Origin of the sequence: Occallatibacter riparius, from assembly GCF_025264625.1 — a bacterium.
GTDB lineage: Bacteria > Acidobacteriota > Terriglobia > Terriglobales > Acidobacteriaceae > Telmatobacter > Telmatobacter riparius.
In genome coordinates, this window is record NZ_CP093313.1 from 5,525,415 (window position 1) to 5,756,100 (window position 230,686).

The 230,686-nt window shown below is 60.5% G+C and carries 196 protein-coding genes and 1 tRNA gene (1 of these 197 running past the window's edge); 101 read left to right on the top strand and 96 right to left on the bottom strand.

Annotation, left to right across the window (positions count from 1 at the left end):
- The 7 genes from MOP44_RS22605 to MOP44_RS22635 all read left to right on the top strand — a co-directional run.
- Window positions 1-468 carry the 3' portion of a DUF4149 domain-containing protein gene (locus MOP44_RS22605; RefSeq protein ID WP_260792670.1) on the top strand. Its footprint begins 51 nt before the window's first position, so 468 of the gene's 519 nt are visible here — the last part of the coding sequence; its start codon lies off the left edge, out of view; it ends in the stop codon at window positions 466-468.
- Window positions 469-500: 32 nt separating this feature from the next.
- A complete protein-coding gene (locus MOP44_RS22610) occupies window positions 501-1,112 on the top strand; it encodes a DUF3052 domain-containing protein (RefSeq protein ID WP_260792671.1) in 612 nt (203 codons plus the stop codon).
- Window positions 1,113-2,184: 1,072 nt separating this feature from the next.
- Window positions 2,185-3,270, top strand: coding sequence for a redox-regulated ATPase YchF (gene ychF / locus MOP44_RS22615; protein WP_260792672.1), 1,086 nt, complete (start codon window positions 2,185-2,187; stop codon window positions 3,268-3,270).
- 10 nt (window positions 3,271-3,280) lie between these two features.
- The gene (locus tag MOP44_RS22620) at window positions 3,281-4,006 is read left to right on the top strand and encodes a ZIP family metal transporter (RefSeq protein ID WP_260792673.1); all 726 of its coding nucleotides are present in this window, start codon (window positions 3,281-3,283) and stop codon (window positions 4,004-4,006) included.
- Between the two features lie 653 nt (window positions 4,007-4,659).
- A complete protein-coding gene (locus MOP44_RS22625) occupies window positions 4,660-5,910 on the top strand; it encodes an NRAMP family divalent metal transporter (protein ID WP_260792674.1) in 1,251 nt (416 codons plus the stop codon).
- 23 nt (window positions 5,911-5,933) lie between these two features.
- On the top strand, window positions 5,934-6,932 hold the full coding sequence (locus tag MOP44_RS22630; protein WP_260792675.1) for a YncE family protein: 999 nt from the start codon (window positions 5,934-5,936) through the stop codon (window positions 6,930-6,932).
- Window positions 6,933-7,133: 201 nt separating this feature from the next.
- On the top strand, window positions 7,134-10,091 hold the full coding sequence (locus MOP44_RS22635) for an FG-GAP-like repeat-containing protein (protein WP_260792676.1): 2,958 nt from the start codon (window positions 7,134-7,136) through the stop codon (window positions 10,089-10,091).
- Window positions 10,092-10,349: 258 nt separating this feature from the next.
- On the opposite strand, the gene MOP44_RS22640 is transcribed toward MOP44_RS22635, so the two are convergent.
- Window positions 10,350-10,805: a hypothetical protein gene (locus MOP44_RS22640; protein ID WP_260792677.1), complete on the bottom strand. Its 456-nt coding sequence runs from the start codon at window positions 10,803-10,805 to the stop codon at window positions 10,350-10,352.
- A 140-nt stretch (window positions 10,806-10,945) separates the two neighbouring features.
- Here MOP44_RS22640 and MOP44_RS22645 point away from each other — a divergent pair, with 140 nt between their 5' ends.
- Window positions 10,946-11,311 (top strand): hypothetical protein, encoded by a 366-nt coding sequence (locus MOP44_RS22645; protein ID WP_260792678.1) that lies wholly within the window; start codon window positions 10,946-10,948, stop codon window positions 11,309-11,311.
- 237 nt (window positions 11,312-11,548) lie between these two features.
- Entirely contained in the window at window positions 11,549-13,408 is a 1,860-nt protein-coding gene (locus MOP44_RS22650; RefSeq protein ID WP_260792679.1) for a hypothetical protein, read from the top strand.
- 69 nt (window positions 13,409-13,477) lie between these two features.
- Here MOP44_RS22650 and MOP44_RS22655 read toward each other — a convergent pair whose 3' ends face one another.
- Window positions 13,478-14,443: a quinone oxidoreductase family protein gene (locus MOP44_RS22655; RefSeq protein WP_260792680.1), complete on the bottom strand. Its 966-nt coding sequence runs from the start codon at window positions 14,441-14,443 to the stop codon at window positions 13,478-13,480.
- Window positions 14,444-14,665: 222 nt separating this feature from the next.
- Between MOP44_RS22655 and MOP44_RS22660 the strand changes: the two genes are divergently transcribed.
- The gene (locus MOP44_RS22660; protein WP_260792681.1) at window positions 14,666-15,067 is read left to right on the top strand and encodes a VOC family protein; all 402 of its coding nucleotides are present in this window, start codon (window positions 14,666-14,668) and stop codon (window positions 15,065-15,067) included.
- On the opposite strand, the gene MOP44_RS22665 is transcribed toward MOP44_RS22660, so the two are convergent.
- Window positions 15,064-15,504, bottom strand: a complete 441-nt coding sequence (locus MOP44_RS22665) for a (deoxy)nucleoside triphosphate pyrophosphohydrolase (protein WP_260792682.1) — start codon at window positions 15,502-15,504, stop codon at window positions 15,064-15,066. The two genes, MOP44_RS22660 and MOP44_RS22665, sit on opposite strands and share 4 nt — an antisense overlap.
- 106 nt (window positions 15,505-15,610) lie before the next feature.
- A complete protein-coding gene (locus tag MOP44_RS22670) occupies window positions 15,611-16,342 on the bottom strand; it encodes an HAD family hydrolase (RefSeq protein WP_260792683.1) in 732 nt (243 codons plus the stop codon).
- 196 nt (window positions 16,343-16,538) lie between these two features.
- Between MOP44_RS22670 and MOP44_RS22675 the strand changes: the two genes are divergently transcribed.
- The 4 genes from MOP44_RS22675 (at window position 16,539) to MOP44_RS22690 (ending at window position 19,625) form a co-directional block, all read left to right on the top strand.
- Window positions 16,539-17,024 (top strand): rhodanese-like domain-containing protein, encoded by a 486-nt coding sequence (locus MOP44_RS22675; protein WP_260792684.1) that lies wholly within the window; start codon window positions 16,539-16,541, stop codon window positions 17,022-17,024.
- Window positions 17,025-17,027: 3 nt separating this feature from the next.
- Window positions 17,028-17,534: a TlpA family protein disulfide reductase gene (locus MOP44_RS22680; protein ID WP_260792685.1), complete on the top strand. Its 507-nt coding sequence runs from the start codon at window positions 17,028-17,030 to the stop codon at window positions 17,532-17,534.
- A gap of 112 nt (window positions 17,535-17,646) precedes the next feature.
- A complete protein-coding gene (locus tag MOP44_RS22685; RefSeq protein WP_260796693.1) occupies window positions 17,647-18,642 on the top strand; it encodes a site-specific tyrosine recombinase in 996 nt (331 codons plus the stop codon).
- Window positions 18,639-19,625: a tyrosine recombinase gene (locus tag MOP44_RS22690; RefSeq protein WP_260792686.1), complete on the top strand. Its 987-nt coding sequence runs from the start codon at window positions 18,639-18,641 to the stop codon at window positions 19,623-19,625. Before MOP44_RS22685 ends, MOP44_RS22690 begins: the two co-directional genes overlap by 4 nt.
- A gap of 80 nt (window positions 19,626-19,705) precedes the next feature.
- Here the strand turns inward: MOP44_RS22690 and MOP44_RS22695 are convergent, their stop codons facing one another.
- Both MOP44_RS22695 and argJ read right to left on the bottom strand, forming a co-directional pair.
- Window positions 19,706-20,404, bottom strand: coding sequence for a thiamine pyrophosphate-dependent enzyme (locus MOP44_RS22695; protein ID WP_260792687.1), 699 nt, complete (start codon window positions 20,402-20,404; stop codon window positions 19,706-19,708).
- Between the two features lie 67 nt (window positions 20,405-20,471).
- Window positions 20,472-21,683 carry a bifunctional glutamate N-acetyltransferase/amino-acid acetyltransferase ArgJ gene (gene argJ / locus MOP44_RS22700; protein WP_260792688.1) on the bottom strand — a complete coding sequence of 404 codons (1,212 nt, stop codon included), beginning with the start codon at window positions 21,681-21,683 and terminating at the stop codon, window positions 20,472-20,474.
- Between the two features lie 78 nt (window positions 21,684-21,761).
- Here argJ and MOP44_RS22705 point away from each other — a divergent pair, with 78 nt between their 5' ends.
- Complete coding sequence (locus tag MOP44_RS22705) at window positions 21,762-22,562, top strand: ABC transporter ATP-binding protein (RefSeq protein ID WP_260792689.1); 801 nt, start codon at window positions 21,762-21,764, stop codon at window positions 22,560-22,562.
- A 46-nt stretch (window positions 22,563-22,608) separates the two neighbouring features.
- On the opposite strand, the gene MOP44_RS22710 is transcribed toward MOP44_RS22705, so the two are convergent.
- From MOP44_RS22710 to MOP44_RS22720, 3 genes are read right to left on the bottom strand one after another with little or no spacing between them, the layout of a single operon-like run.
- Window positions 22,609-23,052, bottom strand: a complete 444-nt coding sequence (locus MOP44_RS22710; RefSeq protein WP_260792690.1) for an LIC_13387 family protein — start codon at window positions 23,050-23,052, stop codon at window positions 22,609-22,611.
- Entirely contained in the window at window positions 23,049-23,555 is a 507-nt protein-coding gene (locus MOP44_RS22715; RefSeq protein ID WP_260792691.1) for an SRPBCC family protein, read from the bottom strand. Before MOP44_RS22715 ends, MOP44_RS22710 begins: the two co-directional genes overlap by 4 nt.
- Window positions 23,521-23,874 carry an ArsR/SmtB family transcription factor gene (locus MOP44_RS22720; protein ID WP_260792692.1) on the bottom strand — a complete coding sequence of 118 codons (354 nt, stop codon included), beginning with the start codon at window positions 23,872-23,874 and terminating at the stop codon, window positions 23,521-23,523. The genes MOP44_RS22715 and MOP44_RS22720 overlap by 35 nt, the downstream gene beginning before the upstream one ends.
- Window positions 23,875-24,029: 155 nt before the next feature.
- Between MOP44_RS22720 and MOP44_RS22725 the strand changes: the two genes are divergently transcribed.
- A complete protein-coding gene (locus MOP44_RS22725) occupies window positions 24,030-24,905 on the top strand; it encodes an aldo/keto reductase (protein ID WP_260792693.1) in 876 nt (291 codons plus the stop codon).
- Between the two features lie 446 nt (window positions 24,906-25,351).
- Here MOP44_RS22725 and MOP44_RS22730 read toward each other — a convergent pair whose 3' ends face one another.
- From MOP44_RS22730 to MOP44_RS22750, 5 genes are all read right to left on the bottom strand, one after another.
- Window positions 25,352-26,464 (bottom strand): tetratricopeptide repeat protein, encoded by a 1,113-nt coding sequence (locus MOP44_RS22730; protein WP_260792694.1) that lies wholly within the window; start codon window positions 26,462-26,464, stop codon window positions 25,352-25,354.
- Window positions 26,465-26,862: 398 nt separating this feature from the next.
- A complete protein-coding gene (locus MOP44_RS22735) occupies window positions 26,863-27,390 on the bottom strand; it encodes a hypothetical protein (protein WP_260792695.1) in 528 nt (175 codons plus the stop codon).
- 46 nt (window positions 27,391-27,436) lie between these two features.
- The gene (locus tag MOP44_RS22740; protein WP_260792696.1) at window positions 27,437-27,766 is read right to left on the bottom strand and encodes a ubiquitin family protein; all 330 of its coding nucleotides are present in this window, start codon (window positions 27,764-27,766) and stop codon (window positions 27,437-27,439) included.
- 93 nt (window positions 27,767-27,859) lie between these two features.
- Window positions 27,860-29,035, bottom strand: a complete 1,176-nt coding sequence (locus MOP44_RS22745; protein WP_260792697.1) for a WD40/YVTN/BNR-like repeat-containing protein — start codon at window positions 29,033-29,035, stop codon at window positions 27,860-27,862.
- 176 nt (window positions 29,036-29,211) lie between these two features.
- Complete coding sequence (locus MOP44_RS22750; RefSeq protein WP_260792698.1) at window positions 29,212-29,655, bottom strand: MarR family winged helix-turn-helix transcriptional regulator; 444 nt, start codon at window positions 29,653-29,655, stop codon at window positions 29,212-29,214.
- Between the two features lie 101 nt (window positions 29,656-29,756).
- Between MOP44_RS22750 and MOP44_RS22755 the strand changes: the two genes are divergently transcribed.
- Window positions 29,757-30,377 carry a hypothetical protein gene (locus tag MOP44_RS22755; protein WP_260792699.1) on the top strand — a complete coding sequence of 207 codons (621 nt, stop codon included), beginning with the start codon at window positions 29,757-29,759 and terminating at the stop codon, window positions 30,375-30,377.
- Between the two features lie 87 nt (window positions 30,378-30,464).
- On the opposite strand, the gene sugE is transcribed toward MOP44_RS22755, so the two are convergent.
- Entirely contained in the window at window positions 30,465-30,797 is a 333-nt protein-coding gene (sugE, locus tag MOP44_RS22760) for a quaternary ammonium compound efflux SMR transporter SugE (protein WP_260792700.1), read from the bottom strand.
- Window positions 30,798-30,865: 68 nt separating this feature from the next.
- Here sugE and ftsY point away from each other — a divergent pair, with 68 nt between their 5' ends.
- Window positions 30,866-31,861 carry a signal recognition particle-docking protein FtsY gene (gene ftsY, locus MOP44_RS22765; protein ID WP_260792701.1) on the top strand — a complete coding sequence of 332 codons (996 nt, stop codon included), beginning with the start codon at window positions 30,866-30,868 and terminating at the stop codon, window positions 31,859-31,861.
- Between the two features lie 194 nt (window positions 31,862-32,055).
- Here ftsY and MOP44_RS22770 read toward each other — a convergent pair whose 3' ends face one another.
- Window positions 32,056-32,757 carry a hypothetical protein gene (locus MOP44_RS22770; RefSeq protein ID WP_260792702.1) on the bottom strand — a complete coding sequence of 234 codons (702 nt, stop codon included), beginning with the start codon at window positions 32,755-32,757 and terminating at the stop codon, window positions 32,056-32,058.
- A 175-nt stretch (window positions 32,758-32,932) separates the two neighbouring features.
- Between MOP44_RS22770 and MOP44_RS22775 the strand changes: the two genes are divergently transcribed.
- Together MOP44_RS22775 and MOP44_RS22780 are read left to right on the top strand one after the other, a co-directional pair.
- Window positions 32,933-33,808, top strand: a complete 876-nt coding sequence (locus MOP44_RS22775) for a GNAT family N-acetyltransferase (RefSeq protein WP_260792703.1) — start codon at window positions 32,933-32,935, stop codon at window positions 33,806-33,808.
- 107 nt (window positions 33,809-33,915) lie between these two features.
- Entirely contained in the window at window positions 33,916-34,881 is a 966-nt protein-coding gene (locus MOP44_RS22780) for an alkaline phosphatase family protein (protein ID WP_260792704.1), read from the top strand.
- Window positions 34,882-35,051: 170 nt separating this feature from the next.
- On the opposite strand, the gene solA is transcribed toward MOP44_RS22780, so the two are convergent.
- Both solA and MOP44_RS22790 read right to left on the bottom strand, forming a co-directional pair.
- Entirely contained in the window at window positions 35,052-36,194 is a 1,143-nt protein-coding gene (gene solA / locus MOP44_RS22785) for an N-methyl-L-tryptophan oxidase (protein ID WP_260792705.1), read from the bottom strand.
- A gap of 161 nt (window positions 36,195-36,355) precedes the next feature.
- Window positions 36,356-36,805, bottom strand: coding sequence for a hypothetical protein (locus MOP44_RS22790; protein WP_260792706.1), 450 nt, complete (start codon window positions 36,803-36,805; stop codon window positions 36,356-36,358).
- A gap of 185 nt (window positions 36,806-36,990) precedes the next feature.
- Here MOP44_RS22790 and murA point away from each other — a divergent pair, with 185 nt between their 5' ends.
- The 4 genes from murA to MOP44_RS22810 all read left to right on the top strand — a co-directional run bounded on the left by murA (window position 36,991) and on the right by MOP44_RS22810 (window position 40,532).
- Window positions 36,991-38,298 (top strand): UDP-N-acetylglucosamine 1-carboxyvinyltransferase, encoded by a 1,308-nt coding sequence (gene murA / locus MOP44_RS22795; RefSeq protein ID WP_260792707.1) that lies wholly within the window; start codon window positions 36,991-36,993, stop codon window positions 38,296-38,298.
- Window positions 38,299-38,418: 120 nt separating this feature from the next.
- Window positions 38,419-39,276, top strand: coding sequence for a ParA family protein (locus MOP44_RS22800; protein ID WP_260792708.1), 858 nt, complete (start codon window positions 38,419-38,421; stop codon window positions 39,274-39,276).
- Between the two features lie 52 nt (window positions 39,277-39,328).
- A complete protein-coding gene (locus MOP44_RS22805) occupies window positions 39,329-39,808 on the top strand; it encodes a hypothetical protein (protein ID WP_260792709.1) in 480 nt (159 codons plus the stop codon).
- Between the two features lies 1 nt (window position 39,809).
- Complete coding sequence (locus MOP44_RS22810) at window positions 39,810-40,532, top strand: hypothetical protein (RefSeq protein ID WP_260792710.1); 723 nt, start codon at window positions 39,810-39,812, stop codon at window positions 40,530-40,532.
- 61 nt (window positions 40,533-40,593) lie between these two features.
- Here the strand turns inward: MOP44_RS22810 and MOP44_RS22815 are convergent, their stop codons facing one another.
- A complete protein-coding gene (locus MOP44_RS22815; protein WP_260792711.1) occupies window positions 40,594-40,842 on the bottom strand; it encodes a hypothetical protein in 249 nt (82 codons plus the stop codon).
- Complete coding sequence (locus tag MOP44_RS22820; protein WP_260792712.1) at window positions 40,839-41,333, bottom strand: hypothetical protein; 495 nt, start codon at window positions 41,331-41,333, stop codon at window positions 40,839-40,841. Before MOP44_RS22820 ends, MOP44_RS22815 begins: the two co-directional genes overlap by 4 nt.
- Window positions 41,334-42,627: 1,294 nt before the next feature.
- Between MOP44_RS22820 and MOP44_RS22825 the strand changes: the two genes are divergently transcribed.
- Together MOP44_RS22825 and MOP44_RS22830 are read left to right on the top strand one after the other, a co-directional pair.
- On the top strand, window positions 42,628-45,048 hold the full coding sequence (locus tag MOP44_RS22825; RefSeq protein WP_260792713.1) for an eCIS core domain-containing protein: 2,421 nt from the start codon (window positions 42,628-42,630) through the stop codon (window positions 45,046-45,048).
- Between the two features lie 463 nt (window positions 45,049-45,511).
- A complete protein-coding gene (locus tag MOP44_RS22830; protein ID WP_260792714.1) occupies window positions 45,512-46,156 on the top strand; it encodes an MBL fold metallo-hydrolase in 645 nt (214 codons plus the stop codon).
- A gap of 649 nt (window positions 46,157-46,805) precedes the next feature.
- On the opposite strand, the gene MOP44_RS22835 is transcribed toward MOP44_RS22830, so the two are convergent.
- The 3 genes from MOP44_RS22835 to MOP44_RS22845 form a co-directional block, all read right to left on the bottom strand.
- Window positions 46,806-47,561: a hypothetical protein gene (locus tag MOP44_RS22835; RefSeq protein WP_260792715.1), complete on the bottom strand. Its 756-nt coding sequence runs from the start codon at window positions 47,559-47,561 to the stop codon at window positions 46,806-46,808.
- A gap of 7 nt (window positions 47,562-47,568) precedes the next feature.
- A complete protein-coding gene (locus MOP44_RS22840) occupies window positions 47,569-48,117 on the bottom strand; it encodes a hypothetical protein (protein ID WP_260792716.1) in 549 nt (182 codons plus the stop codon).
- A 381-nt stretch (window positions 48,118-48,498) separates the two neighbouring features.
- A complete protein-coding gene (locus MOP44_RS22845) occupies window positions 48,499-49,650 on the bottom strand; it encodes a pyridoxal phosphate-dependent aminotransferase (RefSeq protein ID WP_260792717.1) in 1,152 nt (383 codons plus the stop codon).
- A gap of 109 nt (window positions 49,651-49,759) precedes the next feature.
- Here MOP44_RS22845 and MOP44_RS22850 point away from each other — a divergent pair, with 109 nt between their 5' ends.
- Together MOP44_RS22850 and MOP44_RS22855 are read left to right on the top strand one after the other, a co-directional pair.
- A complete protein-coding gene (locus tag MOP44_RS22850) occupies window positions 49,760-50,392 on the top strand; it encodes an HAD family hydrolase (protein ID WP_260792718.1) in 633 nt (210 codons plus the stop codon).
- Between the two features lie 164 nt (window positions 50,393-50,556).
- Window positions 50,557-53,256 (top strand): beta-glucosidase, encoded by a 2,700-nt coding sequence (locus MOP44_RS22855; RefSeq protein ID WP_260792719.1) that lies wholly within the window; start codon window positions 50,557-50,559, stop codon window positions 53,254-53,256.
- 253 nt (window positions 53,257-53,509) lie between these two features.
- Here MOP44_RS22855 and rhaT read toward each other — a convergent pair whose 3' ends face one another.
- Both rhaT and MOP44_RS22865 read right to left on the bottom strand, forming a co-directional pair.
- Window positions 53,510-54,547, bottom strand: coding sequence for an L-rhamnose/proton symporter RhaT (rhaT, locus tag MOP44_RS22860; RefSeq protein ID WP_260792720.1), 1,038 nt, complete (start codon window positions 54,545-54,547; stop codon window positions 53,510-53,512).
- A gap of 55 nt (window positions 54,548-54,602) precedes the next feature.
- On the bottom strand, window positions 54,603-57,917 hold the full coding sequence (locus MOP44_RS22865; RefSeq protein ID WP_260792721.1) for an alpha-L-rhamnosidase: 3,315 nt from the start codon (window positions 57,915-57,917) through the stop codon (window positions 54,603-54,605).
- Between the two features lie 89 nt (window positions 57,918-58,006).
- On the opposite strand from MOP44_RS22865, the gene MOP44_RS22870 reads away from it, so the two are divergent.
- The 5 genes from MOP44_RS22870 to sdhB all read left to right on the top strand — a co-directional run bounded on the left by MOP44_RS22870 (window position 58,007) and on the right by sdhB (window position 62,705).
- A complete protein-coding gene (locus MOP44_RS22870) occupies window positions 58,007-58,639 on the top strand; it encodes a non-canonical purine NTP pyrophosphatase (RefSeq protein WP_260792722.1) in 633 nt (210 codons plus the stop codon).
- 234 nt (window positions 58,640-58,873) lie between these two features.
- Window positions 58,874-59,629: a succinate dehydrogenase cytochrome b558 subunit gene (locus tag MOP44_RS22875; protein ID WP_260792723.1), complete on the top strand. Its 756-nt coding sequence runs from the start codon at window positions 58,874-58,876 to the stop codon at window positions 59,627-59,629.
- An 11-nt stretch (window positions 59,630-59,640) separates the two neighbouring features.
- Window positions 59,641-60,123 carry a carboxymuconolactone decarboxylase family protein gene (locus MOP44_RS22880; RefSeq protein ID WP_260792724.1) on the top strand — a complete coding sequence of 161 codons (483 nt, stop codon included), beginning with the start codon at window positions 59,641-59,643 and terminating at the stop codon, window positions 60,121-60,123.
- A 35-nt stretch (window positions 60,124-60,158) separates the two neighbouring features.
- Window positions 60,159-61,940: a succinate dehydrogenase flavoprotein subunit gene (sdhA, locus tag MOP44_RS22885; RefSeq protein ID WP_260792725.1), complete on the top strand. Its 1,782-nt coding sequence runs from the start codon at window positions 60,159-60,161 to the stop codon at window positions 61,938-61,940.
- Window positions 61,941-61,955: 15 nt separating this feature from the next.
- Window positions 61,956-62,705 (top strand): succinate dehydrogenase iron-sulfur subunit, encoded by a 750-nt coding sequence (gene sdhB / locus MOP44_RS22890; protein ID WP_260792726.1) that lies wholly within the window; start codon window positions 61,956-61,958, stop codon window positions 62,703-62,705.
- An 83-nt stretch (window positions 62,706-62,788) separates the two neighbouring features.
- Here the strand turns inward: sdhB and MOP44_RS22895 are convergent, their stop codons facing one another.
- The 12 genes from MOP44_RS22895 to MOP44_RS22950 form a co-directional block, all read right to left on the bottom strand.
- Window positions 62,789-64,309 carry an NADH-quinone oxidoreductase subunit N gene (locus MOP44_RS22895; RefSeq protein ID WP_260792727.1) on the bottom strand — a complete coding sequence of 507 codons (1,521 nt, stop codon included), beginning with the start codon at window positions 64,307-64,309 and terminating at the stop codon, window positions 62,789-62,791.
- A complete protein-coding gene (locus MOP44_RS22900) occupies window positions 64,306-65,814 on the bottom strand; it encodes a complex I subunit 4 family protein (protein ID WP_260792728.1) in 1,509 nt (502 codons plus the stop codon). Before MOP44_RS22900 ends, MOP44_RS22895 begins: the two co-directional genes overlap by 4 nt.
- The gene (locus MOP44_RS22905; protein WP_260792729.1) at window positions 65,815-67,335 is read right to left on the bottom strand and encodes a complex I subunit 4 family protein; all 1,521 of its coding nucleotides are present in this window, start codon (window positions 67,333-67,335) and stop codon (window positions 65,815-65,817) included.
- On the bottom strand, window positions 67,332-69,404 hold the full coding sequence (nuoL, locus tag MOP44_RS22910; RefSeq protein WP_260792730.1) for an NADH-quinone oxidoreductase subunit L: 2,073 nt from the start codon (window positions 69,402-69,404) through the stop codon (window positions 67,332-67,334). The genes MOP44_RS22905 and nuoL overlap by 4 nt, the downstream gene beginning before the upstream one ends.
- Before the next feature lie 16 nt (window positions 69,405-69,420).
- Window positions 69,421-69,732: an NADH-quinone oxidoreductase subunit NuoK gene (gene nuoK, locus MOP44_RS22915; protein ID WP_260792731.1), complete on the bottom strand. Its 312-nt coding sequence runs from the start codon at window positions 69,730-69,732 to the stop codon at window positions 69,421-69,423.
- Window positions 69,729-70,229 carry an NADH-quinone oxidoreductase subunit J family protein gene (locus MOP44_RS22920; RefSeq protein ID WP_260792732.1) on the bottom strand — a complete coding sequence of 167 codons (501 nt, stop codon included), beginning with the start codon at window positions 70,227-70,229 and terminating at the stop codon, window positions 69,729-69,731. Before MOP44_RS22920 ends, nuoK begins: the two co-directional genes overlap by 4 nt.
- A 30-nt stretch (window positions 70,230-70,259) precedes the next feature.
- Window positions 70,260-71,435: an NADH-quinone oxidoreductase subunit NuoH gene (gene nuoH / locus MOP44_RS22925; protein ID WP_260792733.1), complete on the bottom strand. Its 1,176-nt coding sequence runs from the start codon at window positions 71,433-71,435 to the stop codon at window positions 70,260-70,262.
- A 3-nt stretch (window positions 71,436-71,438) separates the two neighbouring features.
- Entirely contained in the window at window positions 71,439-72,209 is a 771-nt protein-coding gene (locus MOP44_RS27910; RefSeq protein ID WP_313901026.1) for a 4Fe-4S dicluster domain-containing protein, read from the bottom strand.
- A 32-nt stretch (window positions 72,210-72,241) separates the two neighbouring features.
- Complete coding sequence (locus MOP44_RS22935; protein WP_313901027.1) at window positions 72,242-73,459, bottom strand: NADH-quinone oxidoreductase subunit D; 1,218 nt, start codon at window positions 73,457-73,459, stop codon at window positions 72,242-72,244.
- Entirely contained in the window at window positions 73,456-74,139 is a 684-nt protein-coding gene (locus MOP44_RS22940; RefSeq protein ID WP_260792734.1) for an NADH-quinone oxidoreductase subunit C, read from the bottom strand. The genes MOP44_RS22935 and MOP44_RS22940 overlap by 4 nt, the downstream gene beginning before the upstream one ends.
- Before the next feature lie 74 nt (window positions 74,140-74,213).
- Complete coding sequence (locus tag MOP44_RS22945) at window positions 74,214-74,825, bottom strand: NADH-quinone oxidoreductase subunit B (protein ID WP_260792735.1); 612 nt, start codon at window positions 74,823-74,825, stop codon at window positions 74,214-74,216.
- Window positions 74,826-74,993: 168 nt separating this feature from the next.
- On the bottom strand, window positions 74,994-75,365 hold the full coding sequence (locus MOP44_RS22950; RefSeq protein ID WP_260792736.1) for an NADH-quinone oxidoreductase subunit A: 372 nt from the start codon (window positions 75,363-75,365) through the stop codon (window positions 74,994-74,996).
- A gap of 426 nt (window positions 75,366-75,791) precedes the next feature.
- Between MOP44_RS22950 and MOP44_RS22955 the strand changes: the two genes are divergently transcribed.
- From MOP44_RS22955 to MOP44_RS22970, 4 genes are all read left to right on the top strand, one after another.
- Window positions 75,792-77,861: a putative Ig domain-containing protein gene (locus MOP44_RS22955; protein WP_260792737.1), complete on the top strand. Its 2,070-nt coding sequence runs from the start codon at window positions 75,792-75,794 to the stop codon at window positions 77,859-77,861.
- A gap of 255 nt (window positions 77,862-78,116) precedes the next feature.
- Window positions 78,117-79,127, top strand: a complete 1,011-nt coding sequence (locus tag MOP44_RS22960; protein WP_260792738.1) for a SphA family protein — start codon at window positions 78,117-78,119, stop codon at window positions 79,125-79,127.
- 108 nt (window positions 79,128-79,235) lie between these two features.
- On the top strand, window positions 79,236-80,879 hold the full coding sequence (locus tag MOP44_RS22965) for an arylsulfatase (protein ID WP_260792739.1): 1,644 nt from the start codon (window positions 79,236-79,238) through the stop codon (window positions 80,877-80,879).
- 274 nt (window positions 80,880-81,153) lie between these two features.
- Window positions 81,154-81,699 carry a hypothetical protein gene (locus MOP44_RS22970; RefSeq protein ID WP_260792740.1) on the top strand — a complete coding sequence of 182 codons (546 nt, stop codon included), beginning with the start codon at window positions 81,154-81,156 and terminating at the stop codon, window positions 81,697-81,699.
- 60 nt (window positions 81,700-81,759) lie between these two features.
- Here MOP44_RS22970 and MOP44_RS22975 read toward each other — a convergent pair whose 3' ends face one another.
- Window positions 81,760-83,916, bottom strand: a complete 2,157-nt coding sequence (locus MOP44_RS22975) for a VWA domain-containing protein (RefSeq protein ID WP_260792741.1) — start codon at window positions 83,914-83,916, stop codon at window positions 81,760-81,762.
- Window positions 83,917-84,123: 207 nt separating this feature from the next.
- Here MOP44_RS22975 and MOP44_RS22980 point away from each other — a divergent pair, with 207 nt between their 5' ends.
- From MOP44_RS22980 to MOP44_RS22995, 4 genes are all read left to right on the top strand, one after another.
- Window positions 84,124-84,840: a hypothetical protein gene (locus MOP44_RS22980; RefSeq protein WP_260792742.1), complete on the top strand. Its 717-nt coding sequence runs from the start codon at window positions 84,124-84,126 to the stop codon at window positions 84,838-84,840.
- A 151-nt stretch (window positions 84,841-84,991) separates the two neighbouring features.
- Window positions 84,992-87,349, top strand: a complete 2,358-nt coding sequence (locus tag MOP44_RS22985) for a tetratricopeptide repeat protein (RefSeq protein ID WP_260792743.1) — start codon at window positions 84,992-84,994, stop codon at window positions 87,347-87,349.
- Window positions 87,350-87,452: 103 nt separating this feature from the next.
- Window positions 87,453-87,617: a hypothetical protein gene (locus tag MOP44_RS22990; protein WP_260792744.1), complete on the top strand. Its 165-nt coding sequence runs from the start codon at window positions 87,453-87,455 to the stop codon at window positions 87,615-87,617.
- 192 nt (window positions 87,618-87,809) lie between these two features.
- A complete protein-coding gene (locus MOP44_RS22995) occupies window positions 87,810-88,187 on the top strand; it encodes a DUF805 domain-containing protein (RefSeq protein ID WP_260792745.1) in 378 nt (125 codons plus the stop codon).
- Window positions 88,188-88,213: 26 nt separating this feature from the next.
- On the opposite strand, the gene MOP44_RS23000 is transcribed toward MOP44_RS22995, so the two are convergent.
- Window positions 88,214-89,224, bottom strand: coding sequence for a PGN_0703 family putative restriction endonuclease (locus MOP44_RS23000; protein WP_260792746.1), 1,011 nt, complete (start codon window positions 89,222-89,224; stop codon window positions 88,214-88,216).
- A gap of 102 nt (window positions 89,225-89,326) precedes the next feature.
- Here MOP44_RS23000 and MOP44_RS23005 point away from each other — a divergent pair, with 102 nt between their 5' ends.
- The gene (locus tag MOP44_RS23005; protein WP_260792747.1) at window positions 89,327-89,671 is read left to right on the top strand and encodes a c-type cytochrome; all 345 of its coding nucleotides are present in this window, start codon (window positions 89,327-89,329) and stop codon (window positions 89,669-89,671) included.
- A 177-nt stretch (window positions 89,672-89,848) separates the two neighbouring features.
- On the top strand, window positions 89,849-91,429 hold the full coding sequence (locus MOP44_RS23010; protein ID WP_260792748.1) for a Na/Pi symporter: 1,581 nt from the start codon (window positions 89,849-89,851) through the stop codon (window positions 91,427-91,429).
- Here MOP44_RS23010 and MOP44_RS23015 read toward each other — a convergent pair.
- The 9 genes from MOP44_RS23015 to MOP44_RS23055 all read right to left on the bottom strand — a co-directional run bounded on the left by MOP44_RS23015 (window position 91,426) and on the right by MOP44_RS23055 (window position 101,052).
- Window positions 91,426-92,616, bottom strand: coding sequence for a PP2C family protein-serine/threonine phosphatase (locus MOP44_RS23015; protein WP_260792749.1), 1,191 nt, complete (start codon window positions 92,614-92,616; stop codon window positions 91,426-91,428). The two genes, MOP44_RS23010 and MOP44_RS23015, sit on opposite strands and share 4 nt — an antisense overlap.
- A 57-nt stretch (window positions 92,617-92,673) precedes the next feature.
- Entirely contained in the window at window positions 92,674-93,786 is a 1,113-nt protein-coding gene (gene cheB / locus MOP44_RS23020; RefSeq protein WP_260792750.1) for a chemotaxis-specific protein-glutamate methyltransferase CheB, read from the bottom strand.
- Window positions 93,783-96,077, bottom strand: a complete 2,295-nt coding sequence (locus MOP44_RS23025; RefSeq protein ID WP_260792751.1) for a hybrid sensor histidine kinase/response regulator — start codon at window positions 96,075-96,077, stop codon at window positions 93,783-93,785. The genes cheB and MOP44_RS23025 overlap by 4 nt, the downstream gene beginning before the upstream one ends.
- A 5-nt stretch (window positions 96,078-96,082) precedes the next feature.
- Window positions 96,083-96,616, bottom strand: a complete 534-nt coding sequence (locus MOP44_RS23030) for a chemotaxis protein CheW (RefSeq protein WP_260792752.1) — start codon at window positions 96,614-96,616, stop codon at window positions 96,083-96,085.
- Complete coding sequence (locus MOP44_RS23035) at window positions 96,613-97,785, bottom strand: CheR family methyltransferase (RefSeq protein ID WP_260792753.1); 1,173 nt, start codon at window positions 97,783-97,785, stop codon at window positions 96,613-96,615. The genes MOP44_RS23030 and MOP44_RS23035 overlap by 4 nt, the downstream gene beginning before the upstream one ends.
- Window positions 97,786-97,787: 2 nt before the next feature.
- Window positions 97,788-98,165, bottom strand: coding sequence for a chemotaxis protein CheW (locus MOP44_RS23040; protein ID WP_260792754.1), 378 nt, complete (start codon window positions 98,163-98,165; stop codon window positions 97,788-97,790).
- Between the two features lie 11 nt (window positions 98,166-98,176).
- Window positions 98,177-100,183: a methyl-accepting chemotaxis protein gene (locus MOP44_RS23045; RefSeq protein ID WP_260792755.1), complete on the bottom strand. Its 2,007-nt coding sequence runs from the start codon at window positions 100,181-100,183 to the stop codon at window positions 98,177-98,179.
- Window positions 100,184-100,546 (bottom strand): STAS domain-containing protein, encoded by a 363-nt coding sequence (locus MOP44_RS23050; RefSeq protein WP_260792756.1) that lies wholly within the window; start codon window positions 100,544-100,546, stop codon window positions 100,184-100,186.
- Between the two features lie 89 nt (window positions 100,547-100,635).
- Window positions 100,636-101,052: an ATP-binding protein gene (locus MOP44_RS23055; protein WP_260792757.1), complete on the bottom strand. Its 417-nt coding sequence runs from the start codon at window positions 101,050-101,052 to the stop codon at window positions 100,636-100,638.
- Between the two features lie 177 nt (window positions 101,053-101,229).
- On the opposite strand from MOP44_RS23055, the gene MOP44_RS23060 reads away from it, so the two are divergent.
- The 5 genes from MOP44_RS23060 (at window position 101,230) to MOP44_RS23080 (ending at window position 106,479) form a co-directional block, all read left to right on the top strand.
- The gene (locus MOP44_RS23060) at window positions 101,230-102,321 is read left to right on the top strand and encodes an ABC transporter substrate-binding protein (protein WP_260792758.1); all 1,092 of its coding nucleotides are present in this window, start codon (window positions 101,230-101,232) and stop codon (window positions 102,319-102,321) included.
- 55 nt (window positions 102,322-102,376) lie between these two features.
- On the top strand, window positions 102,377-103,606 hold the full coding sequence (locus tag MOP44_RS23065; RefSeq protein WP_260792759.1) for an STAS domain-containing protein: 1,230 nt from the start codon (window positions 102,377-102,379) through the stop codon (window positions 103,604-103,606).
- A 7-nt stretch (window positions 103,607-103,613) separates the two neighbouring features.
- Entirely contained in the window at window positions 103,614-104,585 is a 972-nt protein-coding gene (locus tag MOP44_RS23070) for an ABC transporter permease (protein ID WP_260792760.1), read from the top strand.
- Window positions 104,572-105,384: an ABC transporter ATP-binding protein gene (locus tag MOP44_RS23075; RefSeq protein WP_260792761.1), complete on the top strand. Its 813-nt coding sequence runs from the start codon at window positions 104,572-104,574 to the stop codon at window positions 105,382-105,384. The genes MOP44_RS23070 and MOP44_RS23075 overlap by 14 nt, the downstream gene beginning before the upstream one ends.
- A 93-nt stretch (window positions 105,385-105,477) precedes the next feature.
- Window positions 105,478-106,479 (top strand): ABC transporter substrate-binding protein, encoded by a 1,002-nt coding sequence (locus tag MOP44_RS23080; RefSeq protein ID WP_260792762.1) that lies wholly within the window; start codon window positions 105,478-105,480, stop codon window positions 106,477-106,479.
- A gap of 641 nt (window positions 106,480-107,120) precedes the next feature.
- Here the strand turns inward: MOP44_RS23080 and MOP44_RS23085 are convergent.
- Window positions 107,121-108,998, bottom strand: coding sequence for an APC family permease (locus tag MOP44_RS23085; protein WP_260792763.1), 1,878 nt, complete (start codon window positions 108,996-108,998; stop codon window positions 107,121-107,123).
- A 183-nt stretch (window positions 108,999-109,181) separates the two neighbouring features.
- Between MOP44_RS23085 and MOP44_RS28205 the strand changes: the two genes are divergently transcribed.
- The 4 genes from MOP44_RS28205 to MOP44_RS23100 all read left to right on the top strand — a co-directional run bounded on the left by MOP44_RS28205 (window position 109,182) and on the right by MOP44_RS23100 (window position 112,543).
- Window positions 109,182-109,526 (top strand): CxxC-x17-CxxC domain-containing protein, encoded by a 345-nt coding sequence (locus tag MOP44_RS28205; protein ID WP_390905507.1) that lies wholly within the window; start codon window positions 109,182-109,184, stop codon window positions 109,524-109,526.
- 156 nt (window positions 109,527-109,682) lie between these two features.
- Window positions 109,683-110,222 (top strand): DUF2141 domain-containing protein, encoded by a 540-nt coding sequence (locus tag MOP44_RS23090; protein WP_260792764.1) that lies wholly within the window; start codon window positions 109,683-109,685, stop codon window positions 110,220-110,222.
- A gap of 308 nt (window positions 110,223-110,530) precedes the next feature.
- Entirely contained in the window at window positions 110,531-111,151 is a 621-nt protein-coding gene (locus tag MOP44_RS23095; protein ID WP_260792765.1) for a hypothetical protein, read from the top strand.
- Window positions 111,152-111,385: 234 nt separating this feature from the next.
- Window positions 111,386-112,543: a hypothetical protein gene (locus MOP44_RS23100; RefSeq protein WP_260792766.1), complete on the top strand. Its 1,158-nt coding sequence runs from the start codon at window positions 111,386-111,388 to the stop codon at window positions 112,541-112,543.
- Here MOP44_RS23100 and MOP44_RS23105 read toward each other — a convergent pair.
- From MOP44_RS23105 to MOP44_RS23115, 3 genes are all read right to left on the bottom strand, one after another.
- On the bottom strand, window positions 112,540-113,154 hold the full coding sequence (locus MOP44_RS23105; protein ID WP_260792767.1) for a hypothetical protein: 615 nt from the start codon (window positions 113,152-113,154) through the stop codon (window positions 112,540-112,542). The two genes, MOP44_RS23100 and MOP44_RS23105, sit on opposite strands and share 4 nt — an antisense overlap.
- A 14-nt stretch (window positions 113,155-113,168) precedes the next feature.
- Window positions 113,169-113,846, bottom strand: a complete 678-nt coding sequence (locus MOP44_RS23110) for a hypothetical protein (protein ID WP_260792768.1) — start codon at window positions 113,844-113,846, stop codon at window positions 113,169-113,171.
- Between the two features lie 203 nt (window positions 113,847-114,049).
- On the bottom strand, window positions 114,050-116,050 hold the full coding sequence (locus tag MOP44_RS23115) for a tRNA nucleotidyltransferase/poly(A) polymerase family protein (RefSeq protein WP_260792769.1): 2,001 nt from the start codon (window positions 116,048-116,050) through the stop codon (window positions 114,050-114,052).
- Between the two features lie 320 nt (window positions 116,051-116,370).
- On the opposite strand from MOP44_RS23115, the gene MOP44_RS23120 reads away from it, so the two are divergent.
- The 5 genes from MOP44_RS23120 to MOP44_RS23140 all read left to right on the top strand — a co-directional run bounded on the left by MOP44_RS23120 (window position 116,371) and on the right by MOP44_RS23140 (window position 121,220).
- A complete protein-coding gene (locus MOP44_RS23120; RefSeq protein WP_260792770.1) occupies window positions 116,371-116,865 on the top strand; it encodes a DUF6982 domain-containing protein in 495 nt (164 codons plus the stop codon).
- Between the two features lie 51 nt (window positions 116,866-116,916).
- On the top strand, window positions 116,917-117,954 hold the full coding sequence (gene lpxD, locus MOP44_RS23125) for a UDP-3-O-(3-hydroxymyristoyl)glucosamine N-acyltransferase (protein WP_260792771.1): 1,038 nt from the start codon (window positions 116,917-116,919) through the stop codon (window positions 117,952-117,954).
- Window positions 117,951-118,310: a hypothetical protein gene (locus MOP44_RS23130; RefSeq protein ID WP_260792772.1), complete on the top strand. Its 360-nt coding sequence runs from the start codon at window positions 117,951-117,953 to the stop codon at window positions 118,308-118,310. Before lpxD ends, MOP44_RS23130 begins: the two co-directional genes overlap by 4 nt.
- 62 nt (window positions 118,311-118,372) lie before the next feature.
- Window positions 118,373-119,059 (top strand): M48 family metalloprotease, encoded by a 687-nt coding sequence (locus MOP44_RS23135; RefSeq protein WP_313901028.1) that lies wholly within the window; start codon window positions 118,373-118,375, stop codon window positions 119,057-119,059.
- Between the two features lie 484 nt (window positions 119,060-119,543).
- Window positions 119,544-121,220, top strand: a complete 1,677-nt coding sequence (locus MOP44_RS23140) for a hypothetical protein (RefSeq protein ID WP_260792773.1) — start codon at window positions 119,544-119,546, stop codon at window positions 121,218-121,220.
- A 22-nt stretch (window positions 121,221-121,242) separates the two neighbouring features.
- On the opposite strand, the gene MOP44_RS23145 is transcribed toward MOP44_RS23140, so the two are convergent.
- From MOP44_RS23145 to MOP44_RS23165, 5 genes are all read right to left on the bottom strand, one after another.
- Complete coding sequence (locus MOP44_RS23145; RefSeq protein ID WP_260792774.1) at window positions 121,243-122,037, bottom strand: prolipoprotein diacylglyceryl transferase; 795 nt, start codon at window positions 122,035-122,037, stop codon at window positions 121,243-121,245.
- Between the two features lie 77 nt (window positions 122,038-122,114).
- Window positions 122,115-122,633 (bottom strand): hypothetical protein, encoded by a 519-nt coding sequence (locus tag MOP44_RS23150; protein WP_260792775.1) that lies wholly within the window; start codon window positions 122,631-122,633, stop codon window positions 122,115-122,117.
- A gap of 398 nt (window positions 122,634-123,031) precedes the next feature.
- The gene (locus MOP44_RS23155) at window positions 123,032-124,558 is read right to left on the bottom strand and encodes a glycosyltransferase family 39 protein (protein WP_260792776.1); all 1,527 of its coding nucleotides are present in this window, start codon (window positions 124,556-124,558) and stop codon (window positions 123,032-123,034) included.
- Between the two features lie 51 nt (window positions 124,559-124,609).
- Complete coding sequence (locus tag MOP44_RS23160) at window positions 124,610-124,891, bottom strand: DUF3303 domain-containing protein (protein WP_260792777.1); 282 nt, start codon at window positions 124,889-124,891, stop codon at window positions 124,610-124,612.
- Window positions 124,892-124,947: 56 nt separating this feature from the next.
- Window positions 124,948-125,250, bottom strand: coding sequence for a hypothetical protein (locus MOP44_RS23165; RefSeq protein WP_260792778.1), 303 nt, complete (start codon window positions 125,248-125,250; stop codon window positions 124,948-124,950).
- 85 nt (window positions 125,251-125,335) lie between these two features.
- Here MOP44_RS23165 and hpt point away from each other — a divergent pair, with 85 nt between their 5' ends.
- The 4 genes from hpt (at window position 125,336) to MOP44_RS23185 (ending at window position 128,016) form a co-directional block, all read left to right on the top strand.
- Window positions 125,336-125,881 carry a hypoxanthine phosphoribosyltransferase gene (hpt, locus tag MOP44_RS23170; protein WP_260792779.1) on the top strand — a complete coding sequence of 182 codons (546 nt, stop codon included), beginning with the start codon at window positions 125,336-125,338 and terminating at the stop codon, window positions 125,879-125,881.
- A 75-nt stretch (window positions 125,882-125,956) separates the two neighbouring features.
- Window positions 125,957-126,358, top strand: a complete 402-nt coding sequence (locus tag MOP44_RS23175) for a nuclear transport factor 2 family protein (RefSeq protein ID WP_260792780.1) — start codon at window positions 125,957-125,959, stop codon at window positions 126,356-126,358.
- A 341-nt stretch (window positions 126,359-126,699) separates the two neighbouring features.
- On the top strand, window positions 126,700-127,455 hold the full coding sequence (gene deoC, locus MOP44_RS23180) for a deoxyribose-phosphate aldolase (RefSeq protein WP_260792781.1): 756 nt from the start codon (window positions 126,700-126,702) through the stop codon (window positions 127,453-127,455).
- 3 nt (window positions 127,456-127,458) lie between these two features.
- The gene (locus MOP44_RS23185; protein ID WP_260792782.1) at window positions 127,459-128,016 is read left to right on the top strand and encodes an SMI1/KNR4 family protein; all 558 of its coding nucleotides are present in this window, start codon (window positions 127,459-127,461) and stop codon (window positions 128,014-128,016) included.
- A gap of 205 nt (window positions 128,017-128,221) precedes the next feature.
- On the opposite strand, the gene MOP44_RS23190 is transcribed toward MOP44_RS23185, so the two are convergent.
- Entirely contained in the window at window positions 128,222-129,145 is a 924-nt protein-coding gene (locus tag MOP44_RS23190; RefSeq protein ID WP_260792783.1) for a bestrophin family protein, read from the bottom strand.
- Window positions 129,142-129,798: a carbonic anhydrase gene (locus MOP44_RS23195; protein WP_260792784.1), complete on the bottom strand. Its 657-nt coding sequence runs from the start codon at window positions 129,796-129,798 to the stop codon at window positions 129,142-129,144. The genes MOP44_RS23190 and MOP44_RS23195 overlap by 4 nt, the downstream gene beginning before the upstream one ends.
- 311 nt (window positions 129,799-130,109) lie before the next feature.
- Between MOP44_RS23195 and MOP44_RS23200 the strand changes: the two genes are divergently transcribed.
- Window positions 130,110-131,921, top strand: a complete 1,812-nt coding sequence (locus MOP44_RS23200) for a SpoIIE family protein phosphatase (RefSeq protein WP_260792785.1) — start codon at window positions 130,110-130,112, stop codon at window positions 131,919-131,921.
- Between the two features lie 92 nt (window positions 131,922-132,013).
- On the opposite strand, the gene MOP44_RS23205 is transcribed toward MOP44_RS23200, so the two are convergent.
- Window positions 132,014-132,523 (bottom strand): four helix bundle protein, encoded by a 510-nt coding sequence (locus MOP44_RS23205; RefSeq protein WP_260792786.1) that lies wholly within the window; start codon window positions 132,521-132,523, stop codon window positions 132,014-132,016.
- Between MOP44_RS23205 and aroA the strand changes: the two genes are divergently transcribed.
- A complete protein-coding gene (aroA, locus tag MOP44_RS23210) occupies window positions 132,434-133,735 on the top strand; it encodes a 3-phosphoshikimate 1-carboxyvinyltransferase (RefSeq protein WP_260792787.1) in 1,302 nt (433 codons plus the stop codon). The two genes, MOP44_RS23205 and aroA, sit on opposite strands and share 90 nt — an antisense overlap.
- Before the next feature lie 98 nt (window positions 133,736-133,833).
- Here the strand turns inward: aroA and MOP44_RS23215 are convergent, their stop codons facing one another.
- Window positions 133,834-135,960: a TolC family protein gene (locus MOP44_RS23215; RefSeq protein ID WP_260792788.1), complete on the bottom strand. Its 2,127-nt coding sequence runs from the start codon at window positions 135,958-135,960 to the stop codon at window positions 133,834-133,836.
- 374 nt (window positions 135,961-136,334) lie between these two features.
- On the opposite strand from MOP44_RS23215, the gene truA reads away from it, so the two are divergent.
- The 7 genes from truA (at window position 136,335) to MOP44_RS23250 (ending at window position 147,984) form a co-directional block, all read left to right on the top strand.
- Window positions 136,335-137,171, top strand: a complete 837-nt coding sequence (gene truA / locus MOP44_RS23220; protein ID WP_260792789.1) for a tRNA pseudouridine(38-40) synthase TruA — start codon at window positions 136,335-136,337, stop codon at window positions 137,169-137,171.
- A 148-nt stretch (window positions 137,172-137,319) separates the two neighbouring features.
- Entirely contained in the window at window positions 137,320-139,749 is a 2,430-nt protein-coding gene (locus tag MOP44_RS23225) for an ABC transporter permease (protein WP_260792790.1), read from the top strand.
- An 82-nt stretch (window positions 139,750-139,831) separates the two neighbouring features.
- Entirely contained in the window at window positions 139,832-139,978 is a 147-nt protein-coding gene (locus tag MOP44_RS23230; RefSeq protein ID WP_260792791.1) for a hypothetical protein, read from the top strand.
- Between the two features lie 339 nt (window positions 139,979-140,317).
- Window positions 140,318-142,504 carry a GGDEF domain-containing protein gene (locus MOP44_RS23235; RefSeq protein ID WP_260792792.1) on the top strand — a complete coding sequence of 729 codons (2,187 nt, stop codon included), beginning with the start codon at window positions 140,318-140,320 and terminating at the stop codon, window positions 142,502-142,504.
- Window positions 142,505-142,547: 43 nt separating this feature from the next.
- On the top strand, window positions 142,548-143,816 hold the full coding sequence (locus MOP44_RS23240; RefSeq protein ID WP_260792793.1) for a M20/M25/M40 family metallo-hydrolase: 1,269 nt from the start codon (window positions 142,548-142,550) through the stop codon (window positions 143,814-143,816).
- A gap of 59 nt (window positions 143,817-143,875) precedes the next feature.
- Complete coding sequence (locus MOP44_RS23245) at window positions 143,876-145,663, top strand: amidohydrolase (protein WP_260792794.1); 1,788 nt, start codon at window positions 143,876-143,878, stop codon at window positions 145,661-145,663.
- A 191-nt stretch (window positions 145,664-145,854) separates the two neighbouring features.
- Window positions 145,855-147,984, top strand: a complete 2,130-nt coding sequence (locus MOP44_RS23250; RefSeq protein ID WP_260792795.1) for an alkaline phosphatase family protein — start codon at window positions 145,855-145,857, stop codon at window positions 147,982-147,984.
- Between the two features lie 835 nt (window positions 147,985-148,819).
- Here MOP44_RS23250 and MOP44_RS23255 read toward each other — a convergent pair.
- Window positions 148,820-149,020, bottom strand: a complete 201-nt coding sequence (locus tag MOP44_RS23255; protein WP_260792796.1) for a hypothetical protein — start codon at window positions 149,018-149,020, stop codon at window positions 148,820-148,822.
- 242 nt (window positions 149,021-149,262) lie between these two features.
- On the opposite strand from MOP44_RS23255, the gene MOP44_RS23260 reads away from it, so the two are divergent.
- The 3 genes from MOP44_RS23260 to MOP44_RS23270 all read left to right on the top strand — a co-directional run bounded on the left by MOP44_RS23260 (window position 149,263) and on the right by MOP44_RS23270 (window position 151,910).
- Window positions 149,263-150,570 carry a tetratricopeptide repeat protein gene (locus tag MOP44_RS23260; protein ID WP_260792797.1) on the top strand — a complete coding sequence of 436 codons (1,308 nt, stop codon included), beginning with the start codon at window positions 149,263-149,265 and terminating at the stop codon, window positions 150,568-150,570.
- A gap of 239 nt (window positions 150,571-150,809) precedes the next feature.
- Complete coding sequence (locus tag MOP44_RS23265) at window positions 150,810-151,265, top strand: hypothetical protein (protein ID WP_260792798.1); 456 nt, start codon at window positions 150,810-150,812, stop codon at window positions 151,263-151,265.
- A gap of 108 nt (window positions 151,266-151,373) precedes the next feature.
- Window positions 151,374-151,910 carry a hypothetical protein gene (locus MOP44_RS23270; protein ID WP_260792799.1) on the top strand — a complete coding sequence of 179 codons (537 nt, stop codon included), beginning with the start codon at window positions 151,374-151,376 and terminating at the stop codon, window positions 151,908-151,910.
- Between the two features lie 7 nt (window positions 151,911-151,917).
- On the opposite strand, the gene MOP44_RS23275 is transcribed toward MOP44_RS23270, so the two are convergent.
- From MOP44_RS23275 to MOP44_RS23295, 5 genes are all read right to left on the bottom strand, one after another.
- Window positions 151,918-152,592, bottom strand: coding sequence for a class I SAM-dependent methyltransferase (locus MOP44_RS23275; protein ID WP_260792800.1), 675 nt, complete (start codon window positions 152,590-152,592; stop codon window positions 151,918-151,920).
- A 33-nt stretch (window positions 152,593-152,625) separates the two neighbouring features.
- Window positions 152,626-153,504 carry a tRNA pseudouridine(55) synthase TruB gene (gene truB / locus MOP44_RS23280; protein ID WP_260792801.1) on the bottom strand — a complete coding sequence of 293 codons (879 nt, stop codon included), beginning with the start codon at window positions 153,502-153,504 and terminating at the stop codon, window positions 152,626-152,628.
- A 77-nt stretch (window positions 153,505-153,581) separates the two neighbouring features.
- Entirely contained in the window at window positions 153,582-154,196 is a 615-nt protein-coding gene (gene folE / locus MOP44_RS23285) for a GTP cyclohydrolase I FolE (RefSeq protein WP_390905508.1), read from the bottom strand.
- A 74-nt stretch (window positions 154,197-154,270) separates the two neighbouring features.
- A complete protein-coding gene (locus MOP44_RS23290; RefSeq protein WP_260792802.1) occupies window positions 154,271-154,699 on the bottom strand; it encodes a 6-carboxytetrahydropterin synthase in 429 nt (142 codons plus the stop codon).
- The gene (locus MOP44_RS23295; protein WP_260792803.1) at window positions 154,696-155,157 is read right to left on the bottom strand and encodes a 6-pyruvoyl trahydropterin synthase family protein; all 462 of its coding nucleotides are present in this window, start codon (window positions 155,155-155,157) and stop codon (window positions 154,696-154,698) included. Before MOP44_RS23295 ends, MOP44_RS23290 begins: the two co-directional genes overlap by 4 nt.
- Window positions 155,158-156,001: 844 nt before the next feature.
- On the opposite strand from MOP44_RS23295, the gene MOP44_RS23300 reads away from it, so the two are divergent.
- Window positions 156,002-157,291: a hypothetical protein gene (locus MOP44_RS23300; protein WP_260792804.1), complete on the top strand. Its 1,290-nt coding sequence runs from the start codon at window positions 156,002-156,004 to the stop codon at window positions 157,289-157,291.
- 61 nt (window positions 157,292-157,352) lie between these two features.
- Here MOP44_RS23300 and MOP44_RS23305 read toward each other — a convergent pair whose 3' ends face one another.
- Window positions 157,353-158,534, bottom strand: coding sequence for a glycosyltransferase (locus MOP44_RS23305; RefSeq protein WP_260792805.1), 1,182 nt, complete (start codon window positions 158,532-158,534; stop codon window positions 157,353-157,355).
- Between the two features lie 107 nt (window positions 158,535-158,641).
- On the opposite strand from MOP44_RS23305, the gene MOP44_RS23310 reads away from it, so the two are divergent.
- From MOP44_RS23310 to MOP44_RS23320, 3 genes are all read left to right on the top strand, one after another.
- On the top strand, window positions 158,642-159,145 hold the full coding sequence (locus MOP44_RS23310) for a TlpA family protein disulfide reductase (protein WP_260792806.1): 504 nt from the start codon (window positions 158,642-158,644) through the stop codon (window positions 159,143-159,145).
- Window positions 159,146-159,190: 45 nt separating this feature from the next.
- On the top strand, window positions 159,191-159,481 hold the full coding sequence (locus MOP44_RS23315) for a hypothetical protein (RefSeq protein WP_260792807.1): 291 nt from the start codon (window positions 159,191-159,193) through the stop codon (window positions 159,479-159,481).
- A gap of 96 nt (window positions 159,482-159,577) precedes the next feature.
- Window positions 159,578-159,654: transfer RNA gene (locus tag MOP44_RS23320), tRNA-Arg, on the top strand.
- A 257-nt stretch (window positions 159,655-159,911) separates the two neighbouring features.
- Here the strand turns inward: MOP44_RS23320 and MOP44_RS23325 are convergent.
- A complete protein-coding gene (locus tag MOP44_RS23325; RefSeq protein ID WP_260792808.1) occupies window positions 159,912-160,991 on the bottom strand; it encodes a tyrosine-type recombinase/integrase in 1,080 nt (359 codons plus the stop codon).
- A gap of 208 nt (window positions 160,992-161,199) precedes the next feature.
- Here MOP44_RS23325 and MOP44_RS23330 point away from each other — a divergent pair, with 208 nt between their 5' ends.
- Window positions 161,200-162,030, top strand: a complete 831-nt coding sequence (locus MOP44_RS23330; RefSeq protein WP_260792809.1) for a hypothetical protein — start codon at window positions 161,200-161,202, stop codon at window positions 162,028-162,030.
- Between the two features lie 497 nt (window positions 162,031-162,527).
- Here the strand turns inward: MOP44_RS23330 and MOP44_RS23335 are convergent, their stop codons facing one another.
- Window positions 162,528-162,824, bottom strand: coding sequence for a hypothetical protein (locus MOP44_RS23335; protein WP_260792810.1), 297 nt, complete (start codon window positions 162,822-162,824; stop codon window positions 162,528-162,530).
- Window positions 162,825-163,293: 469 nt separating this feature from the next.
- On the opposite strand from MOP44_RS23335, the gene MOP44_RS23340 reads away from it, so the two are divergent.
- Both MOP44_RS23340 and MOP44_RS23345 read left to right on the top strand, forming a co-directional pair.
- Entirely contained in the window at window positions 163,294-163,539 is a 246-nt protein-coding gene (locus tag MOP44_RS23340; protein ID WP_260792811.1) for a hypothetical protein, read from the top strand.
- 22 nt (window positions 163,540-163,561) lie between these two features.
- Complete coding sequence (locus MOP44_RS23345; RefSeq protein WP_260792812.1) at window positions 163,562-163,756, top strand: hypothetical protein; 195 nt, start codon at window positions 163,562-163,564, stop codon at window positions 163,754-163,756.
- A gap of 274 nt (window positions 163,757-164,030) precedes the next feature.
- On the opposite strand, the gene MOP44_RS23350 is transcribed toward MOP44_RS23345, so the two are convergent.
- From MOP44_RS23350 to MOP44_RS23385, 8 genes are all read right to left on the bottom strand, one after another.
- On the bottom strand, window positions 164,031-164,936 hold the full coding sequence (locus MOP44_RS23350) for an AbiTii domain-containing protein (RefSeq protein ID WP_260792813.1): 906 nt from the start codon (window positions 164,934-164,936) through the stop codon (window positions 164,031-164,033).
- Window positions 164,937-164,945: 9 nt separating this feature from the next.
- A complete protein-coding gene (locus MOP44_RS23355; RefSeq protein ID WP_260792814.1) occupies window positions 164,946-165,878 on the bottom strand; it encodes an AlbA family DNA-binding domain-containing protein in 933 nt (310 codons plus the stop codon).
- A 68-nt stretch (window positions 165,879-165,946) separates the two neighbouring features.
- The gene (locus tag MOP44_RS23360) at window positions 165,947-166,324 is read right to left on the bottom strand and encodes a hypothetical protein (protein WP_260792815.1); all 378 of its coding nucleotides are present in this window, start codon (window positions 166,322-166,324) and stop codon (window positions 165,947-165,949) included.
- A 243-nt stretch (window positions 166,325-166,567) separates the two neighbouring features.
- Entirely contained in the window at window positions 166,568-168,094 is a 1,527-nt protein-coding gene (locus tag MOP44_RS23365; protein ID WP_260792816.1) for an efflux transporter outer membrane subunit, read from the bottom strand.
- Window positions 168,095-168,107: 13 nt separating this feature from the next.
- Window positions 168,108-171,269 carry an efflux RND transporter permease subunit gene (locus tag MOP44_RS23370; protein ID WP_260792817.1) on the bottom strand — a complete coding sequence of 1,054 codons (3,162 nt, stop codon included), beginning with the start codon at window positions 171,267-171,269 and terminating at the stop codon, window positions 168,108-168,110.
- Window positions 171,266-174,631 carry an efflux RND transporter permease subunit gene (locus MOP44_RS23375; protein ID WP_260792818.1) on the bottom strand — a complete coding sequence of 1,122 codons (3,366 nt, stop codon included), beginning with the start codon at window positions 174,629-174,631 and terminating at the stop codon, window positions 171,266-171,268. Before MOP44_RS23375 ends, MOP44_RS23370 begins: the two co-directional genes overlap by 4 nt.
- A complete protein-coding gene (locus tag MOP44_RS23380; RefSeq protein WP_260792819.1) occupies window positions 174,628-175,902 on the bottom strand; it encodes an efflux RND transporter periplasmic adaptor subunit in 1,275 nt (424 codons plus the stop codon). Before MOP44_RS23380 ends, MOP44_RS23375 begins: the two co-directional genes overlap by 4 nt.
- 276 nt (window positions 175,903-176,178) lie before the next feature.
- Entirely contained in the window at window positions 176,179-177,192 is a 1,014-nt protein-coding gene (locus MOP44_RS23385) for a YihY/virulence factor BrkB family protein (protein ID WP_260792820.1), read from the bottom strand.
- Window positions 177,193-177,362: 170 nt separating this feature from the next.
- Here MOP44_RS23385 and MOP44_RS23390 point away from each other — a divergent pair, with 170 nt between their 5' ends.
- Window positions 177,363-180,425, top strand: a complete 3,063-nt coding sequence (locus tag MOP44_RS23390; protein WP_260792821.1) for a POTRA domain-containing protein — start codon at window positions 177,363-177,365, stop codon at window positions 180,423-180,425.
- Window positions 180,426-180,449: 24 nt separating this feature from the next.
- Entirely contained in the window at window positions 180,450-184,556 is a 4,107-nt protein-coding gene (locus MOP44_RS23395) for a translocation/assembly module TamB domain-containing protein (RefSeq protein WP_260792822.1), read from the top strand.
- Window positions 184,557-184,662: 106 nt separating this feature from the next.
- Here the strand turns inward: MOP44_RS23395 and rapZ are convergent, their stop codons facing one another.
- From rapZ to MOP44_RS23425, 6 genes are all read right to left on the bottom strand, one after another.
- Window positions 184,663-185,580: an RNase adapter RapZ gene (gene rapZ, locus MOP44_RS23400; protein WP_260792823.1), complete on the bottom strand. Its 918-nt coding sequence runs from the start codon at window positions 185,578-185,580 to the stop codon at window positions 184,663-184,665.
- 39 nt (window positions 185,581-185,619) lie between these two features.
- Complete coding sequence (locus tag MOP44_RS23405) at window positions 185,620-187,701, bottom strand: putative bifunctional diguanylate cyclase/phosphodiesterase (RefSeq protein ID WP_260792824.1); 2,082 nt, start codon at window positions 187,699-187,701, stop codon at window positions 185,620-185,622.
- Between the two features lie 498 nt (window positions 187,702-188,199).
- Window positions 188,200-188,823: a ribosome hibernation promotion factor gene (locus MOP44_RS23410; protein ID WP_260792825.1), complete on the bottom strand. Its 624-nt coding sequence runs from the start codon at window positions 188,821-188,823 to the stop codon at window positions 188,200-188,202.
- A gap of 371 nt (window positions 188,824-189,194) precedes the next feature.
- Complete coding sequence (locus MOP44_RS23415) at window positions 189,195-190,886, bottom strand: RNA polymerase factor sigma-54 (RefSeq protein WP_260792826.1); 1,692 nt, start codon at window positions 190,884-190,886, stop codon at window positions 189,195-189,197.
- Between the two features lie 467 nt (window positions 190,887-191,353).
- Complete coding sequence (locus tag MOP44_RS23420; protein ID WP_260792827.1) at window positions 191,354-192,106, bottom strand: DUF899 domain-containing protein; 753 nt, start codon at window positions 192,104-192,106, stop codon at window positions 191,354-191,356.
- Window positions 192,107-192,419: 313 nt separating this feature from the next.
- Window positions 192,420-193,337: a sigma-70 family RNA polymerase sigma factor gene (locus MOP44_RS23425; protein WP_260792828.1), complete on the bottom strand. Its 918-nt coding sequence runs from the start codon at window positions 193,335-193,337 to the stop codon at window positions 192,420-192,422.
- 119 nt (window positions 193,338-193,456) lie between these two features.
- Here MOP44_RS23425 and MOP44_RS23430 point away from each other — a divergent pair, with 119 nt between their 5' ends.
- Window positions 193,457-194,182 (top strand): SDR family NAD(P)-dependent oxidoreductase, encoded by a 726-nt coding sequence (locus tag MOP44_RS23430; RefSeq protein ID WP_260792829.1) that lies wholly within the window; start codon window positions 193,457-193,459, stop codon window positions 194,180-194,182.
- Between the two features lie 69 nt (window positions 194,183-194,251).
- On the opposite strand, the gene MOP44_RS23435 is transcribed toward MOP44_RS23430, so the two are convergent.
- The 4 genes from MOP44_RS23435 to MOP44_RS23450 form a co-directional block, all read right to left on the bottom strand.
- On the bottom strand, window positions 194,252-195,118 hold the full coding sequence (locus MOP44_RS23435) for a dienelactone hydrolase family protein (protein ID WP_260792830.1): 867 nt from the start codon (window positions 195,116-195,118) through the stop codon (window positions 194,252-194,254).
- 125 nt (window positions 195,119-195,243) lie between these two features.
- Window positions 195,244-195,972, bottom strand: coding sequence for an LPS export ABC transporter ATP-binding protein (lptB, locus tag MOP44_RS23440; protein ID WP_260792831.1), 729 nt, complete (start codon window positions 195,970-195,972; stop codon window positions 195,244-195,246).
- A 22-nt stretch (window positions 195,973-195,994) separates the two neighbouring features.
- Entirely contained in the window at window positions 195,995-198,397 is a 2,403-nt protein-coding gene (locus tag MOP44_RS23445; protein WP_260792832.1) for a hypothetical protein, read from the bottom strand.
- Window positions 198,398-199,084, bottom strand: a complete 687-nt coding sequence (locus MOP44_RS23450; protein WP_260792833.1) for a hypothetical protein — start codon at window positions 199,082-199,084, stop codon at window positions 198,398-198,400.
- A gap of 193 nt (window positions 199,085-199,277) precedes the next feature.
- Between MOP44_RS23450 and MOP44_RS23455 the strand changes: the two genes are divergently transcribed.
- Entirely contained in the window at window positions 199,278-200,369 is a 1,092-nt protein-coding gene (locus MOP44_RS23455) for a WD40/YVTN/BNR-like repeat-containing protein (RefSeq protein ID WP_260792834.1), read from the top strand.
- A gap of 205 nt (window positions 200,370-200,574) precedes the next feature.
- On the opposite strand, the gene MOP44_RS23460 is transcribed toward MOP44_RS23455, so the two are convergent.
- Window positions 200,575-200,739, bottom strand: coding sequence for a hypothetical protein (locus tag MOP44_RS23460; protein WP_260792835.1), 165 nt, complete (start codon window positions 200,737-200,739; stop codon window positions 200,575-200,577).
- Between the two features lie 241 nt (window positions 200,740-200,980).
- Between MOP44_RS23460 and uvrA the strand changes: the two genes are divergently transcribed.
- The 3 genes from uvrA (at window position 200,981) to pyrE (ending at window position 205,661) form a co-directional block, all read left to right on the top strand.
- Window positions 200,981-203,968, top strand: a complete 2,988-nt coding sequence (uvrA, locus tag MOP44_RS23465; protein WP_260792836.1) for an excinuclease ABC subunit UvrA — start codon at window positions 200,981-200,983, stop codon at window positions 203,966-203,968.
- A complete protein-coding gene (locus tag MOP44_RS23470; protein WP_260792837.1) occupies window positions 203,965-204,951 on the top strand; it encodes a CPBP family intramembrane glutamic endopeptidase in 987 nt (328 codons plus the stop codon). Before uvrA ends, MOP44_RS23470 begins: the two co-directional genes overlap by 4 nt.
- A gap of 95 nt (window positions 204,952-205,046) precedes the next feature.
- Window positions 205,047-205,661 carry an orotate phosphoribosyltransferase gene (gene pyrE / locus MOP44_RS23475; protein ID WP_260792838.1) on the top strand — a complete coding sequence of 205 codons (615 nt, stop codon included), beginning with the start codon at window positions 205,047-205,049 and terminating at the stop codon, window positions 205,659-205,661.
- 166 nt (window positions 205,662-205,827) lie between these two features.
- Here pyrE and MOP44_RS23480 read toward each other — a convergent pair whose 3' ends face one another.
- Window positions 205,828-206,580: an OmpA family protein gene (locus MOP44_RS23480; RefSeq protein WP_260792839.1), complete on the bottom strand. Its 753-nt coding sequence runs from the start codon at window positions 206,578-206,580 to the stop codon at window positions 205,828-205,830.
- 361 nt (window positions 206,581-206,941) lie between these two features.
- Here MOP44_RS23480 and uvrC point away from each other — a divergent pair, with 361 nt between their 5' ends.
- Window positions 206,942-208,978, top strand: a complete 2,037-nt coding sequence (uvrC, locus tag MOP44_RS23485) for an excinuclease ABC subunit UvrC (protein ID WP_260792840.1) — start codon at window positions 206,942-206,944, stop codon at window positions 208,976-208,978.
- A gap of 97 nt (window positions 208,979-209,075) precedes the next feature.
- Window positions 209,076-209,564 carry a YcxB family protein gene (locus tag MOP44_RS23490; RefSeq protein ID WP_260792841.1) on the top strand — a complete coding sequence of 163 codons (489 nt, stop codon included), beginning with the start codon at window positions 209,076-209,078 and terminating at the stop codon, window positions 209,562-209,564.
- A gap of 36 nt (window positions 209,565-209,600) precedes the next feature.
- On the opposite strand, the gene MOP44_RS23495 is transcribed toward MOP44_RS23490, so the two are convergent.
- Window positions 209,601-210,887, bottom strand: coding sequence for a peroxiredoxin family protein (locus MOP44_RS23495; protein WP_260792842.1), 1,287 nt, complete (start codon window positions 210,885-210,887; stop codon window positions 209,601-209,603).
- Window positions 210,888-211,130: 243 nt separating this feature from the next.
- On the opposite strand from MOP44_RS23495, the gene MOP44_RS23500 reads away from it, so the two are divergent.
- Window positions 211,131-211,460 carry a BON domain-containing protein gene (locus MOP44_RS23500; protein ID WP_260792843.1) on the top strand — a complete coding sequence of 110 codons (330 nt, stop codon included), beginning with the start codon at window positions 211,131-211,133 and terminating at the stop codon, window positions 211,458-211,460.
- A gap of 13 nt (window positions 211,461-211,473) precedes the next feature.
- Here MOP44_RS23500 and MOP44_RS23505 read toward each other — a convergent pair whose 3' ends face one another.
- Window positions 211,474-212,220 (bottom strand): glycoside hydrolase family 25 domain-containing protein, encoded by a 747-nt coding sequence (locus tag MOP44_RS23505; RefSeq protein WP_260792844.1) that lies wholly within the window; start codon window positions 212,218-212,220, stop codon window positions 211,474-211,476.
- Window positions 212,221-212,328: 108 nt separating this feature from the next.
- Here MOP44_RS23505 and MOP44_RS23510 point away from each other — a divergent pair, with 108 nt between their 5' ends.
- Window positions 212,329-213,858, top strand: coding sequence for an APC family permease (locus MOP44_RS23510; protein WP_260792845.1), 1,530 nt, complete (start codon window positions 212,329-212,331; stop codon window positions 213,856-213,858).
- A gap of 129 nt (window positions 213,859-213,987) precedes the next feature.
- Here the strand turns inward: MOP44_RS23510 and MOP44_RS23515 are convergent, their stop codons facing one another.
- Complete coding sequence (locus MOP44_RS23515; RefSeq protein WP_260792846.1) at window positions 213,988-214,482, bottom strand: hypothetical protein; 495 nt, start codon at window positions 214,480-214,482, stop codon at window positions 213,988-213,990.
- 330 nt (window positions 214,483-214,812) lie between these two features.
- On the opposite strand from MOP44_RS23515, the gene MOP44_RS23520 reads away from it, so the two are divergent.
- The 7 genes from MOP44_RS23520 (at window position 214,813) to MOP44_RS23550 (ending at window position 223,292) form a co-directional block, all read left to right on the top strand.
- Complete coding sequence (locus tag MOP44_RS23520) at window positions 214,813-216,036, top strand: glycosyltransferase family 4 protein (protein WP_260792847.1); 1,224 nt, start codon at window positions 214,813-214,815, stop codon at window positions 216,034-216,036.
- Between the two features lie 117 nt (window positions 216,037-216,153).
- Window positions 216,154-218,163, top strand: coding sequence for an alpha-1,4-glucan--maltose-1-phosphate maltosyltransferase (locus MOP44_RS23525; protein ID WP_260792848.1), 2,010 nt, complete (start codon window positions 216,154-216,156; stop codon window positions 218,161-218,163).
- 128 nt (window positions 218,164-218,291) lie between these two features.
- Window positions 218,292-218,621 carry a PadR family transcriptional regulator gene (locus tag MOP44_RS23530; protein ID WP_260792849.1) on the top strand — a complete coding sequence of 110 codons (330 nt, stop codon included), beginning with the start codon at window positions 218,292-218,294 and terminating at the stop codon, window positions 218,619-218,621.
- Window position 218,622: 1 nt separating this feature from the next.
- Complete coding sequence (locus MOP44_RS23535) at window positions 218,623-221,280, top strand: ADOP family duplicated permease (protein ID WP_260792850.1); 2,658 nt, start codon at window positions 218,623-218,625, stop codon at window positions 221,278-221,280.
- A gap of 77 nt (window positions 221,281-221,357) precedes the next feature.
- Window positions 221,358-222,380, top strand: a complete 1,023-nt coding sequence (locus tag MOP44_RS23540; protein WP_260792851.1) for a GNAT family N-acetyltransferase — start codon at window positions 221,358-221,360, stop codon at window positions 222,378-222,380.
- A 242-nt stretch (window positions 222,381-222,622) separates the two neighbouring features.
- Window positions 222,623-222,904, top strand: a complete 282-nt coding sequence (locus MOP44_RS23545) for a hypothetical protein (protein WP_260792852.1) — start codon at window positions 222,623-222,625, stop codon at window positions 222,902-222,904.
- Between the two features lie 88 nt (window positions 222,905-222,992).
- Entirely contained in the window at window positions 222,993-223,292 is a 300-nt protein-coding gene (locus tag MOP44_RS23550; RefSeq protein WP_260792853.1) for a DUF1330 domain-containing protein, read from the top strand.
- On the opposite strand, the gene MOP44_RS23555 is transcribed toward MOP44_RS23550, so the two are convergent.
- Window positions 223,261-223,758 (bottom strand): hypothetical protein, encoded by a 498-nt coding sequence (locus MOP44_RS23555; RefSeq protein WP_260792854.1) that lies wholly within the window; start codon window positions 223,756-223,758, stop codon window positions 223,261-223,263. The two genes, MOP44_RS23550 and MOP44_RS23555, sit on opposite strands and share 32 nt — an antisense overlap.
- A gap of 97 nt (window positions 223,759-223,855) precedes the next feature.
- On the opposite strand from MOP44_RS23555, the gene rsmA reads away from it, so the two are divergent.
- Window positions 223,856-224,644 (top strand): 16S rRNA (adenine(1518)-N(6)/adenine(1519)-N(6))-dimethyltransferase RsmA, encoded by a 789-nt coding sequence (gene rsmA, locus MOP44_RS23560; RefSeq protein ID WP_260792855.1) that lies wholly within the window; start codon window positions 223,856-223,858, stop codon window positions 224,642-224,644.
- A gap of 232 nt (window positions 224,645-224,876) precedes the next feature.
- Window positions 224,877-228,323 carry an alpha-amylase family glycosyl hydrolase gene (locus MOP44_RS23565; protein WP_260792856.1) on the top strand — a complete coding sequence of 1,149 codons (3,447 nt, stop codon included), beginning with the start codon at window positions 224,877-224,879 and terminating at the stop codon, window positions 228,321-228,323.
- 72 nt (window positions 228,324-228,395) lie between these two features.
- Here the strand turns inward: MOP44_RS23565 and MOP44_RS23570 are convergent, their stop codons facing one another.
- The gene (locus tag MOP44_RS23570) at window positions 228,396-229,598 is read right to left on the bottom strand and encodes a hypothetical protein (RefSeq protein ID WP_260792857.1); all 1,203 of its coding nucleotides are present in this window, start codon (window positions 229,596-229,598) and stop codon (window positions 228,396-228,398) included.
- A 338-nt stretch (window positions 229,599-229,936) separates the two neighbouring features.
- Between MOP44_RS23570 and MOP44_RS23575 the strand changes: the two genes are divergently transcribed.
- Complete coding sequence (locus MOP44_RS23575; protein WP_260792858.1) at window positions 229,937-230,317, top strand: hypothetical protein; 381 nt, start codon at window positions 229,937-229,939, stop codon at window positions 230,315-230,317.
- A 100-nt stretch (window positions 230,318-230,417) separates the two neighbouring features.
- On the opposite strand, the gene MOP44_RS23580 is transcribed toward MOP44_RS23575, so the two are convergent.
- Entirely contained in the window at window positions 230,418-230,609 is a 192-nt protein-coding gene (locus tag MOP44_RS23580) for a hypothetical protein (RefSeq protein ID WP_260792859.1), read from the bottom strand.
- Window positions 230,610-230,686: the final 77 nt, after the last annotated feature.

Sequence of the window (230,686 nt, forward strand, 5' to 3'; positions counted from 1 at the left end):
GGGGCCGAAATCTTCTTCCCGGTAGTGGCTGCCATCAGCTTCAAAACGCAGCCCGACACGCATCTCGCGGGTTCCATTGTCGGCCAGCTTCTCCGGATTCTTCATTCCATGGGCCTTGTCTCCGGCATCGTCGCACTCGCGCTGCTGGCTCTCGCGCCCACCTGGAACATCTACAAATCCCGCGTGGTCATCGCGCCGATGGTGGCGCTCGTCATCATGCTTGCCTGCACGGCCTACTCGCAGTTCGGCATCATCCCCGCCATGGAGCGCGACCGAATTGCTGCCGGCGGCGCCATCGACACCACTGACACTTCCAGCCCCTACACACAGGACTTCAACAAACTCCACGGCCGCAGCACCTTCGTTGAAGAAACCGTGCTTCTCCTTGGCCTCATCACCGTCGTCCTCGTCGCCCGCGCAGAAACAGCCAGCGCCGAGCAGCCGCGCTTCGCAACAGCCATTCGTTAGCAAGTGCCGCTCCGCCACCGGAGGAAAACATCATGGGACGTGAAGCTCAATGCGACTGCAACTGGTCCGGCGTCACTGCACGAGTAAAGGCGCTGATCGAGCCTCCTGATCTCATCCTGCGCGGCGGCTTGCATCGCCGCCTGCCTCTCGCCGCGTTGGCAAACGTCCGCGTCGAGGGCGAACTGCTCTGCTTCGAATTCAAAAAGGAGAACATCAGCCTCGCCCTCGGCAAGACTCTGGCGCCCAAGTGGGTTGCTGCCATCGCGGCTCCTCCCGTGACCGTCGCGAAAAAACTCGGCATCACCCCTGACATCGACGTGCGCATGATCGGGAACCTCGATGATCGCGACCTGGAGGATGCGCTCCAGGCCGCGAGGGCAGTCAAGGTCAACAGGAGCGGCGACCTTATCATCGCCCGCGTAAACACCCGCCAGGGCATCTCCGCGGCGCTGAAGTCCGCCGCGGCGGAGCTCGCCGGCGGCACGCCCATCTGGTTCGTCTACCCCAAAGGCCCAGACCACCCCATCGACGAATTCGACGTGCGCTCCATGGGCCTCGACGCGGGCCTGGTGGACACGAAGGTAGCATCCGTGTCCGCGCGCCTAACCGCCCTTCGCTTCGTCAAACGCAAGAACCCGCAGTAGTGTGTCAGTTTGGGGACAACACGCTTCAGACATTGCTTCCGAGTCAGCGACGACTCGCCCGTGAAACTTGATTCGGCACACCTTCCGCCCTCCCAACCAACTGTCATCCCGACCGGAGCGCAGCGAAGTGGAGGGATCTGCAGTTGTTCTTGAGCGTTACTTCCGAGTCGCCGAAACTCGACCGCAACGAGTGTGAAAGTCGCCGGTCACCACATAGAATGCAAGTGGGGTGAAGGGGCTCCACCCGTCCGTACATATACCGGATAGTGTCGGCGTGGGCGGGCTATGCGTTTGAGTCCGGTGTAGCAACCCGTCAACGGAGAGTAGCCCCACGATCCTCTAGATGGCAGGCGAACAGACGGCATCGCGACGAGTTGGCGACGACTCGGGACCATGACGGTACTATCGGCGAGAGTTCGTCACCAACGAGGAGCCTGATCGGAATGCCCTCGTAAACAGAAAGACAATGCATTCATCTACAAGGTAGATCGCGAAGGCCACGGGCATGACAGCATATGCGGATATCCACTGACTTCCAAAGGTGACTCGGGCGAGCAGCATCGTTTGGCTAAGCAAGATCAACAGCATCGCAAGCCAAAAACCAAGCTTCCCTCTAGACTCCCATCGGAGCTTCATCACTAGGACACCCATCATCACACACACACAGGCCGCTCTTCCCCGTCCAAGACCGGCAAAGTAATTAACAATGAGCAACATCGCGAGTCCAGGTAAGGCGCAAACCACCAAATCTCTGCGCTCAAATGCGGCCCATCCTGTCGGTTCGTTCAAATCCTGCTCATCTTCTGTCATGTTTGGTTGTCATGGGTGAATGCCGAAATCCTAACAGAGTTTGTTCCGAGCGAGTCACCCCCAATCCGGAAGTCTACCCCCCGAAACTAAGCACCAACCCAACACACGAGCCGGGCCATTGCTCTCCGGGTGCACGGGCCACATCACAGCATTCACTGCGCATTCTGTGCTAGCGTTCTCACCGGAGAAAGCTTGACATGCCCGATCTGCGCGACCACCTGCAGTCCTGTAAAATCGTAGGGATTCTCAAGCCGAGGCAAGCATGAAAACCGGCATTATCGGCCTGCCGCAGGTAGGCAAAACGTCGCTGTTCAAGATTCTCACCAAGGCCAAACTCGAAGACCGCGGTTACTCCAATCCGCGCGAAGCCCACATCGGCGTAGCCCGCGTGCCCGACGAGCGGCTCGACAAGCTCTCCGCCCTCTACTCGCCGAAGAAGACCACCTACGCCAACGTCGAGTACGTGGACGTCGCCGCCATTGGCCAGGAGGCGCTGAAAGAAACCGCGTTCCTCACCAGCCTTCGCAATGTCGACGCGCTCATCCACGTCCTCCGCGCTTTTGAAGATGACTCGATCCCTCACGTCGGCCCCATCGATCCTCTTCGCGACATCAAGAGCGTTGAATTCGATCTCATGGTCAGCGATCTCACCCAAGTCGAGAAGCGCCTCGAACGCGTCGAAAAAGATCTCAAGAAGAAGCGCACCGACGAGCTCGAACGCGAACACGCCCTTCTCCTTCGCTCCAAGGAGTCACTCGAGCAGGAGAAGCCTCTCCGCGAGCTCGACATGACGCCGGAAGAGAAGAAACTGATCAAGGGCTTCATGTTCCTCTCGCAGAAGCCCATCCTCTACGCGCTCAACATCGGCGAAAGCATGGAGCTCGGCGCCGATCTTGACGCTGCCGTCGCCCGATTCAAGCTCGATGAAGTCGCGCATCGGCCCAACGCCGGAGCGACCGCCATCTGCGGCAAGGTTGAGGCTGAACTGGCCGAGATGGACGACGCCGAAGCCGCCGACTTCCTCTCCAGCTACGGCCTGCATGAGAGCGGCCTCGTCCGCCTCATCCGCAAGAGCTACGAGTTGCTCGGCCTCATCAGCTTCTTCACGGCGGGCGAAGACGAGTGCCGCGCGTGGACCGTCCCTGTAGGTTCAAAAGCACCGCAGGCCGCAGGCGCCATTCATTCCGATCTCGAACACCACTTCATTCGCGCCGAAACCATCCGCTGGGACCAGCTTCTTGAAGCCGGTTCTGAAGCCAATGCCCGCGCACGCGGAACACTCCGCCTCGAAGGCAAGGAATACATCGTCCACGACGGCGACGTCATGCACATCCGGCACAGCGGATAATCAATAAAGAATGCTGAGACTCTCCATACTCCTCGGCCTGCTGGCCGCGCTCGCCGACATCGCCGGAGGCCTCGTCCTCGTGCGCGCCCAAGGAATCGAAAAGTATCTCCGCTACTTCGTGGCCCTCGGCGCGGGCTTCCTCATGGCCACCGCCATGCTTGAAATGGCGCCCGAAAGCCTGAAGCTCAGCCCGAAGTTCGGCCCGATCCTCATCATGGCCGGATACTGCGCCGTCCACTTCCTCGAACACACCATCAACGCGCACTTCCACTACGGCGAAGAGACGCACCACCACGAGTTCGTATCACATCGCACGGGATACGCAGTGCTCACCGGCCTCAGCGTGCACGCTCTCTTCGATGGCGTCGCCATCGGCTCCGGCTTCGTTGTCTCGAACACACTCGGATGGCTCATCTTCCTTGCCATCTTCCTGCACAAGGCGCCCGAAGGATTCACCATTGCATCCGTGATGCTGGCCGCGGGCCGCTCCCGCCGCGAAGCATTCTACTCAGCGGTTGCCCTGGCTATCGCCACGCTTGCAGGCGTGCTCGTCATCGAACTCGCCCCGCACTGGCTTCCCTACGGGCTGCCCATCTCCGCAGGCGTCGCCTTCTACGTCGGAGCCAGCGACCTCGTCCCCGAAGTCAACCGAGAACCCGGCATCCGCATGGCCCTCGTCTTCTTCCTCGGCGTCGCCGGCTTCCTCCTCCTCCGCATGCTCCTCCCTGCCCTCTAAGGCTTCGGGTTCTGAGCTGAAGGCGACAAATGCGTTTTTCGAACTCCCCGTTGACCAGAACTCTGTCATTCTGAGCGCAGCGAAGAACCCGCTGTTGCGTTCGTTGTTGCACTGCCTTTCTATTCCCTACCTTTGTTCCCTACTCGCAAAATACAGCGCTGGAATCCGCAGCCGCGTATTCGCAGGATTCTATCCACCGACCCCGCGTGGCACCGTGTACGTGGACACCCCATCAGGTGTAGTTACCGCGCGCCCATCACCATGTTCAGCTTCTCGGCCTGGCTCATTTGCTTCAGCATGGCGTCCGCCCGGTCATCCGGATCGCCGGAAGGCGGTGGTGGCGGCGGAGTCACGTGCGAAAAACCTCCGCCGCATCCAGCAATCGAGCCCACAACACGACCACGAGCCCCGCGAAAGCCAAACGCAAGCGACAGAAGAGCGAGATCCCCCCTTCCAGACGCACCGTGATAGTTCCGATCCGGATTAGACAGTGTGTGCTCGCCCTCACCACCCCTCGTGATTCGTCATTCGCCGTTCCTTACCCCTCTGTCCCTCGTATCCCTCCTGTCCCTGCCTCTCGCGTTTCTCCCATCCGCCCCTCGCCTGTTATGGTCTTTGAGGAAACAGATGAATCCACCTTAGGAACCCGCACCATGCTGAGGCGTTGGCGAACCCGGATACTGCTCTTTTTGGCCGTCCTCGGCCCCGGATTCATCACAGCCAATGTCGACAACGATTCGGGCGGAATCCTCACCTACTCCCTAGCCGGCGCCAAGCACGGCTACTCTCTTCTCTGGATGACCATCCCCGTCACGATCGCATTGATCGTGGTGCAGGAAATGTGCGCCCGCATGGGCGTGGTCAGCGGCAAGGGCCTCAGCGACATGATCCGCGAGGAATTCGGCCTGCGCCTCACATTCATCCTCATGATCGTGCTGGTTCTGGTGAACTACACAAACGTGGTCACCGAGTTCATCGGGATCGCAGGTTCGCTCCACCTCTTTCATGTAACGAAATTTATCTCGGTGCCGCTGTGCGCCTTGGGCGTCTGGTTCCTTGTCGTCAAGGGCAACTACAAAACCACTGAGAAGATCTTCCTCGTTGCATCCCTTGTCTACATCGCCTACATCTTCGCTGGCGTGCTCTCGCAACCAAGCTGGCACGATGCGCTGATCGCCACCGTGGTCCTCCCCAAAGCCTCCGTGTGGAGCAACCGCGACTACATGTATGACGCCATCGGCGTCGTCGGCACCACCATCGCACCCTGGATGCAGTTCTACCTGCAGTCGTCCATCGTCGAAAAGGGGATCCGCGTCAAGGATTACGCCGCCTCGCGGCTCGACGTCATCGTCGGCAGCTTCTTCACGGAAATCGTAGCGTGGTTCATCATCGTCGCCTGCGCCGCCACGCTCTACGTCCACGGCATGCAGGATCTCGCCGTTCCCGCGGACGCCGCCGAGGCCATGCGGCCCCTCGCCGGCGACTACGCCTTCATCCTCTTCTCCTTCGGCCTTTTCAACGCGTCCGTCTTCGCCGCATCCATCCTGCCGCTCTCCACCGCCTACACCGTCTGCGAGGGCCTCGGCTTCGAATCGGGTGTCGACAAGAGCTTTAAGGAAGCTCCCTTCTTCTACTGGCTCTACACGTTGCTCATCGCCTTCGGCGCCATCACGGTGCTCCTGCTGCCCGACGCCAATCTGGTCAGCTACGCCATCCTCTCTCAGGTTCTCAACGGCGTATTGCTCCCCGTCGTCATCATCCTCATGCTGCTGCTCATCAATCGGCACGACCTGATGGGTGAGCACAAGAATTCACGCACATGGAACCTCATTGCATGGGGCACCAGCATTATCGTGATTTTCATGACTTTGATCATGCTTTGGGGCATGATCCCCGGCCACTGAATTACTCTCGGGAGCTGATCAACATGCGTCCACGCTCCGTCGTCTCACTCCTCTGGATTCTTCCTCTGCTTGCCGCGTGTTCGTGCCGCGCGCAGCCTGCTCCCCAAAATGAAGCTTTGCGCCTGGTCGCCGACGTCCCTCTTCCCGGCCCCGCCGTGCGCTTCGACTATCAGAGCCTCGACCCGCAGAACGGCCGCCTCTACATCGCCCACATGAATGCCGACCAGCTCGTCGTCTTCGACGTCGACAAACGGCAGATCATCGCAAACCTAGACGGCTTCCGGCGCGTCCACGGCGTCATCGCAGTTCCGCAGATCAACCGCGTATTCGCGTCCGCCACGGGCGATCACAAGCTCGCCATCGTCGACGCCACTTCGCTCAAAACTCTCGCCACTGCTGGGCCCATCAACTACCCCGACGGCCTCGCCTACTCTCCTGAGACCAATCGCGTCTTCGTCTCCGACGAGCACGGAAACGCCGACGCTGTCGTGGATGTCGCAACCGGCAAGCTTATTAAGACCATCGCCCTACGCGGACCCGCCGGCAACACCGTCTACGACGCTGGATCTAAGTCCATCCTGGTCGGCGTGCACGAAGCCAATGAGGTCGACACCATCGATCCACAGTCCTTGACCATTGTTGCCCGCACCCACCTCCCCGGCATCGGGAATCCCCATGGAATCGCGCTCGACACCGCCGACCGCCTCGCGTTCATTGCGGGTGAGGGGAATGCGACGCTCGCCGTCGTCGACCTGAAGACCTCGAAAGTTCTCTCCACTCATCCGGTCGGCGAAGACCCTGACGTCATCGCCTTTGATCCCGGCCTCAAGCGCCTCTACGTCTCAGCAGAATCCGGAACCGTCACCGTCTTCCAGCTAAAAGGCCCTGCGCTAACCCGACTGGCGCAGTTCAAAATGCCGCACGCCCACACCGTCGCCGTCGATCCCCGGACCAACCTCGTCTACTTCCCTCTCGAAAACATAGGCGGCAAACCGATCCTGCGCATCATGAAAGCGCAATAGGCTGGCAGTCAAAATTCCCTGCGACGGGCAAGGCACCATCCCGCCGTGAACGTCTCTCGCACTGTTCGCCTTGACCAGATCTTGGCTGGGAGCCGGCTCCTCTCAGCGCGTGGTAGAATTCCGGCATCTCAGTCAACCTAATTTAGATCCGGCCCGGAGTCCGCCTTGCGTCGTCTTGTTTATGCTTTTCTCCTGCTCTTGGTGTCTTCCAGCTCCCTTCTGGTTGCCCAATCCACCACGAACCCCGCCAGTCAGTATTTCTTTAACAAAGCGAGTTTTGTGACCGGGTCTCTGCCCACGGGTGTCGCATTAGCCGACGTCAATGCAGATGGGCGCGCCGACGTGATTGTCGCCAATCAAGATGACAAAAGCCTCTCCGTCCTTCTGGGACAGACTGATGGCACGTTAGGGCCGAAGAATGATATCGCCCTCGAAGACTATCCCTTCCAGCTCGTGACCGGCGATTTCAACGCAGACGGAAAGATTGACGTTGCCGTATCGCAAAGGTCGAAGGTTGGCATGCTGCTTGGCAAGGGCGATGGCACCTTTGAGGCGGAGGCAACGTACGCACTGCCCTATGGAGCCGGTTTTCTTGCCACATCCGACGTCAACAAAGACGGAAAACCCGATCTCGTAGCGGTGGGCACTTGCGGCAGTTCCTGCGGATTTGTTTCCGTCCTGCTTGGGAAAGGTGATGGAACCTTCGAGGTGCAGCCCAGCTTCTCTCCGGGTGGAGTTCCGTGGGCCTTTACAGTCTGCGACCTCAACAAGGATGGCATTCCCGATCTCGCTTTCGCTAACTCGTCCAGCGACTCCCCTAACAACTACCCGCCAGGGTTCGTCTCCGTAGTCATTGGTCACGGAAACGGTACCTTCGGCAACCCAACTAGCTACCCCTCTGAGACAAATATCGCCGGCATCGCGTCCGGAGATGTCACCGGCGATGGAATTCCCGACATCATCGTCTCTCATTTCGTTGGAAACGCTCTGGCCCTGCTCAAGGGAAACGGGGACGGCACGTTTCAGCCGGAGTCGGGGCTCTCAAGCGATACGACTCTGAGCTCTCAGTTTCTTCAGCTTGTCGATCTCAACCGCGATGGCAAGCTCGATCTCGTAATGTCCAGCGTGTTCAATGGCGGAGCGGCCATCCTGATGGGAAATGGCGACGGTACATTCCAATCCCCTCAGGCATACTTCACCGGCTCTCAGCCCTATTCCTTTACCATCGGCGACATCAATGGAGACGGCAATGTCGATTGGATCATGCCCGATTGGTACGGAAAGTATCTGGCCGTGCTGCTCGGCAACGGAGACGGTAGGTTCAGCCCTCGCACTGATCTGCCCCTCGGCGATCCACAAACCTACGTCTTCTCCGCCGCGACCGGCGATTTTGACGGGGATGGCAAATCCGACGTCGCCGTGGAGACCCAGGCCGGCGACCTCAGAGTCCTTCCAGGCAAGGGAAACGGGACCTTCAAGTCTCCCGTCGTCACGCAATTCAATGGGGGATCTACGTTCCATCAACTGATTGCCGGAGACTTCAATAAAGATGGACGCCTGGACCTGCTTGCAGACGGAACAACGTTCCTGCCGGGAAACGGCAACGGTGCCTTTGGCACTGCCGTACAGGTCAATTCGGACTTCAATATCAGGAGCTTCGCTGTCGGAGACTTCAACGGCGACGGCAACCCGGATGTCCTCGACGTCGGAAACGGCTTCTTCGAAACGCAGCCAATCCAGTTGCTGCTCGGCAATGGAGACGGTACGTTCCAGGCAGCAAAGCGCTTCTGGGACCTGAAATATGTCCCCGATGAGGTCGCTGTGGGCGACTTCAATAAGGACGGAAAGCTCGATATCGCGCTGTCTGTCAATCCCAATGGCGTAGCGATTATGCTTGGCGATGGAACCGGAGGTTTCGCGGCTCCGGTCATCTATCCGACCGATGACCTGCCAAACTCGATCACCGTCGCCGATCTCAACCATGATGGACTCCCGGACCTCATCGCGACCGGACTCAAGGTCGATGTGTTTTTGGGCAAGGGCGACGGTACCTTCCCCAATCGAGTTGATTACGACCCCAGCTCTTTCCCGAATCAGGTAGGAACAGGCGATTTCAACGGGGACGGTAAACTCGACCTTGCCGTGACCGGATACGGCAACGGCCCCGGATACCTCGACATTCTCTTCGGAAAGGGCGATGGCACCTTCCAAAGTCCCGTCACCTTCACGTCCAACGGGTCAGGGGCGGTAGTGGTGAATGATTTAAACGGCGACGGGATTGATGACGTTCTGGTCGCCGCCGGCACGGGATCGCTGTTCCTGAGTTCTCCAATCGCCACGGTCAGCCCCTCAATCCTCGACTTCGGCACCGCCGTCTCAGGCGCCGCAGCACCTGGTAAGTCCATCACGATTACGAACAGTGGAAACGGGCCCCTCACCATCGCTTCCGTTGCGGCCACGGGCCCGTTCACAGCAGATTCGCAGTGCGGATCGTCTTTAGCTGCGTCTGCTAACTGCACCATCGACGTGACCTTCACTCCGGCATCGCTTGGCGCGCAATCCGGTTCAGTACTCGTCACTGACAGTGCGCCTGGAGGCGCTCAATCAGTAGCCTTGTCCGGGACCGGCGCCGCAGGCTTAACGATTTCCGCCCAGACTGGCGGTTCAACTTCCGCCACCGTCGCCAGCGGCTCGACCGCCAGCTACGCTCTGGCTGTGAAGGCAAGCCCTGGATTTGGCGGCACAGTGACCCTCACCTGTGGTGGCGCACCCACCTATGCGGCCTGCAACGTCTCGCCTTCCAGCGTGCCCCTCGCTTCCGGAGGCTCGGGCACCTTCTCTGTGTCGATTACCACTTCGCAGTCGATCGCGCTCACGGTCAGGCATGATCGCTTCGGCGCAGCAAGTGGGGCAGGACTTCTCTTGAGCGCTCTGCTTCTTCCCCTTTTCCGGCGGAGATCGCGAGCACTCTCTGCCCTTTTGGGAATAGCTGCTTTAAGCTGCCTCTTTTGTTTGTCAGCCTGCGGCGGTGGCGGTGGGGGCTCCTCTTCTCCTGGCCCGACCGCCCATAACGTCTCGCCCGGAACCTACAACCTAACGCTCACCGCATCCAGCGGCAGCGTTACAACCACTCAGAGCCTGACCTTGGTAGTTCGATAGGCTGTTCGAAAGGCTGAGAGATCGACGCTGCAGCCCTGCGGGTTTCGTATCTCTCAGCCTCGTGTGAGCTATCTCACATACAATTCGGACCGATCCAGCCAAGATTGACCCATTATGGTTGAGATCCTCTGGAAGTCGAATGCACCCCATCTCCCCGCCAAAGACCACGAATTGGTAGAGCTCCGCCTGGTCGACCTCGGCAATTCGGCCGACTCGGCTGCTCCCCGCTTCCTCGTTCGCGAAATTCACGCCGCCTGGTCAGCGTCGCGCCAGCAAATCCAGTGGAACGGCTACGAGGACGAGCCCTGCCACTCGCGCTCCGAGGCGAACATGCGATTCGCCCGCCGCCGCGCGACCATCGTCAAGGCTGGATTCCCCTTCACGACGGTCCTGAACTAGGCCCTGATCGGGCGAGAGGCGGCATATGCAGCCGCCTCTCGCCCGTTTGTCTCCCTCGGACTTCTTGTCGCGCCCCAGCTCATTCCCTGTTGGCTGAGCGCTGCTGGTGTCCACGGCCGTGTCGCCAAAATCCTGCGCGCCATATTCATAATCGCGCCCGCCGTCGTACTCCTGCTTCTCCTTCGGCCTCTTGGCTCGCTGCTCTTCGTTCGTATCCCAGCCCTGCTCCCGCGCGTACTCGCTGGTCAATCCGCCCGTCCGCGGCGTGAATCCTGACGGCTCCTGCCTCTCACTTCCCTTCTTCTCTGTAGCCATCTCCTTCCCTCCAAAGCCGATGAGATGGACCGGCCCCCCACAGAAGATGCTTTCTACTCGCTATTCCCTACTGCCTGCTCCCTGCCCTTAAGGCAACTCCCTCCCCCTCCCCCGCTTCCTTATCCTCCAAAGGAGCCACCATGCCCGACCGCAAAAACGAGCCCCAGAAGAGCCAGCCCCGCGAGCATGAAGTCGAAACTCAGTCTGCTCAATCCGCCGTCCGCCACGTGGGCAAAACCCTCGAATCCGACCCCGAATACAACGACCGCCCCTCGCGCGAACTCGCCCCGCAAATCGGCCTCCGCGACCCCCACGGCAACGACATTACAGCCAGCCCCAACATGCACGCGGGCTCCGACCCCCTCGTCGGTACCGAACTCAGCGACACCGGCTCTGGCCTCCGCGTCGAGCCGCTCATAACCCGCCTCCCCGGCGACACTTCCTCCGACCCCCACACCGACGTAGGCCCCGACAACGCCACCAACGTCCAGCAGCGCGGCGAGTAGCATCGCCGCCCCTACCCCTTCCCCATGGCAATTTCAATCAGATTTGACGCGCGAAACCATTCTTGCAGCGTGATCAACACGCGCGCCCTTCGTGCGAGCTACAGGATTGACACCGGAGCTATGCTTATTCAGCACGCGGCCGCAGTACCCAGTCTTCCCGTTTGAGAGCCGCGATCAGACAGAACCTAAGGTCAGAATTGTTTTCCTTTCCTGAAGGTGCCCTTCCCGGAGGGTCATGTGTCTGCACGCATCCTCACTCTGTGTCTCGTCGGTGCGGCTGTGCCACTCAGCGCCCAAGCCCCGTCCCCAACCCCGAAACAAGACCCAACGCCCCTCGCAGCCGAACTCCTCTCCCGCCTCGACGCTCGCCACCTCAAACCAGGCGACTTCGTCTACGCCCGCGTACTCCACGATTGGACCGGCCCCGACTGTCACCTTCGCTTCGGAGCCACCCTCCAGGCCACCGTCCGACTTGCCACCACCCACTCCCACTTCACGGCCTCGCAGCTCGCCCTCGACTTCCTCCGCGCCGAGTGCCACGACGCCGGCCTCGAACCGTACCCCCTCCAACTAGCCGCCCTTGCCGCTCCCACGCAGGATTTCCAGGAAACAGCCGTCGATCTCCCCACCCCGTCCACCAGCAGCATTCAGACCATCTCGCTCCGCCAGTCCATTCAGCCCATCAACGCATCAGCTACCCTCCGGCCCGGCGAAGCCCGCGGTCTCAAAGACATTCGCCTCGCCATCGCCGCCGCGCCCGACCGCACCACTGTGATCAGCGAGAAGTTCTATGACCTCCAGCTCGAGCCGCACACCCGTCTCCTGCTCCGTCCCGCGCAAGTGGACCCGCCAGCCCCTCCTCCCCAACCCGGCACAGCCGCAGCCGCCGTCTTCCTGCACACCCCTCCCATCAAGATCCTCTCTACTGAGCGCGAAGACACACCTTTCGCCGAGCCCAACGATCTCGCCCCCGACGAATCCCAAGCCGCCCTCTCCGGCAGCATTCCCCTCGCCGACCTCGGCTATGCCGCCCGCCTCAACAGCGAAATGGCCGCTCCCTCTGACGACGAAGCCCTCGCTTGGCTTAGCCCCGGCCAGCTCCTCGTCACCTTCAATCCTCACCTGCTCGTGCCGCGTTACGCCTCCACCGCGCCCGCCCACACCGTGCGCATCATCCGCGCCGTCCTTATCGACGCCTCCAGCCGCAAAGTGCTCCGCACCACTGACTGGCATCTCCCCGACCGCCGCCAATTCCTCTGGCATCTTCCCGGATATCGCGTACTCGTCCATGAGGGCAGCGAGCTCCGCATTTACAGTGCAGGACTGCGTGTCGAGCAGCGTATCTCCCTCGCCGGCCCCCTCGCCTTCGCGCGCGTCTCGCCTGACGGTCAGATCATCGCCATTGGCGTGGTGCGCGAGCGGCACACCCCGAACCTGCACGCCTCGCTCGCCGACTCCCTCAAGCGCGATCCCGATGAAGATGTCGAAGTCCTCCTCATGAACAGCCGCTTTGAGACCCTCGGCGCGGCGCTCGGCAACTCCGATGCCCCGGCTCCGGTCCTCCTCAACGAAGGCCAGGCCAAAATCGTTCTCGCCCCCGGACAGGCCAGCCGCGAGCACAAGCACTACGCCCTGCTCCTGCGCACCTGGGACAACAACACCCGCACGCTCACCCGATTCCAGTCCGCCTGCACGCCCGAGGTGTCGAGCCTCCCGCCCGATCTGCTCTTCCTTGTCACCTGCAGCAAGAACAACGGCCGCGATTACAGCGTCCTGCGATCCGACGGCCACACCTTGCTGCGCGGAACGTCCTATTTGCGCGAGTTAGGACACGCCGCCAGCGGAGCCACCTCTTCCGCCACGTTCGCCGTGCGCATCTTCAAATCCGGAACCCCCATGATTCCCGGCGAGCCGTTCCACGTCGCCGACCTCGAGTCAGCCGAGCTCATCATCTATCGCTGCGACGACGGCAAGCGCCTCTCCACCGTCCGCGTGAAAGACCCCGCCGCCAGCTCCGCCGGCTACGCCATCTCACCCGGCGGCGAAATAGCCATCCTCACCCGCGACGACGTCGACGTCTACAAAGTCCCGAGGTAATGAGCTGACATTTCTATCCCATGTCAACGCAGACGCGGCAATTTCCCGTCAGAGCGTTGCCCAGGGTCTTCACGGCATAATCACCAATCGTCGCCCCTGCGCGTCCCTCTCCCACGCCTCCTCAACATCCTCCAGCGCCACCCGTTCCGTCTCGATCTGAAGAGCGCCGCTTGCAGCATGCGCCATCACCTTCTGGAAGGCGTCGGTCAGCACCTCCCGCGGCGGAATCCCCGCAGTCCCCATGATCGATATCGCCGTACTCCGCAGCACGGCCGCTGGAAGCGTAATGGTCGGCGCTGCGCTCTCCCCCACCTGCACGTAGCGCGTTTCGGATTGAATCGCAGCGAATTCCTTCCGTGTTATCGCCGACAGAAACGTCTCCGCAGACTGGCCCCACACGTAATCGATCACAACCTGAAATCCCGATTGGCCCGCCTCCCGCGCAAACGCCTCGCTGAGTTCAGCGGCCGGCAAAGCGAGAGAAATCGTCGCACCGGCTCCCAGTTCGCGCACCGCGTCCAGCGCCTGTTGATTCCGACCCGCCGCAACCACCCGCGCAGCTCCAAGCAGCTTCGCGATCTGCACTGCCAGCTTTCCGGTCACGCCCGTCGCCCCCAAAACGAGCACGTTTTCGCCGCGCACCAGCTTGGCCCGATAAGCCAGCGACAGCCACGCCGAGATACCCGGATTCGGAAGAGCCGCAGCAGTTTCGTCACTCACGTTCTCCGGCACAGGAAACGTGAACGCGCGCGGCACGACGGTACGCTCCGCCATCGCACCGTACGGCGCCCGGGGACCACCGAAGAACACGCGCCGCCCATCCTCAAGATGCCCCATTCCATCCGAGCCGCACACACGCGGAACCTCGCCGCCGCTTGCATAGTGCGCACCGCTGGCCATCTGCCTGTCCACCGGCTTCAACGCTGCGGCATGAACATGAACGATGACGTCCCTCGCTTCGTCACCCACAACCGGCTCGGGAAACTCTCCGCAAACAGGCACGGTTCCGACCATCTGCAGAATCGCCGCACGCATACGCATCCTCCTCGAGTTTTTTCACCCACATCATACGGGCAGACGAACCAGGGTGCCCCATCCTTCGCGCAGTCGTATCGCGCGAAGGGTGGGAGACCACGAACCTTTCCCTCCCAGCGGGTGTCATCCCGAGCGCAGCGAGGGATCTGCGGTTGCGCTCGACGAAGCCACGAACCAAAGCCAGCGACTAATCTAAGATCACCCTCATCGGAGGCCCCTCGAATGACCGAATGGTTCGCCCGCGCCATCCTCGCCGTGACCGACGTCGAAGCCTCGCTCCGCTTTTACATCGACCAGCTTGGCTTCTCCAGTCCCTGGCGCTTCGATGACGACGGCAGGGCGCTCGTCGCCCAGGTCGAGCGGCAAGGCACCGCGCTCATCTTGGCCCACAACTGGCCTGACCAGGTCGGCAAGGGACTAATCTTCATCTCCCTGAACGTCGAGCCAGAAACGCCGGATGCACTCGCCACTGCGCTTGATGAACTTCGCTCAGAATTTGAGTCGAAAGGCGTCGTGGTCAAAAACGGCCGCTGGGGCTATCGCCTCCTCGTAGTCGAGGATCCCGACGGCAACCAGCTCCTCTTCAACTACGCCGCCGACAATGAGCCAGGTAAAAGCGCTTAAAGCAGCTTCCCCGACGCCAGATCCCGGATCAATCCCCGATCGGCAGGCAGAAAATCGTACTCCGGCAAATCCTCAAGCCGGCTCCACTTCAACTGCGCGAAGATCCGATTCTCAAGCTCACCCGCAAACTCCCGCACCGCGAAAAATTGCAGGTCCACCGCGCCACCATGCCGATAGTTGTGCCGGATATGGGTCACCTTCGGCCCGATTTGCGCCTGTATTCCGAGCTCTTCATCCAGTTCCCGCGCGAGCGCCTGCTCAGGGCTCTCGCCGGCCTCGATCTTACCCCCGGGAAACTCCCACTGCAGTCCCATCGGCTGGTCCGGACGCCGTTGACAAATCAGGACTTCGCCCCCGCGCACGATCAGCGCAGCCGCAACAAAACGCAACGCCGGTCCGGCAGGTTTGGAATTGCCGTTCTGGGGAACACTGTCCACGAACCTAGTTTACCGGAGTCAAAGGAAAGGCGAATGTGAGCGCAGCGCAATATTCAGTGCCGAACTGAGTACCTTCCGCACGGCCGCAACCGGATGAAAAGAATCGTCACAGCCCTGTGATGTCACTGAAAGCCCCCGGCGCAGCCGCCGGCCGATAATGTCCCCAACCGTTGCGCGCCGCCGCCTCCAGCAGCGCCGGCGACGGATTAATCGGGAACGCGTGCGCTGCAATCTCCAGCATGGCCAAATCGTGCACGGAGTTGCCGAACACCACATCAGGCCGCGTAATCCCCACGCGCCGCAGCGACTCCGCCTTGCCCTCGTCAGTTGGCACGTCCACGATTTCGCTGGTGATGATGCCGTCCTTCACCGCGACCTCGGCTGCCAGCACGCGCTCCTCGGGAATGCCGAACATCCCCACACCCTCGACGATGACCCACTTGTTCGTCGAGCTCACCGCCCAGATCTCGGTTCCCCGACCCTGCAGCTGCTCAACCAGTGCCTGGATCTCCGCAAACACCTGCGGCTGAACGAACTCGCGCACATACTGCGCCGCCACCCGTTGCAACTCGTCTTCGTGCAGCCCCGCGTAGATCTGCACCATTTCGCCGCAGATCTGAACCTCGCTCACCTCGCCCGCCCGATACGCCCGGTGCCGCGTGTCAATCCAATCGGCTGTGCCGCGCGACACAATCCCCTGCTCGAGCGTCCAATTCATAAACCCGAGTCCGGCATCGCCGCCCCACAGGGTGCCGTCGCAGTCAAACACAGCCAGCTTCGGCGCAATCTCCCGAACCCTCTCTTCCAGTTCCTGGCGAGTCCACTCGCCTGCTTCCATCTGTATAGCTCTCAAAATCGTCTAGTCCTTATCTCGTCGTCATCTACCATTCTCGTCTAATTGCACTTCTTTTGCACGTGAACAGACCGTAAATGCCTGAATCGCAACGATGATCAAGCTGATTCACCGCCGCCCGATTTGCGCCAGCGCTCCCCCTGCTGCTATACGTGTCTGTTCCGCAAACTGAGGACCCGGCATGCGTATTCGCACTTCTCTTGCTCTATTTCTCATCGCACTTTCAGGATTCTTCGCCTCCACAGCCCACGCCCAATTCTCGCCCGCGCCGCAAAGCGCAACTACCATTCCCGATTCCAACCTGATCAGGCCGGAACACCTCAACAGTCTGCTCATGGGATCGGTAGAAGGCCTGAAGCAACCACCGCTAGTTATCCAGGTGGGATCTCAGATCTTCTTCAGACAGGCGCACATCAAAGGATCGGTGTACGCCGGTCCCGGCTCGCAAGCCGCTGGCCTCGATCTTCTTGAGAAAGCCGTCGCACCGCTGCCGAAGAACAAGTTCATCGTGCTCTATTGCGGCTGCTGCCCCTGGAACCGCTGCCCCAACGTCGGCCCCGCCTACAAGCGCCTCGCCGACCTCGGCTACACCAACGTCAAGGTGCTCTACATGGCCAACAACTTCGGCGACGACTGGGTCAGCAAGGGCTATCCCACAGAGAAGTAGGCAATGCACACCCGTCGCTTCTTCGCTGTCAGTCTCCTCATCGCATCCATGATCGCGGGCGCCCAGCCCGCAGACCCACTACTGCACAAGCCGGCGCCCTCCTTCGTTCGCGAGGACCTGAACAAGCAGCGGATCGATCTTGCAGCCTACCGCGGCAAGGTCGTCCTGCTCAACTTCTGGGCCACCTGGTGTGCGCCCTGCCAGATCGAAATGCCGCGCTTCGCTGACTGGCAGACCCGCTATGGCGCCGATGGCCTCCAGATCATCGGCGTCTCCATGGACGACGACGCGGCCCCCGTGACTGCACTCCTGCGCAAGCGCCCCGTTAACTACCCCATCGTCATGGGCGATGAGCAGATCGGCACAGAGTACGGAGGCATCCTGGGCTTACCCCTCACCTTCCTCATAGACCGCCGGGGCAACATCACGGCCCGCTACAAGGGCGAAACCAACCTCGACAGCCTGGAACATGACCTTCAGCGACTTCTCCGCGAGCAGGTTACCCCGTAGCCGATACTCCTGTACTATTGCTCTCCTTGATTCGTTGACAACGTGGTTCGGTGACCTCACGTTAGCTCTCCGCGCAACCCGCCACACAGCCATAATCGGACATGTGAGTGACATGGGAAACGCGGCGTTGCTGAAGGATTACCAGGTCTATCTGCGCGTGGAGAAAGGACTGAGGCCCCTCACCTGCGAGGCCTATCTCTGCGATCTCCGCACCTTCGCCGAGTTCCTCGAATCCCGCCACGGCGTCCTCCTCAGCGCCACTCAGCAGGATGTCTCCGCCTTTCTCGAACATCTGCGTACGCATAACATCGATTCCCGCTCCGCCGCGCGCAAATTGAGCTGTCTCCGCGGCTTTTACAAATGGCTGCTGCTCGATCGCCGCATTCACCACGATCCCACCATCAACATCGAATCGCCAAAATCTTGGAAGGTCCTGCCCAAATCGCTCGCCGAACCTGAAGTGAACGAGATGCTCGAGCGTGCTGCGCTCGCCGCCTCGCATCCGCAAGCCCGTGCCACGGCATTCCGCGATCGCGCCATCCTCGAACTGCTCTACGCGGCCGGCCTGCGCGTGTCTGAAATTGTCGGCCTCTCCGTCAGCGATCTCTCCCTAGACGCCGGCCGCGTTCTGGTTCGCGGCAAAGGCGACAAGGAACGCATCGTGCCCATCGGCGTAGCCGCCGTCGACGCACTCGAAAAGTACCTCGCCGAAGGCCGGCCGCATCTAGCACGTATCCGCACGCGTCGCGCCAGTACGCACCCCGGCGACTCTGCCCGCCTGTTTCTCTCCCTGCGTGGAATGCCTCTCACACGCCAGTGGGTCTGGCACCTCGTCAAGATCGCCAACAACAACGCCAGCCCGCACATGCTGCGCCACAGTTGCGCCACGCACATGGTGGAGCATGGCGCCGACCTGCGCAGTGTACAAACCCTGCTCGGCCACGCCGATATTTCCACCACGCAGGTCTACACGCATCTCGCGCTCGGCCGGCTGAAAGCTGTGCACCGCCTTCATCATCCCCGCGCCACGCGCCGCGCCATCGAGCCTCCCGCGCAAGAGGAAAACATCGTCGCCACCACTGATGATTCCCTTGAGGAATCCGCATGAGCGCCGCGCCGGCCGATCCAGCGGAATCATTACCTGGCAACAGCACTCTCGGCGAGCTAGTCTCCGCATATATCCGCGTTCTTGCGAATGAGCACGGTTCCTCCGCGCACACGCTCCGCGCCTACGATCGCGAACTGCATAACTTCGCAGCGTGGGTCACCGCAACCTACGGAGCCGATCAGGCCCCCGATCGCATCGAGCACACGCACATCCGCTCGTATCTCAGCACGCTCTATGATCGCGGTTTGTCGAAGGCTTCAGCCGCGCGGGCACTCGCGTCCATCCGAAGCTGGTTCAAGTGGCTGGCGCGCACCGGCCGGGTGCAACAAAATGTCGCTGCGCTTGTATCTACTCCCAAATTGCCAAAGCATCTGCCCCGTGTTCCCTCCATCGAGCAGATGAATCGGGTCGTCGATACGGTGGAAGAGGATGCAGCCGCGTGGCCCACGCGCGACAAAGCCATCCTCGAACTGCTCTATGGCTGCGGCATGCGTAACGCCGAACTCATCGGCCTCAACCTCAACGACATCCACTGGGCCAACGAAGCCATCCTGGTCCGCGGCAAGGGACAGAAGCAGCGCTACGTTCCGCTCGGCGATGCCGCGGCGCAGGCCCTACGCGCCTATCTCGCGGAGCGCAGTGCCCGCCTTGCAGCCACATCGCCTGCGGCAACATCGTCCGCTCTATTTCTAAATCTCCGCCTCCGCGGACTAGGCAAGCCCGGCCACGATGCTCGCCTCACCACGCGCAGCGTCGGCCGCATCGTGAAGCGCCTCGCCATGCTGCGCGGCCTGCCCTCAGATGTGCATCCGCACACGCTGCGCCACGCCTTCGGCACGCATCTCCTGGAAGAAGGCGCTGATCTCCGCGCCATTCAGGAACTGCTCGGCCACGAGCGTCTTTCCACCACGCAGCGATACACGCAGCTCACCACCGCGCAACTCACCCAGGTCTACGACCGCACCCATCCCCGCGCAAAATAGGGAATGGTAGGTCAGGGCTTCAGCCCTGACATTATCAACATTCCAAAACTCTCAGGGCTGCAGCCCCTGAGGGAAGTCTTCTAAGATTGCTTGAGCAACCCCTTGCCGCGAAGATAGCTCTCCATCGCAGCAACCGCATTCTGCCGCCGTTGTCCGGGAACCCGAAACTCCGTGCACTCAATCAGCGTCGCACCGCGGCCCTTCCGAGCCCGATCCACGGCCTCGTGCGCCACCCGATACGACCCAACCACATCGTGCCCGTCGACGACAATCCGCGCCAGTTCCGTCCCCGGCTCCAGTTCAGCGCCGCTCTCCTTACGCGCACCGCGCCGCTTGTGCACCACTTCTTCCCGCAATTCGGCGACAAAGATCATCGGCAGCCGATGCACCCGCGCAACCTCCAGCGCATCGAGCCATGCCTGTCCGTGTTCAGCACCGCCGAACACCACCGCGACCTTGCCACTCTTTCTCGTCTTTTGCGTCAACGCAAAGCCGGCAGCACGTTCCAACTCAGCCCCAAACTGAGCCTTCGACTCGGAACCCGCACGCCCATTCGGCGGCATGACCTGCAAAACGTCTGCATCCTGCGCGATCACCACATCGTCCGCGAAAAGATCCTGCGCCACAGCCACGGCCGCCGCATCGAACACCCAACCTTTACTGCGTCCACTCCGCGCGCTCGCCTTCACTAACCTGCGATACAACTCCAGCAGCGTCTCATTCGAAATCAGCGAGAACTCCTGCTTCTCTTCCCCAGCACCGTTCTTCTTCTCACTCATGCAACAACAATCCTCGCCGCAGACCTGTCTTCTATTCCCTACTCCCTATTACCTATTCCCTGCTTCATTACGTCGAGTAATCCGCATTAATGTGCACGTACTCAGCCGTCAGGTCCGTCGTCCAGAATGTGCACTTGCCTTCGCCCTGGTTGAGCTGGATCGTGATCGAGAACTCCGCCTGCTGCAGATACGCATGTGCATCGGCTTCGTCGAACTCCTCCGCCCGCCCACCATTGCGGCAGATGCGCTGCTCGCCGAACCAGATGTCAATCTTCTCCGGATCGATCTCTGCGCCGGAATAACCAACCGCCGCCATCAGCCTTCCCCAGTTCGGATCGTTCCCTGCCCACGCCGTCTTCACCAGCGGAGAATGCGCAATCGCCTTCGCAGCCTTCAACGCATCCGCATCGCTGGCCGCTCCTTCAATCCGCAGCTCCACGACATGCGTGATGCCCTCACCGTCGGCTACAACCTGCTTGGCAAGCGATGTGCAAACCTGCTGCAGAGCAGCCGCGAACTCAGCATTGCCTGTTTCGATCTTCGCTCCGCTCGCGCCGGACGCCAGCAGCAGCACCGTATCGTTAGTCGACGTGTCGCCGTCTACAGAAATGCGGTTGAAGCTCAACTCGATCGCATCGTTCAGGTACACCTGCAGCACCGCCGGCTCAACATCCGCATCGGTCATCACATAGACCAGCATCGTCGCGTGCGGCACCAGCTGCGGATGAATCATGCCCGCGCCTTTGCATGTCGCCGCGATGCGCACCTCCGCGCCATTCACATCGATGCGTGCAAACGCAGTCTTGTCCACCGTGTCGGTGGTAATAATCGCCTGCGCCACCTGCTGAAAATGATCAGACTCCGAGCCAATCCGAGCCGCCAGCTCCGGCATCACGGCAATCAGCTTCTCCGCGGGCAACGGCACGCCGATAATTCCTGTCGACGAAGGAAACACCTCATTCACCGCGCAGCCAAACACTTCCGCCGCAGCCGCGCATGTAGCCCGCGCAGCATCCAATCCGGCCTGTCCCACAGCGCAGTTCGCGTTGCCTGCATTGATGGCCACCACACGCACTCTTCCGCCAGTCGCGCGCAGATGTTCCTTGTCCACCTGCAGCGGTGCGGCACTCACGCGGTTCGCCGTAAACGCCGCCGCGGCGCTCGCCGGCGCGTCAGCCACAATTACCGCAAAGTCAGTCCGTCCGCTGGCCTTGAGACCCGCCTTCGTCGCCCCGAAGCGAAAGCCCCGGGGAATCACCAGTTGTGAAATGTCGCTCATTTGTTCCGGAACCCCGGCGCCAACTAGGCGCGCGGAATGGGATGGTTTCAACAATTTAATCTAGCAGGTGGAGGCCCGATGCAGGCAGCACCGGAAACGCACACGCAAGACTTCCTCGAAATGCGCAACGTCAACGTCGCACGCGGCGACCGCATCGTGCTGCACGATGTAAACCTCTCCATCCGCACCGGCGAGCACGTCGCCATCCTCGGCCCCAACGGCTGCGGAAAATCCACGCTTATCCTCACCATGACGTGCCAGATCTATCCAATGGTGATCGACGGCATGCTTGTGCGCATCTTCGGCCGCGAGCGCTGGGACCTAACGCAGCTCCGTAAGCACTTCGGTGTTGTCGCTGCCGACCTGCCCGGCGAGCGCACCGCCGTCACCACCGGCCTCGACGCCGTCACCGCGGGCTTCTTCTCCGCGTCAACCCTCTGGCCCAATCTGCATGTGACAGACGAAATGCGCGAACGTGCCGGCGAAGCTCTCGAGCGCATGGAAGCCTCGCACCTCTCCGATCAACTAGTCGGCGAAATGTCTGCCGGCGAAAAGCGCCGCATCGTCATCGCCCGCGCGCTCGTCCATCGTCCACAGCAGTTGTTGCTCGATGAACCTTCGAACGCGCTGGACCTAGCCGCACAGCGCGAACTCCGCGAAACGCTGCGTCGCCTCGCAGCCGAAGGCACAGGCCTCGTCTTGGTCACGCATCATCTCGGCGACATACTCCCGGAGATCGATCGCATCATCCTCATGCGCGATGGCCGAATAGTCGCCGACGGTCCGCGCACCGAGCTACTCACAGAAGCGCGCCTGACCGAGCTCTTCAATGCCCCCGTCCGCATCGGCCATGACGAAGAATGGCTGCATAGCTGGTAGCCATGCAGCCATTCCTTCTGCCGACAGGCAAGGCCATGCTAAGAGACTACGCACGCACCTCAGCCGCCATCCGCACCGGCTTCAGACTTACCGTTGCGGCGAACAAGCAGCCCACCACCAGAACATCCCACACCGTCGGAATGGGAAAGAAGAACATACCGGCAAGAATCGTGAGCGCCGTGTACCCCACTGTGAAAACCGCCACAATGGGCCGCAGCCGCACTCCCTGCTGTGCCACAGCCGAGGCGAGCAGCCAGAACACCACCGCCTCCATCACCATCGATACCGTCATGCATAGCCCGAACCCGATGAAGAACATCCAGTAGCTGCGATCCTGTCCCATCACTAAAAAGTGATTGGACTTCATCGCGGCATACGCGGTCTCCGCCGCTCCCGGCAATGGCTTCCCGAACACACCACCCACGGTATGCAGCACCGACTGGATCCCTACCAGCACAGCAGCCGTCCGCAAGAAGATCGCAGCCCTCATAGCGCATCCTCCTCATCCACCTTCTTCGCGAATGCCTCGAGAATGGAAACCCATGCACCCGGCCCATCGAAGAGGGCACGCAGTTGCTCCCAGCCCTCGCCGTGGCGCTCCAGATGACTATGAATCAACTCCACAACCGTAGTCCCCTCATCCACAGCCGTAAACCGCACCTCCACCTCGCTGGCCTTCGCGGGATCCATATCGGCCACCCAGTCCGGCGAGTCGTGCCCCGGCCCCACATGCCATGAGAGGCGCACCCCATTCGGCGGATCCCACCCCTGCACTGTGCCCCAGTCGCACTCCTGGCCCGTCACCGTGCGCTCATACCAGCGGCCGCCCACGCGCGGCTCCACCACAATCAGCTCAAACGGATCTTTCTGGATATGGTGTGTCGCCGGCCACCACGTCTCCATCTGCTCCACAAACACGCTGAAGGCCCGCTCCCTCGATGCCTTTACCCGCACACTCTTAATTACGACGGCTGCTTCCACGCTGCTTTCCACCCCTCACCTCCTTGGCTGGTTTCTCCACCGCTTCCTGAAAACTGCTCAGCGCCTTCGTCCACATCTGGTCGAAGTGCGCTCTCAGCCGCGCTACGCCTTCCGGGTCCAGCTGATACAACCTCCGTGTTCCATCGCGCCTGTCCTGCACTAGTCCCGCATCCTTCAGCACCTTCAGGTGCTGCGACACCGCCGGACGACTCACCGGCAGCGTGTCCGCAATCTCGTTCACCGCGAGCGGCCCGTTCGCCAGCCGCTGGAAAATCGCCATCCGCGTCGCATCACCCAGGGCATCCAATCCGGCTTGTAGGTAAGTATCCACTTACGTAAGTGAACACTAACCATTGTGCGCATGTCAACGAAAATTTCACGTGCGCCCAGATCCTTTGTTCCCTCTTGCCTGTTCCCTGTTCCCTGCTTTCCTGCTACCATTCACCCAATCGGTTTACCCCGAGCCGATTCACCTGGAGGTCCCGCATGAACGGCTACTCCCGTCGCGATTTCCTCAAGACCGGCATCGCTGTCGGCACAATCGCTACCGCCGCTCCCCTCGTCGCTGAAAAGCGCACCGCCCTCGACAAGGTCACGCTCGGTAAGTCCGGCGTCCAGGTCACGCGGCTCGCCTTCGGCACCGGCTCCTTCAACGGTCATGTACAGTACTCGCTTGGGCAGAAGGACTTCAGCAAGCTCGTGGCCTACGCCTACGAGCGCGGCATCCGCTTCTTTGAGACAGCAGAGTCCTACATGACACCCGCCATGCTCGGCGAAGCCCTTAAGCCCTACCCCCGCGACAGCTACGTGCTCATGACCAAGGTGACCACAAACAGTGGCGATCCGCATCAGCGCTTCGAAGACATGCTGCGCACGCACAAGATGGAATACTTCGACATCATGCTGCTGCACTGGCAGCATGAAGGCAACTGGGTCTCGGATACCAAAAACTGGCAGGACGCTATTGACCACCTCCAGTCGAAGAAAACTATCCTCTCGCGCGGTGCCAGCTTCCACGGCCTGCCCGCCCTGCGCCAGGCGCCCGGCAATCCGTGGCTTCAGGTCGCCATGATCCGCATGAACCACAAGGGCACCCGCATGGACGGCAACGTCTACAACGAGGGCAACAACCCCGACGGCATCCAGGAAGTCGTCAAGCATGTCCATCAGGTCCAAAAAGATGGCATGGGCGTGATCAGCATGAAGCTCGTCGGCGACGGCACCTTCACCCAGCACGAAGACCGCGTCGCCGCCATGCGCTTCGCCTTCCAGACCGCCAAGATCGACTGCGCCACCGTCGGCTTCAAGAGCAATCAGGAAATCGACGAAGCCATCGACAACATGAACCTGGCGCTCACGTAGACGCAGTTCATCGGTTCAGTTCCGAAGCCAAAAGGGACATCGAGCACACTCGATGTCCCTTTTGCTTTGCCCCTCCGCCACGTCGCCGCTCCAACCCCGTTGACAAACTAGTTACCCAGGGATATTTTGAAAATACACGGGAAAGGAGGTTGATCCAGCTGATGAAATCTGACTGTAATAGTTGCTACCAACGTGAGGTGACTGAGGCCTAGGGCATCGCGCCCCAGACCTGGTTGTAAGTCCCCAGCGGAAATCAACCCGCCGGGCCAAACGGACTCGCGGCAGCGCGATGGCCTTAGTCCAATCCCAACAGATCACCGGCAACGGCTCGGGAAACTCCTCCCGGGCCGTTGTTGCGTTTGGCCTCAACCTCGCTACGTCGGCAGTACTGTTTTCTAATCCCTATTCCCTACTCCCTACCTCCAAAACCTCGCTCCCTCACCGATTTATTCGCCGCTTCCAGCCCTCGCGCTCGCCCCCATCACGGCAGTCATGCGCAAATGATCAGCCCGGTCTGCGCCCGACAAAAACACAATCGGCTTAGGATGCTGCGCAAACCACTTCTGCGCTTCGGCCGCCACCCTGGTCTGCTCGCTCTCTGAAAGCATCCCACGCAGCGCTCGCAGATCGCGGTCTACCGTCTGCTTTGCAATCTCACCGCCCTGGAGTTCGCTAAGCGTAAACCAGTAGTACGCCCGCGCCACATCCGAGGCCTCGCCGAAGCCGCCGCCCCCGCGCGCCAACACACCAAGCACCGCTGACGACTTCCAAATCCCCACGCTGGATGCTTCTTCCAGCAGCATCCGCGCTTCCTGGGGCGACTCTGACAACTCCGGCTCGTTCACCAGCAGCCGCCCCAGCGCATGTTGCGCAGGAGCATATCCCTTATCAGCCGAAGAGCGAAACCATTCCGCAGCCTTGCGCAGATCGCGCGCATGATCATCGCACTCTGAGTACAGCAAGCCCAGATCGTACGCTGCGATTGGATCATGCAATTTGGCGCCCTGTGCAAACCATTTCTCTGCAGCACCGATATCCGGCGGCCCGTCCAGCCCGATGTAGTCGATGTGTCCCAGGTAGTCCGCGGCGAGTCCATTGCCCTTCTCAAGGGCCTCTTCAAACAAGTGCCGCGCAGCCGACGCGTTCCTCGGTGTTCCGATCCCGTTCAGATAAGCCACACCCAGGTTCACCTTGCCCCATACCAATCCCGAAGCCGACGCAAGCTGATACCAGTGGAACGCCCGCACCGGGTCAACCGGCACGCCTATACCCGCTTGATAAAAGAAGCCAATCTGGTTTTCTGCCTGCGGATTGCCCCGCCGCGCCGCCTGCTCGTACCAGTGCGCGGCCTGCGCCATGTCCTGTTTCACTCCCGCGCCGGTGAGATAGGCCTCCGCCAGCTCCAGCTGCTGCGTCGGATCGCCCTTCTCTGCGCGTTTGCGAAGCTGATCGAAATGCTTGTCGCTGCTGGCTCCTGCCGGCACGCTTTGCAGAAAGATAGTAACGGCCGCAAAAACCAGAAGGACTCTGGAAGCGATTGACCGAAACAGGATACCCATGGCCCCTCCCCAACCCGACACAAGCCCCGAAGGGCAGCATCAGAGGCCGTAACGGCCGTTTCCGCCCGCGATAGGCATCGCGTAGAGCGAGAATCTCCGTTCGCGGACTTGTGGATTATAGTCCGCAAATTTACACAATGTTAACAATAGGAAATGTGTCCTGCGTCATAGCTGTTCGGCCGGCAGCACCTCGACAGGACACTTGTGAGATGTGAACTGAGAAAGGATGGAGAAAAGCAAGGCGCGGACCCACGCCCGCACAATTCACTCACTCTTGGAATGAAGTCGCGCCGATCTGCTGATCGGCCCTTCTGCGGCGCTTTGCCTTGCACAACCGGACTGCCGTCGCGGCAACCGCAGTCAAAATCTAATCAGTAACGAGTCTCGACCTACTCGGTCTATTTCTCCGCGCCCTCTTTGGCGCCATGCACCGCGCCCTCCGTAGTGCTCTTCGTCTTATCCCAAATCTTCTTCGTGCCATGGGCCGTTGCATGAGCCGCGTTCTTCGAGCCCCTCTCAGTCGCATCGGCAGCCTTCTTCGATTCCTGCGAAGTGGCGCGCGCCACTTGCTTCGTGTCCTTCTCCGTTGCGTGTGCTGCCTTCTGCGTCTCCGCCTTTGTTTCGTGCGCAGCCTTCTGGGTACCATGCTCGGTCGCGTGAGTGGCCTTCACAGCACCGTGCTCAGTTGCGTGGGCGGCCTTCCTGGTGCCGTTTGCCGTTGCGTGAGCCGCCGTGGTGGACCCCGTCTTGACTTCGTGCCCAGCATCCTTCGCTGCGGCCTTCGTGTCTTGACCGGCGGCCTTCACGTCCTGTTTAACGCTGCCGTCCTGGCTTGCAGCGGTCGGCTGACTCCATCCCGGAGCATGCACGAGAAACACGGTGATGGCTGCGACAAGCATCGGGCTGAGTGTCCGCGGTGGTCTCATGCCCCGGAGCATACATGCACCGCTTGAAATCAGACAAGAAATATCCTTAATCGTCTCCCACGCCGCCCGCGATCGCACCCACCACCAGCAACGGTTCTTTCCCATCCCCTACCGCCTCCGGCAGTTCCGTTTCCATCGGAACAAGCGAGAAGTCTTCCGCGCATGCAAAGAAGCGCAAAAAGGCCCGCCGCTTTCCGGTGTCGTAGTCGCGAATAGTGCCGCGCAGCATGGGATACTTCGCCTCCACCGCGTCCAGCACCGACTTCACACTTACCGGACGCGCTGCGTTCACCGTCACCTCCGGCCCTACCTGCGCCAGGTTCCGCAGATGAAATGGCAAACACACCCGCACCGCCGCCGTCGATTGATTCTCCATAGCTATTCCTACCCCGCACGTAAGAAAGCAGCGCGGTCCATGTCACCACCGCGCCGCTTTCTGTTCCCTGTTCCCCGTTGCCTGTTCCCTGCCTTACAGCGTCTGTACCTCAACGCTCAGCACCGCCGGCAGATTCTCCGCGATCGGTTGCCACGTGTCTCCGCCATTCGGCGACATATACACCTGTCCGCCCGTCGTTCCGAAGTAGATCCCGCAATCATCCAGCCGATCCACAGCCATCGCATCGCGCAGCACATTCACATAGCAGTTCTGTTGCGGAAGCCCTTTCGTCAGCGCCTCCCACTCGTTGCCGCCCGTCTTGCTGCGGAACACTTTGAGTGCGCCGTCAATCGGGTAATGCAGCGAGTCGCTCTTGATCGGAACCACGTACAGCGTTTCCGGCTCGTGCGCATGCACGTCGATGCAGAATCCGAAATCGGTGGGCAGATTGCCGCTCACCTCGGTCCACAGGTCACCTGCGTTGTCGCTGCGCATCACATCCCAGTGCTTCTGCATGAACAGCACGTCCGGCCGCGACGGATGGATCGCCATGTGATGAACGCAATGCCCGATCTCCGCATTCGGATCCGGCATAAACTGCGACGAGAGCCCTTTGTTGATCGGCTTCCACGTCTTGCCACCGTCTTCCGTGCGGAACGCGCCGGCCGCCGAGATCGCAATGTAAATCCGATCCGGGTTCTTTGGATCGATGATGATCGTGTGCAGCCCCATGCCGCCGGCGCCGGGCATCCACTGCGGCCCCGTGCCGTGCCCACGCAACCCCGACAACTCGTGCCAGCTCTCGCCTCCGTCCGTTGACTTGAACAGCGCCGCATCCTCCACTCCCGCATACACCACGTTGGGATCGACCGGTGAAGGCTCGAAGTGCCACACCCGCTTGAACTCCCACGGATGCTGCGTGCCGTCATACCACTGGTGCGTAGTGAGCGGCGTACCGCTCCCTTCGCTCGTGTCATAGGCAAACTTGTTGCTCGGCTTGGGCGGCCAGCTCTGCGCCTCTTCGCCCGGCTTCACGCCCGGCTGGAACCACGTCTTCCCGCCGTCATCCGAGCGCTGCACCACCTGCCCGAACCAACCGCTCGTCTGCGACGCGTAGATTCGGTTCGGGTCCGCCGGCGAACCCTTCATGTGGTAAATGTCCCACCCGCCGAAGAACGGCCCATTGACGGTCCACTTGTCCCGCTTGCCATCCGCCTCGCACACGAACGCACCCTTATGCGTCCCCACCAGCACACGTACTGAGCTCATTGCTCCCGACCTCCTCGTGGAATCTCAAACACATCTCGTACAAGAAACTTGTCATCCTGAGCGCACCGCAAAAAGTTATCACCCGCGCCTGAGTTCAACGAAGGGGAAGAACCCGTTTGTGTTGTTGCTTTTGTTTTTGTTCTTGCTTTTCTATTCCTATTCCCTATTCCCTGCTTTTACATCAGGGCCATCAAGGCCTTCCTCAAACTCTCCGACTCACCCATCAGCTTCTCATCTAGCTCTGCGTGCGTACTCTCCCAAACCGGCATTGCTTTCTCCAGCAACTGTTTCCCTTTCACCGTCAGCTTGAGCACCCGGCTCCGGCCGTCCTGCGGATTCGGCATTACCTTCACCAGCCCTCGCCGTTCCAGCGGTTTCAGGGCCGCCGTCAGAGTGGTGCGGTCAATCGCCAGCAATTCCGCCACCGGACCCATCGGTGGCGGCTCCGGCCGATTCAGCGACATCAGCAACGAGAATTGCTGGTTCGTTAAATCGAATGGCCGAAACGCCTCATCAAACCGCCGAGCCAGCGACCGCGCAGCGCGTTGCACATGCAGGCAAAGGCATGTGTCTTTCACACGCAGCGTCGTTCCATACGTAATTCCACACTCGCTCGTCACTACGCGGCGATTTTAGTTGATATCAAGGTATCGCCGTCAAGCCATCTCGCATCAGAAGAGTCAATTGAGCCAACCAACTTCCCTGCCGTACCATGGACGCCGTGAAATCCATCATCGCGTGCCTGTCGATTCTGGCCTCAATTCTGATCATCAGCGTGCCGGCCTCCAGCCAATCGGCGCCCGCAGGCCTCGAAGTCGCACCCGGCCTTCGCGTTAATGGAGACGCAATCGTCTGGGTCCTTGAAAGCCCCGACAGCACACCAGCGCTTCACCCGCTCACGCGCAATACGGCCACCATCACTGACCCTGCAAAGCTCCCCCCTGCATCCCCCGGCAAGACCCGCGATGGCGCCATCCTTCGCGGAACCCGCGCCACGGTTCGCATTCACGCAGGTCAGGCCATCTTCTACGTGGCCTACAGCAAGGGAGAAGACGAGGAGAACCACAAACCACCCCCCAGCGCTCCACTCATCTTTTCCCTGGTCCGCCTTCGCCCCGCTGCAAACAAGCGCGTCGTCGCCTGGTACAACAACCCCGGCCCTCATCAGAAACCCACTCTGCAGGAAACCGTGATCGAGGCAACGGCCACTCCGTCAGATGACGACAGCTGGCTCAAAATCACTCCCGCCAAGCCGCTCACTCCAGGCGAATACGCGATCGTCCAGCGCATTCCCGAGTACAACCACCTCAGCAACTGGATCTTCGACTTCGGCGTCGACTAATTCCGCGCGACGCATCGTCAACGTCACCCTCTCGGTTTATATCTCCTGTCTTTCTACTCCCTATTCCCTGTTCCCTATTCCCTGTAGTCACTGCTCCGCTACAAACCGCAACCCCAGAACTCCCGCCACAATCAAAGCGAGGCACAGCACTCGCAGCACATCCCGCGACTCTCCCAGCCACACCATCCCGATCAGCGCCGTTCCCACCGCGCCGATCCCCGTCCACACCGCGTACCCAGTCCCCACCGGAATCACCTTCACCGCAATCGCAAGCAACACCATGCTCGCAACTGCGGCTGCGCCCGTGGCCACCGACGGCCACAACCGCGTAAACCCCTGCGTATACTTCAGCCCCACGGCCCAGGCAGTCTCCAGCACCCCGGCAACCAGCAGCACCATCCACGCCGTCCCCACCCGCATATCGATCTCCTGCTCCCCACCCTAATCCCTAACACCTAGCCCCTAATCCCTTATCCTTAAAGAGAGCTATGTCATTCATCAGCCTATTTGGCAGCCTGAACGAAGAACCCGAGAAGAAGCCCGAAGAACCGCAGGAACCTGAAGAAAAGAAATCTGGATTCTTCAGCCGCATGCGCGACGCGGTCACGCGCACCCGCGAGTCCTTCGGCTCCAAGATCGAAGGCATCGTCGCCATGACCCGCACGGTCGACGAGAGCGATCTCGAAAACCTCGAGGCCGCCCTCATCACCAGCGACATCGGCGTTCAGACGACTACCGAAATCATCGACGCCCTTCGCGACCGCGCTCGCCGTCAGGCCATTGAAGGCGGCGCCGAACTCCGCGACCTCCTCAAGCAGCAGATCAAGTCCATCCTCGACTCGACGCAGAAGCCAATCGTCCAGCCGGCCGAGCCGCCCCGCGTCACGTTCCTCGTCGGCGTCAACGGCACCGGCAAGACCACCACCAGCGGCAAGCTCGCCGCCTGGTCCAAGTCGCAGAACCGCTCCGTGCTTCTCTGCGCGGCTGATACCTTCCGCGCCGCTGCCATCGAGCAGCTTGAAGTCTGGGCCTCGCGCTCCGGTGTCGAAATGATCAAGACCAAGCAGGGCGGCGACCCCGCCGCCGTCCTCTACGACGCCATCTCCGCCGCCAAGGCGCGCAGCATCGCCGACCTCTACGTCGACACCGCCGGCCGCCTACACACCAAGACCGGCCTCATGGACGAGCTCGAAAAAATGCGCCGCACCGCCCAGCGCCTCATCCCCGACGCGCCACACGAAGTCCTTCTCGTCATGGACGCCACCACAGGCCAGAACGGCTTGCAGCAGGCGCGCCTCTTCACCCAATCCGCCGGCGTCACCGGCATCGTCCTCACCAAGCTCGACGGCACCGCCAAAGGCGGCATCGCCGTAGCCATCGCACGCGAACTGAATCTGCCCGTCCGCTTCGTAGGCGTAGGCGAAAAAATGTCCGACCTGCTGGAGTTCTCCCCCGAAGCCTTCGTTGACGGTCTCCTCGGTTAGCGGCCTGAAGTCATCCACACAAGTTGTCATTCTGAGCCGCAGGCGAAGAACCTGCTTTTGACTTCTCTCCAAACCAGCACCGAAGCGTTGTCATCCTGAGCGAAGCGGGACAGCATCACCGTCCCGCGCAGTCGAAGGATCTGCGGTTGTAGTTGCTTTCTATTCCCTATTCCCTACTCCCTCTTCCCTGCCTTTCAGCACTTCCCCGTTCTTCCGCACCACAAATCCGCATCGTTCAAATACTGCGTCCAATCCTTCGCAATGCCCTTCTGCGCCTCGGTCAGCGACATCCTCCCCGCCTTCACCTCATCAGCCAGGTAATTCTCCACGTGGTCCTTCTGCTTGAAGTACCGCTGATTCAGCGCCACCGCATCCGGACCGCACTGCGGCCATATATTCCCCAGCCCATCCGCCCCGCCCAGCTCCAAGGGAACCAGATGGTCCAGCTCGCAGACCTGATTTTGATTCGAGTTCACCTGCGGCTTCTCGATGTCATACCAGCGATACGCCACATGCTTCTGCGCCTCGCTGGACGCGCAATTGCGCACCGTCTTGGTGCGCCACTCAGGATCTCGCATCACGTTCGTCGTGACCGAAGGATTGACCCCGCCCGGCGTGCACTTCGCATCCGGCACCGGATAGCCGTTGCGCATCCGCACCTTGCACGCGCCCATTCCGGGCTCCGTCCAGTGCGCGAAATACTGCGTATCGCAGATCACCTGCCCCGCAGCGCCCGCAGTCTCACCGCCACGAGTTTCCGGTCTCCTCGACTCGCGCGGAGACTCGTGCCTCTCCTCATGCACCGGCCCGCCACCCTGCTTCCGAATGAACAGGAAGTACACGGCCGCGATAATCACCACGCCAACAACAAAGCGAACAACAGATTTCCAGGACATCTTGCTGTCAGTACATCACGCTCGTCGCCGAGACTGTTCTTTCAGCCGGTACGACGTACCTCTCTTCTAACTTCCGGTTTGTCCCTTGTCCCTGATCCCTGTCTTTCTATTCCCTACTCCCTAGTCCCTATTCCCTGTCCTTCGCTATACTCACTCCACCCCGGAGGCCCCACCCATGCCCGCATCCACACAGACTGAAGTCCTCGTACGCCCAGCCACGCCCGCCGATGCCGCCACCTGCGGACGCATCTGCTACGACGCCTTCTCTGCCATCAATGCCCGCCACAACTTCCCCTGCGACTTCCCCAATGTCGAGCACGCCATCGGCGTCCTAACCATGATGTTCAGTGCGCCGGGCTTTCATGCAGTCGTCGCTGAAGTCGAGGGCCGCATTATCGGCAGCAATGTGCTCGATGAGCGCTCCATCATCATGGGCATCGGCCCCATCACCGTCGATCCCGCCACGCAGAATTCCGGCGTCGGCCGCAAGCTCATGCAAGCCGTTATCGATCGCGCACACTTCCAAAGCGCCGCCGGCATTCGCCTCGTCCAGGCCGCCTCCCACAATCGTTCGCTGTCGCTCTATGCCTCGCTCGGCTTTGATGTCCGCGAGCCACTCAGTTGCGTGCAGGGCACTCCCCGCACGCGCACCATCGCTGGATGCGAAGTTCGCCCCGCCGTCGCCTCTGACCCTGCTGCGTGCAATGCGCTCTCCACGCAGATTCACGGATTCGATCGCGGCGTCGATCTTGCACAATCGATCGAGCACGGCACCGCGCGTGTCGTCGAGCGTGGCGGCCGCATCACCGGATACGCCAGCAACCTTGCGTTCTTCGGCCACGCCACATGCGAGTCCAATCAGGACCTCAAAGCGCTGCTCGCCTCAGCCGACACCTACGGCGGCCCCGGCATCCTCATCCCCAACCGCAACACCGAACTGCTCCGCTGGTGCCTCTCCAACGGACTCCGAATCACACAGCCTCTGACGCTGATGACCACGGGTCTCTACAATGAACCTCGCGGAGCCTGGTATCCTTCGGTGCTCTTCTAGCTACTACATTCCCGATTCCAGCCATTTAGACTGACAGCAGAACAGATTCGTCGGGCCAGCCCTCGTTCGATGGGGTTCTATCCCCCAAACCATCGAAAGGAGCGCTCATGCGCAACCCATCAAAGAATCTCTGTCGTCAGCTTTTGCTGTTCGTTGCACTCACTCTCACTCTCCCCAGCACTCTCAACGCGCAGACAGTTCATCACATCAAGAACGTCTTCGTTATCGTGATGGAGAACCACAACTGGACCGGCAGCTCTGCCTCCAACAACATCGCCGGCAATCCTGAAGCACCCTACATCAACTACACACTCATCCCGCAGGCCTCATTCGCCCGCGACTACAACAACCCGCCCGGTATCCATCCCAGCCTGCCCAACTATCTCTGGCTCGACGCCGGTGACACTCTCGGCGTGTGGGATGACGGCTCTCCCTACCAGCATCCCCAATCCACCACCAACCACCTCACCACGCTGCTTCAAAAGGCGGGCATCTCCTGGCGAGCGTACGAGGAAAATATCAGCGGCACCGATTGCCCTCTAAGCCCGGAAGGTTCATACGATTCCAACGGCAACCGCCTCTACCAGCCGAAACACGATCCTTTCGTCTACTTCGACGACGTGACTAACAACTTAAACACCAAGTCGACGAACTGCATCAACCACATTCGCCCGTTCTCACAATTCGACACCGATCTCGCCAACAACACCGTAGCGCGCTTCAACTTCATCTCGCCCAACCTCTGCGACGACATGCACGATGCCTGCGGCGGCAACAGCATCGCGCACGGCGATACATGGCTGAAGGAGCACGTCCCCGCGATCCTCAACTCCACCGCTTACCGCAGCGGAGGCGCGCTCTTTATTGTGTGGGACGAGGCGCAAACCGGCGACGGACCCATTCCCATGATCCTCCTCTCGCCTTACGCCAAGGGCAATCACTACTCCAACGGCCTCTACTACACACACTCGGCTATGCTCCGGACATTGCAGGAGATCTTCGGTGTCTACCCCTACATCCGCTACGCAGCCTACGGCCGCGACCTCAGCGACCTCTTCGCGGTCTTCCCGTAGTCTGCACCCGGCAGGCAGACCCCACAACTCCAACAGACTCGCGGCCCCACTTCACGTATGGGGCCGCGATGACCCCAAACCTCAATTCTGTTCTTGCTTTTGCTCTTGAATTTCTTCTGTCGTTCCGGAGGGAATCTGCTTTGCCTTTCTTAACCCCTATTCCCTAATCCCTAATCCCTGCCTTCAAACCTTTCCGGATCGAAAATACCCACCGGCAAATCAGTCTTTCCCCTCACAGCCAGATCCGCCAGCACCTCACCCACCACGCTCGAGAACTTGAACCCATGCCCTGAAAACCCGCACGCCACCGTGCAGTTCGGCACATGCGGATGCGACCCAATCACGAAATTCTCATCCGGCGTCTTCGTATACATGCATGTCTTCGCGCGCAGCACTTCTCCATCCAGTGCAGGCATCCGCACCTTCACGCGTTCGACAATCCTCTTCAGATCCGCCGCATGAATCTCGCGGTCAATTGTCTCCGGCGTACACACAACATCGCTGCCGTGAATCGCCGCCTTCACTCCGCCGCCCTCGCCATCAATCGCCGGAAATCCATAAGTCACCGCGCCGCCCTCGGGATCCTCCGCCAGCCACACCGGAAACCTCTCCGGCACAAAATCCGTCACACCTCCGCGCGGCTGAATCCACGCCATCACCTGCCGCGTCACGCGCAGCGGAAACACCCCCGCCAGCTCCGACTCCGCCCACGGCCCCGCCGCAATCACCAGGTGCCCCGCGCTATATGTCCCCCGCGATGTTCTCACCTCAACACCGTGTCCTGCTCCGCTCCACGCAATGGCTCGTTCCTCGAAATGCAACTCCGCTCCAGCCCGCTCCGCCATCTTCAGATGCGCGCGGATACACTCCTCCGGCAGCAGATACCCCGCATGCGGCTCGACCACCGCCACATCCCCCGTCAGCGGCCGCACCGCCGGAAATCTCTCTGCGATCTCTGCGCCCTCCAGCACCTCAAACGGAATCGCATGTTCCCGCGCCGCCGCCATCGTCCGTCGCACCAACTCACCGTGCCGCGAACCCAATGTCATCCCGCCCGTAACATGCAGCAGCCGCGCCCCCGCATCTCGCTCCAGCTTTCGCCACAGCTCATACGCACGCAGCACCAGCGGAATGTAATCCGCGCTCTCAAAATACGCCTGCCGAATAATCCTCGACCCGCCATGCGACGACCCATGATCATGCGCCGGCATAAACTGCTCGATCCCCAGCACGCGTACTCCGCGCGCGGCCAGGTGATACGCCGCCGCGCTCCCCATCGCCCCCAGCCCCAGCACAATCACGTCATAACTCATCGCTCCCGAGCATACCCGACCCCACCAGCACCCGCGCGCAAACACACAAAGAGCCGGGCTCTCACCCGGCTCCTCCTGCTCGACCGATATAGCTTTCTCTATCTTTATGAGTCGAACTGCTCATCCGGCGGCGAAGCCGCAGTTGGCCCCACCGCAGGTGGTTACTGCCCCTGCGGCTTCTCGTTCTTGCTCTGCCGCTTCGCCTTGCGCTCGGCCAGCATCTGTTCGAACTGCTGCTTCTGCTGGTCGTTCATCACCGCTTCAAGCTTCGTACGGCTGTCCTGCATGATCCCCTTCGCCTTCGCGTGCCTGTCTTCCTTAGTCAGCGAAGTATCCGCCCTAAGCGCACCCAGCTGCTGCTTCTGGTCCGCCAGAATCGGCTTGATCTGCGCCACCTGGTCCGCGCTCAGATTCAGCTTCTTCCCCAGCCGTTCCGCAGCCTTATCGGGATTCATCTCATGATGCCGTCCCTTCACACCGCCCGCCTGCGCCGACCCCGTGCTCGCCTGCGCATCCGTAGTCGATCCCGCCTGCGTTCCCGACGTCTGCGCCACAAGCATACCCGCCGACATCATCACACCCAACACCACCGCTAGTTTCTTCGAAACCATAATTCCTACTCCTCCGTTGAGGACCAGCTTTCTCTCCGCTGCGTCCTCTTGTTCCCCTAAAACCCACCCCCACCCCACAAGTTGCGCGCCAAACCCCGTGTCCCTCATGTCCCCCGTGTCCCTCTGTCCCTTTGTCCCTCGTGTCCCTGCCTTTAAACTGTTCTTAACGGAGCACCCCAGCATTCATGGACAAATTCCTCATCACCGGCGGCCGTCCGCTCACCGGAACCATCCACGTCTCCGGCGCGAAGAACTCCGCACTCCCCTGCATGGCCGCCGCCATCCTCACTGAGGGCGACGTCATCCTCGAAAACATCCCCCAGGTCCGCGACATCGACACCGAGCGCAAGCTCCTCGCCTCCATGGGCGCTGAAGTCGAGCTATGGGACGACGGCGACATCCGCCGCACGCGCATCCGCTGCGCCACGCTCTCTGACCCCGTCGCCAAGTACGAAATCGTCAAGACCATGCGCGCCTCCTCGCTCGTGCTTGGACCTCTCGTCGCCCGCACCGGCCTCGCCCGCGTCGCCATGCCTGGCGGATGCGCCATCGGAGGCCGCCCCATCGACCTCCACCTCAAAGGCCTTGAGAAGATGGGCGCCGCCATCACCACCCAGCACGGATACATCGAAGCCCGCGCCGACCGCCTCCGCGGCGCGCACATCGTCTTCGACAAAATCACCGTCACGGGCACTGAAGACCTCCTCATGGCCGCCGTCCTCGCCGACGGCGAAACCGTCATGGAGAACTGCGCCCGCGAGCCTGAAGTCATCGACCTCGCCGCGCTCCTCACCGCCATGGGCGCGCGCATCCACGGCGCCGGAACCTCCACCATCCGCGTCCAGGGAGTCACCTCGCTCTCCGGCGCGCGCCACCGCATCTTCCCCGATCGCATCGAAGCCGGAACCTTCCTCATCGCCGGAGCCATCACCGCCGGCGACCTCATCGTCGCCGACTGCAACATCTCGCACCTCGGCGCGCTCATCGCCAAGCTGCAAGAGGTCGGCGTCCGCGTCGACACCCTCGGCCGCGAAGCCGTTCGAGTGCGAAGCACCAGCAGCCCCCTCCAGGCCGCCGACATCTCCACCGAGGAGTACCCCGGCTTCCCCACCGACATGCAGGCACAATACATGGCCCTCGCCACCCAGGCCGACGGCGTCTCCATCGTCAAAGAAAATATCTTCGAAAACCGCTTCATGCACGTGCAGGAGTTAGCGCGCATGGGCGCCAACATACGCGTAGAAGGACGCACCGCCACCGTCCGCGGTAAGTCGCGCCTCTCCGCCACCAATGTCATGTGCAGCGACCTGCGCGCCAGCGCATCGCTCGTGTTAGCCGCCCTGGTCGCCGACGGCCAATCCGTATTAGACCGCGTCTACCACATGGACCGCGGCTACGAGCGCATAGAAGAGAAGCTAAGAGCAGTAGGCGCCAAAATCGCCAGAGTCAGCAACGTCCCCGCCCCCCAGAGCGAAGAAGCCCTAGCCGGCTGATATTTCACAACGGTCACTCGAACTCTCGCTCTTTTTTCATGTGGAGAACGGAGTCCTCCCGCTTTATAATCCGCAGAGAATTCTCCTAATGCATCAGGCTGGGACCGGAGCGTGTCACACATGCAGGTGATCTCGTTTATGAACATGAAGGGCGGGGTGGGCAAAACCACACTCTCCGTAAACGTAGCCTACGCACTTGCGTACTTCCACAAGAGAAAGGTGCTAATCGTTGATGGCGATCCTCAATTCAACGCTTCTCAGTACCTCATGTCGACCAAAGCATACCTTCAGCACATAAACGATCCCAAAAAGGGAACGTTGAAGGAGATTTTCGTTCCGCGAAAGGCAGCAGGCGTTAACACCGTGACTGGCCTAGCTAAAACGGTCGACAAAAGCAAGATGAGCTTGAACTCATGTACCTGCACCATATTTGATGGGGGAGCCGGGCGAGGCAAACTGGACCTGATTCCATCGACACTGTCCCTCATCGAGATTGAGACGTCGAAGCGGGGCACTGAATCGAAGCTGAAGAGCTATCTTAAGGAGAAGGCGACGGGGTACGATTATGTAATCATCGATTGCCCGCCAACGATATCAATCTTCACTCAAGCTGCGATTCTCGCGAGCGACAAATATCTGGTGCCACTGAAACCTGATCCCCTTTCCGTGGTCGGACTGCCGCTTCTAGAACGCTGGCTAGAGGAATACACTGATGATGCTGGCATGAAGATAGAGCCTGTTGGGCTAGTGTTCACGCTTGTTCGCGGTCCACTTCCTGCAGCCATGCGTGAGGCCATGGAAGAGGTCCGCGCTACTCGAAAAGACGAGGTATTCCGGGATATCCTCAGCCAGGCTACCGACGTGGCGAAATCGGTTGCGCATCACGAGCCAGTCTTTAGGTACAACAGAAATGCCAAGGCATCGGCGCAGATTCTAGGCATCACAAACGAACTAGTTGAACGCACGGCAGGAGTCTGATTTGCTTCAGGATCGTAGACATCAAAGCTTACTGAATTTCCTGCGCAAGGTGATGGAAGTCCCCGCGGGCTACTCCAAAGAAGACCTTGTGGACTTCAGGAGCGTTGCTTCAAAGGATTTTCGAGCCTTCGTCCCGCTTATAGATGAGTACTTGAGGTTCGCCGAACGAGCCGATACAGAGGTGGTCTCCGAGACTGCGCGGCTGAGTTCGAGGAGATTTTCCAAAGCCGGATCTGAATCGATGCACTTGTTTGACATGCTAAGGGACAAGCGATTGTTCCCCTCGAATTCAGACCTTTCAGAGTTTGCTGCCAGAATCCTTCCCGGCATGAGCCATTATCGCTATGACAAGATGTCTCGGGGCGACATAGCATCGAGAATCATAGAATATCTCGAAACCAGAGACAAAAAGACCCGGCAAGGTTTGGAAACTTCTATGCGCGAGGCTATGGTTTCTACGCCCGAGAAGGCGGCGGACCGAAAGAGTTTCTTCACCAAATGGGAGAAGATCATCAAGGGGATCGAATTTTGAGATGGCACGACGCCCGATTCCTGCTTTAACAGCTGATTTTGAAAATGTAGTCCGCTACCTGCAGGAACGCGGCATTATGAGCGCTGCGCTAAGTCCCACCACGCTCGAAAACGCAAAGAAGATACATCGTGCGACACACAGCTTGATCCTGTGGCGGTTTAGGCTCGGGCGGCTTCCAGAGAATGCGTCTGTCTTCATCGAAGAGATTGCCTCCGACGCTCTTCAGATTCTGCCCCAAGTATTCTCTGGGTATTCCAAGACTCCGAAGCTATTGATGCGGGGGATTATAGAAAACACCTTGCGACACGTGTACTTTTCAGATCATCCTGTCGAATTCACCCGAATGAACATTGAGGAGAAATGGTACGTAAGCGTCGAAGAGCTTATGGACTACACCAAAGTCCATCCAGATTTTAGGAAGACGGAGGTAAAGTTCGCAGCACTCGACCGACTAAGAAACCTCTATTCCGAACTTTCAGCTGGCATCCACGGCCGCAAGGTCTCTGACCTAGAGATGCGCACAGCATTGGAAAAGATCGTCTACGAAGAAGATCTGGCTGCAAGGCTGACTAGCCTGGTCGAGCGCTGCGTGGAGATTTCGAATTTTTTTCTCACAGTCTTTCAAAGGGCGCGGTTCAATGATTTTTCGGTTGAAGATCGCCGAGTAATCCTGCGAACGCTGGACGCGCGCGCCAGGAGCATTTGGAGAGAGATTGAGCAGTAGGCCGGCCAGCGCGGCGGCATTGAACGGCTGAAAGTATCCGACTGCATGGGTGGCGACCCGCCTAATCTTTAAATAACTTTTCGATGAAAATTGTCAACATATCTGCCAGCCATTTCAGCAGCCTTTTCACGATATCCCAGATCCCGAGTTGCGGCCTTAGAGACTCAATGCGCGTTTGAAGCGGCTCGATCACGACCTGGCGAATCTCGCGAACTGTCTCTGTGATGGTGTTCTCGGCAGGGTTCCGCTTATACTCCCACGCGATAGGAACGCCAAGGATCACACAAACGAATGCGAGCACAATGATCATGAGTGCATCCACGCAAGATGGTCAATGGACTTGAGGGCATACATCAAAAGGTTGAAGACTATAGCTAACGTACCCAGAGCTGCATTCACCTTCACCAGAAGACTTGCCTGTGGTGACGAAGGCGCTCTTTGAAGCGCAGAGTAGTTTTTGCCGGCAATACAGACACTTCCGGTCGAGATTAGGGCTAATCCAATGAATACCATCAGGATGACATTGTGGGACTCGTGCCCCGCTGATGACGATCCGGCCCAACTCACCAGAGTGGCGAGAGAAGTCCCCATCGCCATCGCGCACATGTCGTTGCCCATCTTGTAGACGTTGAGCTTCCCATCAACCATGTCGGTGATAAAGGTCTTCCCAACGAGAGCTATGGCAGCTCCAAGCATCGCCAACCAACCTGAACCTGCGATCGGAAGCCATGCTGAAGGTAGGGCCCAGAATGCGAGGAAGCAGAGTAGAACTAGGAGGATCACCCCTCCTATCAATTTCATGGATAGTACGCGATCCACTACGGCCGCATGGTCGGTTGAGGTCTCTGTCCCTTGTGACACTTTGACGCTCCTTGGATCTTGAGTGTCGCCAAAACTGAGAGTTATCGGAGTATACGGCAACCATCAATTGAATGTCTCTAAAACCTAGGAAACCTAGGGATGGTTTTCCACAGCCCTCACCGGGCCGCGTAAGTCGGGGTTCGCCCGGGCCCTACCGGAATGCTCGCACGCCAACCAGGGCGGGCGGCAGTCTCTCGAAGTGAGTTATCAACACGGCGGGTGCCCCAGGTCTCCCGGATGGAGAGCTAGGAGGGATGCTCATATCGACCAGGGTCCGCGTTATCGAACCCGGGGACACACCGACAGTCGCTCCAGCAAATCAGGGAAACTCGGGGACGGACGGGAAGTCACCCTACTCATGAAAGACCACCCCTCCCCCTCGTCCGGATTTCCCACAGCCTCACCCGCCTATGTCCACCGTAAACATCACATCGTGACGGCTGACACAGAACCCGCCCCGCAGTTCCGCCATACTGATCTTCCGGCGACAGCGCCGGACGAGGGGATGTGCTTTCTCTGAAAACACCCTCCCTCCCTCCGCTCCCAGGAGCGGCTCCAGATCCAGGCCACCACGGCCCCTTGAAAACCTACCCCCCACCCCCTCCCCCTCCGAAAGGGAGCGGCCTTCACACCCACCCCCCTCCCCCGGGGGCGCCCATGTGGCATGGCGGCATATCCGGCAATCACCAGAAACCAGCCGGCACCGGGATCAAAGGGGCCACGGGAAGACCCGAAGAGGGTACCCCCTCCCCCCCCGCTTTCTGCCCTGTTTCTTCGCCTCAGAAGAATGCCCCCCGGGAGAGGCACGGAGACCCTCAACCGTGATCTCCCTCCCCCGTTCCAAGGCCCCCCACCCCCTCCCCCCGGGCGGCATGGTATCTGGCGACCAGCAGAAACCCGACGCTACCCGGACAAACGGAGCCGCGGGAAGACGAGAAGGGGTACCCCCCTCCCCCCCCCATGGTTCCCTATTCCATCGCCCCGGAAGAACGACGCAGGGCAGGCACCAGTAACCAGACGAATAGGACACCCCTCCCCCTCCCACCGCCGTAAACAATACGAAATAAAGCGAAGGCCCCTCCAGAAGAGCCACCACAGGGAGACAACCGTAACACACATATTTACTATTAAGTAAACAGACCGCGAAGAGCCTCAGCAAAGAAATCCATTGACGGCCCGGGCGGGCGGAAGGTACCAAAGATCAAGGACCTCCATCAAGTCGACTGGGGATCGAATGGAACGGGCGAGCCAGCAGGCCCAGACACAGACGACCGCCACACCGGAGCAGACCCGCGCCGCCACGCCCGAATCCGCGCGGGCCCAGCCTTCCCCCGCCTACTTCGGCAACCGCGCAGCATTGCGCCGCCTCGCCGCGGGCAATCCCATCCTCCAGCGCAGCCTCCTGCCACAAGCCGCTGCTCTGCAGGTGAGTCGCAAGTGCGCCCACTGCGAGGAGGAAGAAGCCGCAGTCCAGCGCAAGGAAAGCGGCGCAGAACAGGCCCGCCCAGCCACGGCTCCGCCCTCGGTTCATGAAGCATTGGCCGGCTCCGGCCAGCCTCTCGATCCTGCGACGCGCGCCTTCATGGAGCCTCGCTTCGGAAGCAGCTTCGACCAGGTCCGCATCCACACCGGCGCTCAGCCGTCAGACTCGGCCCGCGCCGTCGGCGCTTCCGCCTACACCGTCGGCCGCGACATCGTCTTCGCCACCGGACACTACGCACCCGACACCGCAAAAGGCCGCCGCCTGCTGGCGCACGAGCTGACTCACGTGCTGCAGCAAAACTCCGGGCCCGTGGCCCGCCGGCTGCAGCGCGACCTCATCTACGGCAGCGACTACAAACGCCCGTACTCCGACGACGCCACGGAGACACGCAGCTCTGAAGCCGGAACCTGGTATCCGGCAACGATCGACTTTTCGGCCACGGCGAGCAGTTCCGGAGGCGGCTCCGGCGCTCCGACGTTCGACGATCTGATCAAAGCCATCAAGGCCAAGGGAACGGGCTCCATCACCTCGCTCGGCATCATCGGCCACGCCACAACAGATCTGATTTCGCTGAGCGGGACCATCACAACGAATCCGGCGAACGTCACGTTCACGGGCGGCGGCGTGATCGACTCCGCTGGGATCAAGGCGAAGATGGCTGACATCACGGCGGTGCGCGACCGCTTCGCAGCGGGCGCGAAGATCGTGCTCTATGGCTGCCACGCCGGCATCGGCAACTCGCTGATGGCCGATTTGAGCAGCGCGTTCCAGGTGTGCGTTGAAGGCTTCTCCGATGAGGTGTGGTGGTGTATCACCTGGCAGGGCGGCACACGCAAGATCATCTCGCGTGGGCGCACCTATGTGGACACGAGCGGCATGATGGCCGCCGGGCTGGTGCCGAAGGATTGCCAAGGAACGTTCGGCGCCGATATCACCACACTCAAGCCTGACAAGAAAGACTGCTCGGGTGTTCCGAAGACGGCACCGGCGCAGCCCAATCCCGGGAAGCAGAGCGCGGATTCGGAATCGGCTGCGCCGGATGCAGCTCCTGAGCAGGCGGCGCCTGCGATTCAGACCAAGCTGGAGATCAACACGCCGGGCGATGCGTTCGAGCAGGAGGCAGACCAGGTTGCGGATCGGGTGATGCGGATGGTGGAGCCGGGTGCGCTGTCGGGTGCGGTGTCGGCCGCTCCGCCGCTGATTCAGCGTGAAGAGGCGGAGGCGGATATCGGCGCACTGACCAACAAGATCGAGCAAATGGTGCGGCCGGGGAACGATGAGAAGGGCGCGCTCGACAAGCTCAAGGCGATGGACATGGCGGTCCTGCTGAAGGTCGTCGAGCAGCTTTTCGACGATGGCAGCGGGAGCTCCGGTGATGAGGGGAAGCAGAACTCGTACACCGTTCTTGGCATCGATATTCTGCCGCCGGATGCGCGCGAGGCAGGTCCGGGCGACAGCCTCACCGTCGCTGAGCGAACACGGCTCAGAGCTGCGTGGGATGCGGCTCCGACCAGGAAGCTGCGCAATCCGACGAAAGGCGATCCAGGGACGAATCCGACGCTTTCGCAGTCACGCGACAAGTCTGGTGGCACGGCTATGGCGCGGCCGGGCGACTGGGGCGAGGATCCGGGAGGCAACACGTGGGTTTGCCACACGGATGGCATACGCAGCTACTTTGCCAGCGGGATTGCGAGCGACTTCAGGACTTCGACCTGGCTCGGCAACAATCCCAGCAACTTCGACTACACGGCGTTGACGAAGCGGGCGATCAGCTCGTTTCACTGGGGAAAAGGCCCGCACCACTTCGCTATCTATTTCACGGAGGATGATGCGAGCGCGGATCTGAAGGAGCGCGTGAAGCCGGCGGGGACCATTCTGAACTACATCAAGACTCACCTGGGGAACAATCCCAAGGACAAGAACCGGAGTCCGGAAGAGTACATCGCGGATATGAATCGTGTGCTGACGGAGAAGATCAATGGAGGCGATTCGACGGTGTCTTGGACGGACGATGCGGCGAAGTGGGCCAACATGATGAGGGGTTTCAAGTCGGCTGAGGGATGGAAGGTTGGGACTACGATCACGGCTGGAAACGTGAAGACGCTGTCTTCGAAGGCGCAGGACGCGGCGCTGATTGCGTATTACCAGAAGCTGCTTGGCGTCGGGCCGTAGAGGTTTTTGGGGTATTTACCAAGCAGTACAAATGGGCTTCTATTCGGAAGATGGGCTTCAGGAGGCCTATGATTTATGGAATTCGTATAAGCTATTTATTGTGTATTACTTAACTGCGTTTTAGGCGAAGAAAAGGAGGGGTAAAAACAGGGGTAGGGGTAGCTAATTTTCTAGTAACCCCAGTTACGGCTTAGTTAACGACCTCTTCTGTCCTTCCTGGGCGGTGCGCGGCCAGTACTCGTTCGCTATTTCAAGAACAAGCCTCGGGAGATCAGACACTACTCCCTGCCTTCTAAAAGGCCCTCCTATGGTAGGAGGTCTGGGATTCTGCGTATGTGATGGTGATCACGATGGTTCAAAGTTCAGGACGGGCGGACGGTGAGTGGATTATCTCTCCCACCCAAGCAGAGCTTGGATGGGGCACCCCAGAGTTGTGGATGATTTTGTCGCCTAGAATGGACCTATGATTCTCGAGACGTTTCCGGTTGGGCCGCTGCAATGCAACTGCACGATTCTCGGCGATGACGCGGCCGGCGAGGCCATCGTCATCGATCCCGGAGACGACATCTCACGGATTCACAAGCGCCTGACTGAACTGGGGCTCAAGCTCAAGCAGATCCTCATTACGCATGGGCACATTGACCATGTGGGCGGCGCGCTGAAGCTGAAGCGGCTGACAGGGGCGCCGATTCTGCTGAACGAGAATGACCTACCCCAACTCAACCTGATGGACAAGCAGGCTGCCTGGCTGGGGGTGACAACGCCCGAGGTCGCCCCGCCGGATGAGAGCCTGACCGACGGAATGACGGTCGGACTCACTTCTCTTCCTGCGCAGGTGCTTCATACGCCGGGGCACACGCAGGGATCGGTCTGCCTGCACTTCGCGCCACTGAACATGGTGATTGCCGGCGATACGCTGTTTGCCGGAAGCATTGGGCGCACTGATTTGCCAGGGGGTGATGGGGCCCAGATCATCCGCTCGATTGAGTCGCGGCTGCTGGCGCTGCCGGATGACACGCGCGTGATTCCGGGGCATGGACCGGCCACCACCATCGGCGATGAGCGGGAGAGCAATCCGTTTTTGCGCGGGGGATGGGCGAGGATGTAGGGAGTCAGTTTCGCCCTGCCGTCGCGGCGAAGGCACTACGCTGGAATCCGGCGGGGGCTCCTCCTGGGTTCCATCGAGCTTGGATCGCTTCACCCCCCGAAATTGCACGGTCTTGTCGACTTGGCACACCATGAGCCAGAGGGCTCCGCTCTGCTGGTCGAGCAAAAAAGGTGTGGGAGTGAATCAGGCGTCCGCCCCACTTGGACCGGGGCATTGATGAGCGAGTAATGGCTTGTTGGCGCGGCCGCTTTCAGCGGAGGTACGGGCGTGGGAGTGAAAAACACAAAATCAAGACCGACGAGGGTGAAGATGCAGGCCATCACAAACGGAACCATGGCTCTTTAAAACAAGCGGTGATTACTAGCGCCTTCCGGAGTAGCGGCGGGAGTCCCTGCGAGACCTCGGAGCCGTGCGGTGCATCGTCCCTCTGGGGCGGTACGGATTGGCGCGGCGCTCATGTTCGGAAACTGAAAGCTCTTTCAGGCCCTTGGCCGATGTGGTGGCCATCATCCGCAAAAAGCTCGTACCGCAAACGCGGCACTGGACGGTGCCGTCCGGTTCATCCGGACCGTCCACTCTCCGCCCGCTGCCTTCACACCGAACCATCTTGGGCTTTGTCATCAGGACAGACCTCCAACCTAAACGCTGGTCATTTCAGCTTGAGCACCACGTTATCCACTAGGTCAACTATCAGCGCATCAGTTTGGAGTTGTCCTATGCTCACGCTGGACGGATGCGCGGCGGAGTTTCGCTTTCCTAGCTTCTCATCCATGATCTTGAACACATCCTTGGTGATGATGCCCGCGTCCTTGCAGATCGTGATGACTTCAGACTCTTTCAACTCTTGCATGAAGTCATCAATCACGCTGACTGTCCGTGTGCCGCTCTTATGATGACCCGGATATTTCACCAACCATCGTGCGTTGAAGTCAGCTAGGCGGTGCTTGATGACGTAATCGCAGAGGTGGTGATATGTGAGGTTCCAAGCCATCACTACAGTAGCTCGGAATGCCCCGTGCTCATAGCAGATCAGTGTCTCATCAAGGAAAGTGCGCTCTGCGAGGTCCGGCACTTTTGCGGGAAGGTCACGCAAGATAGCTGTCACTTGTACTTTGTGACCACTCGGAGTATATGCTGCCGCCAAGTGATCCCGAACTTCACCAGCAAGCCTGTAGCCGGAACTGTTCTTGATGAGTTGCTTTTGATCGACAAGGTTCTTGAAATACCCGCTGAACGAAGACGGGGGAATCTCATGCAGCGTGTCGTAACACTTTTTCACGTCAGCCGGAGAGAAGGTATCTTTCCCTACGTGGACGTGGAGGTACCACCCGAACAGCTTGATTTTCTCGGGATGACCCTTTTGCGAGAATCCGGGGACCATCTGCTTGAAGTCCGCTAGTAGCATAAGTCAGCTATTGAGGTCCTGCCTTTGATACGGCACGCGCCGCGTCCAGACCAATTTGCGTCAGCTTCCATGTCTTGGCGCTCGGGTGCTCGAAATAGCTGTTCTTGCTCTTCATGTAGCGGATGGGCTGAGAAAAATCAACCTGCTCATTCCACTTGACAGCTCTGAACAAAGTGAAAATGTGGTTTGTAGAAAACTCAGGTGTCCCTGCATTTTCCGTCACCCAAAGGGCCGCGAGCAGATACCTCTCATTGTCGCTTTTGGGCGAGTATTGGGCCGCAAATTCCTTCCAAGGCTTGTCACTCACGGACAAATCAAACGTGTCCATGAACTTCGGTTTTGAAATGGACCGTGGCTTGCCGTTGCCTGAGGCTGCCGGGGCGTCGATGGTGACCGCCGCGTCTTCCTCATCCGCTTGTTCGGTTTCCAACTCCGGGTCTTCAGGCAATTCAACCTTGCCTTGTGCACCAGGTAGGCGCTTCACTGTGGTGACCACGGTCTGCCCAGTGCCGAGTGCGGCAACGGCATGATTGAGCGCGTCAAACCCCTTGCGCATCGTGTCTCCGCTTCCCTTAATGCGGAGTACGAAGACTGTCATCTCTTCCTGTGCGTCTTGCCCGAGACCGCCACTAGGCACAGAACCCCTTACACCCTTAGCCATTGATGTAGCTCCGATAGCAGGAGTGTAGCGGAAATGGGGCACTTATGGTACATGACGTTGGTTTTTCTTCGCCAGCTTGGACACACGCATCTGGAAAATGCGAAAGCGCAACCCTCCGACGCGTGGCCCGGTGGGTCATTGATCAGCGTCTCACCTGATAACACACCCATATTCGCACCAGAAGAGAACATTAACCTTTGAATCAGCTACTTACGCCAACGAGTTCAATTAACACTTAAACCAGCCCGCTTGTATTGTTAGCCCTTTGATTCGTTCCTAAATAGTTAGTAACGTGTTCACTCCCTTACGAAAGTCGGGTTCGGGAGTGAGCAGGCTGAGGACAAGCCAGCCCGACGGCGGCAGGCCGAAGAAGTGGCCGGGATGGATCCAGACGCCGAGGTCGAGGAGGCGACGGACTGTGACTTCATCTGGCTGCACTGCGGCGATGCGGAGCACCGCGTACCATCCTCCTTCGACAATGAGCCGGCGGACGATGCGATCACCGGCGAGTTGGCGGTCTAACTCGGCCAGGTTCGCGGTGACACGGGCGAGGATCTGCTGCTGAATGGTCGCGCGACCAGCAAGCCAGGCGGGGAGGGCGGTCTGCACGGGCGCATTCATGGATAGGAACGTGTCGGCGATGACTTCGAGGCGGTCGAGTGCGGCGGTGCGCTCGGGACCGGTGGCGACGATCCAGGCGGCTTTCATTTGGGGAAGGCCGCAGATCTTGCTGAGTCCGGAGACGACGAAGACGGGGACGCCTTCGAGGCCGGCGGCGAACGTCGCGGGGCGGTTGGCTGGATCGAAGGGGTAGTCGAGGAAGACCTCGTCGACGATGAGGGAGAGGTTGTGTTCGCGGCAGAGGGCGGCCAGTTCCCTTGCCTCCCAGGTTCGAGTGAAGTGGCCGGTGGGGTTGTTGGGATGGACGAGGACGATGGCGCGGGTGGCGGGAGTGATGGCGCGGCGGAAGCCTTCGGGGTCGATTTGCCAGCCGTGGTCGTAGACGAGCGGCGCGGTTTGGAGGCGCACGTCGTCGAGGGCGGCGAGGAAGTCGAAGAGCGGGTAGCCGGGCTGGGGGACGAGGATCTCGCTGCCGGGATCGCAGAGCAGGCGGAAGAGGTAGCTGTAGGCCTCGCTGGTGCTGGTGGTGAGGATGACCTGGTGGGGCGAGACCTGCGCGCCGTGGTCGGCGTAGTAGGCGGAGACGGCTTCGCGGGCAAGAAGCATGCCGCGGGGGTCGGGGTCGTAGTCGAGGGCGCGGGGATTGCGCAGCGCGTCGAGGAGGTCTGCGGGGTATTCGAATCCGCAGCGAGTGGGATTGGAAGCGGTGAGGTCGATTGTGGGCAGGCCGGCGCGGAGACGCTCGCGATGGGCGCGGGCGAGGTCGGTTTCTTCGGTGTTCCAGTTGGTTCGTTGCGAGAACTGCATGTGAGGTCCGCTGCCAGAATATCGTTCCGGGCGGCGGGATCATGGAGAATGGATTCAGAAGCGTTTGGCTGCCGGCGCGCATCCCCATTCATAACTCGAGGAGGAAGTATTGAGCATTCGTGCGGTGATCTTTGACTACGGAATGGTGTTGACCGGGCAGCCTGTGCAAGCGGCTCATGAGGGCATGGTGCGGATCTCGGGGCTGCCGGTGGATGAGTTCGAGAAGCACTACTGGGCGGACAGGCACGCGTATGACGAAGGCAAGTTGAGCGGGGTCACGTTCTGGCAGAAGTTCAGACAGGAAACCGGGCTTGCGTTGACCGATCAGCAACTGGATGAGTTGAACCATCTGGATGCGAGGATGTGGACGACGTCCGATCCGCAGATGCTGGCGTGGCATGACCAGTTGAAGGCGCGCGGGATCAAGACGGCAATTCTGTCGAACATGGGCGACTCGGTGCTGGAGCATATTGAGCGCGAGTTTGCGTGGATTCATGGATTCGACGCGCTGGTGTGGTCGTATCAGTTGGGGATGGCGAAGCCTGCTCCGGAGATTTATCGGCATGCGCTGGAGAAGCTGGGGACGCGGGCGGAGGAGACTCTGTTCCTGGATGACAAGCAAGTGAACATTGATGCGGCTCGGGAGCTGGGCATTGAGGGGCTGCTGTTCACGAATGTCGATCAGTTGCGGCGGGACCTGGTGAGCCTGGGGTTCGATCGGGATCTGCCGCTGCCGGCGTAGTTTTCAGTTGTCAGCTTGGACACAACCGATTTGGAGTCCGATCGGCTACACTGCTTTCCGATCAGGAAAGGGCTGCTCAACCGTTTTATAACGAGCGAGTAAGGTCTCTGCATATGCATGGCTCAGGAGACCGATGAGCATGCCCTTTGATTCAAGGGGGCGGTATGGATTCATCGACGAAGAAGATGCTGCAACGCGCCGGCGCATTGGCCGCGGGAGCAGTGCTGATGGCGGGGCTGGCAGCGATGGCGCAATCGGTTCCGGTGGTGACGGGCGATGCGCGCGTGGACAAGCTGCTGAGCCAGATGACGCTGGAAGAGAAGCTGACGCTGATTCACGGGACGCAGGAAGATCCGAAGGTCTACCAGGGACAGGCTGGATATCTGGCGGGGATTCCGCGGCTGAAGATTCCCAGCTTGCGATTTGCCGATGGGCCGCCGGGCGTGCTGACCCGGGTTCCGTCGCAGGGCGAGACGGCGACGATGGGCGTGGCCGCCACGTTCAGCGTGAAAGACGCTGAGGACAACGGGCTGGTGATCGGGCGCGAAGATCGCGCGCTCGGCATTGATGTGAGCCTGCAGCCGTTCGTGAATATCGATCGCGATCTTGAGTTTGGTCGCGGGTATAACACGTTTGGCGAAGATCCTTACCTGACGAGCGTGATGGGCGTGGCCGAGGTGAAGGGCATCCAGTCGCAGCATGTGATGGCGCAGATCAAGCACTACGTGGGCTACGACTCGGATAACGAGAACACGTATATCGATGACCAGACGCTGCATGAAGTGTATGTGGCGCCGTTTGATGCGGCGGTGAAGGCGGATGTGTCGTCGATCATGTGCTCGTATAACAAGCTGAATGACGTGTTCGCTTGCGGCAACAAGGACACGATGACGGGGATTCTGCGCGACGAGCTTGGTTTCAAGGGATTTGTGACGTCGGATTGGGGCGCGGTGCACTCGGTGGATTTCATCAAGGCCGGGCTGGATATGGAGATGCCGGGCGAGCCTGATCCAAACAATCATGGATTTTCGATTCCGTCGTTCTTCGATTCAAGGCCGGTGCCTCCGCCGCCCGCGCCGGGTGCGATGGGAGATATTGGCGACATGTTTGGGGGGCATATTCCCGAGGAGCCGAAGCCGGCCGGATTTGGTGGCGGCAACTGGGGCGTGAAGCTCGACCCGAAGAAGATGCCGGAAGCGCTGAAGGACGGCACGGTTACGGAAGCCGATGTGACGCGCGCGGCGGGACGCGTGCTGTATGAGATTGTGCACTTCGGCTACATGGATGGGCTGCACAAGCACGAGGTGACTCCGCAGGCCATCGAGGCGAATGCCAAGATTATCGAGAAGACGGGTGAGGACGCGGCGGTGCTGCTGAAGAATGAGGGCAACGTGCTTCCGCTGAAGTCGAACGACCTGGAGTCGGTTGTGCTGATTGGACCGACGGCGGCTCAAGTGGATTCGATCGGGATCAACGGCGAGCGTTCAGTGGGACTGCCGCAGAGGCAGGTGGGTCCGCTGGCGGCGATGCGGAAGATTTCGGGCAATGCGGATATTCAGTTCGCGGTGGCCGATGACATGACGGGCACGACGATTCCGGCGAATCTGCTGAGCCACGATGGGAAGCCGGGTCTGGCGCGGTCGGGCGGCGGAGCGGAGAAGGTTGATCCGCAGTTGAACTTCACGACGAAGGCCGGCAATGCGCTCCCGCCGAATTCGACTGTGACGTGGAAAGGCACGCTGAATGTGCCGAAGGATGGCGAGTACTGGATCTATCTGCAGGCGATGGGCACGAATGCAAGCCTGAAACTCGACGGCAAGAAGTTCGCGGCGACGGGCGCATTTCAGGGAGGCGTGCACGGGGACATTCTGCAGGCTAACCAGGACAACGTTGTTCCGACCACGGACAATTTGGACAATGTGCGGCGTTCGATCGAGCTGAAGGCCGGCGAGCACGCGATTGAGATCAGCACGTCTTCGGATACTTCGAATGCGCCGGTGCAGGTGCGGCTGAACTGGTATACGCCGGAGCAGCGCCAGAGCGATCACGATGCGGCGATTGCTGCGGCGAAGAATGCGAAGACGGCAGTGGTGTTTGCGTGGACGCGGTTGTCGCCGGTGTTTGGATTGCCGGGCGACCAGAACAAGCTGATTGAAGAGATTGCCGCGGTGAATCCGAATACGGTGGTCGTGCTCAATACGAGCCAGCCAGTCGCGCTGCCGTGGGTGGACAAGGTGAAGGGCGTGCTCGAGATGTGGTGGCCGGGCGATGAAGGCGGCTGGGCAACGGCCAATATCCTGCTGGGCAAGACGAGTCCCGCGGGACGGCTGCCGGTGACCTGGGGCAAGCGGCTCGAGGATTACGCGGCGACGGATCCGAAGCACCCCGAGCGCAGCAAGCGGGCGCCGGATAAGAAGACGATCTACAGCGAAGGCGTGAACGTGGGATACCGGTGGTTCGACAAGGAGAACATTGAGCCGCTGTTCGCGTTCGGGCATGGACTGAGCTATACGACGTTCGAGTACTCGGACCTGAAGGTGGGCAAGCTGCAAGATGGCGGGCTCGACGTGACGGTGAAGATCAAGAACACGGGCAGCGTGGCGTCGGATGAGGTGCCGCAGGTGTATATCGGCGCGCCGAGCCAGATTCCGGAAGGCGTGCAGTTTGCGACACGCGCACTGGCTGCGTTCGATCGCGTGCATATTGGGACGGGACAGACGAAGACCGTGACAATGCATGTGCCGGAACGGCAGCTGCAGTACTGGTCGATCAAGAACAAGAAGTGGGTGACGGTGACGGCGAAGCGCACGGTGAGCGTGGGCGGGTCGTCGCGGAATCTGCCGTTGAAGCAGGAGATCAACTAGGGCGTGTTCGTGGTGAAACGAAGAAGGCCGGGGCGTTTGCTCCGGCCTTCTGCTTATGCGCGAATGAGCGAGAGGATGAAAATGAGGGCTGCCATGGCTTTCCGACTGGCCAAAGACAACTGCGGGTCCCTCCGTCCGCTGAAGAAGACGCGCGCGGACTGTCGGGATGACACCTTGTGGAGGGTGCATGCCTATTTCAACGCAGATCCCTCGACTGCGCTCGGGATGACAAATCCTGAGGGAGGGTCTGCAACTATTGGCTGTAGGCCATGCCGACGCCGACCAGGTTGGCGGCGATGATGATGATGATGATGCCGACCCAGAGAAGGCGCAGGAGGCCGCTGCGGATGCCGGCCCACTCGCCGAGCGCGAGGCCGACGATGCCGCCGCAGAGGACGTAGATGCTCATGTGGAGCATCCAGTTCACGTAGGACATGCTGGCGGGGATGTTGGCTTCTCCCCACGCGTAGAAGAAGAATTGCAGGTACCACATGATGCCGCCGGTGGCTGCGAGCGCCGCATTGGTCCGCAGCGTGGGGCCGGGCTGGCGCAGGTCTTCGCGCAGAGAGAGGCGCGGGACCGCGGCGAGGCGGATAAAGCAGTAGGCGAGGTTGATGACGGCGCCGCCACCCATGATGAATACGTAGCTGGGCAGCATGGCGTAGAGCGGATTGACGCCGACGGATTTAGCGGCTTCCTGGATGGGCAAGGCCGCGTGCAAAGCGAACGACATGCCAGATGAAAAGATGCCGCACATGACCGCTAGGAGGAGGCCGAGGCCGACGTTGAATTCTTCAAGATGGCCTTTGAGTTGGAGTTCCTTTTTGTGTCCTGCCCAGGAGACGATGGCGACACCGATGAGAGCGACGAAGACTCCAGCCATGGTGTAGAGGCCGCCGCGCGTGGTGAAGAGCATGCTGGCCTTGCCGTCCATGATGGGAGGCACGAGCGTGCCGACGACGAGCGTGACGCCGATGGCGATGCCGATGCCGAGCGACATGCCGAGGTGGCGCATGGTGAGCCCGTAGCTCACGTTGCCGACGCCCCACATGGCTCCGAAGAGCGCGATCGTGAGCAACAGGTGCGGATCGATGGACGCGTAAAAGCCGGTGAAGCTGGGAAGCAGGCAGAGGCTGACGCCGATGGGCAGCAGAATCCACGAGAAGAGCCCGGCGATGGCCCACGTCGTCTCCCACGACCACTTCTTCACTTTTTCGATGGGCGCGTAAAACGACGCAGCCATGCCAGCGCCGATTACATGCCAGCCGATTCCCGCAACGATGTTTGCCATTCGACCTCGCGATCGGCAGCAGGACAGAGCCCGCCGATCTTATGGTTGAGACTTTCTACTTCACTTCCGCGGTGAACTCGTAGGTGCCGGGTTGCAAGCGAGTGCCGGGTTCGCCGTTAGGGCCGGCGGCCGATTCCATGAATCCGTCGTATTTGCGTGTGCTGGTGATGGAGCCCTTTTCCGCATTGCTGATGAAGCCCGTGGTGTTCGCAGGGATCGTGATCTTCCACGTGGCTTTGGTTCCCTGCACCGTCCATGCGGAGTGAATCGTTCCGTAGCTCGATGGGTAGGTGAAGTCCACGGAGCCTAGGCGCTTGTCGAACTGAGGATGAAGCATGATGGTGTGGAAACCGGCGTCAAGCGAGGATGCGTCAACGCCCGCTGCGTAGCGATAGATCCAGTCAGCCACTGCCCCGTAGGCATAGTGGTTGTAGGAGTTCATGCTGGGATCCTTCTTCATCTCGTCGCCGTTCCAGCGCTCCCACGTGGTGGTTGCGCCGTGCTCAATGAGATAGCCCCAGGACGGGTACTTCGTGTTCATCAGGAGTTGATAGGCGACGTCGGCGTGGCCGGTCTTGGTGAGCTCTTCGAGGAGGTATGGCGTACCGAGAAAGCCGGTGCCAAGCAGGCCGTTATTAGCCTGGATCTTGTCGACGAGCTTCTGCGCCGCCGCGGCGCGGAGATTGTCAGGAAGCAGATTCATGTGCAGTGCGAGGACATAGCCGGTCTGCGTGTCACCGATGCCGGCAGCGGTGTCGTGGGTGCGCTCGCCCATGGGGTTCGGGCCCTTGTCCGCGCCGGCGACGAAGCCGTCGTCATGGACGAACTGCTTCTGGAAGGCTGCGCGGATCTTGTCGAACATGGCGGCGTACTTCTGCTCGTCGGCGGTGCGGCCGGAGGCGTGCGCCATTTCGCGCAGCAGCGCTGCGTCGTAAGCCCACGATGCGGTGGCGATGAGCACCTGGTTGGTGCGACCTTCGGGAGCGAGCCAGTCACCGAAGGGAGTGCCGCCCTTGTTCTTCCAGAGGCCATCGGAGTTGGCATCTTCGATCGCGGCAACGTATTTCGTCATCGCATCCCAGTTCTGATCGATGATGCTGGTGTCGCCGGTCTGGAGCCACGCGGTCCACGGAATGATGACGCCGGCATCGGACCAGCCGGGGCCGAAGCCAGTGTTCTCCTGACCGGTGCCAGGGGCGTAGATGCCGTACATCGCAGTATTAAATTGAGTGCCACGCATGTCGCGAGAGAACTTGCGCGAGAAGGCGGCGAGGTCCATGTTGTAGCTGGCGGTGCGCCAGAAGACCTGCGCGTCGGCCATCCAGCCAAGACGCTCGTCGCGCTGCGGGCAGTCGGTGGGGATGCCGACGAAGTTGGAGCGCTGTCCCCAGACGATGTTGCTCCAGAGCTTGTTGATCATGTCGTTGCCGGTCTTGAGCTGCGCGGCGAACGGCGCGTCGGTGTGGAGGACGAGGACGGTGAGAGCGTCTTTGCCGGGATTTGATTTGAGGCCGGTGATCTCGGCATAGCGGAAACCGTGAAAGGTGAACTGCGGGGTGAACTCTTCGACACCGGTGCCGGCGAGAATGAAATGATCCGTGGCCTTGGCGGTACGGAGATTCTCTGTATACATTGTGCCGTCGTCGTTGAGGATTTCGGCGAAGCGGACTTTGACGTCGGTGCCGCGCGGGCCGGAGACGCGGAGCTTTTCGATGCCGGCCAGGTTCTGGCCGAAGTCGTAGATGTAGACGCCGGGGCTCGGCGAGCTCACGGCTTTGGCGTGCATCTCGCGTTCGACGCGAATGGGCTGATAGTCCTGGGCGAGGATGTCAATGGATTTGGGCTCGATGACCTCAACAGAGGGCCATTTCACCATCTCCACTTCTTTGAACGACCACAGTCGTGTCTTTCTTCCATCCTGTGATTCGCCATCATAGAGTTCGGAATGATCGATGTACGAAGAAGCTGCGTGCCAATCGCGATTCGTTGCAACCCACTCAACCGAGCCATCCCCATACTCGATTCGCAATTGCGCACGAAGGGCTGGCGGCGTGACTCCATAGTTGTTGGGCTGCTGGAACCATTCCAGGGGCGTTGAGTACCAACCGGGAGCGAGCAGCGCACCGATGGCGTTGTTCCCCTGCGCCAATAGAGAAGTCACGTCGTGCGTCTGGTAGACCACGCGCTCCCGATAGTCCGTCCAGCCCGGGGCGAAGTAGTCTTCGCCGACGCGTTTGCCATTGAGGAACATCTCGTAATCGCCAAGAGCCGTTGAGTAGAGACGGGCAGACTTTACGGGCTTGCTCAGGTTGAAGTCGCTGCGGAGAGCCTTCACGGAATCCGGAATCCACGGGTTGCCGAGCGGGGCCTCATCGCCGCGGGATTGCGTGAATTCCACAGCGGACTTCCATGACGAGTCGTCGAAGGACTTCTGCTGCCAGCCGTCGGCTGCATGTGTTGAGGTCTTCCAGGCTTGGCTGCTGGCAAAGGTAGCTGTAGTTCCGTCGGCGTACTGCACGAAAATGGTCGCGATGAGCGGCGGCGCGTCTTTGCCGTTGCGGCGCACTACGTAGACAACGGATTCAAGCGCCAGGATGTTGTCGCCCTGCGCGAGTTTGCCGGTGATGTCGGCGCGCACGAATTTCTTCCACGGCATCTGATGCCAGGCGGGGAACGGAGAGGCTTCGATCACCTGCGTGCCGTTGATCCAGGCGGCCACAGTGTCCTGTGCGGTGGCATAGAGGGTGGCGGACTTTACGGGCTTGTCGATTCGGATGGACGCGCGGTATTGGAATTCTGCGGGAGGCTTCTCCTCGGAGATGAGCGACTCTGCTTCGGGGCTGGCGATCCATTTGGCTGAGGCGTGGCGGACTGCGGCTTCTTCGGCGGTTTCGTAGCCGATCCAGTCGGCTTTCCAGGCGTCCTGGGTCATGAGGCCGGTTTCCCACCAGGAGGTCTTTGCCGCGGGGTAAGCTTTGCCGCCGATCCCATAGACGGTGACGCTCCAGTAGTAGCGTGCGGAGGGCTGGAGGGCGGGTCCGGCATAGCGGATGTTCATGGACTGCGACGATTCGACCCGGCCGGTGGTCCAGTAGGCCAGAACGTTGTCACCCGGAACCGTAGCGGGTTTGGCGAACACAGTCAGCTGGTAGGCGGTCTGCTTGGCGCCCGGGGCGGCGTCGTCGAGACGCCAAGAAAAGCTTGGGGTGGGGTCGTCGATGCCGAGGGGAGTGGTGAGATTGTCGACGCGCAGATCGACGGGACCGGTGACGGTTGCCGCGCAGAGGAGGGTTGCGCTGTGCAGAGTTCCAACGACGATGGCGGCAGACAGCAGACTCCGGACAATCCCGCTCAACGAGCGCAGGTTCATAGCTTTCCTCGGGTTGATTTTCAAAACAGAAACATTGTGCATTTCGAACCGCGTGTTTGGGAAGCGATTTCTCTCGGTACACTCAAACCATGATTCTTCGGCTTTTTGCCGCTACGACGAGCCAGGGAAAGCTGCGCGATTTCCGGACCGCTGCGGACGCGCACGGCATAGCGATCGTGCCGCTGGTGAACCTTGATTCGATCACTCCACCGGATGAAACCGGAACGACATTCGAGGATAACGCGAAGCTCAAGGCAGTCTACTATTCGCAGTTTGCGCCGGGCGAACTGGTGGTAGCGGACGATTCGGGGCTTGAGGTAGACGCGCTGCACGGCGCACCCGGGGTGCGGTCAGCGCGGTATGCGGCCGATGCGGGCTTGGTGGACTCGCCCGATGTCCCGATGGACAACACCGACGTTTGGAACAACATGCTGCTGCTGCAGCGCATGGCCACTGTGCCCGAGGCGGAGAGGGCGGCCCGCTATCGGTGCGTGCTGGCGGCCGCGCGCGACGGCAAGGTCGTGACAACTGCGGACGGCACTGTGGAGGGCGTGATCATTCAGGCTCCGCGCGGGACGGGCGGCTTTGGGTACGATCCTCTCTTTTATCTGCCGGAGCTGGATGCGACGATGGCAGAGATCACGCTCGAGAAGAAGCTGACGTTGAGCCATCGCGGGCGGGCCATTGAGGCGCTGCTTGCGAAGATTGAGCGTCTGGCGTGATCAAGTGATCATGATCGACTTGCTTGTTTACTGACTTCATAAGGAAGCGATGAGTTGTTGAGCGCGACGGAAAACTGGTGAAGCGAAGCGATTTAACTTGGTACGCATCCTTGACGATGGTAACGTGCGTTCCGAATAATGCTAAGGGTAATTTGCGTCACATCTTCGTCCCTCTATCCGACACGCAACCCTTCCGGAATCCGGATCAGCCAGCCTCCAGGAGCTGACATTTCAATGGCAACAGCCCAACATCCCGCGGCGCCCAAACTTCGCGCCGGAGTGCAGCCGCTCCGCGCCGGCGAGGGTAACTCGTTCATCTGGCGCAAGCTGCATTCGCTGCTCGGCATCATTCCTATCGGCGCATTTCTGATCGAGCATCTGCTGTCGAACTTCGAGGCGCTCAAAGGCCCTGTGGCCTACGCTGCGCAGGTGAGGTTCCTCAATTCGCTGCCGCTGGTGCGCGTGCTGGAGTGGACGTTCATCTTCCTGCCGCTTGCGTATCACGGCTTTTACGGCGTCTACATCTGGCTGCGCGGCAAGTCGAACGTGGTGTATTACCCGTGGGCCGGCAACTGGATGTACGTTGCCCAGCGCTGGACGGGCTTGATTTCGCTGCTCTACATCGGACAGCACGTTTGGCGTCAGCGGTTCTCTGGCGTTGATCTGCCGGAGCATCCGGGCGCGGCGTTCTGGAAGGTGCAGCAGGAACTGTCGCATCCCATCATGCTCGCCATCTACGCGATTGCGATGATTGCGGTGTGCTGGCACTTTGCGTATGGCGTGTGGCTCTTCGCGGCGAAGTGGGGCATCACTCCGGGTGAGACGGCACGGCGGCGGTTCGGCTGGATCTGCCTGGCCGGCGGCGTTCTGCTCTGCATCATGGGACTGGCTAGCATGTGGGCGTTTATCAGCCCGAAGTATCAGAACGCTCCACAGGAAGTGCCTGTGAACCAGTCTGTGGTGCAGTTGCAGAGTGTCAGCGTTTCGTAGGGAGTGAGATCGTGCCGGCAGAGGTGACAACGGAAGCACGTATCGATTGGCAGGCGTTCCAGGACGCAGCGCCGGAGGTTGTGACGGCGATGCGCGCTATTGGGGCTGCTGTCCATCACTCCGGGCTGGAGCGCGATCTTCTAGAACTGGTCAAGCTACGTGCTTCGCAATTGAACGGCTGCGCATTTTGCCTGCAGTTCCATCTGAACGATGCCCGCAAGCTGGGCGTGAGGGGCGAGAAGCTCGATTTGCTGGCTGCATGGCGGGATGCGGGAATCTACTCGGAGCGGGAGTCGGCTGCCCTGGCGTGGACTGAGTGCGTGACATTGCAGAATCAGCATCACGTCGACGACCAGGCATTTGCCGAAGTCTCCAGGCATTTCTCAGAGCGCGAAATTACGTTTCTGACCATCGCGATTGGACACATCAACTTCTGGAACCGGGTAGCGGCGCCGTTTCGCTTCACGCCGCCGATTCCGCGTTCTGCTGCGTAGCATTGCTTTGGGTGCAAGAAAGGATTCCTTAGAAAATGGCGGCATCACCCAGAATCATCGTGGTTGGCGGCGGCCTGGCAGGCCTGGCGGCGGTTATCAAGATCGCCGAGGCGGGCGGCAGCGTCGACCTGTTTTCGATTGTCCCGGTCAAGCGCTCGCATAGCGTGTGCGCGCAGGGCGGAATCAATGCCGCCAAGAACCTGAAGGGCGAAGGCGACACCACCTGGCAGCACTTTGACGACACAATTTACGGCGGCGACTTTCTCGCCAACCAGACGCCCGTGAAGGCGATGTGCGAGGCTGCGCCGGCGATTATCGATCTGCTGGATCGCATGGGCGTGCCGTTCAACCGCACTCCCGAGGGACTGCTCGATTTCCGCCGGTTTGGCGGCACGCTGTATCACCGCACCGCATTTGCAGGCGCGACGACGGGCCAGCAGCTTCTGTACGCGCTCGACGAACAGGTGCGGCGCTACGAGGCCGAGGGCAAGGTTAAGAAGTACGAGGGCTGGGAGTTTCTGTCGGCCATTGTCGACGGCAAGGGCGTGTGCCGTGGTATCACGGCGATGGACCTCCGCACGATGGAACTGAAGGCCTTCCCTGCCGAGGCTGTGATCCTGGCGACGGGTGGTATTGGGGCGATTTTCGGCAAGAGCACTAACTCGGTTGTGTGTACGGGGTCGGCGCAGGCTGCGGTGTTCCAGCAGGGCGCCTACTACGCGAACGGCGAGTTCATCCAGGTGCATCCGACGTCGATTCCCGGCGAGGACAAGCTGCGACTGATGTCGGAGTCGGCGCGCGGCGAAGGCGGCCGCGTGTGGGTTCCGAAGAAGGCCAGCGACCCGCGGCCGTGGAAACAGATTCCCGAGAGCGAGCGCCTCTACTTCCTTGAAGAGTGGTACCCGAAGTACGGCAACCTGGTTCCTCGCGACGTGGCCACACGCGCAATTCATAAGGTCGTCTACGAACTCGGCCTCGGCCTCGATGGCCAGCCGATGGTTTACCTCGACCTGACGCACATTGACCGCGCCACGCTGAACCGCAAGCTCGAAGGTATCCTCGAGATTTACGAAAAGTTCGTCGGTGACGATCCACGCGAAGTGCCAATGAAGATCTTCCCCGGCATGCACTACACGATGGGCGGCCTGTGGGTGGACTTCAACCAGATGACCAACATTCCTGGTTTGTTTGCCGCAGGCGAGTGCGAGTACCAGTACCACGGCGCGAACCGCCTGGGCGCGAACTCGCTGGTGAGCTGCATTCACGGCGGATTCTCTGCTGGCCCAATCGCGCTGAAATATGCGAAGAACGTGCCCGCTGCCGAGGGCGATGGCGGCGCGGCTGCGGAGATCGCACGCCAGGCGGAGCTCAACAAGCAGCTCATCACCAACCAGGGCAACGAGAATCCGTTCCGTATCTGGCGCGAACTGGGCGCAACGATGACGGAGCACGCCACGGTTACTCGCTATAACAAGGGCCTCAAACTGGCTGACCAGAAGATCGTGGAGCTCACCGAGCGCTACGACAACGTGAACCTGGCCGACAAGAGCCAGTGGGCCAACACCAGCTTCGCGTTCGCGCGGCAGTTGAAGAACATGCTGGAGCTCTCGCGCGTGGTGGTGCAGGGCGCGCTGTTACGCGATGAATCGCGCGGCGCGCACTACAAGCCGGACTTCCCGGAGCGCAACGACGAGAAGTTTTTGAAGACGACGAAGGCCAGCTACACGGGCACCATCGAAGGCCCGAAGTTCGAGTTTGAAGATGTGGACACGCAGTTCATCAAGCCACGCCCGCGCCGTTACGACGCAGCAAAGTAAAACGGGAGACTGACAATGGCAAACAAAACCGTTCAATTCGAAATCAAGCGCCAGGCCAGCCCCGACCAGCCAGCTGTCTGGGAGAAGTTCGAACTCGAGTGGCGCCCGGGCATGAACGTCATCTCCGCCATGATGGAGATTGCCGCGAACCCGGTGACCGCGGACGGCAAGCCGACAACGCCGATCACGTACGACTCCAATTGTCTCGAGGAGATTTGCGGATCCTGCGCCATGCGCATCAACGGCAAGGCGCGTATGGCGTGCTCGGCGCTCGTTGATAATCTGGAACAGCCGATCAAGGTTGAGCCGCTGTCGAAGTTCCCGCTGGTGCGCGATTTGCAGGTCGACCGCTCGGTGCTTTTCGAGAACCTGATGCGGGTGAAGGCCTGGGTTCCGGTCGACGGGACTTACGATCTGGGTTCTGGCCCGCGTGTGTATCCGCAGACGCAGGAAGCGAACTATCCGCTTTCAAACTGCATTAGCTGCACATGCTGCATGGAGGTCTGCCCGCAGTTCAACGATGCCACCGGCTTTGTGGGCGCGGCGACCATCGCGCAGGTGAAGCTGTTCAACAATCACCCCACAGGCAAGGTGTTCAAGGAAGAGCGCCTGCGTGCGCTGGCCGGTGATGGCGGCGTTCAGGAATGCGGTTATGCGCAGAACTGCGTTGAGGCGTGCCCCAAGAGCATCCCGCTGACGGACGCGATCAGCGATGTGGGCAGGGATGTGGTGGTGCAGAAGGCGAAGGACTGGCTGCGGAAATAGTCGCCGGCTGGCTGATGTGAAGAGGGGCGCGGCTTCGGCCGCGCCCCTCTTGTTTTCTGTTCCAGTTGTGTGTTCCCTGCCCTTTAGAACTTCGCGATCCAATTCTGCAGCAGGCTTGGCAGGCATCCGAGTACAACTACAGCGGCCGCGATGAGCAGGAGCACAATCATCGTGACCGGATGCACGCGGATTGGGGCCTCATCGACGGCGGGCATCACGTACGCGCGCTTGAGGACCTGCAGGTAGTAGTAGAGCGATACGGCACTGAAGGCCACAGCCAGCGCCACGAGTACGAATGGAATCACTCCGGCATCTACCGACAGCACCGCTGCGAACAAGTTGAACTTCGCCCAGAAGCCGACCAGCGGCGGAATGCCGGCAAGCGAGAGGAACAGTACCAGCAAGACTGCGGCGAGCAAGGGATTGCGCTTGCTCAGGCCGAGGAAACCGTCGAGGCGATCGGTGCCGGTGGCGCTCTCGATTACGCCGATGACGCCAAATGCGGCGATGGTGGTCACACCGTAGGTGAGGATGTAGTAGAGGATTGCCGACGCACCGCGCGAGGACAGGTACGCCAGGGCGGTGAGCATGTAACCGGCATGCGCGATCGCGGAGTAGGCGAGCAGACGTCGTACGCTGATCTGGGCGAGCGCGGCGAGATTGCCTACGACCATCGATGCAGCAGCCAATATCGCAAGCAGCAGCGACCACTGGTAGGAGAGGCCGTCGAAGTGCTTCAGCACCGACCCGTCCTGCACCACGACCATGCGCACCATGTGCACATTGCCGAACGGGCGCAGAATCGCCATGCCAATCCCGATGAGCAGCGCGAAGCTTGCCACCTTCGAGACCGAAGCGATGAATGCCGCGGCAGGAGCGGGCGCGCCTTCATATGCATCCGGAGCCCACAGGTGGAACGGCACCGCGGCGACCTTGAATCCGAGTCCTGCCGCAACCAAAACGAGAGCCACGTAGAACAGCGGACTGCCTGATCCGTACGAGGTGATGGATCCCAGTACCACCTGGTGGAGATTGGTTGATCCCGTGAGTCCGTAGAGGTAGCTGAAGCCGAACAGCAGGAACGCTGCCGACATGCCGCCGAAGAGGTAGTACTTCATTGCCGCTTCAGCGCTACGGCCGGATTGCTTGGCGAACGCCGTGATGACATAGAGGCCGAGACTGAGCAGCTCGAGTCCGATGAAGATGATGAGCAGGTCTTGCGCGCCGGCGATGAGCAGGCCGCCGGTTGCGGACATCAATACGATGGCGACATACTCGCCGACGTGACGCGTGAAGGCCGCGTCGACGAGGAAGACGAGCGTGAGCCCGGTGAGGACCAGGATGCCGATCTGCGCGACAGAGACCAATCCGCCGGTGACCAAGAGCGCGGTGTTCGCAGTGCCGTCGATGGAGAACATGCCGCCGCCCGGCATCAGCCAGAGCGCGGCGATGCAGCCGGCAATGCCGAGCAGAGCCGCGACAGATGCGCGCACATTCAGCGCAGCGCGGCGTAGGAATGCCAGATCGATAATCAGCACCAGCAGTGCTGCGACTTCAAGCGCCGTCTCCGGCAGCGTTATGCGGAAGAGATCTGCGTAGTTCATTGCGCACCTCCCGCGAGGAATGCCTTGACTGCCGGTTCAATTGTGTCTAGCAGAATTCTTGGATACACACCGACGATCAGACTTGCCGCTATCAGGAGGCTGAATGCGGTGACCTCAGGCCAGGTGATCGCGCCCAGGTCGCCCCAGCCTTCCTTGGGATGATCTTCAGCGGTTGGTCTCACGTCCGTGAAGAACGCCTTCTGAAGCGCGCGCCACGTGTAGGCAACGCCGACTACGATGCCGATGCCGGCTGCGGCTGTCCACCAGGGCGTTGCGTGCCAGGAGCCGATGAGGACCTGGAGTTCTGCGACGAATCCGGAGAAGCCGGGCAAGCCCATTGAGGCCATGCCCGCGATCACAAATGCCCACGCGGGAAACGGCAACCTTCGGAGCAGGTGCATCTGTTCGAGCTCGCCGAATTGGCGCGTGTGCGTGCGGTCATAGACCATGCGGCCGACGATGGCGAAGAGTAGGCCGGCGATCACGCCGTGCGAGTACATCTGCAGCACTGCACCGGTGAGTCCGATCTGGTTCAGCGTCATGAGGCCGAGCAGCACAAAGCCCATGTGGCTGACCGAGGAGTAGCCGATGACGAATTTGAAGTCGGTCTGTACAAGAGCGACGAGCGCGCCGTAGACGATGCCGATCACTGCAAGGATTGCGAAGACGTCGCGCCAGGACCCGATGCCGAGGAGCGTGAAGCCCCAGGGGTCCATGCCGTGCGGGAAGAGGCCCATGGCTACGCGCAGGCAGCCGTACGCGCCGAGCTTCATGACGACGCCGGCAAGCAGCATGGACGCCGCGGTCGGAGCGGCCACGTGGCCGGTAGGCGCCCACGTGTGGAAGGGCCACATGCCCGCGAGGATTCCGAAGCCGATGAATGTGAGCGGGAAGAGCCACATTTGCGAGTGGATTGAGAGACCCGCGTTGGCGAGATCGAGAAGCGAGGTGGAGTGGCTACCGGATGCAGCGTATGCGGCGAGGAGCGCGATGAGCACCATCGCGGAGCCTACGAAGGAGTAGAGCGCCAGCTTCATTGCCGCGTATTCGCGCCGCGTTGAGCCCCAGATCGCAATCAGGAAGTACTTTGGCACGATGGCGATTTCGTAAAAGACAAAGAGAAGGAACAGGTCGAAGCTGAGGAACACGCCATAGACGCCGCCGATGAGCGCGAGGAAGAAGGCGAAGAACTCATTGGTGCGGTGGTCGACGTTCCAGCTGAAGAGCACGCCGGCTACCGCAGCGAGGCCGGTGAGCAGTACGACCACGCGGCTGATGCCGTCGGCGGCGAGCAGATAGTGAATGCCCATGGAAGGCACCCACGCCACATCCGTAATGGTGATGCGGCCCTGGCCCGCTCCGGCCGCGAAGCCTGCGACTGCGATCAGAAAGCCGGCAAGCGCAAAGACGAGCGCGACTGCGCGCGCGAGCCCGGCTCTGCCCTTGGGCAGGAGCGCCTCAACAAGAGCGCCGGCAAACGAGAGATAGATCGTCCACGCTAACATCTAAAATCTCCAGTGCGCCAGCAGGTTCACCACCGTGGGGTTCACGCTGTCTGTAATGAGTTGGGGCACGAGACCAATGAGAACCATGAGGCCGATGACGGGCGCTGTTGCCAGCAGCTCGCCCGCCTGCAGATCGGGGAATGCGGCCCAGCGCTCAGGCACAGGTCCGGCAAACACTTTCTGAATCACGGTAAGGATGACGGCCGCGGTGATCAGCAGGCCAAGGACGGAGACGGTTCCCGCGACCCACGAGAGCGGGAAGACGCCGCGGAAGATGAGGAACTCGCCGACGAAGCCGTTCAGGCCGGGAAGACCGAGGGACGAGAACAGCGCGAAGCCCATGAGGCCGGCGAATACTGGTGCAGGCTTGCGCAGGCCGCCGAAGTCGTCGATGCCGCGCAGACCGTTTGTGCGTTGCTGGATCATGCTGATGAACCAGAAGAGAGCTGCCGCCGTGATGCCGTGATTGAACATCTGCAGGATGACGCCATTGAGCGCCGCCGCCTGGCTGGCCTGCATGGCCGCGCTGGTTGCGGGAATGGCAAGCGCGAAGATGGCGAGCTGGCAGTAGCCGAGGTGATTGACTGACGAGTACGCGAAGATGCGCTTCAGGTCCTTCTGCGCGGCGGCGGCCCACGCGCCCATCACCACCGTGATGACGGCGAGCACCAGAAGCGGCGTGCGGATTTGCGCGATCTGATGGCCGAAGAGCGGCACTGCGATACGCAGCAGACCGTAGACGCCCATCTTCGACATCGTGCCAGTGAGCAGCATTGTCACTGGTGATGGCGCTTCGCTGTACGCGGCGGGCAGCCACGTGTGGAAAGGCATGAGCGGCACCTTCACCGCGAAGCCTGCCAGAGCGCCAATGGCGAGCCAGAGCATGATGTGTCCGCCGAAGTGCGCGGTGACCATCTGCTCCAGTTCACCGGTGGATGCGAGCAGCGAGAGATGGTGGAAGTCCATGCTGCCGGTGACCAGGAAGAGAGCAAGCATCGCGAGCAGCAGGCCGACGGAGCCGGCCATCGTGTAGACGAAGAACTGCGTCGCGGCTGGTCCGCGCCTCGGTCCACCCCATAGTTTGATGAGGAAGAATGCGGGGATCAGGCTCAGCTCCCAGTAGAGGAACCAGTGATAGAAGTTGAGTGCGGTGAATGTGCCGAAGAGTCCAGCCTCAAGCAGGAGCACGAGGCAGAAGTAGAGGCCCGCGCCGTGACGCACGCGATGCGAGGCGTCGATCGCCATGAGCGAGACGAGCGCGGAGAGCACCAGCATCAGTGCACCGAGGCCGTCGACGCCGAGCTGGTATTCGATGCCGAGCGACGGGGCCCACGCGTGATTCTCGAGCAGGCCCAGGCTGCCGTCGGCCGGAATGTGCGTCCATACGATGAGCGAGAGCGCCAGCGTCAGCAGCGCGGTGAGCATGGCCACGGCGCGCGCGTGTTTACCGGCGAAGAGCGCGATGATGGCTCCGAGGACGGGCAGCGCGGTCAATAAGGTGAGTATCGGAATTCCGTTCATCCGCGGCTGCTCCAGATCAAGATTGCGGCCAGCACGACGACCGCCAGCGCAAGCAGCCGCAGGTAAGTTTGCACGCGCCCTGATTGCACGCGGGCGAGAAGGCCTCCGCCAATGGAGAGTTCCTCGCAGCCCTTGTCGAAGCCGCCATTGACGAAGTTTTCATCGAGGAAGCGATTGAACTTCGCCCACAGCCCGAAGAACCATGTCACGAGCGAGACCAGGCCGCCCCATATGCGGCGATCGAAGAAGTCGGCCACGCGCGCCCACCAGTAGTAGAACGCGATCACCGTCACGCCGTAGAACTCGTCGACATAGAGGCGATTGCTCAGCGCAGTCCAGACTGGGCCGATCTTCGACTGCAGCGCGTCAGGCTCACTGGCTGCCGGGGATTTGCCCACATAGAGAGCCCATCCAATGCCGTAGCCAATCGCCACTACGGCCGTGGAGGTGAGCATCAGCACCAGCAATCCAGGCTCTCGAAATCCGGTCAACCCGAAGCTTGCCGGACGATCCAGCAGAAAACTGCGGAACCACGGCCACAAGGGCGTGCCCAATCCGCCAAGCGCAATCGCGAAGAACGCGAGGATCACCAGGGGCGTCGTCATCACCCGCGGGCTCTCATGCGCATGGCCGTGTCCGCGGTAGTTCCCGCTGAACACATAACCCATCTGCCGGGTCATGTAGAACGCGGTCAGCAACGCTCCAAACACCAGAAGGAAGTACGGACCCTGCCCGGCTTTCCAATGATGCGCCGACTCCAGAATGGCATCCTTTGACCAGAACCCGGAGAACACCAGGGGAAATCCAGTCAGCGCCAGCATCCCGGCAAGATAAGCCAGAAACGTCACGCGCATGGTCTTCGACAATCCGCCCATGTGCCGAATGTCCTGCTCCTCGTGGCACCCGTGAATCACCGAGCCGGCGCCCATGAAGAGCAGCGCCTTGAAGAAGGCGTGGGTGATGAGGTGGAACATGCCGATGGCGACGCCGCCGAGCCCGAGGCCGGCCATCATGTAGCCGAGCTGCGAAACAGTGGAGTACGCCAGGATGCGCTTTATGTCGTTCTGCGCTACGGCGATCAACGCGGCGAACACAGCAGTGGCAGCGCCCACCCAGGTGACAACGGTCAGAGCTGTTGTGGTGCCCCCAGGTTCCAGCCCTGCAGACATCAGCGGATATACGCGCGCGATCAGATACACGCCCGCAGCCACCATGGTTGCGGCGTGAATCAGCGCGGAGACCGGAGTGGGACCTTCCATCGCATCGGGCAGCCACACATGCAGCGGAAGCTGACCGCTCTTGCCGGCAGCGCCTGCGAAGATCAGCAGGCCGATCGCCGTCGCAGCGCTCAGGCCAAGGGCAGCCGGAGACCCGAGCATCCCGGCCAGCGCGCCCGGTTCCATGTTGCCCGTGCCCTGGTTGTAGAACAGCAGCGTGCCGGTCTGCGCGAACAGCCAGACGATGCCGAGGAGGAAGAAGATATCGCCGACGCGGGTGGTGAGGAATGCCTTCTTCGCAGCGGCTGCGGCCGAAGGCTTTTGAAACCAGAACCCGATCAGCAGGTACGACGTGAGTCCCACCAGCTCCCAGCACATGAACAGCAGCAGCAGACTGTTGGCGATGACCACGCCGAGCATCGCTCCGGCAAACAGGCTCAGGAAGCAGAAGAACCGCGTGGAGTTCTCGTCGTGCGCCATGTAGCCGGTGGAGTAGATGAAGATGAGCAGGCCGACAAACGTGACCATGACCAGCATCACGGCCGAGAGCGGGTCAAGAATCCAGCCGAGCTCAACGGGAGTCGTGCCGAACGTGAGCCACGCGAAGTTGACCGTCTCGCGCACTGCATGGCCGCTCATCCATCCGGCGAGAACGTCGGCGAAGCCGGCCAGCGACAACAACAGCGACAGAGACAGCGAGCCTATCGCCAGGCCTGACGCGAGCTTGCGCTTTGGCTGCTTGAGCAGCGCGATGATGCCCGCGGCCACAATGGGCAGCGCGGGAATCAACCAGAGTATTCTCCCGATCCACGACGCAACAGTGTAGGGAGAGAACTGAATTGCCTCTTGCATTTCCTGCATCAGCGGCTCACCCCTTCATCCTGTTTATTTCGTCCAGATCGGCAGTGCGTGCATGTCTGTAGAGAGCGATCACAAGGCCCAATCCAACGGCTGCTTCAGCGGCAGCCACAGCAATAGAAAATACAGCAAACATCATGCCGGTCAGCGCTTCAGGGTGCGGCGAGTAGCGCCAGAACGCGACCAGGTTCAGGTTGGCCGCATTCAGCATCAGCTCGATTCCGATGAGCACCAGGATGGCGTTGCGCCGCGTGAGCGCACCGGCAAGGCCGATGGCGAACACCAGCGCGGCCACCAGCAAATATCCAGCGAGAGGCGTCACTTCTGCTCTCCCTTCTCATGCATAGCGACGATGACCGCGCCCAGCATTGCGGCTGTCAGCAGCAGTGCGACAATTTCAAGCGGTAGCACGTAGCGACCCATCAGCGCCTGCCCGATCTGCTGCACGGTTACAACGGGGGCTCCGCTCTCATTCGGAAACGCCGAAGTGCTGTGCAGAACTGCCCATCCCAGTACCGCGAAGACGGCAGCAGCAATCAACAGGCCTGCAAACCACGTGCGGCTGAACACGCCGGTGGCCGGAGTTTCCGAGCCGCGCGTGAGCAGAATCGCAAACACCACCAGGATGGCGACGGCGCCGATGTAAACAAGAATCTGCGCGAAGCCGGCAAACTGGGCGTCGAGTTGGAGGAAAAGGAGTGCCAGTCCGGCGAAAGCGGCTGTAACCGCCAGCGCGCAGTGCACGGTGTTCCTGAGCAACACGGCAGAGAGACCGCCGAGAATCGTGATCACGGCCAGAATCCAGAACACCACGCTCATCGGCCGCTCCTTTCCATGCTTACCGGGAAACTATTCCGCATAGCGATAGCTCCTCGGCCCAAACTTTTTGCGATGCATCTGCAGGCGACCGACGATCACGTAAACGCCGAGCAGAATGGCCGAGCATACGATCCAGCGCAAGATGCCTTCGCCCATGAAGCGCCACAGGCCCGCGACGATCAGGTTCAGGAGCGTCATGGGCAGAACGAACTTCCATGCGAAGTTCATGAGCTGGTCCTGGCGCAGGCGCGGCAAGGTGCCGCGGATCCAGATGAGCACCACGATGGAGAGCATGACCTTCGAGAAGAACCAGATCCACGACGGCACAAAGTTCAAGATCGCAAGCGGCGCCGACCATCCACCCAGAAAAAGCGTGGTGCCGAGGCCGGAGATGGAGAACATGGCGAGATATTCACCCAGGAAGAACAGCGCGAACTTGAAGCCCGAGTACTCGGTGAAGTAACCGGCGACCAGTTCCGACTCGCCTTCCGGCAGATCGAAGGGCGAGCGGTTCGTCTCCGCCGTGGCCGCGATGCAGTACATGACGAAGGCGGCGAATCCCCAGGGCGTGAAGATGTACCAGTGCGGCAGTCCCCACGTGTACTGGTTCTGCGCCTCAACAACTTTCGAGAGCGAGAGCGAACCCGTGATCATCACGATGGCCACTGTAGACATGAGCAGCGGCACTTCGTAGCTGATCATCTGAGCAACCGCGCGCATGGCGCCCAGCAATGAATACTTGTTGCGGCTCGACCAACCGGCCATGAAGATCGACAGTTCGGCAGACGCGCCAATCGCGAAGTAGAACAGCAGGCCCGCGTCCATCTCGACGAACTGCATGTTGCGCCCCATGGGCAGCACTGCGAAGCCCATGAAGACGACGACGACCAGCACCAGCGGAGCGATGAAGTGCACCGCAGCGTCGGCGCTTACAGGAATGATGTCCTCTTTGGTCAGCGACTTGATGCCGTCGGCAATGGGCTGCAGGATTCCGTAGGGTCCCGTGCGGTTTGGTCCGATGCGGTTCTGCATACGGCCCAGGCCCTTGCGCTCGATCACAGTCGTCAGCGCGAACAAAGCCGGGAACGTGGCGATGATCGCCACCACGCTGAGCAGAATGCCGATCAGCGGCTGCAGGGCAACGGGAAAAAGAGCAACGATCCAATGCTTGAGGAGAACGAAGATCTGGTCGAGCGTATTAGCCATGATCTAGCTTGCGTCTCCTTCTTTCTTGATTTCAGGCGGCCGCGGAGCGGTGGCTGCGGGCGTGGGCGTGCCGGTTGGATTTTTGGCCGTCGGGCCCGCGGGGATGTCCGAGGCCGGAACCGCCGAAGTATTGGCTGGAGCTGCGGGCTTCGCGGCCGCGGCGGGAGCAGCAGGCTTGGCGGCTGCCGGAGCAGCGGGGGCGGCAGCTTTGGCCGCGGCAGCAGCGGCTGCGGTCTTTGCCTTGGCTTCGGCGGCGGCGCGTTCCTTCGCGAGCCGGTCGTCCACTTCGGTCGCTTCTGTCGGATGAATCTGGTGGTAGTACTCGTTCGATTTGGCAAGTTCCTTGCGATCGAGCAGCAGCCCACCGAAGCGGTTGTCGGTCGACAGCTCGAACTCGTTGTCCATCTTGATTGCGTCGAACGGGCAGACTTCAACGCAGATCTGGCAACTCATGCATACCGAGATATCGATGTCGAACTTCGCCGGATAGAACTGCTGCTTGCCGACCGCATCGGGCTTTTTGTCTTTGCTCTTGTCGATGTAAATGCACTTGGGCGGGCACTCTTTCTCGCAGATCTGGCACGCCACACAGCGCAGCCCCGACTCCCAATCCGTGCCGTCATAAACAAGGAACGGAAAATTGCGCGCGGCCTCGGGCAGCGGCAACCGCTGCTCGGGATACTCCACCGTCGTCAGCCGTTCCTCGGAGACAAAACTGCCCAGCGCGTTCTTCGCGGTCTCCTTCAGGCCCTTCAGTATGCCTTCACCCAGCATGGTACTCCGTAGTGATCAGTAATCACTTTGCTTCATCTGTCCACTTCGCCCAGCACGATGTCTACGCTGCCGAAGATCAGAACTACGTCGGCTACGTTGTGCCCGAGGCACATGTCTTCCAGCACCGTCAGATTGATCAGGCTCGGCGGACGTACGCGGTAGCGATACGGCTCCGGATTGCCCGTGCTGATCAGATAAAAACCAAGCTCGCCCTTCGGCGCTTCAATGCGTCCGTACGCCTCGCCCGGCTTCGGCTTGAATCCACGAATCTTCGCCTTTGGATCCATCACCGGCCCGCCGGGAACTTCCTTCAACGCCTGCTCCAGAATGCCGATCGACTCGCGCATCTCGAGCACGCGTACCATGTAGCGGTCGAAGATGTCGCCGTGATCGCCGAGCGGCACGCGGAACTTGAAGCGGTCGTAGATGCCGTAGTGATCGACCTTGCGAATGTCGTAGTTCACACCGGAAGCGCGCAGCATTGGCCCCGTGATGCCCGCATTCACGGCAAGCTCGGGCCGCAGTACGCCAACGCCCTGCGTACGCGCCATCAGGATTTCGTTACCCGTGAGCAGCGCTTCATATTCGTCGACAAACTTCGGCAGGCCTTCGACAACTTTGCGCGCCTGCGCAAGCCACGGTTCCGAGACGTCTACGCGGCAGCCGCCGAAGCGCATGTAGTTGCACATCATGCGCGATCCGGTCAGGCTCTCAAACAAGTCCAGGATCTTCTCGCGCATTTTGAACGCATACATCAGCGGAGTGCCGCTCGCGCCCATTTCCTGGATGAGGAAGCCGATGGCAGACGCATGATTCTGCACGCGGGTCAGCTCCGCGAGAATCACGCGGATGTATTCGGCCCGCTCCGGCACTGCCTGTCCTACCAGCTTCTCGACCGCCAGCGCGTAAGCCCAGTTGTTGGTGAGAGAGCAGAAGTAGTCGAGGCGATCCGTGTAGGGCATCATCGCCAGGTAGCTTGCGGTTTCGGCAATCTGCTCGTGGTTGCGGTGCAGGTAGCCGAATACCGGCTTGAGTTTGATGACCTTTTCGCCGTCGAGCGCCACGTCCATGCGGAACACGCCGTGCGTCGAGGGATGATGCGGGCCCATCGAGACTTCCAGCAGTTCGCCTTCGCCCTCGGGCGCAATCACCGGCGGCCGGTTCCAACTCTCAAGCTGAGGCTGCGAGTCGGGAGAGCCCGCGGGCGCCTTTTCGACTGCAACGCCGGATTTGACCGCCGTCTCGCTCATGCCGTCGCTCCCGCGGTTCCCTGCTCTGCTTCGATCTTCGCCATGTGCTCTTTGTGCCGCTGCAGCACCTTGTCGTGGGCTGTGGGCTCGTATTCGAAGTCGTCGGGCTCCACGTAATCCTTGCGCATGGGGTGGTCCTTGAAGCCGTCCCACATGAGAATGCGGCGCAGGTCGGGATGCCCCTTGAACACGATGCCGTAGAGATCGAAGACTTCGCGCTCCTGGTATTCGCCCGCGCGCCAGACCGGCGTGAAGGATGGCAGTTCCACCTCATCCGTGCGGTTCTTCGTGCGCATGCGGAGCACTACCGGGCCGTACTTCTTTTTCATGGAGAAGAGGTGGTAGACGGCCTCGAGATAACCGGGCTCGACGTGCTTGCGCGTTTCTTCGACGGTCTCGTCGACCATGGTCTGCACGCCGTCGACTTCTTTGGGAACCTGCTTCGTGACCTTAACCTTCTCGACTACTTCTTTGTCGAGCCAGTCGACGCCGGTGACGTTCGATAGGAAATCCAGCGAAAGCTCGGGATCGTCGCGGAGGAATTTGGCTACGGCAAAGGCGTGCTCCGTGTCGAGGAGCAGAGAGTGCTGGGCGCTGGGGCTTCCGTTGGGAAGGATGGTTACGCCCGCGCCGGGAACCGCCGCCTCAATCGCCGCTTTGATTTCTTCTACCGTCTTCAAAAATCAGCTCCTAGCTTCTAGCTCCTAGCCCCGAGCACTACCCGTCCTACTGCCCAATCTCTAATGCCTGCGTCTCATCGAATAATTGGAAAATGCCAGACACTGGAGTTCGCCGGCGGCTCAACGTCGTGCGCGCCTTGCTCCGGTACCGGGAACTCACCCTGCTGCTCCGCGTCGAGATGGCGGGGGCGGTCTTCGCCGGTCAGGCTCTGGGCCTCGATCTTCTTCTGGAGCGTCATGAAGGCGTGAATCAGCGCCTCCGGACGCGGCGGACAGCCCGGAATGTGCACATCCACGGGGATATAGCGGTCGATGCCCTTCAGCACGTTGTAGCCCTGCTTGAACGGGCCGCCGGAGATGGCGCATGCGCCCATTGCGATCACGTAGCGGGGCTCGGCCATCTGGTTATAGAGGCGCACCACCTGCGGAGCCATCTTTTTGGTCACGGTGCCGGACACGATCATCAGGTCGGCCTGCCGCGGCGAGGGGCGGAACACCTCGGCGCCAAAGCGGGCCAGATCGTAGCGGGCCATGGTGGTGGCAATCATCTCGATCGCGCAGCACGCCAGGCCGAACTGCATGGGCCACACCGAGCTTTTACGGCCCCAGTTGTACAGGTCCTGGATGGTCGTGACGAACACGCCCTGCTTGCCGAGTTCGATATTCAGATTTTGGTCAACAGCCATTCAAACTCCGTTTAGCTTCTAGCTTCTAGCTGCTAGCTCCTAGCCTCTAGCTCTCCTCGCGCCCGCGTTCTCTTCCGCACGCACCGCTCGCCGCAAACGTTCACCCACCGCAACCTCAGCTAGAAGCTCGAAGCTAGAGGCCAGAAGCCGTCCGCCTTCGGCTGCCCTTCACGCCCAGGTCAGCACGCCTTTTGCCCACGCCCACGCCAGGCCTTCCACCAGCAGCAGCACAAACACGAGCATCGCCAGGCAAGCGGCCGCCGTGAGTCCCGTAAACGCTACCGCAACGGGCAGCAGGAATACCGCTTCCACGTCGAAAATGAGGAATATGATGGCGTAAAGGTAGTAGGCTGAGCGGAACTGCACCCAGGCATCGCCCTTCGATTCCAGTCCGCACTCGTAGATGGCGTTCTTGATGTGATTCGGTTTAGCCGGTGAAAACACCCGCGCCCAGAGCCATGCCAGCGCCAGCGGAGTAAGCCCGAAAGCCAGCGCCGCAATAAACAGAATCGCAAGAGAAAAATAAGGACTTGATGCCATTTCCCGAGACGGTATCCTCTATTCCAAGATACAAGTTTCAGGTACCGTTTGGCCAAGTGGAAGTGACATAACTCACAGTTCAACGGGCGTTCCGCGCCGTTCATCCCACTCTATGAACCGCTCGCTGTAGAATATCGCCCCACTCAGTGCACTCCGTCGCATTCGGGACGCCCGTTCCTCAGATCGCGGTGTCCCTGCGCACGGACTGCGGTTTTGGATTTTCCCGGACGTCACAGGCTGATGTATTCGGTGTCACTGCGAGAACGGCGCTTTCGGCGTAAATGGGCTGTGACGTGACCGCACGCAGTTCCAACTGCCCAGCGGCGCGGCCCCGCCAGGGCGCAGATTAGCGTCCCTATCTCCCATCCCTCGCGCTCGCAAGACGCGGAAACTCTCAAGTTCTTTACCCGGGTATGGAGATTCTGCATGAGCAAAGCATTGAAGTTGGTAGTCAGCACGCTCGTGCTGGCTTTTGTCGGGTGGTCAGCAACCGCGAACGCGGCCACCGAAGCAGAGAAACTCGCCGCGATCCAGAACGGGCTTGCCCATCTGGCCGCGATCCAACAATCCGATGGATCCTGGGGCTATTTCGGTGTGTACGAGCAAGCCGCCACAGGGGCAGCAGCCTTCTCTTTCTTAAGCCAACAGGCGAACTGGGGCTCCAACGCATCGGCATACCAGACCGTAGTTGACAATGCGATGGCATTCTTACTGGCCAACGCAAGCACAATGCCTGTGAACACGCGCAATGATGGCGTAAACATCTGCCCTGGCGGCGCTGCCACCTGTACCGGCGTTTACTGGTACGGGGCCGGCGAATCGACCTACACAACTGGTTTGATTGCTCCGGCCATCGCGCTTTATGGCGCAGCCAAGGGCGCGAATAACGTAGCAACGACAGCAGGCCCGCTGGCCAACATGACCTGGGCCGACATCGCACAAGGCCTTACAAACGAGTTTTCCGCGAGTCAAAGCTCCGCCATCAATGGGAACAGAGATGGGGGGTGGCGCTACTACATCCCCGGAAACGGCGACTCGGACAGTTCGACAACGCAGTGGGCGGTACTTACGCTCCTCTACGATCAGACCCTCGGCGCGGTAACGCCGCAGACGGTCGTCGATCACCTGAAGAACTGGCTTGTCGTATCCCAGGTGGCTGGATACGGCGGAGCTGGATGCTATCAGCCCGATTATCCGATTTGCGAAGAGAGCGACACCGGGAGCCTGCTGATTGGGCTGAAATTCACCGGCGCCGACATCAACAACGCGCAGGTTCAGGCGGCGCTTGCCTGGCTGAACTCAGACTGGACCTCGACGGCCAACAGCACCTGGTATGGGAACTTCGGTCACCCATACGCCATGTGGGCGGTCTACAAAGGGCTCGAGACAAACATCGGTCTGAACGACACCACGCATCTCCTTAGCCGCTACACCGATTGCGGCGTGGGGCGCAGTGCGCCTCCCGGCGACGGCGTGTGCACCTGGTGGCAGGACTACAACGAGTATCTTGTGACCACGCAGAATCCCGGCGGCGACTGGTCGGGGTATTCGGAGTGGGTAGATCCGCTCTCGACGGCATTCTTCGTCAACATCCTCGGCGCTACACAGCTTCCGCAGATCACTGCGCCCTGCCTGGTAATCAACGCCATCCAGGGAACGGCGATTACCCCGGCTACGATGCAGGCGACCGGCGGAGCCGGCGGCCCCTACACGTACACGGCCACCGGACTGCCGGCGGGACTCACCATGTCGACCGGCGGGACAATTAGCGGAACGCCGACCGTGAACGGAACCTTCCCTTACACCGTCACTATTACTGACAAGGCTGGGAACACGGGCACGGTCACCTGCTCCATCCTTGTTTACGCTCCGATCAGCGCACCGTGCACATTGATCAATGCCAAGCAGGGCACCGCGATCACGCCCGTAACCGTGGTGGCGACCGGTGGCGCCGGAGGCTACACCTTTACGGCTGCTGGTTTGCCGAATGGCATCTCGATCTCGTCCTCCGGGACGATCTCCGGAACGCCGACAGTCAGCGGAACTTTCCCCTACACCATCACAATCACCGATTCGGCAGGCAACCAGGGCATCGTCACTTGCTCCATCACCGTTGCGCCAGCCGTCTACAAGTGCCCGCTGTCGCATGGGTATTGGAAGAACCATTCCAAGTGGCCAGTCTCTTCGTTGACTCTTGGAAACCAGACCTACACGCAGCCGCAACTGGTTGCGCTGCTGCGCACACCGGTTGCCGGCGACGCGAGCCTGATCCTGGCGTATCAGCTCATCGCTGCCAAACTGAACATCGCCAATGGCTCGGATCCCACGCAAGCCCTGGCGACGATCGTCAACGCGGATGCGCTCCTCAGCGGATTCACCGGGAACCTTCCGTACCACGTGAAACCGTCAAGCACGGCGGGCGCCGCGATGACCTCCGATGCGGCTCTGCTGGATGCGTATAACAACGCCATGCTCACACCCGGCTGCGTTCAATAGGCACCGGATGGCTTGAACGGCCGGCCAACATAGACCTGTCCCAGGTCCCAGTCAATGGGACCTGGGATGGATCCGGACACGGCTCCAGAGACTCGGTGCACTTCTCGTGAAATTGGGCTTCTCTTCCAGCAGTCGTCGCGCATCTGGAACTTCTACCAGTAGCGATGTCATGCCTGCGCCAAATAGGTTCACGCTACACCCCCCAATCGGCCCCGGGCTCAGGCGGATATCAATTCCACGGAGAGAATCGAACCCATGCACGTTAACGGCCGTGCTTGCACAGCCTTGCTGTTTCTTTCCCTGACTCTTCTTTTACCCGGATCAGCCCAGCAGAAAGGGCAATATCTGCCCGGACAGTTTGGCCTGAATGCGGGCGTGATGCCCGAGCCGGGCGTCAGCTACGCGAACATCAGCGTCAACTACTTCGCCGAGCAGCTCAAAGACGCAAACGGAGACGTCACGGCCTCCACTGGCTCTTACAACTTGTGGGCGGTCGAGAACCTGTTCTTCTACAAACCGGATAAGAAGCTGCTGGGCGGCAACTGGGTTCTGCTCGCGATCGCCCCAACGGCCGCCAATGGCTCGGTGACGGAGGAGAACCTGGGCCTGCAGGCAGGTGGTTTCGGAATCGCCGACATCTTTATTCAACCGCTCACCCTCAGTTGGAAGCTGCCGCGCGCGGACGTCTGGGTGGGCGACGGCTTTGTTGCCCCGACCGGCCGGTACAGCCCCGGCGCAAGTGACAACATCGGCTCGGGCTACTGGGGGAACCAGGTGCTGTCGGGCACTACGGCGTATTTGACGAAGAACAAGGGGACCTCCGCAAGCCTCTTCACCGATTGGGAAGTGCACGGATCGAAGGTGACTTCAGACCGCTTCCAAGAGACGCCGGGACAGACCTTCACGATGGAGTGGGGGTTGGGGCAGGTGCTCCCGCTGGACAAGCAGCTTAAAAAGCTCATGCAGGTGGGCATGGTGGGTTACGACCAGTGGCAGACTTCGAGCAACTCCGGAGTGCTGGCGAGCGGCGTGCCGGCGCGCACGGTGCCTTACTACTCGGCGCACGCGCTGGGACTTCAGGCGAACTTCATCGTGCCAGCCAAAAACGTGATCTTCTACTTCAAATTCGAACCCGAGTACCGCGCATTAGCCCGTGTGGAAGGCCGCACCTTCGCCTTCGGCGGCAGTTACACGTTCCGCATCCCCAAGCCGGAAATGAGCCTGCATTCCACGGCCGGTTCCGGCGCTTCGTCCGCCAACCAATGAAGAAAGGTTCGAGGAGTACGCGTCATGGTTAGTGATCATTTTTTCAGTACCTGTTCCAGATCTTCGCTACCTTGCAAAAACCCACGCGGGCTGTTCCGTCTGGCTGTCGTGGCCTTTGGGTTCCTGGTTTGCCAGATAGCGTTGAGCGCGCAGGACAAGCGGCCCAACATCCTGCTGGTCGTCGCCGACGATATGGGCTGGTCGGATGCCGGCGCATATGGTGGCGAGATCTTTACCCCGAACATCAATCGGCTGGCAAGCCGCGGGTATCAGTTCCTCAACTTCCACGTGGGCTCAATGTGCGCACCGACGCGCAGCATGCTGATGACTGGCGTGGACAATCACGTGGTCGGCCTCGGCAACATGGTCGAGCTACTCGCAGATAATCAGCGCGGCAAGCCCGGCTATGAAGGAAAGCTGAACGGCCGCGCGGTCACTATGGCCTCATTGCTGCAGAAGGCCGGCTACCACACCTATATGGCGGGCAAGTGGCACCTGGGATACACGCCGGAAACGCTGCCCGCTTCGCAGGGTTTCGAGCAGTCGTTCGTGCTTGCCGAGGGGGGCGCGGACAACTACGAGAAGAAGTCCTATAGCCCGAATTACACGACGCCTCCGCATTTCTTCGATGGGCTGAAAGAAGCGGAGCTGCCGCCTGACTTCTACTCCAGCCGCTCATACACCGACAAGATGCTGGGCTGGATCGACGACGGCTCGTCTGACGGCAAGCCGTTCTTCGCTTATCTCGCGTTTCAGGCGGTGCACATGCCGCTCCAGGTTCCAGCGGAGTACACCGACCGCTATCTCGCGACTTACCAGGCAGGCTGGTCAAAGCTCAGGAGCATACGCTACCAACGGCAGGTTGATATGGGCATTTCACCGGCCGGCCTGACTCTGGTGACACCCAAGATCATTCCCGACTGGAATTCGATGCCGGAAGACGAACGGCGCATGGACGCCAAGCGCATGGCCGTCTATGCGGGAATGCTCGAATACATGGACATGAGCATTGGGCGTGTGCTCGACCATTTGAAGCAGAAGGGCGTACTCGACAACACCATCGTGATCTTTATGAGCGACAACGGCGGGGAGGCCCATGAACTCATGGACCACTACCCGGATTACTACGCCAAGAACTTCAATATGACCTATGAGCACATGGGCCAGAAGACCAGTTTTGTTGAATACGGGCCAGCGTGGGCCATGGTTTCGATGACGCCGTTTTCGAATTTCAAATCGTCGGCGGGAGAAGGCGGGGTGCGCGCGCCGTTGCTCATCTCTTATCCCAAGTCCATTCCGGCGGGACAGAGAACGGATGCGTTTGCGAGCGTGGTGGACGTTGTGCCCACGTTGCTGGAATTCGCCGGAGTGCAGCCGTCTTCTAACTCCGCGCCGCTTTCCGGCAGAAGCATGGCTGGGCTGCTCACGGGCACGTCCCAACAGGTGTATCCGAGCGACGTATCGATCTCGCAGGAGCTGTCGGGTGGGGCCGCCGTCTACCAGGGCGGCTATAAACTGGCGCGCAACATTCCGCCGTATGGCGATCGCAAGTGGCACCTCTACAACCTGCAGACCGATCCGATGGAGCTGAAGGACATTGCGGCGGACGAGCCGGATCGCGTCAAGTCGATGTCGGATGCGTACGCTGACTACGTTTCCAAGAATGGCGTGGTTGAGGTGCCGGACGATTACGACATCGCCGTCCAGGCCACGAAGAACGCGCAAGCCAAGCATTCAGCATCGCCGCACTAGGCCTCATTGGCCGCGGTGGATTGTGGGGAGTTCAGGTTCTGAAATGAACCGTGCAGACGGATCAGGGCTCCCGGCGCAATCGCTGGCACGATTGCCAGTTGACGGCTGCGGGAGGTCACGCGACGGTGTTAGGGGACCAAGCAGCATGATTCAGGGCCGGTACAGGCAAAAAGGGGTGCGTCTCGTCTGGCCACTTGCACACACCGCTCACACGCCTGGACGACGCAAAGGAGAACAGATGCGAAATAGGAACACCTTACTCCGTAGTTTTCTGATGAGTTCCCTTCTCCTTTTGTTGATGGGGATGGGCGCAACCGCTCAGAACAAGGAACGCATGACGATCCAGGCGACGGCCTCGGGGACGAGCACGCAACTGGGCAAGATGGTCGACGTAACCATCTACATTGAGCAGTTTTCTACTCCCGACGATAAGCAGACGTTGATCGACGCGTTCAAAAAGTCAGGCCAGGACGGTCTAGTAAAAGCTCTCGAGGACATGAAGCCCAAGGGCCGTATCAGATTCTCCAGCGGGGGCGTCGGTAACGACGTCAAGTTCATCATCGAGTTGCCGTCCGATAAAGGACGTCGATTCCGGCTGGTGACTGACCGCAACCTCGCGTTCGCAGAAATCTATCAGAGTACCCGTTCGGAGAATTACAACGTCGGCGCCATGGAGTTGACCCTTACGCCCGACGGCAAGGGCTCTGGCAGGGTGCTGCCGGCATGCAGTTTGACGGTGAACAAGAAGAAGCAGCAGGTCGAGATAGAGACCTTTCAGAATCCCTGGAATCTGAGCAATTTCAGGGTCTCGAATGATTGAGGGCGTTGCGGTGCCTTCATGCGCGAGCCATCAAACCGCTTGCCGCCTGACTTGGCGCGCTTACTCGGTCGGTTCGAATCCGGGCAGGATGCGCGACTCCGATCCGAACTTGTGGTATCCGCCAAAGCTCATGTCGTTAATCATGGTTTCGAAGTAGCCGTACTGGCTGAAGACCATGCCCCACTCGTGCATCCGGCGCAGCGAGCGGCCGCGCGATATGTCGACGCTGCGCTGTGGACATATATAGGTGTTGCCGCCCAGCACCTGCGGGCCATATTCGACCATGATCTGCGAACGGATGATGGGCACGTCGGGGTCCCGTTCTTCATCGAGATCGCCATTGATCGTGATGCGCAGGATGGAGCCGGTCTCGGGGTCGACCGAGAATTCGCCGTAGGTGTCAGCCTTGTTGCGATAGAGGATCGTACCGCCCGCCTGGGGAAGGCAGCAGAAGGTGAGTTCGGGAGCAACATTCGCGGTGATGGCGCGGTACGAGAACACCGCGACCTCGCCGTGCTGGCCGTGCTCCCACCGCTTCCACTGGATAGTGCTTGGAGTAGTGGCAGCGGCCTTGAGGACGAAGCTGAGGATCGGGCCAAAGGTGCCCCAGGTCTGAAGATCGCGTACCCGCGAGCCGCGATTGACCTGACGCTTGTTGAGCTTCTGCTTTTTGTCGACCTCCTCGTTCCCGTTTCGATAAAGGACTGTGGCGTGCTCTCCGCTGGCGAAGTGGAGAGTCGGATCCTGGTGTGGCAACTTCCAGCTCTCGTTGTCGCGCTCCTCGGGCTCTTCAAAGCGGACCGTGTTGCGCAGCGCGTAGAAGTCGGGCAGCTTGGGAATTACATTGACCAGGTAGTCGATGGTTCGCGCGAGGATAGCGCGCTGCTCCGACAGTGGTGGCACCGGTCGATTCGCGATTTCATCGGCAGGCGGCGGAAGCGCTAGCGACAGGTCGGCAGCCGCCGTGAGCGCCTGGCGTTCTTTTTCGCTATGGATCGCCTTCAACAGCACATCGAGCCGAGGCGTGCTCAGGCGTTCTACGAGTTCGAGATTCTGCAGCTTGTGCAGCAGACCCGAATGCGCATGCACCAGCTCTTCAACCTGCGCGACCGTGACCTTCTCGACGCCCGGCCGAGGATTGTCGAAATAGACGGGCTGGTTGTAATAGCCAAGAGGAGCGCGGATGGTGAGGCCATCTCCGGCGATCTCGACTCGCAGGCTGTGGTACTCGTCCATGGTTGAGGTGCGCGGCGGATTGAAGGTGAGGGTGTAGAAGCTTCGCTCTTTTTCTACGCAGGCCTCGATATCGCGGGCCAGATCGCCTGATGAATCGAGCTCCAGGCCTCCGGTTTGCTTCACGATCGCCTGCAAAGCCATTTTGGCCGGCTGCATATCCTTTTGCGATCGCGGCGCTTCGACGTCGGGGCGACTGAGCGCGTCGAGCCCTACGTTGATGCTATCCACGGTTATGCGCGCTTCGCGCAGGCGGGTGGAGAGTTCCACGAAGTCGTAGAAGCTGTTATAGCCTCCATTCACCGGCCAACCGGGGCCGATCCAGACCATGATTTTGCGGCCCGGGATCTCTCGCTGGTGGATGGCAACGGAGCCCAGGGTACGCACGGAGAGCTGATTCTGCGGCATTCCCGAGATCCATCCGCCGTCGAAGGGGTTGAGAGGATCGGCAGCCCACATGGCGAACTGAGGTCTCTTCTGTTCCAGTTCGTTTGCCAGAAGGTTCCCGTTCACCGTGGACCTCAAGGAGGAGAACAACCCGTCTCGCGTAAGCCGGTAGAGAAAGCATTCGGAATCGAGGAAGCCATTGTTGCGGTGGAGGAAATCCTCGATGGCACTCGCAGCGTCCGTAACCTGCTGGGGCGAGAGATTAATGGCATCGAGAACCAAAATCAGCTCGGGCGGCGGTTCGGACTGCGCCGTAGAACTGTGCAGCGTGCGGATCTTCACCGGCCTGTCGTTGTCGAACAGCGTGAAATCAAGTGGCGAGAGGGTCGAAACAGGTTTCCCCGCCTTGTCGGACGCAACAACATCAATGCTGAACAGCCCATCCCGCACCACCGGATTCGACGGGCCCAGCGGCGTCGGCGTCTTCTGCGCGGCCGTCGGATCGTACAAGGGCGGAGTTTGCGCGGCTGCCGCGCACGTGGCGACGAAGATGATGACCGCGATAAAAGTCGTGCGCTGCGGGTTCAGTCGATTCACCTATTACCTTGGTCCGGGAGACTCGTGGCGAGGTTAGCACGGAGTGCGTCCGGGGCTCTGTGACACAGGGCTAGGGCACGTCTCGTTTTTCGCTGCCACCCGCATGAGGGGCGTGCTAGGATAGCGACACTTTATCTCCTCCAGCCTTCTCCCCCTGTCATTGGGCCTTTGTCGGCATTGTCCATTTCTATTGCACGAGGGGAATACGTGAGGATCGACAGGTTCTTCTATAGCGGGTCTGCGGCTGTCTTTCTCCTGTTGTTGCTGGCCGGCTTCCATCCGTTCTTCCTGCACCGTACCCATTTCGATGGCAGTGCGATTGATCCTTCAATCTTCTGGATTGTGGCGGTCCACGGCATCGCGATCACAGCCTGGTTCGTGCTGTTCCTGGCGCAGTCGTTGCTGATCGCGGTTCGGAATCGCAAGTTGCACATGACCCTGGGATGGTCGGCCATCGCCGTCGGCATTGCAGTCGCGGGTTCGGGTACGCTGGTCGCCGTCCGATCGGTTCAGCTCACGCCCGGCTTCGTGTTTTTCAACATGGAATATCCGCGGTTCCTGCTGGCGATGTTCATGGAGATGGCGATGTTTACAGCCTTCCTCACCACCGGAATCGTGATGCGGAAGAAGCCGGGGATCCACCGGCCGATGATGCTGCTGACCGGACTGGCTATTCTTCCGGGCGCCACGGCTCGCGTTCCGATGCTTTACCCGGTGTTTGGCCATTCGGGGTGGGTGGGCTTGTTTGGGCCGGCCTTCTGCCTCGGCGCGCTCCTTTTGCTGTTCCGACAGGGGATGACCCGTAAATTCGATCTCTGGTTCGCAGGTGGATACGCGATCTGGATCGTCGCATATATTGCGTCGACGAGCCTGTCGCTGACGGATACGTGGAGCCGGATGGCTACCAGGATCCTGGCCTTGTGAACGCCAGGCGGAACCCGGTTCCCTGCCTTTCTCAACCCTTCGGTGGAGACAGGGGTACCCCTGCGCCTGCTACCTTTTTTGGTGTCCTCCGGTCTAGATTGCAAGTTCAACGGCCGGCGGGCCCATATATCCGGGGAGATTATTCTTCATCATGTCCAGGACCGTTCTTCGCCGCGCGATTTTGACCGTTATTGTTGTAGCGTTTAGCCTTACGGTCACTTACGCCGTCCTTGCAGCTTCCGGTCCCGGCGACAACACTTCGGCTGCCGCGCCCGCGGGCGATGCACCCTCCACCGCCGGGGCTGCATATACCGCGAACATCAAGATCACCGGGCCGACCACCCAGTTCCACAACACCGTCGCTGCGAAATACAACTACGCCTTCGGCAAGGAGTCCCCCTTCCTGCCGTCGAATGCGATGTCGGCCAACGGGCAGTTTATTTCGCCCAAGAGCTTTCCGACGGCCGAGTACTGCGGCCACTGCCACAAAGCCGCTTACCACCAGTGGCGCGAGTCGGTGCACTCGAATTCCTTCCGCGCACCGTGGTACCTGAAGAACGTCAACATGCTGATCGACGAGAAGGGCGTGCAGTTCTCCCGGCATTGCGAGGGCTGCCATAACCCGGTCGCTCTGCTCTCCGGCGACCTGACGCAAGGCATGCCGAAGAAGCGCCCCTTTGAGGATGAGGGCATCACCTGCTCGACGTGCCATTCGATTCAATCAACGGACGCGACGGGAACCGGCAGTTACGTGATGGGCATTCCGGCGGTGCTGGTGGATGAGAAGGGCGAGCCCGTGACGCGGCAGGTTTCGGATGCGGAGATTCTCGCGCATCTCGACCGCCACTCCAAGGCTGTGATGCGGCCACTCTACAAGACCGCCGAGTTCTGCGCAGCCTGCCACAAGGCGGCCATTCCAACGGCGCTCGATGACTACAAGTTTCTGCGCGCCTTCAGCGTCTATGACGAGTGGCAGGGCGCCAGCTTTACGAAGCAGTCGCCGCTTCCCTTCTACCGCAAGGATTCCGTTTCACAGTGTCAGACCTGCCACATGCCGAAGAACGACGAGGCCGCGGAAGATCCCGGCGCCAAAGACGGGAGGTTTGCCTCGCATCGCTGGCTGGGTGGCAACAGCCTCATGCCGGCCTACTACCACTACGACGAGCAAGCGAAGAAGCTGGCGGATTTCCTCCGCAATGGTCCTGACGGCAAAGGCGTGCTCAACGTCGACATCTTCGGACTTGAGAAGGAAAACGCTGCCGCCACTTCGACTGACAACGTGGAGATCGCTCCGCTCGGCCTGACGCACTTCGCCATCGCCCCCGGAGAGACGCTCACAGCCGATGTCGTCATCCAGAACAAGGGTATCGCCCACTCGCTGGTGCCGGAGCAGCGCGACTTCTACGAGTCGTGGGTCGACTTTGTTGTGAAGGATGAAGCGGGCAAAGTGCTCGCCGAGTCCGGCTTCATCAAGCCCGACGGAGAGCTCGATCCCTCGGCGCACTCGTTCACCAACCGCCTGATCAATACCAAGGGCGAGCTGAACGATATTCACCAGATCTGGCACAATCGCGTGCTGGCCTACAACAACAGCATTCAGTCGGGCCGCTCGCAGCTTGCGCGCTATCGCTTCCGACTGCCGAAGAACGCCAAGGGAAAATACACCATCACTGCGACGGTGAAGTATCGTCGCTTCAACCAGCACTTCGTGGACTACGCAATGGCCGATGATCCCACCATGCCAGGCAGCAAGAAATATCCAATGCCGGTGATGGAGATCGCCACCGAGACCCGCACGCTGTACGTTGGCGACAATCCGCCCGTGCAGCCGGGGCCGGATGAAAACAAGGAATGGATGCGGTGGAACAACTACGGCATTGCGTTGCTGGATGCCCAGCAGTACGCAGCGTCGGTCCACGCGTTTGAGCGTGTTGCTGCGCTGCGGCCGGATTATGCCGACGCCTTCACGAACATGGCGGTGGTGGAGATTTCGTGGGAGCGCTACGACGACGCCAAGGCGAATCTCGCCAAGGCGCTCACGCTGCTGCCCAACGATCCGCGCGCGCTCTACTATCGCGCGCTAGTGGAGCGCAACGCCGGGCAGGTTGACGAGGCCATCGCCGATCTCGAGGCAGTTGTGGCCGCCTATCCGCGGTCGAAGGACGGCTGGCGCGAACTGGGATTCTCGCGCTACCAGAAGCACGACTACCCTGGGGCGCGTGACGCATACGAGAAACTGCAGTCCATCGACCCCGATGATCTGGCCGCGCATTATCAGCTTGCAATTCTCTACCGCCGCACCGGCGACAAGGCTCGCGCGGCAATTGAGAACGCCAAGTTCACTGACCAGAAGGACGACCCCACGGCCAGCGAATATGCGCTGCAGTTTCTGGGCAAGCATCCTGAGGTGGCCGCGGAGAGCGTGGTGTGGCACACCCACGACCTCACCGGCGACAAGAAGGCTCCGCAGAAGATCCACTACACCTACATACCGGGTGCTGGTTTCTGATCCGGCGCAGTAGCACATCGGCCGTCGAATGGCGGTATACTTGTCCCCGCACGGGGGTAGCACCTCCGCTGAGGTGCTCCCAAGCGCAAACAGGGAGGCACCCATGCCCAATCCCACATCGCCCAATCCAGCCCCAAAGTCCGACGTGCTGCAGGCAGGCCCGCACGCGCCGCTCTCCGCTGAAGTCGTAGCCAAGGCGCTGGCTCGCCACAAACGCGAGCACCCTGACGGCAAAGCCAACCAACCCAAGCCGAAGAAGCATCGCTGATCCGCACCTCTTCTTGATTGAGCGGCCCAGGTAAGCCGCCGGAATTCGTGTGCTTTTTCTGTGGCAGATTGCGCATTTATTGGGCTATAGTGGCGGCGCGCCCCGAAAACCCTCCGCATCAATACCCTGCTCTCCACTCATGCAAGCCAGGGCTCAGACTGCGGACAACCGGCGGACGCCACGGAGGAAACCATGGATTGGTACATGCTGGTCTGGAGGAGGTTCGCGGAGTTCAACGGGCGCTCGCGCCGCAGCGAATACTGGATGTTCGCACTGTTCAACTGCATCATCTTCTTCGCCCTGTGCGTCGCCGCCGTTGCGCTGGGCAAAGCGGGCGTCATTTTCTGGGGTGTGTGCGCACTCTACTGGCTGGCCGCGATCATTCCTACGATTGCCGTCGGAGTACGCCGCCTCCACGACATCGGCATGAACGGCCTGTGGCTCCTGCTCGCATTCGTGCCCCTCGGCAACCTGGTGCTGCTGGTGTTCTTCTGCCTCGACAGCACGCCCGGCCCGAATCAGTACGGTCCCAACCCGAAGGGCATCGAAACAGCAATCGTTGCGAGCTAACGTTTGGGTTCCGGCGTACCTCTCGGTCAAAGGCCGAGAGGTGGGCCAGGCGCGCCGATCCCATACTTCGCCGCCAGAAAAACCCTCAACCCATCCGGCACCACTGCCGCCAATTCCTGCCAGGTCAGCGCCGCCAGGCGCGTCCGCATCTCGGCCGAGCGCACCGCCCGCATCACTGCGAACCAGGCCTCAATCAAATCCGGTCGCCGTTCATCGCAGATCACGCAGAACCGCGCATTCGTGACATAGGCCGCCAAGACGTTCCGGATAAGCTGATAGCCCCGGTATCGCACCTCTCGCGGCGCGGCCTGTTCCGCGTCGGTCACCAGCCCCGCACGAAACTCCCGCGCCGTTTCGCCAACCTCGTCTGCCGTAAGCCCATCGGTATCCTCCCACTCCTGCGTGTAAGCCTCGGAGAACTCCTCGGCGGTGCGCCGCCTGGTCGTCATCACTTCTACGCGCGGAAGAAGCTCGCGGTCGAACACGATGTCGAAGTCGCGGTACGCCTCAACGATTTCCGCTTTCCGGGTCTGGAAGTCGGCCTCGGTGAGCTTAGCCTCGACCAGCAAATTGCCAAGTCGCATGTCCACTTCAGTCCGATCGAACAAACCGGACTTCAGCGGCACCTTCGCTTTCCACCCGAACTCCGGCTCCAGGCTATCCTCGACTCCAAGAAGCCGCCGCACCGCGGGCGAGTCCATCACTCCGGGCGTGCAGAACATATTCATCAGCAGCGCATCCGAGCTCATGCAGGAGTCCAGTTCGCACCACTTCCGCTTCGGATCGTCTGCCCATCGCGGCAGTGCGCGGCCACCGGTATGCACCTTGTTCAACCGCTTCGCCCACGCCGGCCGCGCGAGGATCGCCTCATACGCAGGTCCATAGAAATTGCCGTGGCTGCCGTCCACGGGGCAATACACCACGACCGGATCGTCGCCGTAGCTCTCAACGTGTGGCCACGTGCGCCCCCACTCGCGATTGCGCGCCGCCAGCTCTCGCCGTAGTGCACTCGAATATCCGCCCGGTTGCAGCGCCATCCCTGACAGCCTACACGGCTGGAGCAGCCTTCAGCTTCAGCTGAAGCAGCCTCCATCCGCGGTTGGAGACGCGCATACCCCGGCCCGTGAGAAAATATCTTCGTGAACTCGGGTATCAAATTCTTCCCCGCTCTACTTTTTCTTGCCGCAACCGCCGCCTTCGCAGCCGACACCCCAGCCGACGTCAAAGCCGGCGCGGCGCTCTTCCGCGACAAAGGCTGCGCCTTTTGCCATGGCGCTGATCTGAAAGGCACGAAGAAGGCGCCCGCCCTCGCCGACATTGGAACTGACAAGGACTGGCCGGCCGACAAGATGACCGACCACATCCTGAACGGCGGACAGAAAATGCCGCCCTTCCGCGACTCGCTCAGTGACGAGGAGATCGCGCAGCTCGTGGCCTTCCTTCGCGCCAAGGATCATCCCGCCCCGCCGCCACCCGCAGAGTAGATAGTCAGGTGATCATGATCGCGGATTCGAGTGTGGAATGTTCCGATTTGACCACCTGACTACATGATCACCTGACAACCTGATCACTGGATCACCTGCCATCCACATCCCCCTATATTATTGTTGGAACGTTCTCTGCGACCGTTGACCTGATCCCTTAGGGGCCTGCTGCGCACCATGGAAATGATCGCGTTGTACCTGGCCGGGCTGAGCTTCTTCTTCACGGGAATGGCCGGGATTTCCGACAATCTGCGCCAGATCACCGGACGCCGCTTCCGAGTGCTGCTGAGCCGCGCGACCAACCACCCGGTACGCGCCGGACTTCTGGGAGTGGCCGCTGGGGTGGTCACGCAGAGCACGTCCGTGGTGGCCTTCGTACTCTCCGGCATGATTGCCAGCGGACTCATTCCGCTGCGGCGCGCGCTGGTCGTACTGGCCTGCGCGAATATTGGAACTGCCGCGCTCGTCTTTGTCGCCGCCGTCGACCTGCACCTGCCGATCCTGTTTCTGGTCGGCATCTCCGGACTGATCATCGCCTTCAATCTCTTCATCAAGTGGAAGCCCGCGTTCGGAAGCCTGCTCTCGATCGGACTCGTCTTCTTTGGGCTCGACACGATGAAACACGCCTTCTCGAACCTCTCCTCAGCGCCGGGCATGGCAGGGGTAGGGCGCTTCTTCGACTACTGGCCCGACATGGCGTTCTTTCTGGGAATGCTGATGCGCACCTTGGTGCACTCTTCCAGCGCATCCGCGGCGATCACCATTACGATCAATCACGGCGGAATCCTGGGCGAGTTTCCCTCGATGATGTCGATGGCGGGCCTGGGCATGGGCACCGCGATTGCGACCTATTTTCTTTCCAGCAATCTGCGCGGCATTCCGCGGCAGATCGCCATGTATCAGGGCGTAACCAACGTTGCGGCCGGCGTGATTCTCGGCCTGCTGCTGCTCATCGAGCGGCTTTCCGGCACCCGCATGCTGCTCGGGTTCGCTGACCTGCTCAGCCCCACAAACTCCGGGCGCATGGCGATCATGTACCTGATGCTGAACCTGCTCATCGCCGTGGTCGCGCTCGCCGCCTTGCCGTGGGCGCCTGCGTGGCTCGCCAGGCGGTCGCCGCCTACGCCGGAAGAGGATCTCTCTCGTCCCATGTACCTGCTGCCGGAAGCGCTGCTCTCTCCTGAAACTGCACCCGACCTGGTAGCGCTGGAGCAAATGCGTGTGATGCGCGTGCTGGAGTCGTATCTGCAGGCTGTGCGCGGCAACGGCACACGGCCGCTCAAGGCATTGCACCACGGCGCCGTCACGCTCGGCGAGGAGATCGCGCACTTTCTTGAGACCATGGTCAAGCAGCCGATGTCGACGGGGCTTGCGCATCGGCTCATCTCCCTTCAGCGCAAGGAAGAGACGCTGCGCGCTCTGGAAGAGAACGTCTTTCTTTTCGCCTCTACCCTGGAGCACCACGGCTCAGAAGAGCTGACGGGCCACATGGTCGAAGCACTCGACACGATCCTCCTTACCGCATCCGATGCGCTGACATCGAAAGACGAGATCGACGTAGACCTGCTCATGAATCTCACCGACGATCGCGGCGGCATCATGGAGCGCCTGCGCGCACGCTATCGACTCGATAATCCCGAGCACGCGAGTGATGTCTCAGCGCTGCACTACGCAACCACTCTGTTCGAGCGCAATGTATGGCTGCTGCGCCAGCTTGCGTTATGGCTCCGCGAAGACGCTGCGCTCAGCGAGCTCTAGACCTGCAGCTGCAGCAACGAAAAGTCGTCTTCGAACTCCGGCCGGCTCTGCCACTCCTGCACCTCATTGACAATCTGATCGAGGCCCTTCCCGGCTCCCGCACTCGCAAGAATGCCGCCGAACTGATCGAGTGTCATCATGCCGTTCTCCGCATGAAAGACCTCGTAGCAACCGTCGCTGTAGACGAACAGCTTCGATCCCGGATCGAGCGTCACCGATGCGTCGTTATACTGCGCCGTCTCGAACGCCCCGATAATCACACCAGGCAAATCGAGCCGCTGGAATCCTCCTCCCGCGGACACGATGATGGCCGGCGGGTGGCCGCCCGAGGCATAGCGCAGTTCGCGCGTGGCCGTGTTCAGCACTCCATACCAGATGGTGAAGTACTTTCCATCCTGCTTCTCCATCGGGAACGCGCGATTCAATCCTTCCAGCACCTGCGACGGCACCGAGAAGTCTGTCCCCGGCAGCGTGTGATTGCGGATCGTATTGATCGCCGAAACGGAAAGCAGCGCCGCGCCTACGCCGTGTCCGCACACATCGAGCAGATAGATGGCCAATTGATCCGGCGCGAGCCAGTGATAGCCGAACGAATCGCCGCCCAGGCTCGACGAAGTGATGAAGCGCCAGTCAGAAGGCACGGAGACGTCTCCCTGCATGGGAGCCGGCAACAGCGACCGCACATAGGCCGCAGCCTCTGACAGTTCCTGCGCAATCACGCGCTGCTGCTCTTGCAAAACCGCGAATGCCTCATCGCGCTCCAGCCGGAGAATGTATGCGTTGGAGTGATAGCGAATGCGCGCAACAATTTCGAGCTTGTCCGGAAGCTTCACGAGGTAATCGTTGGCACCGGCTGCAAACGCCTCCGCCTTGGTGGTCGCTTCTTCCTTCGACGAGAGCACGATGAGCGGCGTAGCAGCAGTGGAGGCATTCGCCCGAAACGCCCGCACCATCTCGATTCCATCCGCTCCGGGCATCACCAGGTCCTGCAGAATGACCGTGGGGCTGAATGCATCGGCCTCCTGCAACGCTATTGTGGGGTCGGAGCAAAACTTGAATTCGAGTCCGGGAATATCCGCGAGCATGCGCCGGATCGTCTCTCCCACAATCCGCTGATCGTCGATCAGCAGAACCTTGATGTGGTGCTCGGTAAGGGCAATGGGAGCCGGCGTTGCATCGTTCGACATGGTACCTCCAAGGCTGGTCTGCGCAGCGCGCAGATTAATACGGCAACGAATGAATGACTAAGAGCGCTCCGGTTCCTTCGATCGAATGGCCGGCGCCGAAACAGGGGAAGTGTGTTCTTTCTTGTTTTCGTTACGAGCGTGTCCGAGGAATGAAGGTGCCGGATGAAGCACCGCTTCGCAAATGCGCGTGGCAATCGACGCGAGCGGCATCACCTCCCTCGCTGCATTCATTTCAACCGCAGCCTTCGGCATCCCGTATACCACGGAAGTTGCAGCATCCTGCGCAATCGTCAGCGCACCCGATTTGCGCATCGCGAGCAGTCCCGCGGCGCCGTCACGGCCCATGCCTGTAAGCAGCACTCCAATACGCGTTGCGCGATGCGGACGCGCCAGGCTCATGAACAGCGCATCGATGGATGGCCGATGGATCGAGTCTTTGTTCGGCGCGATGTAGATCAGTCGTCCACTGTCATAGATGAGATTGTCGCTCGTTCCTGCAATCCACACGCCTGCCGTGTGAAGCGTCTCTCCTCCGCGCGCAATACACACGGGAAGCGACGACGCGTGCCGCAGCCACGAGGCCAGGCCCGGCGTGAACTGCTCGTCCACATGCTGCACTACGAGCACAGCTGCCGGGAAATTTGCCGGCAGTTGCGACAGAATCTGCGCCAGCGCCTGCGGGCCTCCGGTGGATGAGCCGATGGCAACGATCGGAAGTCCTGACGTATCCGGCCCTGCGGCCTTCTGCCGCGCGTGACCGAGCTTCGCGTGATGACTATCCACTAGCCGCGACACCATGCGCAGCTTCTGGATGAGTGGCTCCGCGCCATCAAGATTCTCGCCTGGCCCGAGAACCGGCGTATTCACCGCGTCCAGCGCTCCGTACCCCATCGCCTCAAACACCATGTCGCGATTGCCGACTGTCGTTGCCGTCACCACCAGGATCACGCACGGCGTCGTCTGCATGATGCGTCGCGTAGTCTCGGCGCCATCAATGCCCGGCATGATCAGGTCCATCAGGATGATGTCGGGCTTGGCCTCCGCACACAACCGGAGCGCTTCTTCGCCGGAGTAAGCAATCCAGGCCAATGTGAAATCCGGCAGTCCCGCGAGAATGCGCCGCAGGATCTCGGCCGCCATCTTCGAGTCATTCACGATGGCGACTTTCATGCGGCGCCCCCTGATGCCAGCGGCGCTGCATCACCGACCAGATCCACTACGGCCTGCAGAAAGCTGCCGTTATCGAACGAGCCCTTGGTCAGATAAAAGTCGGCGCCAGCGTCGAGTCCACGCTGCCGGTCCTCGGCGCGATCCTTGTAAGACAGAATGATCACGGGCATCCGCCCCAGCCGCGGATTCGCACGCACCCGCGTCACAAGCTCGATCCCGTTCATCTGCGGCATGTCCACATCGCTGATCAGCAAGTCATACTCGTTCAGGCGAAGCAGGTTCCAGGCCTCCTGCCCGTTCTGCGCCGTGCTCACCGCGTATCCCGCCTTCACCAGCAGCCGCCGCTCCATTTCGCGGACAGTGTGCGAGTCGTCCACCACAAGAATATGCGGAGCTATCGAATCATCGTGCTGCGCGGCAGATGTCGTAGTCGGCGTACCTGCGGCGGTCTGGATCAGGTCCTCCACATCGAGAATCAGCAGAGGATATCCATTCTCATCAAGAGACGCCGCACTCACCCCGGGGATCTTTCCCAACCGCGGATCGAGCCGCCGCACCGAGAGCTCCGCCTGGTCCACAAGCCGTTCCACCGCGAATGCGAATCCGCCCGAGAGCAGCATGGGCACCGGGCCGCGGGGCAGCGGCTGATCCGATAATCCCAGCAACGCTGCGAGAGGAACCACCGGATGTGCACGGCCATTCCACGTCACATGCAGCTTCTCCGCGTCGCCCTCCGGCTCCTGGTGCATCACGTGATCAATACGCACCATCGGAACGCTGAACATCTCACCTTCGGCCAGCACGCGGATCGCGCGAATGACCGAGCGCGTAATGGGCAGCGTGAGCCGGAACATCGTTCCCGCGCCCAGCGTGCTGCTCACGGTAACCGCACCGCCGGCCTCCTGCACCATCGATTGCACAACGTTGAGTCCAACGCCGCGGCCCGACAAATGCGATGCCACATCGCGCGTGCTGAAGCCCGGCAGAAACAGAAACTCCAGCACCTCGGCCTCCGTCAGACCTGCAACCGTCTCCGCCCTGGCGAGATTGCGCTTGATCACGCGTTGACGAATCTGCTCAGGATCGATGCCATTGCCATCATCACGCACTGTGATGACCAGCCGCCCATTCTCATGGCCCGCGTGGATGCGCAGCGTTGCCTCCGCTGGCTTCCCGGCAACAAGCCGGTTCGCAGGCAATTCGATACCGTGATCGATTGCGTTCGTCACGAGATGCGAAATCGGCGCTTCAAGTTTGTCGAGGATGTCGCGATCGACACGCGTGGTTTCGCCAGTCATCTCGAGCTTGACGGCTTTGCCCAGCTCACGCGCCGTATCGCGCACCAGCCTCGGCACACCGGTGACACCCTCAGAAAACGGGCGCAGCCTCCCACCCAGCACGGCCCGATAGAGCCGTTCCGCGGTCCGCTCATTCGCGCGCGAAACCGCATCGAGGTCCGCGATTTGCGTGGCAAGCACCGCAACCTGCCGCTCCAGTTCGTTGCGAACAGTGGTTCGCGCCTGAGTCGAGCCGCCGGCATCATCTTCCAGCATCTGCAGCGCCTTGTTCATCGCGCGATGATTGCGATCCAGCGTTTCTCCCCAGCCGGCAAGCTGCCGCGCCGCCACCAGCGTCTCCGCCGACAACGACAGCAGATGATCGAATCGATCAGTCGTCAGCCGCACCGTGCGCTCGCGAACGCTGCGCTCGTCCTTGCCCGGGGCTGCGAAGATATCGCGCTCCACGCCTTCAGTAGCACGCGGCGCCGACGGCGCCACATCCGCTACAGGCTTCGTCGTTGGAGCTCTTGCGGCCTCTGTCGGCTCTGCGGGCTGTGCAGGCTCAACTGCTCCGGGTGCTGCCGCCATCGGCGCAGCGCTCTCCGCCGGCCCCCCTTCCTGCCCTTGCACCGCCGCCGCGCATGCCTCAATGCCGGCTGTGTTTTCTTCCAGCCACTGGTTGACCTCGCTCTCGCCCACCGACTGCAGTTTGGCCAGCCAGTCTGTCGCCGCAAGCATCCGATCAACATCCGACGAGTCCAGAGTCGCGCCGTGCTGCGCGGCGACGAAGCGATCTTCCATCGCATGCGTCAGGCTCACGATCGAAGTCAATCCCACAATCCGCGCCGCGCCCTTCAGCGAGTGCGATGCACGCATCAGCTTCTCAAGCCGCGACGGGCTCTGCGCTTCGCTCTCCAGTTGCATGAGCTCGGTCTGAAGAATGCACACCTGCTCCTCTGCTTCCATGCGGAAGAGATCAAAGAGCGATGAGTCTTCGAGTCCGGTGCTCATAGTGCCTACGCCGTCGCCAGCGTTATCTGGCGGAAGAGGTTTTCGTGGTCGAGGAGATAGAAGTCCCTGCTCTTGTATTCGAATGTGCCGCGGAGCCAGTGCGCCACCGGCGGCGTAGAATCGCGCGTTTGTAGTTCAGGCGTGGTCCGGATGCCCACCATCGCATCAATCGGCACTGCCCAGAGCCGCCCCGGCGCTTCCTCAAGAATCAGCATTCTTGCCGTGCGCGTTTCGTTCCGCGCAACGTCCAGCAGCCTCGCCAGCGAGCAGCACGGAATAATCTCTCCGCGAAATGCCACCAGGCCAAGCAAAACGGTTCCGCTGCGATGTGGAATCCGTGCGATATGCAGGACCGGTGAAACTGCCGTCGCAACTTTCGTCGGCAAAGCCAGCCGCAATTGTCCAAGCTGAAACAGCAGCACCGATCCCGTGTGCCGCACCACCTTGGGCGGTTCCACCGCGACGAGAGATTGCAGTTCCCTGCGGTACCCCTCGGGCATAGGACGATCGAAGAGGTTGCGCTCGCCGTCGCTCGTCATGCCTCCTCCGATAGCGAAGTCAATCCGGCCAGCGCGCCGATCTCGCCACGCACGCGCAGAATCCGCGCCGACAATGCGCGCCGCAGCCGCGCGTTCGGATGGACGTGCCATAACGACTGCAGCAGCTCCAGCGCCGGAAGGTATCCCGGCGCAAGATAGAGCGCCTGCCTGCAGCGCCGCTCCGCCTGGCGCAGATTGCCTCGCTCCTTGTACTCCATCGCGCGTCGGTAGAACTCAATTGCCGGCGAGTCCGGTCGAACACTCGGCGCAATTGACCCTTCAAATCGCACCCGCACAGGGGGCGCCGTTGCCGTCGAATTCCGCGCAGCGCGCAAGGCCCGTTGCGCAGGCGCGTGCGCACGGTGAACAAAGCCGAACCCGGCCGCCGGCTTAACAGGAACAAAGCGCGCATTGACCTCCGCAATGCGATCGCCCGCACCAACAATCAGCAGACCGCCCGGAAGCAATGCACTCGCAAGCGCGTCCGCCAGAACCGCTCGCGCCCCTGCATTCAGATAGATGAAGAGATTTCTGCAGAGGATGAGATGATAGCCTGCATCTGCGTCCAACGCGCCTTCCACCGCCAGGTTGCGGCGCTCAAAGCGAATCCTCGCGCGCAACTCCTCATGCATATGCCAGTGATGATTGCGAAGAACGCCACATGCCCTCTGCAATTCCGCCGGCACATGTTGCAGCGCCCCATCTGCATAAACGCCTCTCATCGCAGTCGAGAGTGCAGCGCGCGAAATATCAAACCCGTCGATCCTGAAGTCTTTCGCCGCGAAACCGGCCATGCGCAATGTTGCGGCGAGCGAATATGCCTCCTGCCCTGTGCTGCACGGCGCAGACAGAATTCGCAATGGACCCTGCCCTGCATCACGCGCCTTCATCGCCCACTGCCGGATGTTCTCGAAGACCGCCGGATCGCGAAAGAACCGCGTCTCCTGAATCACCAGCGCATCAATCAGTTCATCCAGTTCATCCCGCGATGTCTTCAGCAGCACCAGATACTCACTCGCGCTCGCCAGGTGCAAATGCCTGCAGCGCAGCTCGATGGTCCACCGGATGCGACTGACCTCCAGCGAATCCGGATCGATGCCTGCCGCGGCGGTCAAGCGCTCCACCACCTCATGCAAGGTCGAGTTGTCGATCTCGAGTCGCTTCTTCATCGTCATTGTGTCGGAGGAGTGGGGATAAAGTTGGTCAGCATCTGCAAATACAAATCGAGATCGAGCGGAGTCACATCTCTGTCATCCGCACCTGTCGTATCCGTCACGCCCGGCGCAAGCAGCCCGATGTAGGTGACCGCCGCATTTGGCGCGGCTTCTACAACAAGGATGCGGCTTCCGTACTCTTCCGGCGTGGGTGTCTCGCAGATCACCCGATTCAAATCGAACACCGGGGTCTGCTTCCCGTAGAAACGAAACCACCCCGCGAAGTACTCGTCCGGCTCGCCCGAGAGCGCAGCAAATCCCGCCACGCGATACACGCGCTTCAGCGGGACCGAGTGCGGCCCGCTCTGCAATCGAAGGCGGAGACTGCCAGGCATTGAGTAATCCTCTAATGAGCCTCAACGGCTGCGACCTTAAAGATGTGTTCTTTCAGAATGCGCACCGCCTCGTGCAGTTGGCGGCTCACTTCATTCAGGTCGTTCACTGAGTCTGAAGTCTGGCGCGCGGTCTCGGTGAGCTGCCACATGGCGTCCGAAATCTGCTTGGCGCCCACCGACTGGTTCTGCATTCCCTGCTGAACTGTCTCGTAGCGCGGCGCGATCGATTCAACGCGTTCGATGATCTCGCCGAACTGCCCCTGGATCGTCTCCGCCGCGCCAATACCGCCTTGCACAGCCTCAGAGAACTGGCGCATTTCAGCAACACCGCTCCCCACAGCCTCCTGCATCTCCTCCACAATCTGCTCGATGTCGAGCGTCGCAATCGCGCTCTGGTCTGCAAGGCGCCGAATCTCGCGCGCCACCACCGCGAACCCCGCGCCCGCTTCGCCCGCCTTCTCTGCTTCGATCGACGCATTCAGCGACAGCAGGTTCGTCTGGTCCGCGACCTTCGTAATCGCCGTCACCACCGAGTTGATGCGCACGGCCTTTGCGCGAATCGTCGCGAGCCTTCCTGAAATAGAATCACTAGCCGTCGATAGCGTCTGCATGGATGTCTCCATGCCCTTCAGCCCCTGCCGTCCATCATGCGCCAAACCCGCAGTTCGCTCGGCCGCCTCGGCAATGTCCACCATCGTGCGCAGCAGCTCCTGCGACGTAGCCGAGATCTCTTTCGCCGCCGACGCAATCTGATTACTCGATGCCATCAGAGACGTCACATTCGACTGCTGGTGTACCGCGCTCGAACTGATCTGCGTTGCGCTCGACGTCAGATTGATGCTCAGGTCCGCAACCGGGTTCGTGATTCTCTTGCTGATGAAATACGCGAACACGCCGCCTATCAGTAGCGCGATCAGCCCGCCCAGCGTGCTCTGGAACAGCAGCCTGGTGAATTGCTCGCGGACCAGATCCGCAGCGCCGGTGTAGTCCTTAGAGTCTCCAATGGCGACGATCACCCAGTCCCACGGCTTGAAGTAGCTGTAGCGGATGATGGCCTGCGATTCGCTTGTTGTGCCGTTCACCACCAACTGGCCTGACGTGCCCTCCGCCAGCAGCGGCGCCTTATCCAGCACCTGCTTGAGCCACTTGCTCTCAGTCAGCGAACCAATGCCAGTGGGTGGAATCACCACCATGTCGCTGAAGTTCCTGCTCGCCTTGCCGTAGTAAACCGCTACCGAACTGCGATCACCGCTGTGCGCCTGGCCTGCGATTGCCTCGCGCAGCGCCGTCACACCCTCCTGCTTCACGCCCACGTAGAACATGCCGATGATGTTCCCCGCCGCATCGCGCAACGGCTCGTAGGCCGAGATGTACCACGCGTTGACGACGAATGCACGGCCCCGGTAGGTCTGCCCGGACAGTACCGTTCTCACAACATCATTCGGCGTCCCGCTCTGCTCAATCGCCGGCATGAATGTTCCTATCGCGCGTTCACCATTCGCAGTAGCCACAGTCGTGGCCACGCGCAGCATGTCGCCTGCAGCATTCACCCGCTGGAAGAGCGTTACCGTCTCGCCGGTCTGCTTGGTGATCTCATCGATCACCGGAATGGAATGGCTGAAGCTCACATCGGGGCGCAGTGGCGTTCCCTTTAGCGACCACTGCGGCGCCGCGATCGTTTTCTTTTCGTGCGTGAACTGGTTGACGGCGTCCCACGTCACCGTGCCGCTACCGGTCTGCACGCCACCGGCCTGCTTCAGCGCGGCATCGCCCAGTTTCAGGCTTGTATCCACCGCGTTCTGCACCAGATCCTGCGACAGCTTGCAGATGCTGTAGGTCTTCTCCGCGCTCCGGGCCAGGCGGTCCTGCATAATGCCGATGACTTCATCGGACACCGCCTTGCTCGCGCGGTTCTCGTTGACCACCACCAGGATGGCGACCACCACCGTGGCAAGCATCGCTGAAAAAGTTCCAAGGTACGTGATCTGTTGTCGAAGGGAGAGGTTCTGTCTACGCATTTACCCGGCGCTTCCATTCAGAGCGGTTTCTTTGTCGGGATAGATATCAAGCAATCGCTGGAACCCTGAGATCTCGATAACTTCGAGTATCTGCGGCGGAACCGAAAAGATCCCCGTACGCCCTCCACGCTGCGATGTATGTTTGATGATCCTCAGAATCGATCGCAGTCCCACGCTGCTCACATAAGTCATCGCCGACGCATCGAGCAGAATGCGCGGATATTTTTCTTCGAATAGCGCGGCGGTCTGTGCGTCGAACACTGGAGCGCTCACCGTATCAAGTCGGCCGGAGATCGATACCACCGGAATGCCCTGCACGCACACGATGGACGCAGGAACCGACGCAGGGGGAATGGTTTGCATATTCGAAACGCTACTAGAAACAGCGACCTATGGGTAGCAAAAAGTGCGGACCTGCCAGATCGCCTGTTACCACGCGCATGCCCCGTCCTTCAGTGGAGCCGCTTGGTCAGCGTCAGCCGGTTCGTACCGTTGCGCCGCTCGTAAGCCATGCCGTCCGCGAGGCTGCGCAGCAGGTGGATGCCCAGCCCGCCAATCGGCCGATCCTCCGCTGGCCCCGTCAGATCAGGCGTTCCCTGCGCCAGCGGATCGAACTCGTGTCCATCGTCTTCAAGCGTCATCGTCAGCGTCTGATCGGCGACGCTCAGCGTAATCACAATCGTGTGCTCGCCTTTATCCTCGTAGCCGTAATGAATGCAGTTGGTGACAAGTTCTTCAATCGCCAGCGGCACCAGGTACATCGCCTTCGGTGAGGGATCGTAGGCCTCGAGCCACGCCTCCGCCTTGGCCGCCGCCGGCGCGATGGCTCCGTGGGTATTCTTCACCTCGATCGTCAGGCTTTCACCCACTCCGCTCTGAACCCCGCCCTCTAAGTTTCCCTGAGATTACAGGCACCTACTTCCACGCGCAAGAGTCTATACCTCTTCTTTACCATTGCTAGTAACTCCAATTCCCTTGCCTTCCCCTCAACCTCACATGTATTGTTCACAATCAGTTCCCCGTTCTCAATAACAGGATCTCCCCCGATGATTGCAGTCCTCAAGAAGATTGCCTTGGGCCTGGCTCTGATCGCCGTGTCGGCAGCCATCTTGCTTTACTCCGACCTGGCTTCACGCCGCGTGACGGCCGATGCCGGCCCTGCCAAACACCAGCTCAGATTGGCCGTGGTGCAGCACGCCGCCATCCCCACGCTCGACGACGGCGTCTCCGGCGCGCTGGCTGCTCTCAAGGAGCGCGGCTACTCCGACGGGGATCGCATCTCCGTCCGCGCTTACAACGCCCAGGGTGACATCGGCACCGCCAATGCCATCGCGAAGGAAGTCACCAGCGGCGACTTCGACCTCATCTTTTCGGTCTCCACTATCAGCCTGCAGACCATCGCCAACGCCAACCGCTTCGCCACTCCGCCGCGAACGCATGTCTTCTCCCTGGTCAGCGATCCCTATGCGGTGGGCGTGGGCGTCAGCCGCGACAACCACATGCAGCATCCGCCCTACATGACCGGCTACGGAAGCCTGGCGCCTGTGGAGGACGCATTCAAGCTGGCGCGACAATTGAATCCTGGCCTCAAGCGTGTCGGTCTCGTATGGGACCCCTCTGAAGCCAACTCCGTGGTTACCACCACGCTCGCGCGGTCTGTCTGCGCGAAGATGGGACTCACGCTCGTTGAAGCCAACGCTGAAAATTCGACCGCCATCAGCGACGCCGTCGGCTCACTCATCACCCGCAACATCGACGCCATCTGGATCAGCCCCGATCTCGTCGCCGCACATGGACTCGATCTCATCGTCAGCAAGGCCCGCACGGCGCGCATCCCCGTCTTCACCTCTGTCCCGCGCAAGCAGCCCACCGGCGCCCTGTTTGAACTCGGCGCGAACTACTTCGCGATCGGCCATTCAGCTGGCCTTCTCGCTGCGGACGTTCTCGACGGCAAAAGCCCGTCATCCGTTCCGGTCGAAAACATCATGCCCGTCACACTGCAGATCAACAAGCTCGCGCTGAACAATCTGCGCGACAAGTGGACCCTGCCCGACTCAGTTCTCGCGCAAGCCGACGTAATCGAAGACGAAACCGGCCGCCACACGAAAGATCAGACCGTCGCGTCAGTCGGCCACTAGTCTCTGTTTTGCCCTGACACTTGATCACCTGACCACGTTGCCACTGGAGTAGTAAATGCAGATCACCGAGCATCCCGGCGCAGAACTCGTTGAGCTTCGGCTCACCGGCCGCATCGACGCCACCTGGGCCGAGCACCTCAGCTCCACCATTGAGAACGCGGTCCGCGGCGGCGCGCATCGCGTCGTGCTCAACTTCGCCGGCGTCGAATACATCAGCTCCCTCGGCATCCGCGTCCTGCTCGTGCAGTACAAGCTCCTGAAATCAGTCAAGGGCAGCCTCATCATCACCCACGCTAGCGACTTTTGCCGCAACGTGTTCACCACCGTCGGCCTCGGCGAACTCCTCAGCAAAGACGATCCCGCCGCAGCCCCGGCGCCTCTGGTCGCGCCCAAACAGCGCCGTAGCGGAGCCGACTATGAAATCTATCCCCAACAGGTCGTGAAGCGTCTCACATGCGCGATGATCGGCGACCCCTCTCGTCTCACCACCGCCGGATTCACGTCGAACGACTGCCGCCCCCTTACCTTCGCCACCGGCTCCTTCGGCATCGGGCTTGGTGCCTTCGGACAGGGCTATGACGACTGCGCCAACCGCTTCGGCGAATTCCTCGCGGCCGGCGGATGCGCCATCGCCCTGCCCACCAGCGACCGGCATGCGCTACCCGACTACGTTGTCGAAGAAGGCACGCTCGTTCCGCAGGTTGAAACCCTCTACGCTCTCTCCGGCGCGGGCGACTTCTCCACCATGATCCGTTTCGACTCCACCTCCGACGGCCCCGGCAAAATCGGCCTCACCGAACTCGTCGACAATCTCGTCGATATCTCAACCGCGGAGACCATCGCATTTGTTGTTCTCGCTGAAGCCGCAGGACTCGTCGGCGCAACGCTGCGCAAATCACCGGCCGGTCAGCCTCTCGTACAAACGCTTCCCGGCGTGCGCGACTGGCTCTCCTTCACCACCGAGCGCAGCAGCGAAAAGACTCTGTGCCTGCTCGTAGGCGTCGCCGCCCGCAGCACAGGCCACACCACGGCAAAGTTCCTCCGGCCCTTGAAGACGGACTCCGCAATATCCGCGCACATCCATGCGGCTGTGTTTCCCTACCGCCCCGTGCAGCGTGGCGAGCTGCCCTTCGGCAAAACCGTCGCCGACCTCCTCAACGCATCCAGCCCCAACGCCGTCCTGCACCTCATGGCCGACACTCGCCCCTTCGAAGGCGTGGGCGAAACCGACCTCGCCCGCGGCGCCTGCTGGATTGGCCCCATCTCCCAACTGACACAAGGATGACTCCCTCATGACTCTGCTGGTTGGCGCTCTCACTCTGGGACTGATCCTCGCCCTGCTCGCTCTGGGCGTTTACGTAAGCTTCCGCATCTTCAACATCCCTGACATGACAGCGGAAGGCACCGTCACTCTCGGCGCATCGGTTGCCGCCGCGCTCATGGTGCACGGCTGGAATCCGATCCTCGCTACCGCAGCCGCTGCACTCGCTGGAGCCGCTGCCGGCGCTGTGACGGGCGTGCTCGCCACCAAGTGCCGCATCAATCCTCTGCTCAGCGGCATCCTGGTCATGACTGCCCTTTACAGCGTGAACCTCCACGTCATGGGCCGCAGCAATCTTCCGCTGCTCGAAGTCAGGACGCTGGCCACATCCGCTGAAAACATCGGCGGCAACCTCTTCGGCGGCCCCGGTGACCTCGACGTCTTCGGCTGGGCCGTCAGCACGCGCGACGCCTCCATGCTCCTCGCCTGCTTCCTCTTCATCATCCTCGTCGGCATCCTGCTCTACGGCTTCTTCCGCACCGACATGGGCACCGCCATGCGCGCCACCGGCGACAACCCCGCCATGATCTGCGCGCTCGGCGTCTCCGTCGACACGGCAACCATCTTCGGCCTCGCTATGTCGAACGCCATGATCGCCCTCTGCGGCGCGCTCATCGCCCAGTACCAAGGCTTCGCCGACGTGCAGATGGGCATCGGCATGGTCGTCCTCGGCATTGCCTCCGTCATCATCGGTGAAGCGCTCGTCGGCTCCCGCGCCGTGGGCCTGCTCATCGTAGGAACCGTCATGGGCTCGGTGCTCTTCCGCCTGCTCGTCGCCATCGCCCTGCGCTGGGGACTCAGCCCCAACGACCTCAAGCTCATCACCGCGGTCTTCGTCTTCGCAGCGCTCGTCGTTCCCGACCTCGGCCGCCGCTACAAGGCCAGCCGCGAACGCTCTCGTCAACTCCACGCTCAAACGGCGGATGCCTATGCTGCAGATTAGCAAGATCACAAAGACCTTCAATCCCGGCACGCCCAACGAGGTCCGCGCCCTGCGCAACGTCTCCCTCACGCTGCCCGCAGGCACGTTCCTCATCGTCATCGGCACCAACGGCTCCGGCAAATCGACGCTGCTCAACGCCGTCGCGGGAACGTTCTACGTCGATGCTGGCGCCATCTCCATCGCCGGCCAGAACATCACCCGCTGGCCTGAGCACCGGCGCGCCAAATTCGTTGGCCGCGTGTTTCAGGACCCCTTCCGCGGCACTGCGCCCACCATGTCCATCGCTGAGAACCTCGTCCTCGCCTCGCGCCGCGGACGCCCTCGCTCGCTCGGCATCGCCGTGCACGGCAAGGTTCGCGACGACCTCCGCGCCCGCATCCGCCCGCTGAACATGGGACTCGAAGACCGCCTCGACAACCCCATCGGCTCGCTCTCCGGCGGGCAGCGCCAGGCCCTCACGCTCCTCATGGCATCGTGGCTCAAGCCCGAACTGCTCTTGCTCGACGAGCACACCGCCGCGCTCGACCCCAAGACCGCCGACCAGGTCATCCGACTCACGCACGACATCATCGAGCACGACAAGCTCACCACGCTCATGGTCACGCACTCCATGCAGCAGGCCTGCAATCTCGGTCATCGCATCGTCATGATGCACAAAGGCCGCGTCCTACACGACCTACAAGGCCCCGAGCGCGCCCGCGTGCGGCCGGAAGATTTGCTGAGCCGTTTCGAAGACGTCCGCCGCCGCGAGCAACTCGACAGCTCCGTCGCCGAAATGCTCACCACCAGCTACGTATAGCTCTTGTAGCGCCGGTCTCCAGACCGGCTGTCGTGGCGATCTCCTGATCGCCACACCACGGACAACTGAAACTGACAACTCCCCGGAGGCCCGATGTCCCGCATCACTCGCCGCAGCATGATCGTTCAATCCGCAGCCGGTGCCCTCGCTCTCGCCGGATGCAAGCACATGCCCACAGGCGCTTCCACCGCAACCGGCAGCGGCAACAAGAAGCTCGGCCTCGTCTACTTCGCCCCCGAAGAAGGCGCCGACCTCTGCATGAAGGGCATCTGGGACGGTCTCAAGCAGCAGGGCTTCGAGAAAGACAAGAACCTCACCGTCCTCACCGCGCACGCCAATGGCGAGATCTCGCAGATCCCCATGCTCATCCAGAACTACATCACCCAGGGCGTCGACCTCATCATGACGATGACCACGCCCGTACTTACCGCGGCCTGCAGCGCCGCGCGCAACAGCAAGGTCGTCTTCACCTACTGCTACGATCCCATCGCGGCCGGCGCAGGCTCGAGCTTCACCAGCCACCTGTCCAACATCACGGGAGTCGGCTCCTTCCCACCCGTCGACAAGACCGTCGACCTCATCAAGCGCCTCATTCCCGGCGTCAAGTCTGTCGCGACCGTCTACAACAACTCTGAAGCAAACTCGGTGAAAGTCATCTCCGTCGGCCGCGAAGAATTCAAGAAGGCCGGCATCAAGCTCGAGGAAGTCACGGCCAACAACACCAGCGAAGTCTTCCAGGCCGCGCAGGTCGCCTGCTACCGCAACGTGCAGGCCCTCTGGATCACCGGCGACAACACCGCCCTCCAGAGCTTCGACGCCATCGTCAAAGCAGCCAAAGCCGCGCACATGCCGCTCATCATCAACGACCCTGAATTCACCAACCGCGGCGCAGTAGCCTGTGTCGGACTTGGCTGGCTCCCTCCGGGCAAGGCCGGCGGCATCCTCGCAGCCCGCGTGCTCAAAGGCGAAAGCCCCGCCAACATCCCCATCCAGGAAGTAGCCGAGCAGAAACTGGTCCTCAACCACGACGTCGCCAAGGAACTAAAACTAACCTTCCCCGCCGACCTCGAAAAAGCCGCTCAAGCCCAGGCGTAAAGCGCGGGGGAGCAGGTCCCCACCACGAATTTGTCATTCTGAGCGAAGCGAAGAACCCGCTTCTAATTCTCGCTCCACCGCGAACCACGCGAAAGGGCACGACTTCAGTCGTGCCGAAAACGCCCACAAAAGAAATCAAAAACAACGAACGCGGACCGCACGGTCCGCGTTCGTGCGTGCAGATCTTCGAACAATCGCAGCTAATTATCGGGTGGGCTCTATCCAAATCTCGACATCAGAACCGAGCCGCGATATTCGCTTTCCATCCGCAGTAAGAACGCGCGTCGACTCCCGCCGTCATTTTGAACCGGCCATTCGATTGAGTCGATCCGTACATTCAAAGAACTCTCAGTGCCTCGCAGTTGAATCGCATCTCCGACTTCAATCCTCAAATCGGGGTCTGTAACGGAGGCCGGTACGACCACCCAGCCGCGCGTCGGAACGGAGAAGGCGCACTCCACTTTTGAGAGAAAGATCACGTGGATTCGAGTCTACGCCGTTGCCCCCTTTTAGGGGCCAAGAACATCCACCCGTACACCGCAGATACCCTTGCGACTTCTCTCTGTCGCAAGGCCCGGAACCCACCGCCCTCACGCCGCCACGAATGGCGCCGCAGGCGCTGTCAGCCCCACCGCAGGTGGCTAGCTCACATGCACAATCGGCCGTCTCCCAATCTCCGACACGGCCTTCCTCAACACCTCATGCGTCAGCGGCGCGGTATCCCCTTCGCCCAGGAACAGGAACCGAAAGATATTCGCCACCGGGTTCCCTTCCTTCCACTTGAAATAGATATGCGGAACGCACTCCGTCATCTGCTCCACGTGGATCAGAAACGCCGCAATCGAGTTCGCCACAATCGGACTGCGGGTACTCAGAATGCAGTGGTGATCGCATCGCGCGCCCACCACCTTCAGATGGTCTGAGAACTCTGAAGCATCCGTCCGCTCCACCTCGAGAAAAACGATCTTCGCGTGTTCCGGCAGCCCGTGTACCTTGCGCACAATCCTGTCCAGCCGGTCCAATTCCTTTGCGTCCGCTTGCCTTGGCTTCATGGGAATCACCCGCACCGACAAGTTGCCCGCCGAGCGGATGATCTCCTCCGCAGTCGCATCCAGTTCCACGCCGGTGATGCGCAACTCGGTCGAGCGCAGCGCGCGCGACGCAAATCCCACCAGCAGAATCGCGCCAATAAACATCAGTGAGATCTTCAGGCCCTCTGGCCGCTCCCGGATGTTCATTAGCGTGGTGTAGACAAAGATCAGCGCTACCAACAGGTAGAACCACTTCGCCCTGGTCCTCCATGCCGACATCGTCACCGCGCACGCCGCCGACGTAATCAGCACCAACACGCCCGTCGCATACGCGCCTCCCTGCGCATCCACATTCGCCCTGAACGCCCAGGTCACCACGAACGCCACGCCCATAAACACCAGCACCAGCGGCCGCGAAGCCCTCGCCCACTCCGGCGCCATCCCGAACCGCGGCAGATACCGCGGAATCAGGTTCAGCAGCCCCGCCATCGCCGACGCACCCGCAAACGCCAGAATGAGAATCGTGCTGATGTCATACACCGTTCCAAACGCGCTCCCCATGTACTGGTGTGCCAGGTACGCCAGAGCCCGCCCATTCGCCTGCCCGCCGTCCTCAAACTCCTTCGCGGGAATCAGGACGGTCGTCACAAAACTTGTCGCGATCAGGAACACGCTCATGATGAGGGCCGCGGTCGCCAGCAGCTTCCGCGTATTGCGGATGCGATCCTCCAGCAACTCGCCCTTGATCAGCGGCATCACCGCCACGCCCGTCTCAAACCCTGACAACCCCAGCGCCAGCCGCGGAAACAGCAGCAGGCACACCCCCGCAATTCCCCACCAGTGCGGATGCACCGTCCACACCGCGGTCTCCCACACTCGCACCACATGCGGATGCCGCAACACCTCCATCGCCGCCCGCACCGTCACCACCGCGTTCAGCAGCAGGTAAGCGCCTACCAGCCCCACGGCAATACCAATCGCCTCTTTGAAGCCCTTCAGGAACACCACGCTCAGCGCCGCCAGCAAAAGCAGCGTCACCAGCATCTGCCCCGTCAGCCACGCCGGCGCAAACGGATTGTGCACAACGTGTGCCGCCGCATCAGCCGCTGACAACGTCATCGTGATGGTGAAATCCGTAGTCGCGAACCCCAGCAGAACCAGCACAAAGATCTTGCCGCCCCACTCCGGGAAAAGCCCCTCCAGCATCGCAATCGATCCCTGCCCGTTGGGGCTCGCCTTGGCAACCCGTGCGTAAAGCGGTAGCGCCGCGAACAGCGTCACCAGCACCAGCACCAGCGTCGCCATGGGCGACAGAACGCCGGCAGCCAGGAACGCGATGCCCGGTTGGTAACCCAGCGTGGAGAAGTAGTCCACGCCGGTCAGGCACATCACGCGCCACCAGGCATGCTCCGGCTCAGCCTTGCTGTGCACTCCTTTGGGCAGGTTCAGGTCTGCCAGCAGCCAGTTCGTCAGTCTTGCAAGCATCATCGTTGGGGCATCCATGCCAAAGAGAAAACAACCAGTTAGATGCAGTCTCTCACTTGCGTTCGCGCCCCAGGCAAACACCATATATTGCGTCAGTTTTATAAAGAACTTGTAAGCGGCTCGAACTTTACTGAATTCGCGCAAAAAGATGGTACAGTGAATGAACTACTCTCCACGAGGAGACCCATGGCCGGCGATATTCAACTCACGTGCAGCGACTGCGGACAGGATTTCACCTTCACAGCTGCTGATCAGTCGTTTTTTTCGGAACGCGGTTACTCGACCCCTAAGCGGTGCAAGCCCTGCCGGATGGCCAAGAAGAATGACCAGATGGGCGGAGGCGGGGGCGGCGGATACCGTTCAGCTCCTTCACAAGGTACGCCTGTCATCTGTTCAGGATGCGGGCAGCCCACAACGGTTCCCTTTGAGCCCCGCGGCGATCGCCCGGTGTTCTGCCGCGATTGCTATCAATCGCGCAAGGGCAGCAGCGGCGGTGGTGGTGGCCGCGGCGCTCGCGGCTCACGCTACTAACTTCTCCTGCCGGGTCCCCATCGCTTCCCCTTAGCCTTCGGGACCCTTCAGCTTCCCACTCATCAAGCTCCACTCCAAAGCGACGGCCTCTGTCCAACCATCCCTCTGGCGTAACTTGATTAAGGATTCTCTGTCCAAAATCCGGTGAATGCACTCATGAACACGCGTGCCCAGTTCGCCCTCGTGTCAGCTCTTGCATTCATCTCCGGCGGACCGCGACCTTCCGTGCCGAATCCTGTCGCCTCCCTTCTGACGACTGGATGGGAAACCACAGAGCCCGCCCAGCCTCTGCCCGCTCCACCAGACAACTCACCCCAGTCCTGCACCCTCCGCATTCACGTCGACGGATTCCGCAACACGCGTGGCAACCTTGGCACCATAATCTTCCGTTCGCCTGACGGCTGGCCTGAAGACAAAGACAAATCCTTTCGCCACGGCCCCGCCCCCATCGACAAAGCCACCAGCACCGCCGTCGCAGTCTGGCCCGATCTCCCTCCGGGCGACTACGGAGTCGCCGCCATCGACGACGAAAACTCCAATGCCAAACTCGATCGCAATCTGATCGGCATTCCCAAAGAGGGCTTTGGCTTCGCCAACAACCCACACGTAGGCCTGGTTCCTCCCTCCTTCGACAAGGCCCTCGTCCACGTTACGTGCCCAGCCACTGAAGTCACGATCCATTTGCAATACAAATAAAAAAGCCTGCACACCGGTTCCCCCACGGATTGTCATTCTGACCCCTACCCTGAACGCAGTGAAGGGCAAGGGGGAAGAACCCGCTTTTGCTTCCCGGCGGAACCCGTCTCGAATGCTGTCAAGCCCCCCGCATGTGGAAAACCGACCTAAACCAATGAATCCATTCACTCCAAAATGTGGAAAACTAATTGCCGATTACTCTTCGAATTTGCTAGCCTAAATATAGGAGCAAAAACAGTGCCCGCCGGATCTCAATCCGGCGGGCATTTTCTTTTGCGCCAAATCTTTCGCACTTAAAGGAAACGCTCATGCCTGTAGCCGACGAAATCACCATAAACTCTGCCGTCCAACGCTGCGTCAACGCCTGGCGCGAAGCCCTCACCCGCAAAAACTGCAAAGACCCCGTCGATCCCGGCGTCTGGGAGCGCGACTACGCCGGCAAGGCCTACCGCAAGGCACTCCCCTGGCTCTCCACCCCTGACAACGTCGACGCCTTCATCGCCTGCGTAGCCCAGGGACTCGCCATCGGCGCCATCGATCCCTCCCACGCCACCAAACTGCTTTACGCCGCTCAGGTCGCCATCACCTCCCGCCGCGCCCGCCTCCAGGCCGACAAAGAAGCGCGCGCCGAAAAAGCCGACCGCGCGAAGAAGGAGGCCAGCACCCCCAGCCCCTCCCCCCTAGGCACGAAGGGCGCCGACGGGGCAATGGCCGCACCGCAGGTGCCCGCACCGCAGGCGCCGCAGGTGACTCGAGATCGGATGGATGCGCTTCTGAAGGAGTATTACGCCGGCCAGATCCCCACCGAGCCAGCCCCGGAGCCCTTCAGCCCGACTCTCAAGAAAGCCCCAGCCCAGGCACCCCCACCCCCCTCCCCCTTGCGCACGGATGACCGCGAAGCCGCCGTCGGCAGCACCGCAGGTGCCTGACTTGCTGCTTTTGTGAAAGGAAGAGGACCCCACCCCCCAGGGAAGGCAAGAACCGCGCCAGAGGCGCAGTGGCCGCACCGCAGGTGCCGCCAACCCGCCAGGAAGGACCATTAATAGCTACTCGCACTTGCCGCTTCACCCCACGCCCACACGCATCACAGGAGATCCCTGCTTGCACACAATGACCCCTCAAATTGCTCTCCTTTGAAGCATCCCCGCCACTGCTCTACACTGATGAGTCTTTCAGGACTCCTCATGCGCGCTTGCATCCTTGGGTTCCTTCTCTTCATTCCGGCTCTCGACGCATCTGCCCAGACGCGCATGACCGTTGCCGAAGCTGAAGCGCTCTTCGGCAATCTGCACGGCGATGCACTCGCCGCCCGCCTCCGCACCGCCGACTTCTCCGAGCGCGTCAGCAACGCTCGCCTGACGCAATGGCAATCCTCCATCGCAGACCAGAAGACCCGCGAACTCCTCCGCGCCACGGCCGATCTGTCGGCCTTCCTCCCCCCTCCCGCATCGGACATCCCCGACGCAGCCCCTCCTGATGCCGCCGCTCAACAGGCTATCCTCGCTCGCGCCCGCGCCTACACAGCCGAACTCCGCCCGCGCCTTCCAAACTTCACCGCGCAGCGAACCACCACACATTACGAGCTTGCATCACGCGACCAACTGGAACAGGAGGAGCGCTCCATGCAACTCGCCCACATGACCCGCGCTCGCATCGGCTACACCTCGCTTGGCGCCTGGTCGCACGACCAGCATTGGTTCAAGCTGGGCATCAGTTGGAGCACCGTCACCTACACCGGCGGCCAGGAAACCCGCTCCGCGGAATCGAGTTCCTCGCGGCAGTTGCCCCTCTCCGAACACGGTCTGTCCAGCTCCGGAGAGTTCGGCTCCATCCTCTCCCTGCTCGATCGGGACGCGGCGCACGGATCAATCGCCTGGCATCATTGGGAAAACGGACCGCGCGGCCTGCTTGCCGTCTTCCGCTGCTCCGTTCCCAAGGATCAGTCGCACTTCGAGGTCGAAATTCCCGGAACGCTTCTGGGCATGTCGCCCTCGGGCAGAACGCCGCCTTATCAGTGCGAGATCGCCGTCGATCCCACAGATGGAAGCATCTTTCGGATCGCCATGCGCGTCGACGAGGATCCCGACCAGGCTGTGATCACAGGCGTCGTCGTCGAATATGCTCCCGTCACAATCGGCGGCCGCGTCTTCGTCTGCCCGGTGCACTCCGTCGGCGTCTACTCCACCCGCGAGGCCACCGGCAAACACTCATCTCCTAGCCAATACCACCGCTTCATCAATGATGTGACCTTCACTCAGTACCACCTCTTCGGTTCGGAGTCGCGCATCATCCCCGACACGCCGACGAAGGCGCAACCTTAGTCTTGCTGTCCGCTTTGGATGATGTCTCCTAGTTGAAGGGAGGTCAGCCGACGCTCTCCGCGGAACGAGCAGATCAGATAGCAGGCGGTCCAGATCCCGACGGGAATGTAGGAGTAATCCTGCTGGCCTTCCCAGCCGTCATGGCTCAGGAATACGGCGGCAATCAAGGCCAACAGGGCAACCGCGCGGAGCATCCATCGTGCAGTGCGGCGCGCAATCCCCTTCCGGACAACACCGATTCCGGCAACTTGCTGATCAACCCAGCTCCCGATCGGCCACCAGACAAACGGCACGAACAATACACTGAATCCCATAATCGAGGCGTCGGTTTCACGGCCCAGCACCGTTGCGAGCACCGCGCCCCCGAACATTGCGGGCAAATTCAGAATTGCCGCGATTTTGTCGCAAAGCGATGGCGGTGGAGACGTTATCGGCTCAAAACTGACCGTTCCGCCTTCCTCCTGGAGGACCGCGGCCTGGACCACCGGAATAGAGAGCGCGGACCGTTGAACCGCCGCCCGCTCATGGGCCGCCGTCACCGCGAACAGGATCAACTGAACAAGCGTCATCACCAAGGGCAATAACCAGCGGAATCTGATTCTCTCGAGCATTCAGCAGTTCCTTTTCAGACCGTCGTATGCCTCTGTTGTCCGGCGCGCAGCGTATCCATCCGCTTCTTGTACAGCAGCAGCACGCTGGGCCCGAAGGACAACAGCATGATCGCGATGCCCGTTGTGATTCCGAAGCTGGTCGCAACCGGCGCCGAGCAATCGTTCCGCCGCCGCACAATCACGTGGCACGGCACTGCAATCAGCAGCTCCAGCACGCTGCCCCGCAGCAGCCATCCAACGACCCCGGTCAGGGCCTGCACCTTGTCGCGCAGATATATATAGAAGACCAATCCCCAAGCGGCCCACAGGGCGAGGGCGATCCACAACCAGACGTTCTCCACCATGTCGAAGAAGTGATCGCTCCAGATCGCGACAGCGATGGAAGAGAGCGCCCCGACGCACACGATCATGAACAGCATTCCGGAGATGGCCGCCGACCACCATGCAGAAGCCCTCGGCCTCAGCCTCTTCTGTGTGGTGTCCACTGAAAGGAACAGCAGCGACACCTGCCCCAGGACCAACATCCCAACCGGCACCCACGTCACCCAAGCGCCGTATGCACCGGCGACATCGCTGTAGTAGCGTGCCTCCAGAAGCCCATTCTCGCCGCCCAGCAACACTGCGAGAGGAAGCAACATGCCCACTACGATCAATGCGTAAACGACGCTGATGACAACTCCCCACCGCCGCATAGCCCACCTCTTCTGCGGTCCGCGGAATTATTGCGCCCGCGGCGAACCTGCTCGCACGGACCGGACTTCTCGCTCAGGATTTGGCTGCACATAACTCTACTCCGGTTCGGCCGCTGTGTACGGAGAGTAGTGCAAGATCTCATGCGTAACGGAAAGGGCGTCCTGATCAGGACGCCCTTATATCAATTTGCGAGGAGGAAGCCCTAGCGCTTTTTCCCTGCCTTTGCGCCGTTCTTCTTCGGGGGGACCTTGGCCGCCGCGTGAGGCTTCGGCTTGGCAGCCTTGGCCTTGGATGCGGGAGCCTTCGCCGGCTTGGCAGCAGCCTTGGGCACCGACTTATGCGCCGCCGGCTTGGAATGCGGCTTCAGAGCCGCCTTCTTCACCGGAGCATGTTTCGCCGGAGCATGCGCCGCCTTCTTCGCCGGAGCAGCAGGCTTGGCAGGCGCCTTGGCCGGAGCGTGTTTCGCCGGAGCATGCTTGGCTGCCGGAGCCGCCGTTGCGGGAGCCTTGGCCGGTGCGTGCTTCGCTGGCGGATGAGCCGCAGTCTTCGCCGGAGCAGGTACCGTAACTTTCGCAGCCGGCTTGTGCGCAGGCTCGGCATGCTTCACCGGAGCAGCTTTCGCGGCTGCTTTGGGCGGAACCGTCGGTGACTTGGCCGCACCCTGCTTTCCGCGCTTCGGTTTTGGCTCGTCTTCCTCGTCGTCGTTTTCGTCTTCCGGCTCGGGTTCGTCTTCGCCGGACTCCTCTTCGTCGGCTTCGCCTTCGAGGTCGGCCGCGGGGATCTCGATCTCTTCGTCGTCTCCGCCCATGTCGTCGAGATCCTCGTCGCCCTCTTCGTCAGAGGCCTCTTCCTCATCCTCTTCGAAGGTCTCCTTGATCTTCTCGGCCTTGCGCCCGCGTGCCCGCTTCACCGTTACTTGCGGAGGCGGCGCCGGCGGCGAGTACGGCTCAAGGAACGCCTTCATTTCTTCGGGCGTGGTCAGTTTGCCGTCGATCAACTGCAGAAAGACCTGATGGACGATCTCATTGAAGTTGGGCAGCTCGGCCCGGATGCGCATCTCCAGCATCAGAGCGTACGGGATCTTCTGCTTGGCTTCCGGCCAGACCTTCAGGAAGTCGTTGTAACGCTCCTTGACGGCCTTGTCCTTCGAAGTAAATCCCAACCAGAGAACAGCTTCCGGATCGTAGGTGGTGAAGAGCTTGTAAGCCAGCGAGGGCTGCTGATTTTCTTTTGCCAGCAGCTGCTTCTGGAAACCCGCCGCGATGGCGTCGAGGTTATTCCACTCTTCCACGAACCCGGGCCGCAGCAGCGATTTCTTCAGGGCGGCCAGATCCTTCGGGTTCATCTTGGCCGTCAATAGCTGAATCTGCGCCGCCGAAATGTCGGCGTGGACTCCCTGCATCAGTAGTTCTACGCTCAAATCGTGTAGAGCATGTAGTTTCTCTGCGTCGGCCTTAGCCGGCGTCCAGGCTGGAAACAGGACCTTCATCCAGCCCTCGGCCTCATGCGCCTGCAGAACCTTAAGCCCATCGTCCTCATGAGCGATCTGCTCAAGTTCCCGGCTGCGTTCCGTCGCCGAAAGTGACGCGATGACATCCTCGCCTTTGGCGTTCTCGTACCTGGTTTGCGTCCGCGGATCGAGTTCCCATCCCAGGCGCGTTTTGTACCGAGTTGCCCGGATCAACAGCGCGGGCTCATCCAGAAACCCATAATTAGATACCAGCCGAAGCGCCCGAGCCTCAATGTCGGCCACGCCGTTCAGGGGGTCCATCAGAAGGCCGTAGGAGCCATCATTGAGTGAGATGGCCATGGCGTTGACCGTAAAGTCGCGCCGTCGCAGGTCTTCCTGAATCGATGCCCAGTGGTGGGTGGCCTGGCCAGGCTTCTTGTACTCCACGCTATGCGTGCTCACCACATCTACCCGGACCGTTCCCGGAAAACAAAGATACAGGGTCCGCGAAGCGTCGTCCTCGCCCCAGACCTTTGCGCCGAGTTTCTCCAGTGGTTTCTTGAGCTTGAGGGCGTTTCCGTAAACTGCGACTTCAAGATCCCGGACGGCATGCCCGCTGGTAAGGTCCCGTACCGCGTCGCCGGTCAAAAACAGGATCATCTCAGCTTCACGCGCCGCATCTCGCAGCAATCGCAACGCAACCTGCTGGTCTGCCGAGAGCCGGTTTTCCAGAAGGTAGATGTAATCTGGCATCGAAGTTCCCCTCGTACGGGCGTCTGGCGCGCCCCAAGTGCCTCATCCAGAACCGCTTAACCAGCCACCGGCACCCGTTTCAAAAGGTCACATTAACACAACCAGGCTCGAATGACCAGACATTGCAGGTGCAAATCTGCACCGCGGGAGGTTCATTTGGAAAACAGCCATCAGCCATCAGCTAACAACGCAACGCGAACCACACGCTTGCAAGCTGAACACGCTCGTCCGGTCGAGAAATCACCCGGGAACTGCCACACACACGGACCCGCTGAAGGCTGATGGCTCAGGGCTGACGTCTGCCGTACAATGTCAGTCCAATGGCCTCGCAACGCAAGCCGGTGATTGTACGGAAGTTCAGCCGAGATTGGGTGGCGGGCTACGCTTCGATGAGCTTCGGCCAGGGCGGCCCCGAACTCGAGATCCTCGACCTGGCCGGCAAGGTCGTATGGATCCGCTGGGAGACGGTGAAGTGGCTCTGCTATGTGCGGGAGCTGTCCACGGCGACTCCCGGCGAGACGAACCCCGAGCGGCTCAATACCAAGCGGTTCGCTGTCCGGCCCCGGACCGCGGGACTGTGGATCCGGATGACACTGAACGACGGCGACGAGCTTGAGGGACTCGCGGCGAATGACAAATCCCTGGTGGAGGGTGCCGGGCTGTTGCTTACCCCGCCTGACCAGCGCTCCAATACACAGCGGATTTTCGTTCCGCGGCAGGCAATCCAGACGATGGAAGTGTTGAGCCTCATTGGGGCGGCTAAGCGGCGGCCGGTCGCTGCCGACCAGCCCGAGCTATTTACTCCGGACATTTAGAAGGCGCGGGTGAGTTGGCCGCACCGCAGGTGCCATTTACAATCCAAAGCGATGAAGCTAGGCGAATTGGCAAGTGCGCTGGGTGCGGAGCTGCGCGGAGACGCAGAGCTGGAAGTAACTGGCGTGAAAGGGATTGAAGAGGCTGGGCCCTCCGAGATCACCTTCGTCGCCAACCCTAAATATGCCGGCCTCGCGCGGACCACGAGCGCTGCCGCCATTCTGGTTGAGCCGGAGTTTCCGGAGATCAGCGCGGCCACGCTCAGGATCAAGAATCCCTATCATGCCTTTTCACGGGCGCTGGGTCTTTTTTATCAACCGCCTGCTTATCCGCCGGGCATTCATCCGACTGCCGCTATCGACCCCACTGCTGAGGTCGGACCGGAAGCTCACATTGGAGCGTATGTGGTGATCGGGCCGGGAGTGAGGATCGGGACGAACGCGACCATCCTGCCGCACGTGGTCATTTATCCTGGGGCGCGGATCGGCAGCCATTTCTTTGCGCACGCCCACTCGATTGTTCGCGAGCACTGCATTCTGGGCGACCATGTAACCCTTGAGAATGGAGCGGTGATCGGAGCGGATGGGTTTGGCTTCTCGAAGAACGAGCTGGGGCACTGGGTGAAGATTCCGCAGTCGGGACCAGTGCTGCTGGGGGACCGGGTCGATGTACAGGCCAATGCATGCGTCGATCGCGCGACGGTGGGGGCCACAGAGATCGGCGCGGGAGCGAAGATCGACAATCTCGTTCAGGTGGGGCACGGCTCCAAGGTGGGCGAGAATACCCTGCTCTGCGCTCAGACAGGACTGGCGGGTTCTTCGGTGGTTGGCAAAAACGCCATTCTCGCGGGGCAGACCGGTGTGGCTGGGCACTGCACGGTTGGGGATGGTGTCATTCTTACGGCGCAGTCGGCGGTGTCGCATGACATTCCGGCGGGCAAGATGATTTCGGGATCACCCGGGTTCGATAACCGCGTGTGGCTGCGGGCGGTGACCATCTTCCAGCGGCTGCCGGAGATGTTGCGCCGGCTGGACCGGTTGGAAAAGCGGGTGAACGCAGCAGAGGAATCGGGAAAGGGCGGGCAGGAATGAGGCTGAGCAACGTCGCTCTCACATTGATTGGGGCGGTGTGCCTGCTGGCCGGGTGCAAATCGCCGCATGTGCAGGTCACGGTGAAGAACCAGACCGGCGCGGATGTGAAACTGCTCGAGGTGGACTACCCGAGCGCCAGCTTCGGTGTGGACAAGCTTGGGGCCGATTCGGTGTATAGCTACTCGATTGCGCTGCAGGGCGAGGGACCGATCAAGGTGCAGTACACCGCACCTGACCAGAAGCAGCCTCAGGTGACGGGGCCGACGGTAAACGAGGGGCAGGCAGGCAAGCTGGAGATCGTTCTGCTGCCGGGCGGGAAGGCCGAATTCCACCCCGAATTACATAGCGGTAAGTGAACCTGATTCAGCCTTGGGGCATTACAGAAAGCCCGCGTCCAGACGTGCTAATCTGCACTTTGGTGGCCTCTCAATTTATCCCTATATTTCAGACTGAATACCGGGCGCTGCGGCCGCGTGCGCCCATGCCGCCGTTCCATATCCGATTCCGGCGGTTTGTCTCGTTGAACACGACGATCCGGCTGCGGGAAGCGCAGATCTACGTCAGCCTTTCGGACCTGCTGGAGGGTGCGCCCGAGTCGGTGATTCGGGCGATCGCGCATATTCTGCTGGCGAAGCTCTACAGGAAGCCCATCGATGCCGCGCACAACGCGCGCTATAAGCGGTTCGCATCGAGTACAGCGGTGGCGAAGCAGACGGAGCTCATCCGGAGCGCGCGGGGGTCGAAGCGATACTTCGGGCCGCAGGGACACTACTACAACCTGGATGAGGTCTTTGACTCGCTGAACCTGCGGTTCTTCGGCGGCCTGATGGGGCGGCCGGACCTGACTTGGAGCGAGCACCATGCCAAGCGGTCGCTGGGGCATTACGATGCCGCGCACAACACCATTGTGGTGAGTCGCGTGTTTGACCGGCCGTCGTCGCCGCGGTATGCGATCGAGTACCTGCTCTACCACGAGATGCTGCACCTGAAGCATCCGGTGAAGATGAACGGGCTGCGGCGGTGCGTGCACTCGCGGGAGTTCAAGGCGGAGGAGCGGCAGTTTCCGCAGCTCAAAGAGGCGCTGGCATTTATCAAGCGGCTTTAATCGGACTTGAGTGGTCCGGGTTCGTGCCTGCCTTGCGTCTCTGTTTGCACCACTTGCGGTGCAGGGGCGGGGGGGGGGGGGGTACCCGTCCTGAACCCAGGTCACAGGCCGGATCGGAGGGGTTCCGACCATCTGCCCGTCTCCTCCCAGGGGGAGGGGTGGGGGTAGTCTCTGTCCCGTGTTCCGCGGCTTGCGTCCCGCAAATCGGGGGAGGGGGTACCCTGCGTCAGCCCTCGCGATTTGCACCTTCATGGGTGCAACACCGAGGGGGGGTGGGGGGTACCCCCATGCCCCAAACGAAGAAAACTCCCGGTCTTCACCGGGAGCCTATGCAGTGACTTTAGCGCCGGACGGGATGGAAGGCTGTGACCGCAGTCACGAGTAAGATCTTTGCGGTTCGCTTTTCCGTCCGGCCCACCAAACTCCCGCAGCGCCAGTCTCATACTAATCAGGGACGTTATCCATGCATCGCGAACATTCTGAAATGACGCAGTTCCGGATCCTCCGGCGCATCTTCCTCAATGGCCTGCTGGATTTCGAGCTGCTCTCAAGTGAGGCGGATACGTCGAGACTGGTAGGCCAGTTCGCGACCCTGCTCGCCTCGGTGAGCCTGGCTTTTACACTACCGATCCTACTCATAGGCGGCCTTCCGCAGGATGCCGCATGGGGAATGGAACACTTCCTCTTTGCCACGACGATGGCAGTCGCAGGACTTTTCGGCATGATCTCGTGGGAATCCATTTTTCCTGATCGGAAGGATCTGCTGATTCTCGGTCCCTTGCCGCTGAGCAGAACCACTCTGTTTCTTGCCAAGATATCGGCGTTGTCCAGTGCTTTGCTTGTCGCGATCGTCGCATTGAATGCATTTACGGGGCTGGGCTGGGTCATCCTGTTTGAGCCCGAGCACGGGGGTGTGTCCGGGCTGATTCGCTGCTTCCTGGCCTATTGGCTGACCGCATTCATGGCAGGAAGCTTCATGTTTTTCGCCGTCCTGATTGCGCACGGATTGAGTTCCCTGTTGCTGCCACGAAAGACCTTCCTCCGATGGTCGGGCTTTATCCAGGTTCTGGGATTCGTGCTGGTTTTGGCAGACTATATTCTCGAGCCGTCCATGGAGTCACTGGCTGCGCTCGCGGCACCCGCGAATCAGTTCTTGTTGCATGCCCTGCCTTCCTACTGGTTTTTAGGGGTCTTTCAGCAACTGAACGGCTCGATGCGCTTTGAGTTCGAGCCGCTGGCGCGGTTGGGCTGGCTCGGGTTCGGAGTAGCCGCCGCAGGAGCATTGTTCGCGGTCTCCATGGCCTATCGAGGAGCGTTGTCCCGCATCATCGAAGAACCAGACGTGCGCCCGAGTAGCGCTCGCGGAAGATGGCTCCTGAACCGGGCAGGTTCTTCTCGAGGAACGGCCGTATTGTTTTTCAGCTGGAGAACGCTGCTGCGCAGCCGACAACACCGCCTGGCATTCGGCTTTTTTCTTGCGGTCGGTATGTCCGTCATGCTCTTGTCTATCGTCCTCGCTCGAGCCGAAGACGCAATGGGAAGAGTGGCGCCTGAGCATGGCATGAGCTTCCTGATTGGAACGACCATGATGATGGCGCTCTCGGTCCTGGGAGCGCGCATCGTGATCGGTATTCCCACCGCACTTAGAGCAAACTGGATTTTCCAAATAACCCAGGTGGCCTCGCCTCGCCAGTATGTGAGCGCTACGCAAAGGACACTGCTATCGATTGGAGTGGTCCCAGCCTGGCTCGTGTGCCTGGTGCTAGCTGCGTGGGCTGGGGCCAGTTGGATTGTTGTCGCTCATATGTGCGTTCTGGCGCTCCTGGGAGTGATCGGGACCAATGCTGCCGTGTTCAGGCTCCACAAACTGCCGTTTACGTGCTCGTGGAGTCCCGGGAAGGTCAATGTCCTGGTTACCTTTTTCGGCGGGGTGATCGTGGGAATTCCGCTGACCAGCCTGTTTGCCAAATTGGAAATACGACTACTTCAGACGCCGCTGGGAATAGCAGTATTGCTGGCGTGCCTGAGCTCTCTCGCCGTGGTTTCGCAGTGGCTCATTCAGACGAGCTCTCTTGCAGTGAAGCATCTGTCTTTTGAAGACAGAGAAGAACCTGCTCTCGTCGGTCTCAATCTCAGGCAAACGAGGCCCGCAGACCTCTAGCTGATGTGGGCCACCGCTTGACTCAGGCGGGCTTTTCGATGGCCATGGCGGATCGTTCGACGGGGACGGTGCTGCGCTTTCCAGCCCAGAGAAGCAGAACGATGCCGGCGGCGACGCAGCCCAGGGCGGCGACCTGGGCATTGGACATGCCCCAGAGGACGTGGGGGTTGCGGCGAAGGAACTCGACGGAGAAGCGGGCCAGCCCGGTGAGGACGAGGTACTCGCCCAGGATGCTGCCGGTGGGACGGGGCTTCCCTGCCCTGTACCAGAGCCAGAGGCCGATGATGAGACCGCAGGCAAGCTCGTAGAGGGGGGTGGGGTGGACCGGGACGTAGACTGGCTCGACGCCGTGGGGGAAGGCCATGCCCCAGGGCAGGTCGGTGGGCTTGCCATAGCAGCCGTCGCCGGAGAGGAAGCAGCCGATGCGTCCGATGCCGTAGCCCAAAGCGGCGGCGGGGGCGGCGAGATCGAGCGTGCGGAGGGCACCGATTTTGGCGCGGATGCCCTGGATGACGAGGGCGGATATGCCGAAGACGAGTCCGCCGAACCAGGCGAATCCGCCGGTATCCCAGAGAGCGCTCCAACCCTGGGAGCGGAAGTCCGAGGGGGTGTCGATGACGTGCCAGAGCTTGGCGCCGATGATGCCGGCCAGGACGGTGAGGAGCACGATCATCATGGCGTCGGCGGAAATCTTGGCGCGGCGGAAGCTGCGCTCCAGCACCAGGCCGCCCACAACGGCTGCAATCCAGAGCATCAGTCCGAAGGTGGGGATGTCCTTCTGGAGGGCGCCGAGGTGGAGGTGGATATAGGGATACATGTCTACTTAAGTATAGACGTCGTGCGGATTAGAAGGATTCGCGGGCACTGGCTGGTTTGGCGGCTACTCGAGAACGATCAGACCAATCCCTTCTTTTGGGCCTCGGCCAAGAGTTCGGGGTGTCTATGTAGAGTTGGCTGGATGAGATTGCGGTCAAGTTCCATAATGATGCCGCCAATGGCTTGCGAAATTTTCTTGAACTCATCTTCAGGCTCAGCACGTTGGCTTTGTTCAAGAACTGCCCAAAGTTCCTTATCGCATACGCTAATGGCAGAAAGCAGCTGGCGAGCCTGATCAACGTTCGAGAATAGATTGGTTGACCGCTCTATAGATCGTTCGATCTTCGTGGGCGGGTCAGTTTCACCGTCGGCCAACACACGAACCTCAGCCTTATCACCAAGAGACAAATCACCTATCTCCCACACCGAAGTTATGAAGTTCGGCTCGTCGCTGCGGTCAATCGCCTGCACGCTCAGTGATCCAGTGGAATCGTCTGCACCATCAATTGGAAAATTAAGGTGGGCGCTGAGCCACCCCTTCGAGTCGAGCGAGGCTCTGACTGGAACCCCATCGTTCACCGCAACCTGGACGCGCATAGCTCGGAGTCTATACCAGTGAGCACCCATCCCGGCGACTCGACGGCTAACCGGAACTTACCCCGGTTGGAAGCGCGGATCTTCCGATTGGGATCAGGATGACAGGGGCTGGCGACAGGGAAAGTGGGCGTGAAGGAGGGGCGGGGCCTTGAGAAGCAGATTCCCTGATGGGAATGACAGAAAGAAAAGCAAAGGCAAAGGCGCACCTGGGTGGGGCTCGGTGGTCTCCCGCCCTTGGCGCAAAGGCAGACGCGCCAAGGATGGGGCACCCACGGATTGGAGGCCTTGTGAGCGCCAGAAAGACAACCGCGGATCCCTCGGCTGCGCCTCGGGATGACAGGCTGGTAGGGCCGTATCGACCTAGTGGGCGGAGTTGTGGGAGGTTCTGGATGACCTGTTTAGCCGTAGGACTGGAAATTCTTCCAGAACACCGGCCACGGGGAGCGGATGTTGCGGCAGACGTAGACCTTCTCCGTGCCGCGGAAGATTTCGTTGGAGATGCCCCAGGGGTTCGAGAGTTGGACAGCAGGGCGGCATGAGGCGAAGATGCGGTCGAGTTGGTCGGGCGGGAAGCCGACGGCGATGACCACTTGGGGAGGGGGGTCGGGGTAGCCGCGGAGCCAGTTGGAGTTCATGCCGCTGATGGCTCGGGGCAGGCCGTAAGCGCTGCCGTAGAGGTTTACGGCTCCGGCTTCGCCTTCGTCGGACGCCATAATGCCGGCGGCGGCGCGGTCCGACTCGGGAAGAGAATCCCGGACCTGGGCGACTGTAGCGGCTAGTTCAGGCCAGCCGATCTGCATATTGAGCTGCCCGGTCACGGTGTCCTGCACGCGCCACCAACGGGAATTGACGGGGGCGAAGGGGAGGATGAGGCCGGCGACTACAGCGCCTCCGATCACCAGCCTGCTCCAGGGTGTGTAGTACAGGAGCCGGGTTTTCCATGATGGGGTGAGCGACGCGAAGCGATCTTCGCTCCATACTGCGCCGGCGGCGATGAGCATAGGGTAGGCCGGAGCGAGATAGTAGTCCCGCGCATTGGCCGCCATGAAGGCGACCAAGGTGAGCACGTACATCCAGCCGATCAACCGCCAGCGGTTCCCTTCCGGCCGGGCAAAGAGGAACCAGAGGCCGGCGAGCCAGAGCGGGACGGTGACGGGGTTGCTGGCGCTCCAGAACTGGTTGAGGAGGAAGTTTTTACCGCGGCCGAGGCCGACGTCGCGTGCGTGGATGCTGCGCATCCAGTCGAGACCGACGAAGTGGTGCTGGTACTGCCATAAGAGGTTGGGGGCGAAGATGAGGAGCGCCAGTCCCAGGCCGCACCAGAACCACGGGCTGCGGAGATAGCGGCGGTTCGGGGTAAGCAGCATCCCGATCAGGAGCGAAATGGCGAAGAAGGCGATTGTGTACTTGGTCATGAGTCCCAAGCCGATGAAGAGGCCGATGCCCAGCCACCACCGCGGGTCTTCGGTCTCGAGCAGGCGCACGACGCACCAAGCCACGGCGACCCACCACAGCACGTCGAAGGACATATAGGACATGAAGGAGCCGGTAAAGAAGACGGCTCCTCCGATGCTGGCCGCGAATGCCGACACGAAGATGGCGCGGCGGGAGCCGCCCATGGAGCGGGCCATGAGGCCGCTAAGGAAAGTCACCAGTCCGCAGGCTATGGCGGCGAAGAAGCGGAAGCCGAGCAGGGATGTTCCGAAGAGAATTAGCTCGACGCGGCCCAGAAACGCGGTGAGGGGCGGGTAGACGACGTATCCCCATTGGAGATCACGCGCGTTGGAATAGGTGAGCAGTTCGTCGCGATGAAATCCGTAGCGCGTACCGGCGAGAAGATGCACCGCGGTGAAGGCGAGACCGAGAAGCCATAGGGCCGCAGTGCTGCTCGGGAAGTTCCGGCGCCAGTCAGACGAATCGCGCATGTGAACCTCTGATTTGGGCCCAATCATAGCGCGAAAGCGTGGAAGAGAGTGCTACTTGCCGCCGTAAATTTTGGCGAGGGCCGGGCCTGCGACATCGTCTTCGACGACGAGATGGCTATGGAGTTCGAGCACATCGGACCAGGATGCGGCGAATTCGAAGAGCTTGGCGGGGTCGTCGGTTTCATAGAGGGCGTAGCCGCCGCTGCTGTCGCTTTTGTGCCAGCGGCCCAGAAGCGTGATGCCCGCAGGCGGTGTGCCTTTGCCGGAGATGAAACGGTTGGCGGCCTCAGGAACGCAGCCGGCGCGAAGCGAGTAGGTGGACATGATCTTCATGGAATCGACCTCCGATTGGGATGGAAGAGTTTCTTCGAAGGGAACAAGGGGGGCAGCTAACGAAGGACCGAAGGATAGCATGCGGGCGGGGCGGCGGCAATTAGGGATCGTTGAATCATGCTGGGGGCGGAACTGGGGTTGAAGGGGGCGGTTGCCAGCAGGGTGTACCCGAACTGCGCGCCCGCCTGCGAGTAGGTGCCGACGGCTGAGCAGTCGTCGTTAGCCGCCCCGGTGATGACTCCGAGCCCGAAGGCGCGTGCGATTCCCTTGCCCGCGCTCGGAGGGGCCGGGCTCGCGGTATCGGTCCTGTTCTCCACGCGTGAGTGGATGCTGGTTCGCGTGCCGCAGTCGCTTGGCATGGTCCTGCACGGGTTTCTGCACACCGTGAGATTTTTCACATTTGGACAGATGCGGCCCTTATGTGTGGCTTGAGATACTTGAGGTATGGCAACGACTGCGCTGCAAGGTCTTGAAGTCCTCTACACCCGTCAACAGATAGCCGAACGTGTCGCCGAGATGGGCGCCGAGATTACCCGCGACCTGAAGGGCGAGAAGCTGGTGATGGTGGGGGTGCTGAAGGGGGCTGCGCCGTTTTTGTCGGACCTGGCGCGGGCCGTGCAGGTGGATGCGACATTCGACTTTGTGGCGGTGTCGAGTTACGGCAAGGGGCACAGGACGTCGGGCGCGGTGAAGCTGATCAAGGACCTGGACGAGACGGTGGAGGGCAAGAACGTTTTGATCGTCGAGGACATCTTAGATACGGGGCTGACGCTGAGCTATCTGCGCAAGCTGATGCTGAACCAGAAGCCGAAGACGCTGCGGATCGCGGCGCTGCTGGATAAGCCGTCGCGGCGGATCGAGAAGATTGATGCGGATTATGTGGGCTTCTCTATTCCGAACTTATTTGTGATTGGGTACGGGATGGATTATGCGGAGCGGTATCGGAATCTGCCGGATATCTGCTTGATGACCCCGGATCATCCGGAATGAGGCAGCGGGGCTGGCGGAAGCTGGATGGAAAGAACAAGAGCAGATTCCCTTCGCGAATGAAAGAAAGAAAACAGCATGGTGGATGTGAGAGAGATTCTGACGGGGGCTTATCTCGACTTTAATGCGCGGCGGCTGGATGCCGTGCTGGAGCGAATGGCACCGGATGTGGCGTGGCCGAACGGCTGGGAGGGCGGCTACGTCTACGGACATGAAGGCGTGCGAGACTACTGGACTCGGCAATGGGCGGCGATTGATCCGCACGTTGAGCCGGTGAGTATTACGGAAGAGGCGGACGGCCGGTGGGTTGTGGAGGTGCACCAGGTAGTGCGCGGGCTTACCGGCGATCAGGCGGGGCAGGTGCTGGTAGACACGATGGTTCGGCATGTGTTTCGGATGAGGGATGGACTGATCCAAAAGATGGAGATTCAACCACCTGCGGTGGGGCTGACCGCGGCTTCGCCGCCAGACTGGGCGTGAGGTCTAGCCCCCTCCCCTGGTGGATACGAATGGTTCGGCGTGTGTATCGGATGGGGGATGGACTGATCCAAAGGATGGATATTGAATAGGCCCCGGGGCTGGGATAGGTTCAGTGCTTTCACACCCTGTTGGCAAAAACAAAGCGACAGGATGGGGCACGGGGGTTCCAGAGCTGGGAGTGAAAATCCGGCACCTCGGAGTCGTTTTCGGCTTCTAAGTTACTGGGGCGATTCCGGGCTCGCAAGAGAGGGTACAACGGTCTATACTCTGTCCCCGGGTCTGGTCCCGGGTTGAGGGCAGATTGGACCCGAAGAGTCGTAAAGATGAAGGAGCAACGGGCAATGGCTGCAACAATTCCCATCCAAGATCCAGATCTAGATTTTGACCACGGCACATTCGACGCGGCGGGGTTTACAGCATCAGCGCTGACCAACTGGCAGACGCTGGCTCACGTGATTGACCACACGCTGCTGAAGCCGGAAGCGACGCGGGAGCAGGTGGAGAACCTTTGTGACGAGGCGATACGGTATCGGTTTGCATGCGCGATGGTGAATCCGATCTGGGTGCCCGCGGCGGTGAGCGTGCTGGCCGGTACGGGAGTGCCGGTGGGAGTAGTGATCGGATTTCCGCTGGGCGCTGCGCTGGACTCGACACTGCGGCATGAAGCGGCGGCGCTGACGAGGCTTGGCGCGAAGGAACTGGACATGGTGATTCCCGTGGGGCAGTTGAAGAGCGGCAATCATCATGCGGTGGAGCGGACGATTCGCGGTGTTGCCAACGTTGTGCATCATCACGGCGCGATTCTCAAGGTGATTCTGGAGACTTGCCTGCTGAATGTGGAGGAGAAGCTGCGCGGAGCGGAGATTGCGATCCAGGCGGGCGCGGATTTTCTGAAGACGTCGAGTGGATTTTCGACGGGCGGCGCTACGGCTGCGGATGTCGCTCTGCTGCGCGGCGTGGCTGGAGGACGTTGCGGCGTGAAGGCTTCAGGCGGGATCAGGACGCTGGCCGATGTGAAGACGATGCTTGAGGCGGGGGCGAATCGGATTGGGGCGAGCGCCAGCGTCGCGATTGTGAAGGAGTTGGGGGCCGAGTAGTCAATGGCTCCCAGGTTGGGATTTCCTCAGCACACGCCGTTTCGGCGACGGAAGGCTCGCAACTCTGCAAGCTTTACCCGGTTGAGAGAACCGAGGCCGGTCTGGACCGGGGAACCCCTTGATCTATTCGACCGACTCGAACGACATTGGTATCCCGGGCCGGCGCGCGACGATTCCGATCGGCAGAAACGAGCGACCGAAGAAGACATCGCCAAGTTCGAAGCCGAACACGGTGTGAAGGTTCCTGAGGACTTTCGGGAATACCTTCTGCGATTCAATGGAATCGAAGAAGATCCAGAGGTGTTCCGGTTCTGGCCGTTGCACGAGTTGCGGCCTGTTGACCTAAAATCGTTCAGGGTCCCGGATCGCGAACGATACTTCTTCTTCGCGGACTATCTGATCGAGTGCTTCTACTATGCGATTTATCTGGGCGACAGACCAGAACTGCAAAACTGGGTCGTGATTCCGTGCATGCCCAGGCAGCCGTTCGTCGCTGTCAATTTCACTGGGTTCATCGAGCTCTACCTTGACGATGCTCGAGCCATTTATGGACCTGCCTGAGAAACTCACACAGCGGAAGCTGCTGTAGCTGGTTCCGGATTTGCCCAGGGAGCCCTAAAGGTATCCCTCCAGGGATAAAGCCCGAGTCATTTTTTTGGCTATTTCGGCACGACTGAAGTCGTGCCCTTTCGCGTTTTTGGCTTTATCGGTGAGACTGAAGTCGCGCCCTCTCGCAGCGCTATCAGGCCTGCAAGGCTTTTGCTGGTTACCAGAGGATACCGTCGACTGGCTGAGCGGGGGCCGGCAGTTCCGTTTCGCCCAGCATCTGCCGCAGATTGATCTCAATGGTCGTTGCGATGGCGGTCATCGGGACGTCGTGGATGCAGTTTTCGAAGGGATCTTCTAGGTCGCGTCCGATCTTCTCGAGAGCCAGGAACATGAATCCCACCAGGGTGGATCCCAGGGGGGTATACCAACCGAGGCTGGAGACCATTCCCACCGGCAGCAGCAGGCAATAAATCTGTACAAACAATCTCGGAAAGAAGTCGAACTGCTGTGGCATGGGTGTGTTCTTGATACGCTCCAAGCCGCCCTGGGAGTCCATGAGGGACGCGAGGCTCTGATCGATGGCCTGCCATTGCCATGCGTCGAGCCAGCCGCGCTTGTGCGCTGCAATGAGTTGGGCACTCATGCGTGTCTCAATCGACAGAGCGAGGTTTTTGGTACGCGCGAGTTCGGACGTGTCTTGTTGCGGAAGCACGCGCACGAATTCGGGGACGGGATCGAGGCCGCGCAACTGCTGGCGCAATACATGAACGTACGCCACCTGATGGAGCACGAGTTCGCGCTGGACGGCCGCAACTTCCGCCTGCTCCTGCGAGCCTGCAGCCTGTTCAGAGGAAAGCGTCGTCAATACCTGGCGGGCGAAGGTTCGGCTTCTGTTTACGATGGCGCCCCAAAGCGTGCGCGCCTCCCACCAGCGCCCATACGCTGAGCCGTTTCGGAAGCCCACAATGATGCCGATGATGGTTCCGAATGAGCCTAGCGGAAGGCTGTCGGACCCGAGCCAGGTCCAGTGGAAGACCTTGTAGAGCACAACAAATACCGTGTCCCAAAAAAGCAAGGAAAGGAGCGCTTGGCCCAACCCTCCAATCATGCGCAGCAGGCGTTCCGATTTGGCAACAATCATGCTCCGATACCGGCTGTCGCGGTGACCGGCTCGAATGTCCTCTGGCCGTCGCGGGCGATGCGGACTGTGCCGCTCGCGATGTCATAAACCCAGCCGGAAATCGTAAGCTGGCCGCCAGCCCACGCACCGGCGACGCTGGGATGCGTTTTCATATGGACTAGCTGGGCGAGCACGTTGACTTCGGTGAGCCGGGCAAGTTTCTCGCTCTCCCCCTCGGCGGGCCGAGCCGTGCTCTCAACAATCTTCAGGGCGGCGCGGCCATGGTGAAGCCAATGGTCGACCGCGGGCATATCTTCTGTCGAATGGGGCTTGAGGAGAGCCTTCATTGCACCGCAATCCGAATGCCCACAGACGACCAGGTGCTTCACCCCGAGCGCGGTCACTGCGTATTCAATGACCGCAGTTACGCCTCCGGGAGTGCCGCTGTAGGGAGGCACAAGATTGCCGACATTCCGAGTGACGAAGACCTCTCCGGGTCCCGAGCTTGTGATGCTCTCCACGTCTACCCGCGAGTCGGCGCACGCGACGATGAGGGTGTGGGGCCTTTGCGGCCGGCTGGCCGCTAGGCGGTATTCCTCCGCTTTTGGCGTGTATACCTCTTCATGGAAGCGACGGATGCCGGCCTTCAGTTTCTCCAGTACATCTTCACTCATTTATCACCCTCCTGCATCAGCAGTCATCGAAGCCTGACCCGGAACACAAGCGATGAGACTTTTCTACCGCGGGAAGATCACTTTGGTTCCCGAAATCGTGCCGGCTATTGCGCTTCAGAACAGGTAGACCACTCGTACAGGCTCCACTTCGCGGCATTTTTTCAGCAATTATTCGACTGGTTTCCTCAGCGGAACGAAAGGGCCTGACGATGATACTCGCAATCGCGTTCAAGCATGCCGGGTGAGATAACGCGCTGACACTCGCAAAATTAGCAGCGCGGGTGAATAGTAGAATTGGTTTTTCGACTCCCATGTCCTCCGAGCCAAAGAATAGCCATGTCGACCACGGATTCGAGGGCGATTACCGCCCTGCCGAGATGTCGCGTATCGACCCGGTGAACGTGCGGGTTGAGCCTGCAGATCTGACCTATCTTGTACAGCTTGCGGATGCGCTGAATACGACGCTGGACCTGCAGACGCTGCTGAATCGCACATCAGAGCTGGTACGGGCGGTGATCAACTACCGCATCTTCGCCATCTTTCTGCTGAACGACCGCACGCATGAGCTGCGCATGCGCTTCCAGATCGGGCATACGCCCGAGGTGCAGCGGATGCGCTTTCCGCTTGGCAAGGGAGTGGTGGGGCAAGTGGCTCTGACGCGGCAGCCGATGCTGTTGAACGATGTAAGCCAGTCGCCGGCGTATTTCAATGCCAATCCCGATGTGAAATCGGAGCTGGCTGTGCCGCTGATCGCGAAGAACCGGCTGATCGGCGTGATCGATATTGAGAGCGAGGAGCTGAACCACTTCCGGCCGGAGCATCTGCACCTGCTGACGCTGACGGCGTCGCGTATTGCGCAGGCGATTGAGAATGCGCGGCTGTATGCGCGGGTGTCGCGGCAGGCGCAGACGCTGACGGTACTGAACGAGATTGCGATTGAGCTGACGTCGATTCTGGATTTGGATCCGCTGCTGGAACGCGTGGGGAACCTTCTGCGACGGCTGATCGATTACCAGATGTTTACGGTAATGCTGCTGGATGACAAGGGCGAGGTCCTGGTGACGCGCTACGCGTGGCGGTTCGGGTATACGCATGCGCCGCGAAGGAAGATTCCAGTGACGGCGGGGTTGGTGGGCGCGGCGGTGCGTGAGTGGCGGGTGATCAATGCGATGGATGTGCGCAAGGACCCGCGCTATCTGGAGATGAATCCCGAGACGCGCTCGGAGATGATTGTGCCGCTGTTCTACAAGGGGCGCGTGATTGGCGTGCTGGACCTGGAGCATACGCGGACGGGGTTCTTCAACGAAGAGCACGAGCGCATGCTGGTGACGCTGGGCGCGCAGGTGGCGATTGCGATTGAGAATGCGCGGCTCTACCAGCGGGTGAGACGGCAGGAACAGCAGTTGGAGCGTGACATCACGATGGCGCGCGAGGTGCAGCTCAGGCTGCTGCCGCCCGATCCACCGCAGCACACGAATGCGGAGGTGGCGGTGAGGTTTTTGCCGGCGCGCGCGATTGGCGGCGACCTCTACGATTTTCTGGAATATGGCGACAGCCGCAGCGCGATTGTGCTGGGGGATGTGAGCGGCAAGGCTGCGCCGGCGGCGCTGTTTGCGGCGCTGGTGAGCGGGATTATGCGGTCGGCTGCGAACCAGCGATTTGGCCCGGCGGAGATGCTGGAGCACCTGAACGAATCGCTGCAGGAGCGAAGGCTGGACTCGCAATATGTGACGATGCTGTTCGCGCTGTGGAATGACGATGAGCGCACGCTGACGGTGGCGAATTCGGGCGCGGTGCAGCCGATCATCTGCCGCGGCGGGAAGTCAACGACCGTGCGAGTGGAAGGCTTTCCACTGGGGATGTTCCCGGAAGCGTCGTATGACGAGCAGGTGATCGCGACGGAGCCGGGCGATGCGATTGTGTTTGTGTCGGACGGGATTCTGGATGCGGAGAATGCGCACGGCGATATGTACGGCGAGGAAAAGCTGGCAAGGGTGCTGTGCGGGAATCGGGATCGGCCGGCGGGGGAGATTGCTGAGGCGATTCTGCAGGATGTGAGCAAGTTCCAGGCGGGGAAAGAGCGGTTTGATGACGAAACGATTATTGTTGTTCGCGTCAGGTGACGCGAATAACAATAAAGGAACAGGCAACAGGGAACAGGGAACCTGACCGCCCCACACGCTAAGTGCTCACGTATACGGCAGACAAGCGTGGCTCATTTCCTGAGTTTCGTCATTATCGCGACTAGCATGCGGCTGACCTCGTCGGAGAGCCTCTCTGCGTTTTGGCGATGTTGGTCAGAGCCGAATTTCAACCGCTTCGGTAGCATGAGCTGCGTCTGAACTTCGAAGTTTGAACCTCGAGCGTGCCCCAGGAATTGCACATACTCGCCCCTGGTGCACTTGCCATACCCCTCTGCGATATTGCTCGCGGTGGAAACCGACGCACGACGAAGCTGGTTTGTCAGCCCGAAAAGTTCCGAGTTCGGAAAATCTACAGTCAGCTTGTAAACAGCTTCGCTCAGGTCCATCGCTTTCTGCCACACGATCAAGTCTCTAAACGACTCCCTGTTGGCTGTTCCCTGTTCCCTGACTTGGTAGACTTGAGGGGAGACCACTTCCCTTTCGGAGTCATTTTGGATACAGCTGCACAGGAACGCATCGTTCGGCCCGCGCGCAATATTCTTGGAAGCCTTCGCCTGCCTGGGGATAAATCCATCAGCCATCGCTATGGAATGCTCGCAGCGTTTGCCGAGGGCACGTCGCGGTTTGCCAATTTTTCGACGGGAGCGGATTGCGCTTCGACGCTGAGGTGCATGGAGGCGCTGGGCGCGAGCGTACGCAAGCTCGACGACGGCCGCGTGGAAGTGACCGGCGTGGGAGGGCAGGTGATGCCGTCGAGCGAGCCGCTCGATTGCGGCAATTCGGGATCGACGATGCGAATGATCTCGGGGCTGCTGGCGCCGCAGCAGGGGACGTTCACGCTGATCGGCGACGCTTCCCTTTCGCGCCGGCCGATGGAGCGCGTGCGCAAGCCGCTGGCGGAGATGGGCGCGAAGATCACGCTGACCGAGGGGCATGCGCCGGTGACGATCGAGGGCGCGGCCCTGCGGGCGATCGACTATACGACGCCGGTGCCGAGTGCACAGGTGAAGACGTGCGTGATGCTGGCAGGATTGCAGACCGAAGGCACGACGACGGTGCGTGAGGCAGTGCGGACGCGCGATCACAGCGAACTGGCGCTGCGGGCGTTCGGCGCGGAGCTGACGCGCACGATTGATTCGGTGTCGATCAAGGGACCGCAGACGCTGCATGCGATTGATGCGACGGTGCCGGGGGATATTTCTTCGGCAGCGTTCTTTCTATGCGCGGCGTCGCTGTTTCCGGGTTCGTCGCTGGTGCTGGATTCGCTGGGATTGAATCCTACGCGCGCGACGCTGCTGGATGTGCTGACCGCGCTGGGCGCGCAGATCAGCGTGCTGAATCTCGAAGAGAAGAACGCCGAACTTGTGGGCACGGTGCAGGTCTCGGCCCCGGCGGAGGGGCTGCGCTCGACGACGATCAATGGTGCGCTGGCTGCGCAGTTGATTGATGAGCTGCCGGTGCTGGCGGCGATCGGACCGTACACGAGCGGCGGCATTCGTATTCGCGATGCGAAGGAGCTGCGCGTGAAGGAGTCGGACCGCATCGCGCTGGTGGCGAAGAATCTGCGCGCGATGGGCGCGGAGGTCGAGGAGTTCGAAGACGGGCTCGATGTGCCGGGCGGCCAGACCCTGCATGGGGCAACGATTGACTCGGGCGGGGACCACCGCATTGCGATGGCGTTCAGCGTGGCTGCGCTCAGGGCTGAGGGCGAGACGGTGATTCAGGGAGCGGAGTCGGCGGCGATCAGCTTTCCGGAGTTCTTTGATTTGCTGGAGCACGTGGCGGAACGCTAGAGGCAGGCAGTAGGGATCAGGCATTAGGGATTAGAACGCAAAAGCAAAACAGAAGGCCCGGAGCGTTCGCTCCGGGCCTTTGTTGTTGGTGCCGATGCTTAGCGGCCGGTTGGTGCGGGCGCCGTGGGGGCAACGTTCTGGTTGGTCGCGGGGACCATGCCGGGAACGTTGGGCACGGCACTGACCGTGCCGCTGGCCGCGTCGTTCATGTTGATGCCGTAGTGCTGCAGCGTGGTGGCCAGCGTCTGGTAGAGGCCGGCGCGGTCCTTTGCGTAGGCTGCTTCGGCAGCGATCAAATTGTTTTCCGCAGTGGCAAGGCTGCGTTCATACTGCAGAACGTTGGTTGTGGTGGAGGCGCCGAGATGGAGCTTCTTCTGCTCGGCATCGAGGCTCTGCGTGGCGTAGTCGTGGGCCGCGCGTGAGGCGAGAACCTGGGCGCGGTCGTTGGTGAGAGCGAACTGCGCGTTGACCACTTGCATGCGGATCTGCGTGTAGAGCTGCTCGAGACGCAGTTCTGACTGGCGGTATTCCATCACCGAGCGTGCCTGGTCAGCCTGCGCCGGCCGGTTGCGGAGAGGAATGTTCAACGAAAAAGCGACGCCCTTGTCGGGACCTGCTGAATCAACCAACTGGTGCAGCACGTCGCCGTAACCAACGGAGGGAACAAGGCCTGCAGGGCACGGGATGAATTTGCCTCCGAAGACGGGATTGCAGTTCAAGTAGGGGCTTTGGGCGCCGCCTACTCCGCTGCCGCCGTAGTAGGCCTGCACATCGAACACGGGCAGTAGGGCGTTGCGCGTGCCCTTCATGCCGATGGCGTCGTTCTTGAGGGTGAGCACGGCTTGCTCAAGTTCCGGGCGCTGCTTGAATGCCGTCTGCACGAGTTCGTCGACGGGGGTCTTCTCTTCCGGCAGCTCTTCAAGGCTGATGCGATCGGTGGGAACGATGGGGGCAGCTACGAGCGCGGGATCATTGAGATTGCGCGCGATGGCCTGCTTCATGACGAGTTGCTGGTATTGGAGGATGTTCCGTGAATTGATCAGGCCCTGCTTGTCAGTAGCGACGGTGGACTGCGCGTTCACTACGTCGAGGGGTGCCATGGTGCCGATATCGAGCTGCTTGCGGGTGTCGCTCTCAAGCTGGGTGCTCTGGGCCAGGGCGCGCTCTTTCGCCTGAACGTCTTCATACGCGCTGACCAAGCCCCAGTAGATGTTCTCAACCTGGTTGGTGGTATAGAGAATCTGCTGGCGGAAGCTGGAATCGGTGATCTTGCGGTTGTTCTCAGCCTGGTACATGAAGCGCTTGTTGACGAAGATTCCAAAACCCTGGAGCAAATGCTGCGTTAGCGAGGCCTTGAAGCTGGATTGCAGAAGCGGACTGTAGCTATTGAAGGAAAGGTCGCTGGCAGCCCGGCTGTTATTGAATCCGACCTGCAATGCGGTGCCGGTGACGAACCCCTGGTTGTAAGCGAAGTTGTAGGTATTCGTGTTCTGCGAGATCACCGGCTCGCCAGCGGAAAACAACGTGTTCGTCTGCAATTGCTTTGCATGGTCAAACTGAACGGTTCCGGTAAGCGACGGGTCGATGATCTCAGGCAGGGGACCTGCGCTCTGCGTGGACGTGACGAGACCGCCCGCGCCCGACGCGGCTCCGCCCGAGCCTCCAGTGGTACCGCCCGGGCCGCCGCCTGACACTAATGTCGATCCGCCGCCGCCCAGTGTGTTGGCAACCACGCCTGAGTTGACGCCACGCAGGGCTGAACCTGCCTTGCTGCGCAGCACGTCGGTATCGGCGATGTCGAGGTTGTAACGGGCAATCGCGATATCGTAGTTATTCTCGATTGCGAGCGCAATCGCGTCAGAGAGGCTCAGGTAGATCTTGCCGTCCTTGACGAGGTTGTCGAGCCGGACGGAGTTGACGAAGCTGGCAGCTGAGATATCGGTCGGCGAATACATCTTCCAGAATTTCCCGGTGATGTCGCCTTTGGGCTGGCTGAAGTCGTGCTGGCTCTGGCGCAGCGGGGTTGCCGAGGTCGCGACGGGCTCGGGGGCCGCGGGCAGCCCGGAGGATGCCTTGGTCCGCGCTGGATTGGCAGATTGTTGAGCGAAGCCCGAGGGAACACCCGAAATAAGCGTCAGCATGACGGCGGCCGCAGCGCGCAGTGTCCCGCGCCGATTTTGTGCAGGTTGCTGGCGCTTAAACACACCTGTACCGAAAGAATGCATGATTCCTCTCCACGATCAGTTGAGGCATGTGGGGTGCCATTCACAAAGACGTCCGGAGACGAACTCTGGACGCAAATTTTCGCTGCCCACAGTGGATAATCGCGTTCCAATCAACGTCCCACCCACAAAAACGGTCTGCCGGGAGCCGGACTTGGGGGCGCGAGCACCTCACATCGGACAATACGCGCCGAGGTTGGGATTCGTTCCACAACTGCGCGACTGGTAAATCAAGAGAATTTCGAAAAATTGAGTATATCGGACTAGGGGTTGCGGGGCGGGGCGGGGAGCGAGGTCGAGTACCCTGTTAGACACAGGCACCAGGGACCAGGGATTAGAGAAGCAGGGACGAGAGGCTAGAGGAGCCGGGCGGCGGCATGCAGAACTGGAAGGTGATCGTCTCTTACGACGGCACGGACTATAGCGGGTGGCAGGTGCAGCCGGGGCGGGCTACGATCCAGGGCGAGTTGCAGGCGGCGCTGGGACGGGTGACGGGCGAGTCGCCGCTGCCGCAGGGGTCGGGGCGGACCGATGCGGGGGTCCATGCGCTGGGGCAGGTGGCGAGTTTTGGGCTGGCAGCGCCAATTCCAGCGGACAATCTGCGGCGCGCGCTGAACCGGACGCTGCCGGCGGCGATCCGGGTTGTGGAGACCATGGTGGTTCCGGCGGCGTTTCACGCGCGGCACTCGACCGTGGCGAAAACATACGAGTACAGGGTCTTTCTGGAAAGGCGACGGACCGGGCCTGATGAGGCCGATCCGAGCTATGCCGTGGTGTGCCCACCGTTTCTGGCACGGTATGTGTACTCGTATCCGTGGCCGCTCGACTTTGGGGAACTGGAACGAGCCGCGGCGTCGTTTGTGGGGACGCACGATTTTCTGAGCTTTGCGGCTACGGATCCGGACGAGACGACGCGCTCGGCGGCAGATAACGAGGAAGACATGACTACGCTCGGTGCCGTGCGGACGGTTTATCGGTCCTGGTGGGAACAGAAACAGACGGACGAGGGGACCATGCTGTTCTATCGAGTCCGCGGGAACGGATTTCTGCACCATATGGTGCGGAACCTGGTGGGGACGATGCTGGACGTGGGGCGCGGATACCGGCGCGCGGAGGAGATTCCGGGGATGATTGCGGCAAAGGCCCGGGCTGCGGCCGGGCCGACTGCGCCGCCGCAGGGGTTGTTTCTGCACTCGGTGGAGTACCCAGAGTAACGAGCGGGCTGATCTGCGACAGGCTCTATCTACCTGTGCGTACCCTGCCGACACTGATAGATTTCTTACCAAGCCGGAACGGCGAGCGCCGGACGCGCCAGCCGGGGAGCGCCTTCCCCAATCAGCGCCCAGGATAGGAATATCGAGGATGAACAACGTGCGGCAGGATCTGAAGTATTCTCTGCGCCAGCTGCTGCGGGCAAAGGTGTTCACGGCTGCCGCTGTTCTCACGGTGTGCCTGGGCATCGGTTGCAACACGGCTATTTTCAGCGTGGTGTATGCGGTGCTGATTCGGCCGCTTCCCTTCCCCGCGGCCGACCGGCTGGTGCTCATTTACGAGCAGGCGGCGAAGTTCCCCACGCTGTCGGCCTCTTTCCAGAACTATCGCGATTGGAAAGCGCAGAGCACGTCGTTCGAGGAGTTCGGAGCCGTGCGTCCGGTAACGGTTTCGCTGACCGGCATGGGAGAGCCAGAACAGATTCCGGCGGAGATGATCAGCGGGAATCTGCTGCACCTGCTGGGAGTGGATGTGGTGACGGGGCGGGGCCTTGGCGAGGCAGACGACAAGCCGGCCTCGCCGGCCGTGGCTCTGCTGGGCTATGGAATGTGGCAGCGCAAGTTCGGCGCGTCGCAAGGAGCGCTGGGCCAGAGCATCAAGCTCAACGGCCAGGCGTATACCGTCGTCGGCGTGTTGCCCAGGGATTACGAAATGCTGCAGCAGCGGCCCGACGCTGTGATTGCGATGGCTCCGTGGGCTGCAACACTGCCCGACGATCGCTCATGGCATCCAGGGATTTTTCCGGTAGCTCGCCTGCGCAACGGAGTGTCCCTGGCCGCGGCGCAATCGGAGATGAGCGGTATTGCGAAGCGGCTTCTCAAGCAATATCCGACCGACAACATTGCGCTCGATGCCCAGGTGAAGGGCATGCACGAGCAGTTGGTCAGCAGTTCGCGGACGGTTCTGATCATGCTCTCAGTAGCGGTGGGATTCGTGCTGCTCATTGCCTGCGGCAATGTTGCGAATCTGCTTCTGACGCGGGCCGCGGCGCGACGGCGCGAGATCACGATTCGCCGCTCTCTGGGCGCGACCACGTGGGCACTGGTGCGGCAGTTGCTGATCGAAGGGTTGGTGTTGTCCGGGATGGGAGCGCTGATCGGGATCGGCGTGGCATACGCGCTTTTGCCGTGGCTGGTGCGGCAGGCGGGCAGCGCGCTTCCGCCGAACACCCCGGTGCAGATCAATCTGCCTGTCCTGCTGTGCACCGCCGCCCTGTCTATCGCAGCGGGAGTTCTGTTCGGAATGGCGCCGGCCGGTCAGGTGCAGAACCTCGACCTGCGCGGAATCTTGAGCGAAACCGATCGCGGAACGGTAAGCCGCGGCTCGCGGATGCTGCGTGATGCGCTGGTGATTGCGGAGATATCGCTCGCGCTGCTGCTGCTAGTGGGCGCAGGATTGTTTCTGCGCAGCCTGTCGCAACTGGCTAACGTGCAGCTTGGCTTCGCCGAGGATCACCTTCTGGTGGCGGACCTGCCTGTGGGCGCGCAGTATAAGGAGGGAGCCGCGGCGCCGATGAATTTCTATGAGAATGCGATCCGCGAACTGGCTCGTTTGCCCGGCGTAAGTGCGGTTGGCGCGGCGTCGTTCCTTCCAGTTAACGGAAATGGATCGATGCTGCACTTCAACATTGAGGGCCGGCCGCCGCATAACGCTTCTGAATACATACTGGCCAACTATCGTGCGGTAAGTGGAGGGTATAAGGATGCGCTCCGCTTGCCGCTCACGGAAGGCCGCTGGGTTACGGATGCCGATCGCGAGGGCTCCCCGGCGGTTGTGGTCATCAACCAGACCATGGCGCGCACGTTCTTCCCTGGACAGGATCCGCTGGGCAAACGCATGCAGGTGGGCGCGATTCCCGATGCAACGGTGCCGTGGATGACGATCGTCGGCGTGGTCGGGGATGTGAAGCAGTCGCTGGTGGCCGACTCGGCGAGCGAGATGTACGTGCCTTATCGCCAGGCGAATGTGGTACTGCCTGTCCGCACCATGAGTGTCGTCGTACGAACGGCATACGATCCTCACGTGGTGGCGGCAGCACTTACAGACGCGGTGCATCGTGTGGATGCAAACCAGCCCGTGGTCCGCATCAGGACTATGGAAGAAAACGTGGCGCAGAATTTTGCCGCTCCCAGGTTCCGCAGTCTCTTGTTATCGATCTTTGCGGGGATCGCGCTGGTCATTGCGTGCGTTGGCATCTACGGGGTGATGGCTTACAGCACGCTGCAGCGGACAACGGAGATGGCGATACGCATGGCTCTGGGATGCAGCACTTCCAAAGTCTTTCTGATGGTGATCAAAGACGGCCTCCGCAAAATCGCGTATGGGGTCGTCATCGGGCTCGCTCTTGGACTGGTGTTGGCGCGGTCCGTCAAATCGCTGCTATTTGGCGTATCCACGACAGATAGCGTGACGCTGGCGGTATCCATATCTCTGATTGCCGCCACGGGCATGTTGGCCTGCGTGATACCGGCGATCCGGGCTGCGCGCGTACCGATCGTGGAGACGATACGGGAGAATTAACTTAGCCGTTGCCCGCTCAGGGCCATGCCGCAACCGGAGCGAGATTCTGCCCGGAATTATCCACTCCGAGGGGCGGAACCTGGTGGGGACGATGCTGGACGTGGGGCGCGGGTACCGGCGGGCTGAGGAGATTTTGGGCATGATCGCGGCGCGGGCGCGGGCGGCAGCCGGGCCTACGGCGCCTCCACAGGGGCTTTTTCTGCACTCGGTGGAGTACCCCGACGTTTGATGGAATTCCCAAAACGGCACGTCCAGGCGCAGCCTTCGTTCGCCCACTGCATTTACTCAATGCAAAAATCGATGATTTCGCATAGGATTGTGCATTCAAAAGAAACAGTCCCTCCGGCGGCGGAGACCTATGTATAGATGGGCTTCTGGGCCAACTTATGGACATGGGCCAATTTTCCCAGTCTGTGAATACACGTTCGCTCGCGTTGCCGAGCGGTCGTCAGCGATGAGTTTCTTGTTGCGCAGACTGCGGGTTTTCTGCGTCTCATGGATGGTCGCCGGTTGGGCAGTGGCGGCCTGGGCGGGACCTTCTCAGGAATCTCCAACGAGCTCAGGATCAGTGTCCGCCCAAGGCACGCTGACGATGCTGCGGCAGGTTGCCGCACTCGACAACTCAATAGCGAAGCAGGGCCTTCCGGTCGACTTCGAAGCAACGGTTATCTTCTCAAGGGGTTTCGAGAACCTCCTGTTTGTGCAGGAAGGCAGCGATGCCATTTTTGTGCGTCCGCCTTCGCGCGACAACTACGCACCGGGCGATCTTATCCGCATTCACGGCAAGACGCAGAACAGCTTCCGGCCGATCGCGCTGAGCGACAAGATCACCGTGACCGGTCACGGCGAGTTGCCAAAGCCGGTGGAGGCGAGCTTCTGGGACCTGGTAAAGGCAGACCTGGATTGCCACCGGGTGACAGCGCGCGGGCGAGTGCGTTCGGCCGATATGGGCAACCCTCACGATGGCAGGGTTGATACCGCCCGGCTGCAACTGGTGACGGAGGGCGGCCACTTCGAAGTCGATGTCAACTCCGGCGATCGAGCCGCTCTGCAAGGGCTGCTGGATGCGGAGGTTGAAGTCAGCGGCGCGGCTGCCGGGAAGTTCGACGACAAAATGCAGCAAACCGGTGCGGTGATATATGTAGCGCGCCTGGATGATATTCGCGTGCTGAAGCGCGACGGGAAAGCCATCAGAGACCTGCCCATTATGCCAATGGACCGGATCCTCGAAGGGCATCGCGTAACGGATACGTCAGTGCGGGTGAAGGTGCACGGCACCATCACCTATTACCAGCCGGCTGTGGCGGTAGTGCTGCAGGATGGCAACAAAAGCTTGTGGATCGAGACGCACACACGAGACAACCTGACCATCGGCAATCAGGCGGATGCAACCGGCTATCCCGACGAGCATGACCGCATCCTGACGCTGGCGGACGGAGAGATCCGAGATCTGCAGATTCCTGGAGTGGTGAAGCCGCTCGAGGCCACCTGGGAACAGCTCGCGTTCTGGAGCACGAACACCCCCGTCGGCCATGAGAACGACCTTGTCTCGATCCAGGGGCGGCTGGTGACGAAGGTGCGCGAGCCTTCACAGGACGAATACGTGCTGGACGCAGGCGGGCGCCTGTTCTCCGCAATCCTTCGGCATGCTGGAAGAGACGTGGCACCGATGGCGCAGTTGCCGGTCGGCGCGATGGTGCGGGTTACAGGAATCTGCACGATACCGGATTTAACGGCCATCAATCCCGGTGGCTATGTGCCTTTCGAGATTCTGCTTCGAACGCAGGAGGACTTGCTGATGATTGAGAATCCGCCGTTGCTGAGCGTGCGGAACTTGATCATTCTGGCGGGCATTCTGCTGCTGATCGCCGTGGTGGCAATGATCTGGGGCTGGAGGCAGGAGCGCAAGGTGCACCACCAGGCCGACGCCATGGCGCAGCTGGAGCAGCGCCGCAGCGCGATCCTGGAGAGCATCAATCATGCGCGTCCGCTGGCCGAAGTGCTGGAGCATATCACGGAGCTGGTTTCCTCAAGCCTGAACGGAGCACCCTGCTGGATTGAAGTGGCGGACGGCGCAACGCTGGGGCGCAAACCGGCAGCGGGCGCGGGGCCCGCCATCACGCAGGAGCTGACCAGTCAGTCCGGCGTAAAACTGGGGAAGATTCACGTGGCAACGAAGCTTGCGGCGGGGCTGCGGGCGCTGGAGACGGGAGCGCGCGTAGCGGTGCTGGCCATCGAGACAAACCGGCTCTACGCCGACCTGACATACCGGTCTGAGTTCGATGCGCTGACGGATGCACACAACCGGTTCTCGCTCGATCGGGCATTGGACAAACAGGTGAGCCGCGCGCGGACGAATGCGACGATCTTTGGGCTCATCTATATCGACCTGGACGAGTTCAAACAGGTGAATGACGAGTACGGGCATCATGTCGGCGATCTTTATCTGCAGGAGATAGCGGCGCGGCTGAAGCGACAGTTGCGACCAGGCGATATGCTGGCGCGGCTGGGCGGAGACGAGTTCGCAATCCTGGTGCCGGATGCGCACAATCGTCGCGTTGTGGAAGAGATCGCGCGCAGGCTGGAGTCCTGCTTCGCAGCACCGGCGGAGCTTGAAGGGAATACGCTCACGGGATCGGCGAGCGTTGGCATTGCGGTGTATCCGGAAGATGGCGCGAGCAGCGACGAATTGCTGAAGACTGCCGATGCCGCGATGTACGTGAAGAAGAAGACAAGAACCTCTGCGAAAGCCTAGCTCGGCGAAGACATCGCCGCTGCTGCTACCCTGAAAAGTGGGTATGCCTCTGTCGTCAGTTCCTTCCGCCTACTCTCGAGTCACCACTCTGGCAGCCAAGCGGGCCATTCATGCGGCCTTTGCGTGGCTGCACGCCAATGCGAAGACCATACTGGATTGGCAGATGGAATTGTGCGCGATTCCAGCGCCGCCGTTTGGCGAGCAGGCGCGGTCGCAATGGATGGAGGCGCGGTTCCGGGAGATCGGCCTTGACGGGGTGACCATTGATGAGGTGGGCAATGTGCTGGGTTTATTGCCATCGCCGCACCTGAGCCCGGAGAGCACCGGACATGTGGTGGTGCTTTCGGCACATCTGGATACGGTGTTTCCTGCGGAGACTCCGCTGCAGCCTCAGGTGCGCCTGGTAGATGGAAGCGAGCGCATTGAAGCGCCCGGCTCGTGCGACAACGGTGCAGGCGTGGTAGGCATGATGGCGATTGCGCAGGCGCTGGTGAAGTCGAAGGCGGAGTTACCTGCGGCGTTGCTCTTTGTGGGCAACGTGGGCGAGGAAGGCGAAGGCGACCTGCGCGGCGTGCGGCACTTGTATCAGCAGCCAGCGCTCGCCGGGCGGATTGCGGCACACATCGTGCTGGACGGAGCGGGCTCGGACGCCGCTGTAACGCAGGCGCTGGGAAGCAAGCGCTACCAGATCACGATCAGCGGACCGGGCGGGCATAGCTTCACTGATTCGGGGACGCCGAATCCGATTACGGCGATGGGTTCGGCGCTCGCGGCACTGGCAGCTACACCGCTGCCGGATGATCCGCGGACGACGCTGAATGTGGGAACCATTCACGGCGGGACGAGCGTGAATTCGATTCCGGAGAGCGCCGTGGCGACAGTTGATTTCCGATCGACCAGCGCCGATGAGCTGGTGCGGCTGGAAGTGGCGCTGCACCGCGCGGTAGAAGATGCGGTTGAGCACTGGAACAGGCGCACGGCGCCGGCGAACCGGCTACGCGGATTACTGAGTTACAAGATCGATATGATTGGCAACCGGCCGGCAGCGATGCTGCCGGATCAATCGCCGATCCTGGAGGGGTTGCGCGCGGTGGACCGCCATCTTGGTTTGAGTTCCGGAGCGCGACTGGGCTCGACGGATGCGAATATTCCGATCTCGCTAGGGGTGCCTTCGCTCTCGCTGGGAGCAGGCGGCGATGGTGGCGGTGCGCACACGGTGGCGGAGTGGTATTCCACCAAGGATCGCGAGACAGGCCTGCGGCGCATTCTGCTGCTGACGGCGGCGATGCTGGAGTGGGCCGCCGAGCAGTAGCGCGCTCTACGGAGCGGCAGCGCTCTGCGGAGGGGTCGCGCTCTGCTACACTTGCGCCGATGCGCGCCCACATTCTGCTTGCTCTCGGCCTTGCACTTCCCTCTCTCGCATTCAGCCAAACCAGATCGCAGCATCGCGATTCGGGGCACGCCGGCGCTGCACAGAAGCAGTCCATCGCGCCTGACGTCATCTATTTCAATGCGGTGATCTATACGGGCGAGGGCCTGGCCGAAGACAAGCCGCAGGTGGTGCAGGCGATGGCGATTGGAGGCGGCAAGGTGCTGGCCGTGGGGACGACGGACGAGATAACGCGCATGGCCGGCCCGAAGACCAAACTGCGCGATCTTGCTTCAGCGAAGACTGGGCATTGCATCTTTCCTGGGTTCAATGATGCGCATGTACACCTTGGCGGCGCGGGCCAGACGAAGCTGAATGTGGATCTCACCGGAGCGCAGTCCCTTGGCGAGATGCTAGCGAAAGTGCAGAAGTTCGCGCAGGAGGCGTCCCTGGGGCACTGGCTTATCGGTGGCAACTGGGACCATACGCTGTGGGCGGACAAGGTGCTTCCTACACGGCAGGATCTCGACAAGGTTACGGGTGATCATCCTGCGTTTCTCGATCGCATCGACGGGCATATCGCGATCGCAAATACCGCTGCGCTGAAAGCAGCCGGCATCACGGGGAAGACGAAGGCTCCGGAAGGCGGCGCCATCGATCTCGATGCGAACGGCGAACCTACAGGAATTTTGCGCGAGTCAGCGAAGGAACTGGTAGTGAAGGTGATTCCACCGCCTACGCATGAAGAGCGACGGCGCGGCGATGAGCTTGCGATCGCAGACGCGCTGGCGCATGGGATCACGAGTGTGCAGGACTTCAGCGAGTGGGATGACTTTCTTGTGTATGAGGAGATGGAGAAGGAAGGCAAGCTGAATATCCGCATTAGCGAATGGCTTCCCTTTCGATTGCCCCTGGATGATTTGAAACGAATGATGGCGCATCACGATCAGCATGATCCGATGCTGCATACTGGCATGCTCAAGGGGTTCATGGATGGCTCGCTGGGATCGCACACAGCGGCATTGAAGGCGCCGTATGCGGATGAGTCGGGCAATAGCGGGCTGCCGCAGTTTACGCAGGAGGAGTTGAACAAGCTGGCGGTAGAGCGCGCGAAGGCTGGATTCCAAATGGGTTTTCACGCGATTGGCGATCGAGGGACGGCGATGGCCCTTGAGGCGTATCAACGCTCGTGTGAAGAACTCACAGCCATAGCAACAAACGACAAGGTCACCCGGATGGTGCCACGCTGTTCGCTTGCCTTGGCGCAAAAGCCTCGCAATCGCATCGAGCATGCGCAGGTTGTCGATCCGGTGGACATTCCTCGCTTCAAGCAGTTGGGCGTGATCGCGAGCATGCAGCCGAATCATCTGCTGACCGACATGAACTGGGCCGAAGAGCGACTGGGGCCGCAGAGGGCTGCGTATTCTTATGCATGGAAGGCGTTTCTGGATGCAGGTGTGCCGCTGGCGTTCGGAACGGACTATCCCGTCGAGCCGATCACGCCGTTTCGCGGTTTATATGCCGCGGTGACGCGCATGAATGAAGCAGGTACTAAGTCGTACTATCCTGAAAGCAAGTTGGCGCGAGGCCAGGCTCTCTACGCGTACACCCAAGGCTCTGCTTACGCTGAATTCGCCGAGCAACATAAAGGAAAGTTGGAGCCGGGATATGACGCGGACTTTGTAGTTGTCGATCGAAATCTAGACGAAGTGCCTGCTGCGGAGATACTTAAGGCGAAGGTGCTAGGTACTTTCGTTGGGGGCCGCGCAGCTTATCCGCCGGTTCATTGACGAGAAATATCGAACTATGTAGATTGGTTGTCATAGAGTCAGGCGCTTACGCCGACCGCATTTCTAATTACCAAACAAACCTTTGTACCAACTCACTGCTCTCTCCGCGGCATCCAAGTAGCAGCGTGTAGTTCTGCGCATTCCAAGTAGATCGTAAAGTGAAAGCCCTTCCTAGCGAGAGGCAGGCCCCTGTGAAGACGTACACCCTTCCTATATTCCTCCTGGCGTTGTTCGGAATCGCGACAGTGGTTCCAAAAGCCGAAGCAGCTTTGCCCACCGTAACCATAACGGCGCAGTACAGCACCATCTCCGCCGGCCAATCGGATGTACTCACCGTCAAGACCGGCAGCGCCGCGTCCTGCTACGTCACGGGATCTGACGGTAGCAAGTACACCCTTCCCTACTCGGGTGGGACGATCACCGTAAAACCGACTGTCACCACGACCTACACCGCCACTGTGACAAATGGAAGCGGCACTACGGCAGCGAAGACGACGATCATGGTAGGCGCGGCGAAGCCAACAGTGTCAATCAGCGCGCAGAATAGCACGATCTCAAGCGGAAGCACCGACACGCTTACGGTGCATGCGAGCAATGCGACAAGCGTGGCGGTGACAGGAACAGACGGGAGTTCTTACGCGCTCAGCAGCACCGGCGGAACTGTGACCGTGAAGCCGACCAGCACAACTACTTATACCGCTGAAGCCAGCAACAGCAGCACAACGGTTTCGGCGCAGACGACGGTGACGGTGGGCGCGGCGAATCCCATCAACCACGTGATCTTTATGTTGCAGGAGAATCACAGCTTCGATAACTACTTCGGCATGCTGAACCCATATCGCCATGGGAAAGGATGGGATATCGGCGCCGACGGCAAGACGTATACCGTCGATGGCATCGACGACAAGCTCACTAAAATCAGCAATCAAGACGATGAGGGTACGTCGTATCCGCTGTTCAAGCTGCGAACGACTTGCATTGACGACGACAGCTCGGCGTGGCTGGAGAGCTATGGCGATGTAAACCGCTGGGACTTCAGCACCACGCGCGGGATCAAGATGGATGGCTTCGTGCATATCGCCGAGGGGTTTGCGAAGAGCTGCAATACTTCGGGCACGTGCTCGGGAACGTTCACAGATACTACCGGCGAACGCGCCATGGGTTACTACGACGAGGGTTTCCTCAATTGGTATTACTACATGGCATCGCAATTTGCTGTGTCGGACCGCTGGTTCTCGCCGATGTCGAGCAAGAGCATTCCGAATCGCATCGCTACGTTCTCCGGCGGCACCACGCAGGGACTGGTCTTCGATCCGGGAAGCAACGATCACCTGCCTCAGCTCAACATCAATAACATCTTCCAGGAACTGCAGGGCGCGGGCGTGTCGTGGAAGGTCTATTACACGGTGACGCAGGGCGGGTGCACAGCGGGCTCAGCATGCGGCACCGGCAGTGGCAATATTCCGGCAACGACGTTCCTGACGTTCGCGTATTCAACCAACGTCCTGAAGGCAAACCCGACCCACGCCACGTGCCCCAGCAACATGAAGCCGTCTTCTGTGTGGGGCGACACTTCAAACTACTACTGCGTGGATCCGAACCACATCGCGCCCTTGTCGCAGTACTACACGGACGCGAAGAACAACACCCTGCCGGCGTTTGCGTTCATCGAGTCCGGCTCGGGACGCAATGATGAGCATCCGGGATCAGGCCAGTCGGTCCTAACCGGACAGTCTGAAGTTGCCAGTGTGGTGAACGGGCTGATGACGAGCCCCTCGTGGGGTAGCTCTGCGTTCTTCCTCGCTTATGACGAAGGCGGCGGTCCGTACGATCACGTTCCGCCGGTGCCAGGACACTCGAACGCTTTCACGGATACGACGCTCGGGTCCATTCCTGACATTTCGTCGATTGCCGTGAATCCTGACGGTTACAATCCGTGCAAGCCGACCAATGGAGTACCAACGACGCATTGCGACCTGGCCGGCATCGATCCCGGCACCAAGAGCACCGATGCGGCTGCTCAGTACGGGTTTAGAGCGCAGCTCGGATTCCGCGTGCCGAACATTGTGATTTCGCCTTACACGCGTAAGCATTATGTTTCGCATGTGCCTATGGATCACACGGCTGTCATCAAGTTTGTTGAGAACCGGTTCCTCGGAAGCTCGGTACACTTGACGGCGCGCGACGCAGTTCAGCCGAATCTGCTGGACTTCTTCGACTTCACGAACAAGCCGTGGTCCACTCCACCAACACCGCCAGCCCCGGTTACACCATCGTCGCTTGGATACAATCCATGCGAACCGACGCTGATGGGACCGTAAGCCGGAGCAGAACTGAAAAGAAGAGCGGGCGCGGCACATCGCCGCGCCCGTTTTCTATCTGGCGGTGCTTGAATAAGGAAGAGATTAAGTTACGCAGTCGCGAGTTAGAAGACTGAGTAACTCGCAGTGAGACGGCCGCGTGAAGGGATTCGCTATTCAGCCAGAACGCGCCACTTATTGCGGCTCGGGAGCGACCGTGTGAGGTGCGGAGCAAAACACGGAGAGCGCCGGGAAGCACCTGGCGCTCTCTACGTGCACACGATCAGCCACTGCGGCTGATCTAGCTCCCCCTTGAAAGCCACATCGCTATATTGAGAGCGCAGAGCTCAGGCCACCATGGCCGTGACATAGGAATAGCTCTGATGCGGAACCTGAACCTCTTCCGCTACCTCTCGATTGAGAATGCCTGCAAGACCCATCAGCACCTCCGAGGCGCATGCTGGGCAGCGGCGCGAGCAGTTGCTTACGCAGTTGCAGTCCTGGCAAAGATAGGCAGAAGTCAACGGTATATGGAGCGGCATGGCGGGCATAGGTTCACCTGTTCGTTTTGATATGAGAGACAACATAGAGGTTCACCTGCGAACTGCGCTGTGCCGGAGCTAGCTACCCCTTCGGGTGGCACACCACAATTGATGCTGCAAAGCTCCGGAAAGTTGCTTTCTGGTTCGGTTTCCGGGGACCCAGATGAGAGAGTGTAGCGCGAAACCTGCGCGATGTGAACACGTTGAAGTGGGGGAGTGCGGTGATTTGTGACAGAGGAGTGGAGCCGCAGGGTTACTTTGGGGTGCGTGGCGCATCCAGCTTATTCAGGATGGCGCCACGCTGCTTGAGCGGATCAGTTGGATCCGATGTTGGAGAACTGATTGGCTCCTTCGTCGAAATCCTGTTGCGTTTTGTTAGCTTTATGAGCAGCGCGATCGGCCATGCGCTCCATCTTTTCGTGCCGTTGTTCCTGCGGGTCTGTAGTGTTGTCGATGACTGTTGGGGTTTCCTTCGACGGCCTTTTCGGCGGTATTGCTTTCATGTTTTCCGTCATGGATTTTTCACTCCAACAAAATTCGATGCCCCTGGTGAAGGCTCAAGATGCATTTGCGCGCTGCGTAACTCCTCGGATGCGTTCTGCAATTTATGTCAGTTGCTGAAGATTCAATTGCTCCGCGCTGATTCTTCTGAGTTTGGGTAGATCGACGACTAAAGGTTGGGTGGCGCACGAGTTGCGGTTCGCGGCGAGGCGCGTCTAAGACCTCAAAGAGCCTAGAATCAAGTCTGAGGTATTTCGTGCGTCTCCCTCCAATTGTGCTGATGATCGCCCTTGCTGCAATTCCCTGCACCGCGCAGGACCAGGCTCCCGCTGCCGCAGTTCCGAGCGCGGAGAACGCGGACGCGAAGCTGGTGGCGCCTGAGGTAGCAGATGCTGAAGCGGCGATCGTCAAGTCAGATTGGAAGACAGCGGAGTCAAAGCTCTCGGCATATCTCGCCGCGCATCCTGAGGATGCGCGGGCTCTGTTCGACGCAGGCTACGCCGCGGACGCGTTGAACCAGCTTGACCAAGCGGCAGGTTTCTATCTGCGTGCGGTTAAGGTAGATCCGAAGTCGTTTGAGGCGCAGTTGTCGCTGGGGCTGCTGCTTGCTCGGCAAGGCAAGCAAAAGGAAGCGAAGCCGGCGCTGGAAACGGCAACGAAACTGGAAGCGGGCGAGGCCGGTGCGGTGGCGAAGGCGCGGGCATGGCGCGCGCTGGCGCAGATCGACCGCGCGGATGATCCAACGAAGGCGTCAGATGATCTGCTGGAAGCTCTCAAGCTGACGCCGGAGACGCCGCGGGACACCTTGCTTGCTGCGGAACTGGCTACTGCTGCGAATCAGCCGGATGCAGCCGAGGCTGCGTATAGGCGCGTGCTTGCGAAAGACCCGGCAAATCTCGAGGCCGAGGCCGGGCTGGCTCACGTGCTGATCGCGAAGAAGCAGTATGCGGAGGCGGAAACCTTCGCGCGCAAGGCTCTGGAGCAGTCTCCGGAAGATCCGGCATTGACGGCACAGCTTGCCACCGCGCTGGTGGCTCAGGACAAGGCGGAAGCGCTGCCGCTGCTGCAGAAGCTCCATGAAGCGCACCCGCAGGACGAGAACATTACCCGGATGCTGGCTGACGTAACCGCTCAGTCGGGAGACGCAGCCGGCTCCGACAAGCTGTACGCGCCGCTGCTGGCGGCGCACCCCGCGGATGCGGAGTTGCAGGTCGCGCACGGGCAGAACCTGATACGGCAGCTCAAGTTCGCCGAGGCGTTCGAGGTCTTCACACGGGCTACCCAGCTGGCGCCGACGGACCCGGATGGCTGGACCGGATTGGCGTTTGCGGCGTCGAAGACCGGGCAGCATTCGGTGGCACTGCAGGCCCTTACAGCACGGTCAAAATATCTTCCAGACAACCCATCTACGTACTTCCTTTGGGCGACATCCTATGATATGTTGCACGACCGGAACTCGGCCATCGCGTACTACCATCACTTCCTGGAGGCATCGGCCGGCAAGTTCCCAGACCAGGAATGGCAAGCCCGGCAGCGGCTTCTCCTGCTCGAGAAGAAGCGATAAACGGGCAAAGACATACATAAATGGAGCAACGTGCCAGCATTAAAGAGTCCAGAAGGACCGGCTGTAACTTTTTTGTTGCATCCTTTCTTCAAAACTCCTATAGTCTCGGCTCAAGAGTGCACCAGGTCTCTGGTATCGATAGGCCCGGCATTTAGAGCGGATTGGTCCTAAATGCATCCTGAATGCAGGGCTTAGGGGTATGCAGAGGCTTCAGTCGAACCGTGTCAGGGGGGTTCGTCATGCGCATCGCTCGATATATCTCGATAATGGTCCTAAGCGCACTCTGTGTTCCTGCCTTCGGAGCCTCGTTCGACAATAAGGCACCCGACGAGCAGACGATTACCGCCTTAGAACAACGCGCCTCTCAAGCTCAGCCCCGCGAACAGTGCTTCCTCTACGCACAGCTTGTGCACGAAATGATCGAATTCAGTGCGCAGCAGTATGCGGCGGGCGAAGCTGACAAGGCCACCGGCTGGATGAAGAAAGCCCTGGATTTGGCGCACAAGCTACCCGGCGTTCTTGCAGTGAACGACAAGAAGCTTAAGGACGCGCAGATCCTGCTGCGGCACACCGCATTCCGGCTTACGGAACTGCTGCACTCCGGTAATTCCGATGATCAGGAATTGGTGCAGCAGACCCTAGCCCAGTTGAACAAGGCGCAGAACGAGGCCATGATGCAGGTCTTCAAGAAATAGCGCCCCGCCGGGCCGCGAAGGCTCAGCCACACCAACACGAATTGATTGCTGGCAGTTCCCTGCCCACCGCGCAGTGTGCTCAAATGAGAGCCGTCGGGGGGCATCGCTATGGCCAGCAGGGCTTGGTTTCTCGTTCTGATTTTGCCGCTCTTCGTCGCCGGGGGTGCGGCGGCACAGAAGGAACAACGCCAGACTCTTACCGAGGCGCAGATCGAGAAGATACGCGAGGCGGGGATCGATCCAAATGAGCGCATCAGGCTCTATACGCAGTTCCTGGACGAGCGCGCGGATACCATCAAGGGGCTGACGAACCGTGGCAAGTCGGCTGCCCGCGCCAAGCGGCTCGATGATGAACTGCAGGATTTCGTCGCGCTCACGGACGAAATGGGATCGAACCTCGATCAGTATTCTGAGCGCAAGGCCGACATGCGCATTGCGCTGAAGAAGCTGAATGACCTGACGCCGAAGTGGCAATCGATCCTGAGGGCTCTGCCAGGCGAACCGGGGTTCGACGAGGCCCGCAAAGAAGCGCTGGAAGCATGGGACGATCTGGCGGACCAGGCCAAGCGCCTGCTGAGTGAGCAGACAGAGTACTTCGCGCTGCACAAGGAAGAGAAGGGGCAGGAACGGACCGAGCCGAAGTAGCGCGCGTTTACTGAATAGGCTTTGTGCCGACTACGCAGATCCAGCCCTTGTTGCGTTCCTCGCTGAACTGCACGTTGACGTATCCGGCATTTGCAAACAGTTCGCGCTGGTCCGCGGGGCTGAGGCGGCACGCGCCGAGCAGAACGCGCATGAGCGGTCCTTCCATCCATTCGAAGCGGCCGCTCTTGTAGCTCTCCGCAATGATCACCAACTTGCCGCCTGGCTTGAGCACGCGAAGGACTTCGCGCAGGTCGCCGGGCAGGTCAGGCCAGTAGTATTGCGTTTCAATCGCCGTAATGAGATCGAATTTGTCTGCGGGAAACGGAAGCTTCGACACGGATGCTTGTTCAAGTTGGACGCGGGACTGCTCGACAAGCTCCCTGTTGTAGGCGCGCGAAGCTGCGAGGCTGCCCTGAGCATAGTCGACGCCATAAACACTGCCCTGCGCGGCAAGATGGGCGAGCTTATTGAGTGTGCGGCCGCCACCGCAGCCGATGTCGAGAATCGTGTCGTGGTCTCGGATCTCGACATGAGTGAGTCCCCAGTCTGTCAGCGTGGAATGGCTCTTGTTCATGGTGTTGGCCATGAAACGGCCCAGCCAGCGCGATGGCTTGCGGACCTGCCGCATCATGTAGCCGCCCGCCAGCAGGACAGCACTGATTCTGAGGATTTCTCCAATCATGCAATGCAATGAGTTTAGCGCTTGCGCGCTCCTTCATCCCATTACAACAATTGGCTGGAAGAGTGTGCCGGCTACGCGGCTGGCGATGCCGAACAGCTCGCGCTGGCCGGCGAATACCTTGACCAGCGGCGCCTGAGAGAACTCCGGCAGGTTGGCTTGCGCGCCGTTGCGCATGCGGCCGATAGTCTGCTCGTCGGCCGTAACGCATGGCATTTCAGGCAGCAGGGTCCGTGGGTGGATGCTCACGGCCTCAAGCGCCGCGAAGTTCCCTGCAAGCGGCTGGAGGTCGGCAAGTGGACGGGCTTCGTCGAGCGTGAAGACGCCGGCGCGGGTGCGGCGCAGGCTGCTGAGGTGCGCGCCGCAGCCGAGGATTTGGCCGAGCTCGTGCGCGACGGAACGAACGTATCCACCGGCGCTTATCTTCATGGCAAACGCGGCCTGGTCACCGTCGAGCGCGGTGATTTCAAATGAGTCGATCACAACGGTTGCGGGCTTGAGATCGACCGGCTTCCCGGCGCGTGCGAGCTTGTAGGCGGGAGTTCCTGCGATCTTCTTCGCCGAGTAAGGCGGCGGCATCTGCTGCAGTTCGCCGCGGAAGCGCAACGAAGCCTCGCGAATTTCTTCGAGCGTGAACTGGGGCTGCGCGACGGGGCCGGTGGGCTCGCCTTCAGCGTCGTAGGTGTCCGTAGCGAAGCCGAAGCGGATGGTGCCCGTATACGACTTCTCCGCCGAGCTGAAGAACTGTGCGAGACGGGTGTACTTGCCGACGAGCAACGGGAGCACGCCGGTCGCCATGGGATCTAGCGTGCCGAGATGGCCGATGGACTTCTCGCCGGTGATCTTGCGAAGGCGGCTGACCACGTCGTGGGAGGTCATGCCGCCGGGTTTATCTATGACGAACAGCCCGTTCACTGAATTACTCTAGCAGTCCTTGGCGGGGCGACTGGAGCCCATCCCCCGTGCAATCGCGCGAGGAGGGTTCACCGAGATCAGAGGTATCCCTGTGCGGGGTTGCGAACGAGCGACAGGAATTCCGACCGCGTCTCCTTGCGCTGGAAGCAGCCGACCATCGCGGAAGTGACGGTGAACGAATTCTGCTTCTCGATGCCGCGCATCATCATGCAGAGGTGACGGGCTTCGATTACAACGCCCACGCCCTGCGGGGCGATCGCGTCGCTGATAGCGTCAGCAATCTGCCGGGTCATGCGTTCCTGCACCTGCAGGCGTCGTGCAAACACCTCAACCAGCCGCGCGATCTTGCTGAGTCCCACGACCTTGCCGTTGGGGATGTAGGCAACGTGCACCTTGCCGAAGAACGGCAGCATGTGATGCTCGCAGAGCGAGAACATCTCGACGTCCTTAACGATCACCATCTCGTCGTAGTCGACATCGAACAGAGCAGCGCGCAGAATCTCCCCGGCGTCTTCCTGGTAGCCCTTGGTGAGATAGGCCATTGCCTTCTCAACGCGGCCCGGAGTGGCGATGAGGCCGTCGCGATTAGGGTCCTCCCCAAGACGCGTGATGAGCTCGCGATAGAGCTCCTGCGTACTGTGGTCTTTCAAAGAGTCCTTGTCTGCCAGGACTTTCGACATCGGCTTCGTCATCGGTACTGTTTGCGCCATACGGCGGTCCTTTCCGCTGCTTGCGTTGGAAGAACTCGCAGCCTTTCCCGGGCCCATCAGGCCGCCTCCGCTGAGCTGGCGCCGAAGTACTGGAAGAAGTTATTCTCCGTTTCTTCCACGCGAACATACTCCAGTGCGACTCCCACCGGCACGGCGTCTTTCAGCAGCTCAAACACTGTCCTGCATAGATTTTCTGTGGTGGGGACTTGCGAGGTAAATAACGGATCGAGGTTGAGATTGGCGTGATCAAAACGCGTGAGCACTTGCGTGCGCACCGCTGCATCCAGATCGACGAGATTGATCACCATCCCCGTGTCGGGGACGACCTCACCGCGGACCAGCACTTCAATCACGTAGTTGTGGCCGTGACCATGGGGATTACTGCATTTGCCGTAGACGGCACGATTCTGCTCGGGCGTGAACGCGTCGGAATGCAGCCTGTGGCTGGCGCTGAGCGTATAACGGCGTCCGAAGTAGGCGCTCATTGGCCGCCCCGGAACTTCACCCCAGGAACGAGGACCTGTTCCTGGGGACCCCGAAACTCTGCAAAGATCTCAGGCGTCTCGTAGACCCGCACTACGGCGAGGCGTGCACTATGCGCAGCAGCAATCGGCGGTTCAAGGCGGCGCCACGCGGCGATCGCGATGTTCTCGCTAGTCGGAATGGTTTTGGCGAACTCGGGAACTTCCAGGTTGAAGTGGCGGTGATCCCACGCCGCAAGCACCTCATCCTCGATGACGTCTTTCAGCCATTTGAGGTCGACGACAAAGCCTGTGACAGGATCCGGCTCGCCAGCCACCGTCACCTCGAGCGTGTAATTGTGCCCGTGCCCGTTGCGATTGGCACAGCGGCCGAACACTTCCTGGTTCTTCTCGGCCGACCAGGACTCGTTCCAGTAATAGTGCGAGGCAGCGAATGTCGCCCGCCGGGTGAGCAATATCATGAAGACCTCAAAGCAGAGATGCTCAAGGACTACAGGAGGTTACAGGCATCTTGATCTGCTTGAAATCCATGTTAGGGGAAGCGGGCCCTCGCGGGATAGCGTCGGCGCTGCGAGCTTCAGGAGCAACACAGCGTGCAAAACGGCCGGAAGCAGGGTCAAAATCGTCCCACATTGCGAATCGTCGGTCGCGCCGGATCGTGCAAAAGCGACACACCCGGGCGGGAATTCGACGTACTTTTTACAAAACCGCGAGTAGAAATTTCAGGATGCACGAACTATTTACAAGGCTGCCTGAAAAAGCGATTTTTCTGTGAAATTTGGGTTGGCGACACCCCGTGCCGCGTGTAAGCATGACGATGTTGCTGATTCAAGTTAGTTGCCTGGACAGACAGAATCGAAGAGCGCTGGTGAGCAATATAGCTCCTGATCGAAAGAGCGTTTCCAGCAGTTCTCCTGGTTGTGTGGTGTCCTGCGGCATGGCATACCCTCTTGCTCATGCCGGATAGATAGAGGTTGCTGAGTTTACGAGCACGGGCGATTCCGCCGCTCAGAACAGCCCCCGAAACGAAGACTCCCGGCGTCGCTTTATCAGCGATGTACAGGACCCCTTGCGTCTGAACGGCGATGCGTCCGGCACGCATGGCAAGACCAGCGCAAGACACTTCACTGCTCTCGCGGTTCTGCTGTTAGATATGATGCAGCCCCGCGAAAAACAGGTTGGTTTATCGCCGAAAACCGTGAGCCCGAGTTCGAAAACTTCAAGGAGTTGATCGGGTTCCGCGAAACGACAAACAGAACACCCGGAACGCGGTCCAAGGCCGCGCCGATTCGTAAAAGGGCTCTGATGAAACTCCTTAGATTGCTCTCTCTCCCCCTGGTGCTGTCCGCCCTCGCAGCAGTGCCCGCCTTCGCCAATCCAACCGTGACGAGCCCGTACGCTAACAGCACGGTCTCTTCTCCGTTCACTCTCACTGCCAATTCGTCCAGCTGCTCGAACCAGTCCGTCACCACGATGGGCTACTCGCTCGACAGCAGCTCTAGCACCGTTTTCCAAAGCGGCACATACCTGCAGAAGTCGGTGTCCGCGGCCACAGGCGGGCACACCATCCACGTGAAGGCGTGGGGCAAGAGCGGCGCGGTATGCGTCACTGACGTGCCTGTCAAGGTAAGCGGAACGACATCGGGCAATCCCGGCGTGAGTTCGCCTACGAGTGGCTCTACCGTGACCTCGCCATTCAAGCTGTATGCGTCATCGTCCAGTTGCTCGGGGCAAGCGGTCGCATCCGTCGGCTACTCGATTGACAGTAGCACCTATACGTACATCGTGGGCGGAACCGTGCTGAGCACGTCGGTATCCACCGGCACGGGCGGACATACGATCCACGTGAAGTCTTGGGGCAAGAGCGGCGCCTCCTGCGTGAACAACGTTGGAGTCACAGTTTCGGGCACCTCATCTACGGTCCCGTCGAATGCTACGAACGTCAGCAACGTTCAGGTCACCGGCACCTGGGCGAGCGTTCACGACGCGGGCACTTCGGGCTGGTCGAGCGGGACATCTTCCCTTACCAGTTCTCCGTCGCGGAGCGGCAACGCGCGCCACTATAACACCAGCTATAACAACTATGGTGGTCAGCGCTATTCGACTCACATCAGCGACAACACGGCGGCGCATAACTTTGTTTACGACGTCTGGGTGTATATCAAGGACACCTCAACGGGCGTCAAGGTCCTGGAGATGGATTTGAACCAGGTGATCGCCAACGGCTGGACGGTGATCATGGGCGTTCAGTGCGATGGCTGGACAGGCACGTGGGACTTCACCACGAACAAGGGGAGCGCCACAAGCCCGAACGACACATGGGTTCACTCCAGCGCCAAGTGCAATCCGCAGAGCTGGGGCGTGAATGCATGGCATCACATCCAGTACTCGGTTTACCGCGACGACTCCGGATTCGTGACTTATCAGTGGATGTCGGTGGATGGAGCGAAGCAGACGCTCAACGCGAAGACCTTCGCCGGGTTTGCGCTGGGCTGGGGCAAGACCGTGCTCACCAACTTCCAGGTGGACGGCGGAACCAGCTATGCGTACGGATCGAATATCTTTGTCGATAACATGAATGTCTCGTATTGGTAGACTGCACGAATGGATGTGATAAGGCCGCGCTTCACCGCGCGGCCTATTTTTTTCTGGTTAGCTATTGCTTGTAGACCCGCCCTTTCCAACTCACCTGTTTGAACACACGATGCTGAAACCAGCTCCAGTAAAGCAGGAATGCGAAGAGCGGCAGTCCCAGCGGCGACAGCAGAGAATCGAGAAACGGGAAATTCGACTTGGCTACGCGCGTGTAGAACCGGACGAGGGTACGTAGCCACAGCAACGCGCAGACCCAACCGGGACTGATCCACTCAAGCCCGCTCATATTGAAGCGTGAATACCACAATTCAACGGCGAGAATTGGCAGCAGAAACAGCAAAGCGAAGTCGAGAGCGCGCCAGAACGCCAGCACCAGAGCATTATCGAAGAGCAGGGCCAGGTTCTTTGTCCAGCCCTCGATCATGCTCGCCGTACTCCGGTACATGCGTGTGGACACAGCGTCGGCCGCATAGCGGAAGCGCAGACCCACCCGGCGCTTCTTCGCGATGAAGGCGAGTTCCACATCTTCGAGCACGCGGTCGCGCACAGCAGCATGGCCGCCGATACGCCGATAGGCTTCGCGTTCCACCAGCAGATATTGGCCGTTGGCAGCGGCGACGCGTTGGTTAGGGTCTGACACCTTCGCGGGCGGATAGGCCAGCGAGAGTTCGCTGAACACAAGCGGCATGAGCGTGCGTTGTGCCAGGCCGGTCACAATCTGCCGCGGTGAATAGCTGAGCATGCCGGCCTTGTGCCGTTCCGCCTCATGCATGCCGCGGCGCAGGTCGCCGGGCTCGTGGATCGTGTCGGCATCGGTAAACAGGAGCCAGCGGCCGCGCGCTTTGCGAGCCGCGGTCCACACGGCGTTCGCCTTCCCTGTCCAGCCAGGCTGAAGCTTGTCAGCCTTGATCACCGTGACACTGGGAAAGCTGCCTGCAATTGCGGCCGTTTTGTCGGTCGAGTTGTCATCGACGACGATCAGTTCCCAATCGCGGCCGAGCTGGAATATGTCCTCGGATTGTGCCGTGAGCGAGCGCAGGCAGTCGCCAAGAATGTCTTCTTCGTTGCGGGCCGGCACAATCACCGTGAGTTCAATGAGCGGGTCCGGCTCGGGCTGATCGAACACGGCAGGGCCGCGGTACGGCAGCTTCGATGGATCGACCGGCTCGTCGCTCAGGCCGAGAATCGGCTTCCACTCGCCGGGGGCTGCACTCTCGGGTAAGTCGTTTGGATCTCTCGGCATACGCGGCGGCGTTCCTCTTTCGCAATGCGCGGCAAATGGCCGCAGCGCCTTCGGATGGTGTGACGGATGACCTTTCCTGAAGGCTTCCCGCTCCGTATTATAAGGACGTGAACTCCCGCGGCTTCCTTATGTACCGGCTGACATTAATTGCACTGTTGTCGTTTGCACTGCTTTCCGGCTGCAATCGCGGCGCCCGCCCCGCCCAGGTTGGGAAGAAGGCTCCAGATTTCACGGTGAGCGATGGCACGAGCACGATTCGGCTTTCCAGCTACCGCGGCAAAGTTGTTCTGCTCAATTTCTGGGCGAGCTGGTGCGGACCTTGTGTGCAGGAGACGCCGGGGCTGCAGCAGTTGCACCACGACCGGCCCGACATCGAGATCGTGGGCGTGAGCGTGGACACCGACGCCAATGCATATCAGCGCTTCCTCAAGCGCTTCCGCGTCGACACGCCTAACGTGATGGACCCCGAACAGAAGGCCGCCAAGCTGTACCACACAGACGGCTGGCCAGAGACCTACATCATCGACCGCAACGGTGTCATCCGCCGCAAGGTCATTGGCGATCCCGACTGGGGAAACCCCGAGATGCGGGCCTACCTCAAAAATCTGTGACGGCGTGCACGCGCCTGCCTCAAGCCACGCTGGTATTCTGAAGCCATGACGAACGTTGATATCGTGTTCCGCTATGCTGCTGAGCCCACTGAGGCCGTGCTGTTTGCGCTCGCCGGGACGCGCGAGGTGTACGGCATCCGGCATCTGGCTTTCGATCGCGAAGCGAAGACGGTGCGCGTGGAATACGATGCGACGCGGCTTTCAGGACCTGTTGTCGCGGGGCTGGTCCGGCGTGCTGGACTCGATATCGTAGAGGAAGTTTCGCTGATTCCTCCGCCGCCTCCAGAGCCCGAGACAGCGGCAGCAACGCCCCCGATGCCCGCGTCCAAGGCGTAGCCGCAACCGTTCGGCGCGGTTGCGCCAACCCACAATCCTTGATACTCTAAATCAGGTTCAACCTGAATCTCTTCAGGCTCTTCTGAACCGTGAAGTGCGCCCGTAGCTCAGCTGGATAGAGCGACTGACTACGAATCAGTAGGCCGGAGGTTCGAATCCTTCCGGGCGCACCATTGATCTACCAAGGACTTACGAGTTATTCCCGAACCTCCGACAGTGGCCGCTGTCGGAGGTTTTGTCGTAATGGCCGCAATGACTTCTCGCTTAGCGTCGAGATATTCACTCACGTAATCCATGTAGTGAATCAGCGATCTCGCCCCGCGCCTAAATGCAGCCGGGTTATTCGTGACGCCTGCGATCCTCCGCTTTTCGCCGAGGATGAAGCGCCGGTAGGTCACCATAACGTGACGCCTTGATGGGTGAGGGTGTGTCATCCGTTCACCACTAACTCGAGACCGCTGTGGCGGACGTTGAGTTGATTGACGACATCGGCGACGCCGCTGATGTCCGGGTGCAGGTATTGCTGCGTCGTGGCGATGCTGTCGTGTCCGAGCAGGTCCTTGACGAGGGCGAGGTTCTTCGTCTCGGCGAGGATCTCGGTCGCGAAGGTGTGACGCGTCAGGTACGGTACGATGTCTCGTCCGAAGCCGGCCGCGGTGCGCGCCTTGCGGAACGCCTTCCCGATGGTGCGGCGATGCCCCTCGGCTGTTTTGCCGACGAACACCCACTGCTCCAACTGGGCCACCTTGCGAAGATCGCCTTTGGCCTTCGCCTTGACGATCGCTGCCTGCGCAGCGGCCCAGCGGCGCTTGAGAACGGCGCGGAGCCGGTCGGACATCGGAATGGGGCGTTGCTTGTTTCCCTTCCCAATGACCCACACCGCGTTCCGCTCCCAGGCGATGTTGGCCCACTTCATGCGCATGGTCTCGACGCCCGGCCGCGTGCCGCAATCGCATCCGACGATGAAGACATCGCGGACATCGCCGCGAAGATGCTTGAGCAGCTCGGCGCGTTCCTCCGGACTCAGGACGCGAGTTCGGCGGGGCGCCTTGCTGCGCTTGATCTTCGGCGCGGCCTGGATGTACTCGAGTTCGGCGGCGACGTTGAGCATGCGGGAAAGTGTCCTCTGGCCGCTCTTGGCATTATGCGGGCTCTTCGGAAATACGATGGTCGCAGCCAGGTTGCGAGTGATCTTGTGGAGCGGCATGCCGGCGACAATGGTCTCCGACAGCAGCCCCCATCCGTGGCAATAGTCCTTGTACGTGTCCAGGTCGAGAGTCCCCGCAGCAACGCGATCTTTGTTGTACTGCAGGAATTCCTTGCTGAATTCGGAGAGTGTGGGGATCTTCCGCACCTTCCGGTTAAGAGCTCCCTGCTGAGCCTCGGCGAGCTTGATGGCTTCGAAGGTCTCCGCACGCTTCTGATTGGTTTCCTTCGTAGTGCCCCAGTAGCGCTGGCCGTGCAGCATGAACTCGTAGTGAAAGTATCTACCGCGTTTTTTGACCGACATTCTGCGCCTCCATGTTGGCTCGCACGGTTGGGCGCTTCGACGCCCCCAGTTTTGCTGAAGGGGGGCAATCGGCAAAAGCATACCATGTCGGGAGAATCGGCCCCCCGCACCACTGCTTTACGCTCCCTCTCGACGAGAGCTAGGCAAAAAACGACCTGGAGTGATCGACTCGACCTGACAATCTTTGCAATGAGAAGATAGGCTTCAAATGTCTATTCAAGAGAGTTTCACGCGCTACTGGGTAAGAGTCCTGCGGCGTTTCCTAGTGGACGCTACACCGTGGGCAAGGGACAACATCGCCTTCGCCGGGCTCGCACTCCTTCTACCGCTTGCCATCGTCTATCTACGAGACCGGCATCACCAGGTCGACTGGGAGCTAATCAAGGCGGCGCTCTTGTTCTACGCCATATCGCTGGCAGCATACGGCGGCGTGCACCTCCTCAGGACCCCCTGGAAGATGGACCGTGAACAGACCCAAGCGGTCAATCGATTGACTGAAGAAGCCGGCAGCTTGCGCCGGCAGGCTGCTGACCGACAACCAAAACTCGCGGTTGAGCTTCGCGAGCTGCTCTTCCTGGAATCCGAGTATCCGAAGGAAGTATTCGTCCGTGTTTCTCTAGAGAATGAGCGGCCTGACTCCATCTGCACAGTGGATGAATACGAGCTTTCTTTCACTATTGGTGATCACACCTACAGATCTCGAGAGATCGTCCATGATCTGAACGATTTTGTGGCAATTGCAATTGGAGGGGGAGAAGCAGCACGGAAAACGCCCGTTTCAGAGGACCTCTCGGATCTAGTCGCGGGGATCACCCATTCGGATCCTGTTAGATACGGAGCTCCTCGGTATGGATGGATACATTTTTCGTTTCCTGATCTTAGCAAGATGGTGAGGAGTTTCTGTTCTGCCGACCACGCTGAGATATGCGTCTTCGACCCGTTCGGCGGATGCGCTAAATCGGGATTAGATCTTAGAGCCGAGAAGCCCATTCGACGAATCGAGAGCACGCGGTGGGATGGTACCGTGAGATGGGTTTGAAGTGGAGAAGCCCAGCCCCTACCGGACAAAGGGACCGCAACCATTCGGCCCGGACGATGTGAAACGGGAATCGAGCCAAATAGAAAAAGAAAAGCCGGAAGCAGGCCCCCAGGGCCTCGCAGGGTGGCCAGAAGCAACTGCAAGCCTTCAAGTCCATCGGCATTTCTATTCAGGACATCCGGACGAAGAACCCAGCTGACCTCTTTGTCGAAATCGCGCAGAAGATGCAGGAGATGCCGAACGGCGCCACGAAGGCCGCGGCGTCGATGGAGTTGCTCGGCCGCGGCGGCGCGAACCTCATCCCCGTACTGAATGAGATCGGCGAAGCCGATGGATTCGAGATCCTGGGCAGACAAGGTCGAAGACCTCGCAATCCAGAACCGGCAGGAGAGTGCGTTGCGACACAGCAAGTAAGGGCTGGGGCCTTGCCGAATCCCTGCGTTGCTGAACGAGTCCTGCACCGTGGTCACCGGGTTCTCACTGGTTCTTCGATTTTCTTAGAAGCTTCTTTGGATGGCTTCCGCTTGACCGTGGAGGGAAGAAAAGCTAGTCTGCTGCGCATGAAAAATGAGATGTGCCCTTACAGCCAGCAGCCGGTCCCAGTGAGCTCTCAACGGAGTCCGCACAGTTCCGTCTATTGGTGGTGCGATCTTTGCCGTAAATACGTCCGAGCAAAGGACGGCGACTTCGTCGAACACCAGCTTCGATGGAGCATCCACGGCTGCGGCCACAGGTATGGCTGCGACTGCCGCCGTTAATGTCTCAACCTGCTCCTTGGGGTCGGATGGGGGCATTGCAGCACCTTAAGGGATGAGCGCTTTGGCGGTGTGCGGCGGGACCGCTTTGCCGATCTGCTTCATCACGTCTAAGAGGGTGCTGATACCCATCCAGAAAAAGTACGGGTCCTTCCACGACTCTTTCGATCACGGGTAATTCGAACCCCGATTTGTCGGCACCGAACCACCCTAAAAACCTCGTTTCGTTTCGGTTTGGGATCGGAGGGCCATGGGCCCCAATCGGGACCCCAAAAAACCTTGTAATCGCTTCCGATTTTGGGTCGACTCGCGATTTTTTGGAGGCCGCCTCAAAAACCTTGTTTCGTTTCGGGTTTGTAAAACGGTCAAGCCCCTGGACGAGCCTCGAAAAGCGGGGCTCGATCCGCGTCACAAGCCGCTTCGGGTTCCTACTGATGTTTGCGAAGCCGCTGTTCGGTGCGATAATTCCAGCCGTCAGCATTCTTCCTTGAAAGCTAGGGGGATTCCAATGGCGCTAGCGCCGACTCATCTGTGCACACAATGCGGTTCCCAGGTTTGGCCGAAGACAATCACGCCCGGCAGCTTCCTTATGGAACTGCTGTTGTGGCTCCTCTTCCTAGTCCCCGGCGTGATCTATTCGATCTGGCGGATCGCATCCCGCTACAAAGGCTGTCCCGTTTGCGGCGGCAAATCGTGCATTCCGCTCGGGACACCGGCCGCAAATGCCATCATGGCGCACCTTGAGGTGCGTTGAACCCGTTCCGGGAGGTCCCACGATGGGAGAAAGAGAACTCTTCATCCTCAGCAAGGTGATTCTGACGAACGTCGAAGATGTTCACGACGGGAAGCGCACCGATGGCGACGTTGCGCTTTTGAAGCGCATTCGCAATGCCGCTCAGCAGTACGAGAATGCCGCGGCGAGTCTGCGAGATGATTCCCCGCCGCGCATGCAGGTAACGTTTCCCCTTTAGGCTGGCGATATGGCAGAACCCAACGATGACGGCATGATCTGGCAGCGCTTCGAGCCAGGCGATGAGCCGACGGTGCTCACCGCCGATCTGTGCGATGCATTCGAAGTGCAATGCTGGGCGCGGGGTGGAGTAGACGTTTGCCCGGGGCGTCGGCCCTTACGTGGTCTGACTCACACGGGCGCGCCAGCGCCGGCGGAAACGATGTTGTTCCCCAGCCCGCTTTTTTTTAAGGCTACTTTGCCTTTCAGGAGGCGGCCTGGAGCGAATCCCCGATCTAGCTTCCAAAGTATTGCTTCAGGAACTCGGTGAGGACCGACTGGGCAGCCGCGGCGCCGATCTTAACTCCCCCAAGTACTATCTTCGGAGCAAACTCTTTCGTCCACCGCTTGACGTGCGAGCCAAATCCCCCCTCGTCCTTCTGCATAGCGCTTTCCAGGTCATCCAACCCATGTTGAGGAACGCCCGAGTTTCGCAATGCATCCCAGAGCTGGTCGCGATTTCCAACGTCAATAGAATTCTGGGAGTTCGAAATCGTGCTGTTAACTGATGCTCTACCTGATGCGATGACGTTCATCCCTCCAAAGATATTCGTCGTAACCGTACGATCTAAGAACTCAGCTTTTTTTGGGGAAGGTTCCTCAAAGTCAGAAGCGGATTTTAGCGAAGCCTTTATGTCCAGAGCCATATGGAGTGCACGATTTCGGATCGCATCGACAACTCCGGCCAGAGCTCCTCGGCTGATGGTCTGCCAGCCGTGAGTCAGGCAGCAGCCATTTGTGAGGCGAATTCGCCGCTGATACATCAGATCTAGATCAGCCGGCCAATCGATTTTGAACTCGTTCCCTTTTTGCCGAAGGAGTTCTTCATACGATGCGATAGGCTCCATCAACCGCACCTCAGTAGCGAAGTGCTGGTGCTGCTCCGAGAGAAGTACCGCTGCAATGGGATAATTGTTTACGCTCGAGCCGAACGGCCCTGAGAAGTATCCGTTCGCGCCGGCAGCGATGACCCGATAAGGGGGCAGAGCATCTTCTGACGTGTAAGCGTTCAGTTCCTGCATAGCCCAACTCACAAGTTGATCAGATTTGAGGCGCCTGCCGAGGATTATGCATTTCCGCAGCAAAGTCGTGATTGATTTGCTGTCATCCGCGGCAAGATCGATTATTTCGTCAATAAGCACAGTGATTCCCTAATAAGCCTCTGTAATCTGGAACGTCTGCCTGTGGGCAAACATGCCATCGCAAACGACCTCGGTTATGACCTGTGTGGCCGGCACGCCCCAAACCTTATCGTTAGGTATGCGCCTGTCTCCTAACTGCACGAGAGAGGCGATCTTCAGTGTCTCGCCTGGATACACCACATCATTTGCGCCGCCTCGTACTGTGAACCACTCGGCATTTGCGTCGGAAACCGGCCAGATCGGAAGTGGTCCAATGTGCGACGCCTGACAGATACTCAGATGGGGCAGCGCGTGTACGCGAACGGCGGGGAACCGGGCGATCCCGCGGCCATGGTTTGTCAGCATCAAACGGATGAAGCGACACATTCGATCAGTGATATAGGGGTGGTTTGAAACAGGCGCATCGAGGTTGAGGTCGACAGTGAGGTGAGGCCGCGGCCTCACTCCGAAGCGATCGGCGATCTGGAAGTACTCCATCGGCAAGGTCCCGCTCGCGACCCGGACATAGAACTCCTTCCGATCTACCCTAGAACGCTGAGGCGTGCCTTCCCACTCAGGGATGTGGATGAGAACGAACCCAGAGGCCATCCCAGGCGCTTCCGGAACCACCTGCGCAGCTACACCCGTAATACCAGGTTCAACGCAACGGAGGATTATATCCAGAGCCTCCGACTTGACACCGTTTGCATCGGGCACCGGACAGAGATCTGACACGACGTCGGGCTGACCATCACCGCCTCGCCTTGCCTTAAGACCGATGATTATGACGCCACCGGTCGCATTCGCGAAGCCGCAGGCGGCTTTTGCAATCGTGCCTTTCCGGCCGTCGGGACGGGGCCATTCCTTGCAGTCGAAATCGGCGTCTTCCGACTCGCCGATCAACGCCTTAAGTGCTCCGGGCGCTTGTAGCTTTTCAAACAGGGCCTCTGATCTCTGGGACATTTGACCAGAAGCATAGCAGGGGCGCCCGGCACACGTAGTGCGGGCACATCGGAGAGAACGCCCGCCCGCTATCTTACTCGGTGGTGTTTGGCCGAGGCCTGGCGCGCCTCCATGTTGGCGCGCACGGACAGGCGCTTCGACTCTTCTATCTCTCGAAGCACGTCGGCCAAAGCATAGCGCACGGATCCTTCCACTTTGTGCCAGCTCGGGCCTTTCCCTTCGCCGCGCCAGCGCCTCAAGGTCCCGCCGGGTACGGACATAAGGCACGACACCTCAAATTCCGTCAGAAGAACATAATTATCCAGATTTGGAACGCGCCCGCGGAGCCGCTGAAGGGCTTTTTCGCGGGTAGAAGCGAGGGTTTCCAACGCTTTCGCCACAGGTTCACCTCGTGTGATCAGACTGCAGTTTTCTATCGTGAATGTTGCCGTAATTTTGTCGGACATACGGCGAGGATAGCGGCGTTTATCGAGGAAAATGAGCAATCCGGAAGCGTTCCATCCGTGCGAGCCTTTGCCGTAACATGCTGATTTTGTTGACGTCTAAGATAGATTTTGTGCTACTGATATCGTTGACTACGAATCAGTAGGCCGGAGGTTCGAATCCTTCCGGGCGCACCATTGATTCCCTGCCCTACAAGTGAATGACGGAGTGACGCAGCAATGTTGCGCCAATGCGGCGTACACGAGCTAAGGCGTCGTGTACGCCGAATTCGGCTGCTTGGCTCCCGCCTGTTGAGGCGTAGGCAATTGCGAGCGATCCCATCCGCCACCTAGCGCCTGGACCAGTTGTACTGCCGACAACATCTCCTGCACATGCAGCGTATTCAGCTCTACCTGGCTATTGAGGTACGCAGTCTGAGCAATAACTACGGTGACATAGGGATCGACGCCGAGCTTGTACCGCTCCTGTTCGAGGTCGAGGAAAGTACGCGAGGCCTCTACCGCCTGCTGCTGCGCGAGGATCTGCTGCGAGTAGATTCGGGTGGACGAGAGCGAGTCTTCCACCTGCTGGAAGGAGGTCAGCACGGCTTGCCTGTAGGTAGCCAGGTCCGCGTTGTAGATAGCCTGATACTGATGCAGCTGTGCGCGGTAGAGCCAGCCGTTGAACAGCGTTTGCGACACGCTCGGACCGAGAGACCAGAAGCGGCTAGGAATATCGAACAGGTGCTTGAATGTCGAGCTCTCGAAGCCTCCAGCCGCCGACAGCGTCACCTGCGGGAAGAATGCTCCATAGCCGATTCCGATGGTGGCATTCGCCGCCGCCAACGTGCGCTCGGCCGACGCAACGTCAGGCCTGCGCTCCACCAATTGCGAGGGCATGCCGGTGGGGATCGTCGGTGGAGTGTAGGTCATCGGCTTCACGGGAATCGAGAAGTCCGTCGGAACCTTTCCCACCAGCATTGCGATCGCGTGCTCGTATTGAGCGCGTAACAGGCCCACGTTGATGGCTGAAGACTGCGCGGACTGCAGCGTAGCTTTCGCCTCTACGACCGAAATGTAGTCCCCTACGCCGACATCATAGGAGCCTTGCGTCGCGTCGAGCGACTTTTTGTCGGCTTCGACCGTCTCGTTCAGGATGCTCTGCAGCATGTCCTGACCACGAATCTCAAAGTAGTACTGCGCAAGGGCGGCCTGCTCAGTGAGCTTCTCCAGTTGCAGATCCGCTGCGCTCGCCTGCGCAGCGTATTCCGTCTCGCGCACTTCGTTGCGAATCTTTCCCCAGAAATCCGGCGTCCACGTAACGTCTACCGGGATACTCCATAACGTGCCCGTGCTGCCCGTATTGGCCACCGAAGTGTTGTGCAGATTTCCGGAACTTTTCGAGCGATTCCAACTCGCTCCCGCGGTAACCGTCGGCCAGTACTGCGAACGCGCTTGAGCGATCACGGCGCGCGCAGCCATGAAGTTGTTGAACGACACCTTTATGTTCTGATTGTTGGCGTTCAACTCTTCTTCAAGCGCGTTCAGCTCAGGCTCATTGAACACCTCCCACCAGTTGCCGCGGATCATTGCATCCTGAGGACTCGCGACCTTCCATCCTTCCGCATCGTGGAAGTTGACGGTCGACTCCTTGAAATTAGGAGCCGTGATCGTAGGCGGCGCGGGGGCGTTGTAATGCGGGCCGACGCGGCAGCCGGAGAGCGCAATGGCTGCAAGCAGCGCGCTCCCAACTGTTAGCGTCCATCTCGTTCTGTTTGGATTGACTGTGTTCATTACGTATCTCGTCTCATGAGGTGGCCTCCGCCACCGTAGCGGGCCGCCTGTCGCGCGAACGCCCCAGCGTTCTCAGGCGCAGGCGATCCATCATCAAATAAACCACCGGTGTGGTGTAAAGCGTAAGCAGCTGGCTTAGCAGCAGCCCGCCAACAATGGTGATGCCGAGCGGGCGGCGCAGTTCCGATCCTGTGCCGGATCCGAATGCCAACGGCAGCGCGCCCATGATCGCCGCCATGGTCGTCATCAGGATGGGGCGGAAGCGAAGCATGCAGGCCTCGAAGATTGACTCGTACGTGGTCTTGCCCTGCTCGCGTTCGGCCATCAAGGCAAAGTCAATCATCATGATGGCGTTCTTCTTCACAATGCCGATGAGCAGAATGATACCGATGATCGAGATCACGTTGAGGTCCATGCCGAACAACATGAGCGCAAGCATCGCGCCGACGCTGGCCGATGGCAGTGTGGAGATGATGGTCAGCGGATGGATCAGGCTCTCGTAAAGAATGCCGAGCACAATGTAGACCGCGAGGAGTGCGGTGATGATCAGGTACTTCTCCGACGCCAGCGACTCTTGATAAGCCTGAGCCGTGCCTGAGAAGAAACCGTGCACGGTCGCCGGCACACCCAGATTCGCCTGCATCTCCTGTATCTCGCGCGTGGCATCGCTCAGTGCGTATCCACTCGACAAGTTGAACGATACCGTCACCGACGGGAACAGGCCCGTGTGATTCACTTGCAGCGGCGTCGTTCCGGTCTGTGGGTGCATGACGCTCAGCAGCGGAGACATAGCATTAGGCCCGCTGCGACCCGCAGCCGAGCCCGATGGAATATAGATCGTGTGCAGGCCCGATGGATCCTGCCAGAACTTCGGCGCGACCTCGAGCACCACGTAATACTGATTGAGCTGCGTGTAGATCACCGAGACCTGCGACTGCCCAAATGCGCTGTAAAGCGAACGATCGAGCGACGACGCGGTCTGTCCCAGGCGCGCTGCCTGCGTGCGATCGAACGTGAGCATCTCGCGGAGGCCGCCGTTCTGCTGGTCGCTGTTCACGTCCTGCAGGCCCGGCAGCTTGCGCATGTTGGCCATCAAAATCGGCCCCCAATGCGCCAGGTCAGACACGCTCTCGGTCTGGATTGTGTACTGGTATTGCGCATTACCGCCGCGACCGCCGATGCGCAGATCCTGAGCCGCCTGAAGAAACGCGGACGCAATCGGCAGACGGTTCATCTTGGGCCGCAACCGATTGATCACGTTCATTGCGTCCGTCTGTCGCACGTCGCAGCCTTTGTCAGCTTCCTTGCACGACTTGCCAAGCGGCTTAAGCGCCATGTAGATGAAGCCGCCGTTGCTCGACCCGCGCCCGCCTGAGTAGGCATTGACATGCGACACCGCGGGATCGGCCTTGATGATGCCTACCAACTGCTGAATCGAGTAATTCATGAAGGGGAAGGACGCATCCTGTGGGCCCTGCACGCCACCCACGAGTGCTCCGGTATCCTGCTGCGGAAAGAATCCCTTGGGAATGCGAATGATGACCAGCACGTTCAGGGCAATCGTCAACGCCAACACAATCAGCACCAGCGACGAATTGTCGAGCGCCCAGCGCAGCGACCCGCGATAGCCCGCCAGCAGTGTTGAGAACACCTTCTCGCTCGTTCGATAGAACCAGCCGTGCTCGTCGTCTTCCTCGTGCGCCTTGAGGATGTGCGCGCACATTGTCGGAGTGGTCGTAAGCGAAACGATCATCGAGATCACAATCGCTGTCGACAGCACAACTGCGAACTCCCGGAACAGCCGGCCCACAATGCCGCCCATCATGAGGATGGGAATGAACACCGCCACCAGCGACATGCTGATGGAGAAGACGGTGAAGCCAATCTCGCGCGCGCCGCGAAAGGTCGCAGCGAATGGCTCCATGCCGGCCTCGAGATGACGCGTGATGTTCTCCATCACCACGATCGCGTCGTCCACTACGAAGCCCGTCGCAACCGTGAGCGCCATCAGCGAGAGATTGTCGAGGCTGTAATCGAGCAGGTACATCACCGCGAAGGTGGCCACCAGCGAGACGGGCACGGCAACGCTCGGAATCAACGTCGCCCGCGGGCTCCTCAGGAAGAGGAACACCACTAGCACCACGAGGATGATGGACCCAATCAGCGTTGTCTCGACGGTGTGCACGGACGCACGAATCGTCACGGTACGATCCATCACAAGCGTCGTCTTTATGCCCTGTGGCATCACCGCTTCAAGAAACGGCAACTGAGCCTTGATGCGATCAACCGTGTCAATGATGTTGGCTCCCGGCTGCCGGAAGATGATCACCGAAACGGACCTCACGCCATCGGTATAGCCCGCGGTGCGCAGGTCCTGTGCAGAATCGATTACATCGGCGACGTCCATCAGACGCACGGCTGCGCCATTCCGATACCCCACGATCAACGGCTTGTAATCTGCGGCATGCGATATCTGATCGTTGGTGATGATGTCCGCCGTGTACCTGCCGTCCGACAACTGACCGCGCGGGGAGTGCGCATTCTGCAGGCTCAGCACAGACTGCACGCTGCTCAGCGTGAGGCCGAAACTCTGCAGCTTCATCGGATCGACTTCCACGCGCACCGATGGAGTGGCGCCGCCGCCTGCGAACACCTGGCCCACGCCATTGATCTGCGACAGTTTCTGCGTCAGCACGGTCGATGCAAGGTCATAGACCTTCGTGACGTCGTACTTGTCTGATGTGAGCCCCAGGATCATGATCGGCGAATCGGCCGGATTAACCTTGCGATACGACGGATTTGATGGAAGATTGGCCGGCAGATAGGTGCGCGCGGCATTGATGGCAGCCTGCACGTCGCGCGCTGCTCCATCGATGTTGCGACCCAAATCGAACTGTAAGGTCACGCCGGTTGAGCCCAGCGAACTTGACGACGTCATCTCCGTCACGCCCGCGATGTGGCTGAACTGCCGCTCCAGCGGCGTTGCTACTGACGCCGCCATGATCTCGGCACTCGCTCCCGGCAGACTCGCATTCACGCTGATGGTGGGAAAGTCCACCTGCGGCAGCGGTGACACCGGCAGAACCGTAAACGCAATCGCTCCTGCAATCGCAAGCGCGATCGTGAGCAGCGTGGTCGCTACCGGACGCCGGATGAATGGAGTCGACAGACTCATGCAGGCTGCACTCCTGCGGGCGGCGGCTCATTGCGCGGAGCCGTATGCGAAGGCCTGCGGCCGGTGAGTCGCTGCCCCAGCGTGTCGAAGAAGATGTAGATCACCGGTGTGGTGTAGAGCGTGAGAATCTGGCTGAGCAGCAGGCCACCGACCATCGAAATACCGAGCGGCCGCCGCAACTCCGACCCAAGGCCAGAACCAAATGCGAGCGGGATCCCGCCGAGCAGTGCGGCCATCGTGGTCATCATGATGGGGCGGAAGCGCAGCAGGCTCGCTTCGTAAATCGCGTCGGTCGAATTCTTGCCACGCTCGCGTTCCGACTCCAGCGCAAAATCGACAATCATGATGCCGTTCTTCTTTACGATTCCGATGAGCAGGATGATGCCGATAATCGCGACCACGCTCAGGTCCTGCTTGAAAATCATGAGCGCAAGCAGAGCGCCGACACCCGCTGACGGCAGCGTGGAAAGAATCGTGATGGGATGAATGAAGCTCTCATACAGAACACCCAGCACGATGTACACAGTCACCAAAGCGGCAAGAATCAAGATGGCTTCATTCGAGAGCGAATTTCGGAACGAAGCCGCGGTGCCCTGAAAATCCGCCTGAATGCTTAGCGGAAAGTCGAGATCATCCTTGACCTTGTCGATCTTGGTGATCGCGGTGCCCAGGGACGCATTCGGCGCCAGGTTGAACGACACCGTCACCGCCGGGAACTGGCCCTGGTGATTGATCGACAACGCCTCGGTGGTCGCGCTCATGTGGGTGAACGCGCTCAACGGAATCGCCTTCGCGCCGACGGAGCTGGTAGCTGTGTTGGGTGTAGTTCCGGCAGTGAGTCCTCCGCTGGGAGATGATCCCGATGTCGAACTGGCTCCAGACAACACCGTAGCGGACTTGGTTAGCACATTGGCCGAAGGAGTGTACTTCACTGAAGTCGTCAGGGCGTTCGATCCGGCGGCTGCCGAGGCCGACGACGAAAACGACGTTGAAGCGCCCGCGCCGCTCGCACCTGCTGAAGCATTTGACTGGATGTACAGAGATCCCAGATTTCCTGGATTCTGCTGCCACTGAGGGGCCGTCTCAAGCACCACGTGATACTGGTTCAACTGCGTGTAAAGCGTGTTGATCTGCCGCTGACCGTATGCGTCATAGAGCGTGTTATCGATTGTCGTGGGCGCCACGCCTAGCCGCGACGCGGTCACACGGTCAATCACCAGCGACACGGCGCGCGCACCCGTCTGCTGATCGGTGGCCACATCCTCCAGCTCAGGCACATCCTTCAGCTTCGCGACGAACTTATCAGTCCACTCGTTGAGTTCGTTGATGTCGGGATCTTCCAGCGTGTACTGATACTGCGTGCGGCTTACGCGGTCGTCGACCGTGATGTTCTGCACTGGCTGCATGTAGAGATGCATTCCGGGAACATCGCCCAGATTATTCTGCAGGCGTCGAATCACATCGGCTGCGCTCAGATCACGCTGGTCCAGCGGCTTCAGGTTGATTGAAATGCGGCCGCTGTTTAGCGTCGTGTTCTGGCCGTCAGCGCCGATGAAGGACGACAGGCTCTCGACCGCGGGATCCTGCAGAATGATGCGCGCCAGCTCCTGCTGTTTCTCAGCCATCGCGGGATACGAGATTGACTGCGAGGCCTGCGAGATTCCCTGGATTACGCCCGTATCCTGCACGGGGAAAAATCCCTTGGGGATGATGACGTAAAGCACCACCGTCAGCACCAGCGTTCCCACCGCAACCAGAAGCGTGAGCGTCTGGAACCGCAGCACCACCTTCAACGTTCGCCCGTAGAACGCGATCATGCGGTCGAACATGTTTTCAGACCAGCGATAGAACCGCGTCTGCTGATGCTCAGGGTCGTGACGCAAAATGCGCGCGCACATCATTGGCGTCAGCGTCAGCGACACCACCGCCGAGATGATGATGGTCACCGCCAGCGTGACTGCGAACTCCCGGAAGAGCCGCCCGACAACATCGCCCATGAACAGCAGCGGGATCAGCACCGCAATCAGCGACACCGTCAACGACACGATGGTGAAGCCGATCTGCCCTGCGCCGGTCAGTGCCGCTTCCATCGGCGGCATGCCCTCTTCGAGATATCGCGAGATGTTCTCAATCATCACGATGGCGTCGTCGACTACGAACCCGGTAGAGATCGTCAGCGCCATGAGTGACAGGTTGTCGAGGCTGTAGCCGAGCAGGTACATCACGCCGAACGTGCCCACCAGCGACAGCGGAACGGCGACGCTGGGAATGATGGTTGCCGAAAGGCTGCGCAGAAACAGGAAGATCACCATCACCACCAGTGCGATGGTCAGCATCAGCTCGAACTCCACGTCACTGACCGATGCCTGAATGCTGGTGGTCATGTCAGTCATCGTCGTGACGTGGATCGATGCCGGCAGGTTCGCCTCGAGCTGCGGCAGAATCTGCTGCACACGATGCACAACCGTGATCGTGTTGGCGCCAGGCTGCCGCTGAATATTCACGATGACCGCGGGCGTCAGGTTCCCGCCCATTCCCATCCACGCGGCCTGCCTTGAGTTCTCAACTCCGTTGAAGACGTTTGCGACGTCCTTCACAAAGATCGGCGCGCCATTGCTGTAGGCGACGACGACATTGTTGTAGCCCGAAGCCTCGGTGATCTGGTCGTTCGCGTCGATTTGGTAGTTCTGCCGCGGGCCATCGAAGTTGCCCTTTGCGGCATTCACACTCGCGCTCGTCAACGCTGTCCGAACGTCCTCAAGATTCAGTCCGTGCGCCGACAGCTTTGTCGGATTCACCTGGATGCGCACCGCGGGTTTTTGCCCGCCGCTGATGCTGACAAGGCCAACCCCGCTCAACTGCGAAATGCGCGGAGCCAGCCGCGTATCCACCAGGTCCTCCACCTGCGACAGCGGCAGCGAAGGCGATGAAATGGCGAGCGTCAATACCGGCGCGTCTGCCGGGTTCGTTTTGCTGTAAACAGGCGGCGTGGGCAGATCCGACGGCAGGAAGGTCTGCGCCGAATTCATCGACGATTGCACTTCCTGCTCGGCAACGTCGAGCCCGAGCGACAGGCTGAATTGCAGCACGATCACCGACACGCCGCCCGCGCTCGTCGACGTCATCTGGTTCAGCCCCTGCATCTGGCCGAACTGCCGCTCCAGCGGAGCCGTCACCGTCGTCGCCATCACATCAGGGCTCGCGCCGGGATAGAACGTGACTACCTGGATGGTGGGATAGTCAACTTCCGGCAACGCCGAGACCGGCAACTGCATGAATGACACAATGCCCACAAGCAGAATGGCGGCCATCAGCAAGGCAGTGGCAACCGGCCGCAGAATAAATGGCCGACTAGGATTCATGGGGCAGAACTCGCGGCGGGTTCTGACGTGCTCGGAATTTTGACCTTGGAGCGCATAATTTGCGAGCCGTTCTGCAACTTTTCGAAGCTGCTGTCGGCCACTTCGTCGCCGGCGTTGATTCCCTGCACCGCGGTATCGCCGTGGTCTGAAATGCCCGACTTCACCTGGTGCTGAACGGCCTTCTCGCCCTTCGGATCTTTCTCGATGAGATACACAAAATCCTGGCTCCCGTTGTGCTGAATGGCCGATGACGGAACCAGGACTTGGTTATCCAGCGTCTTCACGAGCAGCCGCGTATTCACAAACTGATTCGGGAAGAGCGCATAGTCCCTGTTGTCGAACTCGGCGCGCAGCTTGACGGTGCCGGTCGTCGTATCGATCTGGTTGTCGATCGAGGTCAGCTTGCCGGTTGCAAGATGTCCAGACTGCGCGCGATCGAAAGCATCCACACGAAGCCCCTTGCTACCGCGCGTTTGCTGCAGCACCTGTGGCAGATTGTCCTGCGCAATGGTGAAGACCACCGTCGTCGGCTGCTCCTGCGTCACTACTACCAGCGTCGTTGTCGAATTTGCTGTGACTAGATTGCCCGGATCGACAAGCCGCAGGCCCACCTTGCCGTTGAGGGGCGAAACGATGTGGCAGTAGCTCAACTGCACTTTCTGATACTCGACGTTGCCCTCGTCGTTCTTGACCAGACCCTCATTCTGCGCAACGATCTTTTCCTGGTCATCGAGGGTCTGCTTTGAGATCGCGTTTTTTGCCCACGCCAACTTGTAGCGCTCCAGGTCCATCTTCGCCTGCGCCAGCACATTCTGGTCGCGCTCCAACGTGCCCTCGGCTTGCTGCACCTGCGCCTGGAACGGCCGCGAGTCGATATCGATGAGCGGATCCCCCTGGTGCACAATCTGGCCTTCCTTGTAGTGGACGGCGGTGATTGTTCCTGTGACCTGCGCGTTGATGGATACCGTGTGCAGCGGGGTCACCGTGCCAATGGCGTCAACGTAAACACCCACGCTGCCGCTGTGCGCCGTGGCTGTGGTCACGGGTACGCTTCCGCCCATCATGCCGCGGCGCCCGCCGCCGCCCCCGCCGGGAGCGCCTGGACCGGCCGCCTGTCCTTTTTGTTCGTGGTGCAGCACCCAGTAGAAAAGAGCTGCAAAAGCCAGCAGCACCACCGCCCATATCCAGCGATGGCGGCGACGGCGCGGCGGCGGAGTTCCTATGGCAGAACGGTTTGGCAGGCCTTCATTTGAAGCAGATTGTGCGTCCATTTGTCTCGTTTGTCTTCTCGATGGAATCGTGGAGTTTTCTAGAGGCCACTCAGAGGCATCTGTTTGCGGATAAAACACTTCCAAACCGCCAAGTTTAACATTCCGGCGATTCGTTCCGCTCAGGCTTCAAGCCTGCTCAAAGTCTTGAAAACCCAAGCCCTTCATCATTTTGGAGGCTGGAAATCCCTTGTCTCTTGTGTGGACGTTGAAACCCAGGGGATAGTTGCAGTTTGAGGAAGTGAAACCCGGGCTGAGCGATCTCCCGGCGAGACTATTCTACGCAGCCGGCGTGATCCGCTGCACTTCCTCGGCCGGCTTTGTCTCCGCCTTCTCCCGCGCCAGCCTGGCCTCTACAGCTGCGGCCTCCAACTCGCTGTTGAACTCCGCTCCTAGCAGAAGCATCAGTCCCGTGATGTAAAACCACATCAGCAAAATGACAACCGCGCCGAGCGATCCGTAGGTTACCGAGTACGAATCGAAGAAGTGCAGGTACATGCGGAATCCCAGCGAAGCCAGCAGCCAACCCACGATTCCAAGCATGGCACCCGGCGTGATCCAATGCCACTGGCGCACGCGTAGATCGGGAGCCCAGTAGTAGACAGCTGCGAACGAGAGTGCCAGAAACGCCGCCGCCAGAATCCATCCGCAGATCCGTATGGCGAAGATGGTCGGGTAATTGAGAATGTGACCGTGAAGATGGTGGCCAACCCATGCCGAGAGGAAATCGCCCGCGAACATCGAAGCCAGACAGAGAGTCACTGTGCAGATCAGCAGCATGGTGAGTCCTATCGCCTGGATACGCGCCTTGAGATACGAACGTCTTTCGGCAATCTTGTAGACCGCGTTCGTCGCGTCCTGCACTGCTGAGATACCGACGGAAGCGGACCAGACCGCCGCCAGCAATCCCAACGTCAGCTTTCCGGTTGTCGCATGGATCGTCGTCTGGTTGAACGTCTTCATCACCATGCCGAGAGCCGACTGGGGTACAACCAGCGCCATGTATTCCAACAAGCGCCGGTAAATGTCAGTTCCGGAAAGAGCCATGAAACCGAGAATGGTTGTCGCGCAAATCAGGGCGGGAAACAGCGCAAATAGAAAGTAGAAACCCAATTCCGCAGCGATCGAAAACAGGCGGTCCTGCAGCATCGCCTTCCACGTTCGCGTGGCGATATTCCGAATCGATACATCGCGCAAGTCCCACAGGCTCTTGGCCGGAGACAGCGCTACGAGCTCCCAGATGTGTTTCTCGCGATGGTTCAGCTCGTCTTTTACGCCACCCGGAGTGGGCATCTCGCACCTCAGACCGCGCCGCGGTACCCGTGCAGCTACACCGGTCGCACAGGTGTTGCGATGCCCCCAACGACCACATCGGTGGCTTCATCAATTAATCTTGTAAAGAGCCGGAATTCACTTCTTCTGGTGCGGTCAACCCAGCCCTTTTCCCCAGCATCTACCTCGGGGTGGAACTACACGTTACCAGCTCCGCCGCTACCTTTCTGTATCAGCGCTCTACGGCGATTTCATTGAAGCACGCCTTCATATATAGCCTCGCTGCATTTGCCCTTGCAGTAGTAACCACCGGTGCGGTCGCCCAGCAGCCTGCGCCCTCGCAGGACCGTGCGAATCGATCCCTTCCCAAGACGACGCAAGCGGCCGAGCAGATGTTCGGCGCCTACGAAGGCCAGAACGTCGCGGCGATCGAGATTGCCGGCCAACCGGATGTGAAAACCGAGCAATATGAGCCTCTCTTCGCCCAGAAGGCAGGCCAGCCGTTCTCAAAGGACCAGGTGAACCAGACCGCCGCGGCCATCAAGTCGCAGGGCAAATTTAGCGATGTGCGCATTCAGGTCGATCCCGATGCCAACGGCGTGCGCATCCTCTTCGTCCTTGAGCCCGCTGTCTACTTCGGTATCTACCAGTTCCCCGGCGCAACAATTTTTCCTTACTCACGCCTCATCCAGGTTGCGAACTACCCGACGGAAACTCCCTACAGCGCCTCAGAGGTCGAGCGCGATCGACAGGCGCTCGTCACCTTCTTTCGCCAGCAGGGGTTCTTTCAGGTCGAAGTGAACCCTGAAGTCAAAGTTGAAACAACGCACGGCCTCGCGAACATCATCTTCACCACAAAGCTCGGCCGGCGCGCGAAGTTCGGCGATGTCTTTATCTCCGGCGGCCTACCAAATGATGAGCAGCACAAGCTGGAAGAAAGTCTGAAGAGCCTGCTGGCCCGAGCACGCCAACAAGCCATACGTCCCGGCAAGACATATCACTTCTCGACTTTGAATCGCGCCTCAACCTATCTTCAAACGCAATTGCAAAGCAAGGGCTTGCTTAGCGCGCAGGTTCAGGTTGCTGGCGCCGAATACCACGCCACCACTAACCGAGCAGACATTCACTTCACCGTGAACCCCGGACCGGAAACCAAAGTCGAGATCGACGGCGCACACCTGTGGAGCTGGGATAAGAAGAAGCTGCTGCCCATGTACCAGGGCATCGGGGTCGACGAAGAAACCGTGCAGGAAGGTACGCGGGCCCTCACTTCCTATTTTCAGGACAAGGGCTACTTCGACGTGAAAGTCGAAGCGCAGATGGAAAAGCCTCAGGGTGACGACAAAGTCGTCTATCGCATCACGCGCGACAAGAAACACAAAGTCGAAGACATTAAGGTCACCGGCAATCAGCAGCTCAAGTCCGACCAGCTCACGCCGCACATTGCCGTTCAGAAAGAGCATTTGTTCTCGCGCGGCAAGTTCAGCCAGGAACTTCTCCGCAAAAGCGTTAACAACCTTAAAGCGGTCTACAAGTCTGAAGGCTTCAGTTCCGTGCAGGTCGTGCCCACCGTGACCAACGAGGGTGGAGACGTGAACGTCTCCTTCGCCGTGACAGAAGGCCCGCGCGACATCGTCGAATCCCTCCAAATCGAAGGCGCCGACACTTTCCCGGCTTCGCAATACGCACCCGGCGGCCTCAAGGTCGTTGCCGGCCAGCCCTACTCAAGCGCGCACGTCGTCGCAGACCGCACGCAGATCATGGTCAACTACCTCAAGTCCGGCTATCTCACTGCGAGCTTCCGCGAAACCGCCACCGCAGTCTCAAAGAACGAGCCGCACCGCATCAACGTTGTCTACCACATCTATGAAGGCCCGCGCGTGCTCACCGGCGACGTCGTCACGCTCGGCCGCCAGCACACGCGCCAGACGATGATCAACGCTGACGTGTCCGACCTCAAGCCCGAACAGCCCCTCACCGAGACTTCCCTACTCGCCGCCGGCGCCAAGCTCTACGAGCACACCGGCGTATTCGATTGGGCGGAGGTCGACCTCAAGCGTCCCATCACTACCCAGAACGTTGAAGACGTGCTGGTCAAATTGCATGAGGCGCCGCGCAACGAAATCCAGTACGGCTTCGGCTTTGAAGTCATCAATCGCGGCGGCAGCATCCCGAGCGGAACCGTGGCGCTGCCGAATCTGCCTCCGGTCGGACTCCCATCCGGATACAAAACCAGCCAGGCCACCTTCTATGGCCCGCGCGGGACGTTCCAGTACACGCGCAACAACATTCGCGGCAAAGCCGAGTCGCTTAACCTGACCGCTTTCGGCGGACGGCTCGATCAGCGCGCGGCTCTCTACTACATCGATCCCACGCTCCGTTGGTCGAACTGGAAAGCGACCACCGGCCTCTCCTTCGAGACAAACCAGGAGAACCCCATCTACTCATCGCGCGAAGAGCTGGCCACGTTCCAGATGCAGAAACCAATCGACAGCGCCCTCAAGAACATCCTGTTCTTCCGCTACGGCTACAGCCACACCAGCATCACGCACGTGCTCATCGATGCGCTGGTGCCGGAGCGCGACCGCAACATTCGCCTCTCCACGCTGAGCGCAAATCTCACTCGCGACACGCGCGACAACCCTCTCGATGAACACCGCGGCGTGCTCGACTCTATCGAACTCGACTTCAACACCAGCAAGCTTGGTTCCAACGTTGATTTCGCAAAGCTCACAGGGCAGGCCGCCTGGTATCACGAGAAGTTCCACCACATCGTGTGGGCTGAAAGCGTTCGCATTGGACTCGCGCAGCCCTTCAGCAACAGCTTTGTGCCGCTTAGCCAGGCCTTCTTCACAGGCGGCGGCAGCACGTTGCGCGGTTTCCCGCTTGACGGCGCCGGTCCGCAGAACAGCGTGTGGATCTGCGTGAACGGACAGCCCGACTGCGCGCTCTCTGATCGCCAGCAGATTCGCGTGCCCGCCGGCGGCAATGAAGAACTGATCATCAACTCTGAAGCACGCATCCCGCTCCCCATCAAGCAGGGGCTCAGCATCGTGCCGTTCTACGACGGCGGCAACGTGTTTCCGCTCGTCGGCTTCCACGACTTCACGAAGCTATACTCCAACAACGTCGGCGTCGGCCTGCGCTACGCCACGCCCATTGGCCCTGTCCGCATCGATGTCGGCCAGAACCTGAATCCCGTAAGCGGCATTAAGTCGACAAACTACTTCATCACCATCGGTCAGGCATTTTAGCGACGGATTAAAGCGAGGATATATATGAGCACAGCACGCCCCCTGTTCCAGCCAGAGCCGCCGCCCGATCCGAATCGGAATCGCCAGCGGCCGCCATTGAAGGTATGGCAGCCGAGCCATCGCCTGCGCAAAGTCTTCGCGTGGATCAGCGGCATCACGTTCCTGCTCACGATTCTGATCGCCGTCATCGTCGCCGTACTTCTGCACAGCCAGAAGTTCCATCGGTACATCATTACGAAAGTACAGAGCGCAGCGGCCGACAGCCTCGGCACGCGCCTTGACCTGCAGAACTTCGCGCTGAGCTTTAACCCGCTTGGCCTGGACATCTACGGCGTTACCCTGCACGGGGCCGCCCCGTATCCCAACATCCCTGTTCTCCAGTTGCAGCACGCTCACGTCGGCGTCCGGATCGTCTCATTCCTGCAGCGCAAGTGGTACCTCTCTGATGTGCAGCTCGATCACCCCGTTGTGGAGGTCTTCGTCGACAAGCATGGTGTGAGCAACATTCCCAAGCCGAAGCCCAGCAACAGCAAGAGCAACACGACAATCTGGGACCTCGGCATCCGCCACACCGTCCTCGATAAAGGCGAAATCTACTACAACGCGCAGGCCACGCCGCTCTCCGCCAATCTGTATAACCTCGACCTCCGTGCCGCATTTGACGCCTCTCGCACCGTCTACTCCGGCGAGCTCAAGTACGAGAATGGCCGCATCATCTTCGGTACGTATCAGCCATTCGACCATAACCTCGACGCCCAGTTCGACGCGAGCCCCACAACCTTCCAGCTCCATCGCGTACAACTGACCTCGAATTCTGTTCAGGCCAACATCGTTGCCACGGCCACAAACTTCAGCTCGCCTCACGTAGACGCCAAGTATGAAGTCGACGTGAACGGCGGCCAGCTAGCTAAGCTGTTGAACAGCCCCTCTGTTCCGCAGGGGTTGATTCGCGCCACTGGTTCGGCCACATACCAGCAGGTTGCCAATGAGCCGGCGATGCAGAACCTGGTCATCAACGGCGATCTGGCCAGCAAGCAGCTTCTCGTCAATTCGCCCCAGCTGCGCACTCCCATTAACAATCTGTCCGCTCATTACTCGCTCGCCCATGGCAATGCTGTCCTTCATGACTTCAGTGCTGGGGTGTTAGGCGGTCAGGTCACTGCGCATGGCGCCATGAACGGCCTCGGCAGCGACTCTCCTAAAAATGAGATGGTCGCCACGGTGCACAATGTCTCGCTCTCAGAGGCCGACCGTGCCGCTCTGCAGCGGGCGCTACCCGCGAGCATGAAGCAGATCGCGGTCTCCGGAACGCTGAATGCGAATGCACAGGCCACGTGGGGCAAGAACATCTCTGACATGGTGGCGAAAGTCGATGCCTCCGTGCATGGCGAGGCGGCCGGCTCGCCTGTCCTCGCTGCCACAACGGTAGGTCCCGATGGAAAGCCGCAGCCCACACAGGTTCCTATTGACGCTGAAATTCATGCCACCTACACCGGCGCCAATCAATCGATCGCTCTGAACCACAGCTATGTCCGAACCCCGCAGAGCACAATCAACCTGAACGGCGCGCTGGGCAGTCACTCCAGCATGGCGCTCCATCTCCACTTCGCCAATCTCAATGAGATCGCTGGAATCATCAATATGCTCAACCCGCCCAAGCCGGGCCAGTCCGGCCAGCCCGCCACGGCCCCACTTGCGCTCGCCGGGTCCGCCGACTTCAACGGGCAACTCTCCGGATCCACATCCGCTCCGCACATCACGGGCGAGTTTGTCGCCCACGATCTTCAGGTCATGGGTAGCAACTGGAAACTCATCCGAACCGGCATCGACGCCAGCCCCTCGCAAGCGAAACTGATCAACGCTGACCTTGAGCCACTGCCTAAGGGCCACATCGGCCTGAACGCCAGCGTCGGCCTTCATAAGTGGGCCTTCACCAAGACCAGCCCCTTGCAGGTGCAGCTCGACGGCTCGCAGCTCGACATCGCCAGCCTCACCAAGGTGGCCGGCCAACAGAACCTACCCGTCTCCGGCACGCTCAACACGCACCTCAATCTGCACGGATCTGAAGAAAACCCCATCGGCAACGGCAATCTGTCCATCACCGGCGCCAACGCTTACAACGAGCCCATTAACTCCGTCCAGGTCAACTTCGGCGGCACCGGGGACCAGGCGAAGGCCGACCTCAGCATCAAGCTGCCCGCAGGTTCAATCCAAGGCAATGTAAGCGTCCGGCCCAAAGAGAAGACTTACACCGCGCAATTGACCTCGAGCGGTATCGACATCCAGAAGCTCGAAACCGTGAAGGCCAAAAATCTCGACGCAGCCGGCACAGTCGCAATCAACGCCAGCGGCCAGGGCACGTTCGATAACCCGCAGCTCGCCGCATCGATTCAGGTTCCCTCGCTCACCATCCAGAAGCAGCAGGTCGCCAACATCAAGCTTGACGCCAACGTCGCCAACCACGTAGCTACCGCCGTGCTTACCTCAGCCGCGCTCAATACCAACATTCAGGCCAAGGCGCGCGTCAACCTCACTGGTGACTACGAAACCGACGCTACGCTCGACACGCAGAACATCCCGCTGCAGCCCATCGTCGCGCTCTACTCACCCGCCAACGCCTCCACGCTCTCCGGCGCAACCGAGGTACACGCCACCGTGCACGGCCCCGCGAAGAACAAGAATCTGCTTGAGGCGCACGTCACCATCCCCTACCTCAACGTGAACTACAACAACGCCATACAGCTCGCCAGTGCTGCTCCCATTCACGCCGACTACAAGAACAACGTAGTCACGCTGCAGCACTCGGCCATCAAAGGCACTGACACCAACCTCGAATTCGAAGGCTCAGTTCCCGTCGACAAAGGTCCCATGTCGCTGCTCCTCAAAGGCAACGTGGATCTCGCCATCGCGCAGATCTTCGATCCCGACGTCCGCACCGGCGGCCAGATCCGCTTCAACATCGACTCCCACGGAGCCGTCTCGGCTCAGGACATCGGCGGGGAAATCGACATCGTCAACGCCAGCTACGCATCGGCCGACACGCCAGTCGGCCTGCAGAACGGCAATGGAGTTCTCAAGCTCACCACCGACCGCATCAACATTCAGAGCTTCAAAGGCACAGTGGGCGGAGGAGAAGTCACGGCCTCGGGTGGCGTCGCTTACAGGCCCACCGTTCAGTTCGACCTCGGTATGGCCGCGAAGGGCATTCGTCTTCTCTATCCGCAGGGCCTGCGTGAAGCCATCGATGCAAACATCCACCTCGCCGGCACAACCGAGAACGCAGTCCTCGGCGGCAACGTCGACCTCACCAACATCTCCTTCACGCCCGCGTTCGATCTCACCAGTTTCATCGGCCAGTTCGGAGGAACAGCGCCCGCGCCGCCCACCGTTGGCGGAGTGACGCAGAACATCCACCTCAACCTCGCCGTGCGCTCCACCAACAACATCGCTCTCGCCAGCCGCACGCTCAGCGTGAACGGATCGGCCAATCTTCAGGTCCGCGGCACCGCCGACAATCCCGCAATACTCGGTCGCGTCAACCTCACCGGCGGCGACATGATCCTCAACAACAACCGCTACATCCTCAACGGTGGAACCATTCAGTTCGTCAATCCATCTGAGACTCAACCGGTCGTCAACGTATCGGTCGGAACCACCATTCAGCAGTACAACCTCACCATGCGCTTCCAGGGCCCGACGGACCAGATGCGCACCCAGTACACATCCGACCCCGCGCTGCCTGAGGCCGATATCATCCACCTGCTCGCCTTCGGATCGACCACGGAAGCAGCGGACAACGCGCCCGCGGCAACGCCCAATCAGATGGCCGAATCGCTCGTCGCAAACCAGGTCGCGAGCCAGGTCACCAGTCGCTTTGCCAAGGTCGCTGGCATCTCTCAGCTCTCCATCAGCCCTGTGCTTGGCAATGCGAACGGTCAGCAGTCCGGCGCCAACATCACCATTCAGCAGCGCGTCACCGGCAATCTGTTCGTCACCTTCTCCACCAATACCGCGGACGGGACGGAGACGGTGCAGGGCCAATACAAGATCTCCCCCAAAGTCTCCCTCAGCGCCACGCGCCCACCCAACGGCGGCTTCGGGGTCGACGCCCTCATCAAGAAAAAGTTCTGAGCACGAGGGGGATCAGGTGTTCCAGTGATCAGGTGATCAAAAACAAACACAACGGCCTGCTTCAACACGAAGCAGGCCGCTTCTTTTCCACTCCCTATTCCCTGCCTCACGCCTCTCTCGGCATATCCCGATGAATCGCCTTCACCTGGTACCCCGCATCGCGCAGCCGCACCGCCATATCCTCCGCCATCATCACGCTGCGATGCTGCCCACCGGTGCATCCAAACGCCACCGTCAGATAGCTCTTGCCTTCATGCACGTAATGCGGCAGCAGATAGAGCATCAGGTCCGTAACACGCCCAAGGAACTCCATAGTCTGCGGAAAGCTGCGCACGTACTCTGCAACCCGAGGATCCTTTCCCGTCTTCTTCCGGAACTCCGGCACAAAATGGGGATTCGGCAGGAACCGGACATCGAACACCATATCTGCATCCAGCGGCACGCCGTTTTTGAACCCGAAGCTCAGGCACGACACCAGCAGCCGATTGCTGACCTGCTCTTCCTGCCCAAAACGCGACAGGATATGCGCCCTCAGCTCGTGCACGTTGAAATTCGATGTGTCGATCAGGGTGTCGGCCACATTGCGGATCGGATCCAGCAACTGCCGCTCCTCCGCGATCGAGCGCCACACTGTCTCCGATTTCCGCAGCGGATGCGGCCGCCGCGTCTCAGAGTACCGTCGCACCAGCACTGCGTCCTGCGCATCCAGAAACACCACGCGCGTCGGCAGCACCATCTTCACGCTCTTTAAAATTTCAGGTAGCCGATCGAGCGTCTGCCCCTCGCGCACATCCACCACAATCGCCGCATCCTGAATCTCAGGAGACTTGTGCACTAACCCGGCAAAGTCATGCAGCAATTCCAGCGGCAGATTGTCCACCGCGTGAAATCCAAGATCCTCAAAGGCCTTCAGCGCCGACGCCTTGCCCGCGCCTGAAATGCCTGTGACGATCACCAATTCTTTTTCATCTTGTTTGTCTTGAATGGCCGGGGTAGAGCTCTGCGGCGATGACTGATCCGACATGCGCCCATCCTACACTGTCACCATCGCGCCACGTTAGTCCTATCGACCCCTGACCATCGAGGCGCGGCCATTGTGTGAAGCCAGATACTCCGCCTGTTTCGCATCCACTGGCGGAGCCAGGAAATATCCCTGTCCAAGCTCGCACCCCATCTCCTGCAAGATCCGCAGATGCGCCGGCGTCTCGATTCCATGCGCCACCAGTTGCATGCCCGCGGCCCGGCATACATGAAGGAGCGACTCTACCATGGCTTGTTGCCGGCCCGTGCCTGTCACGCTGGCCGTGATCTTCGGGTCCAGTTTGACCAGATCGAGTGGCATCCTCAGCAGATGGTTCAGCGGCGCGAGCGCGGCGCCAAAGTTGTCCATCGCAATGCGCACGCCGCAGTCCACCAGGCGCTGCACAATCACCAGAGCTTTGTCGGGATTCTCGTTCAGCGTCCCTTCCGACACTTCAAACAGCAGCCGCGAAGGATCGATGCGCGTCGAAGCCAGCGTCCTGCCTAATTGTTCCAGATGTTCTTCCTGGTAGAACTGCCGGCGCGAAAGATTTAACGTAAGAATTATCTCGTTGCCGGGCATGCGGCGGTCCCACTCAACCAGTTGCGAGCACGCCGATTCGATTGCATCGCGTCCCAGGCTGATCGACAGCCCCGTCTCGTCAGCGACTGGGAGCAAGTCGCGGAAGCTCTCCAGCGCGCCCTTCGCCATCTTTCGCCGCAGCAGCGATTCGAAGCCCTTTAGCCTACCGTCCGCGAGCCAATAGATCGGCTGATACCAGTAGACGAACTCGCGGTTCGTCACCACCTCGCGTAGCTCGCGCTCACGTTCCTGCTGGCTTGAAACCTGCACTTCCATATGCCGGTCGAAGATCGCGTACCGATGTCCGCCTTCCTGTTTGGCGCGATACATCGCAACATCAGCGTCCGTGATCACTTCTTCTGGCGTGCGATGTTCGTTACGAACGAGCGCAATTCCCACGCTCGACAAAACCTGCAGCCGATGTCCCAGCACTTCGAAGGGCTCGTCAAGCTCCGCAAGGATCCTTTCAGCCAACGCATCCAGGTCCTGCACAGACAGGATGTTTTCCACCAGAATTGCGAACTCGTCGCCGCCCATGCGCGCCGCCGTATCATGCGGACGCACTACCCTCAGCAACCGATCGGCCATCGCAATCAGCAGAGCATCTCCCGCTGCGTGGCCGAGAGAATCGTTAATTTGCTTGAAGTGATCCACGTCCAGGAAGAAGACAGCGCATCCGCGATCCGCACGCCTTTCGCGGCGGTTCATTCCCTGCTTAAGCCGATCGGCAAACAACGCGCGGTTTGGCAATCCCGTCAGCACGTCATGCATGGCATCGTGCTGCAGCTTCGCTTCAACCTGCTTGCGCTCGCTGATATCGCGAAACGTAAAGACGTAGCCGGCCTTGCCGCCGCTCACCTGCAGCGGCGATACCTGCATCGCCACATCCACCAGTTCGCCCTTGCTGTTGTACCGCACGGTCTCCACGGACGCGTGCCCCGTCTCGTCCACCAGCTTTTGCAGCATGGAGTGTTCGTAGAGCCGCGTCTCAGGAACCATGAACTCGCGAAGTTCGCCCCCGCTCACCTCATCAGCCAGGAAACCAAAAATCCTGGTGAATGCAGGGTTGGTGTACAGCACCTTCGAGCCGTAGACAATCACTACCGCTTCCGGAAGGCTGGCCAGCACATCCTCCATCAGTCCTGGCTTCCGCGTGCGTTCGCGCCCCGCAACCTGGGCCACGATCACGCTCTCGCGCTTCAGAACATCGACGAGACATTGAGTGCCCTCCACCGGCGTCATGCGGCCGTTCTTGCATGCCAGCGTCGCGTGGAATGGGCTGCTTCGCCCCGTACCCGTAATATGCGTGCGCGGCTCGGCGGTGCCGGCGTGCAGCCCCCAAAGAACGTCGTCTACCGGGCGCTCCTGCCATGCACCCTCGACGCCGATCTCGCGGCGCGCTTCAGCGTTCGCATACACGATCATGCCGCCGCGCTCCACGAACACAAGCGCCGGCAAGGCATCAAGCACGATCCGCTGTTGCGCCCATCCGGGGTCTTCAGGCCGCATCAATCCGATCCCATCCCAAACAAGCGCCGCCATCTTTCCTCCACGTCGTTCTTTATTTCAGCGGGCTTGTTCTAGCTGATTTCTTATACCGTGTGCCTGGTCTGATAGCCAGTTCGATAAAGGGTTCGATAGTACAATCTGCCACCCAGTGGTTCAGCCCCGCAGCCCCATGAATATGACCCTCCGACCCGCGCCTCAAGGCGCACCTGTCGTTGATCTCATCGTAATAATTTGGCTGGCTTTTTCAGAATCCCTCAAAGTGGTTAGCGCCTGGCACCAAAGTCCCCGCCCGGTTTCCTCCCGGCTTTCGGCGCAGAGGACCCCCCAAAGGTTCATCGCCCCCATTTGAAAAGAGCTTGGCAAAAGGCAAGGCAGGCAGGCAATCGGACGCATCGGAGCGAAGCATCATTTGAAAGCTGGAAAGGTAAGACCTGCGGACAAGCACACGAACGCCTGCTCCCCGTCAGGACTGCAGAAACTTCAGTAAGAAGATCCGGCGCGGCCCCCATCCGCGCCGAACCCCGTCTCTTTCTACGGCACTTCTACCAATTCCATCTGTCCGTCCCGACGGCGGTGCAGCACAAACAACTCTCCCGCCGCATTGCGAAACACCAGAATGTCTTTATCGCGAAACTCCGCTTCCTTCACCGCTTCTTCCACGGTCATGGGACGCATCGCAATCGCGTCCGCACTCTTCACAACGTGGGGCTCCATCACGGACAAAGTAGCCGGGAAAGAATGCGCGGGAATCGCTGCACGCGGCTTGGCGGCCCTTGCTGCCGCTCCATCCCCTTCGGCCGCCGAGCGCGCCTTCTTCTCGCGCGTAACCGGCGGAGCCTCAGCTAACTTCTCTTCCTTCGGCAGGCGCTTGCGCGTCAGGTGCCGATCCCTGTAACGAACCGCCTGCTGCTCCGCATGCGCCAACGCTGCGCGCAATGCCGACTCCTGTGAGTCCGCCTGTCCCTTGGCGGCGATGGTGTGCATGCGCGCGTTCACCGTCAACTCGGCGATATGCAGGTGACGCTGCACTCGAAACGTTACGGATGCACTGGTGGTCTTGCCCAGAATGCGGGCGATGCGGTCCATACCTTCCTCGGCCTGCTGGCGCAGTGCCTTCGGAATTCGCACTTGCCTGGCGGTCAACTCCACTTCCATGGTCAGCCTCCGCTCTGCTCTGTTTTGCCCAGGCCAAAACTGTACCTGAGACTGTGGATTCTATAGCATTTCGCGATGCGCGGCACAAAAGAAGCTAAAAGCATCACGGTTCATCACGTCCTACTCTTAAAGACGCACAAAACTCAATCGCGGAACCACACCCGAAGGAATGATTCCCTCCTCGATTGACGCTGCTGTTCGGAATTGCGTTCAGGTCGTGTGCTCCCCGGGGATTGCTGATTTGCGGACAGCCCTGCCTACAACTCAGAGGAACTCCACGCCAAATTGGATGTAAAGAGTAAAAATTGACAGGGGCATGCTCCCTGCAAGATTGGGCGCCCAACCTTCACACTCAGCCGCATCGCAGGTGCTTAGTCGCGCCGTCGTCTCTGGTGCGTACTCGGAATGTTCATATCCTCGCGGTACTTCGCCACGGTCCGCCGCGTCAGCTGAATCCCCTGGGCCTGCAGCATCGCCGCAAGCTGGTCGTCGGTCAGCGGACGCTTCGGGTCTTCCTCTTCAATCAGCTTCCGCACCTTCCGCTTCAGCACCACCAGCGGCGTATCCGCGCCCTCCGGCCCGTTCGCGCCCTCTGAAAAGAACGCCCGAAGCTCGATCACGCCTTGAGGAGTGTGCGCGTATTTGTTTGCAACGGCGCGGCTTACGGTCGAAGGATGAACGCCGATCTCCTCTGCCACTTCCTTGATCATCAGCGGCCGAAGCGATTCGATTCCCTCCTCCAGGAACTCTACCTGCCGCCGCACGATCACCTCGCACGTCCGCAGAATCGTGCTCTTCCGCTGCGCGATGTTGCGCATCAACTGCAGTGCTGATCGGAACCGCTCCTTGACGTAGTCCTTCACTTCGCGGTCGGTGGTCTGGCTCGCGAGCATCTGCCGGTAGCGCCGGCTGAGCCGCAAGCTGGGCAGATCTTCCTCGTTCATGCTCACCACCCACTCGCCGCCTTGCTTCACAAACTGCACATCCGGCTCAATCAGCCGCGTCTGCTCACGGTTATAGAGCCGGCCCGGCCGGGGATCGAGCGTGCGAATGAAGTCCACCGCCGCGTGGACGTCCTCCGGCGAGGCCTGCACCGCCTTCGACAGATCCTTCACATCGCGCTTCTGCAGCAGTTGCAGGTGCTTGTCGACAATCTGCGCCGCCACGGCCATCGCCCGGCGCCGTTTCTCTAGCTGCTCTTCCGCCGCCGCCTGCAGGCTCCCGTGCGGGCTCTCCACGTCTTCTTCGATCAGATCCTCGTCGTCGACGTCCTCATCTTCATCCTCGGCCTCGACCGCCGCCGCCGCATGCCTGCGCTCGTAAAGCGCCTCAAACTCCAGTTGTTGCGCGGCAATCTGGATCAGCAGGCACTCGCGCAGGTCCCGTGCCCCCACGCCAGCCGGATCGAAATGCTGCACCAGGTCGATTCCCCGGCGCACAAGCTCCCGCGCGGGACTCGTCTCCGGCTGAGTCCCGTTCAAAGATCCATTTTGGCCAGGGGGTGTATGACCGTTGGCCTCGGCGGCGGGCTTGCCTGAAGTGAACTCCTCGAATGCCGCGGTCAGCTCGTCTTCGCCGGCCGACAGGTAACCGTTCTCATCCAGGTTGCCGATAATGAACTCGGCTGCCGTCTCCAAGTCCTGGTCGAGCGTCAGAGCTCCCAACTGCCACGCCAGGTGATCTGATAGCGTCGTTGGCTGCGAGAGAAAGTTCTCAAACGAGGGCTTTTCGCTTTCCTCGTACTCCTGCGTCGTACGGTAGCCGGGGTCGAGATACTCCTGGAAATAGGAACCGAAATCGACCTCGTTAAATGAATCCTGGGCAGGGGCCGGGGTCTCCTCGGCTGGGCGCTCCCGCTGCTCCTCACGACCCGCCACCTCATCGAACATGGGGACAGATTCGTCGATCTCTTCGAGGACGGGGTTTTCGACCATCTCCGCATCGATCATCTCCTTGAGCTCGAGCTTGTTGAGCGCCAAAACGCTCACCATCTGCATCAGGCCCGGAGTAAGGACCTGGCGCTGCGCCACTCTCAAATTCAATTTGGGCTGCAACAACGCCATAAGAGGAGATACCCGCGAGATCTTCAGCCTAGTCTAAACGCTTAGACTGTGTCACTCTGCGGAAATCGTCCTCTATCGGTCCTGCGTTCCGGAATGGGCAACAATGGCCAGTCCGGAACACACTCTTTGGAGTCATACGATGCGGGACGCACCCGGAAAGTGACACTCCCAACTCAAAAATAAAAAGGCCCCGGGAGATCCCCAGGGCCTGCCCTGAACGAAGTTCAGGATGCCTCGCACTATGAGGCCTTGCATCGACGCAAATCAACCGGTGCACCCCGCGCCTCAGGCTACCTGCGGACCCTGGACCCGCTGCAAACTTCGAGCTGTGCAACCGCCGCCACGCAGTCCGTCAGTCTACCCCAGGTCCTTGGCAATCAATCGCCCACAGCCCCCAAGTGCGGGAGGCCCGGGAAAGCACATGAAGAAGATCCACCCACAAGTCGGCCTCATAATGACTCTGCAGATCAGAGCTTGAGGATCACCGTAGCGTTGTCTACCACGTTGCTCCACTTCTTGTCCTCATTGCCGTAGGCATCATGCCAGCGCCACCACTTGTAAGTCTCCGTCTGCGGATATCCCGCCGGCGACTCCTCCCACTTCTCCTGGCGTCCCAGCGGTGTCAGATCGAGGTAGCTCCACACAGTCCCCAGCGCTTCATCACCGCGATTGTTCGTGAAGTAGGTGCGAAACACCCGGTCATTCTCATCGCGGAAAAAGACATTATGCCCGTGCCATTGATCGACGCCAAAGTCCTTATCGAAATCATCGGTGATCGTGTACCAGGGAATCCGTTCCCAACCCATGCGCTGTTTCAGGCGTGCGATGTTCTCCTGCGATCCACGGGAGGCGTAAGCCAGCGTGGTATCACGAGCATGCAGGTGTGCCAGGTGCGACACCTGATCAGCGCCAAGTGAGCACCCGACACATGCATGATCCGGCCACCCGTAAACGCCCGGATCATAGAACGCGCGATAGAGCACAAGCTGCCGCCGGCCTTCAAATAGATCGAGCAGCGTGACCTTTCCCTGCGGACCCTCGAAGCTATACTCCTTCTCGACCGCAAGCCACGGCATTGTTCGCCGCGCAGCCGCCAGTGCGTCCCGAGCACGGGTGTGCTCCTTCTCCTTCACCAGCATCGCTTGCCAGGCTCTTTCCCACTCCTCCGCCGACACCACCGTAGGCTTCTTCAATGCTGCGATCTGCTCATTGCTTGTCATCGCTCTCTCCTTGTTCGGGCTCTTGCGTGCTCTTGTTCCAGAACTTGGCGACCGCAAGCGCAGAAATGCCACTTGCCGAAACTGCGCCGGCCGCAATCCATACCGCTGTACCTACACAGAAAGGACACATCGCTACCTCCTCGTTTGCTCCGCGATCAGCTCGACGAAGCCGGTTATCTCGCGTTCCAGCCAAGTCCTGCGCACACCTGGACCTTGGCCCGGAGCACGGGCCCATGATCGTCACACGTTCTTCCTGAGCTGCCTTGCTTAAGAGTTCGAATCAGGGAATGGGCGCCTCGTCGGGCGCGGATGATCACTGCGGTTGTTCTGCAATCGAGATAGATTCAGCGGCCGCGAACACCCATGGGCAATGCAGATAGTCGATGACCCGCGAAATCTTCGACCCCTCTCGCTGAACACGAATCAGCGAGTCAGGAACCCAGCTCTCCTGTATCCATCGCCGGCAGATCACAACAAGTTCTCCATCGGCCTCTCCAACTGCCATCGACCACGGAACCTTCATGCGCTCATACACGCCGAAATACGAAGCATTCGCGAGCGGTCCCACAAATCTGTCGTCCACCTGCAGACGCGCATCGGCCGTGATGAGTTCGTGAAGCCCGCTCCAGTCGCGGTCATTGAAGCACTTCACATACAGATCGAGTAAGCGCCTAAGCTCCTGGTCCGCCTCACGCCGTTTGAACGTGGGCTCCGACATCTGTGCGAGCTTCGCGCGCCCCCGATGAATCGCCGCTTTAACGCCGGCAATGGTCGAACCCGTCAATTCTGCTGTTTCCTGAAGCGAGTATTCGAACACTTCCTTCAACAGAACGCACGCTCTCTCCATCGGCGGAAGATGGATGACGAGGTGTTCCACTGCGATCTTGACCGCGTTGCCCAGCGGCAACTCAGGCTCAACCAGCGCTGGCTCGGCTGCCACCAGCGACTCGGATTCCATCCTCACGCCGCGACGACGCAGAAAGTCGACACAGCGATTGTGCGCGATGCGGAAAAGCCACGGCGAAACAGGCCGCGATACATCGAAGGTCTCGAGTTTGCGATAAGCATCGAAGAGAGCGTCCTGGACGATATCTTCGCCATCCATCACGGAGCCCGTCATACGCGCGCAATACCGGTGAAGCGCAGGCCGAATGGTTGAGAGCGTCTCAAGGAACGCTCGATACCGCGCATCCAGCGGGCCATCCGGCAACGTCAAGGTCGAAGTTTCCATACCCCTAATACGCAGCTCGCTTCGGCTAGGATACGTCACCGGCTTTGCGTATCCTTTGCCGTCGGTCCTTCGTAATAGCGGATGAAACAAGATCACTTGGAAGCACGAGGAGAATTCCCATGAACATCAATGGCAAGTCTGTATTCATTACCGGCGCCAACCGCGGCATCGGCAAGGCTCTCGCCCAGGAAGCGATCGAGAGAGGTGCCTCTCATGTCTACGCCGGCATGCGCACACTTCAGGAGACGAGTGACAAACGCATCACTCCGATCAGGCTCGATGTCACAGATCGTTCGCAAATCACAGAGGCTGTCTCTCGCCTGAATCGCCTCGACATCCTCATCAACAATGCAGGCATCGCGATCTACGACGATCTCAGCAGCGCCGACGTCATCAAGACGCACCTGGCAGTAAATCTCCTGGGCCCATACGAGATGACGCGCGCATGCCTGCCGTTGTTGAAGCAATCCAAAGGCGCGGTCGTCAACAATCTTTCCATCGTGGCAGTGGCTGCGTTGCCACTCATCCCGTCCTATTCAATCTCGAAAGCAGCTTCGCTCAACATGACGCAGTCGCTTCGGGCTCTTCTCAAGAGCGACAGTGTCACCGTTCACGGCGTCTTCCTCGGCCCGGTAGATACAGACATGAACAAAGGCCTGGATATCCCGAAGGATTCGCCTGCTGCTGCCGCGAAGGGGATCTTCGATGGCTTGGAACGCGGTGAAGAAGACATCTTCCCTGACGCCCTCTCCGCGCAACTAGCCGAAGGGTGGAGACGCGGTCTCGCGAAACAGCTGGAGACGCAAAACAGCGCATTCCTGGAATCCCTCACCGCTGCTAAGTGACGGGTGCCCCCGGTCCCGTGCCTTTGGGGACCGGGGACGGATGCAGATCAACCAGCAGACCTCGGCCCATCAGGCAAGGTTCCGTTTATACAGCGCCAGCAGTTCTGACCACGCCCGCTCGGCGCCAGCCTCGTTGTAGACCTGGCTGCCACGCACCGTCCACCCGTGGTTGCACCCCTCGTACACCTCAACCGTAGCCTTCAGATGCGCCGCGGCGAAGGCCTCTTTCAGCTTGTCCTTCGCCGTGGGATCGCGCTTGTCGTCGTTATCCGCAACTGCGCACAGAACCTCCGCCTTCATCTTCGGGATGAGAAGATGCGGGCTGTCCGGCTTGTCGCTCACCAGACCGCCTCCGTGGAAGGTGGCTGCCGCACCGATCCGATTGGCTATCGTCGCAGCCGTGCGAAAGGTCAACGGACCTCCCATGCAGTAGCCCTGCACGCCCATCTTTTTCTTCTTATTAGTCTGCGGCTGCGCGTCCAGAAAGGCGGTATACGCCTTGGCGTCGCTGATGTTGGCCTCGGCGGTAAGAGCAGCCGCCATGGGCATCACCTTCGCGCGGTCCTCGGGCTTGCTGAAGTCGAACGAGCCATCCACCACCGGAGCCTTCGCATTGCGGTAGAACGGGTTCGGCACCAGCACCACGTATCCTTCGGCGGCGAGCCTCTGGCCCATTTCGCGAAACACGGGCCTCAGGCCAAGAATGTCCGTCCACACCAAAACCGCCGGCCACGGCCCCTTGCCCTCTGGATAGAACAGCGCCGAATCAGACACGCCGCTCTCCATCTTCACGTCCACATCTTTCTGGACCACCTTGGCCTGCGCCGCCGCGAGTTTTGACTGCAAGGCAATGCTGGCCGCCGCGCCAAGCCCGAAGGTCCGACGCGTAACCGTAGGATCGTGGGTCAGGCCCTGGTGAATCATGTCGTCGCACATAGGGAAGCCTCTCTGGTTTTCAATTTCAGGAAGTATGGAGGACCACAGCCGGACTTGTCGACGGAGCCGATGGAGAAGAACAGACTACCCGCCCGGATCACCTGATCTACACAGGCAATCAAAAACTAGTCCAGCGAGAACCCTTCGCCCAGGTAAATCCGCCTCACATCTGGGTCATTTCCCAGCTCGTGCGGCGTGCCCGCCTTGAATATCTTGCCCTCGGCGATGATGTACGCCCGGTCCGTAACGCTCAGTGTTTCACGCACGTTATGGTCGGTGATCAGAATCCCGATCCCGCTCGCCTTCAAGTCGAAGATGATTTTCTGCAGCTCGAGCACCGCAATCGGATCGATCCCGCTGAAGGGCTCATCCAGCAAAATGAATTTCGGCTGAATGCAGAGCGACCGCGCAATCTCCACCCTCCGCCTCTCCCCACCTGAAAGCGCGTACCCACGCGTCGCCCGAATATGGCCGAGATTCAATTGGTTGATGAGGCGTTCTGCGCGCTTCCGCCGCTCCTTGTAGCTCAGCGGCTGGCCTTCCAGAACGGCCAGAATGTTCTCTTCGACGGTGAGCTTCCGGAAGACCGACGGCTCCTGCGGCAGGTAGCTGATGCCAAACTGCCGAGCCCGCAGGTACATCGGCGTGCGCGTGATCTCCGTATTATCGACTTTGATGTGCCCCGCGTCAGGCGCCACCAGGCCCACAATCATGTAGAAGCTAGTAGTCTTACCCGCGCCATTTGGCCCAAGCAGGCCCACCACCTCGCCACGGGAGATATTGAGGTCGACTCCCCGCACGACCTGCCGGCCCTTGTAGGACTTGCCGATTCCCTCGGCGATCAGTGTTTCCATCTATCTTGCTGATTCCAGAGTCTTATTTTGGCGCGACGGTCTGCGTCAATGTCTTGTGCCCCTGGCCTTCGATACTGACGCTATCATCGCGACTGTTGAAAATCAAAGCTTCTCCCGTCACCGATCCACGCACCGGATCAGTCATCCGCGGCGGCGCACCCGCCGTTCCCGTCAGCACATACTGCCCGTTGTCTCCTGAGTAGACGAGCCGCTCACCAGTTCCGCGACGCCCGTTAGATGTCACCACCACATTTCCAATCGCCGTCAGATGATCGACTTGCGCCGATGCGCCATCAGGCCCTGCATGATTCCCCGGCGGGAATAGCACCAGTTCCACCTCGTTCGACGAGGTCGTGGCCTCGGCGGTCTCCGCTACAACCTGTCCTACTGCCCCTGCGCGTAGCAGCGCCTTCCGCTCCGCACCCGAATACTTCAGATCCCCCGCCCGCACCCGAACCACCGACGGCCCCGAACCCTTCGTCTTTGCCTTTCCCGCCTGACTTCCGCTAAGCAGAACCAGATTCACCGGCTGCCCGGCCGCGCTCCGCGCGACCAGCGTCTGCCGTGACTGGTTCAGCACGATCACTGGCGCCGCGACCGAATTCGCATCCTGCCATAGCCGCGCCCCGCCGCGGAATGTCGCCTCGCCGGTATCCCGGTGCATCTGGGCCTCGGCCGCGATCACGTGCGCCGGCCCCTGCCCTCCGAATGCCAGCCCGCCCTGCGCCGTCTTCCCCCGCCTCGTTTCGTCCAGCCAGGTAGCCTTCACGTTGCCGCGCGCAAACGCATCTCCGCTCGACTGCGAGACGTCGAGCCTATCCGCAGTCAACTGCAGCGCCGCATCATCAATGCGCGGACTCTGCGTCAAATGCAGCCACTCACTCCCACCGTCATACAACGCATGTCCCGCCGTCGCCCGCAGCTTAGCGCCCGCATCGCCCGGCTTCTGCTGCGTCAGTACGACATTCCCATCAATGGTCGCCGACTGAATCTGTTGCGACAGATCGCCCTGCCCCGTAGCCTGCTTTCCCGTCGAGGCCATCACCGCCACCAGCCGGTCACCGCTGGTCGTTTGCCGCGCACCTGTAGCGGTGGTTTGCTCCAGTGCCGCGTGCCCTACTCCTGTAATCCGCGTCAACTCCTGCCGATCGCCGAACTCACCTGTGACTTCATCCGCTGCCATCCGCGACGGCACTACGGCGCCACCCTGCTTCTGCGACTGTCCGGTAATCACCACACCGCCGGTTCCCTTCACGGAAGACATCAGCAACTGGCCTTTCGCCCCATTGCGAAAGTCGACATCCGCCACAGGCGACCGCCAGTCGCGAATTACGTGCGGCTCATTCTGTCCCTGCTGTTCACTGTGCAGCACCACGCCACGTTCGAGCCGAGCATGCTTCAACTGCCCGTCGGGGCCGAACGCCAGCAGCGCCGTCGGCGCGGTCCCTCGCACGCTCCGGTCGGCCTGGACCGAGTCCATCGTAACGCCGCCCTCAAGCCGCCCCTGCAGCGGTTGATTCTTCTCATTGAAGTCCAACGATCCATTCGGGGCAGCCACTTTGGCCCCCGCCGCGTTGGTCAGCGTGAATCCATCGTCCGCGTCCAGCCGCTCCGCCGACCCATCCTCGCGGAAGCGGATCTGAGCCCGTCCCGCGGCAGCCTGCCCATTCCGGTAGCTCGCCTGCGCGGCGGTCAGGTTACAAACCAATTGCGTCCGCTCGAACTCCCCATGCGCCGCGCGCAGCACAATCGTCTCTCGCCCGCGGTGCACATTCAGCTCCACGTTGCGATCGAGCACGAGCTGCCCCTTGTCGGAGTCGAACGTAGCCCCTTGCGAACTTCCCTGCCCCTGCACCACGGCGAATTCGACGCGCTGCGCTGTCGTCGCTGAGCCGGTCTTCTGATCGAAGGTGAGCCCGCTGGTCTTCACCACGATCTGCCCTGATGCCACTTCATTCGCCGCGTTCGCCAGCGGCCCCGATTTCGCCGGAAGCTGCGGCTTTGCCCCTGGCGCGACCGCCGGCGCCTCCGTCGGGCGCGTGATCGTGATCTCTACCGGCCCGGCCGCCGCGGCAATCCCCGCCTTCTGGTCGTAGTCGAACTCGCCGCCCTTGATCCGATCGACGACACTGCCGTCCTGCCCATAAAGCTCGATCTCCACATCGTGCAGTTGCGCGCGCCCATCCTTCTTCAACTGCACTACCTTGCTGGCGCGAATCTTGAACAGCGTATGCCCGCCATGCGACTGCGTATAGACGAATCCGTTCGCCTGGCGCTGGATATCGGCCCCCAACTTATGCGGAATCTCCTTCAGGTTGAGCTTGTTCTTGATTTTGCTTAGCGCCAGGAAGCCGACCAGTGCCGCAATCAACAGCACCCCGCTGGCCAAAACCAGCGTGCGCAATCGTTCGATCGTCAGGCGCACCTAGTTCCCCTGGCTGAGCCGGGCCGCAAGCCTTTGCGCCAGGCTCTCGCCCAGCTCGCTCCACAACAGCCGAGCCGTAGCCCCCGATGCCTTCTCCACCGCATTCGTCAGATCCACTAGCTGCCGCACGTTCTCAGCCATGTGCTGTGCCGCAGCCGAATCAAGCTCGGCCTCTTCCTCCAGAAACGGCGCATCCGATCCAAAATCGATCCGGATGTGCCCGTCCTGCTCATACGCCCCTTCATCAAACAGCGGACCAAAGCCCGTCACCCGCACCAGTCGCGACGTCTTCGCCCATCGCGGCTCAAGCCCGGGGTCCCCATGGATAGGTCTTTGTCCATGGGGTGGAAGCCCAGCGCCGGTTTCGAGCTCCCACAACCACCACCCAATCTGGAACTCGTAGGCATAGTCGTCATGCAGGTTCTCAAGCGCTTCTTCAACTGCAACCCTTGGTTCCACCCCGAGTTGCGGCGGCTGCTCCGGATCACCCGCCTGGCCCACGGCGCGCCCCCAAACCCGTTGCCAGACGGGCGCTTCGTGCCAGTTCACGGGCCACACAGTGGCTGAATAGACGAGGGGTTCGCCACCGTGTTTCCCGAACTCGCCGAGGACCCGAATCAGCTTGTCGGCCAGCCCCGCAAGCCGCAGATTCGGATACCACAAACTCAGATAGAGAGCGTCGGACATCTTTATGATTGTAGACGCGAAACAGCCCTCATTCGATTCAACCTGCCTCGTCCAAACGGCAAGCAGTACCCAATACCTTGTCATTCTGAACGTAGTGAAGAACCTGCTTTGGGGCTGTCGACAACCATTGAGCCCAGAAGACAGAAAACCCTCGGCGCCCTTCCACCTGCCCGCCGGGCATTACACTTCCGCAATGCGCACGATCCGGCTCCTCATGTCGCTCGTTCTTGCGACGCCCGTCGCGGCCCAGTGGCAGATGCAGACCTCGAACACGACCGCCGATCTGCGCGGCATCCACAACGTCGGCAACGGCGTGGCCTGGGCGTCGGGAACCAACGGCACCGTCTTGCGCACTGAAGACGGCGGCTACGTCTGGCAGACCTGCGCCATCCCGCCCGGAGCCGAGAAGCTCGACTTCCGCGGCATCCAGGCCTTCGACGCCAACACCGCTATCGTCATGTCCAGCGGCAAAGGCGACCTCTCGCGTCTCTACAAAACCACGGACGGCTGCCACACCTGGAAGCTGATCTTCACAAATCCCGACAAAGATGGTTTCTGGGATGCGTTGATGTACGAAGAAGATGACGACACCATTTTCATTCTGGGCGATCCCGTGCACGGCAAATTCAGGCTCTTCTCGCAACAAGGTGAGAACAGTAAGTTCGGCGACAATTGGAACGGGTACCCAATCAGCGCAATTCCCGGACAGGCGGCGTTCGCCGCGAGCAATTCCCTCCTGGTCTATAACCTCGGTGAGGGCATGTTTTCATTCATTACCGGAGGCTCAAAATCGGAGATCATCCATGAAGAACACGGTCTCGATGTAAAGAAGGGGCTCTTCTCCGAGTGGTCGAGGAGTTCCCTCCCGTTTGCGTCCGGAGATAGCAGCGGGGCATTTTCGGTAGCGGCACGGCCCTACGAGAAATCCGAAGGGGACAAGCGTCACGCAGTGGTTGTGGGAGGGGACTACCAGCAGCCCGATGCGACGGCGCAAACGGCCGCATACAGCGATGACTGGGGATACAAGTGGTCTCCCTCCCAAACCCCGCCCCACGGCTATCGCTCCTCCGTCGCCTACGACGAAAAACTCAAAACCTGGATCACCGTAGGCCCCAACGGCACCGACATCTCCAGTGACGACGGCAAGAACTGGCGCGCAATCCATCCCAACGCAGCCCTGCACGAGCCTCCGGACGCCGACCGCAACTGGAATGCGATTTCCCTGCCCTACGTAGTCGGCCCTAAAGGCCGGATCGGCAAGCTGGATGAATCCGCCCTTAAATAGCAGCAGCCACCCTGCCCCGGTAGGGGCGAAACGAAAATAGCCCAGGCCAAGTCGAGCATCGCGAAGACTTGTCCTGGGTGATGCGCCACACCTCTAGCGCGTCCCGTAGGGCCGCGACGAATTCCAGGGTCCCCGTCAGCATAATTGCCGCATTGTGATGGATTGGCGCAAAGCGCCATGAAGGAACTGAGGTTGCCTCTAACTATTAAAGCGCCACTTCTGTGACCGGTTTCACCGCGACAGCCTTCGCCGGTCGCGGCCGCATCAGCGCAAAGCAGGCGCGGAACAGGCCGTATGCTGAGAGCACACCAAACGCCATCGAGCCAACGATCGCGCATACCAACATCACAAAGTTCAACAAGTCAGTCATACATTCCTCAACCGAGGCGGCTCCAAGACAGCAATGCCGGTCAAAACGAATGCGGCCCTAACTTAAGATGCTGGCCGGCCCTGCCTTCACTGTCTTGGCAGAGTTTACCCTTCGTTGACCCTTGTTTCTATTGACAACTAGAATACCTCTAGCGTGTTGCGTTTCAAACTGGTTGCGATTCCCTATCCGGTCAATCTCCGGTTAACCCCTGAGCCTGCTTCAGCACTGCACATCCACTGACATGTCCATCTCTCATATTTCGGTACGCGGTGCGCGCCAGCACAATCTGCAGGACATCAACGTCCGCATCCCCCGCAACACGTTGACGGTCGTCACGGGCCTCTCCGGCTCCGGCAAATCGTCGCTTGCCTTCGACACCATCTACGCCGAAGGCCAGCGGAGATACGTCGAGACCCTATCGGCCTATGCCCGGCAATTCCTGGATCAGATCGAACGCCCCGACGTCGATTCGATCGAAGGCCTCAGCCCAGCCATCTCGATTGAGCAAAAGACTACCAGCCGGAGCCCGCGTTCTACTGTGGGCACCATCACCGAGATTTACGACTACCTTCGCCTGCTCTACTCCAGCGTGGGCACGCCGCATTGTCCTAACTGCGGCCGCCCCATCGCGCGGCAGACCGCGGAGCAAATCGTTCAGCGCATTCTTCAGCTCGGCACCGGTGAGCGCATCACCATCATGGCTCCCGTGGTGCGCGGCCGCAAAGGCGAGTTCCGCGACCTGCTCGACGACCTCGACCAGCAGGGCTTCCGTGCGCGAATCGACGGCGAGATGACCGACCTCTCCGAGCCGCCCGCGCTCGACCGCCGCAAGAACCACACCATCGAAGCGGTAATTGACCGCGTGATCCTGAAGGCCCCCGGCACCGACGCGCCCGCTGCACCCGGTGGAAAGCCCTCCGTGGAAAAACGCCTTGACGCCGCCGTCTCCAAAGCCCTGCAGATGGCCAATGGCCTTGTGCTTGTCCTCCAGGCAAACGGCGAAGAACAGCTCTTCTCGTCCTCCATGGCCTGCCCCGACTGCGGCCTGGACGTGCCCAAACTCGAACCGCGCAGCTTCAGCTTCAACTCCACCTTCGGCGCCTGCCCGGAGTGCCACGGCCTCGGCTCCATGTACGACCTCGACCCGGTGAAGGTGATCACCGACTGGTCGAAGCCTCTTCTCGACGGCGGCCTCGGACCCGGCTCCGCGTCGCAATACCTGCTGCGGCTCATCAATATTGCCGCGGAGCGCTACAACATCAACCTCAAGACTCCGTTCGAAGATCTGCCCGCGAACCATCAGCGCATCCTGGTCTACGGGCCGCCGAAGAACGAAACCTCGCGCACGGGCTTCCACGGCATCCTCGCCTATCTGCGTCAGACCATTGAAGAGGCGCGCTCGGACGGCTATCGCGACTACATGATGAACTTCATGAGTGCGACGCCCTGCCCCGCATGCCGAGGCAAGCGCCTGCGCCCGGAGTCGCTGGCGGTGAAGATCAATGGCATGTCCATCGCCGATTTCACAGCGCTTCCCCTGAATCGCGCCCTACAGGCTGCCTACGAATTCAAGTTCACCGATCGCGAAGCTCTGCTTGCCGATCGCATTCGCCGCGAAGTGGAAGAGCGCCTGGAATTCCTGTGCGCCGTGGGGCTAAGCTACCTCTCGCTTGAACGCAGCGCGAGCACTCTGAGCGGTGGCGAAGGTCAGCGCATCCGCCTCGCCACCCAGATAGGCTCCAAGCTGCGCGGCGTCCTCTACGTCCTCGACGAACCTTCCATCGGCCTCCATCAGCGCGACAACAATCGTCTCATCGAAGCGCTCACGCAACTCCGCAATCTCGGCAACACCGTTCTCGTAGTCGAACACGACGAAGACACCATTCGCCACGCGGATTACGTGATCGACCTCGGCCCCGGCGCAGGCCGCCTCGGCGGGCACGTAGTTGCTGAAGGCACGCCGCAGCAGATCATGGACTGCCCCGAATCGCTCACCGGCAAATATCTCGCCGGCGACATCGGCATCCTGCATCGCGAAAAGCCGCGCCCCCTCACCGGCAAGTGGATCCAGGTGACAGGCGCGCGCGAACACAACCTGCAGGACATCAATATCCGCATTCCGCTGGGCGTGATGACGGTGGTGACCGGCGTGAGCGGCAGCGGCAAGAGCACGCTGATCAATGACATTCTGTACAAGTCGCTGGCGCAGTCCATCTACGGATCCCGCGAAGAGCCCGGTTCACACGAATCGGTCGAAGGCGCGAATCAGCTCGACAAGGTGATCCGCATCGACCAGTCGCCCATCGGCCGCACCCCGCGCTCCAATCCTGCGACCTATACGCAGGTCTTCTCGCCCATCCGCGATCTCTTTGCGCAACTCCCGGAGGCCCGCGAGCGCGGCTACAAGCCAGGTCGGTTCAGCTTCAACGTGGCCGGCGGCAGGTGCGAGGCATGCGAGGGCGATGGGCAGAAGCGCATCGAGATGAACTTCATGCCCGACGTCTACGTGCAGTGCGAGGTCTGCAACGGACGCCGCTACAACCAGGAAACGCTGGCGGTGAAGTTCCACGGATACTCAATCGCCGACATCCTCGACCTCACCATCGAAGACGCGCTAACCGTGCTAAAGGACGTGCCGCAGCTCAACCAAAAACTGCAGACGCTAGTGGATGTGGGCCTCGGCTACGTGCACCTCGGCCAGAGCGCAACCACGCTCAGCGGCGGCGAAGCGCAGCGTATGAAGCTTGCCCGCGAGCTCTCCAAACGCCAGACCGGCCGAACCCTCTACTTACTCGATGAGCCCACCACCGGTCTCCACTTCGATGATGTACGCAAGCTGCTCGAAGTGCTGCACCGCCTAACGGACCTGGGTAATTCGGTCATCATCATCGAGCACAATCTCGACGTGATCCGCAACGCCGACTGGATCCTCGACCTCGGCCCAGAGGGCGGCGAGGGCGGCGGGCGTTTGGTTGCGGAAGGCCGGCCGTTAAAGGTAGCGGCAAACGCGGAGTCATATACCGGGCAGTTTCTGCGGCGATACTACACTTCGGCCGACGGGCTCTTGCAGGCGATTGAGCAGGAAGAGGAGATCGTCGCCCCAGCCGTCGCACCGACCTCGAACGGCAATGGGGTCGCTGCACCGAAGAAGAGCGCCAAATCTGCGCCAGCAAAAACCGCCGCAAAGAAAGCTACGAAGAAGGCTGCCAGGAAGCCGGTGCGCAAATGAGTACGCCACCCCAGGCCGGCCCGCACGATCCGGAAGGGCCGCAGCTTCCGGAACTGGAGAGCTACGAGCCCGCGCCGGCGCAGGATCTGCTTCCGCCAGCGACGGAGATCGCGCCGGAAGCGGCGCCGCAAACCGAATCCTATTTCGACACTTACGCGAGCCGGCTGCCCCCGCCACCGCGGTTTCCCAACATCCTCGATGTTGTGCTGATGTGCATTCTGCTGAGCGTGGGCTGGCTCGCCTCAGGAGCGGCAGCCGCCACAGCGCTTCACTTCCGCCTCTTCGGTGTTCACACGGAGAAGCAGGCCGCGAACGACATTCACTACACAATGGGAGCCCAGACCATCTGGTACCTCGTGGCGCTGGCGCTGTGGATGCTCATCTTCCCGAAGATCTGGCACACGCGATTTTTCGCGGGCGTTGAGTGGCGCGCTGCGGCGGCGTTTCGCCTGCGATGGCAGCTCTTCTGGGCCGCGTTCGCGTGCTTCGTCCTCGCCATCGTCGACGGCCTCCTGCTGCCGGGGCCCAAGGAAGCGCCGATCGATCAGGTCTTCCGCATGCCCGGGGGCGCGTGGTTTCTCTTCGCCTTCGGCATCACACTTGCGCCGCTGATTGAGGAGACGATCTATCGGGGATTCCTGCTGCCGGCCTTCTCCACGCTGTGGGATTTCACAGCTGAGCGCATCCAGGATCGGCCTGCGCCGTGGCCTGACGAGAACGGCAAAGTGAAGTGGTCCCTGGGTGCGATGGTGTTCGCGTCTATCGCAACCAGCGTCCCCTTCGCCCTGATGCACGGCTACCAGACCAGCTACTCGTTTGGCACCTTCATCCTGCTGTTCGCCGTGAGCCTGGCCCTGTGCTGGGTGCGCCTCAGCACGCGCTCCCTGGCGGCCAGCACAGTGGTGCACGCGTGCTATAACTTCCTCCTGTTCGCGCTCATGATCTGGGGAACGGGCGGCTTTCAAAATCTGGACAAGATGTGAAAAGAGCCATGAGTGGCCAAGTAGCTAGTAGCTTCATCGCGCCAATGTGCAGCTACTAGCTACCGGCTACAAGCTACCGGCTAGAATTGATCTCGATGACCACCTCCAGCCACGCTCAGCAACTGCTCTCCATCCTCGCCCGCATCAGCTTCAAACTCGGCCAGTTCAAGCTCTCCTCCGGCGGCACGAGCGACTACTACATCGACTGCCGCACCACCACGCTGCACGCCGAGGGCGGGCGCCTAACCGGCCACGCCATCCTTGATCTGCTTGAGACGAACAAAATCGACGCCGAAGCCGTCGGTGGCCTGACCATGGGCGCGGACCCAATCGTGTCGAATGTGGCGACGGCAAGCGCGTGGCGCGCCCAGCAGCATCCCGGCTCGCCACTGCTCCATGGCTTCCTGGTGCGTAAGGCGGAAAAGGCCCACGGCACCGGCCGTCGCATCGAGGGCTTCTGCCGCGAAGGCGCACCCGTGGTCATCGTCGACGACGTCTGCACCACCGGCGCTTCCACTGTCAACGCGATCGAAGCCGCGAAAGAGGCCGGCATGACCGTCGCCGCCGTAGTCTGCATTGTGGAGCGCGAGGAAGCCAACGGGCGGCCGGCTGTCGAGGCCGCCGCAGGCGACGCGCCCTTCCTCCGGCTGTTCAGCGCCAACGACGTTCGCGCGGAACACATCAAGCAGCTCGACCACGCAAAAGCATGACACCACGGCCGACTCTGCTATCCCAGCCACATCCAGCTAAGCGTTGACGGCTGAGTGCTACCAGCTATGTCTCCAAACACAGGAAAGCCCCGGCGGGGGTCCGGGGCTCTTCCTGTTCTGCGCATTAGTTCTGTAATTTAGGTCTGCGTCAAACCTCACCGCGGGCTTAATTACCCGTCGGCGTGGCCGACTTCGCCTGGGTGCCGCTGTCGCCGCCACCCATATTCGTCAGCAGCCGGATTTCCACGCGGCGGTTCTTCTTGCGGCCTTCCGCGGTATTGTTCGGCGCAACTTCCTTATCCTTGCCAATGCCAATCAAATAGAAGCGGTGCGCCGGCACGCCATACTTCGACGCCAGGTACTGGACCACTGCATCTGCGCGGCGGTTGCTCAGCGCGTAGTTGTATTCGGCCGAGCCGGTCGAGTCCGTCCCGCCCGTCACTTCGAGGATGTAGCTCTTGGCGCCGTTCAGCTGGCCGGCGAACTGGTCAAGCTGGTCCTTGTCGTCCTTGGTCAATACCGCCTTGTCAAAGCCGAAGGTCACGGATGTATCGGCCATGGAACGGTAGTTGTCGAGGCCCTTCACCACCTGGTCGAGCGAGTCGGCGCGATGAACGGCATCGTTGGCAGAGGTCTCGGCATCGCCGGCGGCCTTCTGCGCGGTCTGGGCATTCTGCTGAGCGGTGTTGGCAGCACCCTGCGCCTGCTGAATACCGCTCTGCGCACGCTGATCAACATCCTTGATATTGCGGTTGTTATCCGCCGTCTTGTCGGAGAGCGTGTTGGTCTTGTCCACCAGTGGAGCGGTCTGGTTGCGAACGTAATTCTTGCTGGCGCAACCGGTTACTCCCGCCAAAGCCAAAGCTGCGGCAGCAGCCGCAACGCAAGGTCCGGAGCTAATCCCGAATCGAGAAATCATGATCCTCTTTTCCTCCTGTCGCCGTGGCTCGCAAACTCCAATCGCCCGGCCGACACGTTGTCCGTCACTTCTGTTGGATGCACATCATAAGCCAAACATCAGACAGCCAAATAAAGCGAACACCTTCAGATAGTTAGGTCGATTTCCACGCACGTGGCGACCCGCAAAAACCGTGTAAACTTTACCCTTTCGGTAAGGAATGCCATTCACCTCCGGCTGAAGTGGAAGATTTTTCAGCACGTTAGGGCGTCCCAGGAGTCCCCTGAACACTCCCGTTCATCCAATCTGCGTCGCCTAAAATAAAGTGCCGCCTGTTCGCGTTGCGATCACCCAGCGCCGGCGTTTGCACTGAAATCGAAGCATGGACCTCATCGAAAAAATCCGTACCCTGCCCACTCAGCCCGGCGTGTATCTCTACAAGAACGCCGAGGGCGAAGTCATCTACGTGGGCAAGGCCAAGAACCTGCGCTCGCGCGTGCGCTCCTACTTGCTTGAGGCCAGCCAGGCCAACGCCAAAACCGGCTCCCTCATGCGCGAAGCCATCGACCTCGACTACATCCTCGTCGCCAACGAGCACGAGGCGCTCGCTCTCGAAAACAATCTCATCAAGCAGAAGAAGCCGCGCTTCAACATCCTGCTGCGCGACGACAAAACCTACCCCTACGTGAAACTCACCCTCGGCGACAAGTACCCCAAGGTCTTCGTCACGCGCCGCCTCCGCAAAGACGGCTCGGCCTACTACGGTCCCTACTTTCCCGGCAATCTTGCCTATCGCGTAGCCGAGCTCATCCATCGCAGTTTTCTCATTCCGAGCTGCAAGGTCGATCTCAATCGCACGCATCCGCGCGCCTGCCTCGAGTACTACATCCACCGCTGTCTCGGCCCCTGCGTCGAAGGCCTCACCACACCCGAGGCTTACAAAGAAGCCGTCCGCGACGCGCAGCTCTTCCTTGAAGGCAAGCAGGCCGAACTGGAGCGAGCGCTCACGCAGCGCATGATGGCCGCCGCTGAAAATGAGCAGTTTGAAGCGGCCGCGCGTCTCCGCGACCAGCTCACCACCGTGCACCAGCTTCAGGAGAAGCAGCGCATCGCCACGGCCGAGCAGGACGATGACGCTGATGTCTTCGGCTATCACTTCGAAGGCGGATCGCTCGCGGTCAACCTCTTCCACATGCGCAACGGTAAAATCGTCGACCGCCGCGAATTCTTCTGGGAAGATCTCCCTGAGCTGATGGAGTCACTCGCACTCGAGCGCGCCACCGGCACTGAGGACGACACGAGTGAGTTGGCAGGTCCGGGCTCGGTAGGTCCGGGCTTTAGCCCGGACGCACAACCCTCCTCACAAAAGCCTGGGGCTTTAGCCCCTGAGGTAGAGTTCAACCCCGGCGCCGTCTTCTCAGCTCTCCTCAAGCAGCTATACATCGACCAGCCCTACGTCCCGCGCACAATTCTTGTCCCCGTCGACTTCCCGGATCGAGAAGCCCTCGCCACGCTCTTGGGCGAGCGTGTGAAACGCCGCATCGAGCTGGCCGTTCCCCAACGCGGCGAGAAGCGCTCTCTCGTCGATCTTGCCGGGCAGAACGCGAAGCAGTCCTACACGCAGCGCTTCCGCGTGCTCGAGCCCTCGCGCAAAGCTATTCAGGAAGCCCTCGCCGACGCGCTCATGCTGCCCGAGCTTCCCAAGCGCATCGAGTGCTTCGACATCTCGCACATTCAAGGCGCCGAAACCGTCGCGTCTCTCGTCGTCTGGGAAGACGGCAAGATGAACAAGTCCGCCTACCGAAAGTTCAAAGTAATGACGGTGCTTGGAGTGGACGATTTCGCATCCATGCGCGAAGTCGTGGCACGCCGCTACAAACGCATCCTCGAAAGCTCGTCCCAAGGTGCGGGTGCCCCCGGTCCCTCGCCTTCGGGGACCGGGGATGGCTCTCCATCCACCAACAAAGAACCGAAAACCATGCCCTCCCTCATCCTCATCGATGGCGGACTCGGCCAGCTTCACGCGGCCGCCGATGCCCTGGAGGAACTGGGCATCACAAACCAGCCCCTCGCCTCCATCGCCAAGAAAGAGGAAGTCATCTACGTACACGGCAACGAAGACGAACCCGTAGTCCTCGACCGCCGCTCGCCCGTGCTGCACCTGGTGCAGATGATCCGCGACGAGAGCCACCGCTTCGCCATCGGCTATCACCGCCAGCGCCGCGCCATGCGCGACCGCTCCAGCGAACTGCTCGATATTCCTGGCGTCGGCGCGCTCACTCGCCAACGCCTCATCGCACACTTCGGCAGCCTGCGCGAGGTCCAGCAAGCCACCGCCGAATCCCTCGCCGCCGTAGTCCCCAAGAAAACGGCCGAATCGATCTGGCGCCATTTCCACGAGGCTCAACCCGCTAGCTAGCCTCATCCTTGCATTGTCATTCCGAGCGGAGCGCAGCGCAGTCGAGGAATCTGCGGTTGTTCTATAGGCTCCTGGTGCATACTGGGATGAATCACGCATGCCACAGCTTCAGTTTCACTTCGAACTCAGCGACTATGTCCAGGCTCAGCGACTCCATCGTCAAACTTCGCGCGCCCTTTTCGATTTCCTGCTTCCAGCTTGCGGGGCCATCTTTTTTGCAGTTGGCATGGCCATGCGGCGCACTGGTTCCTACACCACCGCCGGCATCGAATTCACCGCCAGTCTGTTGTTTCTATCATTCCCCGTTCTGGTGCGCTTGAATTGGCGATACTGCTATCGCCGCACTCGATCCAATGACGGCGAATGGAACCTGGAAATCAGTGACGATCTAATCCGCACCCACACCAACAACAGCAAATCCGAAGTCCACTGGTCGGCGATCCGCTCCTTCGCCGAAGACCAGAACATGTTTCTGCTCTACCTCGCCCCGGCAAAGTTCCTCCCTATCCCCAAGCGCGCATGCACTGCCGCCCAAATCGATGAGTTGCGCGTGTTGTTCACTCAACGGGTAGGGACAAGCCAGTAGCATCGATCATCGGCCGCGCACTGCCAGGAATCACGATCACTTCTGCCCTGGAGCGCCAACACCTCCCGTCATCCTCCCCAGCACCTTCTCCATATATCCATTCCCGTTGAAAGCATCGTCCGGCAGCACACCCACATAGCGCACGCGCCCCTCGTGATCGAGCACAATCCCTAACGGAAAATCCAGAACGCCCAGCGAATGCGCTACCTTCGCATCCACAAGCAGCGTGGACGTCCCCTCCATCTCCTTGAGGTTCTGCTCGTGCGAAACGGCCGCCGCATCCGGCGCCTGGTCCTGCCCGGCGGGGTCCTCAAGGAACATCAGGCCATACGCGTAGACCGGCTTGTCCTTGTTGGCTGCGCCGAACTCAGTGAGCGCCGTCATCATCTTGCGGCACTGCGGGCACCAGTCTGGAAACAGCACCAGCACGGTGGCCGCTCCGTAATCGGGGCCGATCTGCATCGCCCGCTGCGTTGCTGCCGTCTTCGCCTTCGTCTTCGGCGGCGCCGCAACCGGAGTCGTCTTCAATGCAGGCAAAGGCTGCCCCAGAAGCGCATACTGCGCGCGGACTGCATCCGTCCGACGTGCATTCTCGGCCGAAGCCGGCGGCGTCTTCGCCAGCGCGTCGTCTATGTCCTTCACCGTGGCCGCGGCGGCAGCATCGTCGTGCCGATAGCGCTGCCAGAACGCCAGGTCCATCGCCGACTCATACAGCACACCCAGACTCATCACCGCGTCACCATGCACGGCCTTAAGAGCCACGCCGGCCTCGAGAGCCTTGACGATCCGCGCATGCTCATTCTCCGCCAGCGGAACCGCCTCCGGACTTCCCTTCTGCTCGAGTGCGTCCTTCAGGTAGCGGACTGCGTAGGCCACCTCGGCGTCATAAGGCTGATTCTCCATCATGGTGTTGGCCGTCGTGACAGCCAGATCCGTCCCGTTCAGATGCATCAGCGCGTTGATGCTGAGCGCGTAGGCCTGCGTGCGAAATGGCTCAGCCCTGCTGTCGAGATAGCGTGTGGCCGCTGTGTTCGCTGCGTTCCAGTCCTGGCCGAGTGAACACAACCGCGCCAGATCGTAGAGGTCCTGGCCTGAGTAGTTCTCCGGAGGCGTCTGCTCGCATGCGTCCTTGGCCATGCGCACGCCTACGAGAAAGGCCGCCGTCTCCGAGTCTGACCAGTTGTTCATCGACGAGCGCACCACTTCAAGCGGATGCATCGCCTGCTTGTAAAGAGCGCCCGGGGTGAGCGATGGACTCACCTGCGGCGGCTGTGCGGATTGCGCGGGCTCAGGTACGGGCGCGTTCGATTGAGCGATAGTCAAAGCGCTAAAGCAGAAACAAGCCCCCAGCGCGATCCAACAACCGTTTAACCTCCAGGACAAGCCGATAACCCTCCCTCCCTGGGCGCGGCCCAGCGTCGCCCTCCACGTCCCTCGATTCGTGCGCTTGTGAGTTTAGACACCGCTCCGCCCGGCTAAGTTCCCGCGACAAGCAGGTATGTTGCTCGCTCGAACAACGCCTCCGCCACTCCGGGCATCGGAACCAGCAGGCGGATAAACCACACCATGAAGCAGTTCTCTATCTTATTGAAGCGATACAACCTTTTGCGCGACCTCGTTTTAGGCGTCGCTGCTACCGTCGTTTCCTGCGGAGTTGCCGCAGCCATACACACCCACGCGCATCCTGACAGCCAGCAGGCCGTACACAGCGCGCTCGTCTCGCACCGCCTCGCCTCCGTAGCCATCGATCAGGATCAGGACGCAGGCGTCATCCGCCTCACCGGCATCGTCGAAAATTCCACCGGACGGGATCGCGCGCAGCGGATCGCGCAGCAGGCCGCGCCCGGCTACACCATCGACAACCAGATCCAGGTCAACCGCGCCGGCGTAATGTAATCCCAATCCGCCTCTATGCCGGAGGCAGCACCAGGAACTGCAGCAGATCATTCTGCAGATCAAGAGCGGGATTGGTCTGCGAGCAGTCGATGGACCCGCTCAGACAATTCTCGGCATACTGCCACGCCAGAATCTTCGCTGGAAACGGATTCGGCGTCGCCGGCGTCACCATCCCATCGTTCCAGTCTCCCATCTCCCCGCTTGCAAGCGAATTCAAATAGCGCGCAACCCACACGCCCGAGCATGGCGCGCCGTTCGCAATCGCCGTCCCCAGCGCTTTCCAGGTACCAATGTCTCCATGAGACGCGTACAGGCACGGCAGCATCTGCACCGTGTTGCCGCTCAGCGATTGTGCGGCGGAGATGAGCCCCTGTGCCCAGCCCGTGTAGTAGTCGGGGTTCAGGTCGGGATTGCCCTCCACATCGAGCACCATGATGAACTGGCCGCCCTGCGAGGTCAGTTCGGGCACGCCGAACGTCTGAATGAAATCCTGCGCGTTGGCCGAGCCGTCCGACACGCCCTGCGCCTGGCTGCCTGCCACATGCGCAGTCTGCCGCGCCACGGGCAGCACGCGGATTCCCGCAGCATTGAGCGGGCCGTTCTCAGTTGCATGATGATATTCCGCTGCACCACTCGTAGTGGAGCTGGTGAAGTAGCGGCCCCAGAACACCGGTGTGGTTCCATACAGAGCTGTTGCTTTCTCAATGAGACTGGTGGTGACGGGGCTGACGCTGTCTGCGCCCGGTTGACCCTGTGCCATGTCGATCTCCTCTCGCAAAACATGCCATCGCTGCGCCGGCTGGATATAAGAAACCGTTGATCGAGGAAAGGAGTCTCAAGCATAACGCAAGGCTCTTCGAACATCGCCATGAAAGTACGGCGAATCTGTTTTCCTTCCATCGCCATCATCGCCAAAAGCAACAAGTCAAACGTGCCGCAGGCGGTTGGCCGCACCGCAGGTGCCAATTTGCTATCCTCCAATCACCGCATGAGCGAACCGGTCTCCCCGCATCTGGACACAACTTCACCCGCTGATCTGCCTCGCGTACTCGGCACCAGCCAGGCCACCGCGATTGTCGTCGGCACCATCATCGGCTCGGGCATCTTCCTCGTTCCGCGCGAAATGATGCAGGACGTGGGATCCTCTTCTCTTGTCTATCTCGCGTGGATCGTCGGCGGCCTGCTCTCGCTCTTCGGCGCCATGACGTATGCGGAACTCGGCGCCATGATGCCCTACGCGGGCGGCGAGTATGTCTACCTCCGCGGCGCGTATGGCGACACCACCGCCTTCCTATATATGTGGACGTGGTTCGCCGTCGCCAAGCCCGCCTCCATCGCCGCCGTCACCAGCGGACTCGCCCGCACCCTCGGTGTCTTTCCCGCGTTCCACTGGCTCAGCACTTCAGTGCCCGGGCTGCCGCTGCTGTGGTCGCAGATCTTCGCCATTGCGGTCACCTGGTTCATGACCGGCCTCAACTACCTCGGCATCAAAAAAGCCGGAGACTTCCAGCTCGTCTTCACCATTCTCAAAGGGATCCTGATCCTGATCGTCGCCGCGTTCTGCTTCGCGTCAGTATCGGGCTCGTGGTCTAACTTCGGCACTTCTCTGCCCCACGCCGTCGGCGGCTTCAACGGATTCATGGCCGCCCTCATCGCCACCCTCTGGGCTTACGACGGCTGGAACGACCTCACCATGGTTGCCGGCGAAGTCCGCCGCCCCGAGCGCAGCCTGCCTGTCGCGCTCATCGGCGGCCTCTTCATCGTCGGTGCACTCTTCATGGCGACGAACGCGGCGATTCAATACATTCTGCCCGCCTCGCAGATTGCCGCCAGCGATCGTCCCGCCGTCGCCGCGCTGTCAGTCGTCGCCGGCCCGCGCGGAGCCGGGTTCGTCGCCGCCGCCATGGCGCTCAGCATCTTCGTCACGCTCAACGGAACGGTGATGTCCGGCGCGCGCATCCCCTTCGCCGCCGCCCGCGACCGCCTCTTCTTCCCGCAGTTCGCGCACATCCATCCGAAATTCCAATCGCCATCGACTTCATTGGTTGTGCAGGGATTGCTCTCGACCGTCCTGCTGCTGTTCCTGTCGCAGTTCCAGCAGCACTTTGAGCTGGCCGTATTCGCGGAGTGGCTCTTCTACATGCTCACCGCCACGACCGTCTTCTACTACCGCCGCAAGCGCCCCGATATGCCTCGCCCCTATCGCCTCTGGGGCTATCCAGTACTGCCTGCCATCTTCGTAATCTCGGCTGCGGCGGTCCTCATCTCCAGCTACGGCTCCAACCTCGAAGGCTCGCTGATCGGCACAGGATTGATCCTGCTCGGCCTGCCGGTGTTCTGGTTCGTGCGCAAGCGCTATGGCGCATCCATCCCGCAGGAACGAAGCCACGCCTCCTGAGGGTCTAGCTGCTGCATCGAGTTCCGGGATGTTGATCGCTGGCAGGATCTGCGCTGGAATTGAGAGTCAGACACCGGCACACCAGGTTGAAGGCTATAAGCTACCGGCTCCTGGCTGCAGGCTCTATCTCTACCGCTTCTTCGGAATCGTATTCAGCACGACCAGGTAAGAGATCAGCCCGCCCAGCACGATCGCCATTACATGATCCAGGCTGAAGGTGCCCAACCCAATGAACCGCGCCACGTAGTTCAGCGGCCACACGCTGGGAATCATGGGAACCAGCCACGACGACACCGCCGGTTTCTGGCTGAACTCGTAGATCATCTCTGTGAAGACACAGAGCCCCGTCACCACAAACGCGCCGCCTCGACTGCACTTCAGCAGCCATACACCCAAAATGGACGCGGCAATCGTCTGCGCGAGGATCGGAAACTCGGCCGTGATCTGTTGTATCGGAAGCGCCGAGAATCGCAGGCGCCAATCCACCGGCAGGAACCAGGCATTACCCGGCTGCCGCATGACTGCATACTCCATCAAAGCAGCCAGCATCCACAGCGCGCCGATGGACAGCAGCCTGAACTGAATCCTGCGATTTTGAAGAGCGAAATACATATACGTCTGCATGGACACCCCAAGCACATGGAATGTGAGACGCAGCGGCGGAGAAGGGCCCGTTTCAATTTTTGCCCTGGGTGGTCCCAGGTGCACTCACGCAGATCGCTGGCTCTTACACTTCAAGCCTTGGGGGACTGTAGGAATTCAACCGCATACGCTGTCCCAAGTCAATACACTTAAGTGCTATGCACCGCCCGGCTTGCACCCCTAAACCCCTGAAAAGTAAACTCAACCCCGGCAGGCACATGCGCACCGTTACAGACTTGAGGCCGCCTGCCAGCCAAGGCCCGCCTGGCCGCATCGAACCGGAAGACAAATACCCGAGACGAGGAAATAATCTTGCGAGTTGGCCTCTTTACACGCGAATATCCGCCCCAGGTCTATGGCGGCGCCGGCGTACACGTCGAATACCTCAGCCGCGAATTAGCCAGAAACATTGAGGTTGAAGTCCATTGTTGGGGACCCCAGCACTCTGACAACGGCAACCTGCACGTCTGCGGCCAACAGCCCTGGCCCGACATCACCAACGGGACCGAAGGCAAATTCAAGGGCGCGCTCGAAGCCCTCAGCCTGAACCTCACCCAGATCAAGGCCCTCGAAAACATCGACGTGGTCCACACCCACACGTGGTATGTCTCGATGGCCGGCTACCTCGCCAAAAAGCTCTATGGCATGCCCTTCGTGCTGACCACCCACTCCCTCGAGCCCCTCCGCGCGTGGAAGGCCGAGCAGCTCGGCTCCGGCTACGCCATGAGCTCCTGGATGGAATCCACCGCCATCCACGACGCCGACGCCATCGTTGCCGTCTCCCAAGGCACCCGCGACGACATCCTTCGCGCCTACCCCGACATCGACCCCGCTCGTATTCACGTCATCTACAACGGCATCGATCTCGCCGAATATCAGAAGACGTCCGACACCTCGGCTCTCACTGAATACGGCATCGACCCGTCAATCCCCTACATCCTCTTCGTCGGCCGCATCACCCGCCAGAAAGGCGTCACCCACCTGGTAGACGCCATCGATTACCTGCCAGAAGACACGCAGGTAGTCCTCTGCGCCGGCGCCCCCGACACTCCCGAAATCGCCGCCGAACTCCGCGCCAAGGTGGAACACGCACGCCAGAAGCACCCGCGCATCATCTGGATCGAGAAGATGGTCACCAAGCCCGAGGTCATCCAGCTCTACTCCAACTGTCGCGTCTTCTGCTGCCCCTCGGTCTACGAACCCTTCGGCATCATCAATCTCGAAGCCATGGCCTGCCGCGCTCCAGTCGTCGCCAGTTCCACCGGAGGCATCAAGGAAGTCGTCGTCGAAGGCGAGACCGGCTACCTCGTCCCGTTTGAAGGCGATCGCGTCACCGGCTTCCCCGTCGACCCCGACACCTTCGCTCGCGACCTCGCCGGCCGCATCAGCATCCTCCTCGCCGATCCCGAGAAATGCCAGCGATTTGGCGATGCCGGCCGCAAGCGCGTAGAAGACGTCTTCAGCTGGACCAGCATTGCAAAGCAGACCACCGCTCTTTACCAGTCATTAATCGATCAGCGCAAACATAGCCTCTAGCTCGCAGCCAGTAGCCTGCAGCTGGACGCCAGAACCTACAGGCTACAAGCTACCGGCGACGGGCCAAACCTGAGACCACTTGGCCACTTGATCATCCAACCAGTTGAGCACTGACACATGACCATCCCCACCGAAGGCCGCCGCCGCGTTATCATCGAATCCATTGCGCCGCAGGTTGACTGCGGCCGCTTCCCTGCTAAACGCACTGCGGGCGATCTCGTCCGCGTCGAAGCCGACGTCTTCACCGACGGCCACGACGCCATCGCCGCCAGCGTCCTTGTCCATCGTGAGGATTCTGACAAATGGATCGAAGTCCCCATGGAACCCCTGGTCAACGACCGCTGGTTCGCGGCCTTCGGCGTCACGGAGATCGGCCGCTACGGCTACAAGGTCCAGGCCTGGGTCGACCATTTCGAGACCTGGCACCGCGATCTGCTCAAGCGCATCAAGGCTGACACCGACGCGCCCGTCGACTACCTGATTGGCGCCGACCTCATCGCAGCCGCAGCACAGCGCGCTGTCACCATCAATGGCGGCGGAGGCGACGCCGCCTGGCTGCATGCCCGCGCCGCCGTCCTGCGCTCAGGCGACGAGCCGAAATCCCTGCGCAATCACGCCACCGACCCCATGCTGCACGAGCTCGCGCTGCGCTACCCTGACAAACGCTACGCCACCGACTCGAACGAGCTCATCCTGCAAGTCGACCCGGTCCGCGCGCGCTTCAGCTCCTGGTACGAATTCTTCCCGCGTTCCACGGCGCAGAAACCGGGCGCGCACGGCACCTTCGCCGATGCCGAAAAGCTCCTCCCGCGCATCGCGCAAATGGGCTTCAACGTGGTCTACCTGCCGCCGATTCATCCCATCGGCCGCCAGTTCCGCAAAGGTCCCAACAACAACCCCAACGGCCAGCCCGGTGATGAAGGCAGCCCCTGGGCCATCGGCGCGGCAGAAGGCGGGCACAAGTCCATCCTGCCCAAGCTCGGCACCATCCAAGACTTCCGCCGCTTCGTCGAAACCGCGAAGAAGCTCAGCCTCGACATCGCTCTCGACATCGCCTTCCAGGCTGCGCCCGACCATCCCTACGTGACCGGCGGCCACAAGAACTGGTTCAAGGAGCGCCCCGACGGCACCATCCAGTACGCCGAAAACCCGCCGAAGAAGTACCAGGACATCTATCCCTTCGATTTCGAATCGGAAGACTGGCAGGGCATGTGGACCGAGCTCAAATCCGTCTTCGATTACTGGATCGAGCAGGGCGTCACCATCTTCCGCGTCGACAACCCGCACACCAAGGCCTTTCCCTTCTGGGAGTGGTGCATTGGCGAGATCAAGCGCGAGCACCCCGAAGTCCTCTTCCTTTCCGAAGCCTTCACGCGCCCCAAGATCATGTACCGCCTGGCCAAGATCGGCTTTAGCCAGTCCTATACCTACTTCCCCTGGCGCAACGGAAAAGAAGAGATCGCGGCCTATCTCAACGAGATCACCAAACCGCCCGTCACCGACTTCTTCCGCCCCAACCAATGGCCCAACACGCCTGATATCCTCACGGAATTCCTTCAGATGGGCGGCCGCCCCGCGTTCGTCATCCGCCTGCTGCTCGCCGCCACGCTCGGCGCGAACTACGGCATCTACGGCCCTGCGTTCGAGCTGCAGGAGAACAAGCCGTTCAAGCACGGCAGCGAAGAGTATCTCGACTCAGAGAAGTACCAGATCCGCCAGCGCGACCTCGACGCGCCCGGCACCCTTCGCCCGCTGATCACGCAGGTCAACCAGATCCGCAACACACACCCAGCGCTGCAGAACGACATCTCGCTGCGCTTCCACTATTGCGACAATCAGCAGATCATCTGTTACAGCAAAGAATCCGAAGACCGCTCCGACCTGATCCTCACCGTCGTCAATCTCGATCCACACTTCACGCAAGCCGGCTTCGTCAACCTGCCGCTCGAAGAGCTGGGCATCCCCGCCGACCGCGCCTATGAAGCCGAAGACCTGCTCAGCGGCGAGCGCTACATGTGGCGCGGCCCCAGGAACTATGTCGAGCTCAACCCCGGCCTCCGCGGCGGACACATCCTCTGCATCCACCGCCGCCTCAAAGTCGAAACCGACTTTGAATACTTCCTGTAGCCTCGCTCATCCAATCTGCAGAGCGAGAATCACCAGCCTAAGGGCGCCAGCAATGGCGCCCATTTTCTTTCGAGTTGGAATCTGTCCGTTGACACGATACCCAGACATCTATATAAAGACATCTGAGTATGGCTAAGACTGACGCTCTCCAAGGTTCGCTCGACCTGCTGGTCCTCAAGATCCTCTCCCGGCGCCCCCGCCTCCACGGCTACGCCATCATGGCTGCCATCGCCGACACCTCCGGCGAAGTCCTGCGCGCCGAAGAAGGCTCCCTTTACCCCGCCCTCTACCGGATGGAAGAAGCTGGGTGGATTCGCGCCGAGTGGATCAAGAAGGACACCGGCCGCCGTGCGCGCGTTTATGAACTGACCGCCGCAGGCAAAAAGCAACTCGGCGCGGAAGAGTCGCGCTGGCAGGCCGTCAGCGTTGCAATCAATCGAGTTCTCCGGGAGGCATGACATGTCCCTCTGGTCGCGTATTTCGAATGCCTTCCGCGGCGATCGCCTCAATCGCGAAATCGACGAAGAAATGCAATCCCACATTGACGAGGCCATCGCTTCAGGGCGCGATCCCGGCGAAGCCCGTCGCGCCTTCGGGTCCGCCCTGCTCGTCCGCGAAACAAGCCACGGCATTCGCGTCGCCGGCTCTCTCGAGTCCCTCCTCGCCGACATCCGTTTCGGCTGGCGGCAACTCTGGCGGAACAAAGTCACTTCCCTTGCTGCCGTGCTCTCGCTCGCACTCGGCATCGGCTCCTGCGTCGCGGCCTTCCGTCTGATCGATGCCCTGCTCTGGCGTCCGCTACCCATCTCCGGCGCCAACAGGCTTTTTGCCCTCTCCCGCAAATTGATCGGCCCCGAAGGCAAGCCGATCGAGGACCGCTACTGGTCCACCCCCGATTTCAATGTCATGCGCACTGCCGTCAAGGATCAGGCCGACCTCATCGCCATCAGCGACGCCGACCGCACCGACATCACCTGGTCCACCGATGACGAGATCGAGAAGGCTCACGTCGTTTATGTCTCCGGCAACATGTTCCCGCTGTTCGGCCTTGAGCCCGCTCTCGGCCGCCTGCTCGCTCCCGCCGACGACCGCGGCCCCGGTCTGGCTCCCTATGCCGTCCTCTCCTGTGACTACTGGAATCACCGCTTCGGCCGCGATCCCCGCGTCCTCGGCCGCTCCGTCCACATTGAGGATCAGGTCTTCGAAATCATCGGCGTGGGCCCTCGCGATTTCACAGGAACCGAAACGGGAACGGTAACCGACCTCTTCCTGCCCCTCAGCATGAACAGCCTCTCAACCCGCAATGGCGTCAGCTGGCACCACACCTTCCTGATGTTGAAACCTGGCGTCAACCCCACCACTACTCTCGAACCGCTCCGCCAGCACCTCTCCGCAGTCAGCCACGCATTCGAGACCGCGTGCTCCACGTGCTTCCGCGGCGCGACCCAGGCCACCCGCGATCGCCTCCTCAACAAAACCCTCGTCCTCAACCCGGCCGGCGCCGGTATCTCCGAGCTGCAGAAGGAATATCGCCGATACCTCGGCGTTCTTGGTCTGCTGGTCGTTCTCGTCCTGCTCATCGCCTGCGTCAACGTGGCCAACATGATGACCGCCCAGGCCGCCGCCCGCGCACAGGAGATGGCTCTGCGAATCTCGATCGGTGCCGGCCGCCGTCGCCTCATCCAGCTCATCCTCACGCAGAGCGCGCTGCTCGCCCTGCTGGCCTCCGCGGTTGGCGCTCTCTTCGCCGCCTGGTCGGCGCCTTTCGTACTCGGTCTGGTCAATCCGCCCGACACCCCTGCACGCCTCGACCTCCCCGCCGACGGCCGCGTACTTCTGTTCGGCCTCGCCCTCATCCTCGTTGTCGTTCTGCTGCTTGGTCTGCTACCAGCTCTCCGCGCCTCGGCAGTACGTCCCGTAGCCGCGCTCAAAGGTGGTGAAGATCCACATTCGCCGCGCCGCTTTATGCGCGTGGCAATCGCCCTTCAGGTCGCCTTCTGCGTCCTGGTCCTGTTTCTGTCATCCCTTTTCGTCACGTCTTTCCAGCGCCTGCAGAACCGCCCGCTCGGCTTCTCGACTGACCGCCTGCTCCTGCTCCAGACAGTGGCCGGCAAAGGCCAGCTCCCAGTCGTGTGGGATCAAACTGCCGAGGCACTCCGTGCCGCCCCTGGCGTCGACTCTGTCGCAATCGCAGGCTGGCCACTTCTCGGACGCATCAAGATCAACACCGACGTCTCCATCAACAACGGACCTCCCAGCCCCACTCCTGTCTTCTTCCTCTACATCTCACCGGGCTGGCTCTCGACGATGAAGATTCCGCTCATCGCCGGCCGCGACTTTCGCCCGGAAGACGCCTCCCCGGGCGCGGCCATCGTAAACGAGACCTTCGCCAAAACCTTCTTCCCCGGCGAGGACCCCGTCGGCCGCACCTTCTCGCGCGGCGTCCATCACCCCATCAACAAGATCGTCGGTGTCACCCCTGACGTCCCCGACCACGATTTGCGTGAGCCCAACCGAGCCCTCTTCTACATGCCTTTCAACCCCGTCGGCGACAACGGCGCACCCACTCCTGCCGAATTCGGCACCTTCGTGGTCCACACCAAGGCCGGCAACCCACTCGCGCTCGCCGACTCACTCCGCCAGCTCATTGCCGAGCGCCGCAACGGTCTTCGCGTTTCGAATGTCACCACGCAGCTCGATCTGGTTCGTGACCAGACCATTCGCGAGCGCCTCATTGCCACGCTGGGCGGCTTCTTTGCCGCCGTCGCGCTGCTCCTCGCCGGCATTGGTCTTTACGCGGTTCTCAACTACTCCGTCCTCCAGCGCCGGCGCGAAATCGGCATCCGCATGGCCATCGGATCCTCGCGCACCTCCATCGTGCGTCTCGTCACCTTCGATAGCTTCCTGATGATCGCCCTGGGCGGCTGCGCGGGCCTCGTCCTCGGATTCGGCGCAGCCCGCTACGTCACGTCGCTCTTCTACCAGGTCAAGGCGACCGACTCGGAGATGATCGTTCTGCCGGCCTGCGCCATTCTGCTCACTGCGCTCCTTGCCACGCTTCCAGCCGTGCTTCGCGCCCTGCGCACAGATCCAACCGAAATCCTGCGCGCCGAATAGCCCCTCCTCGTCACAATCTTCACCATAATTGCCACAAATTGTTAAATAAACGCTAGAGGAGCGGTACATTACCTACCATGAATACTTCTCAACTTGAGAACCCGATCTGGAATTCCCTGCGCACTGATCACGCCCGCATCGCTGAGGGTGACGATTGCGCCCGCCGCTATCCGCATGAAATCGGCCCGCTCGCCGGCATCGCCGATCAATCGGACGCGTCTTACAACTCGCTGCGCACGCTGGCAGGCGACCACTCCATCGCTCTCTTCTCGCTCGACCCCATCAACCCGCGCGGCAGCTGGACCACCATCCGCACAGGCCGCGTCATCCAGATGGTCCGCACCGTCACCGCAAGCACCACTGACCCGGTGCCCACGCCCGACCACAAGCCGGTCACTATGCCGCCCGACACCAGCACCACAACCACCACTACCACTACGACAACCAGTCCCACCGCACCCGCGCCCACAGCGCCCACCACCACTCCTTCCAGCTTCGTCGGGACCGTCGCCGCGTCCACCAACCCGGTGCCGACGCCCGACCATAAGCCGGTCATCATGCCGCCGGACACCAGCACCACCAATCCCCTGCCGCCGGCTCCCTCCACCACAACGACGACCACGGCGCCCAGCCCCACCGCTCCCTCCAGCTTTACTGGGGGGAGCACCTCCTCCCATCGTCACGGTCATTCTCCGGCCCTCGATCTTGCTCCCGGATGCACCTTCCGCCGGCTCACCTCAGCAGACGCTCCGGCCATGGTTGCTCTCGCCGAGCTCACCGAGCCCGGTCCCTTTCGTCTCCGCACCATCGAGCTAGGGAATTTCTACGGCATCTTCGATGGCGACCGCCTCGTCTCCATGGCAGGCAAGCGCATGCACTTCCCCGGATTCATCGAAGTCAGCGGCGTCTGCACCCATCCCGATTACCGCGGCCGCGGCTACGCCGGCGCGTTAATTCGGATCATCATCGACGAGATCGAAGCCACCGGTCGCACCCCGTTCCTCCACGCCTGGGAAGGGAATCCCGCCCAATATCTCTATGAGTCCCTCGGCTTCTCCCTCACCCGCACGTTCAATCTCAGCGCCCTCGCCGCCGCATAAACCCGCCTCAACTCCAGCCTCCACCCCACCTTCCACTGCCCCCAAAGATTTGTCATCATGAGCCGAAGCCGAAGAACCCGTGTTGCCTTTGTAGTGCACTTGCTTTTCTTTCTGTCATTCCCGAAGGGAATCTGCTGTTGCGTCACCAGTCCCACCACAGATTTGTCCTTCTGAGCCGAAGGCAAAGACACCCTCGCTCCCAAATCCGTGCTCTAATCTATGTGAACGCTTCGGGAGGATCCATGAAGCTTCTTCGCTCCATCACCCGCAGAGGGTTCCAGGTGGGAACCGCCGGCTTCTTCACCGTCCTCAAGCCCAACACCTGGTTCCCCTCAACTAGGCTGCCAGTCCCCTTCCGCTATCGCGCCGGGCAATCTCCAACGGTGATCGTTGAAACAACGGCCCCCAACATCATTTCCCTGCCCCCGGAGCAGCGCAGCCCGCTCCGCGTCGCAATCATCGTTCTTGCATCCGCGGCCATCGTCTTCGCGATGCTCATGTGGATCATGCATCCCAACTTCTAATACGCCTGCGACACCTCCCCCCTTGGATTTACCTGAGGTGGCGCCTGCCTGTGCTATAGCTTAGGAATCTTTTGGGGAGAACAGCGCCATGGCCGTCTACTTCATCTTCACCTTCAACGTCGCCGACGAAGAGCACTTCGCTCCTTATCGCCAGGGAGTTGGCGCCTTGATCCGCCGCCATCAGGGGCAGGTACTTGCGGCAGACTCAAACGCCACCGTCCTGGAGGGCGTCGGGCGCCAGGCCAACGTAGTAGTGCGCTTCCCCTCGCAGGAAGATGCCATGGCCTTCTACAACGATCCGGACTACCAGCCGCTGAAGCAGCTCCGCATGTCAACCACCACCGACACCACGGCCATCATGGTGAAGGAGTACTCTCGGTCGCATTGATGTGCGGCTCTGGCTGATTCAGCGCCGCTAGATACTCACAGACAGAGTCAGCGACATGAGATTCCATTCGCGTGCCCTGCACTCTGCTCCGCACGCGATCCCAGAACCCCTCGGGAACAACCTGCTCGTAACGAAAATAGGCTGAGCCGGCAAGCTTCTGCGGCCAAACCACCCGCGACTTCATCTCGGTCGAGGAAGACAGGGCCAGTTCCAGCGAGCAGCCCAAAAGGCTCTCCAATGCCGTCAACGACTCATTGATTCCCGCGGCATACATCGTCACGTTCGAGTAGTAGAGTTCGCCTTCTTCCCTCGTGATGAAGACCAGAAAGTAGTCGTCCACCTTCGGCCCTTCGTCAGTGGTGTATTCCGCGATCAGCACCACGTCGCTGACGGCAATCGCCCAGCACTGCTCAGGCTTCACGTGATTGCAATGCAACTTCGCATCGGATACGCTGAGCTGAATCACATCGCACCCCTCTCCCCAGCTTAGTACCATTAGCGAAAAGGGCACCTCTGTGTTTCGATGTGCCAGACATAGCGTTCCTCTACCATCAAAAGAATCCATGTCGCAAAAGCCCAAGCTCGGCCAGAACTTCCTCCGCGATCAGACCGCCATCCGCCGCATCGTCGCTGCGCTCGGCGACATCTCCGCGCAGACCGTAGTCGAAATTGGCCCCGGCCAGGGAGCCATCACCGGCCAGCTTGCCGCCCAGGCCGGCCGCGTCATCGCGCTTGAGCTCGACCGCGAGCTCGCTCCGCGCCTCCACGCCTTTCTCGGGTCAGACCGCGTCACCGTCCTCGAGCAGGACGTGCTCCAGTTCGACTTCGCCTCGGCAGCTGCCGAGGCCCGCCAGAAGCTCGCCGTAGTCGGCAATCTGCCGTACTACATCACCTCACCGATCCTGCTCCGGCTCGCTGAAAGCGCCGCCTCGCTCAACCGCGCAGTTCTGATGGTTCAGCGCGAGGTCGCCGATCGCATCGTCGCCGACCCCGGCTCGCGCGACTACGGCCTGCTCACCGTAACAGTGCAGATGTACGGCCCCGTCGAGCGTCTCTTCACCCTGCCTCCCGGAGCATTCTCGCCACCCCCCGAGGTCCACTCCACCGTCTTCCGCTGGCGCTTCGCCCCGCGATTTAACGAACTCGGTGTCGAAGAAGCTCCCTTCCTCAGCTTCGCCCGCCAGGTATTCGCCCTGAAGCGCAAGACCCTGGCCAACAACCTCCGCGCCGCGAGCTATAGCCCTGACACAATCCAGACCGCGCTTTGCAACGCCGGCATCCCCCCACAAGCCCGCGCCGAAGAGTTATCGATTGAAGCCCTCGCTCGCCTGTTTCTCGAACTCCGGAAATGATCGGCCTCTCAGGCCACTTTCTGTGTTGCTCTGTCCGGCCCGAGTGAACCGCCGCACGCCCGCCTGGGCGATAAACCGCCGCCTGACCTCCTCTGCGCATCGAGCCTCACTCAGAAACTAAATTGTGTGGCGATAAGGCATCCGGGGAGCGTATAGTGTCTGCCCGTCGGGGCCAATCGGAAATCTGCGGAATTTTCCAGTCAACTAATCCCCCCAAGATTGCGAGGATGCCATGCGGCGTAGCGCGTTCAAATTTGCCCTTGTTGCCACCATCGCCATGTTTATTTCGGCTTCCGTGCAAGCCCAATGGAACACGCCGGCCATCGACGGCACCATCACCTCGAACGAGTACGGAACGAACAATAAGCTCGATAATGCCGGCAACACGGGACAGACCTGGTACATGACATGGGACGCCAGCAACCTTTATGTGGCCATCGTGAATGCCAACGTAAGCGAAGGCGCCGTCCTCTATGTCAAAGGCAATCCGCAGAATCCTGCCACATGCTGCACGAACGCCGACGGGAGTTCCAGTGGCTTCAACTACGACGGCGCGCAGTTCTCGACTCTGCCGTTCCGCGCCGCCTTCGTCACCTATTTCAAGAATGGTTACCGCGAATACCGCAACTCCGACGGCAATAACGGCTGGACCGGATCGACCGCCTACTACGGCCAGTACGCCGACAATGGCGGCAACAACAACACACGCGAGGTCGCGATTCCGTGGAGCGCCATCACCGGCGGAGGAATGCCATCCTCCTTCGCCTTCTTTGGGTATCTGACTTCGGGCGGCGGCTACGTTTACGGACAGGCCCCGCCCGACAATCCAGGAGCGTTCGTCGGAACAAGTGCCACGGCAACGCAATACTATGCAGTCGTAAACACCGGAAAAAACACGAGCACACCCCCCTTCTCGCTGGAACAGCCTTCGGGCTTCAGCGCTGCCGACTCCGCCGGCTTCCGCCACGACACGTTTGATCCCATCTACCGAGACCAGGAAGGCGCCGTGCCCGAAAATGCCCAGGTCACGCTGCGCTTTACCACCCTGCACTCCAGCGGTATCTGGGGTGTCAAAGTCCGTGCCTATCTATTCGACACAGCCACGGGCAATACCACAGGCCCCATCGACACCGACATGCCGTTCGATCAGAACCTCACTGTGAACGGCACCGAGCTGGACGCATGGAAGGCCACCCTCACCATGCCGTCTGCAACCACGGTTTACTACTACAAGTTCCGCATCAACAGAGATCAGACCAACGGCTGGTACAGCGACGATTACCTCGACGATAACGACAACGTCCACAAAGACGGAACCGGCAAACCGACGGACGGCGAGCCATTCAATTCGTTCCAGATCACGGTCTACGATCCGAACTTCCAGACTCCGGCGTGGCTGCAGCAGGCCAACGTCTATCACATTCTTCCTGACCGCTTCCGCAACGGCGACCAGACGAATGACTACTGCCGCACCGGATCCACCACAGGCTGTCCAAGTTTCTACGGAACCGATCCGAGCACCGTCATTCATTACGACACGTGGAATGCGCAAATGTGCGACCCGCGTGACAGCAGTTCGTCCTGCTACAACAATTTCACCCAGTTCTACAACGGCGATCTGCCGGGCGTACAAAGCAAGCTCGATTACATCCAGTCCCTCGGCTTCGACACCATCTACATGAACCCCATCTTCATGGCACGCTCCTATCACCGCTATGACACCGATCAGTATCTGCAAATCGATCCGGCGCTGGGCGGCGACGCAGCCTTTACGTCACTCATCGCGGAGATGAACCGCCGCGGCATGCAGGTCATTCTGGATGGAGTCTTCAATCACGCCTCGTCCGACGGCCTCTACTTCGACCGCTATCATCGCTACGCCTCCGATGGAGCATGCGAGTCGCTGAGCTCCGTGTGGCGAAGCTGGTTCCACTTCAACGACGACAACGTGCCATGCAATTCATCGGATTATCCGGCTTGGTTCGGATTCGACAGCCTGCCGACGTTCGATCACACCAACCCCGCTGTGAAGGATTTCTTCTATCGCGGCCCGAACAACGTCACGCAATACTGGTACAGCCGCGGCGCGAGCGGCTGGCGCTTCGACGTAGCGGACGATGGCAACTTCGGGCATCCGTGGTGGAACGACTACCGCAGCTACGCCAAGAAGTACAACGTCAACGGCCCGCTGATCGGCGAGATCTGGCCCAACGCCAGCCAGTACCTGGCGGGCGACCAGATGGACTCCGTGATGAACTATCGCTTCCGCAAAAACATCATCGGCTTCGCGCGCAACGCCGAATGGCACGACGACAACAACAACGGCACGAACGATATTCCGGGACTTAGCCCCAGTCAGTTCGATCACGCGATCCGCGCGGTGCGCGACGATTACCCGGGTCAGGCCACAGCGGCCATGCTCAACCTTCTCGATTCGCACGACGTCAACCGCGCGCTCTATGTACTCACGGAAACCGGTGACAGCGGACTGACGCAGGCGAAACAACGGCTCGAACTCGCAGCCCTGTTCCAATTCGCGTATGTCGGCGCGCCCATGGTCTACTACGGCGATGAAGTCGCGGTGAACTCGCCGTCAAAGAGCAGCAGCGGCAACGGGCCATACGGCGATCCCTACACCCGGCCACCCTATCCGTGGACGGATCAAGCCGGTGATCCCTCCATCTACGGCCCCCCAGACACCTCAGTCTCTTCGTATTACACCAAACTCTCCCATCTGCGTAAGCAGTACCCGGCGTTGCGTAATGGAGCCTACATCACGCTGCTAACCGGAGACACCCAGCAGCCCAACACGGCTCCCAACACATACGCGTTCGCGCGCATGCTGGCCAATGAATCGTCAGCGCTCGTAGCCATGAACAACGGCGCGGCCAGCAACGCCGCGAGTATCCCCGTCGCCGGGGTGTTCAGTGATGGCACGCAGTTGCAGGATGCGATCTCCCTCGCGACTTACTCGGTGACTGGCGGGAACGTACAAGTAACACTTTCTGCTCGCACCGGAGTGGTGTTGCTGCCGTATCCCGTAAACCTCGATCTGGCGCCGCCGAGCGCGTTCATATCCACCTCACCTGCGGCCAACAGTCAGGGATGGATCAACTCGCTCCCCGTCACCGTCGACTTGAGTGCGAACGACTCGGGCAGCGGCGTGCAGCAGCTACGCTACTGGATCAACGATGGCCCCGTCTCCGCAGCGGCCGGCAACTCGGCCTCCACGCGAGTGACAGCAGAGGGACCCTACACTGTGGGCCTGCGCGCCATCGACAACGCCGGCAACATCAGCGCGCCCGCCACCGCAACCTTCGGCGTCGACGTCACGCCCCCTGTGGTGCGCGTATCAGTCTCCCCGCCCTCGCTCTGGCCAGCCAACGGGGCGATGGTTCCGGTTACTGTCTCCGGGTTCGTCACCGACAGTCTGTCAGGCGTTGACCCCAGTACCGCATCCTTCGCAGTGGTTGATGAGTATGGAACCGTTCAACCGCAAGGGCCTGTGAGCCTGGCCAGAGGAGGGTCGTACTCGTTCAAGGTCTTCCTGCGGGCATCGCGAAACGGAAACGACCTCGATGGGCGGAAGTACGCCATCACCGTCAGCGCCCGCGATAATGCCGGCAACCTGGCTTCATCCGCAGCGATCGTAACTGTCCCGCACGACATGGGCCACTGAGATAGAGCCTGTTTCTCGAAGATGAGATGCCGAACGACGAAGCGTGTCCAGCAGGACAGTCGTCTTCGGCTCTCACTTCGCGGAGTTTGCGGCAGGGTGCTTGTTGTTCAGACAGTCCTGCCTGATCCTCGACTTCATCTCTTCTGAAACCGGGTGTCTGGGAATAGGGCGCATAATGGGGTCCGCCGCACTCGCGACGATCCCAGCATCCATCTCTTCCGGCGTCGAAGGACCGGGCATACCGACAAGCTTCATCCGGCGCAGCCATTCAGATCTGTAGGCCCGATCCAGCGCGATATCCGCCGGAAGGGGTTCCACCAGTGATGACCGCAGTGGACCCAGATAGAGAAAGGCGTCCATCTGATCTGCAATCGGCTTGAAAGGCTTGCCCCCGAATGCCTCGCTGACATTGCAGTCCCCGTCTGTTGTGATCGGCGACGGGAGGAACGCCTCAAGGCCTAGCGACCCGAATCGGCTGTTCTTTGTTCTCAACAGCGACGGCCAAACACCGCCCGGAGCGTTCAAATCCCCGAGCTCTTCGCCGTCCGTACCGTAGTACCCAAAACCGCCGATCACGAACGTTCTGCCGGGGTAGTGGCGCTCATACCTCGTCACGGCATCTCCTTCCCCCGGGCCGCCACCGTGCAGCAGATGGAACATTCCGAAGAGCATCAGCGCTTTGCGGTGCTTCGAAAGCACCTCACTTTCCATCACCGATGCGATACTTCCATCCCGGTCGAAAAATGGGGTGAGGTCTTCGTAGGAGCGAATCTTGCTCCAATCGATCGGCGGATCCGCAGCAACGATTCTCAAACGGCTCGTTGCAGAAAGGTGCTGATTGAGCGAGCGGACAAGCGGATAAAGCTGCTCGTAGAAGCCGGACGCTCCGCACATCTGTTGAACCGTCGTGTCTCGCCACACATGCTGCACTTCGGTGAACGGAATGTTCTCGCCGGCGATGTACTGATCAAGGATGGATTGATACCGCCTGTTCCCACATTCAACAACGATGTCGTTCACCGATGCCGAAAAGCGCGGGTCCCGAATGAAAGAAAGGATGAAGTCGTCAATGTCCTTATCACCATGAGCGGCCGGCATCGCTACGACCTCAAACGTCTCGAACGCTTTCAAGATCGCCGGAATCGCAGGTTGTGGCGTCGGGACCTTGACGTCATCGACCGAGTCGTCGGCCGACACCTGAGCCCTGAAAGGCTGCGGCACAAGCGCAATCATCCCAAGGAAAAGAAGGAAGAATTTCCAACGCACACTTCTCATAAGTGAAAGAGACTTCCTGTCCATGATGGTTCCCTCCGTTTGTCCGATCGCCCTCACGCGAAGCTCCAGACTCAAAACTCCGGCACTCTTGACGAGTCTTCAGTTCTAGCTGCGGCCTATGTAGCAAACTACGTTGCCATCACGCACCCCGGCTTGTCAAGCAACTGCCTTAAGACCTCTCCGGGCGCGGCCGACACAAATGAGCACAAGACCGGGGTGCGACTGCTACGCGCAGAAGTCGATACTTCCCAGTTGCCGACCACTCGTCCAGAACCAGTAATCAGAGCGCTATTTTCGATCAGCGCATAGAATGAGCGCAGCGTTCCGGGGCGTTCATCTTGGAAGACACCGACAGACAGAACTTGGAAGAACCCGACAATCAGAACAGAAAAGTGGCACTGGTAATCCTCTTGTGCGTGATGATTCCGCTCGACCTGCTCATCGCGGACCCGGGCAGGGCGAGAGCAGCCGCTGTTTGCGCAGGGGTTTTTGCCTACACCATGTGGTCGCGGCGTCGTCTGAGGCACAGGGTTTGGTTCTGGGCCGTGTTGCTGCTACTAGCCGCGTCACATGTGGTCTTAATCCGTTTCGTCCACTGGTCAGACGCGTGGATGTCCCCGCAGGCAATTCTTGGAGTGGCGCTGCTTGATTTCGCATATGTATGCGGGCCGATTTGGTTGATCGAAGAGGCCCTCTCGAGAGAATCGAAGATTAGCTGATTGTCTTATCGTGACGTTCCGATCGAGTCACCGCCAAGGCGGAAGTTTCAGCCGCGAATACCCCTGAGAGATGGTTTCGAGCCTGCTTTCGTCGGAAGCATCAGAGAAAATCGGTCTTACGCGACTGGACGTAAAACGTCACCGCGAGCAGCAGCGGCACCGTCAACAGTTCGCAGATCAGCACAGCCCATGCCGTTGAACTCCAATGCACCTGTGTGCCCCACATATACATCGAGATGCCATGCAGGTGAGCAAAGGCGTATCCCAGACTGATGATGCCTAGGCTGAGCAAAGATACCGGCCATCGTCCACGTCTGCGAGCAAAGTCAACACATCCCTGAATCCAACCAGGGTTGCGAATCAGTAGTC

Bases quoted from the DNA above. Each gene is read 5' to 3' on its own strand.
- uvrA (WP_260792836.1), top strand. From the start codon at position 200,981: ATGTCCATCTCTCATATTTCGGTACGCGGTGCGCGCCAGCACAATCTG.
- MOP44_RS23145 (WP_260792774.1), bottom strand. From the start codon at position 122,037: ATGTATCCCTATATCCACCTCCACCTCGGCGCCCTCCAGAAGGACATC.
- MOP44_RS22725 (WP_260792693.1), top strand. From the start codon at position 24,030: ATGAACGGCTACTCCCGTCGCGATTTCCTCAAGACCGGCATCGCTGTC.
- MOP44_RS23325 (WP_260792808.1), bottom strand. From the start codon at position 160,991: ATGTCGGTCAAAAAACGCGGTAGATACTTTCACTACGAGTTCATGCTG.
- MOP44_RS27910 (WP_313901026.1), bottom strand. From the start codon at position 72,209: ATGCTGGGTGAAGGCATACTGAAGGGCCTGAAGGAGACCGCGAAGAAC.
- MOP44_RS23405 (WP_260792824.1), bottom strand. From the start codon at position 187,701: ATGGCGGCGCTTGTTTGGGATGGGATCGGATTGATGCGGCCTGAAGAC.
- MOP44_RS23460 (WP_260792835.1), bottom strand. From the start codon at position 200,739: ATGACTGACTTGTTGAACTTTGTGATGTTGGTATGCGCGATCGTTGGC.
- MOP44_RS23265 (WP_260792798.1), top strand. From the start codon at position 150,810: ATGCGCATCGCTCGATATATCTCGATAATGGTCCTAAGCGCACTCTGT.
- MOP44_RS23035 (WP_260792753.1), bottom strand. From the start codon at position 97,785: ATGAAGAAGCGACTCGAGATCGACAACTCGACCTTGCATGAGGTGGTG.
- MOP44_RS23065 (WP_260792759.1), top strand. From the start codon at position 102,377: ATGCAGATCACCGAGCATCCCGGCGCAGAACTCGTTGAGCTTCGGCTC.
- MOP44_RS23525 (WP_260792848.1), top strand. From the start codon at position 216,154: ATGACCATCCCCACCGAAGGCCGCCGCCGCGTTATCATCGAATCCATT.
- MOP44_RS22740 (WP_260792696.1), bottom strand. From the start codon at position 27,766: ATGGAGAATCAATCGACGGCGGCGGTGCGGGTGTGTTTGCCATTTCAT.
- MOP44_RS23360 (WP_260792815.1), bottom strand. From the start codon at position 166,324: ATGTCCGACAAAATTACGGCAACATTCACGATAGAAAACTGCAGTCTG.
- MOP44_RS22620 (WP_260792673.1), top strand. From the start codon at position 3,281: ATGCTGAGACTCTCCATACTCCTCGGCCTGCTGGCCGCGCTCGCCGAC.
- MOP44_RS22660 (WP_260792681.1), top strand. From the start codon at position 14,666: ATGACCGAATGGTTCGCCCGCGCCATCCTCGCCGTGACCGACGTCGAA.
- MOP44_RS23150 (WP_260792775.1), bottom strand. From the start codon at position 122,633: ATGCGCGTCCAGGTTGCGGTGAACGATGGGGTTCCAGTCAGAGCCTCG.
- MOP44_RS22865 (WP_260792721.1), bottom strand. From the start codon at position 57,917: ATGAACCTGCGCTCGTTGAGCGGGATTGTCCGGAGTCTGCTGTCTGCC.
- MOP44_RS23415 (WP_260792826.1), bottom strand. From the start codon at position 190,886: ATGGCGTTGTTGCAGCCCAAATTGAATTTGAGAGTGGCGCAGCGCCAG.
- MOP44_RS22875 (WP_260792723.1), top strand. From the start codon at position 58,874: ATGGCAACAGCCCAACATCCCGCGGCGCCCAAACTTCGCGCCGGAGTG.
- MOP44_RS23275 (WP_260792800.1), bottom strand. From the start codon at position 152,592: ATGATTGGAGAAATCCTCAGAATCAGTGCTGTCCTGCTGGCGGGCGGC.
- MOP44_RS28205 (WP_390905507.1), top strand. From the start codon at position 109,182: ATGGCCGGCGATATTCAACTCACGTGCAGCGACTGCGGACAGGATTTC.
- MOP44_RS23200 (WP_260792785.1), top strand. From the start codon at position 130,110: ATGTCCTCCGAGCCAAAGAATAGCCATGTCGACCACGGATTCGAGGGC.
- MOP44_RS22950 (WP_260792736.1), bottom strand. From the start codon at position 75,365: ATGGCATCAAGTCCTTATTTTTCTCTTGCGATTCTGTTTATTGCGGCG.
- ftsY (WP_260792701.1), top strand. From the start codon at position 30,866: ATGTCATTCATCAGCCTATTTGGCAGCCTGAACGAAGAACCCGAGAAG.
- MOP44_RS23185 (WP_260792782.1), top strand. From the start codon at position 127,459: ATGGCTCCCAGGTTGGGATTTCCTCAGCACACGCCGTTTCGGCGACGG.
- rapZ (WP_260792823.1), bottom strand. From the start codon at position 185,580: ATGTCGGATCAGTCATCGCCGCAGAGCTCTACCCCGGCCATTCAAGAC.
- MOP44_RS22705 (WP_260792689.1), top strand. From the start codon at position 21,762: ATGCAGGCAGCACCGGAAACGCACACGCAAGACTTCCTCGAAATGCGC.
- MOP44_RS22680 (WP_260792685.1), top strand. From the start codon at position 17,028: ATGCACACCCGTCGCTTCTTCGCTGTCAGTCTCCTCATCGCATCCATG.
- MOP44_RS23060 (WP_260792758.1), top strand. From the start codon at position 101,230: ATGATTGCAGTCCTCAAGAAGATTGCCTTGGGCCTGGCTCTGATCGCC.
- MOP44_RS23315 (WP_260792807.1), top strand. From the start codon at position 159,191: ATGACGAACGTTGATATCGTGTTCCGCTATGCTGCTGAGCCCACTGAG.
- MOP44_RS22935 (WP_313901027.1), bottom strand. From the start codon at position 73,459: ATGAGCGAGACGGCGGTCAAATCCGGCGTTGCAGTCGAAAAGGCGCCC.
- MOP44_RS23305 (WP_260792805.1), bottom strand. From the start codon at position 158,534: ATGCCGAGAGATCCAAACGACTTACCCGAGAGTGCAGCCCCCGGCGAG.
- MOP44_RS23090 (WP_260792764.1), top strand. From the start codon at position 109,683: ATGAACACGCGTGCCCAGTTCGCCCTCGTGTCAGCTCTTGCATTCATC.
- MOP44_RS23195 (WP_260792784.1), bottom strand. From the start codon at position 129,798: ATGAGTGAAGATGTACTGGAGAAACTGAAGGCCGGCATCCGTCGCTTC.
- pyrE (WP_260792838.1), top strand. From the start codon at position 205,047: ATGACCACCTCCAGCCACGCTCAGCAACTGCTCTCCATCCTCGCCCGC.
- MOP44_RS23070 (WP_260792760.1), top strand. From the start codon at position 103,614: ATGACTCTGCTGGTTGGCGCTCTCACTCTGGGACTGATCCTCGCCCTG.
- MOP44_RS22830 (WP_260792714.1), top strand. From the start codon at position 45,512: ATGATTCTCGAGACGTTTCCGGTTGGGCCGCTGCAATGCAACTGCACG.
- MOP44_RS23370 (WP_260792817.1), bottom strand. From the start codon at position 171,269: ATGAGTCTGTCGACTCCATTCATCCGGCGTCCGGTAGCGACCACGCTG.
- MOP44_RS23480 (WP_260792839.1), bottom strand. From the start codon at position 206,580: ATGATTTCTCGATTCGGGATTAGCTCCGGACCTTGCGTTGCGGCTGCT.
- MOP44_RS23510 (WP_260792845.1), top strand. From the start codon at position 212,329: ATGAAAGTACGGCGAATCTGTTTTCCTTCCATCGCCATCATCGCCAAA.
- MOP44_RS23140 (WP_260792773.1), top strand. From the start codon at position 119,544: ATGACGCAGTTCCGGATCCTCCGGCGCATCTTCCTCAATGGCCTGCTG.
- MOP44_RS22895 (WP_260792727.1), bottom strand. From the start codon at position 64,309: ATGAACTACGCAGATCTCTTCCGCATAACGCTGCCGGAGACGGCGCTT.
- MOP44_RS22835 (WP_260792715.1), bottom strand. From the start codon at position 47,561: ATGCTACTAGCGGACTTCAAGCAGATGGTCCCCGGATTCTCGCAAAAG.
- MOP44_RS23490 (WP_260792841.1), top strand. From the start codon at position 209,076: ATGCCACAGCTTCAGTTTCACTTCGAACTCAGCGACTATGTCCAGGCT.
- lptB (WP_260792831.1), bottom strand. From the start codon at position 195,972: ATGGAAACACTGATCGCCGAGGGAATCGGCAAGTCCTACAAGGGCCGG.
- MOP44_RS23565 (WP_260792856.1), top strand. From the start codon at position 224,877: ATGCGGCGTAGCGCGTTCAAATTTGCCCTTGTTGCCACCATCGCCATG.
- MOP44_RS23245 (WP_260792794.1), top strand. From the start codon at position 143,876: ATGCGCGCCCACATTCTGCTTGCTCTCGGCCTTGCACTTCCCTCTCTC.
- hpt (WP_260792779.1), top strand. From the start codon at position 125,336: ATGGCAACGACTGCGCTGCAAGGTCTTGAAGTCCTCTACACCCGTCAA.
- MOP44_RS22695 (WP_260792687.1), bottom strand. From the start codon at position 20,404: ATGAGTGAGAAGAAGAACGGTGCTGGGGAAGAGAAGCAGGAGTTCTCG.
- sugE (WP_260792700.1), bottom strand. From the start codon at position 30,797: ATGCGGGTGGGGACGGCGTGGATGGTGCTGCTGGTTGCCGGGGTGCTG.
- MOP44_RS23050 (WP_260792756.1), bottom strand. From the start codon at position 100,546: ATGCAAACCATTCCCCCTGCGTCGGTTCCTGCGTCCATCGTGTGCGTG.
- MOP44_RS23420 (WP_260792827.1), bottom strand. From the start codon at position 192,106: ATGACAAGCAATGAGCAGATCGCAGCATTGAAGAAGCCTACGGTGGTG.
- MOP44_RS23010 (WP_260792748.1), top strand. From the start codon at position 89,849: ATGGAAATGATCGCGTTGTACCTGGCCGGGCTGAGCTTCTTCTTCACG.
- MOP44_RS23160 (WP_260792777.1), bottom strand. From the start codon at position 124,891: ATGAAGATCATGTCCACCTACTCGCTTCGCGCCGGCTGCGTTCCTGAG.
- rsmA (WP_260792855.1), top strand. From the start codon at position 223,856: ATGTCGCAAAAGCCCAAGCTCGGCCAGAACTTCCTCCGCGATCAGACC.
- MOP44_RS22780 (WP_260792704.1), top strand. From the start codon at position 33,916: ATGCGCAACCCATCAAAGAATCTCTGTCGTCAGCTTTTGCTGTTCGTT.
- MOP44_RS23270 (WP_260792799.1), top strand. From the start codon at position 151,374: ATGGCCAGCAGGGCTTGGTTTCTCGTTCTGATTTTGCCGCTCTTCGTC.
- MOP44_RS22655 (WP_260792680.1), bottom strand. From the start codon at position 14,443: ATGCGTGCGGCGATTCTGCAGATGGTCGGAACCGTGCCTGTTTGCGGA.
- lpxD (WP_260792771.1), top strand. From the start codon at position 116,917: ATGAAGCTAGGCGAATTGGCAAGTGCGCTGGGTGCGGAGCTGCGCGGA.
- deoC (WP_260792781.1), top strand. From the start codon at position 126,700: ATGGCTGCAACAATTCCCATCCAAGATCCAGATCTAGATTTTGACCAC.
- MOP44_RS23025 (WP_260792751.1), bottom strand. From the start codon at position 96,077: ATGAGCACCGGACTCGAAGACTCATCGCTCTTTGATCTCTTCCGCATG.
- sdhA (WP_260792725.1), top strand. From the start codon at position 60,159: ATGGCGGCATCACCCAGAATCATCGTGGTTGGCGGCGGCCTGGCAGGC.
- MOP44_RS22820 (WP_260792712.1), bottom strand. From the start codon at position 41,333: ATGAAATTGATAGGAGGGGTGATCCTCCTAGTTCTACTCTGCTTCCTC.
- cheB (WP_260792750.1), bottom strand. From the start codon at position 93,786: ATGAAAGTCGCCATCGTGAATGACTCGAAGATGGCGGCCGAGATCCTG.
- MOP44_RS23470 (WP_260792837.1), top strand. From the start codon at position 203,965: ATGAGTACGCCACCCCAGGCCGGCCCGCACGATCCGGAAGGGCCGCAG.
- MOP44_RS22960 (WP_260792738.1), top strand. From the start codon at position 78,117: ATGCACGTTAACGGCCGTGCTTGCACAGCCTTGCTGTTTCTTTCCCTG.
- MOP44_RS23045 (WP_260792755.1), bottom strand. From the start codon at position 100,183: ATGCGTAGACAGAACCTCTCCCTTCGACAACAGATCACGTACCTTGGA.
- MOP44_RS22870 (WP_260792722.1), top strand. From the start codon at position 58,007: ATGATTCTTCGGCTTTTTGCCGCTACGACGAGCCAGGGAAAGCTGCGC.
- MOP44_RS23430 (WP_260792829.1), top strand. From the start codon at position 193,457: ATGAACATCAATGGCAAGTCTGTATTCATTACCGGCGCCAACCGCGGC.
- MOP44_RS22990 (WP_260792744.1), top strand. From the start codon at position 87,453: ATGCCCAATCCCACATCGCCCAATCCAGCCCCAAAGTCCGACGTGCTG.
- MOP44_RS22670 (WP_260792683.1), bottom strand. From the start codon at position 16,342: ATGGAAGCAGGCGAGTGGACTCGCCAGGAACTGGAAGAGAGGGTTCGG.
- MOP44_RS23000 (WP_260792746.1), bottom strand. From the start codon at position 89,224: ATGGCGCTGCAACCGGGCGGATATTCGAGTGCACTACGGCGAGAGCTG.
- MOP44_RS22675 (WP_260792684.1), top strand. From the start codon at position 16,539: ATGCGTATTCGCACTTCTCTTGCTCTATTTCTCATCGCACTTTCAGGA.
- folE (WP_390905508.1), bottom strand. From the start codon at position 154,196: ATGACGAAGCCGATGTCGAAAGTCCTGGCAGACAAGGACTCTTTGAAA.
- MOP44_RS23085 (WP_260792763.1), bottom strand. From the start codon at position 108,998: ATGATGCTTGCAAGACTGACGAACTGGCTGCTGGCAGACCTGAACCTG.
- MOP44_RS23385 (WP_260792820.1), bottom strand. From the start codon at position 177,192: ATGCCCACTCCGGGTGGCGTAAAAGACGAGCTGAACCATCGCGAGAAA.
- MOP44_RS23155 (WP_260792776.1), bottom strand. From the start codon at position 124,558: ATGCGCGATTCGTCTGACTGGCGCCGGAACTTCCCGAGCAGCACTGCG.
- MOP44_RS23375 (WP_260792818.1), bottom strand. From the start codon at position 174,631: ATGAATCCTAGTCGGCCATTTATTCTGCGGCCGGTTGCCACTGCCTTG.
- MOP44_RS23215 (WP_260792788.1), bottom strand. From the start codon at position 135,960: ATGCATTCTTTCGGTACAGGTGTGTTTAAGCGCCAGCAACCTGCACAA.
- MOP44_RS23535 (WP_260792850.1), top strand. From the start codon at position 218,623: ATGTCCCTCTGGTCGCGTATTTCGAATGCCTTCCGCGGCGATCGCCTC.
- MOP44_RS23330 (WP_260792809.1), top strand. From the start codon at position 161,200: ATGTCTATTCAAGAGAGTTTCACGCGCTACTGGGTAAGAGTCCTGCGG.
- MOP44_RS23395 (WP_260792822.1), top strand. From the start codon at position 180,450: ATGAGCACAGCACGCCCCCTGTTCCAGCCAGAGCCGCCGCCCGATCCG.
- MOP44_RS23295 (WP_260792803.1), bottom strand. From the start codon at position 155,157: ATGATATTGCTCACCCGGCGGGCGACATTCGCTGCCTCGCACTATTAC.
- MOP44_RS23380 (WP_260792819.1), bottom strand. From the start codon at position 175,902: ATGGACGCACAATCTGCTTCAAATGAAGGCCTGCCAAACCGTTCTGCC.
- MOP44_RS22735 (WP_260792695.1), bottom strand. From the start codon at position 27,390: ATGAGACCACCGCGGACACTCAGCCCGATGCTTGTCGCAGCCATCACC.
- sdhB (WP_260792726.1), top strand. From the start codon at position 61,956: ATGGCAAACAAAACCGTTCAATTCGAAATCAAGCGCCAGGCCAGCCCC.
- MOP44_RS22730 (WP_260792694.1), bottom strand. From the start codon at position 26,464: ATGGGTATCCTGTTTCGGTCAATCGCTTCCAGAGTCCTTCTGGTTTTT.
- MOP44_RS22790 (WP_260792706.1), bottom strand. From the start codon at position 36,805: ATGGTTTCGAAGAAACTAGCGGTGGTGTTGGGTGTGATGATGTCGGCG.
- MOP44_RS23500 (WP_260792843.1), top strand. From the start codon at position 211,131: ATGAAGCAGTTCTCTATCTTATTGAAGCGATACAACCTTTTGCGCGAC.
- nuoH (WP_260792733.1), bottom strand. From the start codon at position 71,435: ATGGCTAATACGCTCGACCAGATCTTCGTTCTCCTCAAGCATTGGATC.
- MOP44_RS23190 (WP_260792783.1), bottom strand. From the start codon at position 129,145: ATGATTGTTGCCAAATCGGAACGCCTGCTGCGCATGATTGGAGGGTTG.
- MOP44_RS23105 (WP_260792767.1), bottom strand. From the start codon at position 113,154: ATGCTCGAGAGAATCAGATTCCGCTGGTTATTGCCCTTGGTGATGACG.
- MOP44_RS22770 (WP_260792702.1), bottom strand. From the start codon at position 32,757: ATGTCCTGGAAATCTGTTGTTCGCTTTGTTGTTGGCGTGGTGATTATC.
- MOP44_RS22825 (WP_260792713.1), top strand. From the start codon at position 42,628: ATGGAACGGGCGAGCCAGCAGGCCCAGACACAGACGACCGCCACACCG.
- truA (WP_260792789.1), top strand. From the start codon at position 136,335: ATGCAGAACTGGAAGGTGATCGTCTCTTACGACGGCACGGACTATAGC.
- MOP44_RS22815 (WP_260792711.1), bottom strand. From the start codon at position 40,842: ATGATCATTGTGCTCGCATTCGTTTGTGTGATCCTTGGCGTTCCTATC.
- MOP44_RS22920 (WP_260792732.1), bottom strand. From the start codon at position 70,229: ATGAGCGTGGTGTTCTGGATTCTGGCCGTGATCACGATTCTCGGCGGT.
- MOP44_RS23080 (WP_260792762.1), top strand. From the start codon at position 105,478: ATGTCCCGCATCACTCGCCGCAGCATGATCGTTCAATCCGCAGCCGGT.
- MOP44_RS22855 (WP_260792719.1), top strand. From the start codon at position 50,557: ATGGATTCATCGACGAAGAAGATGCTGCAACGCGCCGGCGCATTGGCC.
- MOP44_RS22640 (WP_260792677.1), bottom strand. From the start codon at position 10,805: ATGGCTACAGAGAAGAAGGGAAGTGAGAGGCAGGAGCCGTCAGGATTC.
- MOP44_RS23455 (WP_260792834.1), top strand. From the start codon at position 199,278: ATGCGCACGATCCGGCTCCTCATGTCGCTCGTTCTTGCGACGCCCGTC.
- MOP44_RS23165 (WP_260792778.1), bottom strand. From the start codon at position 125,250: ATGCCAAGCGACTGCGGCACGCGAACCAGCATCCACTCACGCGTGGAG.
- MOP44_RS22630 (WP_260792675.1), top strand. From the start codon at position 5,934: ATGCGTCCACGCTCCGTCGTCTCACTCCTCTGGATTCTTCCTCTGCTT.
- MOP44_RS23570 (WP_260792857.1), bottom strand. From the start codon at position 229,598: ATGAGAAGTGTGCGTTGGAAATTCTTCCTTCTTTTCCTTGGGATGATT.
- MOP44_RS22985 (WP_260792743.1), top strand. From the start codon at position 84,992: ATGTCCAGGACCGTTCTTCGCCGCGCGATTTTGACCGTTATTGTTGTA.
- MOP44_RS23290 (WP_260792802.1), bottom strand. From the start codon at position 154,699: ATGAGCGCCTACTTCGGACGCCGTTATACGCTCAGCGCCAGCCACAGG.
- MOP44_RS22995 (WP_260792745.1), top strand. From the start codon at position 87,810: ATGGATTGGTACATGCTGGTCTGGAGGAGGTTCGCGGAGTTCAACGGG.
- MOP44_RS22810 (WP_260792710.1), top strand. From the start codon at position 39,810: ATGGCACGACGCCCGATTCCTGCTTTAACAGCTGATTTTGAAAATGTA.
- MOP44_RS22800 (WP_260792708.1), top strand. From the start codon at position 38,419: ATGCAGGTGATCTCGTTTATGAACATGAAGGGCGGGGTGGGCAAAACC.
- MOP44_RS22900 (WP_260792728.1), bottom strand. From the start codon at position 65,814: ATGTTAGCGTGGACGATCTATCTCTCGTTTGCCGGCGCTCTTGTTGAG.
- MOP44_RS23450 (WP_260792833.1), bottom strand. From the start codon at position 199,084: ATGTCCGACGCTCTCTATCTGAGTTTGTGGTATCCGAATCTGCGGCTT.
- MOP44_RS23365 (WP_260792816.1), bottom strand. From the start codon at position 168,094: ATGAACACAGTCAATCCAAACAGAACGAGATGGACGCTAACAGTTGGG.
- MOP44_RS22775 (WP_260792703.1), top strand. From the start codon at position 32,933: ATGCCCGCATCCACACAGACTGAAGTCCTCGTACGCCCAGCCACGCCC.
- MOP44_RS23130 (WP_260792772.1), top strand. From the start codon at position 117,951: ATGAGGCTGAGCAACGTCGCTCTCACATTGATTGGGGCGGTGTGCCTG.
- MOP44_RS23120 (WP_260792770.1), top strand. From the start codon at position 116,371: ATGGCCTCGCAACGCAAGCCGGTGATTGTACGGAAGTTCAGCCGAGAT.
- solA (WP_260792705.1), bottom strand. From the start codon at position 36,194: ATGAGTTATGACGTGATTGTGCTGGGGCTGGGGGCGATGGGGAGCGCG.
- MOP44_RS23015 (WP_260792749.1), bottom strand. From the start codon at position 92,616: ATGTCGAACGATGCAACGCCGGCTCCCATTGCCCTTACCGAGCACCAC.
- MOP44_RS23225 (WP_260792790.1), top strand. From the start codon at position 137,320: ATGAACAACGTGCGGCAGGATCTGAAGTATTCTCTGCGCCAGCTGCTG.
- MOP44_RS23340 (WP_260792811.1), top strand. From the start codon at position 163,294: ATGGCGCTAGCGCCGACTCATCTGTGCACACAATGCGGTTCCCAGGTT.
- MOP44_RS23115 (WP_260792769.1), bottom strand. From the start codon at position 116,050: ATGCCAGATTACATCTACCTTCTGGAAAACCGGCTCTCGGCAGACCAG.
- MOP44_RS23175 (WP_260792780.1), top strand. From the start codon at position 125,957: ATGGTGGATGTGAGAGAGATTCTGACGGGGGCTTATCTCGACTTTAAT.
- uvrC (WP_260792840.1), top strand. From the start codon at position 206,942: ATGGACCTCATCGAAAAAATCCGTACCCTGCCCACTCAGCCCGGCGTG.
- MOP44_RS22945 (WP_260792735.1), bottom strand. From the start codon at position 74,825: ATGGCTGTTGACCAAAATCTGAATATCGAACTCGGCAAGCAGGGCGTG.
- ychF (WP_260792672.1), top strand. From the start codon at position 2,185: ATGAAAACCGGCATTATCGGCCTGCCGCAGGTAGGCAAAACGTCGCTG.
- MOP44_RS23515 (WP_260792846.1), bottom strand. From the start codon at position 214,482: ATGCAGACGTATATGTATTTCGCTCTTCAAAATCGCAGGATTCAGTTC.
- MOP44_RS23110 (WP_260792768.1), bottom strand. From the start codon at position 113,846: ATGCGGCGGTGGGGAGTTGTCATCAGCGTCGTTTACGCATTGATCGTA.
- MOP44_RS23435 (WP_260792830.1), bottom strand. From the start codon at position 195,118: ATGTGCGACGACATGATTCACCAGGGCCTGACCCACGATCCTACGGTT.
- MOP44_RS23240 (WP_260792793.1), top strand. From the start codon at position 142,548: ATGCCTCTGTCGTCAGTTCCTTCCGCCTACTCTCGAGTCACCACTCTG.
- MOP44_RS22845 (WP_260792717.1), bottom strand. From the start codon at position 49,650: ATGCAGTTCTCGCAACGAACCAACTGGAACACCGAAGAAACCGACCTC.
- MOP44_RS22625 (WP_260792674.1), top strand. From the start codon at position 4,660: ATGCTGAGGCGTTGGCGAACCCGGATACTGCTCTTTTTGGCCGTCCTC.
- MOP44_RS23300 (WP_260792804.1), top strand. From the start codon at position 156,002: ATGAAACTCCTTAGATTGCTCTCTCTCCCCCTGGTGCTGTCCGCCCTC.
- MOP44_RS22690 (WP_260792686.1), top strand. From the start codon at position 18,639: ATGAGCGCCGCGCCGGCCGATCCAGCGGAATCATTACCTGGCAACAGC.
- MOP44_RS22645 (WP_260792678.1), top strand. From the start codon at position 10,946: ATGCCCGACCGCAAAAACGAGCCCCAGAAGAGCCAGCCCCGCGAGCAT.
- MOP44_RS22610 (WP_260792671.1), top strand. From the start codon at position 501: ATGGGACGTGAAGCTCAATGCGACTGCAACTGGTCCGGCGTCACTGCA.
- MOP44_RS22955 (WP_260792737.1), top strand. From the start codon at position 75,792: ATGAGCAAAGCATTGAAGTTGGTAGTCAGCACGCTCGTGCTGGCTTTT.
- MOP44_RS22840 (WP_260792716.1), bottom strand. From the start codon at position 48,117: ATGCGCAAGGGGTTTGACGCGCTCAATCATGCCGTTGCCGCACTCGGC.
- MOP44_RS23410 (WP_260792825.1), bottom strand. From the start codon at position 188,823: ATGGAAGTGGAGTTGACCGCCAGGCAAGTGCGAATTCCGAAGGCACTG.
- MOP44_RS22710 (WP_260792690.1), bottom strand. From the start codon at position 23,052: ATGAGGGCTGCGATCTTCTTGCGGACGGCTGCTGTGCTGGTAGGGATC.
- MOP44_RS23545 (WP_260792852.1), top strand. From the start codon at position 222,623: ATGAAGCTTCTTCGCTCCATCACCCGCAGAGGGTTCCAGGTGGGAACC.
- MOP44_RS23030 (WP_260792752.1), bottom strand. From the start codon at position 96,616: ATGACGAGCGACGGCGAGCGCAACCTCTTCGATCGTCCTATGCCCGAG.
- MOP44_RS23100 (WP_260792766.1), top strand. From the start codon at position 111,386: ATGAGTCTTTCAGGACTCCTCATGCGCGCTTGCATCCTTGGGTTCCTT.
- MOP44_RS23040 (WP_260792754.1), bottom strand. From the start codon at position 98,165: ATGCCTGGCAGTCTCCGCCTTCGATTGCAGAGCGGGCCGCACTCGGTC.
- MOP44_RS22685 (WP_260796693.1), top strand. From the start codon at position 17,647: ATGGGAAACGCGGCGTTGCTGAAGGATTACCAGGTCTATCTGCGCGTG.
- MOP44_RS22805 (WP_260792709.1), top strand. From the start codon at position 39,329: ATGGAAGTCCCCGCGGGCTACTCCAAAGAAGACCTTGTGGACTTCAGG.
- MOP44_RS22970 (WP_260792740.1), top strand. From the start codon at position 81,154: ATGAGTTCCCTTCTCCTTTTGTTGATGGGGATGGGCGCAACCGCTCAG.
- MOP44_RS23075 (WP_260792761.1), top strand. From the start codon at position 104,572: ATGCTGCAGATTAGCAAGATCACAAAGACCTTCAATCCCGGCACGCCC.
- MOP44_RS23425 (WP_260792828.1), bottom strand. From the start codon at position 193,337: ATGGAAACTTCGACCTTGACGTTGCCGGATGGCCCGCTGGATGCGCGG.
- MOP44_RS23540 (WP_260792851.1), top strand. From the start codon at position 221,358: ATGAATACTTCTCAACTTGAGAACCCGATCTGGAATTCCCTGCGCACT.
- MOP44_RS22745 (WP_260792697.1), bottom strand. From the start codon at position 29,035: ATGAGCTCAGTACGTGTGCTGGTGGGGACGCATAAGGGTGCGTTCGTG.
- MOP44_RS23205 (WP_260792786.1), bottom strand. From the start codon at position 132,523: ATGGCTGATGGATTTATCCCCAGGCAGGCGAAGGCTTCCAAGAATATT.
- rhaT (WP_260792720.1), bottom strand. From the start codon at position 54,547: ATGGCAAACATCGTTGCGGGAATCGGCTGGCATGTAATCGGCGCTGGC.
- MOP44_RS22905 (WP_260792729.1), bottom strand. From the start codon at position 67,335: ATGAACGGAATTCCGATACTCACCTTATTGACCGCGCTGCCCGTCCTC.
- MOP44_RS23255 (WP_260792796.1), bottom strand. From the start codon at position 149,020: ATGACGGAAAACATGAAAGCAATACCGCCGAAAAGGCCGTCGAAGGAA.
- MOP44_RS23095 (WP_260792765.1), top strand. From the start codon at position 110,531: ATGCCTGTAGCCGACGAAATCACCATAAACTCTGCCGTCCAACGCTGC.
- MOP44_RS23530 (WP_260792849.1), top strand. From the start codon at position 218,292: ATGGCTAAGACTGACGCTCTCCAAGGTTCGCTCGACCTGCTGGTCCTC.
- MOP44_RS23550 (WP_260792853.1), top strand. From the start codon at position 222,993: ATGGCCGTCTACTTCATCTTCACCTTCAACGTCGCCGACGAAGAGCAC.
- argJ (WP_260792688.1), bottom strand. From the start codon at position 21,683: ATGAGCGACATTTCACAACTGGTGATTCCCCGGGGCTTTCGCTTCGGG.
- MOP44_RS23355 (WP_260792814.1), bottom strand. From the start codon at position 165,878: ATGTCCCAGAGATCAGAGGCCCTGTTTGAAAAGCTACAAGCGCCCGGA.
- murA (WP_260792707.1), top strand. From the start codon at position 36,991: ATGGACAAATTCCTCATCACCGGCGGCCGTCCGCTCACCGGAACCATC.
- nuoL (WP_260792730.1), bottom strand. From the start codon at position 69,404: ATGCAAGAGGCAATTCAGTTCTCTCCCTACACTGTTGCGTCGTGGATC.
- MOP44_RS23345 (WP_260792812.1), top strand. From the start codon at position 163,562: ATGGGAGAAAGAGAACTCTTCATCCTCAGCAAGGTGATTCTGACGAAC.
- MOP44_RS23505 (WP_260792844.1), bottom strand. From the start codon at position 212,220: ATGGCACAGGGTCAACCGGGCGCAGACAGCGTCAGCCCCGTCACCACC.
- MOP44_RS23335 (WP_260792810.1), bottom strand. From the start codon at position 162,824: ATGCCCCCATCCGACCCCAAGGAGCAGGTTGAGACATTAACGGCGGCA.